Origin of the sequence: Arthrobacter sp. H-02-3 (assembly GCF_003097355.1) — a bacterium.
Taxonomy (GTDB): Bacteria; Actinomycetota; Actinomycetes; order Actinomycetales; family Micrococcaceae; genus Arthrobacter; species Arthrobacter humicola.
Map to the genome: position 1 here is coordinate 1 of NZ_PYUI01000004.1, position 230,686 is coordinate 230,686.

Sequence of the window (230,686 nt, forward strand, 5' to 3'; positions counted from 1 at the left end):
CGGAAGCTAAGACCCACAGCGCCGATGGTACTGCACCCGGGAGGGTGTGGGAGAGTAGGTCACCGCCGGAACATCATTACAGGTCGAGGACCCCCAACCACAGGTTGGGGGTCCTCCCGCATTTAACACCCCAACCAATTTGGGGAAACTCCCAGCAGACTCCGGGGAAAGCACCGGCTCCAGCGGAACGTTCTCCGAGTTGGGATCGTTAGAATTCGACGGGGCTGGATTCCAAAAGACCAGCCGGCCGCTTTCGTTCTAAGGACACGTCAATGCCCGAGCGCACTATCGTCATCACCGGAGCCAGCGACGGCATCGGTGCCTCCGCCGCACGGACTTTCGCCCAGCAGGGGGACCGCGTGGTCGTCGTCGGGCGGTCCGCGGAGAAGACCGAGGCGATCGCGAAGGAAATCGGCGCCGACTTCTTTGTCAGCGACTTCGCCGAGCTCGCACAGGTACGCGCCCTGGCCGCGCAGCTGAAAGAGAAGTACCCGCGGATCGACGTCCTGGCGAACAACGCCGGCGGCATCATGGGGCCGCGCGAGCTCACCGTGGACGGCCACGAGAAAACCTTCCAGGTGAACCACCTGGCCCCGTTCCTGCTCACCACCCGGCTGATCGACGTTCTCACCGCCAGCCAGGCCACGGTCATCAACACCTCGAGCGTGGCGAATTCAATCTTCGGCAGACTGGACATCGACGACCTCGACGCGGCCCGGAGCTACTCCACCAACCGCGCCTACGGCAACGCCAAGCTCGCCAACATCCTCTTCACCACTGAGCTCCACAACCGCTACAACGCCGAGGGGATCTCGACGGCGGCCTTCCACCCCGGCGGCGTGGCCACGAACTTCGCGGCGGACTCCACGAGCCCCATGCGCTTCGCGTACAAGTCGTTCCTCAAGCGCTTCATGCTGACCCCGGACCAGGGCGCGGACACCCTTGTGTGGCTCGCCAACGCCACCCCGGGCCACGACTGGATCTCGGGCACCTACTACGCGAAGCGGACGCTCTCCAAGGCCAACAAGCAGGCCTACGACGCCGGCCTGGCCAAGGCGCTGTGGCAGCGCAGCGAAGCGATGGTGGCCCGGGACAGCGACAAGCTGGACCCCCGGCAGTAATTCACCAGGGCGGAGCCTCACGGGAAACGGCGAATCGGTGGGGTAGCATATTCCTGCCCCTCGCCGACACGCGGCCGAGGGCTTCTGTTTGGGGGAGTGCTGTCCACCGTGCGCCTGAAGAAATTGCTTGTCTCGTCCCTGGCGGTAACCGCCGTCGTTCTGAGCGCCACGGCCGTGCCGGCATCTGCCGCGCCCGCGCCGAAGTCGTACAAGAACTGCACGGAGCTGAACAAGGTCTACCCGCACGGCGTCGGCCGCGCCGGCGCCCGCGACAAGACCAGCGGAAAGCCGGTCACCAACTTCCGCGTCGACAACACGCTCTACAGCTACAACGACGGCGGTGCGCGCCACTGGGGCGAGTACGACCTCGGCCGTGACAACGACGGCATCGCCTGCGAAAAGCGCTAGAGCGGGGACCCCGCCGGGACCCCGACTTCTGGGGCTCCTGGGGCGGGCCGGGACGATCCAACGAAGTGCCAAAAACGGCCGCTAAGCCATGATGCTTAGCGGCCGTTTGCGTCCAATGGCGGAGTGCGGCGGAGTGTGGCGGCGTCAATGCGCTCCGACCGGGCAACGCCCGGCAACAGGGGCACACGCAGGGTCACCGCCCGGCGTCGACCTTGTCCAGGGCGGTGAGGGCGCTCTCCATGGTCCCGGCGAGGTCGCTGGCCGGGGCCGGCTTCGCGAACAGGTAGCCCTGCAGGGAGTCGCAGCCGCGGTCCATGAGGTACTTGGCCTGCGACGGGGTCTCGATGCCTTCCGCCGTGACCTTCAGGCCCAGGGCGTGCGCGGCGTTGACCATGGTGCCGAAGAACGGGAGCTGTTCCTGGCCCGTCTTGATCATGGCCACGAAGGAACGGTCGATCTTGACCATGTCCAGGGGCAGTTCCCGGAGCCGGCCGAGCGTGGAGTATCCGGTGCCGAAATCGTCCATCGCAATCCGGACGCCGGCCTCCCGCAGGTGACGCAGCTGCCCCATCACGTCCGAGGACGCATCGAAGAACACGCTTTCCGTCAGCTCAAGCGTCAGCTGGTGCGGGTCAACGCCGGTGGACGCGGCAATCGCGAGCACGTCCGTGGCGAAGTCCCGGTGCTGGAACTGCAGGCCCGAGACGTTCACCGCGACGCTGTACGCGGCGTCGCCGGCCAGCCAGGGCCGGATCTCGGCGCAGGCGCGACGCAGGACCTCATCGCCGATCTCGCGGATGAGACCGCTTTGCTCCGCGACGGGCAGGAACTGGTTGGGCGGCACCAGCCGGCCGTGCCGTTCCCACCGCGCGAACGCTTCGAACTGCACTACCGAGCCGATGCCGGGGGACACCACGGGCTGGTAATGCACGGAGATCTGGCCGAGCTCGACGGCGCGGCGGAGCCCGGTCTCGCCGTCGGCCTTGTGGGCCGCGGTGTTCAGCATCTCCGGCCGGAACCGCAGCCAGTTGTCCTTTCCGGCCGCCTTGACCGCGGTCATGGCGGCGTCGGCCTGCCGCAGCAGTTCGGCCCCGTCCAAGGTTTGAGCGGACTTGGACGCCAGGCCCATGCTCACGCCGGGCCGGACCATGGTGCCGCCGACGCGCAGCGGCTGGTGCAGGGCCTCGGTGATCCGCTTGGCCACGGCGTCGGCGTTGAGGCATTCGGTCAGGAGCACCGCGAATTCGTCGCCGTCCAGCCGGGCCACAGTGTCATGCGGGCGGACGCAGTTACGCAGCCGGCTCGCGACCTCCACCAGCAGCTCATCGGCCGCCGAGCGTCCCAGCATGTCGTTGAGGTGCTTGAAGTCATCGATGTCCAGCAGCAGGACGTCCACAGGATCCGGCCGGCGCAGCGCCGCGGCGAGCCGCTCGTTGAAGAACGGACCGTTGGGCAGCGCGGTGAGCGGATCGCGGAGAGACCCGGCCTTGAGTTCGTCGTCGTGCCCGACGAACGCCGCGGGAGCCGCCCCCGCCGCCCGTGCGGCGCCCGGAGCGCCCGCAGCACTAGGGGTACGACGGCGGAAGTCGCCGCTGAGCGAACTGCCGGCGCTGCCGTGCGTCGCGCCGCCGAGGGAAGCACCGCGGTGGGCGGCACTGCTGGGGGTGGCTCCGGCCGCCGAGCCGGTGCCTGCATTCCGGTGGCCGGCGTCGCGGACCGCGAGGGCGACGGAGGTTCCGGTGTCGGCCGCTGCTGCCGGGGCGGGGACCAGCGAGCACGTGATTTCGACCTGGAGTTCGGTGCCGTCGGCCCGGCGCCCGGAGCCGGCGAACGGAGCGTGGGGACTGGGGGCCGCAGCCAGCCCGGCCAGGACGCCGTGGAATTCCTCCCGGGAGGACTCGGCCAGGAGCAGGCTGTGGTCCGCACCGAGGAGTTGCGCGCGGGAATAGCCGAAGAGCCGCTCCGCTGCCGTGTTGAGGAAGGAAATGGATCCGTCCCGGCCGACCAGCAGCAGGGCGTCCGGGCTGTACTCCAACAGTTGCTGTGCGAAACCGGCTTCCACGATGTTTGACTGCCCCCCAGGCGACGGATGATGAGAGCGGGTGCCCGGCGGAGAACCGGGCGCGCTGCGCTCACTGAATCATATGCGGTGCGTGCCCGCCGAGGGCGGTGGGCATCATGCCGCGAGCGAATGTGTCGAAAGTGCTGAATCGGGCAGAAGTGCCGCGCACCAACAGCCCGGCGGACCGCGGCGCACCGGCTACCCGGGCAGCGGTACGCCCTCCAGTTCCGCGATGGCCGCCACCGAGTTGCGGACCGCCCGCTCCCTGGCCGCGGCGGGCTCGGGGCGGGAGAAGAGGAACCCCTGCAGGGCATCGCAGCCGTGGTCCATGAGGTAGCGGGCCTGGGCCGGCGTCTCGATGCCTTCGGCCGTGACCTTCAGCCCCAGGCTGTGGGCCATATGGATCATCGAGGTGAGGATGGGCAGCTTTTCGGTGCCCGTCTGCAGCATGGACACAAAGGACTTGTCGACCTTGACGACGTCCACGGGCAGATCCTGCAACCGGCCCAGCGAGGAATAGCCGGTCCCGAAGTCGTCCAGGGCCACGCGGATGCCGGCCTCGCGCAGGGTCTCGAGCTGGCCGATCACGTGGGAGTGGGCATCGAAGAACACACTCTCGGTCACTTCCAGCACCAGCTGGTGCGGGTCCACGCCGCTCCAGGCCGCAATGTCCAGGACGCGTTCGGCGAAGTCCCGGTGCTGCAGCTGCACGCCCGAGACGTTGACGGCCACGCTCCGGAACGGATCCTCGGCTAGCCACGGCGCGAGCTCGGTGCAGCTGCGCCGCAGGACCTCGGCCCCGATCTCCCGGATCAGGCCGCTGCGTTCGGCCGTCTCGATGAAATCGTCCGGCGGGATCAGCTCGCCGTCCCATTCCCAACGGGCCAGCGCCTCGAACTGCACGACGTCGAGCCGGTCGCTGGAGATGACCGGCTGGTAGTGGACCATGATCTGCCCCAGCTCCACCGCGCGCCGCAGCCCGGCCGTGAGCTGGGTGCGTTCCAGCAGCGCGGCGAGCATCTCCGGCCTGAAGTGCACATAGCAGTTCTTGCCAGCCTCCTTGGCCGCGTACATGGCCAGGTCCGCCTGTCGCAGCAGCTCCGAGGACGTCTCCGTCCCGGCGTCCCGCGAGGCCACGCCCAGGCTCAGGCCGGGCCGCATGAGCGTGCCTTCGATGGAGACGGGGGCATTCAGAGTGCTGACCACCCGCTGGGCCACGCCGTCGGCGTCCCGGCAGCCGACCAGCAGCACGACAAACTCGTCGCCGCCCAGCCGGGCGACGGTGCCGTGCGGGCCCACACAGTTCTGGAGCCGGCGGGAGATCTCCACGAGCATCTCGTCGCCGGCATGGTGGCCCAGGACGTCGTTGACTTCCTTGAAGTCGTCCAGGTCCAGGAGCAGGACGTGCACAGGGTCCGGCGTGAGCAGCGCCGCCGCGGCCCGCTCATTGAAGAGCATCCGGTTGGCCAACCCCGTGAGCGGGTCCTGGAAGGCCAGCTCCTTGAGCTTTCCGGCCTGCTCGGCCAGTTCCTCCATGGCGCGGCGGGCCTGGTCCTGGGCGCGCCGGCGCGAGGTGATGTCGCGGAAATTCCAGATCCGTCCCACGATCCTGTCCGCCACCTTCTGCGGGCGCGAGTGCAGCTCCACGGTGCGGCCGTCGGCGAACTCCAGGACGTCGTGGCTCTGCATCACCGTGTCCGCGTAGAGTGCTGACACCTTTTGCAGGAAGTAGTCGGGATCGGCCAGTTGGTCGGCGATGAACCGGACCAGCGCGGTGGGGTCTTCGGCCGCGATCAGCTCCGGCGGCATGCCCCACATCTTCAGGTATTGGTCGTTGATCCCGGTGATCTGGCCCTCGCTGGAGACCACGACGATACCGTCCGACGTCGTCTCCAGCGTGGCGTCCAGGAGGGAGACCGCCAGCCGCCGACCGGCGTCGGGGTCGTTGCGGTGATCGGCGTCCCGGACGGCGACCGCCATGGCGGTGCCGGCGTCGACCGTCACGAGCGAGCACGTGATCTCCACGGGGAGTTCCGTCCCGTCCCGGCGGCGTCCGACGGCGGCGAACGGCCGGCTTCCGGCCCGGCTCTTCCGGCCCAGCCGGCCAAAGACCCGCAGGAAGCCGCCGCTGCCTTCCTCCGTGAGCAGGACGGCGTGGTCCACGCCCAGCAGTTCTTCACGTGGAAAGCCGAACAGGCGTTCCGCAGCCGAATTCACGAAGGCGATGGTGCCGTCCGCAGTCAACAGCAGAAACGCATCAGGACCCTGCTCCAGCAGGGCTTCACCAAACCCAGTTCCCACGACGATACCGGCCCCCAAAGCGACGGAAGTTCATAGAGCGATGATGTTCCCGGCCAAGGTGCCAGGGTCAATGCGTTTCACTGCATCATAGGGTCGTTCGGCCCAATGTCCAGTACATCTGTCCAGTACATTCCAGTACGTTTGTCCAGTTCATCCGTCCGGCACATCGGACCGGTGATTTGCCGGTCACCGGTGACCGGGGACTCGGTCGCCCCGCAGTGCGGCGATGGCCCGGGCCGCCTGCTCCAGTCCCTGCTGCAGCCCGGACTCCGGCTGCGGGCCCGAAAACAGGAAGCCCTGCAGGGAATCGCAACGCAGCTTCATGAGGTACTCGGCCTGCGCGGACGTTTCCACGCCCTCGGCGGTGACGGTGAGTCCCAGGCCGTGGGCCATGCCGATCATGGCGTTGAGGATGGGTAGCTGTTCCGCGCCGGTGCGGATCATGGACACGAACGACTGGTCGATCTTCAGTGTGTCCACCGGCAGGCCCTGAAGCCGCCCGAGCGAGGAGAACCCGGTGCCGAAGTCATCGAGCGCCACGCGGACGCCGGCCGTGCGCAGGTTCATGAGCTGGCGGATGACGTGGCAGTCGTCGTCGAAGAACACGCTTTCCGTGACTTCCACGACCAGTTGGCGCGCGTCCACCCCGCAGGACTCCGCCACGGCCAGCACCAGTTCGGCAAAGTCCCCATGCTGGAGCTGGACGCCGGAGACGTTCACGGCCAGGGACCGGGAGGCGTCCTCATCCAGCCAGGGCTTGAGCTCGGTGCAGCCGCGCAGCAGGACCTCGGTTCCGATCTCGACGATGAGGCCGCTGCGTTCCGCCGCCGGAATGAAATCCTTGGGCGAAACCAACGCCCCGTCACGCACCCAGCGGGCCAGCGCCTCGACCTTGACCACGGTTCCGCGGTCCGCCGAGACGATCGGCTGGTAGTGCACGGCAATCTGCCCGTTGTCCACCGCCAGCCGCAGACCGGCCTCGAGATCGTTGCGGTCCACCAGGGCCTTCATCATCTCTGGCCGGAAGCGCATGTACCGGTTCTTGCCGGCGGCCTTGGCGGCATACATCGCGACGTCGGCACGGCGCAGAAGCTCGGAGGCGTCCACGGCGTCCTCGCTGATCGAGGCGAGCCCCAGGCTGAGGCTGGGCCGCAGCATGGTGCCATCAATCCACACGGGCACCCGCAGCGAGTCGACGATCCTGGCGGCGACGGCCTCGGGATCCAGCGAGCCGACCAGCAGCACCACGAATTCGTCGCCGCCCAGGCGGGCCACGACGTCGCTCGGCCGGACGCACGTCCGGAGCCGCCGGCCCACCTCAATGAGCATCTGGTCCCCGGCGTGGTGGCCCAGGATGTCATTGACTTCCTTGAAGTCGTCCAGGTCCAAAAGCAGGACGTCCACGGCGGTGCCACACGGGCCTGCGAGGGCGCTGCCGAGGCTGTCGTTGAACTGCTGCCGGTTGGACAGGCCGGTCAATCCGTCCCGGAACGCCAGCGCCTTGAGCTGGGCGGACTGCTCGGCGAGGTCGGCCATGGCCCGGGCAATCCGGTCCTGGGCCACTTTGGCCGCGGTCACATCGCGGAAGCTCCACACGCGTCCGACCACGTGGTCCGCGACCTTCTGCGGGCGGGAATAGCGTTCAAACGTCCGGCCGTCACGGAATTCCAGGACGTCGTGGCTTTCCGCCAGTGGATCGGCGTAGAGGGCCACGACCTTTTCGGCGAACTGGGCGGGATCCTGCAACTGGTCCAGGACGAAGCCCATGACGGCTTCATCGTCCCGGCTGGCCAGCAAGTCCCGCGGGATGCCCCACATGGTGAGGAACCGGTTGTTGACCCCGGCGATCTCGCCCTCGTTGCTGACCACCAGGATGCCGTCGGCAGTGGATTCTAGCGTCGCGCTCAGCAGCGACATCGCCTCGCGGAGTCCGTCGTCGGTCTCCGCGCGGTGCGAGGTGTCGCGGATCGCGACAATCATGCCGGCCGTCCGGGCGTCGGCGTCGGCGTCGGTTCCGCCGGCGGCACCGGGGTAAGCCGCGGCATCCGTGACGACGAGGGAGCAGGCCACCTCGGCCTGGAACTCTGTGCCGTCCCGCCGCAGCCCGTAGACCTCCATCGGCACGTGGGCAGCAGCAGAGGCAACGGCAGTTTCGGCGTCTGCGGCGGCTGTGCTGTCCGCTTCACGGCGGAGGGTGAAGAACATCCGCTGGAACCCGTTCCTGAACCCCTCGGCGAGGAGCATGCGGTGGTCCAGGCCCGCGAGCTCCCCGCGGGAGTACCCGAACATGCGCTCCGCGGCGGCGTTGACCATCCTGATGGTGCCGTCCTCGGCCAGCACGAGCAGGGCGTCGGGGCAGGATTCCACCAGATCCCCGTACTGTGGGGCCTTGCCGGATGCTCCCTCCGGGTTCGACGGCGCCGTCACGCGGTTACCGACCTGCACATCTGAGACCAATCAGTCATTTAGAACCCTCCCATCGGGAAATCATAGGCGTCCTGACGGTCCCGGAGGTGTCACCACGAGCGCAGGGCGGGTCCGGTCCCCGTTGGCCCTGCCTCCAACCCCGGGTTTCGTGCCACCAACCTTCGGGTTGCTCTATCACTAATGGTGCTTAAAACCCCTGTTTAGCAGCCTTAAGTGATAGGGCAACGAGAGGGGAGCGGGCAACGAGGGGGGAGCGGGTGACGGCCTTGTAATGGCCCACGAGCTCGGCCCCGAGGGCGGACCATGTCCTGCCTTGAACCGAGGCATGTGCGGCCTGGGCGAACGCGCGGCGCTTGGCGTCGTCGCCCATCAGGTCCATCACGCGGGCCCGGAGCCCGGCGAGGTCGCCGGGCTCGTAGAGCCAGCCGGTCCGCGAATTCTCCACGAGGTCCAGCGGCCCGCCCCGGCCGGTGGCCACCACTGGCACCCCGGAAGCCATGGCCTCCTGGATGGTCTGGCAGAAGGTCTCGAACTCGCCGGGGTGCACGAAGAGGTCGAAGGACGCCACCGCCCGGGCCAGTTCGTCGCCGCCGAGGAACCCGGTGAAGACGGCGTCCGGCAGGGCAGCTGCCAGGGCCGCCCGCTGGGGCCCGTCGCCGACGATCACCAGCCGGGTTCCGGGGACATCCGCCAACACCGCCAGATCCTCCACCTGTTTCTCGGCCGCCAGCCGGCCGACGTAGCCGATCAGGCGCTCGCCGCCGGGGGCTACGGATGCCCGCCAGCCGGCGTCGCGCTTCTCCGGGGTGAACCGCTGCGTGTCCACGCCGCGCCGCCACATGTCCACGCGTGGAATGCCGCGGCCGCGGAGCTGGTTGAGCGCGAAGGTGGAGGGGACCAGGGTGCGGGAGGCCAGCAGGTGGATGTGTTCCACCCGGTTCCAGGCCCAGTTCTCCAGGAACGGGACGCCGTAGCGCGAAGCGTAGCCGGGCACCTCGGTCTGGTAGATCGCGACGGTCGGGATGCCGAGCTGGTGAGCGGCCTGCGCTGCACGCCAGCCGAGCACGAACGGGGACGCGAGGTGGACGACGTCGGGCGCGTAGTCGGCAAGGATTCGCTTGACCCGATACACACCGCCCAACGCCACCCGCACATTCGCATAGCCGGCCAGCGGGACCGAGGGGAGCCGATGCACGTGGGCGCCATAGACCTCGTCCGGGACGTCTGTGTCCTGCGTGGACGGCGCGATCACGAGGACCTCATCCCCGCGCTCCTGCAGATGCTCCAGCACGCGCAGGATCGAGTGGGTAACTCCGTTCATGAGCGGCAGGAATGATTCGGCGACGATTGCGATCCTCACCCCTCCACGGTGAGGGCGCTGCCTTGCGGCGCGGGGGAGCAGGCGTTGCCGGCAGGGGAAGACTGGGTTAACAGGTGGGCACGGTCAGTCGAGCGCCGCGAGCAACGGGGCGAGGCTCAGAGAGGCGGCCGACGGCGAAAGGGGCCGACGGCGGGAGCGTGCGGCTAAGAGGGCGCGAATCATCGAGGCCATGTGTTCACGGCACACTCCGACTCAACGGCGGTGCCGGACGGCATGGCGGAAGGACGGGCTACAGCGGATCGGGCCAGTTGCCGACCGGGCCGCGGGCTTGCATGCCGGAACCACTTACGAACCTGGCAGCCGGCCCGAGACGCTCACGCATATTGCCTTCCATCTGAAATACCTCCAGAGGCGACGGAACTTCAGAATACGCCCGTCGCCTCCTAGCGTCCAGAGGCCGTCAGTCTGGTTTGAGAACGTCCGGAAGCTCGTCCACAAAGACGGTCTGGGGCGGCTCAAAATAGATGACCAGGACCTGCTCGCCCACGGCGAAGACGCTGGTTTTGTCGAACGGGTGAGCATGGAACGCGCTGGTTCCGCCGCGGACCGGCAGCATGACCTCGCCGATGGTGCCCGGGCCGATCCGTCCGGTGACGCGCCCAATCTTTCCGGTCAGGCTCCGGTCAACATCCTTATGCATCAATATCCCAGTGCATCAAAACCCCTGTGCATCAAAACCTCTGATTCCCGCACGCATGCCGGCCCTACGCTTCCGGAGCCTTCCCGTCCCGTTTGTGGGCGTCCCGGCCGTTCTTGAGCGCGGTGGAGAGCGCCGGAAGGTAGTCGCCCACCTGTGCCAAAATCCCGCCGATCATCCGGTTGACCCCTTCGCCGCCATTGAGCACGGTCATCTGGCCGACGTGCGCAAAAGGCTCGGCTGCGGCCGCCACGATGGCCGGCATGTTTTCGGCGAGCTGCTGGGAGATAACGGCGTCCTGGTTGGTTCCGAGCGCCTCCGCACGGGCCTTGATGCCGTCAGCCTCGGCCAGCGCCTTGGCCTTGATGGCGGAGGCGGCGGCATCGCCGCGCGCCTTCGTGGCGGCGGCCTCGGCCTCACCCGTGACCTTGGTGGCGCCGGCTGCAGCCGCCGCGGCGTTGGCGTTTGCCTGGGCCTGCAGCTCGGTCCGGCGCGCATTGGCCTGGGCCTCAAGCTCGGTGCGCCGGGCCAGTGCCTCGGCGGCGCTGATGTCCGCGGCTTTCTGGCCTTCGGCATCGGTGCGCTTGGCGTAGGCCCTCGCGTCGGCGGGCTTGCGGACGGTGGTCTGGAGCTTCTGTTCCTCCCGGTCGGCCTCGAGCTTCGCCACCTCGGTTTCCTGGACCACCACCTGCTGGCGCGCCGAGGCATCGGCCAGGGGCCCGGCCTGGGCCGCGTTCGCCTTGGCCCGCTCGGCATTGGCCTGCGCCACGGACTGCCGGATCGCGGACAAACTCTGGGCGTCGGCGATCATGGCCTCGGCCTCTGCTTCCTTTTCCGCCGCCTCGCGGTTCCGGGTGGCCTCCGCGATGCGGGCCTCCATCTTGACCATGGCGATGTGCGGCTTGGCGATGTTCTGGATGTAGCCGGTGGGGTCCTGGAGGTCCTTGATCTGCAGCGAGTCGACCACAAGCCCCAGCTTCTCCATTTCGACGCCGCTGGCGCTGCGGACCTGGGAGGCCAGCTTGTCGCGCTCCCGGATGATTTCCTCAACCGTCATGCTGCCGATGATGGAGCGAAGATGGCCTTCAAAGACGTTGTAGACCTGGCTTTCCATCTTGGGCTGCTGGCCCAGGAACCGCCGTGCGGCGTTGGCGATGAACGGCGGGGCATCCCCGATCTTGTAGATGACCACGCCGTCAACAATGACCTGGATGCCCTGGGAGGTCACACAGGAGACCTTGAGCTCGGTTTCATTCAGCGTCAGGGACAGCGGCCGCACGGTCTGGAGCCCCGGGAGCACCAGGGCCCCCTTGCCCGTGACGATCTTGAAGTCCATGCCCTCCCGGGTTTCCAGCGTGCCGCGCGTCAGCCCGGAGATGATGAGGGCCTCGTTCGGTTCAGCCACCTTCCACATCAGTTTTGTTGCCACCCAGATGACGCCGATGACCACGACCGCCCCGAGGATGATCGAAATGAGCGGGTAGAAAGCTGACAAGTCCTGCATTACCAGGTCCCTTCACGGTGGTGGAAAAGGTGTAAAAGCAAAGCCCCAAACGATGCTGCTGGTAGTCCCCGGCCGGCCTGGAAAGCAGGAACTGCGACGCCGCCCAGCCAGCCGTTGTACACAGTCTGTGGTGCTACCTGCCGGTAAGTCCAGCAATTCGACGATGTCCGGGCATGCGCCCCAGCCCCGGCGCTGCCGAAAGCCCCTGTTGGGGCGGCCGCCGCCGTGCCAACGTGGTGTAGCGTGCCAGCATGGAATAGCACAAGCGCGCAGGCGTGGGAGGGCGGGCAGCAGGTGTGCCGGGCCCGCGAAAGGGTGATGGGTGATGCGCGGCTCTCCTCTCGGGATGACACGGACGGCCGGGATGACCAGTATCGCGTGGGACATCTGGCGGGCCGGGCATGCCAGCCAGGACGCGATCGCCCGCCGGCAGCGGGACCGGCTCGCGGCGCTCGTTGACCACGCGCGGTCGGCGTCGCCCTTTTACCGCAAGCTATACCGGGACGTCCCTGAGACGCCCGCGGACCTGCTCACGAATCTGCGGGAGCTGCCTCCCGTGGGCAAGCGCGAGCTCATGGAGAACTTCGATGACTGGGTGACCGACCCCCACATCACCCTCGCCGGACTGAAGGCGGACCTCCTTGACGACCCCTCGCGCGTCGGCGGCTTCTACCGCGGGCAGTACCTTGTCCTGACGACGTCGGGGACCACCGGGGAGCCAGCGGTCCTGGTCCATGACCGGACCTCGTGGCTGGTGGCGAACCTCCTCGCCCGGATCCGCGAACGACGGACGATGGTGACGGCCGCGGAGACCCGGGCCTTCCTGCACCGGGGGCTGCGGGCGGCGGCACTGATCGCGGACGGGGACCATTTTGCCGGCGTCGTGCTCACCGAAACCGTGCGGCGCCGCAGCCCCACGATCGCGCGCCGCGTGCGCGTGTTCTCCGTGCTCCGGCCGCTCCCGGATCTCGTGGCGGAGCTCAACGAGTTCCAACCGACCATGCTCTACGGGTATCCGAGCGCCATGCTGCAACTGGCCGCCGAACAAAAGGCCGGACGGCTCAGGATCCGCCCGGTCCTGGCCGTCGCGTCCGGGGAAAGCCTCGCGGCCGCCGGAGCGGCGGAGATCGAAGCGGCCCTCGGCTGCCGCGCCACCGTGCGGTACCTGGCCTCGGAGGCGCTCGCCCTGACCAGCCGGTGCCGGCAGGGGCAGTTCCACGTCAACGCAGACTGGTACATCGTGGAGCCCGTGGACAGGACGTTCCAGCCCGTTCCGGCCGGTGAACTCTCCCACACGGTGTTGGTCACCAACCTGGCCAACCGGGTCCAGCCCCTCATCCGCTACAACCTGGGCGACCGGGTGCAGATGATTGCCGGCCAATGCGCGTGCGGCAGCCCGTTCCCCGCGCTTCGCGTCGAAGGCCGCAGCGGCGACGTGCTGGCCTTTGCCGCGGCAGACGGCGGAACGGTGACGGTCCTGCCGCTGGCGCTGGGCACGGTAATCGAGGAAACCGCCGGCGTCCGCCGCTTCCAGGCGATCCGCACCGGTATGCGGCAGCTGACCGTGAGGCTCGAGCTCTACCCGGAGGCCACGACGGCGGCCGTGCGGACCGCGGCACAGGAACGGTTGGGTGCGTTTTTCGCCGCCCAGGGCGCCGACGGCGTGGAGGTCCGGTTCGCCGACGAGCCGCCCCGTCCGGACCGCAGCGGCAAGTTCCGCGAGGTGTGGTCCGCCTGAGAGGTGTGACTGCTAATGCTGGTCGAGGATCCGCCGGGCGTCCTGCTGGGCCTGGAGCTCTTGCGCGGTGAGCGTCTGTCCCGCCAGGTAGCCCGCGTCGGCCATGATCCGGCGGAGCTCCGCGACCGTGCGCGGCGTCCGCACCCCGTGGTGTGCCATGGCGTGGCAGTTGGCGCAGAGCGGCACGAGGTCCGTGACGGGATCCAGTTCGTAGTTGCTGCGCAGCTGCGAGGCCGGGACCAAGTGGTGGACCGGGATGAAGTCCTTGCCGAGGTCCCCGTAGGCAATTTCAAAGGAGAACCCGCACACGGCGCAGCTGGTTCCGTGATGGGCCATGCATACGCGCTGCGCGTCCGGGCTGTGTTCGTACCGGTTTACTTCCACGCGGCTGACCGTTGCCGCCGGGACGGTGCCGGGCACGGTGTGGGTGGGGTCGGCTGCGGGCTGCCGGCCGTATTCGCTCCAGATCCCGTGGAGCAGCGGTTCGGCGGACGGTTCGACGGCGAGTCCGGAACCTTGAAGCGCTTCCCAGTCGATGCCCGGCACGGCGTCCGTGAGGGTCTCGAACGGGATCTGGTCTCCGGCGGCGAGGAGGGAATCGAATGCCACGCGGACGTAGAGAGGGGCAGCGGCCGGCGCTGCGTCCCCGGCGCCGGATGTTTGGGCGGCGGATGTTTGAAGGTCCGGCGCTTCACCGCCAAGTGTTTGACGGTCGGGGGCTGGAAAGCGGGGAGCCGGTCGCTCCGAGACGATGACGCCGTGGCCGATCAGGCCGCGCCCGTGGCGGCCCTGGAGTACGAGCCACGCCTCCGTGCCGGACGCGGCGTCCCCGCTTCCGACCTCCCAACTGGCCAGGAACCAGCCTGTGTCCGCGACTTCTTCCAGGACCGCCGGGTAGGTCCAGTTGTTCCGTTCGTCGGGGTTCCAGACGAGGATGATCGCGCTCATGTGCCCATTGTCCCAGTGCCGATTGTCCCAGTGCCGATCCTCGCAATGCCTATTTGTCGCAGTGCCCGCCACACCTCGCGCAAACTCAGCCCGGACTGCCGGCAGCAACCTTGACGCCCTCTGACGGCGCGGCCGGGCACGTAGCGTTGAGGGAGTCCTCGGCGATGGCTTCCATTTCGCGCAGGATACGGGTGGCCCCGGACTGGAGCGGTTGCGGGGGGTAGGCCACGGCCATGGCGAGCTGCCGCGTGCCGTCCGCGCTGGTCATGGCGATGGTGCCGTAGCCGGGCACGTCGCCGGGATGGCCGTAGTAGAAGTCGTTGGTGCAGAGGTCGTTCCAGCGCACGACGCCGAGGCCGTACCGGGCATAGAGAGGGCTCTGCATCTGCGTGATCGTGTCGGCCTTGAGCAGCCGGTCCTGCAGCAAGGCGCGGTAGAACGCATTCACATCCGCCATGGAGGACACCATGCCGCCGGCGGAGTTGTCGATCTGCGCCGCGGGATAGGTGACGTCGAGCCGTTTGCGGTCCAGCGTGATGTAGCCGTGGACCATATCCGAGGGCGGAAGTCCGGACGCCGTCATCTGGGTCCCGTCCAGGCCCAACGGCTCAATAATGTCGGTGCGGATCACTTCGCCGATCGGCCGGCCCCGCAGGCGTTCGACGATCAGCGCCAGGGCAATGTAGTTCGAGTTGGAGTACTCAAATCCCTGGGCCAACTTTGCCTGCCACGTGATCCGGCCCGCCATGGCCAGCAGGTCCGCCAGGCTCACCCTCGTGGTCAGCGCCTGCTGCACCGTGGCCGGATCGTACAAGGGGCCGTCCACGGACGGCATGCCGGAGCGATGCTGGAGCAGCTGGCGGACGGTCACGGGCCCCGGCGGGTGCATGACCTGGTCGAACTCCGGCAGGTACGTGCTGACCGGCGCGTCCAGCTGGAGCAGGCCCTCCTCGGCCAGCTTAAGCACGGACACCGCCACCATGGACTTAGTGATGCCGCCGATGTGGACAGGGTCCGTGATTTCAGTGCGGGAACCGCTGTCCAGGTTGCGGACGCCATACGCCGCGGACCACTCGTCCGCCCCCACACGGAGCTGGATGAGCACCGCGGGGGCGCCGCCGTCGAGCATTCGCTTGCTGAACTCTTCGAGCATGGTCCGGTAGACGGGGTCGGACGACGACGGCGGCTGCGCCGGCGGTTGCGGCCCGGGAGTGCACCCGCCCAGGGCGACCGTGAGCACGACGGCGACGCTTGCGGCCGTGAGCCGGAAGGATGATGCGCGAATCCAAGCCACCGACATGGCGGGTCCTTCTTGCGGGTCGGGTCTGTAGTCGGGGGCAGGAGGATGCCCCTGGCCGAGCACAGTCCTGACCCTTGTGATGGTCCTCAGCCGTGCCCCGGGCGACTAGAGCCATAAGTCACGGGCACACGGCAACGGCCGCCAAGCAGTCCCAAAAACAGGACTGCTGGCGGCCGTTGCCGGCACGCGGTGTACCGGGAAGCGGTCAGCCAGTAACGCCGGCGGTCACGGGCGCGCCCGCCACCACGGGGTGGTCGCGGTGCAGGTTCCCTAGGGTCGAGGCGCCCTGGGGCGACCCCAGCTCCTCGAAGAACTCCACGTTGGCCCTCACGTATTCCGCCCACTCATCCGGGACGTCGTCCGCATAGTAGATGGCCTCGACCGGGCATACGGGATCGCAGGCGCCACAGTCCACGCACTCGGAGGGGTGGATATAGAGCGAGCGTTCGCCCTCGTAGATGCAGTCCACTGGGCACTCCTGAATGCACGCCTTGTCCTTCACATCCACACAGGGCTGCGCGATCACATATGTCATGGCGGGCTACACACCCGTGTAGACGGTCTTGCCCCACGTGAAGAAGTCCAGAGCGGACTTCCCCTGTTCGCGGAACGTGTTGGTGGAGGAGTCCTTCACGCCGCCAAAGGGCACGTTCAGGTCCAGGCCTGCCGTCGGACGGTTGACCTTGATGACGCCGGCCTGGGCGCGGGCGGCGAAGTCAGTGGCCAGCGCCAGGGAGTCGGTGCAGATGCCGGCGGTGAGGCCGTAGCGGGAATCGTTGATCGCGGCGAGGCCAGCCTCGTAGTCGGGGACCTCCAAGACGGCCACGACGGGACCGAAGATCTCCTCCGTGACGGCGTCGTCGTCGAAGGGGACGTCCGTGAGGATGGCGGCGGGGAACAGGAAGCCGGCGTCCGTGCCGCCGTCGTACTCCCCATGCAGGAGCGTGGCGCCGCGTTCGACGGCGGTGCGCACCGCCGCCTGGTTCTGTTCGAACTGCTGGCGGCTCACGACGGCGCCCATCTTTGCACCCTCGAGGCCGTCGCCGGGGGTGTAGGCGGCGGCTTCCTCGACGAGGGCCGCCAGGAATGCGGAGCGAATGCCCGCGGTGACGTAGACGCGGGAGGTGGCGGTGCAGGCCTGGCCGGTGAGACCGAACGCGCCGGCGGCCACCACCTGCGCGGCCTTGCGGGGATCGGCGTCGTCCAGGACCAGCACGCCGTTCTTGCCGCCCATTTCGAGCTGGACGCGGGCGCGGCGGGCGTTCAGGATCTCCTGCAGGCCCAGGCCCACGTTGGTGGAACCGGTGAAGGACAGCCCGGCGATGCGGGGGTCGCGGGCCAGGGCGTCGCCCACCACGCGGCCCTTGCCGTGGACCACGTTGAACACGCCGGCCGGAAGCCCGGCGTCCTGCAGAGCGCGGGCCAGATGTGTGGCGGAGAGTGGGGTGAGCTCGGCGGGCTTGATGACGACGGCGTTGCCGCTGATGAGCGCCGGAGCCGACTTCCAGGCCGGGATGGCGATGGGGAAGTTCCACGGCGTGATGAGGCCGACGACGCCGAGAGGCTCGCGGCGGGTGGTGATGGTGGTGTCCGGCAGGCCGCTGGGCAGCACCTCGCCGGTGGCGGCCCAGCCGAGCGAGCCGAAGAAGCGCAGCACGTCGGAGGCGCGTTTGACCTCGCCTTTGGCTTCGGCGAGGGTCTTGCCTTCCTCACGGACGAGGTCCTCGGCGATCGCGGCCTGGCGTTCCAGCAGGAGGTCGCCGGCGGCCATGAGGATGGCGCCGCGGGCGGGGGCGGGCAGTGCGGCCCAAGCTGGCTGGGCGGCGGTGGCGGCGGTGATGGCGGCGTCGACGTCCGCGGCGGTGCCGCTGGGGGAGAAGGCCGCGGGCTCGCCCGGGCGGGCGGGGTTCGAGCGTTCGGTGTCCGCCTCGCCGAGCCATTCGCCGTTGATGAGGTGCCGGGCGGTGATGAGGTCGCGCTCAGTTGCAGTGGAGAGGTCTGTTGCCGTGGAAGTCATGGGGGTTCCTTCGGATCGTGTGGAAGAAGTGGGGGACGGGAACGTGAGGCGGGGCTAGAGGCTGCGGATCAGGCCGCCGTCGCACCTCAGCGCCACGCCAGTGATGTACGACGCCGGGGCGCTGCAGAGGAACGCAGCGGCGGCCCCGAATTCCTCGGGTTCGCCGTAACGGCGGGCGGGGATGGTCTTGCGGGATTCGAGCTGGATTTCCTCGGGCGTGGTGCCGCGGCGTTTGGCGGCGGCCTGGTCGAGTTCCGCGACCCGGTCCGTGGCGATGCGTCCTGGCAGGAGCATGTTGACCGTGACGGCGTCGAGGGCGACCTCGGCGGCGAGGGTCTTGAGGTAGGCGGCCAGGGCCGCGCGGCCGGTGTTGGACACGGCCAGGTTGGGCAGGGGCGCCACGACGCCGCTCGAGCCGACGGCGAGGATCCGTCCCCAGCGCCGTTCCCGCATGCCCGGCAGGACGTGCGAGACCAGGGCATGGTGCGGCTTGACGAGCAGCTCGAACGCGGCGGCGATGTCGTCGGTGCCGAGCGTGGCCGCGGCGCCGGGCTTCGGCCCAGGACCGTTGAGCACGAGGATGTCGATGGGGCCGAGTTCCGCCACCGTCTGTTCGACGGCGGCGGCCACGCCCTCCGCGGTGCTGAGGTCCGCTTCGATGGCGACGGCGCCAGGCCCGTAAGCGTCCGTCAGTTCGGCAACGATTTCCTTGGCGCGGACCTGGCGCCGGCCGGTGATGGCCACCCGGGCGCCTTCCGCGGCCAAGGACCGGGCGATGGCGAGGCCGAGTCCGCCGGTGGAGGCGGCAACGAAGGCGGTCTTTCCGCTGATTCCGAGATCCATTAGTGACTTCCTGCCGTGGTGAGGGCTTCGGCTGCCGGCGCCGATGATGCCTTGGATGCCAGGGCTTGGGCGGCCTCGGCGAGGTGGGCCAGCAGGGCCGGCCGGAGGACCTCCGGGAACGGCGATGCCGGGGCCCGGACGCCGGCGTCGGATATGAGTTCGCGCCGGTGCAGGCATTCCTTGCGGACAGCCAGGGCGATCCGGGCTTGTTGCTCGAAGTTGATCAGCGGCAGGTAGGGAAGCAGCGCTTCCCGCGCCGCTTCATACCCCTCGTTCTGCCATGCCCGCACGCAGGCGATGAGGGCCTCGGGGTAGGAGAAGCCGGTCATCGCACCCGCGGCACCGGCCAGGAGTTCGTCCAGCAGGCCCTGTCCGCCGAGGCCGCCGAACACGGAGACGTCGAGGGCGGCGGTCAGTTGTCCGATGGCCACGGACGTGGGCGGTGCCTCGGCCTTGACGGCGATGACGAAGCAGCAGGCCTGCACCACGGTGATCAGCGACTGCGTCGTGATGCTGACGCCGCTGGCGAGCGGGTAGTCCTGCAGGACCACCTTGGCGCCGGTGGCCCGGTGGATGGCGTCCAGGTGCCGGATCACCGTGTCCGCCCGCACCGAGTTGGCCTGGACCATCACGGCGGCCAGGCGCTCCCCGGCGATGGCCTGGGCGGCGAGGATTTCCTCGATGGCCGGCCGGGTGGCCAGCGCCGTCACCCCCACCACGAGCGGCAAGCCGGTGCATTCGACGGCGGTTTCCAGGACCTGGCCGCGTTCGGCCGTGGTGAGCGCGGCGGCTTCGCCGAAGACGCCCAGGACGGTCAGACCGGTGGCGCCGATGGCTTCGTAACGTTCCACGAGGCCGGCCAGGCTGTCCAGGTCCACGTCCAGGCTGCTGCCCTGGAACGGTGTGGCGACGACGCCCCAGACTCCGGGTGTCAGTGACTCCCGCATGGGATTCTCCTTAATTCGTTGTCCCAAAGTGGCTGCTTCACTTGTGGTTGCATCTTCAATGTCCGGGCTATTGTCCGGGCCAGACCGGCAGGCGCTTCTCCTGGAAGGCACGCACGCCCTCGGCGGAGTCCTCGCTGTCCAGCGCCGCCATGAGGGCCGGGAGGCGGAGCCCGCGGGCCTCAGTGGCGGTCAGGTGCGAGGTCTGCGTGACCATCTGCTTGACGGCCCGGACGGAGGTGGGGGCGCAGGCGAGGATCGCATCCAGCCAGCGCTGCACTGCGGCGTCGAGTTCGTCCGCGCGGACCACCTCGTTGACCAGTCCCATCGACTGCATTTCCGCGGCCTCGGCCTTCCGCCCGGTCAGGAGCATGCCCATCGCCTGGGTGTAGGGGATGCGGCGCACCAGCTGGTGGATGCCGCCGTCGAGCGCCAGGCGTCCGACGCGCGGTTCGGTCAGCCCGAAGCGGGCAGTGTCCGCGGCGACCACGATGTCGGCGCCGAGCACAATCTCCATGCCGCCGCCCAAGGCGTAGCCGTTGACCTTGGCCATCACGGGGATGTCCAGCGTGGTGCGGAGGCTGAGCCCACCGAAACCGTTGGGGTCCAGGCCAGCCCAGTATTCCAGGCCGGTCTTGTCCACGGCGGAGGCGGACATGTCCGCGCCGACGCAGAACGCCCGGGTCCCGGCGCCGGTGATGACGACGGCGCGGACGTCGGGATCGGCTTCCAGCTGGTCCCAGATCTCGTTGAGCCGGGCCTGGGCACGGCCGTCGACGGCGTTGAGCACGTGCTGGCGGTCGATCACCACGGTGGCGACATGGTTCTCGATGGTCAGGGTGACCTCGTCGATGAGGGTTTCGGTCGCGGCAGTCACCGGAGCACCCCCAGCTGCTGCAGGCGCTCGATGGTTTCGGCGTCGAAGCCGTTTTCCAGCAGGACCTCCACGTTGTGCTCGCCGAGCCGCGGGGCCACCCGGCGGATGGTCGGCGGGGTGGCGGAGAGCCGGATGGGCGCGTTGAGCATTTTCACGGTGCCGACGCCGGGGTGTTCGGCCTCGACGATCATGCCGTTGGCGTGCGTCTGTGCGTCGGCGAGGGTCTCTTCCAGGGTGTGCACGGGGGCGTTGAGCAGTCCCTTGTCCTCGAGCTTGCCGGTCCAGTATTCGGTGGTGTTGGTAGCGATGCGCTCGCGGAAGATCGCCTGCAGCGCCGGCTTGTGCTTGAACTGCTGCTCCAGGGTGGCGAACTCGGGACGTTGCGTGAGGTCCTCGTCCAGGCCGAGCGCCTCCGAGATGCGGGCCAGCGGGTCGGGGGTGAAGCCGCCCACCATGCAGACGGCGCCGTCGGTGGTTTCAAAGACGCCGCTCAGCGGCATGGCGCCCCAGTTGACCTCGTAGCCGCGGTTGAGCTGCATGCAGGCCTCCTGCATCTGCAGGTGCAGCATGGAGTCATACATGGTCACCTCCACCTTCTGGCCGACGCCGGCGGATTCCCGGGTGCGCAGTGCCAGCAGGATGCCCTGCATGAGGTGCATGCCGGTGATGTAGTCACACAGAGTGGTGGGGTAGATCGACGGCTTCATGTCCTCCGACTCGCGCCGCCACATCACGCCTGAGTACGCCTGGGCGATCGCGTCCTGGCCGCCCTTGTGCGAGTAGGGGCCCACGGGGCCGAAGCCCGTGCCGGAGGCCCAGATGATGCCCGGGTTCTCAGCCTTGAGGTCCTCGTAGCCGAAGCCCATCCGCTCCATCACGCCGGAGCGGAAGTTGCTGACCACGACGTCGGCGTCGGCCAGCAGCCGGCGGAGCACGGCCTTGCCCTCATCGGTGCGGGTGTCCACGGAGACGCTGCGCTTGTTGCGGTTGATGGACAGGAAGATCGGGTTGTCCTGGCCGTCCTTGTCCGGGAAGGAGTTGCGGGAGATGTCCCCGGCGCCCGGGCGTTCCACCTTGATGATGTCCGCGCCGTAGTCGCCCAGGAGCTGGGTGCAGGACGGGCCCATGAACACCTGGGTGAAGTCCACGATCTTGATGCCGTCGAGGGGGAGCGGGGTGGAGACGCTTTCGGCATCCGTCGCAGCGCCGGCGGCGGGCGCCGCCGTCGTGCCGTTTGTTGCACCCGACAACAGGTCTTCGATGACGGTGCTCATGCTCCCACCACCGCGTCTGCGTCCAGCGTGGCGTTCGACGACGGGACGTCGCCCGGGTCCGCGCCGTGCCGGCGCATGCCCTGCTGGATGTCCATGGCGGAGACATCACGGACGAGGATCCCGTTCTGGATTGCCAGCGCGGCGGCGACGCCGACGGCCTGGCCCATGGCCATGCAGGGCGGGATCTCGCGGGACATCTTCTGGGCCTCGGGGGTGGCGGAGTAGTGGCGGCCGGCGACAAGCAGCTGGTCCACTTCCTTGGGCAGCAGCGAGCGGTAGGGGTAGTAGTAGTCGCGGCCGCGGGCCACGGTGTCCGCGAAGTGCCGGCGCGACGTGACATCGTCCTTGGTCATCACGTACTCGCCCTCGAGCAGGCGGGTCTGCCGGACGCCCATCTGGGACGCGACGTCGAGCATGTAGCAGTTCTCGAAACCGGGCAGGTGGGCGCGGACGTAGTCCACGGCCTCTGTGATGCGGTCACGGGCGGCGAACTCGGCGGCGGTCATGTCCGCAGGGTCCACGCCGTCGTACCCGGTCATGTGGGGTGCGTTGCACCAGACGACGCCGTCAATGGGGGTCTTGAGCCACCACAGTTCCCAGGCCCCACCAAGGAGGCGCTTGATGGTGCGGTTGATGGCGCGGGCTTCCTTCGGCTTGGCCTGTTCGAAGGCCTCCGCGGCGGCGGTGTCGACGTTGCCGAGGCGGAAGACGAGCGTGGTGAGGTAGCTGTCCTTGACGTAGCTGGCGCCGGCCCGGGAGGCGACGTCGATGTCGCCGGTGGTGTCGATGACGATGTCCGCCATGAAGGCCTGGGGGCCGGACTTGGTCTCGCAGATGACGCCCTTCATGACGCCGTTGTCCACGATCGGGCGGGAGAACCAGGAGTGCAGCCGGAGGTTGACGCCGGCCTCGCGGACGAGGTCGTTGGAGACGCGCTTCCAGCCGTCAGGGTCGAAGGCCGCGGCGTAGCAGACCGGCTTGGGGGTGGTGTGGGAATGGAAATCGAAGGTGCCGTAGCGGCCCCACTTGTTCCAGAGTTCCTCTGAGGTCTTGCGGTCATCGGCCGGCGGCACAATGGCCAGTCCCAGCTTCTGGAGCCGCTCGACGTATTCGGAGACGATGCCGGTAACGGTGATTTCCTGGCCGTTGATCATGTCATCGAGCACCAGGACCATGCCGCCGGAGGCGAGCCCGCCGAGGGACGAGTAGCGCTCCAGCAGCGTGACGGAGGCGCCGGAGCGGGCCGCGGTGACGGCGGCGGCCACGCCGGCGGGGCCGCCGCCCACTACGAGGACGTCGGAGCGGGAGATGACGGGGGCGGTGAGGTCGTGCGTGGTGGTGCTGAGTTCCAGCGATGACATGGCTGTAGACGGGTTCATGGGAATCCTTACTTTTCCGGCAGAAGCGCCGTGACAACGGCAGCCGGTGAGGTAGAAGACGGTGCTCAGGAGAAGGGCGCAGCGACGCTGACCGCGGAATCCACCCGGCAGAGGGTATGACGCAGCGCGGCCCGTTGCGGGCCTTGCTGCGGGGTGTGAAAAGCTTCCGGCGGACACCGCCGTAGAGAAGAGGCGTCCTGACCGGAGATTGGCGACGGCGGCTAGGGCCGGCCGATCACCACGCGTGAGGTGCGTTAACCCAGATCGCTACGCATACCTCTTCGTAGCTGTTCTTGTACCAGTGAGGCGTATCCGAGGAGAAGGTGATCGAATCGCCTTCTTCGAGGGTGTAGCACTCACCGTCCAGGAAGATGTCCTTCCGGCCGGAGAGGATGATGCCGAATTCCTCGCCGCTGTGCCGGAACGGAGTGGCACTGGTGTCGTGGCCTGGCGGACTCACGATCCACTGGGCCTCCAACGCACCGTTGAGGTCGGGGGTGAGCAGTTCATAGACCGCCTCACCCACAGACTTCTTGGTAACGCCTTTGAGATTTCGCCGCTCGCCCTTGCGGACCACCGGGGACCTGGTTTCTTCCTGTCCAAGGAAGAACTTCCCTACAGGGATGTCCAGGCCGTGGGCCAGCTGCGCCAAGGTGGTGAAAGACGGATTGGCCAGGCCGCGTTCGATCTGGCTAACGATCGCCGGGCTGAGGCCAGTGATTTCCGAGAGCTTCGCAAGGGTCATCCCTTTGTCTTTGCGCATGTTGCGGACCTTGTTGCCTACAGTGGCAAGCAGGACGCTCGTGCCGGCGGGGGATGATCCCGTGACGCTCTCGTTGGTCATGGTCCGACTTTCTCTTGGTGAGCTGACACACATAACTATAGTGAAAAACTTTAGCGAATCAATGGTTTTATGAAAATTCTTCTGGCGTTCGCCTCGCTGCACGCCTCGGGCCCATGCCGCTCCGGGCCGTTCCGGGCCCCGACCTGTGCGCTGACCTGCGCCCCGACCTGTGCGCTGACCTGCGCCGGCTTCCAGTCCTCAGCCGCCGCGCCCGGCGGGAAGTGCCCGACTTTCGCGAAACCATTGACTCCGTGAAGATCTTCAATATAGTTATGTGAGCCGCAACACTTTGGGATTGACGCTACGAACAGGAATTGGGCGCGAGGACCTTCTGGCGGAAGGTGCAGCCCGCCCGCGTTCCGGTTCGTTTCCCTGAGTAATAAGGCAGAGATATCTGCCAAGCCATCCGCAGCACCTGATGCTGGCTCGCCGATGGGGACGCGTTCCCTGTTGCCGGGCCGGATGGCCCGTTTGCATTCAAGCGCTACGAAGAGGCACGCGTAGCTATCTGGGCTAACTCACCTCCCATGAGGCGACCCGGTCCCGCCCTGCGGACCAAGCCAACCGATAGTTTCGATGACCGGCGACCCCAAAGGGGTGCCCGCCGGTGATCCGTACCCTCCCGTGCCCCGAAGGCGCGGGGGAAGGAAAAGTATCATGACTGACACCGTCGTCAAGATTGGCGTAGAGAGCGGCCGGAAGTCCCGGCTCTCTCCGGAAATCCGCCGAGGGCTGCTGGGCCTCGGGCTAGGGAACACCCTGGAGTGGTACGACTGGATGGTCTTTGGCCTTCTGTCGGCTTTCATTGGGCCAAAGTTCTTTCCGTCGCATGACCCCGTTGCCGCAACCCTGAGTGCCCTGGCTGTCTTCGCCGTCGGCTTCGCCTTCCGCCCGCTGGGCGGAATCCTGCTTGGCACCCTGGCCGACAGGATCGGACGACGGCGGGTCATGCTCTGGTCCATCATGATGATGGCAGTCACCACCCTGATCATTGCCGTGTCTCCGACCTACGACCAGATTGGCAGCGCCGCCGGCGTGATCCTGCTGGTCTGCCGCATCATCCAGGGCATCTCCACCGGCATTGAGGCCCCGCTGTCCACTGCCCACGCCGTCGAACTCGTCCCCGAGGGGCGCGAGGGCTTCGTCGCCGGTGTCATCTCCTTCTTCGTCAACTCCGGCATCCTGCTCGCCTCCCTTGTCTGCTACCTGGCGAGCCTGCTGCTCAGCGGAGTCGTCATGTCCGACTGGGGCTGGCGCGTCCCGTTCTTCGTGGGCGCTGTTTTCGGCTTCGTGGTGGTCTACCTGCGACGCACCCTTCCTGAAACCATGAAGCCCGAGGAACTGGCGGACAACTCCGCTAAGGCCGTCTGGGGCGGGGTGCGCAAGCATTGGCTGAGCGTGCTGGCCATTACGTTCGTCGTCGGAGCGGCACAGGCGTACAACTACGCCTGGAACACCGGCCTCCCGACGGCAGCCCGCAGCAGCTTCAAGGAGGACGCGACCGCCGTCTTCGCGCTCACCACCATCCTTGGCGTCGTGCTGGTCATCGGAAGCCTCGTCATCGGCCGGCTCGTTGACGGCAAGTCGATTTCCAAGTGGTTCCTGATTACCCGTGCGCTGTCCATTCCGTCCGTCTTCCTGATGCTGATGTACGTCCGGCCCGGCATCGGCGGCTTCGCGGCCGTCCTCCTCGGCGGCTCGGTGGTGCTGGTCCTGAACATGACCCTGTACAACGTGGTCACCAGCTCCCTCATGCCGAAAAACTGCCGCGGTGCCGGCACTGCCCTCGGCTACGGAGTGGGTGTCGCTCTCTTCGGCGGCACTGCCTCCTACCTGCTGGTATGGCTCCAGTCCCTGAACGCGTCCTGGATCTTCCCCGTTTACGTGGCTGTCCTGTCGGCGCTCAGCATCGTCTTCTATCTGCTCGCCCGGAAGAAGAACGGCATCTTCATCGGACGGTGAGTACGCAGGCTCGCAAGCACAGGCACGTAAGCGCCGGCACGTTGGAACCCAGGAAGTAGGAACGGAAAGTGGGAACGCTCATGGACGCCAGTCGCCAGGAACGAAGCGGGGTGGAGGTAAACGTGATCTCCTTTGAACTGGACGCGTCAGACGTGGAGCTCTATGAGGCAGCCCGCGGGCTGTTGCTCACCGCCCATCACACCGAGAACCACCGGGTGGCTGCCGCCATGCGCGGTGAGTCCGGGGCTATCTACCTCGGACTGCACATCGGCTCGAAACGACTCAACGTGTGCGCCGAATCCAGTGCCCTCGCCAATGCCCGCATGGCGCAGGAGCCATCCATCCACTCCGTGGTGGCCGTCAGCATGGACGGCGAGGGAGAACCCCAGGTCACCAACCCCTGTGGCCTCTGCCGGGAACTCCTGCGCACGTACGGAACCGAGACGTCGGTCCTGATTGATGCAGAGGGCGAGGTGGGGAAGATCCGCATCAAGGATCTGCTGCCCTATCCCTGGATGCGGGCCGCGGAAACAGAGTGGGACACGCGTCCGCCCCGTATGGAGGAAAGCGTTAGGTAGCTTCTTAGCGGCGGAAGCAATCGCAGGTGCGTCATACTGACCCGCATCACGGAAGGCCGGGATCCTGAGGGTCCCGGCCTTCCGTGCGCCGGACTCCCCGCCGTCGTCCGTCGCTGCGGCCGTCGTCGACCGCCTCCGCTGTCGTCGACCGCCTCCGCTGTCGTCACCGCCTCCGCTGTCGTCACCGCCTCCGCTGTCGTCACCGCCTCCGCTGTCGTCACCGCCGCCGCCGTCGTGGTGCTCACAAAAGGAAGCTGGTGCAGCCGCCGCGTTTCCGCTAAACCACTGCACCAGCAGGTAGTACGAATTTTTTCGAATGCTATGAAACGTTACTCATTCGCGGCTCCCTTAGGTCCCGGGGGTTGATGACCGGGTCTTCACGTCTTCTTCAAGATGCCTTGTCATAAGCCAGCCTGCGCCAGCCATTACGATGCCCATGACCATAAAGGCCCAATTGTCCATGGTGTTCAGCGACAGGAAGTTGGCCGCCGAATTCACGCCGACGATAAACCCGTAGATGCTCAGGACGATGTAGAGCAGGCCGGAGCCCATGAGGAAATTCCGGGCGCCCACGGCGGTCCGGGACATCGTCAAGCCGGTGGCGCCGATCGCGAGCTGAACAATGTTCAGCAACATCGACACCTGGAACAGATTCAGGAACAGGGCCTTGGAATCGGGCCCGAAGAACCTGAGTTCGCTGTAGTTCGTCGTGATGCCCGGGATGAACCCCAGGATGCCCACGACGATAAGGACGATACCTACACCCATGCCTACGTTCTGTACATCCGTCCGACCAAAATGAACGCCATGGGCATGAGGAGATGCGGTAGTCATTTGCTGCCTCCAACCACTGATTGCGGACATTACAATTTTACGGCCCGGGTGTGGAAAAAGCGCCGGCAGCCGGGGGACGCGAATTCCGCGGATCCGCGCGTTGTGCCTGTCGGTAACCGGCCGGATGCCGGGCTCGTGGCACCATGGAACTCGATGAAACTGCGCGCTGATCAGACCGGACAACGTGGCCTTCCCATGCCTTTGTGGCTGCAGGGTGCCCTCGAGTCCGCCCAGGCCGCCGTTATCTCCGCCCTTGTGGTGGCGGCGCCGATCGTCACGGTCTGGGCCACGGCGGGATTCCAGAACAGCGGGTTCGACCTCCTGGCCCGCCTCGCCGGCCAGGCCTGGCTGCTGATCCACGGCGTGCCGCTGCTGCTGGACACCGCCGGCGCCGGGTCCGCGGCTCACCCGGATTCCGGCACGCTCTCACTGATTCCCCTGGGGCTGAGCCTCATCCCGTTCCTGCTCGCCTGGCGTGCCGGGCGTCGGCTCGCACGCGCCTCCTATACGGACCAGCTCTGGCAGGCCCTGCTCGGATCCTGGCTGATGTACGCGGGGTTCGGAATCGCCACGGGTTTCGTCTGCCGCACGTCCGACGTCGGCATCAGCCTGTGGTCCGCCGCGCTGATCCCGCTCATCCCGTTCGGACTGGGCATGGTGGTGGGCGCGCGCCGCGAGGCAGGTTCCTGGAGCCGTCTGATCGGCGTCGACGCCGTGGCCTGGCTGTCCCGCACCAGCCAGCACTCCCGCTGGGCCGGGTCCTACCTTGGTTCCGCCATCAAGGCCGGATCGGTGGCGCTGATGGCGACCCTGGCGATGGCGGGGGCCCTGCTTGCCGTCGACCTCTTCATCCACTGGAACCTTGTGGTGGCCGTGTATGAGGGGCTCGACGCCGGTGCCATCGGCGGCGCTGTCCTGACCATTGTGCTCCTGGGCTTCCTGCCCAACCTCGTTGTGTTTGCCCTGGCGTGGATCTCCGGCGCGGGGTTTGCGCTGGGGGTCGGCTCTGCGGCCGGCCCGCTCGGAACCGCCGTCGGGCCGCTGCCGTCCATCCCCGTGTTCGCGGCGCTGCCGTCCGGGTCGTTAGACTTCGGCTTCGTGGCCCTCGTGGTGCCGGCGCTCGCCGGGGCGCTGGCCGGCTGGTGGTTCCTGCGCGAAGGCGAGAACCACTTCGACGAATGGCTGTCCATCAAGATCCGGGCCCGCTGGTTTACCGCCGCGGCGTCCACCCTGGTGCTGGGCGCGGTAATCGGTTCGGTCGCCGGGCTGCTCGCGGCGGGGCTCGCCTGGCTTGCCGGCGGGTCCGCCGGAATCGGCAGGCTGACGGAGATCGGCCCCGACCCGCTCCGCACGGCACTGTTCGTGGCCGCGGAGGTGGGGATCGGCGTCGTGATCGGCTACGCGGCCGGTCCCTGGCTGGAGCGCCAGCAGAAACTGCGGGAAGCCGATCTCGAAGCGGTCAACGGCCGCTAACGGAACTGCGTGGGCATGGCGTTGTTGAGCTGCGTCCTGCACGCGGACGTTGCCTGCTCCGTCAGGGCATGCCGGACGCACTGCTGGTAGTCGCGGATCTGGCTGAAGAACAGTGACGAGGCCAGGATTACCAGCAGCATCACCGCCGAGGCCACCAGCCCGGAAATCGCGCCGAACAGGACCAGCCGCGGTGCCTTGTACTTCACCGCCCGGATCAGCAACATGATGCCCAGCACAATCGCGGCCGTGGTGAGCAGGGCCGTCAGCCACAGGTAGTTGACGTCGAGCTGGAAGACGAAGAAGGCGCCCAGGACCGCGACGATAAACAGCCGAAACAGGGTGTGGGTCAGCTGCTGGGGGTCTTTGGCCGCCGCGCCGCGCGGATGCCGGCCGGGCTGGCCGCCGCCGGAGTCCGTGGGGGAATTCATGGTTTCCAGCCTACGCGAGCGGCCCCATAAGCTAGGACCATGCGCATCGTAGTCCTCGTTTCCGGCACCGGCTCCAACCTCCAGGCAGTGATCGACGCCGTGACGTCCGGCGCGCTCGACGTCGAGATCGCCGCCGTCGGCGCCGACCGGCCCGGAACATTCGGGGTGGAGCGCTCCGCCGCCGCCGGAATCCCGACGTTCGTGGTGGACTTCAAGGCATACCCGGACCGGGCTGCCTGGAACGCGGCCCTGACTGAGACCGTCGCCGCCTACGCCCCGGACGTCGTGGTGTCCTCGGGCTTCATGCGGATTGTCAGCGCCGGCTTCATCGATGCGTTCGGCGGCAAATACCTCAACACGCACCCGGCCCTGCTGCCGTCCTTCCCGGGCGCGCACGGTGTCCGCGACGCCCTGGCGTACGGCGTGAAGGTCACCGGCTGCACCGTCCACTGGGCCGACGCCGGCGTGGACACCGGCCCCATCATCGCGCAGGAGGCCGTGGCGATCGAGGACGGCGAGACCGAAGAGTCCCTGCACGAGCGCATCAAGGTGGTGGAGCGCCGCCTCCTGGTCTCCACGCTGGCATCCCTCGCCGCGGCCCACAACGGACGCAAGTAGCGGCACTCCCAGCCCGACCAAGTAGTCGGACCCCCAAAAGCGAGTACTCCGCCGCAAAAGTCGGGTAGTGCCGAGGCAAAGACAGGTATTTCCGAGCCGGTGCAAGTAGTGGAATGGCCCCGTAGTCTGGCGCAGTCTCATTCGTTCGTTGCGTCATTCGGGGGTATTCCATGGCTCGATTCAGCCTTGCCAGAACAAGTCCAAAGATCCTTTGTCTCACTGCGGCGCTCGTTCTCGGAACGGGCGCCCTTTCTGCGGCCGTCGCGGCGTCCTCGACGCCGGCCGGCGGCGAAATCAAGGGCTGCTACAACAACAACAACGGCGGCGAGCTGCGTGTGCTCGCGGCCGGTGCATCATGCGATTCAAAGAAGGAAACCGCGATCTCCTGGAACATCCAGGGCATCCAGGGCATCGCCGGTGCCCAGGGCATCCAGGGGCTTGCCGGCATCCAGGGACTGCCGGGCCTCAAGGGCGAGACCGGTGCCACGGGTGCCACCGGCGAAACGGGGGGCGCCGGAGCCGAAGGAGCTCAGGGCGCCCAGGGCGACAAGGGTGACACAGGTGACACGGGCGCGACGGGTGCCACCGGTGAGACCGGCGCCCAGGGTATCCAGGGCGAGAAAGGCGACAAGGGCGATACCGGTGACACGGGCGCGACGGGTGCCACCGGTGACAAGGGCGACACCGGGGCGACCGGTGCCCAGGGCGTTCAGGGCGAGACCGGCGCAGTCGGCGCCACCGGCGCAGTCGGCCTCACGGGTCTGACCGGCCTACAGGGCGAGACCGGGGCCGCAGGTGCTACCGGCGCTGTCGGGCCCATGGGACCGGTCGGACCGGTCGGCCCCGCAGGTGCTACCGGCGCAACCGGTGCCGCGGCGTCCACGAGCGTGACTGTCGCGTCGGCCAGCGCCTCAACACTCACTGTCGTGGCCAGCTGCGCGGCCGGCCACGTCGCTACAGGTGGCGGTTTTTCGTCCCTCAGCAATAACGGCAACCAGGTTACGGCCAGCCAGCCGGTCGTGGGCGCATCGGGCCAGCCGACGGGCTGGTCCGTCACTCAACTGAAGACGAACACCCTTTCGGTCTACGTGACCTGCATCCAGTAGCAGGGCTAGACGGCCACGACGACGGCGCCTCCCACCTTCCCAAGGTGAGGGGCGCCGTCGTCGTCTGTTTGCTCGCGCCCCAACTCTTGGTGTCATTCCCCGGATGTGCCATCACTTATGGCGGTTTCGGCGGCTCAGAGAGACCACAAGTGATAGCGCATCCGGGAGTAACGACGGGAGTTAGTCGAGCCGGCGCTGTTTGGTTTCGGGGGCGAAGAACGCCATCCACAGCACGGACAGCAGCACCAGGCCGCCTGCCAGCGCGAACGACGTCGCGAGCCCCAGCTGCGGCCACAGGACGGCCGCGAAGATCAGCGGTCCGAACCCGGCGCCGAGCCGGGAAAACGTCGAGGCCCAGCCGAAGCCGGAACCGCGCAGCTCGGTGGGGTAGAGCTCGGAGACGTAGGCGTACAGCACGGGGATGGCCACCTGCACCACGAAGCCGAAGACCAGGAGCCAGAACACGGCCGCCGTCGGGATGTCCACCACGATTGCCACAATCACGAGCGTCAGGGCGGAGAGCGGGCCGGTGATGGCCAGGATCCACTTGCGGCCCACGCGTTCGACGAGCAGGGCGGCCACCACCACGCCGAGGAGACCGACGGCGGCCATGGACGCCGTGGTCAGGAAGGCCTTGTACTCCTCGAAGCCGGCGCCGATCAGGATCCGCGGCATCCACGTCAGGGACAGGTAGTACACCAGCAGGATGCTGAAGAAGAGAGCCCAAGCCGCCGTCGTGATCTTCCAGTTGAACTGCCAGAGCGCTCGCAACTGGGTCCACGCGCTGCCGGCGGAGAGCCGGGGTGCGTCCTGCGGTGCGGGCAGGCTGTAGACGCGGGGCTCGGCGCCGGTGGCCTCGACCAGGCTGTCGATCACCTTGGCGGCCTCGTCGCGGCGGCCCTTGCGGATCAAAAAGAGCGGGGACTCCGGCACACTGCGGCGGATCCAGAACACGAGCAGTGCCGGGAGCACCATGACGAGCATGGTCAGGCGCCAGTCCGCGAAGGCCGCGACCAGTCCGGCGGAGACAAAACCGCACAGGGCGGCGCCGATCGGCCACCAGCCGTCCATCGCGGTCAGTACCCGGCCGCGCTGTTTGCGGGGCGTGAACTCGCCCACCAGCGCATAGTCCACGGGGATGCAGCCGCCGAGGCCGAAGCCGGCCATGAAGCGGAACACGACGAACCACATGAAGTCGGGGGAGACCGCGCCGAGCACAGTGAAGATGGAGAAGATCAGCAACGTGGCGGTGAAGGCCTTCTTGCGGCCGATCGTGTCCGCGATGGTGCCCCAGACGAAGGCGCCGAGGGCCATGCCGATCAGATTCGCCGTGCCGATCCAGGCGGCATCGCCGGGGCTCAGGGACCAGTGTTTGGACAGCAGCGGAATGAGGATGCCGTTGAGGGTGACGTCCCAGGCGTCGAACATGAAGCCCAGGCCGCCGATCAGGAAGATCCGGCCTTGGACCTTCCACCGCCACGGCAGTTCCTGGACCACCTGTTCGCCGCTGGGCACAGTGGTGTACGTGTTCATCTTGGCCTCCTGTGTGAAAACTCTACGTGGCCCGGGCGGGGCCGGTGCATGCTTCACACTCCGGCGCGCGGGCAGCCCCGAGGGAAGGCGGAGGGCCGGGACGCGATAAACTGGCCGCATCCCCACCACCCGCGGCCCGCCGCGACATAAGACGGAGACTTTTTGTGAGCTTCACGCAGCTTGACCGTGTATCCATCGACCGAGTGCCCATCCGCCGGGCACTGATTTCGGTCTACGACAAGACCGGTCTGGAGGAGCTCGCCCAGGGCCTGCACGACGCCGGCGTCAAGATCGTCTCCACCGGCTCCACGGCCAAGAAGATCGCCGCCGCAGGCATCCCCGTGCAGGAAGTCGAAGAAGTCACCGGCTCCCCGGAAATGCTGGACGGGCGCGTCAAGACCCTGCACCCGCGCGTGCACGGCGGCATCCTCGCGGACCGCCGCGTCCCGGCCCACATGCAGACGCTGGCCGACATGGACATCGAGCCGTTCGACCTCGTCGTCGTCAACCTTTACCCCTTTGTGGAGACCGTGAAGTCCGGCGCGGCGGCCGATGACGTCGTCGAGCAGATCGACATTGGCGGCCCGGCGATGGTCCGCTCGGCCGCGAAGAACCACGCCGCCGTCGCGATCGTGGTGGACCCGGCGTCGTACGGTGCCGTCGTGGAGGCGGCCGCCTCGGGCGGCTTCGACCTGAAGACCCGACGCCGGCTCGCCGCCAAGGCCTTCGCGCACACCGCGTCCTACGACACCGCGGTGGCGACCTGGACCGCCAGCCAGTTCCTCGACGAGGACGGCGACGGCCTGATCAACTGGCCCGCCTACGCCGGACTGGCCCTGGAACGCTCCGAGGTGCTCCGCTACGGCGAAAACCCGCACCAGCAGGCCGCCCTGTACGTGGACAAGGCCGCCCCGGCCGGCATCGCGCAGGCCGACCAGATCCACGGCAAGGCCATGAGCTACAACAACTTTGTCGACGCCGACGCCGCCCTGCGCGCCGCGTTCGACTTCGCCGAGCCCGCCGTCGCCATCATCAAGCACGCCAACCCCTGCGGCGTGGCCGTGGGCTCCGCCTCCGCGGCGGACCCGATCGCTGACGCCCACGCCAAGGCCCACGCCTGCGATCCCGTGTCCGCGTTCGGCGGCGTCATCGCCGCCAACCGCACGGTCACCGCCGGCATGGCCCGAACTGTGGCGGGAATCTTCACGGAGGTCGTCATCGCGCCGGGCTTCGACGAGGAGGCCGTGGAGATCCTGTCCAAGAAGAAGAACATCCGTCTCCTGGCGCTGCCCGAGGGCTACGGCCGGTACCCGACCGAGTTCCGCCAGGTCTCCGGCGGCATGCTGGTGCAGGCCACGGACAAGGTCGACGCCGAGGGTGACAACCCCGCCAACTGGACCCTTGCCGCGGGCGACGCCGCCGATGCCGACACCCTGGCCGACCTCGCCTTCGCCTGGACCGCCTGCCGTGCCGCCAAGTCCAACGCCATCCTGCTCGCGGACAACGGTGCCGCCGTCGGCATCGGCATGGGCCAGGTCAACCGGCTTGATTCCTGCAAGCTCGCCGTGGAGCGCGCCAACACGCTCGGCGTCACCGTGGAGTCCGACGTCGACGCCGCCGGCGGCGCGGCCGGCACCGACGCCAGCGAGGCCCCCGAGCGTGCCCGCGGTGCGGTGGCGGCATCGGACGCGTTCTTCCCGTTCGCCGACGGCCTGCAGATCCTGATCGACGCCGGCGTTCGGGCCGTGGTCCAGCCCGGCGGCTCCGTCCGGGATGAGGAAGTCATCGCCGCGGCCAACGCCGCCGGCATCACGATGTACTTCACGGGAGCCCGCCACTTCTTCCACTAGGAGTCCGCGGATCCAGCTGCACACATCCGCGGTTCCCGCTGCACACGGAAGCCGCCGCAGTAGAAGCCGCACAAAGAATGGGCATGCCCTCCCTTATCCGGAGGACATGCCCATTCTTTGTGCCCTCCGGGTCCGTCGGCGGGCAGGGCTGCGGGACATGCTCATTTTTCGCGGGCAGGAGTGGGCTGATGGGCGAGCCCGTAGGTCATGCTCATTCCTTGTGGCGAGGAGTGGGCTGGTGGGCGAGCCCGCGGAGCATGCTCATTCCTGCGGGGGACATGCTCATTTTTCAGGCCAAGGGCTGGACATAGGGGGGATATGTCCAGCCCTGGAGTGTTGGGAGGGCATGTCCGGTGACCTCTGTCGCCGTTGGAGGTCACGGGCCAGGCCAAGGGACATGCTCATTCTTTTCGCGGGACATGCTCGTCCGTTGTGCCACGGTGTTGGTCGGTGGGCCGGCTGTGGGACATGGTCATTCTTCGCAGCGGGGAGTGGGCTGATGGGCGAGCCCGTAGGTCATGTTCATTCCTTGTGGCGAGGAGTGGGCTGATGGTCGAGCCCGCGGAGCATGCCCATTCTTGTGGAGGACATGCTCATTTTTCAGGCCAAGGCCTGGACATATGGGGGATATGTCCAGGCCTTGGCTTCTGGGGAGGGCATGTCCCGTGGAGGACCGCCGTCGTAAGTTAAATCGCCGACGCGGGGCCACCGTGGGCCGTCCCCACTGCTGGAGACCGGCTGCAGGTGACCCCGCGCCGGGGTAGGCGAAACTGCAGGGGTAGGTGAAACCGGGGCTCGTGCGGTCCGGGTCAGGAACGCCGGCCAGGCTAGGAAGCGGCCGCCGTCGTGTAGGCCTGCTGGATGACGCTGCCCCAGTACGGGCCGTACATGGTGGTGGAGTTGCTGCCGTAACCGTAGCTGTTGATGGAGTTCTGGTAACCGGAAGCGCTGGTGCCGATGAACCACGGACCGCCCGAGGAGCCGCCGGTCATGTTGCAGGGGATTCCCTGGGTGTTGAACTGCGGATTGTAGGGGTCGTTGGTGGCAGTGCCGGAGCAGCTCTTGAGGGATTCGCCGTTGAAGGGCGCCGCGGCGGGGTAGCCGAAGGACTTGTAGCTTAGGCCGCGGGCGGCGTTGAACTGCAGCCCGGAGCCGCCGACCACATCGGTCAGGTACTGGCCGTTGAGTGTGGACATCACGGCGAACCCGGTGTCGTACGTCATGTCGCCGGCGGAGCTCCACTGGGTGGGAGCGTAGAGGGCCTTGGCCGTCCACTTGCCGTAGGGGGCTGCGCCGTTGAGGTAGGCCGGGACGAATGTGAACTTGGTGGCGAAGGCGCCCGGCCCCTCGTTGACGCAGTGCCCGGCCGTGGTGACGGTGCTCTTGTTGCCGGAGGAGACCGAGTTGCCGGAGCAGACGTAGTTGGTCCCGCCGAGGGTGAAGAAGACCTTCCCGATGTGCGGGACGGGGTTCTCGCTTGCGTTGGCCTTGGTCTGCAGGGTCTGCGACTGCTGCGCCTTGGACTGCTGCGTCGGAGCCGCAGCCTCGACAGTGCTCGGGGCGGCACCCTCCAGCGGTGCCGCCGCGGACTTCGAGGACTTGCCGCGCTTCATGGCCTTGTCCGCCAGGACGTCACCGGGGACCGCGTTCCGCATGCGTTCCGCGGTCCAGTAGTCGGCCGTCCCGGTTTCGGTGACGGTGTGGCTTGTGACGTCGGAGGCGGAGACCGGTGCCTTAGCCGGTGCGGGGGAGGCGGTGGCCGGCCCCGCGGCACTCAGGGCCAGCAGTGCTGCGGCTGAGAGAGTCAGCAGGCTGGTGGCCAGAGTCTTGGGTGTTCTCATGGGTGTCCTAACCGGTGGAAAGCGGGGCGGCCGCCTGTGGCGGCCGCTGGATGGGAACGAAACTACGGCAGTTTGACTAATCTGTAAAGTAACTTGTCAATTATTGTTATGCCGTTTTTGGGTGTCATGCTCCCGTCCGCGCACGACGCCGGTAGGCGTCAAAGGGGGCACCTCGGGTAAGTTAGGGGTGTTGAGATAACACAAGATTCCGGAAATACCCAGACCTTCAGGGAGACGCCCGAGCAATGGCAAAGATTATCTATACCCACACCGACGAAGCGCCGATGCTGGCCACCTATTCGTTCTTGCCGATCATTGAGGCGTTCGCCTCGACGGCCGGTGTGGAAGTGGAGACCCGCGACATCTCGCTGGCCGGCCGCATCATCTCCGCATTCGGCGACTACCTCACCGAAGAGCAGCGCGTCAGCGATGCCCTGGCCGAACTTGGCGCGCTTGCCAAGACGCCGGAAGCCAACATCATCAAGCTGCCCAACATCAGCGCCTCCGTCCCCCAGTTGAAGGCGGCCATCGCCGAACTCCAGGGCCATGGCTACGCGCTGCCGGACTACCCGGACAACCCCGCCTCGGATGAGGAAACGGACATCCGGTCCCGCTACGACAAGATCAAGGGCTCCGCCGTGAACCCGGTCCTGCGCGAAGGCAACTCGGACCGCCGCGCCCCGCTCTCGGTCAAGAACTACGCCCGCCAGAACCCGCACAGCATGGGCGCGTGGTCTCCAGAGTCCAAGACCAACGTGGCCACCATGGCAGCCGACGACTTCCGCTCGAATGAGAAGTCCGTGGTGATCGATGGGGACACCAACATCAAGATCCAGCTCGTCAAGGAAGACGGCACGGTGAAGGTCCTCAAGCGCGCCTTCCCGGTCCTGGCCGGCGAGGTCATCGACGGCACCGTGATGCGCGCCGCCGCCCTGGATGCGTTCCTCATTGACCAGGTTGCCCGGGCCAAGAAGGAAGGCGTGCTCTTCTCCGCCCACCTGAAGGCCACCATGATGAAGGTTTCGGACCCCATCATCTTCGGCCACGTCGTCAAGGCCTACTTCGCCGATCTCTTCGCCACCTACGGCGAGCAGCTCGCCGCGGCCGGCCTGAGCCCCAACAACGGCCTGGCCTCCATCCTCAACGGTCTTGAGGACCTCCCCGAGGAGATCCGCGGCGACGTTCAGGCAGCCATCGAGAAGGGCCTCAACGAGGGCCCCGAACTGGCCATGGTCGATTCCGACAAGGGCATCACCAACCTGCACGTGCCCTCCGACGTGATCGTCGACGCCTCGATGCCGGCCATGATCCGCAGCTCCGGCCACATGTGGGGCCGCGACGGCCAGGAAGCCGACACGCTCGCCGTCCTCCCGGACAGCAGCTACGCCGGCATCTACCAGGTCGTCATCGACGACTGCCGTGCCCACGGCGCGTTCGACCCCACCACCATGGGGACCGTTCCGAACGTCGGCCTCATGGCCCAGGCCGCCGAGGAATACGGCAGCCACGACAAGACGTTCGAGATCCAGTCCGCCGGCACCGTCCAGATCGTCGACGACGCCGGCACCGTGCTGATCGAGCACCAGGTCGCCCCGGGCGACATCTGGCGCGCCTGCCAGACCAAGGACGTGCCGATCCGCGACTGGGTCAAGCTGGCCGTCACCCGTGCCCGCGCCTCCGCCACGCCCGCCGTCTTCTGGCTGGACAAGGGCCGCGCGCACGACGCCCAGATGATCGCCAAGGTGGAGGAATACCTCAAGGACCACGACACCGAGGGCCTGGAGATCTCCATCATGTCCCCGGACGAGGCCACGGCCTTCACGGTGGAACGCCTCCGCAAGGGCGAGGACACCATCTCGGTCACCGGCAACGTGCTCCGTGACTACCTCACGGACCTCTTCCCCATCCTCGAACTCGGCACCAGCGCCAAGATGCTCTCGGTAGTTCCGCTGATCAACGGCGGCGGCCTGTTCGAGACCGGCGCCGGCGGATCCGCCCCGAAGCACGTCCAGCAGCTGCTCAAGGAAAACCACCTGCGCTGGGACAGCCTGGGTGAATTCCTTGCCCTGGCCGTTAGCTTCGAGCACCTTGCCACGAGCACCGGCAACGCCCGTGCCCAGGTCTTGGCCGACACCCTGGACCGCGCCACCGGCACGTTCCTGCTGGAAGACAAGTCCCCGAAGCGCAAGGCCGGCGAGCTGGACAACCGCGGCAGCCACTTCTACCTGGCCAAGTTCTGGGCCCAGGAACTGGCCCGCCAGAACGACGACGCCGAGCTCGCCGCCGCTTTCGCTGCCGTTTCCGGCGCGCTGGACTCCAACGAGGAAACCATCACCGGCGAACTTCTGGCCGTGCAGGGCTCCCCGGTGGACATCGGAGGCTACTACCGCCCCGATGAGGCGAAGGTCTCCGCCGTCATGCGTCCCTCGGCGAAGTTCAGCGAAGTCCTCGCGATGCTGACGAAGTAGGCTCCAGCCGCAACGGCCGCGCAGCACTCCCGCAGCGCGCAGCCGGTTGTGACGCAGAACGCCCCGCCTCCCGAAAGGGACGCGGGGCGTTTTGCTGCCCGATGAGGCCGCAGGACCACATGTCGATACCCACGGCGACGGCGGCGGGCACGCCCTGATCCTGCCCCCCGGGCGGCGGACGGGGGGCCTCGGGTCAGCCCTTGCCCTTTCCCTTTTCCTTCGCTTTCCCGGCGGGTCCCGGAGCTGGCGCGACGGCGGCCGGTGCAGGCTGTGCGGCAGCTGCCGCCGCCTGTGCAGCAGCGGCTTGTTCGGCAGCGGCTTGATCAGCCGCCGCTTTTTCGGCCGCCGCTTTGTCCGCCGCGGCGCGTTCGGCGGCCGCCTGCTGCGCGGCGAGATCAGCCCGGACGGCGTCGATCGATGACTTGATGCTCTGGTGGCGTTTGAAGGACACCTCGCCGTTGGCGGCAGCGGCATCCAGCCGGGTCAGAAGGTCGTCGAGCAGCTTGAGGGAGCCCGCGGGGTCATTGGCGGCGGCCGCCTCGCTGACGGCCAGGACCTGGGATTGCAGCTGCTTGGCGGCGTCCCGGTCTAGCTCGGGTGCGGGGGAGCCGCAGCCGGCCAGCGCTCCGGCCAGCAGCACTCCCGCCAGGAGTCCCGCCGGCGTCCGGTAGCTGGAACCCCTGCGGTCTTGGCGGGTGGTTAGACGATTGCTCATGGTTCCACGCTCTTCTGCAGATCCTTCAGGTGGTCCCCGAGCGGCCCCGTGACAGTGGGGTAGGGGACGACGTCGACGGGCGCCGGGGTGGAGAGCGCCACCGCGATCACAGCCCCCGCGGCCAGGACAGCGACGACGGCGAGCACCAGGGCCACGCGGGTACGGAGCCCGGCACGGCGGAACCACGCTGTTCCGGCAGAAAAGCGGGAAGGCCGGGAAACGGAGGGGCGGCGGCGCGGCCGCCGCGGGAGAGCATCCGGATCCGGTAGGTTCAGCGGGCGTGTTGCCGAGGGCGCTGCGAGTCCGTGCCGGGGCCGCCGGCGGGGCCGAGACGGCGGTGTCGGCAGCACACGGGTGGGAACCCCTTGGACGGGCCCGGGCAGGGACCCCGGGGAAACCAGGGCATAGCGCAATGCAGCCTCAAGTTCGGCGGCTGAGGGACGGTCCAGGGGATCCAGCGCGGTCATGGCCCGGATGAGCCGGGCCCACTCGGCGGGGACTTCGGCCGGAATGGCGGGGGCGCGGTGCAGGCGGGCTACAGCGGATTCGACGGCGCTGCCCGGGTACTCGACGTGGCCCTTGAGGCATTCGAGCAGGACCAGGCCCAGGGAATAGATGTCGCTCGCCGGTCCGAGATCGGCGCCGCGGGCCTGTTCCGGGCTGAGGTAGGCGGCGGTTCCCACCATGGTTCCCGTAGCCGTCAGCCGGGTCCCGTCGATGATCCGGGCGATGCCGAAGTCGGTGAGTTTGGGACGGAGCGGCTCGCCGGGCCGGACCGGCACCAGGAGGATGTTGGCGGGCTTGATATCCCGATGAACGATGCCCAGCCCGTGGACGTAGGCGAGGGCGTCGGCGATCCCGGCGCCGACGACGGCCAGCTCGTCCAGGGGCAGGGGACTATGCCGGATCCTGGTCCGCAGATCCTGGCCGTCCACGAGTTCCATGGTCAGGAAGGGCCTGGGCTCATTGGGAATCCGGGTGTCCGTGCCGGCGTCGAACAACGTCACCAGGCTTGGATGGTTCAGGGTGGCCAGCAGTTCGATCTCGGCTTCCTGGCGGCGGAGTTCATCCGGATCGGCCGACTGTGGTGCGAAGAGCTTCAGCGCCACGTCCCGGCCCAGGTTCAGGTCCTTGGCAGTGTAGACCGATGCCATGCCGCCCCGGCCAATCACATCCCCCAGCTGATAGCGGCCGCCCAAGGGCTCCGCCATGATGCTGTTGGGCGAACTGTCCACGATGTCCCCGTATCTTCCCTGTGCGCCACGGCGGCGCTCCACAAGAATAATACGGGGACGGGTATCGGCTGCCGTCACCCGGGGCCTGTGTCGGATGCGCCGTGGCCGGCAGCGGGCCTCTTTTGTTGACGGGTTTGTGTTGACGGGCCGCTCCTTCGAAGGCGCCCTACCGCCGGAGCCAGTGATTGCCGTTGGGTCCCCCAGCGGACCCAACGACCTCGCTCCGGCGGTCACAGGACTTCGAGGGGAGCGGGGCAGTGCGTTACGGCGGGCGGGCCTTGCACCCGGCGCGCGGATGCTGGCCGGAGCGTTCCGGATGCGCGGGTGCGCGCAGCACTTCCGATGGCCCCGACTTTGGCGGTGCCGGCTCTGACTGTGCGGACTTTGGCGGTGCCGGCTCTGACTGTGCGGACTTTGGCGGTGCCGGGTTTGATGCTGCGGGCTTTGGCGGCGCAGCCGGTGACGGCGCTGACGGGATCAGCCCGTTGCGAATTGGGGTGCCGGCAACCCGGCGGCGGACGGTTGAGTCCATTGGGAAATCTCCTGGGTGACAGTTAACGGGCGGCCAAGGCAGCCCGACGGGCCGTGCTCTGTGGAGACAGAGACGGCCCGACTAGTCAGGAGAAGAACCGGGATCAGCGCTAACGGCGGCGTATTCGTGCTGGAGCGGACCGGTGATGGGGTCGGCCCCTGTTGTGGGCAGGCAGAAGTACAGGCCGGGCATCCAGGCAGCCGTTCCGACAGGCCCGTTGGCGGACTGACCGCTGCCGCACCCCGAGCCCGGAGCAGCCGGGAGCGCGTCAGGGGCAGGCAGGCCCGTGCCGCCATGCCAGGGGCTCGGACCGGGGGTGCCGGGGGAGACCGGCGGACCACCGGTGCCGGCAGGAGGTTCGGCAGGTGGGGCAGCGGCCGACTGGACGGGCGCCGCCGAAACGGGTTCCGACATCAGCAAACCGGCATAGGTGACCGGGGCAACCGCAGGGCGGTATGTCTGGAGCGGGCCGGGAGCCGGAGGACCTGCCGGAGCGGCGGGCGCTGGCGGTTCCTGTGATGCTCCCTTCGCGCTGTTCGCCGGCGGGGAGGTGCCGACGACGGCGGTCGGCATTGCGGCCGATGTCCCGTCACCCGGAACGACGGCCCCCGGAAGCACGCCTGGAACGACGGCGGCGGAGTCACCGGGTTGCGCTGGGGCCGGATCCACCGGAACCGCGGGGACCACGACCGGCGGAACAGTGCCCGTGCCTGGAACGGCCGGGTCCACTACAGGAGCGGCGGGGTCCGCGGCGGGCGAAGTGGAAGGCGGGGCGGCGCCTGGCGCGGGGAGTGAAGGATCAGATACCGCCGGATCGGAGGCAGGAGGTCCGGGATCAACTGCGGGCGGTGGCGCGTCCGGAACTGGCGCGGCACTCCCAACGGCGCTTCCAGCGGTTCCCTTAGCCGCCTTGTCAGCAGCGGCCCCGGCGTCATCTGCGACGTCGTTCGAGGCGACGGTAAGGGAAGCGTCCGCCGAGGCTACTGCCAGCGCAGGAACGGCGCCCGCGGTCCACGTGCCCGACGGGGCCGGGTCGGACTCCAGAGGCACCTGGGAGCCGTCGAGGGCGGGAACGGGGAAGTCGTCGGAATCCACGCATTCGGCAGCTGCTACAGTCCCGTGCTCGTCGCCGGCCGGCCCGTAGATCGTGCACGCATCGTCCGCCTGCGCGGCGGTGCCTGAGAGCGTCAGCCACGCGGCGCCGGCTAGGGCCGCCAAGACGACGCGGCGCAGGGGGCGGAGGCTGCGGCCCGCGCGGGAGGGCGACGCTGCTGGATCCATGCGCGCACCCCCGCTCCGGGAAGAGTAGACAATTGCCTACAGGGTAAGTCGGCCCCAACGGGCGAGTCCAGAGCAGCGCCGAAACTGTAGGCATACCGAGACACTGGGCCCCGGCCGGGTTCGCGGCCGGCGGGAGGTCGTCAGTGGGCGTCGTTCGGGTAACTCACTCCGAGTTGCGCGCGTACACCGTCGAAGAGCCGCATGGTGTTCAGGGAGTCCTCCAGCGGCATGACCGGGCTCTCAGTGAGCCCCTGCTGGATGCAGCGCGTGACCTCGCGGAGCTCGTAGGTGTAGCCGCGGCCCACCGTCGTGAACTGCTCCGTGCGCGGATCGTCGAAGCCAACCCTGACCAGCAGCTCCTTCGGGTTGTTGATGGAGCCGGAGGTCTGGAGGAAGCCCTTGCTGCCGGCGACGGTGGCAGTACGGGGCCCATGCGCGAGCAACGAGGAGGTCAGCTGGGCCTGCGCGCCGTGGTGGTAGCCGAGCGTCAGAGCGTTCTGGGCGTCCACGCCGTCGTCGTTGAGCCAGCCGGTAGCGCTGACTGTTTGCGGGAACCCCAGCGTGCCGAGTGCCCAGAGCAGCGGGTAGACCGTCAGGTCCAGCAGCGCGCCGCCGCCGTCCTTGGGCGCCCAGAGCCGGGAACCCGGCGAGTACGGTGCCGGGAAGCCGAGGTCGGCGCCGACCCACTTGACCTCACCGATCTCGCCCGAGGCCGCGATCTCGAACGCCCGCTGCATGCTGGGCAGGAAACGGCTCCATACCGCCTCCATAAGGAATAATCCGTTAGCCCGGGCCACCGCGATCAGCTCGGCGGCTTCCCGCGCGTTGATGGTGAGGGCCTTCTCGCAGAGTACGTGCTTGCCGGCGTTGAGGGCGGCGAGGGCGATCTCGTGGTGGTGGGCGTGCGGCGTGGCGACGTAGACGACGTCGACGGTGTCATCCGCCAACAAGCGGTCGTAGCCGTTCACGCCGTCGTGGTCGCCGTAGGCGCGGACAAAGCCGTAGTCGGCCGCAAAGGCGTCGGCTGCCGCCTGGGTGCGGGAGCTGACAGCATGCAGTTCCGCATCCGCCAGAAGTTCGAGGTCGCGGGTGACCGCTGCGGCGATCCCGCCGGTGGCGATGATCCCCCAGCGCAGCCGGGCGCCGGTGGCGGTGCGGGGATCCTGGTCCGGCTGGCTGAACAGCCACGGCTTCGCGATGAGGGCAGACATGGTGCCATCTTCTCACCCACCTGCGGGAGGGATTGGGTTTTGGGGGCAAAAGCTGCGGGAGGATCGGAAGGGACCCGCCCGCAGCGCCGCCGTTAGCCGGTCACGGCCGCGGTCGCACGGGTCCGGGTCGTTTCCTCCGTGAGCCGGCCCTGCTGAAGCCGGAACCGCCGCTCGGTCTTATTGGCCAGGGACCGGTCATGGGTGACCACCAGGATGGTGGTGTTGTGGTCCCGGCTGAGCGCGCTGAGGAGCTCGATGATGTGCTCGCCGGTCTGCTCGTCGAGGTTACCCGTGGGTTCATCGGCCAGGATCAGCTTCGGTTCGTTCGCCAGCGCCCGGGCGATCGCCACCCGCTGCTGCTCCCCGCCGGAGAGCCGGTTGATGCGCCGCACGTGCTTGTCCGGGTCGAGCTGGACCTGTTCGAGCAGCTGCCGGGCACGCTCGAGCCGGGCGGCCTTGCGCACCCCGGCAAACTCCATCGGCAGCATCACGTTGTCCACGGCCGAGAGGTTCGGGATCAGGTTGAACTGCTGAAAGACGAATCCGATGTCCCGGCGCCGGTAATTCGTCAGCTTGGCGTCCGGCATGCTGGCAAGGCTCACGCCGTTGACCACCACGTCGCCGCTGGTCGGCTTGTCGAGCGCGCCGAGCAGGGACAGCAGGGTGCTCTTGCCGCTGCCGCTCTTGCCCACGATCGAGGCCAGCGTGCCCTGTTCGAGCTCGAAGCTGACGTCGTTGACCGGCTTGATGGTCCGGTCGCCGGATTTGAACGTGCGGACCAGGTTCTTCACTTCGATCATGGCTATTCTCCTCGGAGGACTTCGATGGGGCGGATGCGTGCGGTGAGCAGGGCCGGAACCAGGGCCCCGATGATGGCGACGCCGAATACTGCGGCGATGCCCGTGGCAATGATCTCGGGGGAGGCGCTCGCCGTGACGGAGGTCAGTAGCTGGCTGGCCCCGCCGAAGGCACCGCCCTGGCCGCCGGGGAAGCCTCCGGGGCCGCCGCGCTGGCCGGTGGCCGCAGTCGTGCTGCTGCTTGAGCTGATGAGGGCGCTGGCGATCCCGCCGCTGGCAAAGGACGCGATGGCCGCGCCCACCACGCTGCCCATGGCCACCAGCACGAGGGCCTCCAGCACGAACTGCAGTCCGATAGTGCGGTTAGGCGCTCCGATGGCCTTCAGGACGCCGATCTCGCGGCGGCGTTCGCGGACCAGCATGACCATGATCAGCAGGATGATCAGGCCGGCGGTGGCGAGGGCCGCAGCGAAGGCGATGAAGGAGATGTTCTTGACGCTGTCCAGCGAGCTGACGGCGGTCTGCAGGTTCCGCTGGCCCTGGGTGACGTCCGCCTTATCGGAGCCGAGTGCGGCCTGGAGGGCGGTCTTGGCGGCGTCGACGTTCTCCATGCTGTTGACCGTGACGATCATGGTGGACAGTTCGCCCGGCAACGCCGCGAGGGTCTGGGCGGTGGGGAGCGTCACGTAGAGGGCGTTGTTGCCGAAGGCGGTGCCGGCGTCGAAGAGTCCCTTGACGGTGAAGGTCTGGTCCTTGATGGTGAACGTCGAGCCCACGCCCAGGCCGTTCTTCGTGGCCAGTGTGGTGCCCAGCAGGGCGCCGGTGGATGCGGCGGTGTAATCGCCCAGGCCGGTGCCTTGCGTCAGTTGCAGGGCCTTGCCGGTGGAGTCCACCTCGGCGCCGATGCCCGTTGCGGTGACCGGCAGCGAGAACGACGGCGCGGCCTGGGTGGAGCCGGCGGTGCCGCTTCCGGAGGCTCCGGAGGCGGCCTGGTTCCGGTTCCCGAGCGTGCCGGCGTCGACTGCGGCGGTGAGGCTCGTGGTGACGGAGGTGGCCGTCTGGCCTCCCGGGCCGCCCTGGCCTGTCCGTCCGGACGCGGTCTCGGCCGCGGCTTCGGCGGCGTTGCGCAGGCGCAGTGCCTTGGTGCCGACCACGCTGGTGACGTTGGGGACGGCGGCCGCGGTGGCCTCCTGCGCTGCGGTCAACGGCTCGCCGCCGCCTTCGAACCCCTGGCCGCCGGCCGGGTTGACCGTCAGGACCGTGCCTACGGAGGCATTGAGCTCGGCGACCTTGCCGGTGACAGCCTGGTTGGCCACGAGCATGGCCAGGGCAAGTCCGATTGCTACGGCCAGCACGGCCACCACAGCGGCGGTCCTGACCTTGTTTCGAAAGGCGTTGCCTACACTCCGGGCAAGAACGCTCACGGTACTCCTAATTTTTCTTGGGTGTCTCTTGCCGAACCCACTGTCCGGCGGCTGGTCCCACAGTGGTACGGGCTGCTGTGCGAACCTCCCGGTGAAGCTATGGATCCGCTGTGAAGCTCTCTGCCGCAGGCAAAAGGGAGCAGGCAAAAGGGAGCAGGCAAAAGGGAGCAGGCAAAAGGGAGCAGGCAAAAGGGAGCAGGCAGAAGGGCGACGCAAAACGCCGCAGGCAACACGAGAGCCCCGGCCCTCCCTTGCGGGGGAGCCGGGGCTCTCGTGTCTGGCTGGCGCCGGTGGAACCTGCGCCTAAGTCAGGAACTGCTGGTCAGGAACTACTGCTTGGTGATCGGTCCAAGAACCGGATCGTTGACATAAGCCGTGTGGACGTTCTCGGCGGTCACGATGACCGGCTTCAGCAGGTACGCGGGAACAACCTTGACGCCGTTGTTGTAGGACTTGTCGTCGTTGATCTCCGGCTTCTTGCCTGCCTGGATGTCGTTGACCATGGTGATCGAGTGCTCAACGAGCGCGTTGGTGTCCTTGTTGATGGTGGAGTACTGCTCGCCCGCCATGATGGACTTGACTGACTCAACCTCGGAGTCCTGGCCCGTGACAACCGGGATCGGCTTGCCGGCGGCCTTGACGGAGGTGATGATCGCGCGGGCCAGGGTGTCGTTCGGGGACAGCACGCCGTCAAGCGCGGCGCTGCCGTACGTTCCGGCGAGCAGGGTGTCCATGCGCTTCTGGGCGTTCTCTGCCTTCCAGCCCTGGGTAACGGCCTGCTCGAAGCTCGTCTGGCCGGAGAGGACCTTCAGGGTGCCGTCGTCCATCTTCGGCTTGAGGACGCTCATGGCGCCGTCGAAGAAGACCTTCGCGTTGGCGTCGTCGGGGGAACCGGCGAAGAGCTCGATGTTGTACGGTCCTTCCGGCTTCTTGGCCTTCATGCCGTCCAGCAGGGCCTGGCCCTGGAGTTCGCCGACCTTGAAGTTGTCGTAGGCCACGTAGTAGTCCACGTTTTCGGTGTTCAGGAGCAGCCGGTCATACGCGATGATCGTGGCGCCGGCGTCCTTGGCCTGCTTGAGCTGGGTGCCCAGCTGCGCACCGTCGATGGCACCGACGATGATGAGCTTGTCGCCCTTGGTGATCATGGCACTGATCTGGTTCTGCTGATCCGAAACGCCGCCGTTGGCGAACTGCACATCCGGCTTGTAGCCGGCCTTGGTGAGGCCGTCGTTGAACAGCTGCTCAGCCAGGACCCAGTTTTCCGAGGTCTTCTGGGGCAGCGCGACACCGATAGAAGAGCCCTTCGGGAAGGCCTCGCCCCCGGAGGAAGAACCGCTGGTGGTTCCGGTGTCGGAACGGCCGCAGGCTGTCAGCGCCAGTGCCGCAATTGCAGCGATTGCTGCTGCCTTTCCTGCTTTACCAATCATTCGCATTGCTTGGTTCTCTTTCTTTTGGTGGTGTGCGGAGAATTGTGGGATTCGGGATTCGGGGTAGCGGATCATATCCCCCTGGAGATGACCTCTTTGGTTTGGGTGGTCTCGTCGGCCTTGATCTCGCTGCTGCGGCCGAAGTTCTTCATCAGCATGCCGATGATCGACCTCTTGCCCTGCGACTTGTTGTAGACGTCGAACGCGACGGCGATCAGCAGGACCAGGCCCTTGATGATCTGGGTGAGGTCGGCGCCGACGCCCAGGAGCTGCAGGCCGTTGTTCAGCACGGCCATGACCAGGCCACCGATGATCGAGCCGATCACAGTGCCCACGCCACCGGTGACCGCGGCGCCGCCGATGAAGACAGCCGCGATGGCGTCCAATTCCCAGCCGACGCCGTCGAACGGGCCTGAGGCGGTGGACCGGCCGACGAAGATCATGCCGGCGAGGCCGGCCAGCAAGGACATGTTCATCATGACCAGGAAGTTGACCTTCTTGGACTGGACGCCAGAGAGCTCGGCGGCGTGTCGGTTCCCGCCGACGGCGTAGATGTGGCGGCCAATCACCGTCTTGGAGGAGATGAAGCCGTAGATAAGGATCAGGACGGCGAGGATCAGGCCCGGGATCGGGAAGGAGGTGCCCGGCCGGCCGGTGGCGAAGAGGTAGGTGGCGTAGAGGATGGCGCCGCAGACCAGGACCAGCTTGAGAACGCTGACCCAGACTTCGGGGACCTCGGCGCCGAGTGCCTTGGCGTTGCGGCGGGAGCGGATCTCGCTGAAGATCACGAAGGCGACGCCGAGCAGGCCCAGGATCAGGGTGAGGTTGTTATAACCGGTTTTCGGGCCGATCTCGGGCAGGTAGCCGGAGCCGAGGTACTGGAAATCCGTGGGGACCGGGATGGTGTTCGACTTGCCGACCAACTGGTTGGCGCCGCGGAAGATCAGCATGCCGGCCAGCGTCACGATGAACGCTGGAATGCCGACGTAGGCCACCCAGAATCCCTGCCAGGCTCCGATCAGGATGCCCAGCCCCAGTCCCATCAGGACGCCGATGTACCAGGGCAGGCCCCAGTCACGGATGAAGAGGGCCACGCAGACGCCCACGAAGGCGGCGACGGAACCGACCGAGAGGTCGATGTGCCCGGCGATAATGACCAGAACCATGCCGATGGCGAGGATCAGGATGTAGGAGTTGCCGTTGAAGAGGTTGATGACGTTGCCCGACGTGAGCGTGCGGCCCTCCGTGAAAATCTCGAAGAACACGATCAGCGCAACCAGGGCGAAGATCATGCCGAATTGGCGGGTGTTGCCGCCAAAGAGCTTCTTGAGCGCGTTCATTGTTTCAGTCCTTGTGTCCGGGGTGTTCGGCTAGTTCTGGATGGTCTCAGAGGGTGAGGCGGTCTTGCGGGCGGACGTCATGAGTTTCATGAGGCTTTCCTGGCTTGCTTCGTCCTTGTTCAGCACGCCGGTGATGGCGCCTTCGAAAATCGTGTAGATCCGGTCCGAGAGGCCCAGCAGTTCGGGCAGTTCCGAGGAAATGACGATCACGGCCTTGCCCTGGTTGGCCAGGTTCTGGATGATGCCGTAGATCTCGTACTTGGCGCCGACGTCGATCCCGCGGGTGGGCTCGTCCAGGATCAGCACGTCCGGGTCGGTGAACATCCACTTGGCCAGCACGACTTTCTGCTGGTTGCCGCCGGAGAGCTTCGCGACGCCTTCCTCGACGGAGGGCGTCTTGGTCCGCAGCGACTTCCGGTACTCCTCGGCAACCATGTACTCCTTGTTGGTGTCCACCACGAAGTGCTTGCTGATCTTGCGCAGGTTCGCCGAGACCGTGGTGGCCTTAATGTCGTCCAGCAGGTTCAGGCCCAGGGACTTGCGGTCCTCCGTGACGTAGCCCAGCCCGGCGTCGATCGCCTGGCGGACGTTCTTAAGCTGCAGTTCCTTGCCGTCCTTATAGACGTGGCCCGAGATGAAGCGGCCGTAGGAGCGCCCGAACACGGACCGGGCCAGCTCGGTGCGTCCGGCGCCCATGAGGCCGGCGAACCCGACGATCTCGCCGCGGCGGACGAAGAAGCTGGAGTTCTTGCAGACCAGGCGGTCCTGGATCTGAGGGTGCCCGACGTTCCAGTTCTTCACTTCGAAGAGGACGTCGCCGATCTTCGGCTCGTGGTCCGGGAACCTGGATTCCAGGGTCCGGCCCACCATGCCCTTGATGATGCGGTCCTCGTCGACGCCGTCGGCCTTGACGTTCAGGGTCTCGATCGACTTGCCGTCGCGGATGATCGTGATCTCATCCGCGATCTGTTCGATCTCGTTGAGCTTGTGGGAAATGATGATCGAGGTGATGCCGCGGCCCTTCAGGCCGAGCATGAGATCCAGCAGGTGCTGGGAGTCGGACTCGTTCAGCGCGGCCGTGGGCTCGTCCAGGATCAGGAGCTTGACCGACTTGTTCAGGGCCTTGGCAATCTCGACCAGCTGCTGCTTGCCGACGCCGATCTCCTTGATGGGGGTGTCCGGATCTTCCCGCAGCCCCACCCGGGCCAGCAGTTCGATGGACCGCTTCCGGGCCTCGGTCCAGTCGATCACGCCGCGCTTGGTCGGTTCGTTGCCGAGGAAGATGTTCTCCATGATCGACAGTTCCGGGATCAGCGCGAGTTCCTGGTGGATGATCACGATTCCGGCGTGCTCGCTGGCGCGGATGTCCTTGAACTCCTGGACTTCGTTCTGGTAAACGATGTCCCCGGTGTAGGTGCCGTACGGGTAAACCCCGGACAGGACCTTCATCAGGGTGGACTTGCCGGCGCCGTTTTCACCGCAGATGGCGTGGATCTCGCCGGCTTTCACCCGCAGGCTCACATCGGCCAAAGCTTTAACGCCGGGGAATTCCTTGGTGATGGAACGCATCTCGAGGATTAGCGGATCACTGTGCGTGTTGAGGGACGTCATCTGCCCTTACGCCTCCAATGCATGACTTCGTTGTCCGCCCCTGCAAACCGCAGGGCCGTCTGATGGAAAAGTAAACTGGATCACAGGCCTTGTCGTCAAGTCTTTAACGCAACGGCCCGATAACGAATGGTTAGTTCCGCCGGATTCCGGCGTGCTGGAAGACCAAAGCCGTGGCCCCGAGAGCCTCCGCCCGGTCGCCCAGGGATGACATCGTGAGGGTGGTGGTCTCCCCGATGACCGGCACCGCGTGGCGGATCAGGCCGCGCCGGATCGGGTCCAGGAGGAGCTCGCCGAGCCCTGCCAGCGGACCGCCCACCACAATGACTTCCGGGTTGATCAGGTTCGCCACGTTCCCCAGAGCGCGTCCGACGGCGAGACCGGCGTCGTCCACCACGCGGAGTGTCGCGGAGTCCCGTTCCAGGGCTTTCCGGACGATGTCTCCGGGCGTGAGGGGCCGATCCTCGCCACGGCTCAGGAGTTCGATCATGGTGGTGGTGGAGGCGATGGTTTCGAGGCATCCCCGGTTCCCGCAACGGCAGATCAGCCCATGTTCGTGGATGGTGGCGTGGCCGATTTCGCCAGTGATCCCCACGTTGCCGTAGTACGGGACGCCGTTGAGGATCAGACCCGCGCCGATGCCCGAACCGATCTTGAGGAACATCAGGTTGCTGACGCCGCTGTGCGGCCCCCAAGTGACCTCGGACAGGGCGCCCAGATTGGCGTCGTTGTCCACGAAAACGGGCAGGTCAAGGGCTTCCTCGAGGCGTTTGAGGATGTTGATGCCCACCCATTCGGGCAGAATCGCGCCCTGCGCCACGGTGCCGGTGCGCCGGTCGATCGGGCCGGGAATTCCGACGCCGGCACCCACCAGGGCGCTGCGTTCCACGCCGCTGCTGGCGAGCAGCCGGTCCAGTACACCGACGGCGGCCTGGATGCCCTCCTCCGCGTGGTGGCCCAAGGGAAGCAGGACCGATTCCTCGGCGATCACGTGATAGCTGAGCGAGGCCAGGACCACGCGCAAGTGGCGGCGGCCAAAGTCGATCCCGACGGCGACGGCACCGTTGCTGTTGAGCCGTACGTTCAGGGCCCGTCGCCCGGAGCTGGTGATCGGCTCGGTCGAGGCCAGTCCGGCGTCCTGCATGATCTTGACGATGTTGGAAACAGTCGCAGTGGAAAGGCCGGTCTGGCGGGCCAGTTCCGCCTGGGTGGAAGGACCGGCGAGGAGGCATTCGATGATCCGCTGCTGGTTCAGATGCCGGAGCGCGGACTGCGATCCCGGGTTCTTGGTTCGGCTCCTCGTTGAGCGCGTTGGTGAGGGCATGCTATGAAGCGTGACGCATCCGCGGCTTGTAGTCAAGAAGTTAACGCATTGATAACGGTGCCGCAGGATTCCGGCGGCGCGAGCGGCCCTTAGCGCTTCCACGCTCCGCTGCCGGGACGTTCTGCCCTGCCCGCCGGATGGCCGGGCGGAAATGCACCACTGCAGGGCGTGTGGGCCGAAGCTACGCTGGGACAAGAGAGTCCGCAGCGGTCCTGCGGAGGTGCCCGGAAAATCTTGAGGTGGTAATGGTGCTGCTGGCCCTGATGCAGGCGAACTCCGCCGTGCTGGACATAACGGCGAACTGCGCCGCGGTGGATGACGCGGCGCGCACGGCGGTGGCCGCGGGGGCGCAATTGCTGCTGACCCCCGAGCTCTTCCCCGTGGGCTACGCGCCGGGCCGGCTGCGCACGGACTTCGACCCCGCCACGCTGCCTGCGCTCCGGGAGGCCCTGGCGGGGATCGCCCGGCGCCATAACATCGCCCTGGTCTACAGCCTGCCCGCCGTGACGCCAGCAGGAGGGTGGCACATCACCGCCACCCTGGTGGACGCGTCAGGCGACGAACTGCTCAGCTACGGGAAAGTGCACTTGTTCGGCCCCGATGAGCGGGCGGCGTTTGCGCCGGCCGCCGCGGCCCCCGGCGTCGTGGAGTTCCACGGGCTCAAAACGTCGCTGGTTATTTGCTACGACATCGAATTTCCCGAGTCCGCACGGGCCGCCGCCGTGCGCGGTGCCGAACTGCTCCTGGTGCCGACGGCCCTCGCCGGCGGGTTCGACGCCGTGCCGAAGGTGCTGGTCAGGGCCCGGGCCCTGGAGAACCAGCTCACGGTCGCCTATGCCAACCACACCGGCGTGGAGGACAGCTATGACTTCCACGGCGGCAGCATCGTGGCGGGTCCCGACGGATCCGTCCTGGCCGAGGCAGGACCCGGGGCGGAACTGCTGTTTGCCGAGCTCGGTGAACCCAGTAACGCCGCAGCGGACCCTGCCGAAGGGGCCGGCAGCGCAGACAGGGCGGACGATCCGGAGGCCGCCGTGGCGTATCTGCGCGACCGCCGCCCGGACATCTACCGTTCCTGGGACGTCTGACCGGCGGGCGTCCGGCCACGGGTCTGGGCGGCGGGGGAGCCAGCAGCCGGCGCAACGACGTCGGACGCGGCCGGCACCGCTGAGCCAGCCGCGGCGCCGGGCAGCTCCAGGCCGCCCAGGTACTGGAGCGCTATCCACAGCTCCGCGCGGGCCTGCGCCTGATTGAGGTCAAGTCCCAGCAGATCGGTGATGATGCCGATCTGCCGGCGGACGCTGTTGCGGTGCAGGCCCGTGGCCTTTGCCGTGGCGTCCCAGCTGCCGTTCTCGCCCAGCCAGGCCCGCAGGATGCCGAGCAGGCTGTCGCGGCGTTCCGGCTCAAGCGCGAGCACAGGTGCCAGCAGGCGCCCCGCCAGCAGGGCCCCGGCCTCGGCGCCCAGCAGGCCCGTCACGGACCACGTAACGTCGTCCTCCCGGGCGCTCCGGCGGCTCGTGAGCACACGGTTCCGCAGCGAGGAGGCGCGCTGGTAGGCCTCCGCCAGGCCGGCGAATTCGGTGCTGCTGCCGATCACCAGGCTCCACCCGAGCCGTTCGACCTCGGCGAGCAGGGCGTCGTCGACCTTCAGGCGCGTTATGGCGGCAAAGCCGTAGTCGGTGAGCTCCACCAATTTGGTGTCGAACAGCCTGCGCCACTCGAGCAGCTCCCGGACCGGGCCCTCGCCCGTGCGGCGCGGCGCGTCCGCCGTCCTGCCGCCGCCGGCGGCGGTGTCGAGCCGGAGGCCCTGAATGACGCGCAGCTGACCGGACCGGGTGGAGGAAATGCTTTGTGCCAGCAGGTCCTTCAATCCGGTGACGTGCCGTGCCGTTCCTGACGCCACGCTTTCCGGATGCAGGAGCAGCGCCGTGGCCAGCTGGCTGGGGGCCAGGGAACCGCTGGTGCGCTGGCGGACCAGCAGTTCCAGCAGCCCGACGGCGGTGGAGACAACACTGTTCTGCGCCGGGGTCAGCGCGGCGTCCGTGCCGATGACGAGAGCGCCGAGGTTGGCGTCCCGGGTGCTGCGCAGCGGATGCCCGAAGACGAGCGACGAGCCGGCGGCGTCGAACGAATCCATCTCCACCCGGGGACCGCTGCCGGCGAGCAGCCGGGTCAGCAGCGGCTGCAAGGCGGCTGAATCAACGCCCGGGGCGGCCGGGCCGCGGGCACGCACCCGGCCGTCGGCGCCGACCAGCACGGCCCAGACCGGGACGCGCTGCACGAGTGCGGCGAGGAGTTCATGTTCGGGGCGCGCAGACAGGACCGCGCGCATCAACTGCCGGTTGGTGTCCGCCAGTTGGCGGAAGGTCTTGGCGTTGTCCGATTCGAGGAGCCGGGAAAACTCGAGCCCCAGGGCGGCGAACGGGAGGTTCCCCGGGATAGACACCAGCGTCAGCTCCTGCCGCCGGCAGGCCTGGACCACGGTATCCGGCACGGCATCGAAGTAGGGTTCCAGGCCAAAGCCGAGGGCGCCGACCCGGGCCTCAACCAGCCGCCGCACATAAGCGTCCACCGCATCCTGGCTGCCGCCGTCGCCTACGAACGGCAGGCCGGCGGTGAGCAGGAACTCGCCGTCGAGCAGGTAGGGGGTCGGGTCGTCCAGCTCACTCGGCTCAACCCAGCGCAGCCGCCCCTCTCCGTTGCCGCCGTCGTGCAGGACCTTCAGCGCCGGAAGCTGGCCCAGGAACTGCGCCAGGGTGACGAAGCCGAGCCGCTCGGAGCCCTCAGCAGCCACGGCCGTGGTTCCCGGTCTGGCCGCCCGGACGCCGGGCCCACCACCGGGCCGGCAGTGCATTAAGTCTCATGACTGAAGACTATAGGTCATTTTGCACACCCGTGAGAGGTGGCTCACAAGCCTAGGGTGGGTCAGGGGAAACCGACCACTACTGAAGATAAGGACGTCAACGATGACTGTGCCAACTCTGATCGGGGAACGCCCGCCGGCTGCCGCCGGCCGTCCCGGGCTCGCCGCCCAGCTCCTGCGCCGCAAGCCGATCGGGCAGCTGGTCAGCGAGGCCGAGACCGGGCACGGAGGCACGCGGCTGGTCCGCAGTTTCGGGGTACTGCAGCTGACCATGATCAGCGTCGGCGCCACGCTCGGCACCGGCATCCTGGTCATCCTGGGCGAATCCGTGCCGCTCGCCGGACCGGCCATCTGGATCTCCTTCGCCATCGCCGGATTCGCCGCGCTGCTCTCCGCCGTGTCCTACGCGGAGATGGCCGGCCTGGTGCCTGCCGCCGGGTCCAGCTACTCCTATACCTACGCGACCATGGGCGAGGGCATGGCCTGGATCTGCGGCTGGTGCCTGGTTCTGGAATACGCCGTCTCCGTGGCCGCCGTCGCGGTCGGTGCCGGCCAGTACGTCAATGAGGCCCTGGCGGTCTTCGGCCTCACGCTTCCGGACGCGATGTCGCAGCCGCCGGGAGCCGGCGGGGTGCTGAATATTCCCGCAATCATCATTGTGGTGCTGGCCATGGTGCTGCTGGTCCGCGGTGCCAAGGAAAGCGCCTGGATCAACACCGCGATTGTCCTGATCAAGGTCGGCATCCTGCTGTTCTTCTGCGCCGTGGCCTTCACCGCGTTCAACGGCGGACACTTTGAACCCCTCATGCCGATGGGCGCCGCCGGGGTCTCGGCCGCGGCCTCACGGGTCTTCTTCTCCTACATCGGCTTCGACGCCGCCTCCACGGCCGGCGAGGAAGCCCGCAACCCCAAGCGCGACCTCCCGCGGGCCATCCTGCTCTCCATGCTGATCGTCACCAGCATCTACGTGCTCGTCTCCGTCGCCGCCATCGGCGCCCGACCCTGGGGCTGGTTCGACGGCACCGAAGCCGCCCTCGTGAAGATCCTCGAGGAAATCACCGGCCAGCCGTGGGTCGGCGTCGTGTTCGCCGTCGGTGCCGTGCTTGCCATCGCCAGCATCGTGCTGACCGTCCTCTACGGGCAGACCCGGATCCTGCTGTCCATGTCCCGCGACGGCCTCGTCCCCAAAGTCTTCGGCCGCGTCTCGCCCCGGACCGGCACGCCGGTTGCCGGAACCCTGATCGTAGGCACCGCCGTCGCGCTGACCGCCGGCCTCGTGCCGCTGGGCGCCCTCGCGGACGCCACCAGCATCGGCACCCTCTTCGCCTTCGCGCTGGTCAACGTGGCCGTCCTCTACCTGCGCCGCAACCGCCCGGAGCTCAAGCGCAGCTTCCGCGTCCCGCTCTTTCCGCTGACCCCGATTCTCGGCGCCCTCATGTGCGCCTACCTCATGGCCAACCTCGGCGCCGAGACCTGGGCGGTCTTCGGTGTCTGGATGCTCGTGGGCCTAGCCGCCTACTTCGGCTACGGCCGCAAGAACTCCAGGGTGGCGGCCCTGGGGCACGAGGAATACCGTGAACTATCAAGCCGCCAATCCGCCACCACCACCACAACCGAGGAACTGAAGGCAGAGATCTCATGACCACCGCCACCGAACTGCCGGCTCCCGCACCGGCTACCACCCCGACCGAGGCGCCCATCACCATGCTGAACCCGGATTTCCCGTTCAGCTACGACCACTATCTGGCCCACCCGGACGGCCTGGGGTCCGTGCCGCAGGAACTGTACGGGACGGAGGTCGCCGTCGTCGGTGCCGGCCTGTCCGGGCTCGTGACCGCCTATGAGCTCATGAAGCTGGGCCTGCGCCCGGTGGTCTATGAAGCCGATCAGATCGGCGGCCGGCTGAGGACCGCCAGCTTCCCGTCCGCGCCGGGCATCGTGGCGGACCTCGGCGGCATGCGGTTCCCGGTCTCCGGGAAGGCTTTCTACCACTACGTGGACCTGCTCGGGTTGGACACCCAGGAGTTCCCCAATCCGCTGGCGCCGGCGACCTCCAGCACGGTGATCGAGCTCGCCGGCCAGAAGTACTACGCCGAGACCGCGGCGGACCTGCCCCCGTTCTTCCTCGAGGTCGCGGACGCGTGGAAGGCGGCCGTGAACGACGGCGCCCGGTTCGCCGAGATGCAGGAGGCCATCCGGGCCCGGGATACGGCCCGGATCAAGGAACTGTGGAACGCGCTGCTGCCGGAGCTGGACGAGCAGACGTTCTACGGTTTCATCGCCGGCAGCGACTCCTTCAAGCAGGCCGGCTTCGCCCACCGCGAGGCGTTCGGGCAGGTGGGCTTCGGCACCGGCGGCTGGGACACCGACTTCCCCAACTCCATCCTCGAAATCCTCCGGGTCGTCTACACGGACGCCGACGACCAGCACCGGCTCATCGCCGGCGGCGCGCAGCGGCTCCCCGAGGCGCTGTGGGAGCACGCGCCGTCGGGAATGGCGCACTGGCCCGACGGCACCTCCCTGGCGTCGCTGCATGCGGGTGCCCCGCGCGGCGCCGTGGAGCGCATCGCCCGCGACGGCAGCGGCGACTTCCGGATCCGCGAACGCTGGGGACGCGAGTCCGCCTACCCGGCGGTGGTGACCACATGCCAGTCTTGGCTGCTGTCGACGCGGATCCACACGGACGAAACCCTGTTTCCCGCTGAGCTGTGGACGGCGATCGAACGCTCGCACTACATGCAGTCCTCCAAGACCTTCGTCATGGTGGACCGGCCGTTCTGGAAGGACATCGATCCGGAGACCGGCCGCGAGGTCCTGTCGATGACGCTGACCGACCGGCTGAACCGGGCCACGTACCTGCTGGACAACGGCCCGGACCAGCCCGCCGTGATCCTGTTGTCCTACACGTGGAACGACGACGCGCTGAAGTGGCTCTCACTCGACGCGGACCAGCGGGCGGAGCTCATGTTGCACTCGCTGGAGCAGATCTACCCGGGCGTCGACATCGCCAGCCACATCGTGGGACAGCCGATCACGGTCTCGTGGGAGGCCGACCCCAACTTCATGGGCGCGTTCAAGGCCAACCTGCCGGGTCACTACCGCTACCAGCAGCGGCTCTTCACCCACTTCAAGCAGGACGGGCTGCCCGCCGAACAGCGCGGGATCTTCCTCGCCGGCGACGACGTCTCCTTCACCGCCGGCTGGGCCGAGGGTGCCGTCACCACCGGCCTCAACGCGGTCTGGGGCGTGGTCAACCACCTCGGCGGCCGGACACCGGCCGGGAACCCGGGCCCGGGCGAGCTCCTGCCCGAGCTGGGCCCGATCGCCCTGGACTAACCCGATCGCCCTCGGCTAGGCAGCCCCGCGGGCTAACCCGATCGCCCTCGGCTAGGCAGCCCCGCGGCTCAGGCGCTGTGGAGTTCGCGGTGCGCCCGCGCCAGCTCCTGGTAGTGCGCGGCATTGCGCTGGACGCCCGCGAACTCCTCGTCGCTGAGCTCGCGCCGGACTTTCGCGGGCACCCCGGCGACGAGCGAGCGCGGCGGGATGACCGTGCCCTCCAGCACGACGGCACCGGCAGCAACAAGCGAGCCGGTGCCGATCACGGCCCCGTTGAGGATGGTGGCGCTCATACCGATCAGGCAATCGTCCTCGACGGTGCAGCCGTGCACCACGGCGCTGTGGCCGACGCTGACCCGGGCCCCGACGGTGCAGGGGAACCCGGGATCGGCGTGCAGCACCACGTTGTCCTGCAGGTTGCTGCCGGCACCCACGGTGATGGCGGCGGTGTCGGCGCGGACGGACACGCCGTAGAAGGCGCTCGAGTTCTCAGCCAGCGTGGCGTTGCCGATCACCGAGGCCGTGGGCGCGATGAAAGCGGAGTCATGGACGGCCGGGGTCGTGCCGGCGAATGCGTAGAGGGGAGCCATGCCTCCAGCCTAGGACACCCGCCCACGGGGGTTTGGGTCAGTCGGGGGAGCGGAGGACGGTAAACCCGCCGTCGCCGCTGCCACCTTTGCTGTCGCTTGCGGCTTCTCCGCTGCGCGGGGCGGGGGACGGGAGGACGACGGCGATCGGCGCGCCGGGTTCGGCCACGCGCCCGAGTTCGCGGACGACGCCGTCCCACTGGTCCGGCGGCAGGCCCGCCAGGGCGTCCACCGCCCAGACCGAGGAGAACGCGGCGTCGGCGAACGGCAGCGATTCCGGGCCCGCCACGGACGCCTCCAGCCCGTGCGCCCGTGCGGCATGGATATTTTCCTCGGACGGGTCGACGCCGGTGAAATGGATGCCGGACTGCACAAAGTGCAGCCCGTCGGTGCCCGTGCCGCAGTCGAGCCCCAGCACCGCGTGCCGCCCCTCTGACTTGAGCAGGGCCACGAATGATTCGAGCCGGTCCTTCCGGATGGATTCCATGGCTCTAGTCAAGGACCGGAATCAGTTAAAGACAACCGTCCGGTTGCCGTCGAGCAGGACACGGTGCTCGGCATGCCACTGCACGGCCTGGGCCAGGGTGCGGCCCTCCACGTCCCGGCCCATCTGGACGAACTGCTCGGCGGTGCGCCGGTGGTCCACGCGGATGACTTCCTGCTCGATGATCGGTCCCTCATCCAGGGCTGCCGTGACGTAGTGCGCCGTGGCCCCGATGAGCTTCACGCCGCGGGCGTGCGCCTGGTGGTAGGGCTTGGCACCCTTGAAAGAGGGCAGGAATGAGTGGTGGATGTTGATCGCCTTGCCCGTGAGTTCGCTGCACAGCTCGTCGGAGATGATCTGCATGTACCGGGCCAGGACGGTGAGCTCGATGTCGTGCTCCTTCATCAGGAGACGAAGGGCGTCCTCGGCCTGGACCTTGGTGTCCGGCGTGACGGGGATGTAGTGGAACGGGATGCCGTAGAACTCCGCCAGGCCCTCAAGGTCCCGGTGGTTGGAGACAATGGCCGGAATGTCGATCGGCAGGGTGCCGGAGCGCTGCAGGAACAGCAGATCGTTCAGGCAGTGGGCCGAGGTGCTGGCCATCAGCAGGGTGCGGACCTTCCGGCCGGCCGGGTTCAGGCTCCACTGCATGCCGAAAGCCTGGGCCACGGGCTCCAGGGCCGCCTGCAGCTCGGCCCGCTCGGCGGCCGTCGTCGCCTCCACCCGCATGAAGAAGGTGCCCGTGCCGTGGCTGCCGTACTGCTGGGAGTCCGTAATATTGCAGCCCGCCACGAGGAGGGCTCCGGCGACGGCGTGCACGATGCCGGGCCGGTCAGGGCAGGACAGAGTCAGGATGTAGGAAGCAGTCAGGTTCTCGTCAGTCACGAAGAACAGCCTACCCGCGCTTCAAGGGCAGTTTTGTAAGCGTTTTGGTAGTGTTAACCCGTCGCAACTGGCGTTGGATGGCTAACCATCAGGGAGCGGCACTCACGAAGACCACGGATCGTACGCCTGGGCCGAGGGTCATGTCTTACCGGTTGGCAGCTTCGCCGCTGCCAGGCCGTTGCCGGCGCCTGTTCAGGGTGCCAATCGCCGACGTCGCGTCCCGCTGTCCGGGGGTCCGTCATCAAGGGGCGGTGCAACGGGCCAGCCGGTAGCCTGACCATTAGCCGTACCCGTTGCCTACCAGGAGTTCCTCGTGACTACTACTACCGCCACCTCAGCCGCCGTGAGCAACCAGCCGCTGGCCGAACTCGACCCGGAAATCGCCGCCGTTCTGGCCCAGGAGCTTGGCCGCCAGCGCGGCACCCTGGAAATGATCGCCTCCGAGAACTTCGCCCCGCGCGCCGTGATGGAAGCCCAGGGTTCCGTCCTGACCAACAAGTACGCCGAGGGCTACCCGGGACGCCGCTACTACGGCGGCTGTGAATACGTCGACGTCGCCGAGCAGCTGGCGATCGACCGTGTCAAGGAGCTCTTCGGCGCCGAATACGCCAACGTCCAGCCGCACTCGGGTGCGCAGGCCAACGCCGCCGCGCTCGCCGCCATGATCACCCCCGGTGACAAGATCCTGGGCCTCTCCCTGGCCCACGGCGGTCACCTCACCCACGGCATGAAGCTGAACTTCTCCGGCAAGCTCTACGAGGTTGCCGCCTACCAGGTCGAGGAAGACAACTTCCGGATCGACATGGACAAGCTGCGCGAGCAGGCCATCGCCGAAAAGCCCCAGGTCATCATCGCCGGCTGGTCCGCCTACCCGCGGCACCTTGATTTCGCCGCGTTCCGCTCGATCGCCGACGAGGTCGGCGCCCTGCTCTGGACCGACATGGCGCACTTCGCCGGCCTCGTGGCCGCCGGGCTGCACCCGAGCCCGGTCCCGCACTCGGACGTCGTCACCTCCACCGTGCACAAGACCCTCGCCGGCCCGCGATCCGGCGTCATCCTGGCCAAGCAGGAATGGGCCAAGAAGCTCAACTCCGCCGTGTTCCCCGGCCAGCAGGGCGGCCCGCTCATGCATGTGATCGCCGCGAAGGCAGTGGCCTTCAAGATCGCCGGTACCGAGGAATTCAAGGAACGCCAGGAGCGCGTCCTCGAAGGCGCCAAGATCATCGCCGAACGCCTCGGCCAGGCCGACGTCGCCGCCGCCGGCGTCTCGGTCCTGACCGGCGGCACCGACGTGCACCTGGTCCTGGTGGACCTGCGCAACTCCCAGCTGGACGGCCAGCAGGCCGAGGACCTCCTGCACTCCGTAGGCATCACCGTCAACCGCAACGCCGTGCCGTTCGACCCCCGCCCGCCGATGGTCACCTCCGGCCTGCGCATCGGCACCCCGGCCCTGGCCACCCGCGGCTTTGGCGCCGAGGAATTCACCGAGGTCGCCGACATCATCGCCACGGCGCTGAAGTCCGGCGCGGCCACGGATATCGAGGCCCTGCAGGCCCGCGTGGACAAGCTGGCCGCCGATTTCCCGCTGTACCCCCAGCACGAGCAGTGGTAATCGATGACTTCTGCAAAAATGGCTGAAACCGCCCAGATCCTTGACGGCAAGGCTACCGCCGCTGCCATCAAGGCTGAGCTGAAAGAACGCGTGGCCGCACTCAAGGCCATGGGCGTCACCCCCGGACTGGGCACCATCCTGGTCGGCTCCGATCCCGGCAGCACCTGGTATGTCGGCGGCAAGCACAAGGACTGCGCCGAGGTGGGCATCACGTCCATCCGCCGCGACCTGCCCGAGGAAACCACGCAGGATGAACTCCTGGCCGTGGTCCGCGAGCTCAACGAGAACCCGGAGTGCACCGGTTACATCGTCCAGCTGCCGCTGCCCAAGCACATCGACCAGGACGTCATCCTGGAGGCCATGGACCCTGAGAAGGACGCCGACGGCCTCCACCCGATGAACCTGGGCCGGCTCGTGGCCAACGTCAGCGGACCCATGAAGTCCCCGCTGCCGTGCACGCCCAAGGGCTGCGTGGAACTGCTGACCCGGCACGGCATCAGCCTCAACGGCAAGCGCGTCCTCGTGGTGGGCCGCGGCGTCACCATCGGCCGCCCGGTGGGACTCCTGCTGACCCGCAAGGACGTCAACGCCACGGTCATCCTCGCCCACACGGGCACGGTGGACCTGCCGGCCGAACTCCGCCAGGCCGACGTCGTGATTGCCGCCGCCGGCCAGCCGCACATGATCAAGGCCGGGGACCTTAAGCCCGGGGCGATCGTGCTCGACGTCGGCGTCAGCCGCGTGGACGACGGCACCGGCAAGGCCGTGGTCACGGGAGACGTTGACCCCGCCGCGGCCGACGTCGCCGCCTGGCTCTCGCCGAACCCGGGGGGAGTGGGGCCCATGACCCGCGCCATGCTCCTGGCCAACGTGGTGGAAACCGCCGAGCGCCAACTGGCATCGAAAAGCCACGCCGGGCTCGCCTAGGAATCCGAGCTGATGACAGGGCACCTGCTTCCCGCGAAGCAGGTGCCCTGTGGCTTTAAGAGCGGGGGCTTGAATCGGGCGGAACGCCGCAGCTGGGCGCCGGGACGCATAACAGAACGAATACGTCAGGAGTTTTTACGAAAAGACTCTTTCATACTTTGCGGGGATCCACTACCGTGGTGCGGGTGTCCGAACTTGTCTCGAAAGAATCCCCCGTGAGCAGCCCCTCTGATGCCGCTCCGCAGTACGTCATCACCGCCGAAAACCTCACCAAACGCTACGGCGACGTCACCGCCGTCGACGGCATCTCCTTCCGCGTCCCCGCCGGGGAAGCCTTCGGCCTGCTGGGCCCCAACGGCGCCGGGAAGTCCACCACGATGAAGATGATCGGCGGGGTCTCCCAGCGCACCTCCGGCAGCCTGAGCATCATGGGCCTGGACCCCGAGCAGCACGGCCCGGAAGTCCGCGCCCACCTGGGCGTCGTCCCGCAACAGGACAACCTGGACGAGGAATTGAAAGTCCGGGACAACCTGCTGGTCTACGGCCGCTACTTCGGCCTTCCCATGAGCTACCTCAGGCGCAAAGCCGACGAGCTGCTGGAATTCGCCCAGCTCACGGACAAGGCCAACGCCAAGGTGGACGCCCTGTCCGGCGGGATGAAGCGGCGCCTGACGATCGCCCGCTCCCTCATCAACGAACCCCGGATCCTGCTGCTGGACGAGCCGACCACCGGCCTGGACCCGCAGGCGAGGCACATCCTCTGGGACCGGCTGTTCCGGCTCAAGGAACAGGGCGTCACCCTGATCCTCACGACCCACTACATGGATGAGGCCGAGCAGCTGTGCGACCGCCTGATCGTGGTGGACAAGGGCAAGATCATGGCCGAAGGCTCTCCGGCCAGCCTGATCCGCGACTACTCCACGCGGGAGGTGCTCGAACTGCGCTTCGGCTCGGACCGCAACGCGAGCGTCGGCGCGGAGCTCGAAGGCATCGGCGAACGCCTGGAGACCCTGCCGGACCGGGTGCTCATCTACGCCCATGACGGCGAGGCCGCCCTGGAGCAGGTCACCGCCCGGGGACTCCGGCCGGTCACCTCGCTGGTCCGCCGCTCTTCGCTGGAAGACGTCTTCCTGCGCCTGACCGGCAGGAGCCTCGTTGACTAAGCCAACGACGACGGCGACGCCCGCCCTCCGCGCCCACTCGCCGGAAGTCTCGGCCGCCCGTGCCCGCCGCTGGGGCGCCTTCTACTACGCCGAACAGGTCCTGCGTGTCATGAAGGGCTACGGCTGGACCATCGTCATGTACGGCGTGGGGCAGCCGGTGGCCTATCTGTTCGCGATGGGCGTCGGCCTGGCCACACTGGTCGAGGCCAACGGCGCCGGCGCCTTCGGCGGCGTCAGTTACCTGACGTTCATCGCGCCCGCCCTGCTGATCTCGGCCGCCGTCATGACGGCCGCCAATGAGTTCACCTTTCCGGTGATGGACGGCTTCAAGTGGCGGCGCGTCTACTACGGCCCGCACGCCTCGCCGCTGACGCCGGAGCAGATCGCCGGGGGCCAGGTCATCGCCGTCACCGTCCGCTTCCTGCTGCAGTCGGCCCTCTACTTCGCCGTCGTCGCCCTGTTCGGGGCCGCGCCCGGCACCTGGGCCTGGGTGTCCATCCTCATCGCCACGCTCGCCGGCCTGTCCTTCGGGCTGCCGCTTATGTCCTACGCGGCGACGATCCGGAATGACAAAGGCCAGTTCGCCATGGTCATGCGGTTCATCGTCATGCCGCTGTTCCTGTTCTCCGGCACGTTCTTCCCGCTGGACACGCTTCCGCTCGGCGTCCGCTGGATCGGCTGGATCTCGCCGATCTGGCACGGCACCGAACTTGGCCGCGTGGTCAGCTACGGCTACGAGGAAGAGCCGTGGCTCACGATCGTCCACCTGGTCTTCCTGCTGGGCCTCGCGGCCGCCGGCTGGGTCCTGTCCAAGCGCCAGTTCGCCAAAAGGATGGCCTCATGAGCGTTCTTACCGGAAGTTTCAATGCGGGGGACCACAGCGTCACGGACGCCGCACGCCGCCGGCGTTTCGGGCCCATGTACTCCCGCAACGTCCGCGCCGTCGTCGCCCGCGGGCTCATGGCCACCAAGAGCAGCAACTGGATGGTCATGGTCTCCGGGTTCTTCGAACCCGTGCTGTACCTGATCTCCATGGGTGTGGGCCTGGGCGCAATCGTGGGGTCCGTCCAGGGCCCCGGCGGGCAGGAGATCAGCTACGCCGCGTACATCGCGCCGGCACTCTTGGCAGTGTCCGCCATGAACGGCGCCGTCTACGACTCCACCTGGAACGTCTTCTTCAAGATGAACTTCGCCAAGCTGTACCAAGGCATGCTCTACACCTCGCTGGGGCCGCTGGATGTCGCCATGGGCGAGATCTTCCTGGCCCTCCTGCGCGGGTTCCTGTACGCCACCGGCTTCACCGCCGTGATGGGCGTGATGGGCCTCATCACCACGCCATGGGCCATCCTCATGATCCCGGCCTCGGTGCTGATTGCCTTCGGCTTCGCGAGCTTCGGCATGGGGGTCACAAGCTTCATGAAGACGTTCCAGCAGATGGACTGGATCAATTTCGTGATGCTGCCGATGTTCCTGTTCAGCGCCACGTTCTACCCGCTCAGCGTCTACCCGCAGTACATCCAGTGGCTCATCCAGGCCATGCCGCTGTGGCACGGCGTGGAACTGCTGCGCCAGATCAGCGTGGGCGTGTTCACCCCGGCCACCGCCGTGCACGTCGGCTACTACCTCGTCATGATCGCCCTCGGCGTCACGCTCACCACGGGCCGCCTGCGCCGGCTGTTCCTCACCTAAGGAGATCCCATGATCGGACAATGGCACGCACTCGTCATCGACTGCGAGAACCCGGACACGCTCGCAGGCTTCTACCAGGAGCTGCTGGGCATGATCCGGGTGCAGGAGGACCCGGACTGGATTTCGATCGGCGACGCCGCCGACCGTCCCGCCGTCGCCTTCCAGCGCGTGGACAGGCTGGTCCGGCCGCAGTGGCCCGACGCCGAGCACCCGCAGCAGATGCACGTGGATGTGAAAGTCACCGACCTCGACGCCGGCGAGGCCGAAGTCATCCGGCTCGGCGCTGCGCGCCTGGCAGGCGGCGGGGAATCCTTCCGGGTCTACACCGACCCCAGCGGCCACCCGTTCTGCCTGGTTCTTTCCTGAGTCGCCTGAACTGAACCGCCTGAACTGGGCTGCGTGGCCTGAGCCGCCTAAACTGAGCCGCGTGGCCTCAGCCGCGCCGTGCGGGGCGCCTCTCCGGGGCCGCTTCGCCTCTCTCAGCGGCGGGGGCGGCGTTCGCCCGGGGTGGAAGCGCCGCGGGCGGCCTGCCCCGTTTGCGATAATAGGCTCATGCAATCTCTGGGTAGCCCCGCGTCCTCGTCCACCACGGCCACGGGCCGGTTCTCCACGTTCCGCATCAGCGGGCCGGGGATGCTGGTCTTCATCATCGCGTTCACGGTCGCCGTGATCTTCGCGGCCAACCAGAACGACGTCGTGGGCTGGGTCGTGGCGATCATCGCCGGCGCCTGGCTGGCGCTGGCCTCGTTCGTGGTGTTCAGCATCCAGCGGGCCGCCAAGCGGGCCGCGGCCAGGCTCGACGAGGCCCAGAACGCCTTCAACGCCGCCACCGGGCGGGCGCCGACGGCCAGCAGCGTGGACCATGGCGGCACCCGCGTGGTCAGTGAAGGCCTCCCTGCGGAGAGCGTACGCGACATGAAGCTCGACCACTCCTTCAAGATCGTCCAGGTTCAGGTGCGCGTCGTCGAACAGGAACGTGCCAAGGGCGAGGCCGCGGACCAGGACACGATCCGCCGGGCCCTGGAGACCATCGAGATCACCTCGACCAACGCACGGGACATGATCAAATCCTCGGCCGGCGGCGACGAACCCGTCAGCGGAACCATCATCGACTAGAGTGGATCGGGTGAGCTCGGCATTGAAGAAGGACCACCTTCGCATCGCATCAGTCAACGTCAACGGCCTGCGTGCCGCCTATAAGAAGGGCATGGCGGAATGGCTTGAACCGCGCGAAGTGGACATTCTGTGCCTCCAGGAGGTCCGCGCGCCCGATGCGATCGTCCAGGAGCTGCTCGGCGAGGGCTGGTTCATCCTGCACGCCGAGGCCGAGGCCAAAGGCCGGGCCGGCGTCGCCATCGCTTCGCGCGAAGAGCCGCTTGCCACCCGCGTGGGCATCGGGGATGACTACTTTGCCACCACCGGACGCTGGGTCGAAGCCGACTACACCGTCCGCAACGCGGAGGGTGAGGCATCGCAGCTGACCGTCGTGAGCGCCTACGTGCACTCGGGCGAGGCCGGCACGCCCAAGCAGGATGACAAGTTCCGTTTCCTTGACGTCATGATCAAGCGACTGCCCGAACTCACCAAGCACAGCGACCACGCCCTCGTCGTCGGTGACCTCAACGTCGGCCACACAGAGCTGGACATCAAGAACTGGAAGGGCAACGTCAAACGTGCCGGCTTCCTGCCGGAGGAGAGGGCGTATTTTGACCGCTTCTTCGGCGAGGAAATCGGCTGGAAGGATGTTCACAGGGGCCTGGCGGGTAACGTCGACGGCCCCTACACTTGGTGGTCGCAACGGGGCCAGGCCTTCGACAACGACACCGGCTGGCGCATCGACTACCACATGGCCACGCCCGCTCTCGCTGCTGCCGCAGTGTCAGCCGTTGTTGACCGGGCATCGTCCTGGGACACACGCTTCTCCGACCACGCCCCGCTGGTAGTGGACTACCGGCTCTAGTTTTAAGGCTTCCACGAATGACCTCTACTTCCACTGTGACCGACGCCGGCGTCGCTCCTGACCCTGAGACAGCCGCCGGCAAAGCCGCTCCGGCTACCACCGGGGCCCGGCACCGCATCCTCTCGGGCATGCAGCCCTCCGCGGACTCCCTGCACCTGGGCAACTACCTCGGAGCCCTCGTGAACTGGGTCCGGATGCAGGATGAGTACGACGCCGTCTTCTTCATCCCGGACCTCCATGCGATCACCGTTCCGCAGGACCCCGCCGAGCTCGCCCACCGCACCCGGGTCACGGCCGCGCAGTACATTGCCGGCGGCGTGGACGTGGACAAGTGCACGCTGTTCGTCCAGTCCCAGGTGCCGGAGCACGCCCAGCTGGCGTGGGTCCTGAACTGCATCACGGGTTTCGGCGAGGCGTCCCGGATGACCCAGTTCAAGGACAAGGCCCACAAACAGGGCTCAGACCAGGCCAGTGTGGGCCTGTTCACCTACCCCATCCTCCAGGCCGCGGACATCCTGCTGTACCAGCCGCACGGTGTCCCCGTGGGCGAGGACCAGCGCCAGCACGTCGAACTGAGCCGTGACCTCGCCCAGCGGTTCAACACCCGCTTCGGCCAGACGTTCACGGTGCCGCAGCCCTTCATCCAGAAGGAATCCGCGAAGATCTACGATCTGCAGCACCCCACCGCCAAGATGTCCAAGTCGGCGGAGTCGCCTGCAGGCCTGATCAACCTGCTCGACGATCCCAAGGTCACCGCCAAACGGATCAAGTCGGCCGTGACGGACGCGGAGACCGAAATCCGGTTCGACCGCGAGGCCAAGCCGGGCGTGTCGAACCTCCTGACCATCTATTCGGCGATCACCGGGCAAACCGTTGACGCCCTGGTCGGCGCCTATGAGGGCAAGATGTACGGTCACCTCAAGGTGGACCTCGCCGAGGTGGTCACCGAGCACCTGACGCCGATCCGGAACCGCGCCAATGAGCTGCTGGACGATCCCGCGGAGCTGGACCGGCTCCTGGCCCTCGGCGCGGACAAGGCCCGTGAGATCGCCTCGGTCACCCTGCGCGACGTCTACTCCAAGGTGGGCTTCCTGCCGTACGCCGGCGCCCACGGAGTCCGCTAGGTCAATGTCCTCCGTCAGCAAAGTCACCGCGAAAGCCGCAACGTCAAACGGGCAGGCACGCAGCGAAGGCATTAGCATCGGCGTGATCCTGAGGTTCCCGGCGGACATCGCCGAGGAGCTTCAGCGCTGGCGGGCGTCCTTCGGGGACCCGATGGCCTCCGTCGTCCCGGCCCACATCACGCTGGTCACCACCACCATGACGCAGGACTGGGACGCCACCTGCGCCCATGTCCGGGACGTGGCCCGCCGGCAGGAGCCGTTCACGGTGACCATCGCGGGGACCGGGTCTTTCCGCCCGGTGTCCCCGGTGGTCTTCCTGAACGTGGAGGACGGCTTCGGCGAATGCGTGAACCTGCACCGTCAGCTGCAGTCCGGTCCCCTGGAACGGGAGTTGCCCTTCGACTACCACCCGCACGTGACCGTGGCCCACGACGTCGCCCCGGAAAGCCTCGATGAGGCCGAAACGGTCCTGAAGGATTACTCGGCCACGTTCCCGGTGGCTAGCATGGGACTTTACGAGCACGATGACAACGGCATCTGGCAGCTACGGGAAGAGCTTGACTTTGGGACCAAACTCGACGACGACAGAGGCCAGGACGGCACCGCAGACGCCCGCTAAGCCGCCGCTTCCCACCGACCTGGCCGGGCTGAAGCTGGAAGTGATCCGGAAAAGGGTCGACTGGGGCCGGGTACGACGCTCCGGCGGCGGATGGATTGCTTCGCTCATGGCGATGGTGGCGTGGCTGCTGGCCAAGGTCAACGCGCTGCTGCCCGTGCGGGCCTACACGCACTACCTCCGCCAGCGCGGCCCGTTGTTGAGTGCCGGCATCGGGTTCCGGATGTTTTTCTCCGTCACGGGTCTGTTGGCCACCGGATTCTCCATTGCCGGCCTCGTCCTCAGCGGACATCCGGCCCTGCTGGACACGATCATCAGGAGCGTGGACGCCGCCGCGCCCGGCCTGTTGCAGGTCGACGGCAGCGCGGGGCTGGTTGATCCTTACCAGCTGCTGAACCCCGCTAGCCTGGGCTGGGCCGCCGGGATTGCCGCCATCGTCACGGTATTCACCTCCCTGGGCTGGATCAGCGGCATCCGCGACGGTGTGCGGGGCATGATGCGGCTCGGGCCGCTGGTGATGAATCCGATCCTGCAGATACTCAAGGACGTCGGCACGCTGCTCCTGATGGGCGTGGCCCTGGTGGTCAGCTCGGCAGTCTCCCTGATCTTCGGCACGGCGGCTGGGTGGGTGGCCCAGCAACTGGGCCTGGACCCGATAGTGGCCGGGCCTTTGACGACGTCCATCACAATCCTCGTGCCGCTGCTGCTCGGCTGGGGCACCGCCCTGATCATGTACCGGGTGGCCGCGGGGCTGAAACCGGCCCGCCGCTCACTGCTCGAGGGGACCACCCTCGCCGCGATAGGCGCCACCGTGCTGCAGATCTTCAGCACCCAGCTGCTGGCCAGTGCCGGCAAGAACCCGATTCTGGCGCCTTTCGCCATCATCATCGGCCTGCTGATCTGGTTCAACCTGGTCAGCCAGGTCTACGTGATCTGCGCCGCGTGGGTGGCAATCCGGGAGGAAGACCTTAAATCGCAGCCCGTCTCGACGACCACCGGGTGGGGCGCCCGGCGGGTCCAGCCCGGCAAAACACCGGTGGACTCGCCGGCTGAGCCGCGGGCACGCCGCAGGGCACTGCCCGCCGCGTTCAGGCGTCGAGGTACTGGTCGGCCCACGCCGAAATAATCTTCGCGGCACGCGCCGCCTGCCCCTTACCCGTCAGGAGGTGGTCGCTGCCCTCCAGCGAGACGAAGCTGCGCGGGTGGCGTGCCGTCCGGAAGATGGTGCTGGCGTTTTCGATCCCCACCGTGTTGTCGGTAGGGGAGTGCAGCACCATGAGCGGCTTGTGCAGCTGCCGGATACAGTCCGTCAGGTCCGCGTTTTCCAGATCCTCGACGAAGTGACGCCGGATCTCCACACGCTTGCCGCCAAGATCCACCTCGGCGCTTCCCTCCTCCAGGATCCGGTCCAGCGCCGCGTCAAAGACGTGGGCCACGTGCTTGGGCGAGAACGGGGCGCCCACCGTGGCAACAGCCTTGAGCTCCGGAATCTGCCGTGCCGCGGACAGGACGGCAGCGCCGCCGAACGAATGTCCCACCAGCAACGACACCCGCCGACCCGAGTCCCGCATGAACTCGGCGGCCTTGACGGTGTCGGCCACCTTGTGGCTGAATGAGCCCTCCGACCACATCCCCGCCGACTCGCCGAGCCCCAGGTTGTCGAACCGGAGCATGCCCACTCCGTTGTCCGCCAGGGCCTTGCACATTCGCGACGCCGAGGGGCTGTCCTTGCCCAGGGTGAAGCCGTGCGAGAACACGCCCCAGCCCTTCACCGGGCCTTCGGGCAGGTCCACGACGCCGGAGAGCAGTTCGCCGGTGGAACCCTGGAACGAGACTTTTTCTGAACGGGACACTGTGTCCCCTTTCGTGTGAGCGCGAAGACGACGACGGCGCCCCCACCCATAAGGTGAGAGGCGCCGTCGTCTGTTTCTCGCGGTTCTGGAGGAGTCGCTAGACCTTCCGGGACAGGATGGCCTGCTTGACCTCGGCGATGGCCTGAGTCACCTGGATGCCGCGCGGGCACGCTTCGGTGCAGTTGAAGGTGGTGCGGCAGCGCCACACGCCTTCCTTGTCGTTGAGGATCTCCAGGCGCATGTCGCCGGCGTCATCGCGGGAATCGAAGATGAAGCGGTGTGCGTTGACGATGGCCGCCGGGCCGAAGTACTGGCCGTCGGTCCAGAACACCGGGCAGGACGAGGTGCACGCGGCGCACAGGATGCACTTGGTGGTGTCGTCGAACCGCTCGCGGTCCTCGGCGGACTGCAGGCGTTCCTTGGTGGGCTCGTGGCCGCGGTTGATCAGGAAGGGCATGACCTCGCGGAAGGACTGGAAGAAGGGCTCCATGTCCACGATCAGGTCCTTCTCCACCGGCAGGCCCTTGATCGGCTCGACCGTGATGGGCTTGGACGTGTCCAGGTCCTTCAGCAGGGTCTTGCATGCCAGGCGGTTGCGGCCGTTGATGCGCATGGCATCGGAGCCGCAGACGCCGTGGGCGCAGGAGCGGCGGAAGGAGACGCTGCCGTCCATCTCCCACTTGATCTTGTGCAAGGCGTCCAGCACGCGGTCCGTGCCGTACATGGTGACCTTGAAGTCATCCCACGTGGCGTCCTCGGAGACCTCGGGGTTGTAGCGGCGCACGCGCAGCGTGACGTCGAAAGACGGGATTTCCCCGCCCCCGCCGACGCCGGCGGGCAGTTCGATCTTGGATGCTGGCTCAGCGAGTTCAGCGCTCATCTTAGTACTTCCTCACCATCGGCTCGTAGCGCGTAAAGACCACCGGTTTGGTGGCAAGCCGGATGCCGGCAACCGCCTCGGCAGAACCATCCGCCGGAGCATGCTCATCCTTGTACGCCATGGAGTGCTTCATGAATTTTTCGTCGTCGCGCTCGGGGAAGTCCTCACGGAAGTGTCCGCCGCGGGACTCCTCGCGGTGCAGGGCCGCCACGGTCATGACTTTGGCAAGCTCCAGCAGGAAGCCCAGTTCCACGGCCTCGAGCAGGTCCAGGTTGAAGCGCTTGCCCTTGTCCTGGACGCTGATGCGCTGGTACCGCTCCTCGAAGGACGCGATGTCCTTCAGGACCTGGTTCAGGGTATCGGCGGTGCGGAACACCTGCATGTTGGCATCCATGGTGTCCTGCAGTTCCTTGCGGATCGCAGCGACTTTCTCGGTGCCGTTTGAGGTGCGGACGTGGTCCAGCAGGTTCAGCGTGTACGCCTCCGGATCGGCCGGGAGCTCCACGAAGTCCGCGGTCTTGGCGTATTCGGCGGCGGCGATGCCGGCGCGCTTGCCGAACACGTTGATGTCCAGCAGCGAGTTGGTGCCCAGGCGGTTGGAGCCGTGGACGGAGACGCAGGCGACCTCGCCGGCGGCGTAGAGGCCCGGAACCACGGTGTCGTTGTCCTGGAGGACCTCGGCGCTGATGTTCGTGGGGATGCCGCCCATGGCGTAGTGCGCCGTCGGGAACACCGGAACCGGCTCCGTGTACGGCTCAACACCCAGGTAGGTGCGGGCGAACTCGGTGATGTCCGGCAGCTTGGCGTCGATGTGCGCGGGCTCAAGGTGCGTCAGGTCCAACAGGACGTAGTCCTTGTTCGGGCCGCAGCCGCGTCCCTCGCGGACTTCGTTGGCCATGGAACGGGCCACGATGTCGCGCGGGGCGAGGTCCTTGATGGTGGGCGCGTAACGCTCCATGAAACGTTCGCCCTCGGAGTTGCGCAGGATGGCGCCTTCGCCGCGGGCGGCCTCGGAGAGCAGGATGCCCAGCCCGGCAAGGCCTGTCGGGTGGAACTGGAAGAACTCCATGTCCTCCAGCGGGATGCCCCGGCGGAACGCGATGCCCATGCCGTCACCGGTGAGGGTGTGGGCGTTGGACGTGGTCTTGAAGACCTTGCCGGCGCCGCCGGAGGCGAACACCACGGACTTGGCCTGGAAGACGTGCAGTTCGCCGGACGCGAGGTCGTAGGACACGACGCCGGCAACGCGCTTCTGCTTGTACGGGGTGCCGTCCTCGCGGACCGCGTCTTCCTCGACGGTCAGCAGGTCCAGCACGTAGTACTCGTTGTAGAACTCAACGTTGTGCTTGACGCAGTTTTGGTACAGGGTCTGCAGGATCATGTGGCCGGTGCGGTCCGCGGCGTAGCAGGCGCGGCGGACCGGTGCCTTGCCGTGGTCGCGGGTGTGGCCGCCAAAACGGCGCTGGTCAATGCGGCCCTCGGGCGTGCGGTTGAACGGCAGGCCCATCTTCTCCAGGTCCAGGACGGCGTCGATCGCTTCCTTCGCCATGACCTCGGCGGCGTCCTGATCAACCAGGTAGTCGCCGCCCTTGATCGTGTCGAAGGTGTGCCACTCCCAGTTGTCTTCCTCGACGTTGGCCAGGGCCGCACACATGCCGCCCTGCGCCGCGCCGGTGTGGGACCGCGTGGGGTAGAGCTTGGTCAATACTGCTGTTCGGGCGCGCTGACCTGATTCGATCGCCGCGCGCATCCCGGCGCCACCGGCACCGACGATCACGACGTCGTACTTATGGACCTGCATACCAGACGCTCTTTCTCTCAAAATTCGCTATAACCTACCGGCAGGTTCGCGCCTGTCCGGTGAAGTCTCGTGCAATCTGCGCCTGCGCTCGGCAGGCAAGATCAGTTGCCGTGACGGACCGTCCCTGCCCGCGGGGGCAGCGATCCGCGGCGGCTCCGCTGTTACGGCTGAGCCGTGGCGGCTGCGCCCCTAAGGTGCGGGGCAGAATCCGCCGGGAAGCTGGACGCCGTGGACCACGGGGCACGGGTCGAACGTGAAGATGACCAGGGTGCCCAGGATGATGATGACGGTGGTGGCCGCGTAGAGCACGATCTTCAGCCAGAGACGCGTGGCGTCCCTCTCGGCGTAGTCATTGATGATCGTGCGGACGCCGTTGGTGCCGTGCAGCATGGCGAGCCACAGCATGGCCAGGTCCCAGAACTGCCAGAACGGGTCGGCCCACTTGCCGGCCACAAAGCCGAAGTCGATCGCGTGGATGCCCTCGCCGACCAGCAGGTTGACGGTCAGGTGACCGAAGATCAGCACCACCAGCACGACGCCGGAGAGCCGCATGAAAAGCCACGCGAGCATCTCGAAGTTGCCCTTGGACCCGCCGCTGCGGCGGTACTTGGGCTGGATCTTTCCGCTGCGCGGACTCTGAATGGTTGCAGTCATGGCTTAGTGACCTCCAAGGGCGAGGGACAGGTGGCGGATCGCGAAGCCGGCCATGACAACGACCCAGAGGCCCAGGACCGTCCAGAGCATCTGACGCTGGTACTTGGCACCCTTCTTCCAGAAGTCGACGGCGATGATCCGCAGGCCGTTGAAGGCGTGGAACACGATCGCTGCGACAAGGCCCGTTTCACCCAGGGCCATGAGGGGGTTCTTGTAGGCGCCAATCACGGCGGTGTAGGCCTCGGGGGACACACGCACCAATGAGGTGTCCAGCACGTGGACCAACAAGAAGAAGAAAATCACTACACCGGTAATGCGGTGTCCAACCCAGGACCACATGCCTTCACGGCCGCGGTACAAGGTGCCAGCTGGTTTTGTCGGCACTGAATAAACCTCCCTGCAACACAGCGGCGCTGGCATGGGATCCACGCGGGGGGAACGCCTGCTGCGAGAGCACTCGTAAGCTCAAGCCTAAATCTAGGCTTCGCTCACAGCTTATTCAATTTAGGGACAGGTTGTTGACAAGCCCCGGCGCGGTTTTTCGTCTCTTTTGAGACGAACGCCACATTCGGGTGCGGCTGGGGCCGTGACAGCGGCCCCGACTGCGGGGGCCGCGGGGGCGGGATTCCTTCCCGTTCGGGGGTGATGTGGCCGCCGTCGGCTAAAGTAGCGGTGATGACTACAGACAAAGTGACAAGCCAGGATTCACCGCTGGACCGTTTTATTGCGGTCATTCCGGCGGGCGGGGTGGGGACCCGTCTTTGGCCCCTGTCACGGGCAGCGGCCCCCAAGTTCCTCCATGACCTGACCGGTTCGGGCAGCACTTTGCTGCGCGCAACCTATGACCGCCTCCAGCCCGTCGCCGGCAAGCACGTGCTGGTGGTGACCGGTGCCGCCCACCGGGCCGCCGTCTGCCGCCAGCTGCCTGAGGTCCTGGAAGCCGACCTCGTCCTGGAAAGCGAGCCCAAGGACTCCGGCGCGGCCATCGGCCTCGCCGCGGCCATCCTCCATGAGCGGGATCCGGACACCATCATGGGCTCGTTCGCCGCGGACCAGGTCATCAGCCCGGACGCGCTCTTCCAGGATGCCGTCCGCGAGGCCGTCTACACCGCGGCTGCGGGGAAGATCGTCACCATCGGCATCAAGCCCACCCACCCGTCCACCGGATTCGGCTACATCCGCTCCGGCGCGAACCTCAACATCCCCGACGCCCCCAGCGCGCAGTCCGTGGTGGAGTTCGTAGAGAAGCCCAGCGAGGAAGTGGCCCAGCAGTACGTTGACAGCGGCGAATACGTCTGGAACGCCGGAATGTTCGTTGCGCCGGTCTCGCTGATGCTCAAGCACCTCGAAGCCAACCAGCCCGAGCTCTTCGCCGGACTGCAGGAAATCGCCAAGGCCTGGGACACCCCGGAGCGCGACGCCGTCACGGCCCGGGTCTGGCCCACCCTGCCCAAGATCGCCATTGACTATGCCGTCGCCGAACCGGCCGCGGCCGCGGGCGACGTCGCCGTGGTGCCCGGAACGTTCCGCTGGGACGACGTCGGGGACTTTGCCTCCGTGGGCCGGCTCAACAGCGCCAAGGAAGTCGACGAAGTCACGGTGCTGGGTGAAGGCGCACGCGTTTTCACCGAGAACGCCAGCGGTGTGGTGGTCTCCGATACCAAGCGGGTGATCGCCCTCATCGGCATCAAGGACGTCGTGATCGTGGACACCCCGGACGCCCTGCTGGTGACCACGAAGGAACACTCGCAGCGGGTCAAGCAGGCAGTGGACGCCATCAAGGCCAAGGGCGACACCGACGTCCTGTAGGCGTGCGGGCGGCTTTTCGGCCATCCCGCGTTCAGCAAACCGTAACGCGCCGTACGCGATGCCGCTATTCGTTGTCGGCTGGATAGAGTTGTTCCGTGCGCAACTACTCTACTGAAGCTGAGCCCACGACTCTCGTGGGGCCGTGGCTGGAGCCCCTCCTGCCGGAGCTGATCGCTTTCCGCCGCGACCTCCATGCGCACCCTGAGCTGTCGTTCAAGGAATTCCGCACCACCGACAAGCTCGCGAAGCGGCTCGAGGAAGCCGGGCTCAAGCCCCGGCGCCTTGAGGGAACCGGCCTGACGGTCGACGTCGGGCAGGGACCCATCGCCACGGCGCTGCGCGGTGACATTGACGCCCTGCCGATCATCGAGGAAACGGGCCTTGAGTTCGCGTCGAAGAACCACGGCGTGACCCACGCCTGCGGCCACGACGTCCACACCACCACCATGCTCGGCATCGCCCTGGTCCTGCAGCGCATGCATGAGCAGTCCCCGCTGCGCGGCACCGTCCGGATCATCTTCCAGCCTGCCGAGGAGACGATGCCCGGCGGCGCCACCTCGTGCATCGAACAGGGTGTACTCGAGGGCGTGCCGCGCATTCTTGCGCTGCACTGCGATCCCCGGATCGAGGTCGGCAAGATCGGCACCCGGATCGGGGCCATCACCTCCGCGTCGGACACCATCAAGATTGAACTCTCCGGCCGCGGCGGACACACCTCGCGCCCGCACCTGACCGAGGAACTGGTGTTCGCCCTCGCGCAGATCGCGGTCAACGTTCCCGCCGTCCTGTCCCGCCGCGTCGATGTCCGCAGCGGCGTATCGGTAGTCTGGGGACAGATCTCGGCAGGCTCGGCCCCGAACGCCATCCCCGGCAGCGGCTACATGGCCGGCACCATGCGGTGCCTGGACCGTGACGCCTGGCACGATGCGGGTGAGCTGCTCGACGAGGTCGTCCGGCAGATCGCCGAGCCGTACGGCGTCGACGTCCACCTTGAGCACACCCGCGGCGTGCCGCCGGTGGTCAACTCCGAGCACGAGACCGCGCTGATCGAGGCCGCCGCCCGCGCCGAAATCGGCGAGGGCGCCGTCGTCCTGACCCCGCAGTCCATGGGCGGGGAGGACTTTGCCTGGTTCCTGGCCGAGACCCCCGGCGCCATGATGCGCCTCGGCACCAAGACCCCCGGCGGGGAAGAGTACGACCTCCACCGCGGCGACTACATTCTCGATGAGCGGGCCCTAGGCCTCGGCATCCAGGTGCTCACGGCGGCGGCCCTGCGCACCATCCGCGACCTCTAACCCCGCCCCGCTCGGTCCGGACCTCCGCGGTGCCCGCCGTGCGGGGGTTTCCCCACCTTTGGCGGCACGACGCCGGGACGCGCCGGGTGTTCGGGCCGACACGGCGTCGGCGCCCGGCGAACATGGGGAAATTCGGCGACGCCGGCATTGGCATCGATGGTCCCATCGCTGATCGGCGGCACGGTTGGAGTCTCCACAATTCAGTTGTGCACAATTGAATTGTGTACAACTGAATTGTGGGGTAGGGTAAAGCTATGACCACGCCAGAAGGGGCCCGCCCGCACGGGTCCGAAGCTCTCCGCCTGAATCGGCAGGTGTGCTTTGCCATGTACTCGGCCTCCCGTGCGGCCACGGCCGCCTACCGGCCCATGCTGGAGGAGCTCGGCCTGACCTACCCGCAGTACCTCGCCATGCTGGTGCTGTGGGAAGCGGAGCCGCGCAGCGTCCGTGAACTGGGGGAGGAGCTCGGGCTCGACTCCGGGACGCTCTCGCCGCTGCTCAAGCGGCTCGAAGCCCTCGGCCTCGTCCAGCGCCGCCGGTCCGCCGAAGACGAGCGCCGCGTGGAGATCTTCCTGACCGACGCCGGGGCTGCGCTAAGCGCCAAAGCCAGTGGCATCCCGCAACGGCTCGCCGACGCCGCCGGCCTCACGCCTGCCGAACTCGACCAGCTGCGCGAAACCCTGGGCCGGCTGGCCAGTGCACTCCAGGCCTCCCACTGAGATCACCCCGGCAGACGCGTCCGACGTCGAAATCGCCGGTGGCGTGCCGTCTCGCCGGAAGTCCACGGCGACTCCGCTGGCTTCCGGCGAGTTCCCCGTTGGAGCCCTTTTGTCTCAACCACTTTGTCCCGCCGACAGAACGGAAACCCCATGAAACCCCTTTACACAGCCGAGGCCCTGGCCTCCGGCGAAGGCCGCGACGGCACCGCCGTCAGCAAGGACGGCAAACTCAACGTGGCCCTGGCCAGCCCGGTCGAACTCGGCGGCAGCGGCGAGGGCACCAATCCCGAGCAGCTCTTCGCCGCCGGTTACGCGGCCTGCTTCCACTCGGCGCTGCGCCTCGTCGGCCGCCAGCAGAAAGCAGACCTGACCGATTCCGCCGTCGCCGCGAGGATCCACCTCGGCGCCCTCGACGGCGGCACCGGCTACGGCATCGCCGCCGAACTCGAGATCGCCCTGCCCGCCGTGGACCGGGAAACCGCTGAGGCCCTCGTGGCCAAGGCCCACGAGGTCTGCCCCTATTCCAACGCCACCCGCGGCAACATCACTGTCGACATCAAAATCCTGGAGGTAGCTGCATGAGCACCCACACCGAAACTCCCACCCTTCCCGTCACCACCCGCGAGATCCAGCTGGCGTCCCGTCCGCACGGCCGTCCGGTCCCGGCGAACTTCCGCCTCGCCGAGTCGCCGCTGCCCGAACTGCAGGACGGCCAGGTCCTGGTCCGCAACCTCTACATCTCGGTGGACCCGTACATGCGCGGCCGCATGAACGACGTCAAGTCCTACTCCGCGCCGTTCGCCCTGGATGCCGCCCTCGACGGCGGCGCAGTCGGTGAAATCATCGCGTCCCGGGCCGAAGGGCGCGCCGTCGGCGATACCGTCGTGCACAGCCTCGGCTGGCGCGAATACGCCGTCCTCGACGCCGCGGCCACCACCCCGGCGCGCACGGACCTGGCCCCCGCCTCCGCGTTCCTCGGCGCCCTCGGCATGACCGGCCTGACGGCCTACGCGGGTCTGCTGAAGGTCGCCGAATTCAAACCCGGCGAGGTCGTGTTCGTCTCGGGCGCGGCAGGTGCGGTCGGCTCCCTCGTCGGGCAGATCGCCAAGGCCATGGGTGCGTCCCGCGTGATCGGCAGCGCCGGCTCGCCGGAAAAGGTGGCACGGCTCCTGGAACTCGGCTTCGACGCCGCGTTCAACTACCACGACGGCCCTGTGGCCGAGCAGCTCGCCGCCGCCGCGGGGGAGCGCGGGATTGACGTCTACTTCGACAACGTCGGCGGCGAGCACCTTGAAGCGGCGCTGTCCGCGCTCACCGTCGGCGGCCGGGTGGCCATGTGCGGCGCCATTTCGCAGTACAACTCCACCGAGCCGACTCCGGCGCCGCGGAACCTCATGCAGGCGATCGGCAAGCAGCTGACGCTCAAGGGCTTCCTCGTCAGCGGCTACTGGCAGCACATGGCCGAGTTTGTCGAAGCCATGTCCGGCTGGCTGGCCGACGGAACCGTCCGCTACGACGAGACGGTGGTGGACGGCCTGGAGAACGCACCGCAGGCGTTCATGGACCTGCTGGACGGCGCCAACACCGGCAAGATGCTCGTCCGGCTGTAGTCCGGCGTCGGCGCGCCACCAAAACAGGCAGCCGCCGCTGTACTCCGTCGCCTCCGGCACCGGTCCCCGCGGGGAACGGTGCCGGAGGCGTCTGCGCGCAGGGGCCGGTAGGAAGATTCGGGCTACTACTAGGTAACAAGTTCTCAACAATCTGGGTAATTGCTGTGAAGTCTGCTACGTGCACGTGTCGCAGGACACTAAAGTAACTTCATCAGTGCGCCTCGGCGCAGTGCTGCGAATCCATCAGTGACAAACAGAGTTCAGCGGAACACCGCGGACAGACACTCATTGAGCTCCGTCGTAGCGCCTACTCTTTCTTCCTGGAGGAAAATTGAAGAACTCCCTGCGTGCCACCCTCAAGCGCGGATCAATGGCCGGGGTCGCCACCGCGGGCGCGGCTGCACTCCTGTTGACCGGCTGCGGAGCTGCCCCGGAGGCCAGCACCGCCACCCAGACTGCCAGCAACTACAAGGGCTGCATCGTGTCCGACTCGGGTGGATTCGACGACCAGTCGTTCAACCAGTCTTCCTACGAGGGCCTGAAGAAGACCGAGAAGGATCTCGGCATCCAGACGAACCAGGCCGAGTCCAAGACCAACAACGACTTTGAGCCGAACCTGCGCGCCATGGTCGCCGCCGGCTGCAACCTGACCATCACGGTCGGCTTCCTCCTCGGTGACGCCACGAAGGCCCAGGCCACCGCGAACCCGGACAAGCACTTCGCCATCATCGACTTCGGCTACGACACCCCGATCACCAACGTCAAGCCGATCATCTACGACACCGCCCAGGCCGCGTTCCTGGCCGGCTACCTCGCGGCAGGCACCACCAAGACGGGAACGGTCGCCACGTTCGGCGGCATCAAGATCCCCACGGTCACCATCTTCATGGACGGCTTCGCCGACGGCGTGAAGTACTACAACGACCAGAAGGGCAAGGACGTCAAGCTCCTGGGCTGGGACAAGGCCAAGCAGGACGGCTCCTTCACCGGTGACTTCGAAAAGCAGGACAAGGGCAAGCAGTTCACCCAGAACTTCCTGGACCAGGGCGCCGACATCGTCATGCCCGTCGCCGGTCCGGTCGGCAAGGGTGCAGGTGCGGCCCTGAAGGAAGCCAAGGCAGCAGGCAAGGACGTCAAGCTCATCTGGGTTGACTCCGACGGCTTCCTCACGGCACCGGATTACAAGGACATCATGCTCTCCTCCGTCATGAAGCTGATGGGCGAGGCTGTCGAGACGGTCGTCAAGCAGGACAAGGACGGCCGGTTCACCAACGCGCCGTACGTCGGCACCCTCGCGAACGACGGCGTCCAGCTGGCTCCGTTCCACGACATGGACTCCCAGGTTCCGGCGGACCTGAAGTCCGAGCTGGACCAGATCAAGAAGGACATCGCCTCCGGCAAGCTGAAGGTCGAATCCGCAGCAAGCCCGAAGTCTTAACTTCTTCCGCTGAGCGCCACGGCCCGTCCGGTCACCACCGCACGGGCTGTGGCGCTTTTCGCTTCGCGGCCCGCTGCGCCTGCGACCGCAGGCACTAAGCTGGTGCTGCGGCCCCCACTTCGCGTCCGGACCAAGCCTTCCGGACACTTCGAGATTGGTCAGAGTTTTGAAACTTGAACTCAAGGGGATTACCAAACGCTTCGGCTCCCTGGTAGCCAACGATCACATTGATGTGGTTGTTGAACCCGGGCAGATTCACTGTCTGCTCGGCGAGAACGGCGCTGGCAAGTCCACGCTGATGAATGTCCTTTACGGACTGTACGAGCCCACAGAGGGCGAAATCCTGATCGACGACAAACCGGTCACCTTCCGCGGCCCCGGCGACGCCATGGCTGCCGGCATCGGCATGGTTCACCAGCACTTCATGCTGGTCCCCGTCTTTACCGTCGCGGAAAACGTCGCCCTGGGAGCAGAAACCACCAAGACCGGCGGATTCCTGGACCTTGACGACACCCGCCGGAAGATCCGGGAGATCTCGGACCGGTACGGCTTCGACGTCGACCCCGATGCACTGATTGAAGACCTGCCCGTGGGCGTGCAGCAGCGGGTGGAGATCATCAAGGCACTGGTCCGGGACGCCAAGGTGCTCATCCTCGATGAGCCCACGGCCGTCCTGACCCCGCAGGACACCGACGAGCTGTTGGACATCATGCGCCAGCTCAAGAGCCACGGCACGTCCATCGTCTTCATTTCGCACAAGCTCCGTGAGGTCAAAGCCGTTTCGGACACCATCACCGTGATCCGGCGCGGCAAAGTAGTAGGCACGGCCGATCCCGACGCTTCCACCACCGAGCTGGCCTCCATGATGGTCGGCCGCGCCGTCAGCCTCACCCTGGACAAGGCTCCCGCCAAGCCGCAGGAGACCACCTTTGAGGTCAAAGACCTCACCGTGATCGCCCCCAGCGGCCAGCATGTCGTGGACGGCATCAGCTTCGGGATCGCCCGCGGCGAGATCCTCGCCATCGCGGGCGTCCAGGGCAACGGCCAGACTGAGCTGACCGAGGCCGTCCTCGGCCTCCACAGCAGGGTCCACGGCTCGATCGTGCTCGACGGCGAAGAACTCGTGGGTCGCAGCGTCAAAGAGGTCCTGAACGCCGGGGTCGGGTTCGTCCCGGAGGACCGCTCCCTCGACGGGCTGATCGGCACGTTCTCCATCGCCGAGAACCTGATCCTCGACCGGTACGACCAAGCACCGTTCGCCAAGGGCATCAGCATGAGCCCGGCCAAGGTCCTGGAGAACGCCAAGACCCGGATCGAAGAATTCGACGTCCGCACCCCGTCCGGCTCGCTCGCCGCAGGCACCCTGTCCGGCGGCAACCAGCAGAAGGTTGTCATGGCGCGGGAACTCTCCCGGCCGCTGCGGCTCTTCATCGCCTCCCAGCCCACCCGAGGCGTGGACGTGGGATCCATCGAGTTCCTGCACAAACGCATCGTCGCGGAGCGGGACAACGGCACGCCCGTCATGATCGTCTCCACCGAACTGGACGAAGTGATTGAACTCGCCGACCGGATCGCCGTGCTGTACAAGGGCAAGCTGGTCGGGATCGTCCCGGCCGGCACCGGGCGCGACGTCCTGGGCCTGATGATGGCCGGGGTATCCGCGGAAGAGGCCCTGACCGACGCCGCAGGCAAACACCCGGCGCCTGCACCGGCGCCGGAATCTGCCGAAAACCCAGCCGACACCCCAGCAACGTACCCGGCGCCCGCCGCCCCGTCCGTGCAGGAGCCCAGCTCCGGCGCCGTAGGAGACCACCATGACTGAGAACACCGAGCCGCGGCACTCCGCCGCGACGGACCCGGACCCGATTCCGGCTGACCAGGCCACGGCGCCGGAACTCGAGCCGCTTGAGGACGACGAGGCCTTTGTCACCTCGCTGGACACCGCCGGCGGTGCCATGCAGCCATCGGCGGTTCCGGTTTCGACCCAGAGCGGCCACCTGGGCGCCCCGGAGGAATCCGAGTCGGTGCTGCGGAAGATCTTCACCGGCAACGGCATGGTGACCATCCTGGCGGTGCTGCTCGCACTGATCCTCGGCGGCCTGCTCATCGCCCTGACAGACAAAGTGGTCGGCACCACGGCCGGCTACCTCTTCGCACGTCCCAGTGACTTCCTCACCGCCGTCTGGTCCGCCGCCACGAGCTCCTACGTCGCCCTGTTCCAGGGTGCGGTGTTCAACCCGCACGGGACCGGGGTGGCCGGACAGTTCGCCCCGCTCATGGAGACCCTGACGATCGCCACCCCGCTGATCACCGCGGGCCTTGGCGTCGCGCTGGCCTTCCGCGCGGGTCTGTTCAACATCGGTGCCCAGGGCCAGATCATCATGGCCGGCATCCTCGCCTCGTGGGTGGGCTTCGCTCTGCACCTGCCCGTGGGGCTGCACCTGCTGCTCGTCCTCGTGGCCGGCGTCGTCGGGGGCGCCGTCTGGGGCGGCATTGTGGGCGTGCTCAAGGCCCGCACAGGTGCCCACGAGGTCATCGTGACCATCATGTTCAACTACATCGCCCTGTATCTCCTGCGCTACCTGCTCGACACGGACCTGTTCCAGCGTCCGGGGGAGTCCACCCCGATTTCCCCGATTCTGGACCCCAGCGCCGTGTACCCGCTGCTCTTCGGCAGCCAGTACCGGCTGCACGTGGGCTTCCTGCTGGCCATCGCGGCCACGGTGTTCGTCTGGTGGCTGCTGAACCGCTCCACGATCGGTTTCGAGTTCCGTGCCGTCGGGGCCAACCCCAAGGCAGCCCTGACTGCCGGCATCAATGTCCCCCGGGCCACGATCCTGGTGATGACCATTGCCGGCGGCCTGGCTGGCCTGGCCGGCGTCGCACAGGTGGCCGGCACCGAAAAGGTCCTCACCGACGGTGTCGCGGCAACATATGGCTTTGACGCGATCACTGTGGCCCTGCTGGGGCGTTCCTCACCGTGGGGCACCTTTGCCGCAGGCCTCCTGTTCGGGGCCTTCCGTGCCGGCGCCGTGCAGATGCAGATCCAGACCGGAACCCCGATCGACATCGTGCTCGTGGTCCAATCGCTCATTGTGCTGTTCATCGCGGCGCCGCCCCTGGTCCGGGCGATCTTCGGACTCAACCCGCGCAAGAAGAAGACAGCAACCGCCGGCGCATCCAAGCAGGCAGCAACCACCGGAGGTGCCGCATGAGCACAACAGCAACCTCGCCCGTAAAACCGCAGCCGGAGGAAAGCCACACACCGGCGCAGTCCGCCAAGCCCGTGACCTGGAAACTGCCGGTCACGCTCGCCGTGCTCGCCGTCGTCGCCTTCATCTTCTTTGGCCTGCTGGGCCCGCAAGGGACCGCCAAGTTCGGGGTATCCTCCGGCGGGGACTTCTTCCAACTGCCCGCCATCGAGGTACCCGCGTTCCTGTCCGGGATGGTGCTCTCCGTGATCCTGCTGGGCCTCGCCGGCTACGCCCTGGTCCTGAAGGCGAACCGGAACCAGCGGCCCCCGCGCTGGCTGCCGGTCGTCTTCACAGTGGTGTTCGTGGTCGCCTTCCTGATCTGGGTGGTGGGCGGCGCCCGGACCCCCAGCATCTCGCTGGCAGGCCTCATCGCCGGGTCTGTGACGCTCGCCGTGCCGATCGTCTTCGGTTCCCTGTCCGGCGTGCTGTGCGAACGCGCCGGCGTCGTGAACATCGCCATCGAAGGGCAGTTGCTGGGCGGCGCCTTCACGGCCGCGCTCGTGGCCAGCCTGACCCACAACCCCTACGCGGGCCTGCTGGCGGCGGCCGTGGCAGGCGCCCTCGTCTCTATGGTCCTGGCCCTGTTCAGCATCAAGTACGTGGTCAACCAGATCATTGTCGGCGTCGTGCTCAACGTCCTGGTCTCCGGGCTCACCGGCTTCCTGTTCAGCACCGTGATGCAGTCCGATCCGGAGAAGTACAATTCGCCCGGCCGGCTGCCCATCATCGATATCCCGGTCCTGTCCAGCATCCCCGTCATCGGGCCCATCCTGTTCAAGCAGTCCGTGGTGGGCTATCTGATGTACGTGGCCGTCATCGTGATCTGGATCGCGCTATTCAAGACCAAGTGGGGCCTGCGCGTCCGTGCCGTCGGCGAACACCCGCAGGCGGCCGACACCCTGGGCATCAAGGTCAACGCGACCCGCTTCTGGAACGTCACCCTTGGCGGCGCCGTGGCCGGAATCGGCGGATCGTTCTTCACCCTCGTGGCGATCGACAGCTTCACCAAGGAAATCTCCGGAGGCCGCGGCTTCATCGCCCTCGCCGCCATGATCCTGGGCCGCTGGAATCCGATCGGGGCGTTCTTCGCCGCGCTGCTGTTCGGCTTCGCCGACAACCTGCAGAGCATCGTGACGATCATCGGCACCCCCGTGCCGAGCCAGTTCATGGCCATGCTGCCGTACCTCGTGACCGTGTTTGCCGTGGCCGGACTCGTCGGCCGCTCCCGGCCGCCGGCCGCCGACGGCATCCCGTACGTCAAGGGCTGACCGTGGAGACTACCGAGGTTGACTGGGCCGCGCTCGAGGCCGCGGCAGTGTCCGCCATGCAGAACGCCTATGCGCCGTATTCGAAGTTCCCGGTGGGGGCCGCAGCCCTCACCGGGGACGGGCGGATCGTCAGCGGTTGCAACGTCGAAAACGCCAGCTACGGGCTGACACTGTGCGCCGAGTGCGCCCTGGTGGGCAACCTGCAGATGACCGGCGGGGGACTTCTCCGCGCCTTCTACTGCGTCGACGCCGGCGGCAACGTCCTTATGCCCTGCGGGCGCTGCCGCCAGCTGCTCTACGAATTCCGGGCTCCCGACATGGAGCTCATGACCACGCAGGGAATCAAGACTATGGACCAGGTCCTTCCCGATGCCTTTGGCCCCCAACACCTGGAGGAACCCCGGTGACCCAATCGACACAAACCACCAGCACCACTGAAGCGTTCGACGCCGTCGACATCATCCGCATTAAGCGGGACAAGGGCGTGCTCAGCCCGGCCCAGATCGACTGGACGATCGACGCGTACACGCGTGGCGCCATCGCCGACGAACAGATGGCCGCCCTGAACATGGCGATCCTGCTCAACGGCATGGACCGGGCCGAGATCTCCCGCTGGACCGCGGCCATGATCGCCTCCGGCGAGCGGATGGACTTCTCCAGCCTACGGCGGCCCGACGGCGGCGTGAAGGTGACGAGCGACAAGCATTCCACCGGCGGCGTGGGAGACAAGATCACCCTGCCGCTGGCGCCCCTGGTGGCGGTTTTCGGCGTGGCCGTACCGCAGCTCTCGGGCCGCGGCCTGGGCCACACCGGCGGCACCCTGGACAAGCTCGAAGCGATCCCGGGCTGGCGCGCGGACCTGAGCAATGAGGAAATGCTGGCCCAGCTTCAGGACGTCGGCGCGGTCATTTGCGCCGCCGGCGCGGGGCTGGCCCCGGCGGACAAGAAGCTCTACGCGCTCCGCGATGTCACCGGGACCGTGGAGGCCATCCCGCTGATTGCGTCCTCGATCATGAGCAAGAAGATCGCCGAAGGTACCGGCTCGCTGGTGCTCGACGTCAAGGTGGGCAGCGGGGCCTTCATGAAGGACGAGGCCCGTGCCCGCGAACTCGCCGAGACCATGGTGGCCCTGGGCAAGGACGCCGGCGTCAACACCGTTGCCCTGCTGACCAACATGAACACGCCCCTGGGCCTCACCGCGGGCAACGCGATTGAGGTCGAGGAATCCGTGGAGGTCCTGGCCGGCGGGGGCCCGGAAGACGTCGTCGAACTCACCGTCCGGCTCGCGGAGGAGATGCTGGCGTGCGCCGGCGTCCGCGACGCGGATCCGCGCGCGGCCCTGCGGGACGGCCGGGCCATGGACGTCTGGAACCGGATGATCGAGGCGCAGGGCGGCGACCCGCGCGCCAAGCTTCCGGTGGCCCGGGAATCCGAGGTCATCTACGCCCCGGCCGACGGCGTCCTGGTGGAGCTTGACGCGATGGCCGTCGGCGTCGCGGCCTGGCGTCTCGGCGCCGGACGGGCCCGCAAGGAGGACAAGGTCCAGGCCGGAGCCGGGGTGCGGATGCACGCCAAGCCGGGCGCCACGGTCCGGGCCGGCGAACCGCTCATGACCCTTCTGACGGACACCCCGGAGAAGTTCGAGCGGGCCAAGGAGGCGCTCGAACACGCCGCCGTGATCGCACCGGAGGGCTCCCGGCCCGCCCAGAAGCTCATCATCGACCGCATCGCTTAACCCCCGCCGCCCACCCTCCGTTGCCCTATCACTTATGGTCCCCAAACCCCGGGTTTAGCCGCCATAAGGGATAGGGCAAGTGGCGGCGGGGACCGCCGGCGGTACACTGACTCCACATCAGGATCTTTCAGGCCCCGCCGTGCGTTAGGAAGCTGTGCAGGCAATCAACGACTTCATCCTCGCCGCCGCAGGGCAGCCCTGGGTTCTCGTCCTTGTTTTTGCCTGCTGCGTGATCGACGGATTCTTCCCGCCGATCCCGAGCGAATCGGTGGTGGTGGGCCTGGCCGCCGTCGCCGCCACCGCGAATGTTCCCAACCCGGTCCTCCTGATCCTCACCGCCGCCGCCGGGGCCTGGGTTGGCGACAACCTCGCTTACCTGATCGGCCGCAGAACCGGGACACGGCGGTGGGCCTGGCAGCGCGGTGCGAGGACGCAGGGGGCCTTTGCCTGGGCCGGACGGGAACTGCGGAAACGGCCCGCGTCGCTGATCCTCGTGGCACGCTTCGTCCCGATCGGGCGTGTGGCCGTCAACCTGACCGCCGGGGCCACGCACTACCCGAGGCCCAGATTCATGATCTTGACCGTGCTGTCGGCAGTCCTCTGGGCCGGCTATTCGGTCGGAATCGGACTGTTCGTCGGCCCGTGGTTTGAGAAAAACCACGTACTGGGTGCGGCCATCGCGATCATCTGCGCGATCGTCCTGGGTGTCGCCGTGGACTTCACCATCAGCAGGCTGCGTGGCCGCACTCCGGAGGAGTCCACGCCGTCCATTCCGCCGGTTGAATCCTAAGTGAACCGGACAGGCTGCCCCCGTTGTTCCTACCCCCACAACAACGTGAACTGCAGACGCGACCCGTCCCGGACGCCGGATCATCGCCCGCACCAGCGGCCCCGTCCTCGTCCTTGTCACCGGACGCCCGACCGTAGCGGACCGCGCCCCGCCCGTGGGACACTTAGGAGCGATTTGCATCACGTTTGTTTGCTGCAGTTCGTTGCAGGTTCCACCCACACGCCCATCGCATGTTCGTCACGGCTTAGTTGTCCGTTCCTCATCATCAAGGAGCACCGCCCGCATGGAGTTCATTAACCAGGCCGTGCTCCATGCTGCCGGCCAGTGGTGGATCTACCCGCTGCTGCTGGTTTTCTTTTTCGTGGACGGCTTCGCGATGGTGGTCCCCAGTGAGACCCTCATCGTTGCTCTTGCGGCGTATTCCCTGCACAGCGGCCAGCCCAACCTCTGGCTCCTCGCCCTCACGGCGTTGATCGGAGCCATGGCCGGCGACAACATGGCCTACATGCTCGGGCGGAAGATCGGTCTTGAGCGGTTCCGCTGGATGCGCAAGCCGAAAGTCCAGAAGGTCTTCGCCTGGGCACACTACGAGCTCGAGAAACGCGGCGCCGTCCTGATCTTCACGGCCCGGTACATCCCCTGGGGCCGTGTGGCCGTCAACTACGTGTCGGGCACGACGTCGTTTCCGCACCGCAGATTTTTCTTCCTGGACGCCATCGCGTGCGTCACGTGGGTCGGCTACTCGATCGGCATCGGCGTGTTGGCCAGTTCCTTCCCGTGGCTGCACCACAACCCGCTGCTCAGCGCGGGGATTGCGGTGGTGTTCGCGATCGTGCTCGGCGTCCTCATCGACCACCTGCTGCGCTGGTGGCACAAGCGCCTTGGACGCAACGACACCCGGTCCGCCCCGGCCGGCGCCGTGTCCGGCGACCAGTCCGTTCCGGGGACCGCGCCCCAGGACCCCGCTGCCCAGGAGTCCGCTGCCCAGGGGCACGGCACGATGCTGGCCGGGCCGGCCACTGAGGCCGGAGCTTCCAGAAAGTAGCATCCCGCGCCCTGCGACCCTATGGTTGGAACGTGACTGAGACTAATCCTGACGCTGCCCCTGACCTCGACTTCGACCTGACGGTCCTTCCCAAGGTTTCCCTTCACGACCACTTGGACGGCGGGCTCCGCCCGGCCACCATCATTGAGCTTGCCGAGGCCGTGGGCCACACGCTGCCCTCGACTGACCCCGTCGCCCTGGGGGAGTGGTTCCGCGAGTCCGCCGATTCCGGCTCGCTGGTCCGTTACCTGGAAACGTTTGACCACACCATCGCCGTGATGCAGACCAAGGAAGGCCTGTTCCGCGTCGCGAAGGAATTCGTCGAAGACCTGGCCGACGACGGCGTCGTGTACGGCGAAGTTCGCTGGGCCCCCGAGCAGCACCTGCAGAAGGGCCTGAGCCTGGACGAAGTGGTGGAGGCCGTCCAGGCCGGGCTGGAAGCAGGCGTGGACGCCGTCGCCGAGACAGGCCGCGATATCCAGGTGGGCCAGCTCATCACCGCCATGCGCCACGCCGACCGCGGCCAGGAGATTGCCGAACTGGCGGTCCGGCACCGGAACAAGGGCGCGGTGGGCTTTGACATCGCCGGAGCCGAGGACGGCTTCCTGCCCTCCCGCTTCAAGGACGCCTTCACCTACCTGGCCGAGCACAACTTCCCGGCCACTGTCCACGCCGGCGAGGCCGCCGGCCTGGAGAGCATCCAGTCGGCCCTGGTGGACGGCCGGGCGCTTCGCCTGGGCCACGGTGTCCGGATCGCCGAGGACGTCACGATCGAATTCGAAGAGGACAGCGAAGCCTGGGAGGACGCCGACGGGTTCGGCGTCGAGGTCAGCGACACCATCGGCATGGTGACCCTGGGCGAGCTGGCCAGCTGGGTGCGCGACCGCGGCATCGCCCTGGAGATCTGCCCGTCGTCGAACCTGCAGACCGGTGCCATTGCCGGCTTCGGCGAGGGGATCGAAAGCCACCCGCTGGACATGCTGTACCAGCTGGGCTTCAACGTCACCATCAACACGGACAACCGGCTCATGAGCGGCGTGACCCTCACGGACGAGTTCGAGCTCCTGGTCGAGACCTTCGACTACGACCTCGACGACCTCCTGGAGCTGACGCTGAACGCGGCCGAGGCCGCCTTCCTCCCGCTCGAGGAGAAGGAAGCACTGGTGGAATACATCAACGAGGCCTACGCCGACCTTGGCTAGCCGGGACAACGCGGCGGGCGCGCCGCTCGGTGACTTGGTGCGAACGATCGCCGAGCTGCGCGCCCATTGCCCCTGGATGGGTGCCCTCACCCACGAGTCTCTCGTCGAATACCTCCTCGAAGAGGCGTACGAGGTGGCCGAAACCATCGAGACGGAGGGCGGCGACGCCGACCTGAAATCCGAACTCGGGGACGTGCTGCTCCAGGTGGTCCTGCATGCCCGGCTCGCCGAGGAACGCGGCGCCTTCGACCTCGACGACGTCGCGCGTTCCCTCAACGCCAAGATGATCCGGCGGAACCCGCACGTCTTCCGCCCCGACGGCTCGCTGCAGGATTCCTTCCCTGCAACGGTCGAGGAGATCGTCCTGACGTGGGATGCCGTCAAGAAAGCAGAGAAACCGGAACGCGGCCACGGCTTCGACGGCGTTCCCGGCGCGCTTCCGGCCCTCGCGCGGGCCCAAAAGCTCCTGGACCGGGCCGAGCGCGCCGGCCTGCCGCCGGCTGCCGGCGTGACCGGCGTGACCGGCGTAGACATCCCCGGCACCGAAGAGGAGCTCGGAGAGCTGCTGTTCGGGATCGTGGCGGCCGCCAGAGCCGGCGGGCTCGACGCCGAGCGCGCCCTCCGCGGAGCCCTCCGCCGCTTCCAGGACAGTCACGGCCGTGTGTCGCCGGCATCATAGCGCCGGCACGGTAGCGTAGGCCCCATAGTGCCGGGCAAGTAGCGCCGGCATCATGACGTCCGGGGATTGGATAGGTTTCCGTAACTTATCCCGCTCTCGACTAGGCTAGTAGCGACGACGACGTCGGCTTATCAGCTTGATGTACAGCCAGATTCCCAGCAGTCAGATTCCCTGCAGATCGCTTCACCCAAAGGAGCATATCCATGGCGCTTATCGATGCCATCCACGCCCGCGAGATCCTCGATTCCCGTGGCAACCCGACCGTAGAAGTTGAAGTCCTGCTCTCCGATGGCCAGATCGGCCGCGCAGCAGTTCCCTCCGGCGCCTCCACCGGCGAGCACGAGGCTGTTGAGCTCCGCGATGGCGACAAGGGCCGCTACCTCGGCAAGGGCGTCCAGAAGGCCGTCGACGCCGTCATCGACCAGATCGCCCCGGCCCTGATCGGCTTCGACGCGACCGACCAGCGCAGCATCGACCAGGCCATGATCGACCTCGACGGCACGGCCAACAAGTCCAAGCTCGGTGCCAACGCCATCCTCGGCGTGTCCCTCGCCGTCGCCAACGCTGCCGCGGCGTCCGCCGACCTGCCGCTGTACAAGTACCTGGGCGGACCGAACGCCCACGTCCTGCCGGTGCCGCTGATGAACATCCTCAATGGCGGCTCGCACGCCGACTCCGACGTCGACATCCAGGAATTCATGATCGCGCCGATCGGCGCCGAGACCTTCTCCGAGGGTCTGCGCTGGGGCGTCGAGGTCTACCACAACCTCAAGTCCGTCCTGCAGGCCAAGGGCCTGTCCACCGGCCTGGGCGACGAGGGCGGCTTCGCCCCGAACCTGCCCTCCAACCGCGCTGCCCTGGACCTGATCCAGGAAGCCATCAAGAACGCCGGCTACACCCCGGGCAAGGACATCGCCCTGGCCCTGGACGTTGCCTCCTCGGAATTCTTCACCGACGGCGCCTACCAGTTCGAAGGCAAGGCCCTCACGGCCACCGAGATGAGCAACTACTACGCCGAACTCGTCGCCGACTACCCGCTGGTCTCGATCGAGGACCCCCTGGACGAGAACGACTGGGAAGGCTGGAAGACCCTCACCGACGCCATCGGCGACAAGGTCCAGCTCGTGGGCGACGACCTCTTCGTCACCAACCCGGTCCGCCTGCAGCAGGGCATCGACTCCGCCACGGCAAACTCGCTGCTGGTGAAGGTCAACCAGATCGGCTCCCTGACCGAGACCCTGGATGCCGTGTCCCTGGCCCAGCGTGCCGGTTACACCACCATCACCTCGCACCGCTCCGGCGAGACCGAGGACACCACGATCGCCGACATCGCGGTTGCCACCAATGCCGGCCAGATCAAGACGGGCGCACCGGCCCGTTCCGAGCGCGTCGCAAAGTACAACCAGCTGCTGCGCATCGAAGAAGAACTCGACGACGCCGCACGCTACGCCGGACGCAGCGCCTTCCCGCGTTTCAAGGGCTAGTTAGCCGCGAAAACCGGTAACCGGTGGCTATGGTTGAAAGACCATGGCCACCGGTTCTGTTTTTGGTCCGCTTTTGAAGGAGTGACATGGCTACCCGACGTCCCAATGTTCCCCGGGCTACGCCCGCGGCCCCCAAGGCTGCTGCCACCACGGGCTTGGGTGCAGCAGTCGACGGCGGCGACGTCATCCGGGCGGACTTCGGCGGCTCCCGCAGCAGTGCGGGCACAACGACGCCGGCCAAGTCCTCCGGCGCCGGGCCGGCATCTTCCCAGACGGCAGCACGTGCTGCAGGTAAGCGTGGCTCCGACGGCCGAACCCCCGAAAGTCCAGGCCCCGAACGTCCGTCCCCCGACGTCCCGGCCACCGGCCAGAAGCGGCCGACGGTTACGCCAGGATCCCGGCCCTCGCCCGGGAAGGCGCCAGCGAAGTCGCCCGGTAAGTCGCCCGGGAAGGCCGGCGGCAAAGCCTCGCGCCGGGCCGCCGCGCGGGACACCGACGATTCCCTCGATCCGGTACCCGCCAAGGCGTTCTCGGGCCGGTTGCTTGCGCTCGGCGTGGTCATGATTGCCATCACCATCCTGCTCGCGCCCACGGTCAAGATCTTCCTCGACAAGCGCGCCGAGATCGCGGCGCTTCAGGCGGATATCGCGGCCAAGCAGTCAAAGCAGGAGGACCTCAAACGCCAGGTCTCACGGTGGCAGGATCCCAACTACGTGAAACAGCAGGCCCGCGATCGCATTAACATGGTTATGCCCGGAGAGACGGGCTACTGGGTCTTCGGCAGCGATCTTCCTGCCGCGCAGTCCAGTGGCACGGCGGGTGCAGCATCAGCACAAGACCCGGCCAACCTGCCCTGGGTGGACGCCCTCTGGGAGTCCATCAGGCGATCGGCAACAGACTAGAAGCGGCGCCCGCCGCCGAGGTTGTCCCGAGGACACCCGGAACAGGGCAGGAAGGTGCCACTCCCGTGGACGATAACCGAGTGGACCAGAACCGAGCGGACGAGAACCAGCCGCAGGCAGCGCAGACCCCGGCGCCACTTCCCGCCTCAAGTGCACCGGCGGCCTCCCGCCAGCCGTCACCGCACGACCTCGAGGTCCTCAGCCGCCAGCTGGGCCGGCCGGTGCGCGACGTCGTCGAGATCCCCGCCCGCTGCGTCTGCGGGAACCCGCTCGTAGCCGCCACTTCGCCGCGGCTGAGCAACGGCACGCCGTTCCCCACCACGTTCTACCTCACGCACCCGGTGATCACGTCCGCGGTGTCGCGGCTGGAGGCTGCCGGGCTGATGAACGAGATGAACGTCCGGCTCGCCGCCGACGTCGATCTCGCGGCGCGCTACCGCGCCGCCCACGAGGCGTACCTGGCCTCACGCGCAGAAATCGGCGCCCGGTCCGGCATTGGCGCCGTGCCCGAGATCGACGGCGTCTCCGCCGGCGGAATGCCGACGCGCGTCAAATGCCTGCATGTCCTCGTGGGCCATTCGCTGGCCGCCGGAGCGGGCGTGAACCCGCTCGGTGACGAGGCGATCGCCGCCATCGCCGAGTGGTGGACCGCGGACCGCTGCTACTGCGACGGCGCCTGGGACACCGGGGGAGAGGTCCCGTCCCGGGACCTCAGCCGCCACGGACCGCAGGGCCTGCCGGAGATCGTTGGCCGGCCCGCCCCCGTGCGCAAGTCCCGCGGCGCGGAAGCCGTCGGTGCTGCAGAAGGCGCGGACGCCGCCGGCACCGCGAGCACGGAGGAGTCCAAATGACCCGGGTCGCGGCCGTGGACTGCGGCACCAACTCGATCCGCCTGCTGATCGCAGATATAGACACAGATACAAACGCCGACGCCGCGACCGGGCAGCCCGCCCCGCGGCTGACCGACGTCGTGCGGGAAATGCGCGTGGTCCGGCTGGGGCAGGGCGTGGACTCGACGGGCGAACTCGCCCCGGAAGCGCTGGAGCGAACGTTTGCCGCGACCCGGGACTATGCCTCCCTCATCCGCGAGCACGGGGTGGCAAAGGTGCGCTTCGTGGCCACCTCCGCCACCCGCGACGCCAGCAACCGGCAGGTCTTCGTCGACGGCATCCGCGCCATCCTCGGCGTCGAGCCCGAGGTGATCACCGGCGATGAGGAAGCCGCACTGTCCTTCGCCGGCGCCAGCAGCGTCCTGCCCTCCCGCGGCGACGACCCGGTGCTCGTGGTGGACCTCGGCGGCGGGAGCACGGAGTTCGTGCTCGGCAACGCCGGAGGCGTCATCGCCGCCCGCTCGGTCGACGTCGGCTGCGTCCGGATGACCGAACGGCACCTGCGCAGCGATCCGCCCACCCCGGAGCAGATCGCAGCGGCGGAGGCCGACGTCGACGCCGCCATCAGCGAGGCGGCACGCACCGTGCCGCTGGAACGCGCCACCGCCATCGTCGGCGTGGCCGGATCCGTCACCACCATCACGGCGCATGCGCTGCGCCTGCCGGAGTATTCGCCGGCCGCAATCCACGGCACCGAACTGGACCTGGACGCGGTGCGGAAAGCCTGCACCGAACTGCTCGACATGACCCGGGAAGAGCGGGCCGCGCTGCCGTTCATGCACCCCGGGCGGGTGGACGTGATCGGCGCCGGCGGCCTCGTGTGGCGGCGGGTCCTGGAGCGCCTGGCCGACGTCACGGCCGGCCGCATCACCACGGCAGTGGCCAGCGAACACGATATTCTTGACGGAATTGCCCTCAGCATCAGCTGATGTCGCACCAGCAGTAGTGCACTAGCCGTTGTGTACCGACAGAGTGCTTGTGCCACTGGCGCATCCGCCGATAGGACCTGTATGACCAGAGCAACAGCCCGGCACCGCCGGACCGCCTCCGCGTTGATGGCTTTGGCCCTTGCCGGCGGCATGTCCGCGGCGGCGCTGACCTCAGCCGCGCCCGCCCACGCCGACTCCTGGCGGGACAAGGAATACTGGCTCGCCGAATCGGGCATCACCAAAGCCTGGGAAGTGTCCAAGGGCGCCGGTGTCAAAGTCGCTGTGATTGACAGCGGCGTGGACGGCACGCATCCGGACCTGGCGGGCGTGCTTGCCGGCGGTGCCGACATCTCCGGCGCCGGCGGTGCCAACGGACAGGAGAGCATCGGCGCCAAACCCGAACACGGAACCCTCGTGGCCACGATGCTCGCCGGGCGCGGACACCAGCCCGCCAGTGCGACCGCCAAGCCGAGTGCCGGTGCCTCCGCGGGCCCGGACGCCGGCCCGGACGGGGTGGTCGGCGTCGCCCCTGAGGCCCAGATCTTGTCCGTCTCAACCTGGCTCGGTTCCGCCAACCCGGGCGGCAAGAGCGACCAGGACCAGATTCCGGAAGCCGTGCGCTGGGCCGTCGACAACGGCGCCCGCGTCATCAACATTTCACTCGGCAGCACGTCGCCGGAGTGGCCGCAGAGCTGGGACGCGGCGTTTCTCTACGCCGAACAGAAGGACGTGGTGATCGTGGCCGCCGCGGGCAACCGCGTCGGCGGAAACGTCCAGGTCGGCGCCCCGGCCACGATTCCGGGTGTCCTGACGGTCGCGGGCCTGGACCGCAACGGAACGGCCAGCATCGACGCGTCCTCGCAGGGCATCAGCATCGGCGTCGCCGCTCCCGCTGAAGACCTGATCGGCGGCATGCCCGGCGGCGGCTATGCCGAGTGGGCGGGCACCTCCGGCGCCACTCCCATCGTGGCCGGCGTCGCGGCCCTGATCCGCTCCAAATGGCCGGAGATGTCCGCGAGCCAGGTGATCAACAGGATCGTCAGTACGGCCAAGGACGCCGGGGCTCCGGGAAAGGATCCGCTCTACGGGTTCGGCGTCCTCAACGCCGAGGCCGCCCTCAAGGCCGATGTGCCCGAAACCAAGGTCAATCCGCTGGGGTCCATTTCGGACTGGATCCGGGTTCAGCGGCGCGGCAACCTGGCCACGACGGCGCCTGCTGCGACGCCCGCGCCCTCCAGCGCCGCTCCCACGCTGCCTGAGGCGACCGTGCCGGTCGCGGAGAAGCCGTCGCAGCTGGACAGCGCCGTGCCGGCCGCCGTGGTCCTGGGCTTCGGATTCCTGTTTGTGGGCATCATTGCCGCCGCCGCCTTCCAGTTGCGGGCCGCGATGCGCAGCTCGCCCAAGGGAGGCGCTGACACGCCCGAACGGCCGGCCCGGCCCAGCCCGGGAGCCGGCCCGGGAGCCGCCGATTCGGTGGATTCCAGCCACCCGTCATAGTTAGTGAAGGTTTTCACAAACTACTGTATTCTTGACGCATGGCATCCTCCCTTCAGCTCCAGGACCGTCCCCGGGTACTCGTCGTCGGCGGCGGGTACGTCGGCCTGTATGTAGCCCTCAAACTGCAGAAAAAGATCGCGAATGCAGGTGGCATCGTCACCCTCGTAGATCCGCTGCCCTACATGACCTACCAGCCCTTCCTGCCGGAAGTTGCCGGCGGCAACATCGAGGCCCGCCACGCGGTCGTCTCGCACCGCCAGCACCTGAAGCAGACCGAACTCATCCAGGGCCGCGTCACCTCGATTGACCACGCCAACCGCACGGCCGTGGTTGCCCCCTCCGACGGCGGCGACACCTTCGAGGTTCCCTACTTCGACGTCGTGCTGGCTGCCGGCGCCATCACCCGCACGTTCCCGATCAAGGGCCTCGCGGACAAGGGCATCGGCCTGAAGACCATCGAGGAAGCCGTTGCCCTGCGCAACAAGGTCCTCGAGCGCATCGAGACCGGCTCGCTCATGACCGACCCCGTCGAGCGTGCCCGCGCCCTGACCTTCGTCGTCGTCGGCGGCGGCTTTGCCGGCATCGAGTGCATCACCGAAATGGAAGACCTCGCCCGCGCCGCGGTCAAGAACAACCCCCGTGTCAAGCAGGAAGAAGTCCGCTTCGTCCTGGTCGAGGCCATGGGCCGCATCATGCCCGAGGTCACGGCGCAGCAGGCCGAATGGGTCGTCGGACACCTCCGCAGCCGCGGCATCGAGGTCCTGCTCAACACCTCGCTCGACAACGCCGAGGGCTCCCTGAAGCTCATCAACCTCCCGGACAAGACCCCGGCCCAGGAATTCGAAACTGACACCCTTGTCTGGACTGCCGGCGTGCAGGCCAACCCGATGGTCCGTTCCACCGACTTCCCGCTCGAACCGCGCGGCCGCGTCCGCGTCCTTGCCGACCTGCGCATCGCCGGCGACGAGGGCATCATCGACAACGCCTGGGCTGCCGGCGACATCGCTGCAGTCCCCGACCTCACGGGCAGCGGCCTGCCGGACGGCACCTGCGTGCCGAACGCCCAGCACGCCCTGCGCCAGGCCAAGCGCCTCGCCAAGAACCTGTGGGCCTCCCGCTGGAACAAGCCGCTCACGGACTACAAGCACAAGAACCTGGGCGCCGTCGCCGGCTTCGGCGAATGGAAGGGCGTGGCGAACATCAACCTGATTGGCCGCATCGGCCTCAAGGGCCCGCTGGCCTGGCTGGCACACCGTGGCTACCACGGCATGGCCATGCCCACCGTTGAGCGCAAGATCCGCGTGATCTCCGGCTGGTTCTGGGCCTTCTTCCTGGGCCGCGACACCACGCAGCTCATGGACCTGGACAACCCGCGCGGCGCCTTCGTGACCGCAGCGACTCCGGCCCCGAAGCCGGCCGCTGTCCCGGCCCCGGAAGCAGCCAAGCCTGCGGCCGACGCCAAGGCAGAGTCCAAGGCGGACCCCAAGGCATCGGTCCCGGCAGAGGCCAAGTAACGTACTTGCCGTAACTGCTGCCAGCTAGCTGGCAGTTGGCCTACGACGGCGGCTGTTCCCCCAGGGGAGCAGCCGCCGTCGTTTTTTGGTTCCGCCACTGTGGTGGCTGGGCAGTGCAGGCCCGCGCCTAGACTGAAGTCCATGACCGGTGAAAAGGATCTCCCCACGCTTCTGGCAGCCATGCATCCCGTCCGCCGCGGCGGCGAGTTCGTCTATGTCCTGTGGCCGCACGGCAAGCCGCTGACCGGCGGAATCATGGCCGCCGTCCGGGAAGCCGAGGGGCTGACCGTTGTGATGCCCCGGGCCGACGCGGACAGCATGGGGCTGTCCTACGACTTTGTCGGGGCCTGGATAACCCTTGAGGTGCATTCCTCGCTGGAAGCGGTGGGGTTGACGGCCGCCGTCGGCGCCGCCCTGACCGAGGCGAAGATCAGCTGCAACGTGCTGGCGGGCTTCCACCATGACCATCTCCTGGTGCCGGTGGCTGACGCTGACCGGGCGCTGGAAGTGCTGCACGAGCTGGCGGCAGACAACCGCAGGGAAGGCCCCGCGCCGACGCTCGTGCTGCGCACGGAGCAGCCCGAAGACCGTCCCGCCATCCTGGCCCTGACGGCCGCGGCCTTCGCCGTTTCCCCGGTGACCGGACTGCCTGTGGACGGCGAGCCGGAGGAAGTTGGCCTGCTCCGGCGGCTCTTCGACTGCCCCGAGTACCTGCCGCAGTTCAGCATTGTCGCGGAACTCGACGGCGAGGTGGTGGGCCACGTCATCAGCACCCGCGGGTGGGTGGAGGAGTTGGAGCTCCTGGGACTCGGGCCGATCGGCGTCCTGCCGCGGCTGCAACGCCACGGCATCGGCACCGCGCTCATGAAGGAGACCGTGGCGCGGGCCAACACCGCGGGGGAGCGGGGGATCGCGCTACTGGGCAGCCCCGAGTACTACTCCCGCTTCGGCTTCGTGCCGTCCACGTCCCTCGGGGTGGAGCCGCCGGAGGCAGGCTGGGACGCCCAGTTCCAGCTCCTCCCGCTCGCCGTCTGGCCCGGCGGCGTGAGCGGCACCTTCCGTTACGCAGGCCCTTTTTCGGGCTGATCCGGCCCGCGACGGGATACCATGGACCGGGCGCCCCAGTAGCCCAATTGGCAGAGGCAGCGGACTTAAAATCCGCGTGTTGTGGGTTCGAGTCCCACCTGGGGCACATCTGTACGCTGCGCCTGATTGTTGTCCCTCGGTGCCGCACGTTGGCCCCACGTCCCGCCGCTCCGCTTCGCGGCTCGTTTCCCCGGTCTGTCCCGCCGCTTCATGCCTCCGCCGCGCGCCGAGAGACCGCGGGGAACCGTCCAGATTTCCTCTATGCAACGAGTGTTATAAGGATGTGACCGTAGTCACTTATTTTCGCGTCAAAATTGCACTAGCTTGAAGTGGAATCAGGAACACCTGATCTTTCGCGTCAAAGGCCGTTCGCACCTTTAGATCGAGGAGCTTGTACATGACTTCACTCCCCCAGGTTGCGCCCCGCATTGCTAAGCTGACAGCGCTTAGCATCGGCGTCGCCCTTCTGGCTACGGCTTGTGGTGGTTCGTCCACCCCGAGTTCGTCGGGCTCCAGCTCAGCCGCGGCCGCCGGCATCGCTTGCCCGGCCCCCAGCGCCTCGGGCGCCGGAACCACTGCCGCCAACGCGGGCGGGACCGTCCCCGCCTCGGCCACCACCACCGAAACACCCCTGAAGATCGGCTCGCTCCTGCCGACCACGGGTTCCCTCGCCTTCCTCGGCCCGCCCGAAATTGCCGGCGTGAACCTTGGCATCAAGGAGATCAACGACGCCGGCGGTGTCCTGGGCAAGCCGGTCGAGGTCATCCACCGTGACTCCGGTGACACCAAGACCGACATCGCCACCCAGTCCACCACGGCACTGCTCGGGCAGGGCGTCAGCGCAATCATCGGCGCAGCCTCCTCGGGCGTATCCAAGACCGTGATCAACCAGATCACCGGTGCCGGCGTGGTCCAGTTCTCCCCGGCCAACACGTCTCCGGACTTCACCACCTGGGATGACAAGGGCCTCTACTGGCGCACCGCCCCCTCGGACGTGCTCCAGGGCAAGGTCCTCGGCAACTACATGGCTACTTGCGGCGCCCAGACCGTCGGCATGATCGTCCTCAACGACGCCTACGGAACCGGCCTTGCCAAGAACGTCCAGGCCGCTTTCGAGGCAGCCGGCGGCAAGGTTGTGGCCCAGGAGCTCTTCAATGAAGGCGACTCCCAGTTCAGCAGCCAGGTAGACAAGGTTCTCGCCGCCAAGCCGGACGCCATCGCCCTGATCACCTTCGACCAGGCCAAGAGCATTGTCCCCCTCATGACGGGCAAGGGCGTCAAGCCCAACCAGATCTTCATGGTGGACGGCAACATGTCCGACTACAGCAAGGATTTCCAGCCGGGAACCCTCAAGGGCGCCCAGGGCACCATCCCGGGCACTTTCGCCAAGGATGACTTCAAGAAGAAGCTCCTGGCGATTGACCCGGCGCTGAAGGACTACAGCTACGCAGGCGAGTCCTACGACGCAGTGAACCTGATCGCGCTGGCGGCCGAGGAAGCCAAGAGCACCAAGGGCGTCGACATCGCGGCGCACCTGAAGGACGTTTCCCAGGGCGGCGAGAAGTGCAACGACTTCCCGTCCTGCGTCACCCTGCTCCGCAACGGCAAGGACATCGACTACGACGGCCAGTCCGGTCCGGTCACGTTCTCCGACGCCGGCGACCCCACGGAAGCCTACATCGGCATCTACGAGTACAAGGATGACAACACCTACGCCCCCGTCAAGGAAGAATTCGGCAAGCTGTAAGCCGTTTCCCCTCGACAAACCGAAGACCCCCGTCCTTCACCGGACGGGGGTCTTTTGCGTCTCCGGGAACCGCGGACAGCAGTTCCGGGTCCGTGGAACCAGGCGGGGGCTACGGAGCCGGCTGGGCGCCACGGAATCGGCAATACGCTACGGAATCGGACGAGGGCTGCCCGGATCCTTGGGGCGCTGGTCCGGAACCGGTGCGGAAACGGGACGTGAGGGCGCCAGGAGTGGACCGGCGTCGTATGGGGCCGGCTCCGGCGGGCGAAGCGCTGGGAGGGGTGCTGTGTGCCACCGGCAGGCTGGGGAGCCGGCTGGGCGCCACGGAATCGGACGAGGGCTGCCCGGATCCGAGGGGCGCTGGTCCGGAACCGGTGCGGAAACGGGACGTGAGGGCGCCAGGAGTCGACCGACGTCGTGAGGTGGGCTCCGTGGAGGGCGAAGCGCTGGGAGGGGTGCTGTGTGCCATCGGGAGGCCGCGGAACGGGCAATACGCTACGGAACCGGCAATACGCCACGGAATCGGACGAGGGCTGCCCGGATCCGAGGGGCGCTGGTCCGAATCCGGTGCGGAAACTGACAAGAGTGTGGAGGCCGCCGGGGAGCGCGATGCGCAGGCGCCGAGAAGTTGGCTGCGGAGGCGCCCGGTGGGGCTAAGTGCGCCCGGAGCCTCCAGCGGGTGCAACTTCCCGCTACCGCGCACGCCGGGCATGCAAAAGGGCCGCCACCGGCTGGTGACGGCCCCTCTGCTCGGGATACTGCCCGAAGCAGAACTACTCGACGGTGTCCGCGAGCGTTCCCAGGTAGAGCTGGATGACCTTGGGATCCTTCATGAGCTCCCGGCCCGTGCCCGTGTACGCGTCCTTGCCCTGGTCCAGCACGTAGCCGCGGTCGCAAATCTGCAGGCAGCGGCGCGCGTTCTGCTCGACCATGATGACCGAGACGCCGGCCCGGTTGATCTCATGGACCCGCAGGAACGTCTCATCCTGCTTGACGGGGGAGAGGCCGGCCGACGGCTCGTCGAGCAGCAGCACGGCCGGATCCATCATGAGCGCCCGGCCCATAGCCACCATCTGGCGTTCGCCGCCGGAGAGCGAACCGGCCCGCTGCGCGCGCCGCTTGCCCAGCTCCGGGAACAGGCTGGTGACGAAGTCGAAGCGCTGGGAGAAGTCCTTGGGCCGCTGGAACATGCCCATCTGCAGGTTCTCCTCGATGGTCAGGGCCGCAAACACGTTGTTGGTCTGCGGCACGAACCCGACACCCCGGCTGACGAGCTTGTTGGCCTTGAGCCCGGTGATGTCCTGCCCGCGGACCACCACGGAGCCGGAGTGGACCTTGACCAGGCCGAACATGGCTTTCAGCAGAGTGGACTTGCCGGCGCCGTTGGGGCCGATGATGCCGATCAGTTCGCCCTTCCGGGCCTCGATGCTGCAGCCGTTGAGGATATTGACACCGGGAATGTAGCCGGCCACGAGGTCGGTGACCTTGACGACCGAGTCCCCTTCGAAGGCGGGATGGGCGGAGGGTGCCGCGCTGGTGGCGCTCATTCTGTGTCCTTCTCTGTGCGGTTCGGCTGCGCTGTGCTGCCCGACTCATCAGTGCGGTTCGGCTCCTCGGAGCTGCGGCGGCCGTGCGCTGTCCCGTTCGGCTCCTCCGCCTCCGTGGTGAGGACGTCGGCGGAGATGATGCCGGCGTTTTCAGTGCCGACGATCGAGTCCTCGTCGGCCACCAACTCGGCGGCCAGTTCCTTGATGCCCTCAGCGTCGCCGAGGTCGACGTCGTGGTGGGCGCCGAGGTAGGCGTCGATCACTGCGGGGTTCTTCATGACCTCGGCGGGCGGACCCTCGGCGACGATCCTGCCTTCGGCCATGACGACGACCCAGTCGGCAATGTGCCGGACCATGTGCATGTCGTGCTCGACGAACAGGACCGTCATGCCCTCGGACTTGAGGTTCTTGATGTGATCGAGCAGCGACTGCGTCAGGGCCGGGTTCACGCCGGCCATCGGCTCGTCCAGCATCACGAGCTTGGGCCGGACCATGAGCGAGCGTGCCATTTCGAGCAGCTTGCGCTGGCCGCCGGACAGGGACGCCGCGTAGTCGTCCTTTTTGGCATCCAGCTTGAACTTCTCCAGCAGCACGTTCGCTTCCTGGGTGATCTTCTTCTCCTGGCCGCCCCAGATGCCCTTGAACAGGGCCTTGGAGAGCCTCTCGCCGGACTGGTTGGAGGCGCCCAGACGCATGTTCTCCATGACGGTGAGCTTGCCCATGACCTTGGTGAGCTGGAAGGTGCGCACCATGCCCATCCGGGCGACCTTGTAGGAGGAGACACCCGCAATGCTCTGGCCTTCGAACTGCCAGCTGCCCGAATTTGGGGTGTCGAATCCCGTCAGGAGGTTGAACAGGGTGGTCTTGCCGGCACCGTTCGGGCCGATCAGCGCCGTGATCTTGTGACGCGGGATCTCGAGGTGCTGGACGTCGACGGCGTTGATGCCGCCGAAGCTGCGGGTGACGTTTTCGGCCACCACGATCGGATCACGCTTCTTGCAGCCGGGGGCGATCTCTCCGACGGCGATCGGACGGGTGTCCGTCATGTAGTCGATCTCTTCCGACATGCGGGGTTCGCCGCGCGACTCTTCGCTTGGAATGCTCATGCGAATGCCAGCTCCTTCTTGTTGCCGAGGACGCCCTGGGGCCTAAAGATCATCAGCAGCATGAGCGCCACGCCGACCAGGATGTAACGCAGCTGCCCGGCCTGGACCGTGTTCAGCCACGTGATGGTCCCGGACTCGATCAGGCCATAGAGGATGCCCTGGGTGAGCGAAAGCACCACCCAGAAGATCATGGCGCCGACCACCGGGCCAAGGACGGTGCCCAGACCGCCCAGCAGCAGGCAGGTGTAGAGGAAGAAGGTCAGTTCCGTGCCGTAGTTGGCAGGCTGGACCGCGCCGCGGGGGATCGTGAAGATCATGCCCGCCAGGGCACCGAGCACGCCACCGATGATGAGGGCCTGCATCTTGTAGGCGTAGACGTTCTTGCCGAGCGACCGGACGGCGTTCTCGTCCTCGCGGATGCCCTTGATGACCCGGCCCCACGGGCTGCGCATCAGCAGCCAGACCAGGAGGCAGAACACGGCCACGACGGCCCAGGCAACCACCCGGATGAAGAAGTCGCGGTTGTTCATGCCGATATAGGTCCCCGGAGGGAAGGGGTTCATGGCGTAGAAATCGCCCTCGAAGGCCGCCAGGCCGTTGGCCGAACCGGTGACGGCGGTCAACTGGTTGGTCGTGACGACATAGCGCACAATTTCCGCCGCCGCGATGGTCACGATGGCCAGGTAGTCAGCCCTGAGCCGCAGCGTCGGGATGCCCAGCAGCAGGGCGAAGATGGCCGAACAGACGACGGCGACGAGCAGTCCGACGAAGAACGGCACGTGGAACGTCAGGGTGGAGATGGCGAAGCCGTAGGCTCCCACCGCCATGAAGCCCGCCTGGCCGAAGTTGAGCAGGCCGGCGTAGCCGAAGTGGACCGCAAGGCCAAGGGTGGCCAGGGCGTAGGCAGCCGTCGTCGGGCTGAACAGTTCGCCTGCGGCGCTGGAAAAAATGAATCCGAAATCCATGGCTGTCTCCTAACCCACGCGCTCGCGGCGGCCCAAAATGCCCTGAGGCCGGAACAAGAGGACAACAATCATGATGAACAACGCTCCCACGTATTTGAGGTCGGCCGCGAGGCCGAACACGGTGGTCAGCTCAACGAAGATGCCGACGATGATGGAACCGACCAGGGCGCCCCAGACCGTGCCGAGGCCGCCGAGCGTGACGCCGGCGAAGATGAGCAACAGGATCTGCGACCCCATGTCGAAGGTGACGCCGGGCCGGTAGTAGGCCCAGAGGATGCCACCGAGGGCGGCGAGCATGCCACCGACCACCCAGACGATCCGGATGACGGAGTCGACGTCGATGCCGGAGGCCGCGGCCAGCGCCGGGTTGTCGGCCACCGCGCGGGTGGCCTTGCCGAGGCGAGTCTTGAGCAGGACGACGCCGAGGGCGGCGATCACGGCGGCACTGATGAGGAGGGACCAGAGGTTGTTGGGGGAGATGGAAACCGGACCGATCAGGATCTCAGCACTCTGTGCGAACGGCAGCTGCTGGGTGGCGCCGCCGAAGTAGAACTGGATCACATAACGCACGGCCAGAGCCAGGCCGATGCTGACGATCATCATCGGAACAAGCCCGGTTCCGCGGCGCCGCAACGGTTTCCACAGTCCCGCATCCTGGACGTAGCCGAACAAGCCGCCGCCTATGATGGCCAGGATGATGGCCAGCCAGAACGGCAGGTGCATGGCGTTGAAGGCGAACACCAGGACGGCGCCCAACGTGACCATCTCACCGTGGGCGAAGTTCGTCAGACCCGTGGTGCCGAAGATCAGCGAGAGGCCGACGGCCGCCAGGGCAAGCAGCAGGCCGAAGCTCAGGCCGGCCACCAGCCGGTTGAGCAGGTTCTGCCAGAAGTTCTGCTCCTCGACGACAATGCCCTTGCCAAAGGCGAAGATCACCGAAAGGTTCGAGGTCTGACTGAAGGTGACCTTGCGGGGGTTCTCCTGGCCCTCGGCGAGCTTGATGCCCTTCGGGAGCGTCGAGTCATCGAGTTTGACCACGTAGGTTCCCTGGGTGGGGACTCCGATGGTCCAGGCGCCGTTGGCTCCGGATTTTGTGGTTCCCGTGAAGTCGCCGTTCGTGGCGGTGATGGTGACCCCGGCGATCGGCGCGCGGTCGTCGCCGCGCAAGAAGCCGCTGATGCTGTTGGTGAACTCGGTAGCCGACGGGGATGGTGTCGGCGAGGGGGTCGTAGCGCTGGATGCCGGGGCAACGATGAGCAGTAGCGCGGCTATGGCGGCACATACAGCCCCCACAGTCCTCAATAGTCTGCCGCGCCGTCGCTGCGACAGGCCGCTCGTTGTGCTTCTCAAATTGAAAACCTCCACATGGGGGTGCTGTGGGTTGCGCCTTTGCAACCGCTGCGAACGGTCAGGGATTCGGCTTGTGATGTCCGTCACCCTGTGTGGCCTATGCTACAGCCCGGGCGGCCCAATGAATGCCGCTGCGAGCAGGCAGAACGTCGCGATCGGGTAACAACCGTGAAGTCGCGCCGGAGCTTCGCTTTAGGGTTGCTAAAGAAAACTTTTGTTGAGTCCGAGTATGCCTAAACAGTGGCCCCGTGGGGCTCCGATCCGCGCGGCCCGGCCCGGGACGCGAGCCGTCGCCGGGCCAGGTCGGCCGGGCCAGTTCAGCCACGCCGGCGGAGCCGGAGCTCCAAGCTTTTTCCAAGTCCTCCCGGGTTATGGTGCGAAGAGCGCCAGAACCTGGAGCCCAGTGTGGGAGTCCAGTGCCGAGGTCCAGAACCGAAGTCCGGACGCCACGTCCAGGTCCTTCAGTCCGGAACCCGGGTCCGGTGCCGATAGCAGGGGCCGATCTTGGAGGGCCGACCGATGAACCGGGTGGTCAAGCTATGCCTCGCGGGCTCAGTTGTGCTGGCGATTCTGGGTATTCCCGCGCTCAGCCTGGGGCCCGTGACTGCCGGGGCACAAGCCTGCACGCCGTCTGTCGGGCCACCTTCCGTTCCTTATCCGGGGACGGCAGCGGCAGCTTCCAGTTTCGAAGCGGGCACGCTGGACGGGTTCGGCGTTTCCACTTCCGGGACAGGTCATGTCTCCGTGTCCGCCGGGCTGTCGCACTCCGGAAACTGCGCCGCCGTCCTGCACACCACCACGGCGCCCGGCTCCATGGCCAAGATGACGGTGGGCCTGACGCCCGGGACCACAGAAGCGTATGCGGACGGCTGGTTCAACATCGCTGGAGAGGGACAGGTGGGGAACAACGTTCCCTACTTCCGGTTCTTTTCCGGCCGCCTGCGCGTCATGGATGTCTTCCGTCAAAACATCTCCCATGAGCTGATGCTCCGGATTTCTACACCCGAAGGCTTCACGTACACCACCCTGCGGCAGGATGTGCCCACGAATTCCTGGCACCGGCTGGTCATGCATGTGGTCCCGAACGGTCCCGGGACGAACGTCCAAATCTGGTGGGACGGGCGTTCCGTCTATGCGGGCACGGTCAGCATTCCGGCGACGACGGTGGATATGGTGCAACTCGGCTCCGAACACGACCAGCAAATGGCCGACATCTACGTCGACGACGTCATCGTCACCAGCGGCACGGGAACGCCGGCGCCGGTTCCCGGCCCGCTCCCCGCGTCAAAGGGGGATCCGTCGAAGCCATTAAACGACTTCCGTGGGGACGGACAGGCGGTTGTGCTGGCCGCGGGGACTCTGGCCGCGGACACCGTTGTCCGGCGTGGCCGGCGCCCCGCGCGAATGACCCGTGCCTGATCCGGCACCGCCGATCCCTCGCCTTCAGGTCACGGTTCGGTTGCGGCGGCCGCAAGGGGGAACTATCCCTCCCTGCCGCCCGTGGGAATTGGTAGCGTGACTATGTACAGTCCCACTCGTATTGTCCGCATTTAGTTATCCGCACCGTAATAATTCGCACCGTAATTATCCGCATCGCACCGGATCAACCCCGCACCCTAATCTTGGAGGACACCCGTAATGGCACCTGGCGGAAACCCGATCTTCAGCGGAAAGAATTTCCGCGAAGCCACCCAGGCACCGCCTGCCCCGCAGGCCCCGTACGGTCATGGCTCTTACGGCCAAGGCCCTTACGGCCAGAACTACTATGGCCAGAACGCCTATGGGCAGGCCCCGCAGGGGATGACCCAGGAACAGCTCCAGGACCTGTACAACCGGCCGGCGGCCGGCCCCGCTGACATCGGCCGGATGACGTACGACGACGTCATCATCAAGACTGCCGGGTGCCTCGCCGTTCTGGTGGTCGGCGCCGCAATGGCGCTCGCGGTCCCGCAGGGCACCGGGTCCATGCTGATGATCCTTGGCGCGCTGGGCGGCTTCGCCCTCGCCATGGTCAACACCTTCAAGAAGCAGCCGTCTCCGGCGCTCATCCTGGCCTACGCGCTGCTGGAAGGCTTCTTCCTCGGTGGCCTGACCCGTATCCTCGACAACCTGTACCCGGGAGTCGGCATCCAGGCCGTCGTCGGGACGCTTTCCGTCTTCGCCGTGACGCTGGTGCTGTTCAAGAGCGGCAAGGTCCGGGCGACGCCCAAGCTCATGCGGTTCTTCATGATCGCGCTGATCGGCTACGCGGTGTTCGCGCTCGTCAACCTCGTCATGATGTGGACCGGGGCTGTGAACACGCCGTTCGGCCTGAGCACCAGCGTGGAGATCTTTGGCATCCCGCTCGGCGTCTTCATCGGTGTGCTGGCGATCGGCCTGGCCGCTTTCTCGCTGATCATGGACTTCACCAGCATCGAGGCGGCCATCAGCGCCGGAGCCCCGCAGCGTTTCTCATGGACCGCCGCGTTCGGCCTCACGGTCACGCTCGTCTGGCTCTACGTCGAAATCATCCGCCTGCTGTCGATTCTCCGCGGCAACGACTAACCGCCGTCGTTTCCGGAACGCACTGGTTGTCCAACCTGCTTTCCGAGTAAGGGCCCCGCCGCTGGCGGGGCCCTTCGATTTTCCCGGCCGGCGGCCCCAGCCGGGAGCACCCGGCCGGGTGCTCCCGGCAGCGCCGCCTTAGCGGGACAGCGTCAGCTGAGCCGTTCGAACACTACCGCCATGCCCTGGCCGCCGCCGACGCACAGCGTGGCGAGGCCGAGGGAGGCGTCCCGGGCGCGGAGCCCGTTGAGCAAGGTGATGGTCATTCGTGCGCCGGTCATGCCGAAAGGGTGTCCGAGGGCGATCGCGCCGCCGTGGACATTCAGCTTGTCCTCATCGATGGCCAGCTCCCGCGCACTGGCCACGACCTGGACGGCAAAAGCCTCGTTGAGCTCCACGAGATCGATGTCGCGGACGGTCAGCCCGGCGAGGCTGAGCGCCCGGCGGGTGGCCTCGACCGGGCCCATGCCCATCAGCTCCGGGGACAGGGCGCTAACACCCGTGGAGACGATCCGGGCGAGGGGCTCAAGGCCCAGGTCGCGGGCGCGCGTGTCACTCATGACCACGACGGCAGCGGCCCCGTCATTGAGCGGGCACGCGTTGCCGGCCGTCACGGTGCCGCCGCTGCGGAAGACCGGCTGCAGGGCGCTGACGGCCTCGGCCGTCACGCCGGGCCGCGGTGAATCGTCGCGATCGACCACCGAGTCGTCGGCGCGGGTGTAGGGCGTGATTTCGCGGGCGTAGAACCCGGCGGCGATAGCCGCCTCGGCCCGGTTCTGGCTGAGCACCGCCCAGGCGTCCTGCTCCGCGCGGCCGATGCCATAGCTCGTCGCAACGTTCTCCGCCGTCTGGCCCATGGCGATGTATACGTCCGGCATCCGGCCTTCCAGCCGCGGATCGGTCCACGGCGTGTTGGCGGCCGCGGTGGCCGCAGAGCGTTCCCTGGCCGCCTCGAAGCGCGGGTTGTGGGTGCTCGCGTCGGTCTCGCCGGCGCCGGCCCAGTCCCGGTAACGGGACACCGACTCCACGCCGGCGGCAACGAACGCCTGTCCCTCGCCGGCTTTGACGGCGTGAAATGCCATCCGGAGCGTCTGCAGGCTGGAAGCGCAGAAACGGTTGATGGTGGCCGCGGGAACGTGGTCCAGCCCGGCCAGGATGCCGACCACCCGGGCCATGTTGGAGCCGGCCTCGCCGCTCGGTTCGGCGCAGCCCAGATAGATGTCATCCAGGCCGCGGCCCGGCCCGGCAGCGGCGTCGAACGCCGGGATTCCGGCGAGGGCCGCCGTGACCATAGCGGCGGCGAGATCGTCCGGCCGCTCGTCTTTCAGCGAGCCCTTGAAGGCACGCCCGATGGGGCTTCTGGCAGTGGAAACGATGACGGCCTCTGGCATGCGCCCAGACTACGCCCCGCCTACGCCAGTCGCATGGCCCCGGCCGCGGGGCGGACGCCGAAGATCTCCGGTGCGGCATACCCCGCCTGCGCGAAGGCTTGTTCGACGGCGGAACGCACCCGATGCGCCGAGCCCGCGGGGGTCAGGGCGATCGCGGAGCCGCCGAAGCCGCCGCCGGTCATGCGTGCGCCGATCGCGCCGGCCGACCGCGCCGTATCCACGGCCAGGTCCAGTTCGGCGCAGGAGATCTCGAAGTCATCCCGCATCGAGGCGTGGGAGGCATCCAGCAAGGGGCCGATGGCGGCCGGGCCCAGGGTGTCCAACAGCTCGACTGTCTGCAGCACACGGTCGTTCTCGGTGACCACGTGGCGGACGCGTCGGAACGTCTCCGCGTCGAGGAGCCCGCTGGCCTCCTCGAGGTCCTCCAGTCCGACGTCGCGCAGGGCCGCCACGCCGAGCACTTCGGCGGCAAGTTCGCAGGATTCGCGCCGGGCCGCGTACTCGCCGTCGGCGTGGGAATGCGAGACCTTGGTGTCGATGACCAGCAGCACCAGCCCCGCGGCGTCGGCGTCGAACGGCACCAGACGGACGCTCTGGTCCCGGCAGTCGAGGAAGACGGCGTGGCCGGCCGTGGCCCGGAGCGAGGCCGACTGGTCCATGATGCCGGTGGGCGCGCCGACGAAGTCGTTTTCGGCCCGCTGGGTAGCCAGGACCATCTCCTGGGCGGAGAGGCCGGCGGCCGTGAGCTCGTTCAGCGCGGAGATCACGGCGCATTCGATCGCATGCGAGGACGACAGGCCGGCGCCGCGGGGGACGTCGGAATCCAGGAGCAGGTCCACGCCGGGGATCGGGAGACCCTGCTGCTGAAGGGCCCAGATGACGCCGAGCGGGTACTTGGTCCAGCCCCGGGCGCCGGCGTGGGTCAGGGCGCCGGTGTCCGCCGTCGTCAGCCCCTGGTTCCCAAAAGTGGACAGCATGCGCACGCTGGAGTCCGGCCGGACCCTGACGGCCACCCGGGCTGCCCGGTCGATCGCGAACGGCAGGACGAAGCCCTCGTTGTAGTCCGTGTGCTCGCCAATGAGGTTGACGCGTCCGGGTGCCCGCCACACGCCGTCGGGCCGGGCGCCAAAGACCGACTCAAACCGGGCGGCAAGCCCGCCGCTGTCCAGGGAAGGGTTCATGGCCTGGCACCTGCGCTTCTGGAAGTCATGGATCCAAGGTATACGGGTTGCCGGGTGGTCTGTACGGTGGTCACCATGGATCTCACAGCGACACATTCTGCATCCGGCACTGCATCTTCCGCCAATGGCGCCGTGCGGCGGTACGCGTCCGGGCGGCAGTACGAGCTCCGGCGCGGCGACGCCCTGGCCGTCGTCACCGAACTCGCCGCCGGGCTGCGCCTCTACAGCCGCGGCGGCACGGACCTGACCGAGACCTACGGCGACGCTGACATCCCGCCCGGCGCCACCGGGATCACCCTGGCGCCCTGGGCCAACCGGGTGGAGGACGGCGTCTGGCATCTAAACGGCAAGAAACTGCAGCTCGACATCACCGAGGTCTCCCGCAACAACGCCAGCCATGGGCTGCTGCGGAACTCTTCCTACGAACTCGTGGACGAGGACGAATTCTCCGTCACCCTGGAAGCGGCCGTGTTCCCGCAGCACGGCTACCCGTTCCTGCTGCGGCACCGGGTCCGCTACGAACTGGCCAAGGACCTCGGGCTGGTGGTGCGCCAGACCCTCATCAACGACTCCCAGGATCCCGCGCCGTTCGTGCTCGGCGCCCACCCCTACCTGCGGCTGGGGGACGTGCCCAGCGAGGAGCTCACGGTCAGCGTGAATGCCCGGACCCGGCTTGTCGCCGATGACCGCCTCATTCCGCGCAGCACCACGCCGGTTGGCGGCGAGTTCGATCTGCGCGACGGCCGGCCGGTGGGGGACCTGGACCTCGATTCGGCCTATACGGACCTGGAGTTCGACGGCGGCGTCGCCCGGCACACGCTGCGGGCACCTGACGGGCGGACGGTGAGCCTCTGGCAGGACGCGAACTGCGCGTACGTCCACGTCTTCGTGACGACGGAATTTCCGGGCCGGACGAAGGCGGTCGCGATTGAGCCGATGACCGGGCCGGCCAATGCGTTCAACAGCGGCGAGGGACTTCGCTGGCTGGCGCCGGGGGAGCAGTTCTCCATGAGCTGGGGCATCTCCTCCTCGCTGACGGCCGCTGCGGACTGACCCGGAGAGCCGGACGCCGTTTGCTGGTTTCCACTTGCCCGTTGCCGGTTTCCTATTGAACGGCTGCTAGGGAATTATGGGGCTATGACGCCAGCTGAGGACGCCGCATCCGCCACAACACCCGCCATTTCCGCGGCCGGGGCCGGATCCGGTGCCGGATCCGGTGCCGGATCCCGTGCCGGGGCCCGGGTGCGGACCGACCGACAGATTGACCAGGACATTCCCTACGGCGTGCGGATCGCCGCCGCCTGGGCGTGGCGCGCCGGGCTCATCCTGCTGGTGCTCGGGGGCCTGATCTGGCTGCTCAGCCATGTCAGCTTCCTCATCATCCCGGTGATGGTGGCCGCTCTGCTGGCGGGGCTCCTCAGCCCTGCCGTGCGCTGGATGGCCAAGCGGAGCGTGCCCAAAGGGCTCGCCGTCGCCATCACGGTCCTCGGTTTCATCGGCCTGATCATCGGCGCCCTGACACTGGTGGGGCGCCAGCTCGCCCAGGGGTTCGGGGAGCTGTGGTCCCAGGCCCTCACGGGCGTCCAGCAGGTCCAGACCTGGCTGTCGGAAGGCCCTCTGCAGCTGACGGCCGCCCAGATCGACAAATACGTCCAGGAAGGCACAGCCGCGCTGCAGAACAACAGCAGCAGTATCCTCAGCGGTGCCCTGACGTTCGGGAGCACGGCCGGGCACTTCGCCGCAGGCCTGGTACTGGCGCTGTTCGTGCTGATCTTCTTCCTGCTGGAAGGTGAGAGGATCTGGGCCTTCCTGGTCAGTCTCATGCCCCGGAACGCGCGCCGCGCCACCGACGGTGCGGGCCGCCGCGGCTGGACGTCCATGGTCAGCTACGCGCGCATCCAGATGTTCGTCGCGTTCGTGGACGCTGTGGGAATCGGCGTCGGCGCCGCCATCATCGGCGTGCCGCTCGCGCTGCCGCTGGGCGTGCTGGTTTTCCTCGGTTCCTTCATCCCGGTGGTCGGCGCGCTGGTCACCGGCGCCATCGCCGTTCTGCTGGCACTTGTCGCCAACGGACCGGTCAACGCCCTGATCATGCTGGCGATCGTGCTCCTGGTCCAGCAACTGGAAAGCCACATACTGCAGCCGCTCGTCATGGGCAAGGCCGTATCCCTCCACCCCGTGGCCGTGATCCTGGCGGTCGCAGCCGGTTCCTACCTCGCCGGGATCCCCGGTGCGCTCTTTTCCGTTCCGCTCCTCGCCGTAGCAAACTCGTCGATTCGCTACATTGCCGGCAGAACGTGGGAACATGATGAAGTGCTGGCAACCGCGGGGCCAGGGCGAAGCCCTGCCCCCGAGCCCGGCGCAGATACCACCTTCACAGACGTCCACCTGCCGGGCCGAACGCCCGGCCGCGAGGGCGCCGCACCCAACAGCGGTGCTCCGGGCAGCGATGCCGGACGGGGCACCGACGCCTGATCCGACGAAGGAGAACAGTTCGTGAATACCCTTGAGAGCCTGCCCGTCACGCTGGACGATGTCCTGGAGGCGCAGAAGCTGCTCGACGGGATTATTACGCGGACACCCGTGGAGTCATCGCGGGCCCTCGGCACCATGGTGGGCGGCGAGGTCTTCCTCAAGTGCGAAAACCTGCAGCGCGCCGGGTCGTTCAAGGTCCGCGGCGCCTATGTGCGCATGGCCAAGCTCTCTGACGCCGAGAAGAAGCGCGGCGTTGTGGCGGCCTCCGCCGGAAATCATGCCCAGGGCGTGGCCGTCGCGGCCAAGAGCCTCGGCATCAAGGCCCGCATCTACATGCCGCTCGGCGTCGCACTGCCCAAGCTCGCCGCCACCCGCAGCCACGGCGCCGAAGTGGTGCTGCACGGCCACAACGTGGACGAGGCGCTGGCCGAGGCCAAGCGCTATGCCGATGAAAGCGGCGCGGTCTTCGTCCACCCCTTCGATGACGTCGACGTCGTCGCCGGTCAGGGCACGGTGGGGCTGGAAATCCTGGAGCAGGTCCCGAACGTGGACACCATCCTCATGGGCGTCGGCGGCGGCGGACTCCTCGCCGGCGTTGCCGTCGCCGTGAAGGCCCGCGCCAAGGAGCTCGGACGCGAAATCCGCATCATCGGCGTCCAGGCCGAGAACGCCGCCGCCTACCCGCCCTCGCTCGCCGCGGACGCCCTCGTGCCGCTCAAGAAGGTCTCAACCATGGCGGACGGTATCGCCGTGGGCCGGCCGGGTCAGCTGCCGTTCAGCATCATCCGCGAGCTCGTCGACGACGTCGTCACCGTCAGCGAAGACGCCTTGGCCAGGGCGCTGATCTTCCTGCTGGAACGCGCCAAGATGGTGGTTGAGCCCGCCGGGGCCGTCGGCGTCGCGGCGCTCATGGAAGGCAAGATCGAGAACCCCGGCACCGTGGCGGTGGTCCTCTCCGGCGGCAACATCGACCCCATGCTGATGCTCAAGGTGATCCAGCGCGGTCTGTCCGCTGCCGGCCGCTACATGACTGTGCGGATGATGCTCGATGACCGTCCGGGCTCGCTCGCGACAATTGCCCGCATCATCGCCGAGAACGACGCCAACGTCACCGGACTGGACCACACTCGGGTGGGCGGCTCCATCAGCATGGGCGACGTCTCCATCACGGTCAACCTGGAAACCAAGGGCCACGAGCACTGCAGCCAAGTCCTGGCGGCGCTCCGGGCCGAAGGCTTCCAGCCGATCGTGGTGCACTAGGGGCCGGGGTGCTGGACGCGTCTCCGGGCGGGCAGCCGGGAGCAGGGGACTCTCCCGGGGCGCGGGCCCGCACGGGCCTGCTGGTGGTGGGCTCCTTCGTGGTGCTGCTCTACCTGATCGAGATTGTCAACACCGCGTTGTTCCATTCCCTGAACCGCATATTCGGCCTGCGGCCGCGCAGCATGGACGGGATCCTGGACATCCTGACGTTTCCGCTGCTGCACGCTAGCCTCGCCCATCTGATGTCCAACACGCTCCCGTTGATCATTTTCGGGTTTATCGTGTTCCTGTCCGGGCGGCGGGTCTTCATCACGGCCCTGGCCGCCAGTTGGCTGGCGTCCGGAATCGTGGTGTGGCTCATCGGCGGAACCAGCGTCACCGTCGGCGCGTCCGGACTGGTGTTCGGGCTGTTTGCGTTCCTGCTGGTCCGCGGCTTCTTCAACCGGAACTGGTGGCAGATCGTGCTGTCCGTGGTGCTGTTCATGGCCTACGGCGGGATCCTCTTCGGCGTGCTACCCACCGTGGCAAGTTTCGTCTCGTGGCAGGCGCACCTAGGTGGGGCGATCGGCGGCGTCGCAGCGGCCGTGCTGCTGAGCACACGGCGCCCGCGGTCGCTGCCCGCCGGGCGCTAACCCGCGCACACTGACCTGCCACACCGATCCGCAATGCTTAACCGCCGCGCTGATCCACCAAGCAGGCAGAAAAAAGGCGACGCCGGCCTCCCCGCGAGGGGGAGACCGGCGTCGCTATTTTTCGTCAAGGTGTTCCGTGCGGGAACGTGTGCTGCGGTGCTAGCCGGCGTACGGCTTGGCGGACATGATCTCCACCGTGATGTCCTTGCCGTTCGGGGCGGTGTAGCTGAGCTTGTCGCCCTCCTTGTGGCCGACGATCGCCGCGCCGAGGGGGGACTTCTCGCTGAAGACGTCCAGGTCCGAGTCGCCGGCAATCTCGCGGGAGCCGAGCAGGAAGGTTTCCTCGTCGCCGGCAATCTTGGCCACGACGATCATGCCGGGCTCCACGATGCCGTCATCGGCCGGGGCTTCGCCGACGTGGGCGTCCCGCAGAAGGGCCGTGAGCTGGCGGATGCGGGCCTCGATCTTGCCCTGCTCCTCCTTGGCGGCGTGGTAGCCGCCGTTCTCCTTGAGGTCGCCCTCCTGGCGCGCGGCTTCGATCTTCTGGACGATTTCTGCCCGGCCGGGGCCGGAAAGGTGGTCCAGCTCTGCCTTCAGGCGGTCAAAAGCTTCCTGGGTAAGCCAAGCCGCAGTTGCGCTGTTGGTGGTAGACACGGACTTCTCCTTTGGGTGGTCATACAAGCAAAGACCCCGCCACGGTGGCCACTTTTATGACGCAGTAACCAGCTCAGCGGGGGAAAGGTATTGATCCATTGTAGTCAATCCTGTGGATAAACCAAAGAGGACTGCGGTGTGGATCACATCGTGTTGCGGCGGCTGCCGCCGTAGATGCTGTAGTCCCGGGCGACGCCGCTGCAGCACAGCCGCGGCCAGCGGGGGCCGCGGCCTACTTTCCCGCGTCCGGAATCCAGCAGTTGTCCACGACGGCGGAGACAGCCTGGGATTCGGTGCGCAGCTGGGTACTGTGGCCGGTGGTGTGTCCGCCGTCGGTGCCGGCATCGGTGGGGTTCGGGCCGATGTCCACGACTTTCCAGCCGACAATCGCGAACTTGGAGTCCATGGCCTTGACAGCGCACTTGGCATCCGCGGCGGGGTCCTTGGTCACCTGGAAGTCAACCTCCGTCAGGGTGGCGTCGGTGGTGCTGTAGCCGATGTCCTTGAAGCTGACGCTGGTAGTGGCCGCCGACGTCGTCACCCAGGCAAGGAAGGCGATGCCCACGGCGAGGACGGCGATCAGGATGTTGCGTTTGCCCTTGCGTGTCAGTGCGCGCTTTTGGCCGCCGTAACGATTGGCTAGGCTGGTAGGTGCCGGCGCGGCATGCTGATCCTCGGAAGTCACCAGTCCAGTTTAGTGTGGATCGGACCGGGATATATCCGCGGCGGCGGCTGACCCTGCAGGCTACGCCATGGACGGCCGGCCCGCCTGCGGGGTGGCCGTGCCGTAGCAGCTCCGCAGCGTCCGGCACAACGGCATGTCCGCCAGACCAGATTGTCCGCCACACCAGCAAGTCCGCCAGAACAGAGAACAGCAGAAAGAGGAGCCGTCCCCTGATGACAGCATCCCCCAGCCCGTCAGCACCGCTTCGTCTGCTGGCGGTCCATGCTCATCCCGACGACGAATCCAGCAAGGGTGCCGCCACCATGGCCATGTACGCCGCCTCGGGCGTGGATGTCCTGGTGGCCACCTGCACCGACGGCTCGCGCGGCGACATCCAGAACCCCGCGATGGAGGGCCAGCCGCACCCCAAGCGCGACATGGCCGGGGCCCGCCGCCTTGAGATGGAGGCCGCCGCGAAGGTCCTCGGGGTCCGGCAGCGCTGGCTCGGATTCGTGGATTCCGGACTGCCGGAAGGCGATCCGCTGCCGCCCCTGCCGCCGGGCTGCTTCGCCCTGCAGCCGCTGGAGCGGGCGGCCGCGCCGCTGGTACGGCTGGTCCGGGACTTCAGGCCCCATGTGATCGTGAGCTACGACGAGAACGGAGGCTACCCGCACCCGGATCACATCATGGCGCACCGGGTGGCCGTCGAGGCTTTCGCGGCTGCCGGTGATCCCGCCCGCTACCAGGGCATCGGGGAGCCGTGGGCGCCCAGCAAGCTCTACTACGACCGCGCCTTCAGCCCGGACCGCTTCCGCGCGCTCCACTTTGCGCTGGAAGAGGCCGGCCTGCAGTCCCCGTATGCCGAGCGGCTGGCCACCTGGCTTGAGGCGGACGCCGAGGGGCACACCCCGCCGCCGCCGACGCACCCCACCACCACCCAGATCGAGTGCGGGGACTTCTTCGAAGCCCGGGACGACGCGCTCCGGTCCCACCGCACGCAGGTGGACCCGGAAGGATTCTTCTTTGCGGTATCCGCGGCCATGCAGCGCAAGGTCTGGCCGTGGGAGGACTACTCCCTGATCGAGTCGCGGATCCCGGTCGAACTGCCCGAAACGGACCTCTTCGCCGGGTTAAGATAGACGGGATAGACTTCTTCTATCCGGCGTAGAAAAGGCCCCGTAGAATTGAGGCCCCGTAGGATTAACGCCCCGTAGAAGAGGCGCCGTAGAAGAGGCGCCGAAGAAAAGACACCGGTTTCCACAGAAGGTTTTCACCGTGCATTCCTTGCTCATCGCTCTGGCAACAGCTCCGGCGCCCACCCCCACGCCGTCGCTGCGACCGGGCCTGTCCGAGGACCAGGTCACCCCGGGTTTTCTGGGCTTCCTGCTGACAGCCTTCATCGTGGTGCTGACCGCGCTGCTGATCGTGGACATGGTGCGGCGCATCCGCCGGGTCCGCTACCGGGCCCAGGTGGAGGCCGAGCGTACGGCCGCCGACGAGGCAGGGACCTCCGGCGCCGACGGCACCGAGGACACCCGGTTCCCGTCCGAGGGCGGGGCTTCCCGGCCGGAAGTCAACGGCGATGCAGGACCAGGAAACCGCTAACAGCGGTTCCACCCGCCCGCTGCCAGGAGGCTCGAACGCCCTGGCGGCGGAGCCCTCTGCGTACCTGCGCCAGCACGCCGGCAACCCGGTCCACTGGCAGCCGTTCGGCGATGCGGCCTTTGCCGCCGCGGCCACCCGGGACGTTCCGGTGTTCCTCTCCATCGGCTACGCGGCATGCCACTGGTGCCACGTCATGGCCCACGAATCCTTCGAGGACCAGGACACGGCCGACTACCTGAACACCCACTTCGTCGCCGTCAAAGTGGACCGCGAGGAACGCCCCGACGTCGACGCCGTCTACATGGCCGCCACGCAGGCGATCAGCGGCGAGGACGGCTGGCCGATGTCCGTCTTCCTCCTGCCCGACGGCCGGGCCTTCCACGCCGGCACCTACTTCCCGCCCCGGCCCATGCCGGGGCGTCCCTCCTTCCGGCAGGTCCTTGAGGCCGTGAGTGAGGCCTGGACGGAGCGCCGCGGCGCTGTCGAAGCTAATGCCGCCACCTTGGCCCGCGGCATCGCCGCGTCCCAGCCGGCCAGCGCCGTCCGGCTCGACGGGCCGCCGGAGCCCCTGGACGCTGCGCTCCTGGGGGAAGCCGTTCGCGCCCTGTCCCGGTCCGAAGACCGGAGCCACGGCGGCTTCGGCGGAGCGCCGAAATTCCCGCCGTCGGCCGTGCTCGAATTCCTGATCCGGCACGCCGCCGTGCCCGGGGACAGACTGCCGTCGGCAGCCGCTGAACTCGATACTGCCGGCCCGGACGCTGTAGGAGCTGACACCGCGGCGGCGGCGCGCGATATGGCGGGGCGCGCGCTCGCGGCGATGTCCCGGTCGGCGTTGTTCGACCAGCTCGACGGCGGCTTCGCCCGCTACTCCGTGACCCGGGACTGGTCCGTTCCGCACTTCGAGAAAATGCTCTACGACAACGCCCAGCTGCTACGCGTCTACGTCCACTGGGTCCGGCTGGGCGGCACGCTCGAGTACCCGGCGGCCGAGGCGACAGCAGTGGCCGGGCGCACCGCGGACTGGCTCCTCACCTGCCTCGGGCTGCCGCCGGAGCAAGCCCCGGCGCCGGGCGGGGGAGCGGCACAGGCAGTGGCCCTGGCGTCCTCGCTGGATGCTGATACCGTCGTCGACGGCGTGCACGCCGAGGGCGCCAGCTACCTGTGGACCCCGGCCCAGCTCCAGGAACTCTTGGGTCCCGCCGACGGCGCCGCCGTGGCGGCCCTCATGAACGTCCGCACACCCGGGAGCGTGACCGCCGACGGTTCACCGCTGCATCCGGGCCGGGAGATCGCCGGCGACGACGCTGTGCTGTGGCAGCGGGTGCGCCCGGTGCTGGCGAAGGCGCGCTCCGGCCGCCCGCAGCCAGGCCGGGACGACAAAGTGGTGGCCGGCTGGAACGGACTGGCCGTCGCGGCACTCGCCGACGCCGGGGCCGTCCTGGCCCGGCCGGAGCTCGTGGCCGCCGCGGAACGTATTGCGGCGTATCTCGAACGGGTGCACTGGCAGCCGCCCGGAGACGGCCCCGGCCGGCTCATCCGCGTCTCCCACGGCGGGACGGCACGCGGAATCGGGGGCCTGCTGGAGGATTATGCCTTTTGCGCCGAAGGACTCTTCGCGCTTTATGGGGTGACCGGGCACACCCGCTGGTACAACCTGGCGGCGGCCATGCTGGATGCGGCCTGCGTGCGGTTCGCGGCCGACGGCGGACTGAAAGACGCTGCCGGGGAGTCGGCGCAGGTCACCGCGGCCCAGGGCGGCCGGGACGGCCTGGACCTGTTCGACAACGCCGCCCCCAGCGGTGCCGCCGCGCTGGCCGGGGCGTTGCTGACCCACTCGGCGCTGTCCGGCTCCCCGGAACACCGCACCCTGGCGGCCAACATCCTCTCCCTGCTGCCGCCGCTCGCGGTCCGGGCGCCCCGCGTGGCGGGCTGGCTGCTGGCGACCGCCCAGGCGGCGCTCGCCGGACCCGTCGAGGCTGCCGTCGCCGGGCCGGACACGCCCGGGCGTGCCGCGCTGCACCGGGTGCTGCTGCTCTCACCCAGCCCCGGGCTGGTGGTCGCGGTCCAGGACGACGGCGCCGCACGGCCCGTGCCGCTACTGCGCGGCCGCGGTGCGGATCCGGACGGCGCCCCGCGGGTGTTCCTGTGCCGCGGAATGGTCTGTGACCGTCCGACGGGTTCCGTCGAAGGGGTGCGCGAGCGGCTGGCTACAATGGCCCGATGACTTCTGAGCACGGCTTTGAGCTGGTGGTGTTCGACTGCGACGGCGTCCTGGTTGATTCCGAGGTAATCGCCGTCCGGGTGGACCAGAAGGTGCTGGCGGACCTCGGCTGGGACCTGGAGCTCGATGAAATCGTGGAACGGTTCGTCGGACGATCCGAGGCGCACTTCGTAGCCTCCGTGGAGCAGCACCTCGGAATCCGGCTGGCCGACGGCTGGGATCAGGAGTACGGACGGTGGTACCAGGACGCCTTCGAGTGCGGGCTTGAGGCGGTCGACGGCATCGAGGAGGCGCTGGACCGGCTGCCGCTTCCGCACTGCGTCGCCTCCAGCGGCAGCCACGAAAAGATGCACCGCACCCTGGGCAGAACCGGGCTGCTCCACCGCTTCCAGGGCCGCCTCTTCAGCGCCACGGAGGTGGCCAACGGCAAACCGGCGCCGGACCTGTTCCTCCATGCCGCCCGCCGCCTCAGCACGGCGCCGGAGCGCTGCGCCGTCGTCGAGGACAGCGCCTACGGCGTCCAGGCCGCCCGGGCAGCCGGAATGCACGTCTTTGCCTACGCCGGAGGCGTGACCCCGGCCGCCCGGCTGGCCGGCCCCGGGACCACAGTCTTTTCAGACATGCGGCAGCTGCCCGGGCTCATCGCGGCGGGGCGCCCCGCCTGAGCTGGTGGCCAAATGGCTGAGCTTCGACGTCGGAATTTCCCCACCTTTGGGGGGCTCGCCCGGCGTGTCGGGCAGAGGAGCCGGTGAGTCCCGTCGTCGTTGTCTCAATGGTGGGGAGACTGGGCAGGGCGAACGGCCGAGAAAAACCGCAGCCCGGTTGTGCGCCGGCCCTCGACGTCGGAATTTCCCCACCTTTGGGGCCCAGCCCGGCGTGTCGGGCAGAGGGGCCGGTGAGTCCCGTCGTCGTTGTCTCGAAGGTGCGGAGAATTGGCGCTGACGGGCACGAGGGCAGCTGGTACGGGCCGGGGGAGTAGCGGTGGTCGAGGGCCATCCGGACCCTCCGTGAGCCGGTTGGCGCTGAGAAGTGCGGCGGACTGCATGGTCTGGTTGACGCGCCAAGGCCGCCTGAGCTTCGGCCCGACCAGACTCGGCCCGGGCTCAGCCTCGGCCCGCGGGGTCAGCCCAGGACCGCGATCGCAATGGCAATGTAGTGTGCGGCGAAGGCGACCACCGTCAGGGCATGGAACAGTTCGTGGAAGCCGAAGTGCTCGTAACTGAAGTTCGGCTTCTTCAGGGCGTAGAAGACCGCTCCGGTGATGTACAGGACGCCCCCGACGCAGATCAGCACGGCCGAGGCCACATTGGCGGCGAAGAAATCCGGGAGATAGAACAGTGCGCCGCAGCCCAGGGCGATGTAGATCGGCACGTAGAGCCATCGCGGGGCGTGGGTCCACAGCAGGCGGAACAGCACACCAAGAATGGCCCCGGACCAGATGACCCACAGCAGCAGTTCGGCCTTCTGCCGCTCCAGCAGGGCCCAGGCCAGCGGCGTGTAGCTGCCGGCGATCACCAGCATGATGTTGGTGTGGTCCAGGCGCTTGAGGACAATCTTGACCCGCGGTGACCAGTTCCCGCGGTGGTACACGGCGCTGACCCCGAAAAGCAGCACCCCGGTAACCGCGTAGACGGCGCACGCAACCTTCAGATCCGGCGGAGCCAGGAGCACCAGCACCAGCCCGGCGACGAGCGCTAGCGGAGCGGTCACGGTGTGGATCCAGCCCCGCCATTTGGGCTTGATCATGAGCAGCTCGGCAAGCTTCACCGCGGCGTCGTCCACCGGGCTCCCCTTTTTTGCCGGAGGCTCCGGCCGGGGCTCCAGACTGTTGCTTTCCATGCCGCAATAATAAACTACGCACTGGTAAGTTACCTGCGAGTAACTATGGTTCGGGGGCTACCCGGCGGCAGTCCTGCGCGCGGCCGGGCGCTCCGGCAGGTAGCCTAGGATGTGCACTGAACCAAGGATCTCAAGGAAGCCAGGTGAATCTCCGGATGGAAATGCCCGGGTTCCTCTACGGCTTTTACGAGCGCAAACTGCAGCGCTCCCTGGACCCGGAGCGGATCCCCCGGCACATCGGCGTCATGGTGGACGGCAACCGGCGCTGGGCCCGCCAGTTCAATGCCCCCACGAGCCAGGGGCACCAGGCCGGCGCGGACAAGATCCACGAATTCCTTGGCTGGTGCCAGGAACTCGGCGTCAGAGTGGTCACCTTGTACATGCTCTCCACGGACAACATGAACCGCTCCGGCGAGGAACTGGACCTCCTGATGGGCATCATCGCCAACACCCTGGACCGGCTCGACGAGGACGCCGACATCTCCGTCCACGCCATGGGCGCCCCGGAACTGCTGCCGGACTACCTGGCCGAGCGGCTGAACAATCTCACGGCCCGCACTCCGGCGCACGAAAAGCTGCACGTCAATGTCGCCGTCGGCTATGGCGGACGGCGGGAGATCGTCGACGCCGTCCGGGAGCTGCTGCATGACGCCGTCAGTCGGGGAGCGGACATCGGAAAACTGGCCGATGAACTCACCGTCGATGACATCTCGCGGTTCCTCTACACAAGGGGCCAGCCGGATCCGGACCTAGTGATCCGCACCTCCGGGGAGCAGCGGCTATCCGGGTTCCTCATGTGGCAAAGCGCCTACAGTGAGTTCTACTTCTGCGAGGCCTTGTGGCCGGCGTTCCGCAAGGTCGACTTCCTGCGCGCCCTGCGCGATTACGCCGGCAGGCAGCGCCGCTTCGGCGCCTGAACCGTTCACACGGAGTTCACAAACCGGCAACAAGAATCGCCGTCAAATTGGCGGACAAACCCACCCCCTGAGACGTACGTTTATCCCATCGGCGGGCAATTCGCCGGCCGATCGGGGAGGCCAGTACATGGAGCGGAAGTTCGCACCGGGTGTATGGGAGGCCGCGTGCGGCCTTCAGGCCGAGCCGCCTCACCAATAACAAATCCGGGCATTGCCCCGGGGCTGGAGTCGATGTGGCTATTTCTGAGCAACTGCCCGATGTCATTTCCGACCAGGGACAGAAAGCTACCTCTCGCGCCAAGCGAGCCACCTCAAAGACCGGCGCAGCGGATTCCGCCGCGGCCGGTCTTGCTGTTTCCGGGGAAGGAACAGGAATCCGGGGCACGGCCCGCAGTTTCGTGATCGACACCTCCGTGCTGCTCTCCGATCCGCGGGCCCTCCTGCGCTTCGCCGAGCACGAGGTCATCCTGCCGATCGTCGTCATCACCGAACTCGAAGGAAAGCGCCACGACCCTGAACTGGGGTACTTCGCGCGCAAGGCGCTCCGGCTCCTGGATGACCTGCGGCTTGAGCACGGCGGCCTGGACCGTCCCATCCCGCTGGGCCGCGACGGCGGCACGCTCATGGTGGAGCTGAACCATATCTCCGCAGAGGTGCTGCCGGCCGGCTTCCGCGGGGCGGACAATGACAGCCGCATCCTCGCGGTGGCGAAAAACCTGGCCAACGAGGGCCGCGACGTGACGGTGGTGTCCAAGGACCTGCCGATGCGCGTCAAAGCCTCGGCCATGGGGCTGATGGCCGACGAATACCGCAATGAACTCGTCAAGGACTCCGGCTGGACCGGCGTCGCCGAGATCGACGCGGGCGAAGACGAGGTCGCCACCCTCTACGGGCACGAGCCGGTCTTCATCCCGGCCGCGGCCGAAATGCCGACCAACACGGGGCTTGTCCTGCTCTCCAGCCGCGGCTCGGCCCTCGGCCGGGTCGGGGCGGACAAGCAGGTCCGGCTCGTCAAGGGTGACCGCGACGTCTTCGGCCTCCACGGCCGCTCGGCGGAGCAGCGGCTCGCGATCGATCTCCTCATGGACCCGTCCGTCGGGATCGTCTCCCTCGGCGGCCGCGCCGGCACCGGCAAGTCCGCGCTGGCCCTGTGCGCCGGTCTCGAAGCCGTCCTGGAGCGCCGGGAACACCGCAAGGTGATCGTCTTCCGGCCCCTGTACGCCGTGGGCGGCCAGGAACTGGGCTACCTGCCCGGATCCGAGGCGGAAAAGATGAACCCGTGGGCGCAGGCCGTCTTTGACACGCTGGGCGCGCTGGTCAGCCAGGAAGTCGTCGAGGAAGTGATGGACCGGGGCATGCTCGAGGTCATGCCGCTGACCCACATCCGCGGCCGCTCGCTGCATGACGCGTTCGTGATCGTCGACGAGGCGCAGTCCCTGGAGAAGAATGTGCTTCTGACGGTCATGAGCCGGATCGGCCAGAACTCGAAGATCGTCCTGACCCACGACGTCGCCCAGCGCGACAACCTGCGGGTCGGACGGCACGACGGCGTGGCCGCGGTGGTCGAGACGCTGAAGGGCCACCCGCTGTTCGGCCACGTCACCCTCACCCGCTCCGAGCGCTCGCCGATCGCTGCCCTGGTGACGGATCTGCTCGAGGGGGCGGAGATCTAGGCTCGCCCCTGGTTTGGGGCCGTGGTCCGGTTCGCCGGACCACGGCCTTTCGCCGTCGCTTAGCGCAGAGGTCCCTTCCCAAGGCTCGCAAGCTCGCCTCGGGGCCCTCGGGACGCTGCTTACGGCGCATGGGGACCACCTGCGGTCGCTGGGCGACCTCCGCGGTCCGATGCGTCGCGATGCGCTCCTTTACGAAAGACCGCGTCCCGGCTGGTGGGCGTCTCACCTTCGGGGCTGCGGTGTCCCGCTAAGGAGCGCATCGCCGACCAAAGCGAAGCGAAGGTCGCCCAGCGACCGCAGCGCAGCGACGGGAGGTGTCTAAGCGACGGCGGGGCGCCGTAGCCACGACCCGGGAGACGGGTTATTTCTGAATACCCAGGTACTTTGCTGTTGCTTCGTGGCCGTTTACCTGCAGGGTCCAGTCGGGGCGCTTGAAGGTGGCCGGGGTCAGGCGGACCTTTTGGACTTCCTGGGGCTGGCCGCCCCAGACGGCGCGGGTGACTCCGTTGGGTTCGTAGCCGAGGGAGCGGGAGACGCCGAGGGACTGCTGGTTCCAGACGGCGGCTTCGGATTCTGCGAGTTCGGCGCCGAGGTAGTCGAAGGCGTAGAGCGCGACGGCGGCACGCATTTCCGTGCCGAGGCCGCGGCCCTGGGCGCTTTGGCGGAGCCAGGATCCCGTGCTGACGGTCTTCAGGGTGCTGAAGGCCTTGGCCGCGACGTCCTGGCAGCCGACGAAGTCGCCGTCGTGCCAGATGCCGAGCAGGATGGTCCAGTCCCCGGGCGTCATGCTGCTGCGGCACCGCCAGTACCACTGCGCCATGTTGGTCCCGAGCTCGTGGGGCGGGGCGTCGGTCCACGGGGTGCTGAAGGGGCTCCGGCCCGGCTCGTGCACGCCGCTGAGGGCGGCCCCGATAGCGGCCGGAATGTCCTCGTCCCGGACAGGGCGCAGCGTCAGGCGCGGCGTGGTCAGGTTCAGTCCGAACGGGGGCCAGTAGTCGGCGGGCGAAGTCATCGCAGGAAGCCTAACGGTACCGGGCCGGGGATGCCAGTCACGCCGCGGCGCTGGCACTGCTACTCTGCCGGAACGTCCCAGCTGATGTGGCGGCGGACGTCCGTGAGGTTCATGGATTCGGCGAGGAACAGGTCGTCGAGCATGTATTCGTCCACGCCCAGGATCCTGAGCCAGTGCCCGTAGGCCGGCTCCGCGCCGGTTTCCGGTGCGTCCAGCCAGCGGCTTGCAACGCAGACGCCGGTGCCGGCGTCGACCCGTAATAGCGTGCGTCCCGGACGGCAGATCGGGGTTGCAGGGTCGGCCGGACGGTACGAGGGGTTCGGACTGACCGTGGTTTCGAGGGCGAGCCGGCCCTCGTGGTCGACCTCCGCGATGGGACCAAGCGCCACAGCGTTGAGGTTCGGGAACTCCAGCGGGACGGGGGAATTCCCCGCGAGCTCCACCGGGTCCAGGACGGCGGCGAAGCGGCCGTTCCCGAAGGACGGTTCGCCGTAGGCTGCCTCCGGGCGGCGGCGCACCAGCCCGTCGTCGTCGTACACCGGGGTGACCAGATGCGGTGGCAGGAGCCAGGTCTTCCGCGTCGAACTGACGTAGAAGCCGCCGCGTGAATCATTGATGCCGGTGGTGCTGGCGATCACCAGTCCGTCGACGGTTTCCAGCCGCAGGGCGCCGGGCCTGCGCAGCCACGCCCGGACGAGGTCGTCGGGGACGGCGGCTGGCGCGGAGCCTGCGGCAGCCTTCACAGGCCGGTCCACGTACTCGAACCTCAGCGACTGCCACTTCCACGGCGAGGACCGGCACAGGTGCCGGAAGGCCGCAGCCTGGTCCGCCGGGCCCCGGGGCGCGAGCGGCCCGCGCCCGTTCCTGCTGTCCCATGCGGCCATATCCACAGTTTACGCGCGGGGACCGGCGGGCCGGACGAATATCCAGTAGCATCCGAGAGTGATCGAACGACTCGGCAACCTGGCCGCCGCCAACCCGCTGGCCTTCTGGCTGGCCCTGGCCGCGTGCGCCTACTTTTTCGTGATGGCCGTCCGGCTCACCGTGATCGATGTCCGGCACCACCTGCTGCCGGACCGCATCGTTTTTCCCTCCTATGCCATCGCCGGACTTCTCCTGCTGGGCGCGGCCGCCAGCCAGCTTCTTCCCGCCGGGCAAGATGCTGCCGGCACACCGGATGCCGGGCTGTTCGGCGTGCCGGGGCTGCGTGTCCTCGCCGGCGGGGCATCCCTGTGGCTGTTTTATTTCGTCCTGCACGCGGTGTATCCGCCGGGCATGGGATTCGGTGACGTGAAGCTTGCAGGCGTCCTGGGAATGTACCTGGGATTCCTTGGCTGGGGGCACGTCTTTGCGGGGACCTTTGCCGCGTTCATCCTCGGCGGCCTGTGGAGCCTCGGATTGCTCGTCGCACGCCGCGGGACGCTGCAATCGGCCATTCCCTTCGGGCCGTTCATGCTCGCCGGAACAGCGGCAGCCATGCTGCTGATCCCCGCCACTTAGGCGGCCGGCATGGCGACCCCGGAGTTCATCATGAGACTGCGCGAGAAGATCGGGCATGAGCCCCTCTGGCTGCCCGGAGTCAGGGGAGTGGTGTTCGACGACGACGGCAGGGTCCTGCTCGGCCGGAGGGCCGACAACGGACAGTGGGGACTGATCAGCGGGATCCTGGAACCGGGCGAGGAACCTGCGCCGGGCCTGCTGCGGGAGATCCTGGAGGAGACCGGTGTGGTTGCGGTTGTGGAGCGGCTGGTTTCTGTTGATGCCGTGGGCCCGACCCGGTATCCCAACGGCGACGTGTGCCATTTCCTGACCCTCGTGTTCCGGTGCCGCTTTGTCTCGGGCGAGGCCCGGGTCAACGACGACGAATCCCTCGACGTCGGCTGGTTCCTGCCGAAGGACTTCCCGGACCTCATGGCCGGACACCTGGAAACGATCCGCCGGGCCAGTGACCCCGCCGCCGACGTCCACTACCGGCGCTGACCCGGGCCAGGCTTACGGTACTGACTCGCATGGCATGCAGCAGGGGCGCCGCAACCCCCAAAGATTGCGGCGCCCCTGGCTGGCGCCGGCCAGCGGATGCGGCCGGGTTCGGGAACGGAGTCCGGAAGATCAGCCGCGCTGGCGGGTGAGCTCGTCGTCGTTCCTGGCAGCCGCGGCTCGTTCCGCCTCGAGCCGCTCGGCTTCCTCGCCGCCGACGGCCTCTCCGCGGGCCACCATTCCGGCGGTGTCCGAGAGCGGAATCTGCTTGAGGGTAATAGCCAGGATCAGGGCGATGCCCAGGAACGGAAGCAGGTACCAGAAGACGGGCGCGAGCGAATCCGCGTAGGCGTTGACGATCGCGTCCTTGAGCTGCGCCGGGAGCTGGCTAAGGGTCTGCGGGTCCATCGTCCGGGTGGACTGCGACGCCTGCTCGGCGGACGCCCCGGCGCCGGTGAAGGCATTGGTCAGGGATTCGGCGAGCCGGGTGGTGAAGATGGAACCGAACACGGCGACGCCCAGGGATGCGCCGACCTCGCGGAAGTAGTTGTTGGTGCTGGTCGCGGTGCCGATCTGGTCCGCCGGCACGGAGTTCTGCACCACCAGGACAATCACCTGCATGATCGAGCCCAAGCCGGCGCCGAAGATAAACAGCTGCACACAGATGACCCAGATGGGGGTGGCGGCCGTGAGCGTGGTCAGCCACAGCATTGCGGCGATGGTCAGGGCCGCCCCGAGGATCGGGAACATATTGTACTTGCCGGTCTTGGAGATCCGGATGCCGGAGAAGATGGCCATGCCCATGAGGCCCACCATCATGGGCAGCATCAGCAGGCCGGATTCCGCGGCGGAGGTCCCGGAGGACATCTGCAGGAACGTGGGAACGAAGGCGATGGCCGCGAACATGCCCAGCCCGAGGGTGAAGCCAATGGCCGTCGAGTTCACGAAGATGCGGTTCTTGAACAGGCTCAGCGGAATGATGGGGTCCTCGGCCCGGCGCTCCACCATGACGAAGGCGGTGGCGGCGAGCACGAGTCCGGCGCCGAAGGCCCACGTCAGCGGCGAATCCCAGCCTTCATCCTTCTTGCCGCCGAAGTCGGTGAAGAAGATCAGGCACGTGGTGGCGGCGGAGAGCAGCAGCACGCCCAGGATGTCGATCTTCTTCTCGGCCTTCTTGTTTGGCAGTGTGAGGGTGAACCAGGCAATCGTGAACGCAGCGATGCCGATCGGGATGTTGATGTAGAAGGCCCACTCCCAGGTCAGGTGGTCCACGAAGAAGCCGCCCAGCAGGGGGCCGGCGACGGCGGAGAGGCCGAAGATGGCGCCCAGCGGGCCCATGTACTTGCCGCGTTCCTTGGCCGGAACGATGTCGGCGATGATTGCCTGGGACAGGATCATGAGGCCGCCGCCGCCCAGGCCCTGGATGGCGCGGAACACCACGAAGCCCCAGAAATCGGTGGCAAAGGCGCAGCCCACGGAAGCGAGCGTGAAGAGTCCGATCGCCACGAGGAACAGGTTCCGCCGCCCCAGGATGTCGCCGAACTTCCCGTAGATCGGCATGACGATGGTGGTGGCCAGCAGGTAAGCCGTAGTGATCCAGGCCTGGTGCTCCACCCCGCCGAGCTTGCCGACGATCGTCGGCATGGCGGTGGAAACGATGGTCTGGTCGAGGCTGGAGAGCAGCATGCCCGCGATGAGGGCGGAGAAGATGATCCAGATGCGTTTCTGGGTCAGCAGCAGCGGCTCGGCTGCTGGCTTGGTGCTGACGGCGCTCATTGCGCTCCTTCGGAAGGGGTGGACTGGGAAGAATTCGTCTGCGAAGAACTGGGCAGCGAAGAACTCGATTGAGAGGTGCTGGACTGCTGGATGTCGGGCCGGGACATGTTCAAGGGGGTCGGGCCGGCCCGGGAGGGGTCGAACGGCAACGCAAAGAGCGTCCGGGCCGCCGCAATGTTTTCCAGCAGCATGTCCTCGTAGGTGCGCGTGTTGCCTTCGGAGAAATAGCCGGCGCTGGTCTTCCTGGCGATGTTGCCCAGGAGAACTACGGCCATGCGCACTACGGGGTGGTCCGTCGGGACGCCTTCCCGGGCCGCGAGAAGCCGGGCGAACTCGGCCTCGCGTTCCTCGGAGGCGCCGATGATCCGGAGCATCAGCTGGGGCTCCTTCTTGATCACGCCGATCAGCTGGCGGGTTTCTTCCTCGGAGCCGCTCATCCGCTCGGCGAGGTCGAGGGACAGCCGCACGAGGTCGGCCAGGAGCGAGTCCGATATTTCGCCGGCGGGCGAGCCGGCGCCGCCTGCCATGAAGCGTTCGACCACCTCTTCGGGAAAGTCGTCGTCGACGTGGCCGAGGATTGCATCTTCCTTGGCAGGGAAATAGTTGAAGAACGTCCGGCGGGAAATGCCCGCCTGCTCGCAGACTTCCTCCACGGTGTAGCCGTTGAGGCCCCGTTCGGCGGTCAGGGAACGCGCGACGGCGGTGATTGCCGCCCGTGTGGCGGCCCGCTTGCGCTCGCGGAGGCCGCCCTCATTAATTGCACTGTTGCCCATAGAGTGTATTTTTGCACTTAATTACAATTAGTGCAAAAGGTGGCGTGGTGCCGGGACACAACGGCGGCCGGCGCCTTTCGCAGGAAAGGCGCCGGCCGCCGGAGTTGGTTGCCGTGGTGACCGGTGCGGCGCACCGGGTGTTGTTTAGGCTTTGTGCGGCGGGCGCGTCATGGACATGACGTCCAGTGCGGTGTCCAGCTGCTCTTCGGTCAGTTCGCCGCGCTCCAGGAAGCCCATGGAGACGACCGTCTCGCGGATGGTCAGGCCTTCGGCCACGGCCTTCTTGGCGATCTTGGCGGCGTTCTCGTAGCCGATGAACTTGTTCAGCGGGGTGACAATCGACGGTGAGGCCTCGGCGAGGAAGCGGGCGCGCTCGACGTTGGCCGTGATGCCGTCAATCATCTTGTCGGCCATGACGCGGCTGGTGTTGGCCAGCAGCCGCACGGATTCGAGGAGGTTGGCGGCCATGACCGGGATGCCGACGTTCAGTTCGAAGGCGCCGTTGGTGCCGGACCAGGCGATGGCGGTGTCGTTGCCGATCACCTGGGCGCAGACCATGATGGACGCTTCGCAGATGACGGGGTTGACCTTGCCCGGCATGATCGAGGAGCCCGGCTGCAGGTCCGGGATGGCGATTTCGCCGAGGCCGGTGTTGGGGCCGGAACCCATCCAGCGGAGGTCGTTGTTGATCTTCATGAAGGAGATCGCGATGTTGCGCAGCTGGCTCGACGCCTCGATGAGGCCGTCACGGTTGGCCTGGGCTTCGAAGTGGTCGCGGGCCTCGGTCAGGGGCAGGCCGGTGTCGGCTGCCAGGAGTTCGATCACGCGCTCCGGGAATCCGGCGGGGGTGTTGATGCCGGTGCCCACGGCGGTGCCGCCGAGCGGGACCTCGGCGACGCGGGGGAGGGAGGCGTTGATGCGCTCGATGCCGTAGCGGACCTGGGCGGCGTAGCCGCCGAATTCCTGGCCCAGGGTGACCGGGGTGGCGTCCATGAGGTGCGTGCGGCCGGACTTCACGACGTCCTTGAACTCCACGGCCTTGCGCTCCAGCGACTCTGCCAGGTAGCCGAGGGCCGGGATCAGGTCATTGATCAGCGCGGACGTGGCGGCCACGTGCACCGACGTCGGGAAGACGTCGTTGGAGGACTGTGAGGCGTTGACGTGGTCGTTCGGGTGGACAACTTTGTCGCTTCCGGCGGACTTGAGGGCACGCGAGGCGAGCTCGGCGATGACCTCGTTGGTGTTCATGTTCGAGGACGTGCCCGATCCCGTCTGGAAGACGTCAATCGGGAAGTCGCCGTCGTACTTGCCGGCTGCAACGAGGTCGGCGGCGTCGGCGATCGCCTGGGCGAGCTCGCCGTCGAGCACCCCCAGTTCGGCGTTCGCCTGGGCGGCGGCCTTCTTCACCCGGGCCAGGGCTTCGATGTGGGCGCGCTCCAGCGTCTTGCCGGAGATCGGGAAGTTCTCCACTGCCCGCTGCGTCTGTGCGCGGTACAGGGCGTTCACGGGAACGCGGACTTCGCCCATCGTGTCGTGTTCAATGCGGAACTCTTCGGTGTTCAACTCATCTGTGGAAGTCATGGGGCTAGCTTATTGGGAGTTGGGGCCCCACCGAAAACCGTGAACGGACCCCGCCGCGGCTGCCGCGGCGGGGTCATCGCAGCTAGAGCCGGCCGATGCTGGAGACGAGGTCGGCCCGGCCGTCAGCAAGGCTGTACGCCAGCCCGATCACGGCGGTGCGGCCGCTGTCGACTGCGCTGGAAATCACCCGGGAACTGTCCACCAGCCGCTGCGAGGTCTGCTTGACGTTCTCGACCACCATGTCGTTGACCTCGGTCTGATTGTTACGCAGGGACGTCAGCACGGCCGGCGTGATCCGCTCCACCAAGCTGCGGATGAAACCGGCCGGCATCTGGCCGGTTTCGACGGCGGCCTTGGTGGCGGTGACGGCGCCGCAGCTGTCGTGTCCCAAGACAACGATCAGCGGAACGTCCAGCTCGCTGACGCTGTATTCGAGCGAGCCGAGCACGGCGTCGTCAATCACCTGGCCGGCGGTGCGGACAACAAAGGCGTCACCGAGGCCCAGATCGAAGATGATTTCGGCGGCGAGCCTCGAGTCGGCGCAGCCGAAAATTACCGCGAAGGGATTCTGATTTTCGACCAGCGACGAGCGTCGTGACGCATCCTGGTTGGGGTGCGAGGACGTGCCGGCGACAAAACGCTTGTTGCCTTCACGGAGACGTTGCCATGCGAGCTCGGGAGTCAGGTAAGTAGCCACGGGGCTACTTTACGGTGAAGGGCTGGCCGAGGGGGAAACTGTTGCGCCCGGGGTGCTGGCCGGAGCCCCGGCAGGCGGGTTGCTCTCGAGCGACTTCACCACGGCCGCGGCCAGGGTGGAGAACTCCTCCAGGGTCGCGGATCCGGACAGGATGACGGTGGTGCCGCGTTCGGCCAGCACCATGGATTTCTCGCCCGTGCCGGTGTCGCGCAGCTCCCAGTCCCGGCCGCCCGCGTTCCGGGTGCCGGTCACCGGCGCGTTCTTGGTCTGCTGCAGGAGCCAGGTGGGGTTGGCCTGCCGGGTCTGCACCAGACCGATGAAGGACTCCTTGGGCGTCAGGTAGCCGACTTCCCAGGCCGGGACGCCGCTGCCCGCGCCGGACTCCCAGCGGGCGTAGTTGGGATGAAATGTGTCGCCGGTATCGGCTGCCACGGGTGTGAATCCCGCCACATCGGCGGCGTTCTGTGCGACGGCGCTGACGTTGATGTTCGGGTGGTACCCGTCGGTCTTGGGCGAGGGATTCATGAGGACGATCGGCAGGAACGCTGCGATGCTCACTACCAGGGCGATGATCATGCCCATCACGGAGGCGTTGGCGCGTTTGGCTGCCGCGGCGGCGATGACGGGCCGGACCGGTGGCTGTCCGGAAGCGTCCGGGCCGGCCGTGGGGGCGCCGCCAGCCGGAGAACCGGGGGCTGCGGGGGAGGTGTCCTGCAATTCACTCACCCCTCTATAGTCGCCCATGTCCGGGCCGATCTCACATTCGCGCCCCGGCGGCCGCCTGAGGGTGAAGTGCGTCACGCACCGGTCATCCCATGACCTGGCTAGGTTGCCGCGACTATGATCAGTAGCAGACGAATCACCGCGACGGATCGATCCTGGCCGTACGGGTTCAACGACCGCCACTCGAAGAAGAGGTTCACGTGACACCAGCGCCTATGTCCCAGAAGTACTCCACGCTTTCCCCCTCGCTCGCCGTCGGGATCGACGAGCCTGACCGCAACCTCGCACTGGAACTTGTCCGCGTCACCGAGGCCGCGGCCATCGCCGGCGGTCACTGGGTGGGCTTCGGCGACAAGAACAAGGCCGACGGCGCCGCCGTCGACGCCATGCGCTCCTTCCTTCAGACGGTCCACTTCAACGGCGTTGTGGTCATTGGCGAAGGCGAGAAGGACGAAGCCCCGATGCTCTTCAACGGGGAACACGTCGGTGACGGCACCGGCCCCGAGTGTGACGTCGCCGTCGACCCCATCGACGGCACCCGCCTGACCGCGCTCGGCATCAACAACGCCCTGGCCGTGCTCGCCGTGGCCGAACGCGGGTCCATGTTCGATCCCTCCGCCGTGTTCTACATGGAAAAGCTCGTCACGGGTCCCGAAGCAGCCGACATGGTTGACCTGCGCCTGCCGGTCAAGCAGAACCTGCACCTCATCGCCAAGGCCAAGGGCGTCAAGGTCAACCAGCTCAACGTCATGATCCTGGACCGCGACCGGCACCGCCCCCTCGTGGAGGAAATCCGCGAAGCCGGCGCCCGCACGAAGTTCATCATGGACGGCGACGTCGCGGGCGCCATCGCCGCGGCACGTGCCGGCACCGGCGTCGACGCCCTCATGGGCATCGGCGGCACCCCGGAAGGCATCGTCGCAGCCTGCGCCATCAAGTCCCTCGGCGGCGTCATCCAGGGCCGGCTGTGGCCCACGAGCGACGACGAGAAGCAGAAGGCGATCGACGCCGGCCACGACCTCGAGCGCGTGCTGTCCACCAACGACCTCGTCTCCAGCGACAACTGCTACTTCGCGGCCACCGGTATCACCGACGGCGACCTCCTCAAGGGCGTCCGCTACTCCAAGGACAAGGTCCTCACGCAGTCCATCGTGATGCGCTCCAAGTCCGGCACCATCCGCTTCGTGGACGGCGAGCACCAGGCCAGCAAGTGGGAAGGCTACGCCCGCAAGAGCTAGCACCTGCGCAGCCGCACTGCGCTGCACCAGCATTGACGACGAATCCCGGGGCCGCATCCGCGCCCCGGGATTCGTCGTATTCGGCCCCCAGCGTCTGGTGCCGGGGTTGCTGTTACCGCGGGGTCCATGACCGCCGTCTCCATGACCGCCGTGTCAATTGCCGCAGTGTCAATTACCGCAGGGCGGTGGCAGCGCCGGCGGATTCGGTAGGGTGGAGCCATGACGTGGCTCGTAACTGGCGGTGCAGGATATATCGGTTCTCATGTGGTTTCCGCTTTGCGCGGCGCCCGGATCCAGCCGGTGGTGATTGACTCCCTCTCCAGCGGGCACCGTGAGTTCGTTCCGGCCGATGTGCCGTTCGTCCACGGCAGCATCCTCGACGCCGACCTCGTGGCCCACACCCTGCGGAACCACGCGGTGACCGGCGTGATCCACCTGGCCGGGTTCAAGTACGCCGGGGTGTCCGTCCAGGAGCCGCTGCTGACCTACGAACAAAACGTCACGGGCACCGCCCAGCTGCTCAAGGCCATGGAGCTCACCGGGGTCGACAAACTGGTCTTCTCCTCTTCCGCAGCCACGTACGGCACGCCCACCGGCGACATCGTCACCGAGGCCACCCCCACCAACCCGGAATCCCCCTACGGCGAGAGCAAACTCATCGGCGAATGGCTCATCCGGGACCAGGGCCGGGCCCGGGACCTGAAGCACACCTCGCTGCGGTACTTCAACGTGGTCGGCTCAGGGGCGCCCGAGCTCTACGACACAAGCCCCCACAACCTCTTCCCGATCGTGCTGCGGGCGCTCACGGCGGGCAAGACGCCGCGCATCAACGGCATCGACTACAACACCCCGGACGGCACCTGTGTGCGCGACTACGTGCACGTGGCCGATCTGGCGACCTCGCATGTGGCGGCCGCCCAGGCCCTCGCCGCCGGGACGCCGCTGGAGCGCGTCTACAACCTTGGATCGGGGGACGGGCTTTCCGTGCGCCAGATCATGACGGCGATGGCCAAGGTCACGGGAATCGATTTCGAACCGGAGATCGGCCCGCGCCGGGCGGGGGATCCGGACAGGATCGTGGCCGACGGCACGCTGGCCGCCCGCGATCTGAACTGGAAGATGCGGCACTCCGTGGAACAGATGGTGGCCAGCGCCTATGACGCCCAGCGGCACGCGATCACGGCTGCCGGCTGACGACGCCGGCCGGCGGCGCCAACTAGGGGGCGGTGCATTCTCCCGCCGTCGGCTGCTGCCGGCTAACTGTTCGTGAGGGCGCGGGACCGGGCGCGCAGCTTCTTCGCGAGCTGGGCACCCTTGCGGGCCAGCTGGTAGCTGCCGTAGCGGACCTTCCGGACCGGCAGGTCCCACGTTCCCGGATAGGCGATCTCGCGGCCGCCGAACGATTTCTTGAACGCCGTGAACCCGGCCCACTTGTGGTCGGGCTGGTCCGCGGGTGCCACGCCCCAGAGGTCCACGTGTTTCAGGCCCTTTGCCTGGGCGTCCGCGATCAGGGTGACCAGCAGGGGAATACCCGCGCTGAGCTTGCGGTGCGTGTCATCAAGGGCCGCATGGGCGTAGGTCCGGGTGTCGGCCGAATCGTAGGCCAGGGCGGCGGCGATGGGGTGGCCGTCGAGCTCGGCGATGAACAGCGTCGCGGCGCCGGCCGGCATCAGTGAGCGGGCCACCTGGCCCAGGTACTCGTCGCTTTGCGGCTTGAAGCCGTTCCGGGCTGCCGTCATGTGCAGGAACTCCAGGAGGACGGAGATTTCCGCCGGGTCCTGGCTGGAGCGGAAGGTCACGCCCTTTTTGTGGATGTTGCGGAACAGGTTGCGGTTCACCGGCTTCATGTCCGCCAGGACGTCCTTGAAGTCCCGGTCGAGGTCCACAATCCAGCTCAGCTCCGGTTGCTGGTTGACCGGAGCCGGCTGCAGGCCGCGGCTGCGGAGGACAGCGTCGGCCTCGGCGGCCTCAAACCCCGCGGTGACCGGCTCGACCCGGACAAACACTGCCCCGCTGCTCCGGGCGAGGTCCGTCAGGGCCGCCAGCGCGGCGTCGAACGCCGCCAGCGATTCGGCGACCGGACCGTAGGGGGAGTACAGCAGCTTCCCGGCCGGGTTGGATTCCTCGACGGCGAGGAAGCGCCACCCGGGTCCGGACTGTTCGTGGACCGTGCGTCCCAGCGCACGCTGGAACTCCGCCCACTGCGGGCTCTGCAGGAAATAGTCCATGGTGTCAGGCTTCCAATCCGGTGGTGACGGCAAATGCGAGGGCGGTGCCGGTGGCCCCGGAGACGGCGTGGACGTTGACCGGGGCCTCGGCGGCGGCCAGGAAGGCGCTGCCGCCGCGGTCCAGCCGGAGCTCGCCCTTCGGGGAGTCGAGCCGGACGGAGCCGGCTGTGACGATGATGACGGCGGCACCGGACTGCGCCAGCGGCACGGGCTCCGCACCCGGCGCCAGTTCAATCCGCTGGAGCTGGAATTCCCGGAACGGCGGCCGGAAGAGTTCCTGGCCCAGCATGGTGGTCTCGGCGGAGAGCATGGGCACGGCGACTGCCTCGAACGCGACCGTCTTGAGCAGTTCCGGCACATCGATGAACTTCGGCGTGAGCCCGCCGCGGAGCACGTTGTCCGAGGACGCCATGACCTCGATCCCGAGGCCGTGGAGGTAGGCGTGGACGTTTCCGGCCGGCAAGTAGACGGCCTCGCCCGGCGCCAGCGAGATCCGGTTCAGCAGCAGCGAAATCAGGACCCCCGGGTCGCCCGGGTACTGGCCGTTCAGCGTGAGCACGGTAGACAGCCCGGCCTCGTGCTCCGCCATCGGAGCGCCGGAGGTCAGGACGGCGGCAATCCTGGCCGTCGTGTCGGAGACGTCCTCGCCGCCGGCGATCAGCCGTTCGAAGGCGGACCTGAGGGCCGTCGGCTCGTCCGGCTGCGCCAGGTCCTCGAGCAGTTGCGGGATCAACGGCGGCAGTTCCAGCCCCGCCAGCTCAAAGCAGGCCGCCAGGTGCACGTATACGGCCCGCGATTGAGCCGCAGGCCGGAATCCGCAGAGCGCCTCGAACGGCGTGAGCGCGAAGATCATCTCCGGCTTGTGGTTGTCGTCCTTGTAATTGCGCTCCGCGGCGGCATGGTCGACGCCGGCGGCCTCTTCCCGGGCGAAGCCTTCCCGCGCCTGTTCGAGCGTGGGGTGAACCTGCAGGGACAACGGCGTCGCGGCCGCGAGAACTTTGAGCAGGAAGGGCAGGCGCGGGCCGAACGCGGCCACGCTCCCGCTGCCCAGGCAGTGTTCGGGATCCTCGGCGATCAGCGCGTCCAGCGCCAGCCGTCCGCCGTCGCGCGATGCGGGGGCATGCCGGCCCTCACCGCCGGGCGCCGGCGTCAGGGCGACGGACGGGGAGTCCGGGTGGGCGCCGATCCAGAGCTCCGCTTCGGGACCGCCGGAGGCTGGCCGGCCCAGGAGGTCGGCGATGGCAGTCGGGGAGCCCCAGGCGTAGGGCCGGAGGACGTTCTCAAGTTCGTACATGGCCTGGAACCTATCTGGTCAATGAAGGGTTGTCACTCTGATCTGGTCGCTCTGATCTGCTCGCCTCCGGCGCGGGCAGCAGTCGCGGGCAGCCGGCATGAGCCGCCGTGCGGCCGGGCCCTAGAGCGGCGTGCACTGGCCGTTGGTGGCGACGAGGTCGCGGATGGACTGTTCGTCGCCGTTGCGCTTGAACTGGTTGAGCATCTCTTCGGTGATCGGCTGGCCGTCCGGGGTCGTGGTGACCGGGGTGAAATCCGACGGCGAGGGCTGGGCGGCCGGCGCTGCTCCGGCGGGCGCTGGTGCGGCCGGTGCTGCTCCGGCGGGCGCTGCTGCGGCGGAGGGCGGCCCGGCGGCCGTCCCGTGCTTCGCGGCGCTGCCATCCGCGGCTCCGGCCGACGTCCCGGCGAGCAGTTTGGCGACCCGCGCGTGGATGACGTCGAAGTCCGGGGTCGTTGAGAACGCCGCGTCGAAGTCGGGCGGACCGATAGTCAGGCGGCTGACGTTCTGGCCCTTGGCCTTCATGGCCAGGTCCACGAAGCTGCCGAGCTGGCCGGAGGAGATGTTCGATTCGACCACTTTGGTGCCGGCCTTGGCGATGTCCTCGAACTTGGTCAGCAGGGTTGCCGGGTCGAGCTGTTTGAGCATCGCCTGCTGCACGCACTGCTGGCGCTGGATGCGGGCGTAGTCGTCCACGAACTCCCGGGACCGGCCGTACCAGAGCGCGTGGAAGCCGTCCAGCGTCTGGTCGCCGGCCGGAATCCAGCCGTCCGGCATGCCATGGATGCCGTTGGCCTCATCCACCACGGGGCCGCTGATGGGGACCCAGCCGCCGGCCTTGATCCGGATGCCGCCCATGGCGTCGATGAGTTTGGAAAAGCCGTCCATGTCCACCAGCACGTAGGCCTGGACCTTGATGCCGAGCGTGCCGGAGACCGCCTCCAGCGTTGCCTGTGCCCCGGGGTCCGCCACTCCGGGATAGAGGTCCTGGTGTTCGTTGGTGACCTCGGTGTTGATCGCGTTGATCAGGCATTCGTCGCCGCAGTTGTACCCGTCCGGGTACACCTTGCGCATGGGGGATTCCGCGCTGAACTGGGCGTTCTGGAGGTTGCGGGGAACGGAGATGATCGCCGTGCCGCCGGTCTTGGCGTCGACGCTGATGACCGAGAGGCTGTCCGGCCTGCGGCCCGTGCGGTCCGCCCCGGCATCGCCGCCCATCATGAGGAAGTTGTACCGGCCGTCGGAGGGCTCCAGGGTGGGGCCGGAGCCGGAGAAGATACTGCCGATGGCGTCCCGGCTGACGTTGAGCAGATAGGCCGCGTATCCCAGGGAACCGCTGCTGAGGATCATGGCCAGCACGAGCGTCAGCACCACCGCGGGGCGGATCCGGGGGGTGAGCAGGCCGGGCCGGATCAGCCGCAAAGTGTTCAGGAACAGGGCGGCCCAGCCGAGGGCCAGCAACGCCAGGCCGAGCACCAGCAGAAGCGAGGGGACCGGGCCGGTGAGGATGTTGATCAGCGTGGATCGGGAGACGAACAAGAGCAGCACGGCAAGCAGGGCCAGTGCCCACAGCGTCACGGTCACGCGCAGCGCGGCCCGTCCCAGCCGGCGGTTGCCCGCGACGATCTGGGCGCTGCCGGGAACCAGCAGCGTCATGATGATCAGCACGAACGCCCGCTTGGTCAGCACCGGGGCCGGGGCGCCGGAAGGATTCCGGACCGGGTCGCTCGGTGCCTGCCGGGGCTGCCCGGGGCTCTCGGTGCCGCGCGCGGGGGCGTAGCCGTTGCTCATGTGGAGATCCCTAATGGCTGCCTTTTTGGCTGCTACGCGGGGCGACGTTTCCTTCGGCGAACACTTCGCTGACCTTCTCCCGCAGGCTCGCGCCCTTCCGGGTGGCGACGTCGTTGAGCTCCTGGGCGAAGTCGATAAGGTCAGCCCGCAGCTGGAGCGCGAGCTCGTCCGTGCCCGAGGCCAGCATCCGCACGGCCAGGAGGCCGGCGTTGCGCGCCCCGCCGATCGAAACGGTGGCGACCGGGACGCCGGCGGGCATCTGCACGATGGACAGCAGCGAATCCATGCCGTCGAGCGTCTTCAAAGGCACGGGGACGCCGATCACAGGCAACGGCGTGACCGAGGCGAGCATGCCGGGCAGGTGCGCCGCACCGCCCGCACCGGCGATGATGAGGCGAAGGCCGCGCTCGTGGGCACTCTGGCCGTAGCGGATCATCTCCGTGGGCATCCGGTGCGCGGAGACGACGTCGGCCTCGAACGGGATCCCGAACTCCGACAGGGCTTCCGCGGCGGCTTCCATCACCGGCCAGTCCGAGTCCGAGCCCATGACGAGGCCCACGATCGGGGTGACCGAACCGGCGCCTGCGAGTGGGGCTGCTGCGTTATCGGGTGCGGTGCTCATGCGGTCTCCTCGGGGGTTGGCGCGCTTGTGCCGGCGTGGGCCCGGCCGTTCCGGATGATGTCGGCCACGGTGGTGGCCCGCTGCCGCACGGAGTCGACGTCGGCGGCGGAGGTCCCGACAAGGTTGACGTGGCCGATCTTCCGCCCGGGCCGGACGGCCTTGCCGTAGCAGTGCACCTTCGCGGCCGGTTCGCTCGCGAGGGCCGCCGGGTAGGCCGAAAAGAGGTCCTGGTTGGCCCCGCCGAGGAAGTTCTTCATGACGACGACGGGCCCCAGCAGGTCCGTCGCACCCAGCGGCAGGTTCAGGATGGCCCGCAGGTGCTGCTCGAACTGGCTCGTCACCGAGCCGTCCTGGGTCCAGTGTCCGGTGTTGTGCGGGCGCATGGCGAGCTCGTTGATCAGGAAGCCCGCACCCACGCCCGGCGTCTCGAAGAGCTCGACAGCCATGACACCTGTCACGCCGAGTTCGTTGGCGATCCGGATGGCGGCGTTCTCGGCGGCCGCGGCCACATCGAGGGAAATATCCAAGGCGGGGGCAATCACTTCATCGCACACCCCGTCCACCTGGATGGTGTGCACCACCGGCCACGCGCGTGATTCACCGTCCGGGGTCCTGGCGACCATGGCCGAGAGCTCGCGGCTGAATTCCACCTTGGCCTCGGCCAGCAGTGGAGACATGGCCTCGAACCAGTCGGCGGAGCCGCCCGCGTCCTCGGCCGACGACACGATCCGCACGCCCTTGCCGTCATAACCGCCGCGGGGCATTTTCAACACCACCGGCCAGCCGGTCTCCTCACCGAAGGCGACGAGGTCCGCGACATTGGCGACGGCGGCCCACCGGGGGTTGGGCAGTTCCAGCCGGTCGATCGCGGCCCGCATCACCAGCTTGTCCTGGGCATTGACCAGGGCATCCGGACCGGGATGGACGTTGACTCCGGCCGCGATCAGGGACCGCAGATGGGCCGTGGGGACGTGTTCGTGGTCGAAGGTCAGCACATCCAGGCCGCGGGAGAACTCGAGCAGGTGGTCGAGGTCCTTGTAGTCACCGACCGGGGCGTTGGCCACGGCAGAGACGGCAGAGACGTCCTCGCCTTCGGCGAGAACACGGAGCTCGAAGCCCAGGGCGGTGGCGGCAGGGGCCATCATGCGGGCAAGCTGGCCGCCGCCAACAACACCGATTACAGGAAAAGTCACAAGTCCCAGCCTACCGAAAACCTCGCGGGAACCCGGCTTTTGGCCACCGGAAGCCTGGGAAGAGCCCCGGAAGAGTGCGGGAGCAGCGCCGATTCGATGCTTCGGGGCCCGCCGGGACTCAGTCCGGCGTCGGGTGCGCAGGCCGCCGTCGCGACGGTCCGCGAGGGCGGTCTCCCGGGAAACGGCGCTAAAATGGGCGTTTGGCCCAAAGGCCGACAGTTCCAAAAGGCCATGGAGGGTCATGATTACTACACTTACAGAGCGCATGCGCGGACTGGCCTCGCTGTTCTGGCGCGAAGTGGCCAAGTTCGGCGCCGTCGGCGGCATCGCGTTCGTCATCGACAACGGACTGACGTATTACCTGATGCACGGTCCCATGACCGACAGCGAAGCCAAGGCCCGTTTCTTCGGTGCCAGCGTCGCGACGGTCTTTTCCTGGGTTGCCAACCGATTTTGGACCTTCCGGCACCGCCGGCAGGCCAACGTGCTGCGTGAATTCGTGATGTTCATCATCATTAACGGGATCGGCATCGGCATCTCCACCGGCCTGACGGCGCTCGCGAAGTACGGCATGGGTATTACCGACAAGAACATGTTGTTCCTGGCCGGCGTCGTCGGCATTCTGGTCGCGACCGTGGTCCGGTTCTTCGCGTACCGCTTCCTCGTGTTCAACCAGGAACTCGACGAAGAGCCGGAGTTTTCGCACGACCACGAGATCATTGAGCGGCATCCGCACATGCAGCATGGCCTGGAGCCCGGAGCCAGTGTTTCCAGGACAGCCGTAAAAGAGGCCGTCAAAGATCCCGAGCTGCCCGGCCCGGCGGCCTGACGCGCCGGCCTGATGCCTAGGCCAGGCAGGCCGCCTGGCGCCTACTTTCCGCTGAGGCGCGCTCAGATTCCGCTGATGCGCTCGGCGGAACGCAGTTTGCCGGTCACCTCGACGTCGGGGTGCACCAGGACCACGGAGCCGTCAGCCTTCCAGCTCCCCAGCGACTGCGCAAGGGCCATCTCGAGGCCGTCCTCGGCCGGAACGAGCAGCCGCAGGCCGGCCTCGTGCTCGGCAGCGAAATCGTCCAGGAGCGCCCCGTGTGCGTGGGTTGTCCCGTCCGCGGTGCGGACCGCGGGGCGTTGGGCTTCCGGGTCAATGTGGGGCATAAAGAAGTCTCCGTGGGAGCGGACCTCGGCGGCGTAGTCGAGGACGCCGGTGGGCAGCTCGCCCGGCCACCGCATCGCCAGTGCCGGCAGCGACACCGCGAGGACGGCGTCGAACCCGCCTGCCGCGGCGCCGGGGCCGGGATCCGCAGTGGCCAGCAACTCCGCCTCCGCGTCGTCGAAGACCACCTCCATGCCGAGCTGCCAGGCCGCCAGGGCCAGGATCATGGACTTCCAGTGGGCGGGCAGGTCCAGCCGCAGCCGCATGCCGGGTTCGGCATCGAGTTCGTCCTGCAACAGGTTGGACGTCTTCGCCACCCAGTTGTCCAGCACGCGGCCGGACAGTTCCACCCGCTCGGAATCGGGGCCGTACCAGGTCAGCCGGGGCGCCGTGGACTGGCCGGACCGCAACGCTGTCATCAGTTCGATTGCCGGAATGCTCATGCCTTCATCTTGCCACGGCCCCTCCGGCCGCCCGCGGTGTGATGTCCGTCATGCCCGGGATCCTGCCGCCGGCTACCCCTCGGGCTGCGGCACGGAAAATTTCCCGAAAATTCAAGGAATACCCCCAAAAGTGCTCAGTACCCTGACTATTCCGCGGGTTTCTGCGGGCGGGGCGGGAAAAATACCGGGCGTGGCGTGCCTCCCTTTTGTGTCTCAAGTTGATTATTATCTCCGCCGTGGCTTGACTCCCGGATACTTACACACGTGTAATTAGTTATCTATAGCCACTGCGCATAAACCGGCACTCAACCGAGTGTCCAAGGGGGTCTTGCAGTGGCTGCAAATCAGGAGGGGGACGCCATGGGGCTAGCAGAGCGTATCCATGAAGATGCCGTAGTTGCCGGCCAGGCCACGGCGAAATACCGTTCACGAGGTGTGCCGAGTGACTGGTATGTAGATCCGGCTGATCCGGACGCAGCTGACCGCTACAACGAACACACCAAAGATTCCCTGCAGGACGCGGCGACCGCCTTCCTCGCAGCGCACGATGAACTCCTTGCCGGCCCGGACCAGGACCACGATCCCCTCGACCCGCCCATGGAGCTCCATTCGCCCGGCGCCGGCACCATCGCGCAGCCGGTCTGGATCGGGCTGCCGTCCCGGCAGGACTTCGACGATGAGGGCGAGCTCGGCTGGCAGACCGACGCCCTGTGTGCCCAGACAGATCCCGAAGCCTTCTTCCCGGAAAAGGGCGGCTCCACCCGCGACGCCAAGAAAGTCTGCGGCGCCTGCAACGTGCGTTCCCAGTGCCTCGAATACGCCTTGTCCAACGACGAGCGCTTCGGGATCTGGGGAGGCCTCTCCGAGCGCGAGCGGCGCCGGCTTAGGAAGCGAGCAGTCTAATTCTTCAAGAAGTACGAGTCACCGCCGTCGTGGTCTCCCACGACGGCGGTGATTTTCTCCCCAGGACCCTGGCGGCGCTGGCGGCCCAAACACGGCCCGCCGACGCCGTCATTGGTGTCGACACCGGTTCCCGCGACCACTCCGCAACCCTTCTCGAGCAGGCTCTGGGCAAAGCCAACGTCACCGTGTTCGACCGCCCCAAATCCGGCATGGGCGGGGCCGTCATGGCCGGGCTCAAGGCCCTCGCGCCGTGGCCTTCGACCGGCGCGGCCGGCGTGGCAGGGGCCGCCGGGACAGGCAGTACGGCCGGCGGAACCACCGACGGCGACGCCGGCCGTGCGCCGTGCGCCGACTGGATCTGGCTGCTGCATGACGACGCCGCACCGGCGCCCGAGGCCCTCGCCGAACTCCTCCATGCCGTCGAGCGCGCGCCGTCGGTCACGGTGGCAGGCTGCAAGCAACTGGACTGGCACGCCGAGCGGCGGCTGATCGACGTCGGACTCTCCACGAGCCGCTGGGCCGAGCGCCTGACGCTGATCGACGCCGACGAACTCGACCAGGGCCAGTACGACGGCCGCAGCGACACGTTTGCGGTGAATTCCGCGGGCATGCTGGTCCGCCGCGACATCTGGGAGGAACTCCGCGGCTTTGATCCGGCGCTTCCCGGCAGCGGCGACGACGTCGACTTCTGCTGGCGCAACCGCCTCGCCGGACATCGCGTCGTGGTGGTCCCCAGCGCGAGGATGTTCCATGTGGCGCACCGTCCCCATGCCCTGGGCAACGCGACCGCCGCACGCAAGGCGCAGGTCTATTTGCGGCTCAAGCACGCTGCCGGCTGGAAAGTCCCGCTGCACGCCGCCGGCGCCCTCCTGGGCAGCCTCTTCAAACTCGTCCTGAGCATCGCCGTCAAGGACCCGGGGTACGGGTTCTCCCAACTTCTTGCCACCTTTGCCGGTCTGGGGCGCCCTGCCGCGGTCATCCGCGGGCGGCGCACCGCAGCGCGCACCCGCAGGATCCGGCGCTCCGTCATGAAAGGGCTGCAGACGCCGCGCCGTGAAGTCTGGGCGCACCGGCGCTCGCTCATCGAAGCGCTGGGCGCGGATGACCTCGGCGACGGTCTCACCGGCCCCGACCCGCTGGCCGACCAGCCCACCGGCGACGCCGACGACTTCGCCGCGATCGCCACCCCTGAGCGCGGCTGGGTGGGCAACGGCGCCCTGCTCGCCGTCCTCATTACGACCGCGGTCTCCCTGGCCGGGCTGCTCAGCCTGTTCCGGGCTCCGGCAGTTTCCGGCGGCGCGCTGATCCCCGTCTCCGTGCACCTCTCTGAGATCTGGAACCACGCCTCCACCTGGTGGATCAGCCTCGGTGCGGGCCTGCCGGGCCACGGCGATCCCTTCGGCTACCTCCTGTGGGTGCTGGGTGTGCTCGGCGCCGGGGACGCCAACGGTGCCGTTGGCTGGCTGTTGATCCTTGCCATGCCGCTGTCCGCGCTTGGCGCCTGGTTCGCTGCCGGCGCCCTCACCCGGCGCCGCCGGCTGCGCCTGGCGGCCGCCCTGGTCTGGGCCGGGGCGCCGGCACTCCAAGTGGCCCTCAACCAAGGCCGGCTGGGTGCCTTGCTGGCGCACGTCATGATCCCGGTCCTCGTCCTGGCGCTGCTCCGGGCAACCGGCACGGCGGCAGGCCACGGCGTCCACGCCGTCCCGGCGCCGGGCCAGCGGCGGCTCACGCCCGCGCCAGCCGCCCGCCCCGGCGTCAACGGAACCCCCTCATGGACGGCCGCGGCCGCCGCAGGCCTCGCCCTGGCGGTGGTCACAGCCGCGGCGCCGTCCCTGCTGGTGCCATCGGTGGTCATCATTGCCTTGTGCGGCATGCTCCTGGGCCGCCGCGGCCGCACGGTGTGGTGGGCGCTGCTGCCCAGCCTTGCACTGTTCCTGCCGTTCGCCTTCTCTGTCCTGGACCGGCCGCGGGCGCTCCTGGCCGATCCCGGCATGCCGCTCGGGTTTGACGCCGCTCCGCTCTGGCAGCAGGCCCTGGGCCAGCCGCTGAGTTTCGACGCAGGCGCCGGGCTCACCGGACTGAGCGCTTTCGGCGGGTCCGCCACGGGCTCTGCCGGTCTCGCCGGCGCTCCCTGGGCCCTGCTTTTAGCCGTGCTGCTTGGGCTGCCGGTGCTGCTCCTGGCTCTCGCCGCCTTGTTCATGCCGCGCAGGGTTGTCCTGGCGGGACGCACCTGGACTGCCCGCGGCTTGTGGGCGGCGGCGCTCCTGATGCTGGGCGGCGGCTGGCTCGCCGGGCATGTGGCCTCCGGTGCCAGTGCCGACGTCCTGGTCACGCCGTTCCCCGGTCCCGCCGTTTCGGCTGCGGCCTTCGCGCTGCTTGGGGCGGCTCTCATCGCGGCAGAAGGACTTCTGGACGCCGCGGACCGCGCGGCCGGTACCGGACTGGCCCGGAGGATTCTGCTTCGCGGCACCGCGGTGGCCGCGATGACCCTGCTGCTGGCTTCGCCGCTTGCGGGGTTGGCCGTGTGGACCGCGCAGAACCTGCTGCAGTCCACGACATTGTCGCCTGCACCGGCAGCCACCCCGGCTGCCGCCGGCCTCGGCACTCCCAGGCTCATCCAGCCGGCCCCGGCCCGCACCCTTCCCGCCACGGCGGTGGACCGCGGCGAGGGGCCGGAGCAGGCCAAGACGCTGATCATTGCCAGCAACGAGGACGGAAGCTTCGATGCGTCCCTCATGCGCGGTGCCGGCACCACCCTGGACGGACTGTCCACCATCGCGGCGGCCCGCAACATCATGGGGGAGCCGGGCAAGGAAACAGTCCGCGACGACGACGCCGTGGCCGGGTCGCTCCGGAACGTCGTGGCCACCATCGTGGCCGGCGAGGGCGTGGACCCGCGGGCGGACCTCGAAGGACTCGGCGTCGGCTTTGTGGTGCTCCGTGTCGCGGATTCTGCCTCTGAACTGACGGCCAGCCGTATGGACGCCGTTCCCGGTCTGGTCGCCGTCGGCCAGACCGGCGCGGGCTGGCTCTGGCGGGTCACCCCGCTGGGCGGACCCGGGGTCAAGGACTCCGACGTCGCGCACCGGGTCCGCGTGGTGGACGGCACCGGGGCGGTGGTCGGACTGCTCCCTTCGGAGGAAGTTTCGGCAACCGGCACCGTACCGGCCGGCCCGGAGGGCCGCCTGGTGGTCCTCGCCGACCGCGCCGATCCGGGCTGGAGCGCGTGGCTCGACGGCCGCCGCCTGACCTCGACGACGTCGGGATGGGCCCAGGCGTTTACGCTGCCCGCCCAGGGCGGTCAGCTGAGCATCCGCTACGAAGCGCCCTGGGCTGTCCTGGCCGGAGTCGTGCAGGCCGTTGTCATCGGCCTGACCATTCTCCTGGCCGTGCCCATGCCTGCCCGCCGGTCCAACACCGGCCTGTCCAGGGACGAAGCCTCCCTGCGTAAGGAACATCAGCATGTCTAAGGGCGACACCCCGACCGGCCCGGCCACCGACACCATCGCCGCCGAACCTTCCACGGCCGAAGGCCCGGCCGCCGGCACGTCTGCGGCTGGTCCGGCCGCTGCCTACCCGGCCACTTCTGGTCCGGCCACTGCTGGTCCGGCTGTCGCCGGGGCGAGGCTGCGGAAAAAAGGCGGGCCGCGCGGCGGGGTGATTGGCGGTATCCTCTCCGCCGTCGCCCTCGTGGCCGCGGGCGCAGGCCTGGTATCGGCGGCATCGCTGACACCGCAAAGCCCCGCCAGCCGGCAACTTGCGGCCCCGGTTGCCTCCGTGCCGGCCGGCAGCAGCGTCGGGGTCTGCCCCGGCCCTGCCCGGCTGCTTGAGGGAACCCCCGTGGGCACCGACCCCCAGTTCAGCCCGGAATCCGCCACCGCGAAGACCACCGTCAGCGCCGCCGTACTTGGCTCGAGCGCGGGCGTCATTCCCGGCAGCCGGCTCGCCCGGCTCACGGGGACCCCCCTCGTGGAGATCGCCAAGGGCACCGCGCCCGGAGCCTCCGCGCCCGCATCCCGCACTCCCGTGCTGCTCGCCGGCGTCGTGGCCCAGCGTGAGGTGGACAACGTCAGCGTCCTCAGCGCCGATGCGCAGGACAACCGCCAGGCGGCTGCCGGCGCGGTCCTGAGCTACGCTGCCGAAGACGGAGACCTGCAGGGCTCCGCGGCCGCCGCCTGCCAGCAACCGGGCAACGATCTCTGGCTCGTCGGTGCCAACACGGCCCTGGGCCGCTCGGCGGTCCTGAACCTCACCAATGCCTCCAGCACGCCGGCCACGGTGAGCCTGGACCTCTTCGGCACCGAGGGCCAGATCCAAGCCCCCGGAAGCCGCGGGCTGCTGGTAGCGCCCGGCAGCACCCGGTCCATAGTCCTGGCCGGCCTCGCGCCGGGACAGGAACGCCTCGGCGTGCGGGTCCGCAGCGCCGGCGGCCCGGTGGCTGCCGTCATCCAGCAAAGCGTGCTCCGCGGCCTCACGCCCGGCGGCGTCGACTTCATCACCCCGGGCGCCGGGCCGTCCGACCGCCAGGTGGTCTCCGGCCTCGACATTCAGGATCCGGCAGGCCTGGCCGCGCTCACGGCGAAGCCCGGTTTCGCCGACGCCGGGCCGGCCCTGGAGATCACGGTCCCCGGGGCGGCAGACGCCGTGGTCGAGATCAAGTTGTACGGGCGCGACGGCCAGAAGGCCCTGCCCGGCGGCGGAGTGGTCACGGCGAAGGCGGGCGCGGTCACGGAAGTCTCCCTGGCCGGGGTCCCGGCCGGGACGTACACCTTGGCGGCCACCTCGGATATCTCCTTCGCGGCCGCAACCCGGCTCACGCGGGGGCTGCAGCCGGAGGACGCCGCGGACATCGCGTTCTCCGCCGCGTCGGCCCGGCTGGGCAGCCAGCACATCGTGCCGGTTCCCCGCGTGGGCGACCGGCAGCTCGTGTTCGGCGCGCCCGACGGCAACGCGAGTGTCTCCTATACTCCCGTCACCGCGGACGGCAAGATCCGGACCGCAGCCACCGCCGAGATTGCCGGCGGAACGACCGTGTCCATCAAGATCCCCTCGGACGTCGGCGGTTCGCCGCTGGTGGGCTATGTTGTGTCCGCGGCCGGGGACCCGGCTTACGGGGCACTGCTCCTGGGCCGCGACGGCCGGCAGGACATTTCCACGGTAGCCGTGGCCCCGGAAGCGGCAGGACAGCGGCAAGTCCCCGTCACGCTCGGGTACTAGGACCGCTCGGGTACCAAGACCGAGCGGGTGCACGGTGCCGGGCGGATCGGCGGCGTCCGGTCCCGGGGCGCGGCTAGTACCGGCGGCGGTAGACCGGGTCGAGGGACTCGGGAGGCACGCCGAGCATCTCGGCCGTGTATTCCACGACGACGTCGTGCACCAGGTCCTGGAGTTCATCCCGGGTTCCGCACGCCTGCTCCACCACCCGGCGGTACAGCGTGATGACCGGTCCCTCCTCGGCCGTCGCGGCCGTGAAGGCGCCCATCGGAGCCGGGGTGCGGTCCGCCACGAGCTGTTCCAAGCCCGGAGGGATCTCGTCGACGGCAAAGCGGACGCCGTCGAGGGGTTTGCCCCAGATGTCGTGTAGCCGCTGGGCCGAGTCCAGGACGAAATCGTCGAAGCGGTCGGAGCGGGTCCGGTAGCCGGGCAACGTCGGGAGCATGAGCTCACCGCGAAGCCCCCGGCCGTGCCGGTTTCTGCGGCGCTGCCGGAAGCTCTTTCCCCGGACAGCGGGAGGCGACCCGGTCGCGGGTGCGCCAGCGGGGGCGGAACCGGCGCCTGTGTCTCCGGCGTCGGGGTCAGCCAACCGGACCGTGAAACCCGAATCGTGGTGCGATGACTGCATATCTTGACTCTAAACCCGCGGAATGATTTACGCGATATGGGCCCATCGGCGAGCCGCCACCGCCGCCCAAAGCACTCCCGGGACAGCCCTACGGCACTCCCGCGGCATTGCTGCGGCACACTTGCGGCACTCCGAAGGGTGGTTCAATGCGCGGCCCCCGGCGTCAGGGGGAGTAGTCTGTGATGTCGTGGGTGCTATTCGTCTTTGTTCGAGGTCTGCCTGCCGCAATTCTGCGGTGGCCACTTTGACGTACGTCTACGCCGACTCCACGGCAGTCCTGGGCCCGCTTGCCACCTACGCCGAACCGCACTGCTACGACCTGTGCGAACAGCACGCGGACTCGCTAACGGTCCCGCGCGGCTGGGAAGTCATGCGCCTGGCGATGCCGGCGACGCCGGCCGGCCCCGGACCGGACGACCTCCTGGCCCTCGCCAACGCCGTCCGCGAGGCCGCCTCCCGTCCGGCCGCGGCGGAACCGGCAAAGGGGCAGCGCACCCTGCATCCGGCCCTGGAAGCCCCGGCCCCTGCCGAAGGCACCCGGCGCGGGCATCTGCGCGTCCTGCGAGAACCTTCCTAACGCCCCAACTGGCGGTAGGGTGGAAACTGCAAAAAGCCGTAAGCCACCGGCGCCTTCCGCGGCGCCCTTCAGGGAGCGTCCACTATGCCCAAGCTCAGTCCCGAACTCTTGTCTGTCCTGCGATGCCCGGTCGCCGGGTCCGCCTTGGAGCAGGAAGGCGACGAGCTCGTCACGGTCGGCGGGCCCGGGGACAAGCTGCGGTACCGGATTGAGGACGGTATCCCGCTGCTGCTGCCTCCGGAACTCCTGCCCGCCGCCGCGGCGGCGCCCGCTGATCAGCACGACGCAGGCCAGCACGGCGCGGCCCCGCGCCACGCCGCCGAATAGCCAATCCGCACGAAACGGCCCGCACCAGCAGAGGACTAAAGACCTGCCGGACACCCATCGGGGACGCCTCCGGCCGCGAATGACTGCTTAGGGCCAGAACTGCCCGGAATTACCCAGCTTCAGATACGCAACGTCACCGGCCACAACAAAGGATTCACATGACTTTCGATTACAAGATTGCGGACATTTCCCTGGCCGAGGCGGGCCGCCACCAGATCCGCCTCGCCGAGCACGAGATGCCCGGACTTATGTCCCTGCGCGAGGAATTCGGCGCCAGCCAGCCGCTCAAGGGCGCCAGGATCGCCGGATCGCTGCACATGACGGTCCAGACCGCGGTGCTGATCGAGACCCTCACCGCCCTCGGCGCGGAAGTCCGCTGGGCTTCCTGCAACATCTTCTCCACCCAGGACGAGGCCGCGGCCGCCGTCGTGGTCGGCCAGGGCACTGTGGAGGACCCGCAGGGCGTCCCCGTCTTCGCCTGGAAGGGCGAGACGCTGGAGGAATACTGGTGGACGGCCCAGCAGATCCTCACCTGGCCGGGCGCCGACGCCAATCCGGAGCTGGGCCCGAACATGATCCTGGACGACGGCGGCGACGCCACCATGCTCGTGCACAAGGGCGTCGAATTCGAGGCCGCCGGTGCCGTGCCCGCCGCCGCCGAGGACGAGTCCGAGGAAGGCCGGGTCTTCCTGGACGTGCTGCGCGCCTCCCTCGCAACCGACCCGCAGAAGTGGACCCGCATCGGCTCGCTCCTGCTCGGCGTCACCGAGGAGACGACCACCGGTGTGCACCGCCTGTACCAGCTCGCCGAGCAGGGCAAGCTGCTCTTCCCGGCGATCAACGTCAACGACTCCGTCACCAAGAGCAAGTTCGACAACAAGTACGGCATCCGCCACTCCCTGCCTGACGGCATCAACCGCGCCACCGACGTCCTGATGGGCGGCAAGGTCGCCGTCGTCTGCGGGTACGGCGACGTCGGCAAGGGCGCCGCTGAGGCCTTCCGCGGCCAGGGCTCACGCGTGATCGTGACCGAAATCGATCCGATCTGCGCGCTCCAGGCAGCCATGGACGGTTACCAGGTGGCGAAGCTCGAATCCGTCCTCAGCGAGGGCCACATCTTCATCACCACTACGGGCAACAAAGATGTCATCATGGCCGAGCACATGGCGGGCATGCGCGACAAGGCGATCGTGGGCAACATCGGCCACTTCGACAACGAGATCGACATGGCCGGGCTGGCCCGGATCCCGGGCATCAAGAAGGTCGAGATCAAGCCGCAGGTGCACGAGTGGGTCTTCCCCGCCGATCCCGAAACGGGAAAGAGCAGTCGCTCCATCATCGTCCTCTCCGAGGGCCGCCTGCTGAACCTCGGCAACGCCACCGGACACCCGTCGTTCGTGATGAGCAACTCCTTCGCCAACCAGACGATCGCCCAGATCGAACTGTTCACGAAGGCAGGCCAGCCCGAGGGCGAGCGCGAATACGAGAAGCAGGTCTACGTCCTGCCAAAGATCCTGGACGAGAAGGTCGCCCGCCTGCACCTGGGCGCCCTCGACGTGGAGCTGACCGAACTGTCCAAGGAACAGGCCGAGTACCTGGACGTCGAGGTCGCCGGGCCGTACAAGCCCGAGCACTACCGCTACTAGGAACCCCTCCGAAGGGTCCCGGACAACGGTCCGGGGCCCTTCGTTGTGACCGTTTTGGGGGCCCTTTTGTAACCGGATCGTGGTGTAACCGGACAAGGGTTCCAAGGTAACTCCCTTATGCTGGCAGGATGACGTGTGGAAACGCCCGGGTCCTGTGATGGCCCTGAAAACCTGGAGTACCGGCCGAAAAATCGCCCTGGTGGGGGTGGTCTGCGCCCTGGCAGCCGGCGGCGGGGCCTTCGCCGCAGCCGCCCCAGGGCTGGCCCAGTCGGGGATTTACTCCGAGGCCGGATCGCCGGCACGGACGACGCCGGGCCTTGCAGATCCGGTAGTGGCTCCCGCGGAACTCGCCGTCGCTCCCGATGACGGCGCCAAGCAGGTCAACCCCGCGGCGCCGGTGTCCCTGAAGGTGACGAACGGCCGGATTGACCGGGTGGCCCTCACGAGCGACGACGGCGAGACCATTGACGGGACCCAGAGCGCGGACGGTACCGCCTGGACCTCCGCCGGCAACCTGAAGTTCAACACCCGGTACAACTACACGTACTCCGTGCTGGACGGCGCCGGACGCACCACCCACAACACCCGCTCGTTCACGACCGTCTCCACGGCCAACGAGGCCGACGCCGCCATCTACCCGCTGGACGGGATGAAGGTGGGCGTGGCCCAGCCCCTGCAGATCACCTTCAGCGAGCCGGTCCTCAACCGGGACGCCGTCGAAAAAGCCATCAAGATCACCTCCACCTCCGGCCAGGTGGGCGCTTTCCACTGGTACAACAACAACACCGTCAGGTACCGGCCGGAGGCCTTCTGGACCGCCAACAGCACCATCACGATGGACATGAAGCTCTTCGGCGTCGAACTGGGCAACGGGCAGGTCGGCAACTTCAACAAGACGGTCACCGTCCACATCGGGGACAAGAAGGTGGCGGTCGCCGACGCCAAGGCCCACACGTTCTCGGTCAGCATCAACGACAAGCCGGCAGGGCAGTGGCCGGCGACCATGGGCGACACACGTTTCCCCTCGGCCCGCGGCTACCTCGTCCTGATGGAAAAGCACCGGGTGGAGCACATGGACGCCTCCACCATCGGACTCAAACCGGGGGACCCGGCCTACTACGGCCAGCTGGACGTCAACTACGCCACGCGCCTGACGCCCAGCGGGGAGTTCATCCACCAGGCCACGGACTCCGCATTGCCCTTCATCGGCAAGACGAACCTCTCCCACGGCTGCATCGGCCTGGGCCCGGACGGCGCGCAGTGGGTCTTCGACAACATGACCACGGGCGACGTCGTCCAGGTGGTCAACACCGAGGGCGACTTTGCCAACTTCGACGACGGCTTCGGGGACTGGAACATCCCGTGGGCCCAATACGCCAACTGACGGGGTGGCATCTCGCCGAGCCTCATCCCCTGACGGTAGGCTCGGAGCCAGATAAGTTGCGCAGCCGGGCGCAGGCCGGGCGGCGCGGAAGCCTACGGAAGCGAAGCTCCACGTGACTGACACAAGTCCTACCCCTCCCGACCGGCCGGATCCGAACCTGGATCCGACGGATGACACCGACGAGCCGGCTTTTGACTGGATGAAACCGGCCGCTGCCACCAAGCCCGCCGGAGGCACTGCAACCACGCCCGCCGCCACGGCTGCGGCCGCGGGCACGTCCGCCGCGAAGAAGGACGACGTCGGCGGGGGAGCGGCCGCCGGGGCGGCAGCGCCGTCCACAACAAGCCAGCCGGAGAGCCGCGCCGACCGCAAGGCGGCCGAGGCCGCCGTCGTCCGCCCGGGCGCCGCGTCCGATGAGCTGCTGCAGACCTCGGCCCTGCAGATCCGTCCTCCGCAGGAGGAGGTTGAGCGCCGCAATGCCGAACGCGAACAGGCGGCCAAGGCCAAGCCTGTCCTCCCGCGGGTGATGCAGGTGATGCTCGCCGTGTTCTACCCGGTTATCCTGCTGGTGCTGGCCGTCCGCGCCGTCACCAGCCCCTTGTTCCTCTGGGTGGAATACAACCGCCCGGGCTTCCCCGGGGACGGCTACGGCTTCAGCACCGATGACCGCATGACCTACGGCTCCTACGCCGTGGACTACCTCAGCAACTGGTCGGGCCCGCGCTATCTCGGCGATCTGGTGGGCCAAAGCGGCGACCGTCTGTTCAAGGACGGCGAAGTCAGCCACATGGCCGACGTCAAGACCGTCATCCTGTCGACGTTCAGTGCAGGCACCCTGTTGATCCTGCTGAGCCTGGTCGCCGTGATTTACCTGAAGCGGCGCCACAACGGGGGAGTCCGCCGCGGCCTGTTCGCCGGCTCGATCATTTCGCTCGCGATCATCATCGGCCTCGGAACCCTCGCCGTGCTCGGCTGGGAGCAGTTCTTCACCGACTTTCACCGTATTTTCTTCGCCAACGGGACGTGGACCTTTACGCTCCAGGACACCCTGATCCGGTTGTTCCCGGGTCAGTTCTGGATGGACGCCGGGATGGTGATCGGCGGCCTGGTCCTGCTCGCTTCCCTGGTGACCCTGATCCTGACCTGGCCCACACGCCGGCGCCGCGGCCTTGGCCGGAAAGCAGCCGCCGGGTCCAAAGACACCGGCGTCGCGGCCTCAGGCAGCACGGCAGACAGCCCCGCCGGCAGTCCGGCGGACGCCCCGGCCGGCAGCGACGGCGACAGTTCGGGCGGCGGGGCATCGGAGACGGAGCGCACCCGCCACACCGTCTGAGCAGCAGAAACGGCCGGCACCTTTGTGCCGGCCGTTTCGCTGTCCCGGCTGGTTAGGGGCGGCGCGTGTATGGGGGCTCAGCCGTAGATGCGGTTGATGTGCTCCTCGTAGTCCCGCACGACGGCGGCCCGCTTGAGTTTGAGCGAGGGTGTCAGGTGCCCTGATTCGACCGTGAAGTCGGCGTCCAGGATGACGAAGCTGCGGATGGATTCAGCCTTGGAGACCAGCAGGTTCGCCTCATCGATGGCGCCCTGGATCGAGGCCCGCACCATCCCGTCCGCAGCGGCCTCGGCCGGAGTCATGACGGGCACCTTCCGGGCGGTGCACCAGTTGTGGAGCCCTTCCGGGTCCAGGTTGATCAGGGCTGACACGAACGGCCTGCCGTCACCGATCACGACGGCCTGGCCTACCAGCTGGTGCTCGCGGATCTTCTCCTCGAGTGGGCCGGGGGCCACGTTCTTGCCGCCGGCCGTCACCAGCAGGTCCTTCTTGCGCCCGGTGATGGTCAGGAAGCCGTCCTCATCGAGGGAGCCGAGGTCCCCGGTGCGGAAAAAGCCGTCCACGAAGGCTTCCGCGTTGGCGGCCTCGTTGGCGTGGTAGCCCTTGAAGACCCCGATGCCCTTGACCAGGATCTCGCCGTCGTCGGCCACCCGGATAGTGGTTCCCGGCACCGGGATACCGACCGTCCCCACCTTGGTCCGTGCCGGCGTGTTGGCCGTGCACGGCGCCGTGGTTTCGGTCAGGCCGTAGCCTTCCAGGACGGGGATGCCGGCGCCGCGGAAGAAATGGGCGTCACTGGAGCTCAGCGGACTGGCCCCGGAGACCGTGTACCGCAGCTGGCCGCCGAAGGCCTCCCGGAGCCTGGGGTAGAACAGCCGCTCAAAGAGTCCGTGCCGGACCCTCAGGATCCGTCCGGGGCCCTTCCCGTCGCCCCGGGAGGCGGCGTCCAGCGCCCTGGAGTAGTCGACCGCGGCCGCCGCTGCGGCTGTGAACACCCGCCCCTTGCCGGCCGCGGCGGCCTTTTGCGCGGCGCCGGCGTAGACCTTTTCGAAGATCCGGGGGACCACCAGCAAGAACGTGGGTTTGAAACTGGCCAGGTCCTCCAGGAGTTCCTTGGCGCTTGCGGTGTGGCCGACGGTGGCGCCGGCGCTCAGGCAGATCACCTGGACCGCACGGGCCAGGACGTGCGCGAGGGGCAGGAACATCAAGGTCCGGGAACGCGGTTGCATGAGGATCTCGGGAAGGAAGAGGACGATGTTCTTGGCGACAAGGGCGAAGTTGGCGTGCGTGATCTCGCAGCCCTTGGGCCTGCCCGTGGTGCCCGAGGTGTAGACCAGCGACGCAACGTCGGCGAGGGACGCGGCGCTCCGGTGTCGCTCGAGTTCGGCGTCGGTCACCCCGGTGCCGGCTGCGGCGAGACTCGCCAGGTTCGGTGCGGCGCCGTCGTTCTCCATCCGGACGACGGCGACAAGCCGGTCGCCGAGGACTGTGGACGCGTCCAGAACGCCCTGGACCAGGGCCGCCTTGGCCTGGTCTTCAACGAACACGCGCCGTGCCCCCGAGTCGTGGAGGATCCACTCGACCTGGCTGGCGGAGGAGGTCTCGTAGACCGGAACCGTGACGCCGCCGGCAAACCAGATGGCAAAATCCACCACTGTCCACTCATACCGGGTCGCTGACATGACCGCCACAGTGTCGCCCGGGGTGAGTCCGCCGGCAATCAGGCCCTTGGCCAGGGCGGTGACCTGGTCCAGGAAGTGCTGGACCGGGACGTCGGTCCAGCCGCCGGGACCCTTGCGGGAGTAGAGGGCGTGCACGGGGTCGTTCGCGTGCTGCTCCAGGAGCAGGTCGGTCACGTTGCTCTCCGGGTCCAGCTCCACGAGCAGTCCGGTGCTTGCTTCTCTCACAGCCGAGTCTCCATTCCTGGTCCGCCCGGAGTTCGGCGGACTTTCCCCTGCAATCCTGCCTTAGATCCAGGAAGGCATCCACATCCGCAGGCGCCATTCCTGGTACGGGATAACCTCGCCGGTCCAGACCGGGTAGAAGAACGCGGACACCAGTACGGCGGCCACCACAAACAGCGCAACGAGGCAGAACCCGGATCGCCGCCGCCAGAGGGGGTCGCTGCGCTGGCCAAGGACCAGGCCCAGGCAATAGACCAGCGCCAGCACCAGGAACGGTTCGAAGGACACGGCGTAGAAGAAGAAGGTGGTGCGCTCCGGGTACATGAACCAGGGGAGGTAGCCGGCCGCCACCCCGGCCAGGACCGCGCCGGCGCGCCAGTCGCGGCGCCCCGCCCACCAGAACAGCAGGATGACCAGAGAGACGGCCGCGCCCCACCAGATCAGCGGGTTGCCTACCGAGAGGATGGCGGAGGTGCAGTTGCTGAGGTCGCAGCCGGGGGTGCCCTTGGCGGGGGATTCGTAGAAGAAGGACGTCGGCCGGCCCATGACCAGCCAGGTCCAGGCACTGGCCTCGTAGGGGTGGTCGGAGCTCAGGCCCTGATGGAACTTGTACGCCTCCAGGTGGTAGTGCGCCAGGGACCGTACGGCGTTCGGCAGCCAGCCCCACTCGGCCGAGGGGTTGGCCTCGGCCCAGTGCCGGAAGTACGCGTCCTTGGACAGGAACCAGCCCGTCCATGTGAAGCCATAGACCACCGCAGCCACCGGGACGATGGTCAGGAAGGCCGGGACGCCGTCTTTGAGGATGCCGCCGCTGATCCAGGCATGCACGCCGGCGATGCGCCGCGCGCTGAGGTCCCAGAACACGGTCAGCAGGCCGAAACCGGCCAGGAAGAACAGCCCGGACCATTTCGTCCCCACGGCCAGGCCCAGGCAGACGCCGGCCGCGAGGCGCCACCAGCGGATGCCGAGCCAGGGTCCGGACGTGAGCTGCAGCGCCGAGGGGCGTCCCGTGGGAGAGGCTGCGGCCTGCCGGCCGAGCCGGGCCGCCAGACGCCGCCGGCCGTCGTCGCGGTCCATCAGCAGGGCACCGAACGCGGCAAGGAGCCAGAACATGAGGAAGATGTCCAGCAGCGAGGTCCGGGACATCACGAGGTGGTGGCCGTCCACGGCAAGCAGGACGCCGGCAACCGCGCCCAGCGTCAGGGATCGGAAGAGTTTCTGCGCGATCAAAGCCAGCAGGAAGATGGAGAGGGTCCCCGTCAGGGCCGCACCGAACCGCCAGCCGAAGGGGTTGTCCGCACCGAACAGCCACATGCCCGCGGCAATCATCCACTTGCCGACCGGCGGGTGCACCACATACTCCGGGGAGTTCAGGAGCACGCCGGGGTTGCCTGCAATGAAGGAGTCGTTCGCCCGGTCGGGCCAGCTGCGCTCGTAGCCGCTGACCAGCAACGAATACGCGTCTTTGACGTAGTAGGTTTCGTCAAAGACCAGGTTGCGGGGTGTGTCCAGCCGGACGAACCGCAGGATGCCGCCCAGCGCCGCCGTGAGGGCGGGAATGAGCCAGTACCAGAGCCGCAGCGACGCCGGGTAGTCCCGCCAGCTTTGGATGCTGCCGATCAGGCGTTCCTTGAGGGCCTCCGTGGTGAAAGCCTCGGCGGGGCGGCCGATCCAGCGGTGCCCCTCAAGATTGCGGCCGGTGCGGACGCGGCCGCGGGCCTGGCTGCCGGCGCTGCCGTTGTTTGGCCCTGTTGACGGCGATGCGGCGGCGCCGGCCTCGGGCGGGAGCGTGGGGGTCTGGGTCACGTTGCCCATGCTACCTTTCGCGGCTGTGCTCGTCGGGCCGTGCCGCGGCGGCAGTAGGCTGGTCATGTGGACCACGAACCGAGTACTTCCCCCCATCTTGATCTTCGCTCCGAAGACAGCGCCGACGGCGCCCTTCCCGTTGACGAAGCCGCGCCCGGCAGTGTTCCGGCCGCTGGCGGACCCGGCCGCATCGTCCTCGCGGCGACGCCGATCGGAAACACCGGCGATGCTTCGGCGCGGCTCGTGGAGCTGCTCACGACGGCGGACATCGTCGCCGCCGAGGATACGCGGCGGCTGCACCGGCTCGTGCAGACCCTGGGCATCACGGTGGGCGGCCGGATCATCAGCTATCACGAGCACAATGAGGCCGCCAAGACGGCTGACCTGCTGGACCAGGTCCGGTCCGGCAAGACCCTGGTCATGGTGACCGACGCCGGCATGCCGTCCGTCTCGGACCCGGGGTTCCGGCTGGTTGAAGGCGCTGTGGCGGCCGGGCTCACCGTCACCGCCGCCCCCGGGCCCTCCGCCGTGCTGACCGCCTTGGCCCTGTCCGGCCTGCCGACCGACCGCTTCTGCTTCGAAGGATTCCTGCCCCGCAAGGCAGGCGAACGCTCCTCGCGGCTGGCGGACCTCGACGCGGAGCGGCGCACTATGGTGTTTTTCGAGGCGCCGCACCGGCTGGAGCCGATGCTGAGGGCGCTGCGGGAACGCTTCGGCGCCGACCGCCGGGCCGCCGTCTGCCGTGAACTCACGAAAACGTATGAAGAAGTCATCCGCGGCACCCTGCGCGAACTGCTCGAATGGGCGGAGACCAACGAGGTGCGCGGCGAAATCGCCGTGGTGGTTGGGGGCGCTCCTGAACGCGAACCGGGCCGCCCCGAGGACCACGTGGCCGCCGTCAACGGCCTGATCGCCCAGGGCATCCGGCTCAAGGAAGCCGTCGCCGCGGTGGCCGAGGACGCGAAAGTCAGCAAGCGCGAACTCTACTCCGCGGTGCTCGCCGCGCGGTGATCGCGTGGGCGGGTTCCGGGGCGACCCGGGGCCTCGCCGGCCGCAGCGGGCACGGTTCGCCACGGGTTGTGCAGCTGCACAGCATTTTCCGGATCGCGTAGTGCGCGCATGCATAGACTTGCCTGTGAGCGCGGCAGTACCGTGGCAGTAATCCAGGCGGCCGGCCCTACGGGAACGAGCGCCTTAACCGGCACGCAGTGCCAATAAATCAGTGCCAACAAACTAGAGCCAAAAAGCTAGTGCCAACAAACTAGTGCCAACCGAATTGCTGACGAGGGAGTCGTTGTGACTGTAACTGCCCAGCCTATTGTTTCCGCGGAGCGGGAGAAGGCCCTGCTGGCCTCGGTCCCGACGGGCCTGCTGATCAACGGCGAATGGCGTCCGGCCGCGTCCGGGAAGACCTTCCAGGTCGAGGACCCCGCCACCGGCCAGGTGCTGCTGAGCATCGCCGACGCCGGCCCCGAGGACGGCAAAGCGGCCCTGGACGCCGCCGCCGCCGCGCAGGAGTCCTGGGCCAAGGTCCCGTCCCGGGAGCGCGGGGAAATCCTGCGCCGCGCCTTCGAGATGGTCACCGAGCGGGCCGAGGACTTCGCGCTGCTGATGACCCTGGAGATGGGCAAGCCGCTGGCCGAGGCCCGCGGCGAGGTCACCTACGGCGCGGAATTCCTGCGCTGGTTCTCCGAGGAAGCCGTCCGCGCGTTCGGCCGCTACTCGGTCTCTCCGGACGGCAAGTCCCGGCTGCTGGTGACCAAGAAGCCGGTGGGCCCGTGCCTGCTGATCACGCCGTGGAACTTCCCGCTGGCCATGGCCACCCGCAAGATCGCCCCGGCCGTCGCCGCCGGCTGCACGATGGTGCTCAAGTCCGCAAATCTGACCCCGCTGACTTCCCAGCTGTTCGCTGCCGTGATGCAGGAGGCCGGCCTGCCCGCCGGTGTCCTGAACGTCATCCCGACCTCCACGGCCGGCGCCACCACGGGTCCGCTGATCAAGGATTCCCGGCTCCGGAAGCTGTCCTTCACCGGCTCCACGGAGGTCGGCCGCCGGCTGCTCGCCGACGCCTCCGAGACGGTCCTGCGGACCTCGATGGAGCTGGGCGGGAACGCCCCGTTCGTTGTGTTCGAGGACGCCGACGTCGATGCCGCCGTCGCCGGTGCCATGCTGGCGAAGCTGCGGAACATGGGTGAGGCCTGCACCGCGGCCAACCGGTTCATCGTGCACGAGTCCGTCGCGGACGAGTTCGCGGAGAAGTTCGCCGCGAAGATGAAGGACATGACCACGGCCCGCGGCACCGAGGCCGAGTCCAAGGTCGGCCCGCTCATCGATGCCAAGAGCCGGGACAAGGTCCACGAACTCGTGACCGACGCCGTGAACTCCGGTGCGGTCGCGGTGACCGGCGGCTCCGCCGTCGAGGGCCCGGGCTACTTCTACCAGCCGACCATCCTCAAGGGCGTCACCGAGGGCACCCGGATCCTGTCCGAGGAAATCTTCGGCCCCGTCGCCCCGATCATCACCTTCGACACCGAGGACGAGGCCGTCCGGCTCGCGAACAACACCGAATACGGCCTCGTGGCCTACGTTTTCACCCGGGACCTGAACCGGGGCATTCGGATGGGCGAACGCCTCGAAACCGGCATGCTCGGCCTGAACGCCGGCGTCGTCTCCAACGCCGCAGCCCCGTTCGGCGGCGTCAAGCAGTCCGGCCTGGGCCGTGAAGGCGGCCTCGAGGGCATCGAGGAGTACCTCTACACCCAGTACATCGGCATCGCCGACCCCTACGCCGGCTAGGCACAGGGAACAGCCGGGCCGGATCCGCTGACGCGGGACGGCTGACGCGGGCCCGATGACGGCGGCAGGCTAGCCGCGACGCACCCGGCGGACGGTATTGCGGATCTTCCCCCAGGATCCCGCGATGCCCCGCCGGGTGCTTTCTGCTGTCCGGGACAAGACCCGTCGGGGCAGCGGGAGGGCCCGCCGCCACCCGGACAGGACCGACGGCGGCAGCCAGTCCGCACGCAACCGCACCAGGAGCTTCGCGTTGGCCCGCAGCGCGGCCTGCACCAGTGCAATCCTGGCCGCGGCGCCCGCGGCGCCCGCGGCGCCCGCGGCGCCCGCGGCGCCCGCGGGTCCCGCGTTGCCCGCGGATGCGGCGGCGTCCGCAGGTCCGGCGGCTCCGGCCGGGCGGCCGTACCGCTCCCGTTCAAAGTCCTCCGTCAGGGCGGCCGCTGCCCGCTGGCCGGGCGTCTCCGCTCCGCCGGGCTGTCCCAATGCCGCCGAGGCGCGCAGCCGCTCGGAGAAATGCCGCGGCGTCTCGCTGGCTCCCGGCGCCATGCCGTAGTCCGTGGCCAGGTCCCTCAGTTCGGCCCAGGCCGGAACGGCCGTTCCTGCCGGCGCGCCGCTCCTGCCGCGGGCCGCCGTCGTTAGCCTGCGGCGCCGCACCCCGCTGCGCGCCAGCCGCGGGGAGGCCGCCAACAGTGCGAGCAGCAGCACCGCTCCCAGGCCGTAGAGCGCCTGTGCCGGGTGGGCGTCCGCGGGGGTCCGCGCCCCGGCCGCCGGAAGGGGAACAGGGGCCAGGGTGGGGACCGGCGCCGGCGTGGAACGGTCCCCGGGGGTCAAGGCATCGTTGCGTTCATTGGTGCTGGCGCCGCTGGGCGTGGCGGCTGCCGTGGCGTACGCCGGAACGACGCCGCGGGAGGGCGTCGGCTCAAACGGGACCCAGCCGATGCCCTGGAAGAAGAGCTCCGGCCACGCATGGGCGTCCCGGGAATCGACCTCGTACTCGGGCAGCGGGCCCTGGCCCGCGACGGACACGGAGGCGCCGGTGGAGCGGCCCGGGGCGTAGCCCACGGCGATTCTGCTGGGAATGCCCTCCAGCCTGGCCATCACGGCCATGGCCGAGGCGAAATGAATGCAGTAGCCGCTCTTCTGGGTCAGGAAGTCCGCCAGTACGGACAGGCCGTTGCCGTCGTAGCCGCCCTGCACAGGGGACTGCAGGGAATACGTGAACTGGAGTGAACGCAGGTACGTCTGGATGGCCATGGCGCGCGCATACGGCGTGGCGGCTCCGGCAGTTACGGTATCGGCCGTGGTGCGCACGATCTCCGGAACGTTCGAGGGCTGGCGGAGGAACAGCTCGGGGATCCCGCCGGCCGGCTGTGAGGCCTCTGCCAGTACCCCGGCGGTGAGCTGCGGGCTGACGGAGGTGACCACGTACTGCTGGTCGCGGGAGTTTGTGTCGACCCCCTTGATGCTGAGCGTGGCCGGATCCCAGCTCCAGCGCCCTGTGAGCCCGCTGACCGACTCCGGCGCGTAGGGTGCGGGGAGGTAGGGACTAGTGAACTGGCCGGTGTTGACCGCGGTGATTACGCGAAGTTCCGTTGCGGCGCTCTCAAGCCCGGAGTCGACCCTGCCGGTACCCAGCTGGCGGGTGGACTCCCGGTCATCCGGTGCCCAGGTGTCGCCGTCGAAGTTATCCACTGTGACCGAGCGCAGGTACGGCGTCGTCGGCGCGTTCGTGGCAAAGGTGATCCGGCCCTCGCCCGAGGGGCTGCGCAGGCTGCTGCCGAGGCTGATCATCGGATTCAGGCCGGTTGCGCTGCCGAACGGGTTCAGCCGCGAGCCCTGCGGAAACGTGCCCTGGTCGAAACCCGGGATGATCGGCTGCAGCAGCAACGTCAGGGTCAGCGCCATGCCGGCCGTGACCGCGCCGCGCCGGATTTGTCCGGGGTCCCGGGCAGTATCGGCGCCGGTGCGGGCATCCGGTGTGAACCAGTGGCTGCAACCCAGGATCAGCAGATAGCCGACGGCGGCCCCGAGGAACCCGAGCACGCCGACGCTCTGCGGCTTGACCATGGCGGGCACCACGAGGATGGCCAGGATCCCGAGCCCGCTCGTGGCCGGCAGCGCCAGCGGGAACGCGAGGGCATCCACGAGGATCACCAGCAGTCCGAGCACGGCGCAGATCAGCATGACGATTCCGGCGTTGGGAGCCACCGGCGTGCTCTCGGCGAGCACGGTTTCGCCGGCCCGGCGGAGGAACCTTCCCAGGTAGTCCATGGTCTGGGCCGACGGGATGAACCCGGCAATGCTGTGCTGCCTGAAGAAGGTGAAGGTCAGCACCAGGATGAGCGCCGCCAGCCCGCCGGCAGCCACGAACCACGTCCGCGCGCGCAGTGACCGCAGCGTCGCCATGCTGAAGGCGACGGCAAGGACGGTGGTGAACACCGGGGAGTACCAGGCCCACCCGCGCAGGACGCCGTTGAAGCCGAGGGCGGCACCCGCGACGGCCACCGCGACGGCGGTCCCCATCACCCAGGGTTGGGCGCCGGGTCCGGCCCTGCGGGACGCCGTGCCGGGGGACAGGACCGTCGGGTCTTCTGTGCCGGAGGGGCCGGCGTCGGATCCGGTGCGGCGCTGCGGTGCCAGGGTCATGGCCTGCCCCCTGCGCCGCGGCGGACGTCGGCGGCAGTGGCCATGGCCGGGTCTGTCTGGTCGAAGGCCGCCCATGCGTCGGGCAACGATGTCCGGGCCGATACCGCGACGGCCCGCCATCCGCCCAGCCGCAGTGCCTCCAGTGCCCCGGACACTTCGCCGGAGTCGTCGGACTGGTCCGTGACCAGCAGCGCGAAGGCGTTCGCGCCGAACGCTGCCGCCGGGGACAGCGCCCGGGCCTCGGCAGGCGTCAGGCTGCCCAGAACGGCCAGGATCGGACCCCGTAGCCGGTGGGCGGAGAGCTTGTCCAACAGGGCGTCACCGAAGGCCTGTGGCACGGACCCTGAGGGTTCCCCGGTGCGGGCTGCCTCCTGCCCGGGGATGCCGCCGGGCAGCGGGCGGGGGCCGTGGGCGCGGTTGCGGTGCAGGTGGGTGTGGTGCGGGCCGGAGAGTTGGATGGCGGCCAGGCTTTCCGCGATGGACTGCAGTCCGGATGCTCCCGTGTACTCTTCGGCCTCGGGATCGGGAGCGGACGGCGACTGCCGGAAGGCGGGAGCGCCCGCGCTGTCCAGGAACCGCAGGGAGTAGTTGCGGTCGGCGAGGTGCGCGCCGATCGACATTGCCGCTGTGACGGCCCATTCGAAGGCATCGCAGGTCAGCAGCTCATGGCTGGACCCGTCCCCGCCTCCGGGGTGCCCGGAGTGGGAGCGGCCGGCCGCAGAAAAGCCGCCGTGACCCAATACTCCGTGCGGGTAGGCCGAGAGGCGCTGGTCCAGGATGATGGTCGCCTCGGGGGTCGTGACGGATTCCTCCTGCCGCACCATGAGGGCCCCGTGGCGGGCGGTCGCGGCCCAGTGCACCCGGCGCATCGGATCCCCGTGACGGTATTCGCGGGTCATGACGTCGTCGTCGCTCGGATTGGCCCGGACCCGGGTGGCCGTAACGCCGTCGTGTCCGCGGGCACCGGCGAGCCCCGTCGCGGGAAGCTCGACCGCGGCGGGCGTCACGGTGAGGAGGTCGCCGTCGTCGATTGCGTGGCGGTGGACGGACAGGCCGAAGGGGTCGCTGAACTCTGCCGTGACGGGCCCGATCCGGAACTGGCCCCGCTTGGTCGAGCGAAGGTGGTATTCATAGCGGCTGGTGCCCCCGGCCGCCGTGCGGGCGGGGAAGTGGAAGACGGGGGACTCGCCGAACCGGGCCGGCAGGTGTTCCTCCATGATCGCGTGGCCCGCTCCCGGCCCGCTCCGTGCCACGGCCAGACGCACCGTGGCGCGCGCGGACGTCTCGACCGGCGACGGACTGAACTCGCGGTAGACGCGAAACCTCGGCTTCAACACTCGGGTTCCGGCCAGCGACAGGAGCGGCAGGATCAGCAGCAGCACGGCCAGGGCCAGCAAATCCCGGCGCCCCATGATCTGCGCGGCCAGCAGGAAGATCGCACCCGCGCCGAGCAGTCCCCAGCCGCGGGTGCTGAAGATATGTCCCGGGAACCGATCCCTCCACGCCACGGCGGAACCGTTGCCTAGCGCGGATTCGGCTGTTGGGGCGGCGGCGCGGCTGCCATGGCCGAGGCCTTGTTCCGGCCGGGGCGTCCGGTGCCGGTGGCTGCGGCCGTCACCTCCGGGGTGACGGGGATTTTGCCGATGATGGCACGGATGACGCTTTGCGGCGTCTCGCCCGTGCTGGCGGCCTTGCGGTCGAGGATGATCCGGTGGGCGAGCACGGCCTCGGCGACGCTGATGATGTCGTCCGGCAGGACGAAGTCCCGGCCATCGAGTGCGGCCGTGGCCTTTGCCGCGCGCAGGAGCTGCAGCATGGAGCGGGGGCTGGCGCCGAGCCGGAGCAGACCGCTTTCACGCGTGGCCCGTCCCAGGGCCACTGTGTACTCCTTGATGGGCCGGGACACGTAGACCTGCTGCACGGTGGCAATCATGGCGGCCACTTCCGCGGCGGTGACCACCGCCGTCACGCGGGCCAGCGGGGAGGACGCCTGATGGGTTTCCAGCATCTCCATCTCGGACTCCCGGTCCGGGTAGCCCATCGAGATCCGGGCCATGAATCGGTCCCGCTGCGCTTCGGGAAGCGGGTAGGTGCCCTCCATCTCGATGGGGTTCTGCGTCGCCACCACCATGAATGGCTCATCCAGCCGGTAGGACGTGCCGTCCACCGTGACCTGGTGCTCCTCCATGCACTCCAGCAGGGCGGACTGGGTTTTGGCGGAGGCGCGGTTGATTTCGTCCCCGATCACGATGTTCGCGAACACGGCGCCGTGCCGGAATTCGAAGGACCGGGTCGCCTGGTTGTAGATGGATACGCCCGTGACGTCGGACGGAAGCAGGTCCGGAGTGAACTGGATACGGCTGACGGAACAGTCGATGCTGCGGGCCAGGGTCTTGGCCAGCAGGGTCTTGCCGACCCCCGGGACGTCTTCCAGGAGCAGGTGGCCCTGGGCCAGGAGCACCGTGAGCGCCAGCTTTGCCGCTTCGGCCTTGCCGTCGATAACCGTATTGATGGCAGCGAGGATCCGGGTGCTGGCGGAGTGGAAGTCGCCGGCATCCATGGCTGCCGGCACCTGCGGGGAGGAGCGGTGTCCGGCCGGCGCTGCGTCAACGGCGTCGGCATCCACGGCGGGGCGGCCCGGGAAGCTCCGTCCTTCGGGGAGAGCGTCGTCTAGGGAAGTGCGGTGGTAATCCATCGGCAGCCTTTCAGCCCTGGTGGGTCCCGGAACGGACCGGCAACGGCCGCCGGGCCCCGCATTGGGGTTCGCCTGTTTCCTTACGGTGAAATAACAGAGTACTTACAGACTACTAACACAACTGCCGGGCCTGACAGAGAGTTCCGGGTAATTCCGGGCGCCCGTTAGGGTGGAAGAATGCTCAATCCCCTCACCCCCGTCCCGTTCCGGTCGCCCGGAAATGACGGCACCGGACGCAGCGGCTATCCGCCGGCACCGGAACCGCTGCCCGTCCCGGTCATGGACAACCACACCCATCTGGACTTTCCCGACGCGGAGCTGTCCGTGAGCATCACGGACGCCCTCGACGCCGCGGCTGCCGTGGGCGTCCAAGGGGCGGTGCAGGTGGGGTGCGACCTCGAATCGTCACGGTTCACAGTCAAAGCCGTCGAACTCGATGCGCGGCTCCTGGGCGCAGTCGCGCTCCACCCCAACGATGCCCCCGACTACGCCCGCCGCGGCGAACTGGACAGCGCACTGGCCGAAATCGAGGCCCTGGCCGCCCACCCGCGGGTCCGGGCGATTGGTGAGACAGGGCTGGACTTCTTCCGGACCGAGGGGGAGGGCCTGGCCCACCAGCGCTATTCGTTCCGCCGCCACATCGACATCGCCAAACGGCTCGGACTGACGCTGCAGATCCACGACCGCGACGCCCACGACGACGTCGTCCAGGTGCTGCGCGAAGAAGGAGCGCCGGAGCGTGTGGTGTTCCATTGTTTCTCCGGCGACGAGGAGCTCGCCAGGACGTGCAACGCGGAGGGCTGGTACATGTCCTTTGCCGGGACCGTGACCTTCAAAAACGCGTCCAACCTGCGGGCCGCCCTGGCCATCGCGGAGCCGACCCGGATCCTGGTCGAGACGGACGCGCCGTTCCTCACGCCGCACCCGCACCGCGGGCGCCCGAATGCGAGTTACATGGTTCCGTACACGGTTCGGGCGATGGCCGATGTGACTGGATCGGAGCTTTCCGGACTGTGCGCGCAGATCGCCGAAAATTCCCTGCGGGCATACGGATCCTGGGCCTAAAACGGTCACTTTCGGCCTCCGCCGAAGCATACCCGGTATGCACAAATTCTTGGCTGCTTTATAACGCTACGGTTACAGTGGTCAACTATTAGCCGGGGTCGGGGAAGGCCTACGGATAATTTCACTGAAGCAGGGCGTGCATCGTGGCAAACAAACCACATGTGCGCTCTCGTTTTGGGTGAGGCAGTGCACGCATCTTCCGTGACGCTCCGGACCCTGTCCGGAGCCGCCCCTGGCGCGCTCACGGCGGGTGGTCGCGTGCATTTATCCCCGTGCCCGGAAGGTCCAAGAGATTCGGGCAATCGTGGTCAAGTTCTTCACATCGGACGGCAAGATCAGCTTCGTCAAAGTTGGCTCACAGCTCGTAGTGCTGGTGGCACTGGTGCTGGGCCTCGTGGCCTTCGTCGGCAACAACAAGACGATCACACTCAACGTGGACGGCAAGGTTAGCTCCGTCCAGACCTTCGGCGGAACCGTCGCAGAGGTCGTCAAGGGTGCCAAGGTTGAACTGCAGCCAGCCGACCGGGTGTCGCCTTCGGCGGACTCCCACGTGCAGGACGGATCAGTCATCAACGTCAACCTCGCCAAGGCCGTTAAGGTCAGCCTCGACGGCGCCGAACGGACCATCAACACCACATCGCCCACCGTCGAGGGGCTCGTGACCGAACTCGGCGTGGCCAGCGCCTCCCAGGTGTCTGTGCCCAAGGACGCCCAGCTGGCCGTCTCCGGTTCCTTCGTTTCGATCTCGACGCCGAAGACCGTGAGCATCGTCGCGGACGGCAAGGCGGCCAAGACCACCACGACGGAGGCCACCGTGGCCAAGGTGCTCGAGGACGCCGGGCTGTCGCTCGGAGCCAGCGACCGCGTCTCCCAGCCCGGGAACGCGCCGGTGGTCAACGACATGGTCATCAAGGTCTCCCGCGTCGATGTCAGCAAGACGGCCAACACCACCGAGCCTGTCGCATTCGAAACGCTCACCACCGAAAGCGCCGACATGTTCAAGGGTGAGAAGACCGTCACCCAGGCCGGCGTCGCCGGTACCACCACCAAGAGCTTCAAGCTGGTCCTCGTAGACGGCCGCGAAGCCGCCCGGACCCTGGTCTCCGAGACCGTGAGTGCTCAGCCGGTCACCGAGAAGGTCACTGTGGGCACCAAGGAAAAGCCCCAGCCCGCAGCCAACACCGGTGCCGGCGCGCCCGCGATGATGAACCAGGGCATGTGGGACAAGATCGCGCAGTGCGAGTCCGGCGGCAACTGGTCCATCAACACCGGCAACGGCTACTACGGCGGCCTGCAGTTCGACGTCCGAACCTGGCTCGGCGCCGGCGGCGGCGCCTACGCCCCCAACGCCGCTGCGGCCACCAAGGCCCAGCAGATCGACATTGCCAACCGCGTCTACGCGCAGCGCGGCCTTGGCCCCTGGGGCTGCGGCTGGGCCGCCTCCAGCTAAGACGCCAAAAGCTGGCCTTCCCTGCCAGCACGCCCAGCCGGCTCGTGACTGCCGGCTGATGACCGCCCGATCCCGCGGCGGCTGACCACGGCCGCGGTGAGACGCACAGGCCGGGTCCGGATCCCTCCGGGCCCGGCCTGTGGCGTGCCGGCGCCGGGATAGGATACCTAGGTGACTGAACCGAGCCCCTCCGCCCCCGAAAGCCTGCCGTCAGCGGCGCCCGCACCGCTGATGGGCGCCTCCGATATCCGCCGGCTGGCTGAGGAAATCGGCGTGCGGCCCACGAAGACCCTGGGCCAGAACTTCGTCATCGACGGCAACACCATCCGGCGCATCGTGGCCGCCGCGGACATCCGGGCCGATGAGACGGTCCTCGAAGTGGGTCCCGGTCTCGGGTCGCTGACCCTGGGCCTGCTGGACGCCGCCCGGACCGTGGTCGCCGTCGAAATCGATCCGGTCCTGGCCGGGCGGCTGCCGGCCACCGTGAACCAGTGGCGGCCGAACGCCGTCGGAAATTTCCACCTCGTCCTGGCTGATGCCATGAGGGTCACGGAACTGCCCGCGGAACCGACCGCGCTCGTGGCGAATCTTCCCTACAACGTCGCCGTTCCCGTGGTCCTGCACCTCCTGCAGCACTTCCCGAGCCTGCAGCACGGCCTCGTCATGGTCCAGGACGAGGTCGCCGACCGCCTTGCGGCGGGGCCCGGTTCCAAAACTTACGGCGTACCCTCGGTCAAGGCCGCCTGGTACAGCAGCATGCGCAAGGCCGGCGTGATCGGCATGAACGTCTTCTGGCCCGCCCCCAAGATCCATTCCGGGCTGGTTGCTTTCACGCGCCGCGAACCCCCTGTCACGACTGCCACGAGGGAACAGGTCTTCGCCGTGATCGACGCCGCCTTCGCGCAGCGGCGCAAGACGCTCCGAGCGGCACTGGCCGGCTGGGCCGGCAGCGCCGCCGAGGCCGAACGCTGCCTGCGGGCCGCCGGCGTCGACCCCTCCGCCCGCGGTGAAGTGATCGATATTGCGGCGTTCGCGAGGATCGCCGAAGCCCACGCGCAGCCGGAGTCCTGAGTTCCCGCTGAGTTCCTTTGGAGTCCTTTGTGAGTCGCTTGTGAGTCTCAGGGGAGCCGTCCCGTGCTTGGAGCCGGGGCCGGGATGCCATAGCGTGGAGCCATGAACGCAGTGAGAGGGCGCTTTGCCGCGAGGACTGTCCGGGTCAAGGCTCCAGGCAAGGTCAATGTCTCACTGGACGTCGGACCCCTGCGGCCGGACGGCTACCACTCGGTGGCCAGCGTCTACCTGGCCGTTTCGCTCTACGAGGAAGTGGCCGCCACCAGCACCGATACCGGCGGGATCACCGTCAGCATAAGCGACGCCAGCACCCTGGACCTGGATGGCGTGGACATCCCGCTGGATCACCGCAACCTGGCTTACAAGGCGGCAGCGATCATGGCCGATGTCTCCGAGCACGCCACCGGGGTCCACCTGGAGATCACCAAACGCGTGCCCGTGGCCGGCGGCATGGGCGGCGGGTCCGCCGACGCCGCGGCCACGCTGCTGGCCTGCGACGCGTTGTGGAACAGCGGGCTGTCCCGCGATGAGCTGGCCCACCTGGCCGCCGAACTCGGCGCCGACGTCCCGTTCTCGCTCCTGGGCGGCACCGCCGTCGGGTTGGGACTGGGCGACGACCTCTCACCGGCCCTCGTCAAGGCCCAGACCGACTGGGTCCTGGTCGCGGCCGACTTCGGCCTGTCCACCCCGGAGGTCTACCGGACCCTGGACCGGCTGCGCTCGGCGGAGGGCGTCACGGTGGAGGAGCCGGTCGCCGTCGACCCCGGCGTCCTCACAGCCCTGCGCAGCGGCGACGCCGACGCCCTGAGCCGCGTCCTGGTCAACGATCTCCAGCGCGCCTCGATCGAACTGGCTCCGGGCCTGCGCGACACATTGGGGCGGGGCGAAGCATGCGGCGCGATCGCGGGAATCGTCTCGGGCTCCGGACCCACCGTCGCCTTTCTCGCGCACAGCCCCGCCGCCGCGGCCGGGCTCGCCGAGGACCTGCGCCACCATGGCCTGGATGCGATGGCGGTCCACGGCCCGGTGCACGGCGCCCGCATCATCTCCGATACGCTCCTTTAGGAGCTTTTGACGCACGGCATCTCTTGACTTCACCGCAACACTTCACCGATACACCTAAGAAAGCAGTTCCCAGTGGCACACCTGCTCGGCGGCGAGAACCTCACGGTCTCGTATGCAACCCGCACCGTCCTCGACGGCGTAACCCTAGGCCTGGAAGAGGGCGACCGGATCGGCATGGTGGGCCGCAACGGCGACGGCAAGTCGACGCTCATGCGCCTGCTGGCCATGCGCGCCACCCCGGATTCGGGCCGGGTGACCAAGCGCAGTGAAGTCAATATCGGCTACCTCGACCAAAGTGACGTCCTCGACGGCGACCTCACCGTCGGTGCGGCAATTGTCGGCGACAAGGCCGACTACGAATGGGCCCGTAATCCGCAGATCCGCGAGGTGATGGGCGGACTCGTTTCCGACGTCGACTGGCACGCCAACGTGCATGCTCTCTCCGGCGGGCAGAAGCGGCGGGTGGCCCTGGCCAAGCTGCTGATCGAGGACCACGACGTCATCATGCTCGACGAGCCCACCAACCATCTCGACGTCGAAGGGGTCGCCTGGTTGTCCCGGCACCTGAAGACCCGCTGGCGGCCCAACCAGGGCGCCTTCCTCGTGGTCACCCACGACCGCTGGTTCCTCGACGAAGTGTGCAACAAGACCTGGGAAATCCACGACGGCATCATGGATCCGTTCGAGGGCGGCTACGCCGCGTACGTCCTGGCCCGGGCCGAACGCGACCGCTCCGCCTCCGTGATGGAAGGCAAACGCCAGCAGCTGGTCAAGAAGGAACTCGCCTGGCTGCGCCGCGGCGCCCCGGCCCGCACCGCCAAGCCCAAGTTCCGGATCGAGGCCGCCAACGCCCTGATCGCCGACGTCCCCGAACCGCGTGACTCGATGGCGCTGAGCAAGATGGCCACCGCCCGGCTCGGCAAGGACGTCCTGGACCTGGAAAACGTGTCTCTCGACTTCCTCGGCGGCGAACCCGGGCAGAAGCTCTTCGACAACATCACCCTGCGCCTCGCTCCCGGCGAGCGGCTGGGCCTGGTGGGCGTCAACGGCGCCGGCAAAACCACACTGCTTAAACTGCTCAATGGCGAAATTCAGCCCACCTCGGGCAAGGTCAAGCGCGGCAAGACCGTGGTCACCGCCGTCCTGACCCAGGAGGTCAAGGAGCTCGACGACGTCGCCGACCTGCGCGTCATCGAAGTGATCGAGCGGGAGAAGCGCTCCTTCAACGTCGGCGGCAAGGAGTTCACCGCCGGCCAGCTCGTCGAGCAGCTCGGTTTCACGAACCAGAAGCAGTGGACCCCGGTCAAGGACCTCTCCGGTGGCGAACGCCGGCGTCTGCAGCTCCTCCGGCTCCTCGTGGGCGAACCCAATGTGCTCATGCTTGACGAACCCACCAACGACCTCGACACCGACACCCTGGCCGCCGTCGAAGACGTCCTGGACGGCTGGCCCGGCACCCTTGTGGTGGTCAGCCACGACCGCTACCTGCTCGAACGCGTCACGGACCACCAGATGGCGCTCCTGGGCGACGGCAAGATCCGCGCCCTGCCGCGGGGCGTGGACCAGTACCTCGAGCTGCGCGAGTCGGCGCTGGCCGGCTCCACCATCACCGGCGGCGGAAACCCCGTCACGGCGGCCGGCGGGGGCTCCGGTGCGGGCTCCGGCTCCGCGCCGGCTGCCGGTGGCGCCTCCGAAGCGGAGAAGCGCGATGCCCGCAAGGCCAAGAACCGGATCGACCGGCAGTTGGGCAAGCTCAAGCAGCAGGAAGACAAGATCCACGCCCAGATGACGGCCGGGGCCGGGGACGCCAGCAAGTTCGATGAGCTTGCCGAGCTCAACAAGAAACTCCAGGAGCTCGCCGGCGAACGCGAAGCCCTCGAACACGAATGGCTCGAAGCCCTCGAGGTGCTGGGGGAGTAGTTCCTGACGGCCCGGGGGACATGCCCAGTGTGTTGGTGCTCAGCGGGTTCCGGCACGGCTGGACATGTCCCTCGGGTCACGACAAACCCTGAGGACATGCCCCTTGGCGCAGGCCAGGGATGGACATGCTCTCCGGTGCGCTCAGAGCCCTCGGGACATGCCCCGTGGTCCAGGCCAAGGCTGGGCATGTTCTCTCGTGTGCTCGGAACTCTCAGGACATGCCCCTTGCTGTCGGCCAGGGCTGGGCATGTTCCCCGGTGTGCCATGAACTCTCAGGACATGCCCCTTGCTGTCGGCCAGGGCTGGGCATGTTCCCCGGTGTGCTCGGAACCCTCAGGACATGCCCCTTGGTTTCGGCAAGGAATGGACATATTGGCCTCATGTCCACTCCTCGGGGCCGGCGGAGGGCATGTCCCAAGGAGCATTCGACGGCATCGGCGCATTTCCCGTGAAGTGCTCAGTTGCTTCGCAGCCAGCTTGAATTGGCCATATCGCTAAATCCTGGGCACGCGGCTGGATAGGTCCCTTGTGAGGGCCAAGTCCGGTGTGAAGGCCACGGCCGGACGTGTTCCCCGGTGCGCTCATGACAGTCACGACATGTCCCGCGGTGCAGGCCAAGGCTGGACATATTCCCCGGTGCGCGCACAACCGTCAGGACACGCCCCTTGCTGCAGGCCAGAAATGGACATCTTGGCCTCATGTCCACTCCTCGGGGCCGAGGGAGGGCATATCCAGTGGAGTGGTCGATGGCCTGCTACCAGCCGGGTGGGCAAGACCTTGGGTCCTGCCCGGACTGGACATGTCCCGCGGAGCGCAGAGAACCCGCAGGACATGCTCCGTGGTGTAGGCCAAGGATGGACATGCTGGTGTTATGTCCATTTTCCGGGCCCGGACTGGACATGTCCCGCGGAGCGCTGAGAACCCGCAGGACATGCTCCGTGGTGTAGGCCAAGGATGGGCATGCTGGTGTTTTGTCCATTTCTCGGGGCCAGGGCTGGGCATGTCCCGTGGCGGCCAGCGAGCAGGGGCGATCCCGGACCTCAATCCAGCGCCGGACCTCACTCCACCCCGAGCCCTCACTCCTGGCTTCGGAGCTCAGGGTCCTTCTGCAGCCCGGTGAGCCCGTTCCAGGCCAGGTTTACCAGGTGCGCGGCGACTTCGCGTTTGTCCGGCGTGCGGCTGTCCTGCCACCACTGTCCGGTCATCGCGACCATTCCCACGAGCATCTGCGCATACATGGCCCCGTCCGCCGGGCTGAAACCGCGGCGGGCGAGTTCGTCCTCGAGGATGTGCTCCACGCGGGCCGTCACATGCGATAGCAGCGTGGAGAAGGCGCCCTCCGGCTGGGACGGCGGGGCGTCGCGCATGAGGATCCGGAAGCCGTCCGTCCGGTCCTCGATGTAGGTCAGCAGGGCCAGGGCCGCCCGCTCCACGAGGACGCGCGGCTTGGCGTCCTCGGACAGGGCATCGTTGACCGAGGTCAGCAGGATGTGGAACTCGCAGTCCACCACCTGGGTGTAGAGGCCTTCCTTGGAGCCGAAGTGCTCGTAGATCACCGGCTTGGAGACGCCCGCGGTGGCTGCGATTTCCTCGATGGTGGTGCCGTCCAGGCCGCGGAGTGCGAAAAGGCCCCGGCCGATGCCGATCAGCTGCGTGCGGCGCTGCGGGCCCGTCATACGGGGGCGGGGAACGTAGCCGGGCGCGCGGACAGGCCTGCCGCTACCGCCGTCCGCCCCGCCGGATGGGCCTGCACTCTTGCTCACAGCACCATCATGCCCTACCGCGAGCCCGTACCAGCCCGCAGGACCGCCCGTGCTTCGGACCCTGAGTCGCACGAGCATCAACCTTCGTGGCAGAATTGGTTCTCGTGCCACAGGTCAAGCCCGGGCACGGTCCGCTCTGGTGTAATGGCAGCACCCCGGCCTTTGGAGCCGTGGAGTATAGGTTCGAGTCCTATGGGCGGAACTGGCGAGACACACTGCGCAACCAAGCAAGGAGAGCCAACACGTGAGCCCCGAGAACACTGGCCCAGCCGCCGTGATCGTCCTAGCTGCAGGGGCCGGTACCCGGATGAAATCCCGTACGCCGAAGATCCTCCATGAGATCGGCGGCCGCTCGCTGGTGGGCCACGCCCTCAACGCCGCCCGCAGTGTCCACCCGCGCGACTTGGCCCTCGTGGTCCGTCATGAACGCGACCTCGTGGCCGCCCACGTCGCAGCCCTCGACCCGGACGCCCTGATCGTGGACCAGGACGACGTCCCGGGCACAGGCCGTGCGGTCGAAGCTGCGCTGGAAGCCCTCGATGCCCTTCACCCCCAGGGACCGCTCAGCGGAACCGTGGTTGTGACCTACGGCGATGTCCCGTTGCTCACCGGCGGCTTGCTCGCAGAACTCGTCGCCACCCACGAATCCGAGGGCAATGCCGTCACGGTCCTCACGGCCGTCCTCGATGACGCCACCGGCTACGGACGGATCCTCCGGGCAACGGACGGAACCGTCACTGGCATCCGCGAGCACAAGGACGCCACCGAGGCCGAACGCGGAATCCGCGAAATCAACTCCGGCATCTACGCCTTTGACGCCGCCGTGCTGCGCGACGCGCTGGTCCACGTCACTACCGACAACGCCCAGGGCGAGAAGTACCTCACCGACGTCCTGGCCCTGGCCCGCGCCGCAGGCGGCCGCGTCGCCGCCGTCGTCACCGAAGACCGCTGGCAGGTCGAAGGCGCCAACGACCGCGTCCAGCTCTCCGCCCTCGGCGCCGAACACAACCGCCGCACCGTCGAGGCTTGGATGCGCGCCGGCGTGACGGTCGTCGATCCCGCCACCACCTGGATCGACTCCACCGTGACGCTCGACGAGGACGTCCGCCTCCTGCCCAACACCCAGCTGCACGGTGCCACCACGGTGGCGCGCGACGCCGTCGTCGGCCCCGACACCACCCTCACCGATGTCATGGTGGGGGAGGGCGCCACGGTGATCCGCACCCACGGCTCCGGCTCCACGATCGGTGCACGCGCCAGCGTCGGCCCCTTCACCTACCTGCGCCCCGGCACCGTCTTGGGCGAAACCGGCAAGATCGGCGCGTTCTATGAGACCAAGAACGTCACGATCGGCCGCGGCTCGAAGCTGTCGCACCTCGGCTACGCCGGAGACGCGGAAATCGGCGAGGACACCAACATCGGCTGCGGCAACATCACCGCCAACTACGACGGCGAGAAGAAGCACCGCACGGTGATCGGCTCCGGCGTCCGGACCGGCTCCAACACGGTCTTCGTCGCTCCGGTCCGGGTGGGCGACGGCGCCTACAGCGGCGCTGGCGCGATCATCCGCCAGGACGTCCCGGCCGGCGCCCTTGCCCTCTCCATCGCCAGGCAGCGGAACTCGGACGGCTGGGTTGCGGCCAACCGCCCCGGGTCCGTTTCCGCCGCCCTGGCCCAGTCCGCCGCCGCGGTCGAAACAGCCGCTGCGGGCGCCGCCCCAACTTCCTCCACTACTCCGGCACCGACAGAAGAGGGCTAGCAATCATGAGCGAAATTACGGCACACGGCGAAAAGAAGCTGGTGCTGGCCGCGGGGCGCGCGCACCCTGAGCTGGCGAAAGAGATCGCTAAGGAGCTGGGCACCGAGCTGCTGCCGCTGGACGCCTACGACTTCGCCAACGGCGAGATCTATGTGCGCGCCGGCGAAAGCGTCCGCGGCACCGACGCCTTCGTGATCCAGGCCCACCCCGCCCCGCTGAACAACTGGCTCATGGAACAGCTGATCATGATCGATTCGCTCAAGCGGGCGTCCGCCAAGCGCATCACGGTCGTGTCCCCGTTCTACCCCTACGCCCGGCAGGACAAGAAGGGCCGCGGCCGCGAGCCCATCTCGGCGCGCCTCGTTGCCGATCTGTACAAGACCGCCGGCGCCGACCGCATCATGAGCGTGGACCTGCACACCTCGCAGATCCAGGGCTTCTTCGACGGCCCCGTGGACCACCTCATGGCCATTCCGCTCCTGGCCGACTACATCCGCACCCGCGTCGGCTCGGACAAGGTTACGGTCGTCTCCCCGGACACCGGCCGCGTCCGCGTTGCCGAGCAGTGGGCCGAGCGCCTCGGCGGCGCGCCGCTGGCCTTCGTGCACAAGAGCCGCGACCTCACCGTGCCCAACCAGGCCGTCTCCAAGACCGTCGTGGGCCAGATCGAAGGCCGCACCTGCGTCCTCATCGATGACATGATCGACACCGGCGGAACCATCTCCGGCGCCGTCCAGGTGCTCAAGAACGCCGGCGCCAAGGATGTCATCATCGCCGCGACCCACGCCGTGTTCTCCGACCCGGCAGCCCGCCGGCTGTCCGAGTCCGGCGCCCGCGAGGTGGTGGTCACCAACACGCTGCCGATCACCGCGGACAAGCGCTTCCCGCAGTTGACAGTGCTGTCGATCGCGCCGCTGATCGCGCGCGCCATCCGTGAAGTGTTCGACGACGGCTCCGTCACCAGCCTGTTCGACGGACAGGCCTAAGCCGGCCGGCGGCGGGCCCGGTTTCAGAAACCGGGCCAGCCGCTGGTAGCCTTGTACCGAAACCTTGGCGAGGGAGAGCGCCGGTCAACCGTATACACGGAGAGCCGGAGTGCTGGTCTCCGTTATCGACTGGGTCTGAATCTCCTTCTGAAGGTCAGCTGCACGGCAGCCCGGCGTTGAAGGTCGCAAACAGACCTCCGCCCTTGCTGAACACCGTTTAGTCCCACAGCTTGAAATCCCACGAGGAGATATCCATGTCTGAGCAGAAGCTCGCAGCAGAAGTACGCACCGAATTCGGCAAGGGCTTCGCCCGCCGCGCCCGCATGGCCAACCTGATCCCGGCCGTCATCTACGGCCACGGCGCCGAGCCGATCCACATCACCCTGCCGGCGAAGGCCACCACCCTGGCCGTCCGCAAGGCTAACGCCCTGCTGACCCTGGACATCGACGGCGAGCAGCACCTGGCCCTGGTCAAGGACATCCAGCGCAACCCGATCAAGCAGATCATCGAGCACCTCGACCTGCTGACCGTCCGCACCGGCGAGAAGGTCACCGTCGACGTCCCCGTCCACCTGACCGGCGAACTGGCTCCGGGCAACGTGTACAACCAGGAAATGACCACCGTCTCCCTCGAGGCCGAGGCAACCCACCTGCCGACCGCCATCGAGGTCAGCATTGAGGGCCGCAGCGCCGGCGAGCACATCCACGCTTCCGACCTCGTTCTGCCGAAGGGCTCCGTCCTGCTGGCCGACGTCGAGGCTCTCGTCGTTCACATCTCCGAGGCCACCGAGGTCTCCGAAGAAGAGGCTTCGGCCGACACCACCGAAGGATCCTCGGTCGCCGCCGAGTAATTCCGGCGATTTCACCGGCGGCCGGGTCCCTCAGGGGCCCGGCCGCCGTCGTCTCTGAACCCGTCGTATTCCGCGCCGGAGCCGGCACTCCCGCCTGACCTGGCCCACCGAAGGACTGATCCATGACCGACACCTGGCTGATTGTAGGCCTTGGCAACCCCGGACCCGAGTACAGCCACAACCGCCACAACGTCGGCCAGATGGTCCTGGACGAACTCGCCTCGCGCGCCGGCGGCGGCTTCAAGTCCCACAAGGCCCGTGCCCAGGTCCTCGAAGGGCGCCTTGGCATTGGCGGCCCCCGGATCGTGCTGGCCAAGCCGCTGTCATATATGAACGTCTCCGGCGGCCCGGTCTCGGCCCTGGCACAGTTCTACGGGATCGACCCCGCCCACGTCATTGCCGTCCACGATGAGATCGATATTCCCTTCGATACCGTGAAGCTGAAGCTCGGCGGCGGCGAAGGCGGCCACAACGGACTGCGGGACATCTCGAAGGCCCTGGCCACCAAGGACTACCTGCGCGTGCGGGTGGGCGTCGGGCGTCCGCCGGGCCGGATGGACACCGCGGACTTCGTCCTGCGTGACTTTTCCGCGCCGGAGAAGAAGGACCTGCCCTTCCTCATCGATACCGCGGCCGACGCCGTCGAAGTCCTGGTCAAGGACGGCCTGCCCGCCGCCCAGCAAAAATTCCACCCGGCCAAGGCCCCATAAATCAGGCTTAAACACGCACCAGCCCGGCCCCGTATCAGGGGCGGGCGGGCCGCGAGTATCCGAATAGTGGGTTTTCTTCCCAAGCTTTCGGCATTCCAGCTATGATCTGTCTACTCTCATGTCGGGGGATAGGGATACGCTACTTCTAAGTGGGCAGTCTGGGGTTGCTGTCTACAAAGCGGTACGAAGGAAACTACATGTCGAGGGATTCGCTGGGCTGGGGGAATGTTTCCACTACATTGGCACCCGCCGAAGAAGAACATGCCGCCGGTCCGGTCGCGAGGCACGGATGGTCCGGTTTGGCGCGGAACGCCGATGCCGAGCGCGTCCGGACGGAACTGCTTGCGCAGGACCGGATGGGCGTTGTTATCACCGGCGACCGCGGCGTAGGCAAGACCCTCGTCGGCAGGACTGCCCTCGCGGGGTTCGGCCCCGAGGTGTACACCATCCAGCTCCGCAGCACAGGACCGGGGTCGGCAACGCCGTACGGCTGCCTCGCCTTCACCCTGGCTCGGCTCCCGCAGAGCTCCCTTGGCTCGCCGACTGCCATCCTGCACGGAATTACGTCCCTGATCCGCGACGACGCCGCCGGCCGCCAGTGCGTGATCCTGCTGGACAACGCCGGCGCCCTCGATGAACTCAGTACCGGGGTCCTGCTGAACCTGCTGCAGACCCGCACCGCCCGGCTGATCGCCACGGCCCAGCGCACCACGGACCTTCCGCCTGACTTCTACTGGCTCATCACCTCGGGCCAGCTTGCCGAGGTCCGGCTCGCCAACCTGACCGAGCTCGAAACGCTGGAGGTCCTGCAGTCAGCCCTGGGCCACCGGGTCTCGACGGCCCTGGCAAGCCAGCTGCACCAACTGGTCGGCGGCAGCCCCACGCTCCTGCAGGCCGTCGTATCAGAACAGATCGAACGCGGAAACCTTGTCCTGTCCGGATCCGTCTGGACCCTGGTCGATGAGGTCGTGCTCGACGGCCGGACGGCGCTGGAGGACATTGTCCGGGCCAGATACGCCAGGGAAACACCCGAAGCGCGGGAGGTCATCGACGTCCTCTCCTGCGCCCGGACGCTGCCCCTGTCACGGCTCGCCCGGATGTACAGCCCCGGTATCATCGCCGACATGGAAGAGGCCGGCCAGATCGTCGTGGACCGCACGGACCGGCACCTCGTCACCCTGGGCGACCGCTACCTCGGCGACATCGTCCGGAACTGGCTCAGTGTGGAGCGCCGGCTGGAGCTGCGGGACAAAGTCCCCGGACACCAGGAACAGGAACTCGACGAACTCACCGTCGAGGACCTGCTCGCCTATGCGGCCTGGACCCACGACTGCCACGCCCAGCTGGCACCCGCGCACGCGCTGGCGGCCGCCAGCGCCGCCGTCAAGCTCTTTGACCCGAAGTTTGCCCTCAAATGCGCCGGGAGCCTCTCTCCCTCGGACCCTGAATGGGCCGAGGGACAGCTCCAGAAATCGGCGGCCTACCTCCAGCTCGGCCTGCCCCTTCAGGCCATGTCGGCGCTGGACGATGTCTCGGAGCGGCAGGTCAACGACCTCGAGGCCGAGACCTTCGCCGAATTCATTGCGGCGAAAGCCGACTGCATGGCCTGGCTGGAAGACCGCTCCGGCAAGGTCCCCGAACTCCTCCGGCAGGCCCGGGTCCGGCTACAGGACTTGAGCCTGGACGAGCCAGCCGCCAGCCCCGCCGCACTCTCGCGGGCCGCGCTGCGCCTGGATCTGTGCGAGTTCAACTACTTCTCTTTCATCGGGGATTTCGAGCCCATGATGGCCCGCCTCACCGCCGCGGCCACCACCGACGTCCCGGGCGCGGACCCCGTGCACCGGCTCCGCTCGGCCATCATCCTGATGGAAGCCTTGTCCATGACGGGCCGGGAACTCGACGCCAAAAAACTCATGCGGGAACTCGGCGGCCAGCTGGGCGAGTGGTCCAACGTGCCGCGCATCCGCGAAAACTTCGCCTGGCGCTCCTACAACGTCCTGCTCCTGTCCGGCCTGTGGCGCCAGGCCATCGACATGCTCAAGGACGCGAGCGGCCGGGCCGGGCACGGACTCCATTCCGGCAGCGCCGCCACCGACCTCGCCGTCGGTCTCGCGTACGTCTATGCCGGCCGCGGCTACATGGCGCTGGACCCGCTGCTGGCCGCAATCGCCCAGCTTGAGGTCCGGGCGAGCCTGCAGTCCCTGCGCCAGGCCTACGCCGCAACCGCCTTTGCCTACGCCCAGACCGGCAACTCGGTCCAGGCAACCATCTACCTGGACCGCGCCCGCTCGGCTGACGGACCGGCCCGCTTCGCCGTCAGCAGCTCCACGGAGTTCTGCATGGACATGGCCTCGCGGTGGCTCGGCGACCCGGAGGCCAAGGACCGGCTGGTCCGGTCCGCAGAGGCACATTTCCGGAAAGGCCGCTACACCCTCGCCGGCATCTGCATGCTCGGGGCCACCGTCAACGGAACCGTCAAGGATTATCTCTACATGGAGGAAATCGCCGGGCTGAGGCAGGGGCCGCTGGCCGAACTGTCCCGTACGGTCGCCGTCGGCAGCCGGAAGAAGGATGCCGCGATCATGCTCCAAGCCGCCGAGCAGGCCGCGGCCCTGGAGCTGGACGCCGTCCAGGCCAGGTGCGCGGCGCTCGCGTTCGATTTCGCCAAGGGCGCCGGACTGACCGCCAGCGCCAACACCGCCTACAGCATGCTCGAGAGCCTCTCGGAGTCGGTACCGGCGCTGCCGATCATGCCCCGCAACAAAGGCCCTCTGCTCACGGAACGGGAGCGGCAGATCGCCACCCTTGCCGGGAACGGGGTTTCGAACAAGGACATCGCCCTAGAAGTGGGCATTTCCGTCAGAACAGTGGAGGGCCACCTGTACCAGGTGTTCACGAAGCTCGGCGTTTCTTCGCGAAGTGATCTGCTTGGACTCATCTAGGGGCACGGCGGGAGCCCCCGGCACCGAGGCGTCCCGCGCCTTGACCGGGAGGTCGGAAGATTTGATGTCGGCCGTGGAGTCCCTTCAGGGCGGCAGCCATGTGGCGGTATTCGTCCTCGGCGAAAGCGGGATGGGCAAGTCCAGGCTCATCGAAGCCGTGGTCGCGGAGCTGGGCCCGGACGTGACGCCGGTGCGGATTCACGGCAGTGCGTCGCTGACGAAGGTTCCCTACGGTGTCCTTGGCCCCTTCATCGTCGAACTCCCGGTCCAGGAGGCGACATCGCAGCTGGCCGTGCTGAGGACGCTGTGGTCGCACCTGGAAGAAGAGAAGCGCGCCACCCAGAAGCCCCTGCTGCTCATCGTCGACGACGCCCACGACCTCGATGAGGCGACGGCGGGAATCCTGGCCGAGCTGGCCGCGGCAGGCTGGGCGAAACTGCTGGTGGGCGCCGCCGCCCGGCCCGGACTGCCGGAGCCGCTCCTGCAGCTGTGGTTTGAAGGCATCGCCGAGCGGCATGACCTGCGGCCCCTCACCCTGGCTCAGACCACAGAAATGCTGGAGGGCGAGCTCGGCTCGCAGGTGCTGCCCAACGTCGCGGAGATCCTCTGGGAGGCCTCCGGCGGCAACCCGATGCTCCTCAACGGGCTCCTCGACGACGCCAAAAAGGACGGGACGCTGCTGCGCCGCAACGGTGTCTGGTTGTTCACCCGGCATCTGAACAGCCACGGGGACCGGCTGACCGACGTCGTGCGCCGCCAGCTGCTGCTGCGCTCGCCGGAAGAGCGGCAGGCACTGAACCTGGTGGCCCTGGCCGAACCCGTGTCCCGTGAACTGATCGAGTCCGTGGCCGGGGAAGAGGCCGTGGGGTCGCTGATCGAAAGCGAACTGATTCGTGTCACGGGCTCCGCCGGCGGTGAGCTGCGGCTGTGGCACACCGTGTACGGGGACACCCTGCGAAACCTGATCTCGCCGGCCAGGAGCCTCCAGCTGCGCCAGAGCCTGCTGCGCCGCATGGACAGCGAGCCGACGTCGGCCGAAGGACTGTTGCGCCACGTGAGCTGGTCGATCGAATGCGGCGCGGAGGTCGAGGACCGCCAGCTCCTGAGGGCCGCCGTCCTGGCCAGCCGGCTCTACGAGGACGATCTCGCCCGCAAGGCGGCCGCTCTCGTCAAGGACCCGGACCTGCAGATGGCGGCCCGCGCCGTGATAGCTCGGACCCGCTACAACGCCTCCGACTACGTTGCTGCCTGGGAAATCCTCGACGCCGATTTCGGCCAGGGCGGCAACCTCACCAGCCTGCTGACCGGATCCCTCCTGTGGGCCGCGGTGATGTGCGCACTGGGGTACACGCCTGCCGAGATCATGCAACGGGCACAGGCGCTGCAGCCTGCCGGTGAACACCTGGCCGAGGCCCAGCCGGAGAACGCCGAAGCCATTCGCGCCGCGATAACGGAGCGACTGAACACCATGGAAGCCATGGTCCTGGCACTGGCAGGCGAGTACCCGCAGACTCCTGCCACGGCGGACGCGGCCGCTACCCGGCCGGCGGCCAACAACCTCGAGGCGGCGTTCCGGCTCTCCCTCGACGCGGAGCGGCTCCTGGCCACCGGCAAAGGACTGAGCGCCTTTGCCGTGATGTCGCAGGCAGTCGAGGCCGCCGGAGCCGACCACGATGAGCTGTACTTCCTCACGGATTTCCTCGTGGTCCGGTCGGCCGCCGCCGCGATCCAGGCCGGGGACTGGCAGGCCGCGGAAAACCTCCTGGCCGCCTTTGTCGCCGGGTCGGGGCCAAGCTTGATTTCGTTCGGCGGGGGAGTCCACGCGGCCCACGGCATCATCCTCCTGTACCAGGGCAAGGCCGCGCAGGCGCTGAACACCCTCAGCGCCGCGCTCGAAGCGCTGCGGCTCACCGATCCCCAGCAGCTGTTCGCCCTCACGGCGGCCATGGCTTTCGCGGCGGCCGCCGAAGTCGGTGCGCAGACGAAAGCGGAGCTTTTCCTTGCCGACTTCGAGGCCGCCCCGGCGGCGCTGCCGCGGTACATGCACTCCCTGGCCATGATGGCCGTGGTCTATGGAAAAGCCCGGCTCGGGAACTACCCCGGCGCCATCGCCGAACTGAAGCGCCTCGGCCGCCCGCACCCGGAGATGAACACAGCCGGCCTCGAACTCGAGGCTCTGGCCCTTTGCCTGGCCTTAGGGGACACCGACTCGGCGCCCCAGCTACTGGAACTGCAGGCCGGGCTCGAGGGCCCCCGGCCGGCCGCGATCTGCGCCTATGCCGCAGCCATCAGCACGGACAACGCCGCAGACCACCTGGAGGCCGCGAAGACCTGTGAGGCTGCGGAACTGTGGACCTTCGCCGCCCTTGCCTACGACGCGGCGGCGCACGCCTACCGGGCCGCGGGCGATACCCTCAGGGAGCGCATGGCGAACTCGCAGCGGAAGCGGTGCCTGGACCGGGCCGACGACCTTCCCGGTGAGGAAACGGCCAAGAACGACGACTCGCTGGGCATCCTGACCCGCCGGGAACGCGACATTGTGGCGCTCGCAGTACGCGGCCTGACCGACCGCCAGATCGCCGCCGAACTCCAGGTTTCCGTCCGGACGGTTGAGGGCCACCTCTACCGCAGCTACGCTAAGCTCAACGTCAAGGGCCGTGAACAGCTCCCCGGAATTGGCGGTCGCTAAGCCCGGAGGCAGCCACTGGTCCGGGGCTCCGGGAGACTACGCTCAGGGACACGTGAGGCGGCGTTCCGACTACTTGGTTTGGACCCGGCAGCCGTGTGGCCGCAACTGAGTACAGCTACGTAGAGCCGGCCGAATACTCGCTGCGTAATCGAGTACTACTTACGCATACCGAAAATACGCGTAGTCAATACGGTGGAGGTATCACCGCTCAAAACTTTGATTGCGAAGGTCTCTCATATGTTCCAGCAAGACGCCGGCTTGCCTGCGGGCAGCGGCCAGACAGAAGCAATGTTTCCGGCGCAACGAAACGGCCACGGCCGGAACAAAGACAGACCCTTCACCCGCCAACAGCTCGTTGCCGACGTCGTGCAAACCCTGACGTCGGGTTCCGGGTGCGGCATAGTCCTCGTGGGCGACCACGGGGCCGGCAAATCCTTTATCGCCCAGCGCGCCATTGAGCAGCTCGGCGACGAGTACCTGGTGGTCCAGGTCAGGGGCAGCTCGATCTCCTCCAAACTTCCCTACGGTGCCCTGAGCGTCCTCCTGAACGACCTCGACGCCTCCCACCTCGAGCACCCACTGATGGTGCTGCGCGGGCTGACCCAGCTGCTGCACAACAAGTCCGAGGGGCGGCAGATCGTCCTTTTCGTGGACAACGCCCATGACCTCGACGAGCTCTCGAGCATGATGGTGGCTCAGCTGAGCGCAGGTGCCCATGTCACGCTGCTGGCGGCGTGCGTGGACATGCCTCACGTCGGCGGCGACATCATGGGCCTGTGGAAGGATGACCTGCTCCGGCGGGTGGACCTTGGCCCGTTTGACTTCGCCGAGACGGCCGCAACACTGCACCACGAATACGGCGGCAGGTTCTCTTTGACGGCCGCCCGTGCGCTCTGGAGCGCGAGCGGGGGCAACGCCCTGTTCCTCCACTCCCTGGCCCGCGAACAGATCAAGCTGGGCACAGTGGTCCGCCAGGACGGCGTATGGTTCCTGGGCAACGGCCCGATCGCCTTGACGGGCGAGATCCGGGACGTCGTGAAGGCCCGCCTGAACCGGCTCGGCACCGGCCAGCGCGACGTCTTTGAACTGCTGGCCCTTGCCGGGGCGGTCCCGCTGCAGACCCTCATGCTCATCGCCAACCCCCAGGATATGGACGCGCTCCAGGAGCGGACCCTGATCCGGGTGACCCATGACCATCCGCCGATGGTCAGCGTCGCCAACCCGGTGACGGCCGGAATCGTCGCGAGCGTTGTCCCGCCCGGACGCAGCGCCGAACTCCGCCGCCGGCTCACCGCCGTGCTCCAGGAGTCCGACGCCCTGGACGCCGGTGGCTCCACCGGCGTCGCCTGGGCGCTGGACTGCGGGGAGCAGGTGAGCGCGGAGGTCGCCCTGGCGGCGGCCCGCGCAGCCAACAGCGCGTCCGACCCCGCAGCCGCCCTGCGGTTCGTCCAGGAGATCGACGGCGGCGAGCCCGCCGTCCCCCTGGCCATCGAATCGGTGACCGCCCACATCTCGGTAAACAACGATGAGTCCGCACACCGGGTCCTGGAGTCGCTGGACGAAGAAGCCCGCGGGGAGCTTCCGCTGGCCGAATGGACGGCCCTGCAGCTGCTGCGCGCAGAGCTGGAAAAACGCAGCACTGCCCCGGGAACCGATCCCCGGGCACGGCTGCGGGAACTCGCGGAGCGGCTCGCTGCCGAGCCTGCGGAGCGCGGCTCCGCCGTCAGCGCGGCGCGGGAGCAGCTGCGCCTGGCCGAGGCCGAGCTCGCCGCGTTCCAGGGACGCTACGCCGATGTCCTTGCCACGACCGACAGCATGGACACGGCGGACCTGGGCAGCGAACCGCGGCTTGTGACCGCCAGCGTGCGCTGCGAGGCCCTGGCTGTCAGCGGCAACGTCGTGCACGCGATGGTCCTGGGCAAGCAGATCCTGGCGGCCACCGCGAACGTGCGGCTCACGGACCGCGCGGTCCGCGAGATCCGCGGCAGGTTCCTGCTCCTGCTGCTGCTCTCGGCCAAGTTCAGGGAGGCATCCGCCTACCTCGAGGAGACGTATGGCGGCGGAGAGCCCCAGACCCGGCTCGGGGGGATGTTCGAGATCGGGCAGGGCGTCATTGACCTGCACTCCGGACATCTCGACGATGCCCTGTCCAGGCTTCAAGCGGGCAGGTGGCAGCTCCTGGCCCAGGACCCCGACGCCTTGGCGGGCCTGGCTACCGCGGTCTGTGCCTATGCCGCCGCCCTGCAGGGCGAGGAGGAAACGGCTGCCGTCCTGCTGGGCGACCTTGCCCAGCCCGGGACACCAGCGGCGTGGCTGGTTGGACGGCTCACCCGTTACTTCGAACTCTCGGCCCAAGCCGAGCTCGGGCAGAGGGCCATGTCCATCCGCGCCCTCACGGCCGAGGCAGACAGCGACACGGAATCCTCGGCCCTGGCCCCGGCGCTCCTGTTCCTGTCCGCGGCCGCCCGGCTGGGAGACCGCCAGATGGGCCAGAAGCTGGACAGCCTGAGCAGCCGGGTGACCGGACAATTCGCGGCCCTGTGCTCACGGCTGGCCGAGGGCATGAGGGAGGCCGACAGCGAACAATTGCTGGGGGCGTCCAAGGACGCTGACGCATCCGGCAACGCCGTCTTCGCCAGGGACGCGGCCCGGAAAGCCGTCAGCTGCGCCAACGATGCCGGCAACCGGATCGCGCTGCGGATCGCCCAGCGGGCGCAGCAGTCGCTCGATGACAAGTTCGGCAGTCCCAAAAACGGTCTGCATTCGCTCACCACCTCGACGCTGACGGCGAGGGAATGCGAAGTCGCGGTCCGCGCCGCTGCCGGCACGTCCAACCGCAAGATCGCGGAACAGATGCACGTATCGGTCCGCACGGTCGAGGGACACCTCTACCAGGTGTATTCGAAGCTGCATGTCGCCAGCCGATCGGAACTCAAAGATGTCATCTCAACTCCGGCAGACAGCTCCCGGCTCGGCTGACGCCGGCACGGTCCGGGCAACTGCCCGGACGGCTGACGCCGGCACGCTCCGGGCAGCTGTCCCGGGCAAGCAGAGGACGGCAGGAAGAACCGGCGATGGAAAGCCTGACTGAGACCGCCCCGCTGATCGAGCGATCGGCGCTGGTCAAGGACCTGGTGCGTTGCCTGCGCGACGACACCAGGTCAGGTGCACTCGTGGTCGGCGGGGCCGGGACGGGCAAGACCGCCATCGTAAAGGCCGTCATCCGCGAACTCGGTCCCCGCAGTCACATTATCCGGCTAACGGCCACCCCGGCTCTGGCCGCCGTTCCCTTTGGCGCCCTGGCGCCGTACCTGTCCCGGCTTCCCGACCGTGAACTCGACTCCTATGCCGCTGTCGTGGAGGCGATGGCGGGCAGCCTGAAGTCGGAAGCGGAACGCCCTCTGTTCGTCGTCGACGACGCGCATTGCCTCGACCACGGGACTGTCCGGCAGCTGGCGCAGGCCGCTGCCACCGGCGCCGCAGGTATCCTGGTGGCATGCCGGCCCGGGCCGATGATCCCGGAAGAATTCCTGTCCTTGTGGGACGACGGAATCATTGCCAAATTCGATCTTTCCCCGCTCAGCCGGACCGGAACACACCAGCTGTGCGAACAGGTCCTGCGGGCCGACGTCTCCCCGTGGGTCAGCGCGCTGTTTCATGATGCGGCAGACGGGAACCCCCTCATGCTGATGTCCCTGATTCAGCATGCCCGTAGCAGCGGCGCACTGGGTTTCCGGCACGGCGTATGGTTCCTCCTGGCCAACCCGGACATGGCCCAGGTGCCCGCCGCCGATGTCGTTGACCGGCAGCTGCGCTCCATGACGCCGGAGGAGAAGACCGCAGCCACGATCGTTGCCCTGGCCGGACCGCTCTCCCTGGCCCAGATCCTGCGGATCAGCGGTCCGAAAGCCGTCGATGCGTTGGACACGGCAGGAATCATCGCTGTCTCAGCCGGGCACGACCGGCTGGTACGGCCCGCGAGTCCGATTGTCGGCGAGATCATCCGGCACCGGGTCCCGGCCGGCCGCAGTTCGGCCCTGCGCTCAAGCGTGCTGTCGTTTCCCTCGGCGCGGGCCGCCGTGCCGGGAGCGGCCCTGAACCGGTTGCGGTGGTCCTTGGACTGCGGCGTGGAGATCCCTCCGGTCCAGCTGCTGCACGCCGCTGTCGCCGCGAACACGGCCCTGGATCCTGTGACTGCCGCCCGGGCTGCCGGGGCCATCCGGGACGTCCGGTTCCTCTCCGAAGCGCGTATCCAGCTGGCGTATTCGAACTACATCCTCGGGCACCCCGAGGCCGCCGTTGCATCCCTGGAGTCCGCGCAGCCGCTACGCGCCGGACGGTCGTCCTATCTGGCCGCCCTGCTCGCGGCCCGGATCGGGTCCGCGACGCCGGCCCGGAGACTGCCCGCCGACGCGGGGAACCCGCCCCCGGGCTCTGTTCTGGCCCTTGAACCGCTGTCCGCTGGGGAACCGCTGTCCGCTGGGGAACCGCTGTCCGCTGGGGAACCGCTGTCCGCTGGGGAACCGCTGTCCGCTGGGGAACCGCTGTCCGCTGGGGAACCGCCGTCCGCTGTGGATTCGTCGGCCGTGGATTCGCTGGCGCTGCCAGCCGTGCCGTCGACGCAGCCTTCGATGCTCGATCCGGAGGAACAGCTCCGGGACGGGGCCGCCGCCGCCGGACTGGCCGCAGAACTGATGAGCCGCACGTGGGACAGCCGCTTCCTGGGAGCCGGAACCGGGTTGCGCGAACTCATTGAATCGGCTGGCACCAATCCCGAAATCCTTGTCCCGGCAGTTTCCCGCCTCGCCGAACTCCTAACGGCTCAGGGCCGCCTGCGGACAGGACTTCGCCTGGACGGCGAGGCATGGAACGGCGCCCGCAGCGCAAGCGTGGCGCTGCCCCTGGTGTATGAGGACCTTGTAGTACGCCACTGCCTCAACCTGATCCGGGCAGGGGACTGGGACGGACTGGGACAGGTCCTGGACGATTACGCGGCCCGTGAGCCCGGACGGCTGCTCTACAGCGGCGGCATGCTCCACCTCATGCGGGGGTATTCGAGGCTTCGCCAGGGCAGGATGCGCGAAAGCCTCGCCGAGGTGCGGCTCGGCGTGGAAGAACTCACCATAGCCGACCCCCTCAACCTCCTGCCCTTTGCCCATGCCGTCGCAGCCTACGCGGCTGCAGCCGTCGGACGCCACCGTGAGGCCGGCCAGCATTCGCTGGCCTACCGGCTTTCGGATTACCGGGAACCGACAACCCTTCGCCTAATGGCGGAAGCGTACTGCCTGGCGGCGGACCCCGGAGACGGGCCGGACGGGAACAGTGCCCGGGCCCTGGCCCGGCTGGCGGATGAGGCGCTGCGCGAGGGTCTGCGGGGCGTTGAAACCGATATCAGGCGGCTCGCGTTCCGCAGCGGCGACACCTCGGGAGCCGAAGCCCTCGCGCTCAGCAGCAGCGCAGTCGAAGGCCCGGAGGCGCGCCTGCTGGAGTCCTATGCGCGAGCGGTTTCGGCCTGCGACGCTGCCGACCTCATTGGCATCAGCGACGATGCGCTCAACGGCGGCCACGGGCTCCTGGCCCTTGAAGCCGCCCAGCAGGCGGAGCGGATCCTGGCCGACGATCCGGACCGGTGGAGGCTTACCGCAGTCCAGCGCAGGGTCCATCACCGCCTCGTCGAGGCCGGGATGTCGGCGCAGCTGGAGCTTGTCCATAACGATCATGGCGCCGCGCTGACCCCCCGGGAGGCCGAAGTTCTGGAACTGGTGTCCGGCGGTGCCACGAACGGCGAGATCGCCGCCGCCCTGTGTGTGTCGCAGCGGACCGTGGAGGGTCACCTGTCCCGGATCTTCGCCAAGCTCGGCGTCGGCCGGCGCGCGGACCTCCTGGACCTCGGCACGCCTCACCCCTGACACTGCACTCCCTGGCTCCCGTCACCTCTGACCGGCCCGCTGACGCCTCTGACCGGCCCTCGTGAGGCCATGACGGTCTGCCGCGCCCTCAGGCCCACCCCCTCCGGCACTTGCGCCCACACCTGGGCCCCCGGCTGCGCGGGCGGCCGCGTACAGCACGGGTGGCCCGGAGTGCCGGCGGGAGTATCCCCAAGTAGTGCGGCCGCAAACTGGCCGACAGAAGTCGGGTAAACGCTACTCGTGTGTAGATCCGGTCCTGGCGATTGACTTAAGTCAGTCCCACGAACAACTCACAAAGGTCTCAAAATGAGGAACTTCAGGGCGGTAATCGACCGCGGGTATGACCTGCAGGAAAGTGTGGCCTCAAAATCCATCTTGCTTGCTGGAGCAGCCACTGCCACCATTAGAGGTGGTCGTGCCATTACCTCCCTACACCGAACTCCTTCATTGGAATCGTACGGTGCCTTCACCGGCAGCCGTGCGCCAAGGTCGGAGCCGGCGGCGTCAGAGCCTTCTGAGACCGAGGCTCTCCCCCCAGCCGCCGCCGGCTCCCTTAACCGGTCTGCACCCGGGTCCGCGCCGCTGAGAAACGCGGACCCGGCATGAGCGCCGTCGATGAGCGCCGCCGGGGATACCGGTCACGGGGGAGCCGCCTGACGCGCCGGACCCAGCCGGTCCTGGCTTCGAGCGCCGGACCGCTCGGCCAGCCCTGGGCCGCCGCCGATGCAGGCCGCAGCCAGAACGCTCCGGCCGCGCTGGCGGACGCGGAGCTGGTGGACTCGGGCAAGTCCTGGGCCAAACGCTACCGCCGCTGGCTCCGCATCACGGACGCCGCCATCGTTGCGATCGCCGTCGCCGCCGCCTACGCCTTCCACTTCGAGGAAGGCGGACCTGTTTTGTCACGCGGCGGAGCGGGCGGGTCGTACCTCGCCGTCAGCATTGCCTTCGTCGTGGCCTGGGTCCTGGCGCTCGAAGTGCACCGCACCCGTGAGGAGACCGTCCTCGGCATCGGCTCCGAGGAATACAAGCGGGTCCTCGACGCCACCCTGGGCGTCTTCGGCGGCATCGCCATCATCGTGATCGTCGCGGGCATCGATGTGGTCCGCAGCCACTTTGCCCTCGCGCTTCCGGCCGGTGCCCTGCTGCTGCTGATCAACCGGTGGCAGTGGCGCGGCTGGCTGAACCGCCAGAGACTCTTCGGCCACTACCTGTCCAAGGTGATCGTCGTCGGGGAACCGTCGGACGTCGAGTACGTGATCCGGCAGTTCGGCAAGGTCTCCGGTGCCGCCTACGAGGTCGTGGGGGCAGCCCTGCCCGCCGGCTACACCGAAAGCCACGTGCAAATTTCCGCCCAGAGGGTTCCTGTCCTGTGCGACGTCGACTCGGTCGCGGAGAAGGTCGCCGAAACAGGCGCGAACGCCGTGGTGGTGGCGGGACGGCTCCAGGGCGGTACCCGGTCCATCCGGCAGCTGGGGTGGGCCCTGGAAGGCACCCGCGCCGGCCTCGTACTGGCCTCGAGCCTGACCGACGTCGCCGGTCCCCGGATTCATTGGCGTCCCGTTGAGGGACTGCCCCTCATGCACGTGGAACTGCCCCGGTTCACCGGCGGCAAGCACACGCTCAAACGGCTCGTGGACATCGTGGCATCCGCCGCGGCCCTCCTGATCCTCTCACCCCTGCTCGGCGCCCTGGCCTGGATCATTGTCCGCGACAGCAAAGGACCGGTGTTCTTCCGCCAGGAGCGGGTCGGCCGCAACGGCAAGCGGTTCAAGATGGTCAAGTTCCGTTCCATGGTCACTACCGCCGAACAGGACCTGGCGGCACTGCGGGACCTCAACGAGGGAGCGGGGCTGCTGTTCAAGCTCAAGAACGATCCCCGGATCACCACCTGCGGCCGCTGGCTCCGGAAGTACTCGCTGGACGAGCTGCCGCAGTTCTGGAACGTCCTGAGGGGGGACATGAGCCTGGTCGGGCCGCGGCCTCAGCTTCCGTGCGAAGTCGAGGGGTATGAGGGGGACGTGAGCCGGCGGCTGCTGATCAAGCCGGGCATCACGGGTCTGTGGCAAATCAACGGCCGGTCCAACCTGGGCTGGGACGAGAGCGTCCGATGGGACCTCTACTACGTGGAGAACTGGTCTTTGACCGGCGACATCATGATCCTGTGGCGAACGTTCAGGGTCATTCTTCATCCGGTGGGGGCCTATTAGACGAACTAAACGCCGGTACTGGGCCGGCGTCGAACGGGAAGGTAGCAGTACACAATGGGTCTCAAAATTGGATATGCCCCGGGGGCGTTCGATCTCTTCCACATCGGGCATCTCAACATCCTCAAGCACGCCAAAAGCCAATGCGATTACCTGATTGCGGGAGTCGTGTCCGATGAAATCCTCGAGCAGGTCAAGGGCAGGTTGCCCTTCGTCCCCCTCGCCGAGAGGATGGAGATCGTCGGCAGCATCGGCTACGTGGACAAGGTCTTCGCCGAAGTCGTCCCGGACAAGCTCCAGGTTTGGGAGGAACTTCGTTTCAACGTCTTCTTCAAGGGCGACGACTGGAAGGGCACCCCCCAGGGCGAACGGCTGCAAGCGGCCTTTAGCGCCGTCGGCGTCGAGGTGGTCTATTTCCCCTACACCGTCCACACCTCCAGCTCGGCCCTGCGCAGGGCACTGGAACTGATCAATCAGTCCGCAACGCCGTCGCAGCTGCGGCATGGAGCACGGCGGTGAGCGGGCTACACGTGGCCATGGTCGGGACGCGTGGCGTCCCCGCCCGCTACGGCGGCTTCGAAACCGCGATCGAGGAAGTCGGCCGGCGCCTGGTGGAACGCGGACACCGCATTACCGTGTACTGCCGGGACCGGGGCGAGGGAACGGACAAGCCCACCGAGCACCTGGGCATGGAGCTTGTCCACCTGCCGGCGATGCACAGGCGGTCCCTGGAGACGTTGAGCCACACCGGTCTCTCCGTCGCGCATCTGCTCCGGCACCAGCCGGACGCGGCAATCCTCTTCAACGCCGCCAACGCACCCTACCTGCCGGCCTTCCGGATGGCGGGCATCCCGGTGGCCACGCACGTCGACGGGCTGGAGTGGAAGCGCGCCAAGTGGGGCAAGGGCGGCCAGAAGTACTACCGGACGGTCGAACGGCTCGCCGTCAGGATGTCTGACGCGCTGATCGCCGACGCCGTCGGGATCCAGGACTACTACCGGCAGAGATTCGACGCCGACACCGTCTATCTCGCGTACGGCGCACCGTTGCTGGCCAAAGGCAGCGCGGAGAAGCTCGCGGCACTGGACCTCACGCCGCAGGGCTACCACCTGGTGGTGGCCCGGTTCGAGCCGGAGAACCACGTCCACCTGGTCGTCGACGGGTTCGTCCGCAGCGGATCGACGCTGCCGCTGATCGTGGTGGGTTCGGCCCCGTATTCGAACCGCTACACGAGTGCCGTCCACGACCTCGCGGACGCCAGGGTGCGCTTCATCGGCGGGATCTGGGACCAGGAACTGCTGGACCAGCTGTATGCCAACGCCCTGGTGTACTGGCACGGCCACTCGGTCGGCGGCACCAATCCCTCGCTCCTTCGCGCCATCGGCGCAGGAACGGCGACCAACGCGTTCGACGTCGGGTTCAACCGTGAGGTCCTGGAAGGCTCCGGCCGGTATTTTTCGGACCCCCAGGACGTCGCCGAGCTGGTTGCGGACGCCGAGGGCCCCCACTCCGATGTGGCCGCGCGGGGACAACAAGCGCGGCTGATCGCGCACCGCTTCAACTGGGACCTGGTCGCGGACGGCTACGAGGAGCTCTGCCGTGACCTCGCGCGCCTGCGGGTCCCTTCGTCCCGCGGCGCCTACCGGCTCCCGGCGTCAGCCCAGCAAAGCATAGGGGCCGGCCAGTGACTGCCATCGATCCGCACGTCGACCGTGCTGCCGCCGGGTACTGGGAGACGGTCAGGACCCTGGCTGCCGGCCAGAAGACGGCCGCGCGCAGCGCCCCGGCCTATTCGCGCTACATCAACCGGCGGCTGGGGCGGCTCCTGGCTGCGGCCGCGCTGCGGGCAGGGCTGAGCCCGAACGCGGTGACGGGCATCAGTGCGGTCTTCACCTTCACCGGGATCGCCCTCCTGATGGTCTTTCCGCCATCGGGCGCGCTGGGCATCGGAGTGGCGCTTTGCCTCGTGGCCGGCTACGCCTTTGATTCGGCTGACGGCCAGGTGGCCCGGATGCAGGGCGGCGGCTCGCCCGCGGGGGAGTGGCTGGACCACATGGTCGACGCCGTCAAGACCACCATGATGCCGCTGGCGCTCGCCGTCGGGCTCTACCGCTTTGGCGCCGTCGAACCCTGGTGGCTCCTGGTTCCCTTGGGCGCCGCGGTGGTGTCCTCGGTCCTGTTCTTCGGAATGATCCTGACCGAACAACTGCGGCGCCAGGCCGGACGGGCGTCCGTGGCGGACCCCGGCGGCCGCTCCTGGATCCGTTCGCTGCTCGTGATCCCGATGGACTACGGCGTCCTGTGCTTGTCCTTCCTCAGCTACGGCGTGCTGCCCGTCTTCGTCACCGTCTACACCCTGATCTTCGCTGCCACGGCGGCGTTCCTGGCGCTGGCGTCAGTGAAGTGGTTCCGTGAACTCGCCGCCGCCCAGCCGGTTTCCCGGCCTGCGCCCGAGCAGCCCGTTACGAAGGGAGCCCGGCCATGAACAAGCCGGCCAACACCCCCGCGGACGCGCCGAAGACCACCCGCCGCGCGCGCCTGGTGGCGACGTCCCTCGGGGTCTGTGCACTGCTGGCGATCGGCGGCGTCGCCTGGGCTTCAGGACTGAGCTATTCCGCCGGAAGCGGAGCGTCGCCGGGAGCCCGGCCCGGCACCACGGCCGGCACTCCCGCCGCTGGATCCCCGGACCCGGCTGCCGCTTCGGGCGCACCGGCCGCCGGCGCACCGGCTGCCGGTTCAGGTGCACCAGCCACGGCGCCGACCCCGTCCGGGCCGCCGGAGGTCAACCCCGCTCCCGTGAACCGGAGCGGCAAATCGGACCAGGAGCTCGCCGCCATCGCGCAACCCACCGCCGCCCCGGTGGAACTGACGGCCAAGAAAGCGGTCAAAGCCGGCGTGTCGGCGACCATCACGGACATGACGGCCGTCCAGGGCGTGGCCACCGGCATCGGCGAAGTGGCCGGGCCCGCCGTGCGGTTCAAAGTCACGGTGGTCAACGGCACCGCGGCGCCGATCTCACTCGACCGGGCGCTGGTGGATCTCAGCTACGGCAAGGACGACTCACCGGCGAGCCAGCTCAGCGGACCGGACCCTGTGGCCTTCCCGGCAAGCCTTGCGCCGGGCGCCACCGGCGCCGGGGTGTTCATCTTCGCTGTCCCGCTCGACGCACGGGACACCGTCAAGATCCACTTCAACCTGGAAGCCGAGACGCCCATCGCCACGTTTGCCGGCCGCGCCCCGTCCGGGAACGCTCCGTGACGCCGGCACCCGGCGGGCTGCCCGCGACGGCTCACCGCCGTATCGTCCGGCGGGCACGCAAGGCAGCCAAACGGGTGCGGGCCGCGTGCGCCCTGGCCTACCTGCGGGGGCGCAATCTTCTGGCACGGGGGCCCCTCACGGGGTCCGCCGGCGTCGTGGTGTCCCTGACCAGCCATGGCGACCGGATCCGCACGGTGGCGTTCGGGATCGAATCGATTGCCCGGGGCACGGTCCGGCCGGAACGCCTCATCCTGTGGCTGGATTCGCCTGAGGATATCCAGGGCTGCCCGGCGTCGCTGCGCCGCCTCGAACGCCGGGGCCTGGAAATCCGGGCAGCGTCCAACGACGGGCCGTCCACCTTCGGCCCGCACACCAAGTACTACCCCTACGTCTCGTCCGTGCCGCGGCATACCGTGCCGCTCGTGACGGCCGACGACGACATCCTCTACCCGCCGACGTGGCTGGCGTTGCTGGTGGACGCCGGCGAGCGCCACCCGGATACGGTGAGCGCTCACTGGGTCAGCATCATGGGGACCGCGGGGGACACGGTGGCCGGCTACGCGACCTGGGCGCGGGCCCGGGACACCGCCGTACGCGCGGCGAACTTCGCCGTCGGCGTGTCCGGGGTCCTCTACCCGCCGGCGATGCTGGAAGAACTGCGGCTGCGAGGGGAGGGCTTCCTGCAGTCCTGCCCGCGCGCCGATGACATCTGGCTCAAGTGGGTGGCGCAGCGCGCCGGCATTCCGGTCCGCCAGATCGGGCCCGTGCCCCGGCACTTCCCGATCATTCCTGGCAGCCAGGGCCAGGCGCTCATGAGAACGAATGTAGGAGAGAACCACAACGATCACTGCATCCGCGGCCTCTTTTCGGCCGGGGATGTGGCGGCGCTGGGTGCCAGCGCGGCCAGTCATCAACTGAACTAAGGGGACAAGACAATGCTCAGGAACGCAACGCTGGGGAGCGCTCGGGGGAGAGGGGCAAGGCCGCCCGCCGGCCCGGCACCGATGCCGGCAACCGCCACAACCACGACTGCCCGCATCACCGCCTTTTACACCACCGTGGGGACTGCTGCGAAAAAGACGCTGGCACTGCTGCTGGCCGCCGCGCTGGCCCTGTCGCTGGGACTCATCGGAAGCCAGTCCGCCGCGGCAGACACCGCTCCCGCGGATCCGGCCAGCCCGGCCACCCCTGTCACGGTGTCCGCCGACGGCCTGCCTACCGCCCAGATCAACGGCGTCGCCTGGACTCAGGTGATCATCGGCAACACGGTGTTCGTTGGCGGTAATTTCACCGAGGCCCGGCCCGCCGGTGCCGCCGCAGGCACAGGAACGGTCCCCCGGAACAACATCCTGGCCTACAACCTCACCACCGGAGAGTTGCTGACCACCTTCACCCCCAGCTTCAACGGGGAGGTCACGGCCCTTGCAGCGTCCCCCGACGGGTCGCGGTTGTATGTCGGCGGGGCGTTTACTGCCTATAACGGCTCCACTGTGTGGCGGGCCGTCGCCCTGAACCCCGCCAACGGTGCCCTGATCACCAGCTTCCTGCCGCGCATGTCAGCGTCGGTCCGCTCGATTGTGGCAACCTCCACCACCGTGTACCTCGGCGGCCTCTTCAACGCCGTCGGCTCCGTCACCCGGGACAAGCTCGCCGCGGTCAGCGCCTCCAACGCCGCGCTCCTGCCGTGGAACCCGGTGGCCTCCGGCGGCCGGGTCAACGCGATGACTCTTTCCCCGGACGGCGCCAGCATGGTGGTGGGCGGGGCGTTCACGTCCATCAACGGCTCCAGCAACCCCGGGTACGGCGTGGCCAAGGTGGACACGTCCCTCGGCGCGGTCCTTCCCTTCAAAATCAACAACATCGCCCGCAACGGCGGCACCACCGGCGCCATCACCACCCTCGCCTCCGACGGCGTCAACGTCTACGGCGCCGGCTACACCTTCGGCCGCAGCAGCACGCTGGAGGGCATGTTCTCCGTCACATGGGCGGACGACTCCACCAACTGGCTCGAGGACTGCCACGGGGACACCTATTCGATCCAGCCGCTCGGCGACGCGATCTACCTGGCCGGCCACGCACACTTCTGCGGCAATATCGGTGCCTTCCCGCAGGCCGAACCCTGGCAGTTCAACCGCGGCATCGCCTTCAGCAAGAAGGCCACCGGGACGGTGACCGCCGAAAGCCACGGCTACACCGATTTCGCCGGGAACCCGTCGCCGTCACTGCTGACCTGGTTCCCGATCCTGGACGCCGGGACCTTCACGGGCCAGGACCAGGGTGCGTGGACGGTCTCCGGCAACAACGACTACATCGTGATGGCCGGGGAGTTCACCACCATCAACAACCAGCCGCAGCAGGGGCTCACCCGCTTCCCGCGGACCGGCCTCTCGCCGAACCTGCGCGGACCGCGCCTGAGCGGCGTGAACTCCAACCCGACGCTCTCCAGCCCCGCGGCCGGTACCGTGCGGGTCCGCTGGCAGGCGAACTGGGACCAGGACAATGAGAACCTCACCTACGAGGTGCGCCGCAACGGCGCCGTCATCTCCACCGTCAAGCAGGCCTCCACCTTCTGGAAGCGGCCCGGCATGACGTTCCTGGACACCGGCCTGACCGCCGGCCAGAGCTACGGCTACCGCATCTACGCCCGGGACGCCTTCGGCAATGAGTCCCGCAGCGAAACCGTCACCATCACGGTTCCAGGGTCCGTCACAGCACCGGGAAGCTACGCCCAGCAGGTCCTGGCCGACAAGCCCGGCAACTACTGGCGCCTCGGCGAAACCGGCGGGGCCACCGGCGTGGACCTCGCGGGCAAGGACGACCTCATCGTCCGGCCCGGCGTCAGCTTCGGCGCCGCGGGCGCGGTGACCGCGGATTCCGACACGGCCGCCACCTTCAACGCCACTACTGACGGAGTCGCCGCCAGCCCGACACTGTCCCTCCGCCCGCAGGTCTTCAGCACCGAGGCCTGGTTCCGGACCAACACCACCCAGGGCGGCGAGATCATCGGCTACGGCAATTCGCAGACAGGCGTTTCGGCCGACTTCGACCGGAACGTCTACATGGACAACAACGGCCGGATCTACTTCGGCGTCCGCCCCACCGGCTCCAGCGGAACCGGCGCCCGGATCACCGTCAACACCACCAAGTCGTTCAACGACAACCAGTGGCACCACGTCGTGGCGACCCTTGGCCCCAACGGGATGCAACTGTTCCTCGACGGCGTCGTATTGGCCGGGCGGACCGACACCACATCCGCGTGGCCGATCGACGGCTTCTGGCGCATCGGCGGCGACAACCTGACCAGCTGGCCCAACCGTCCGACGAGCCGGTACCTGAACGGCCAGATCGACGACGTCGCCATCTACCCGACCGTACTGCCGCTGTCCCGGGTGCAGGCCCACTTCGTGGCCTCCGGCCGCACCGTCAACGCCCCGCCCGCGCCTCCGGTGGCCGGGTTCACGTCAACGGTCAACGGACTCACGGCGTCGGTGGACGGCACCACGTCCTCGGACGCCAACGGTCCCATCGCCGCCTACGCCTGGGACTTCGGCGACGGCGGAACCGGCACGGGGCTCACGGCGCAGCACCCATACGCGGCAGGCGGCACATACACGGTCCGGCTGACGGTGACGGACAACACCGGCAACACCGCCAGCGTCGTGCATACCGTGACCGTGGTGGCCCCGCCGGCCAACGTGGCCCCGACGGCGGCGTTCACTTCCACGGCCAGCAACCTCGCCGTCGCCTTCAACGGGTCCGGGTCCGCGGACCCGGACGGGACCGTCACCAGCTACGCCTGGGACTTCGGTGACGCCAGCACCGGAACCGGGGCAACGGCGTCGCACACCTACGCCAATGCCGGCAGCTACACCGTGAGCCTCACAGTAACCGACGACGACGGTGCCACCGGCACCGCGAGCCGGACGGTCAGCGTCACGGCCCCGGCATCCAACACGGTCGTCGCCGCGGACGCCTTCGGACGGACCGTCACCGGAGGCTTCGGCACGGCGGATACCGGAGGGGTTTGGACGGTCTCAGGAGGCAGCACCAGCTTCGCCGTGAACAACGGCTCCGGTGCTGTGACCCTCGGCGCCGCCGGAGCCAGCCGCAGCGCGTTCCTGAACTCGGTGTCCACGGCAGCGTTCGACGGAACCGTCACGGTCTCCGCCGACAAGATCGCCGACGGCGGCGGAATGTTCGCCTCCCTCCTGGGCCGGCGGGCGAACAACAACGACTACCGGGCCAAGGTCAAGGTCGGCAGCAACGGTGCCGTGTCGCTGTACCTCACCCGGGTCATCAACAATGCCGAGACGACCATTGCCGGGCCCCTGGCGATTGCCGGACTGACCATGGCCGCCAATGACCCCCTGATGATCCGGCTCAGCCTTTCGGGCACGGCGCCGACGGCGCTCAGCGCGAAGGTCTGGCGGGCATCGGCGGCCGAACCGGCGGCCTGGCAGCTGAGCGCGAGCGACTCGACGCCGGAGCTCCAAGTGGCCGGCGGGGCCGGTCTGGTGGGCTACCTGTCCGGTTCGTCCACCAATTTCCCGGTGGTGTTGCGGTTCGACACCCTCGCCGTGAAGATCCCGTAGGCCCGGGGACCTGGGGGAGGCCATGACGATGCTGAAGTCACGGCAAGGGGCCGCCGGCGGCCGCCGGGCACCGCACCGGCTGCTGGACAAGGTTGTGGCGGCCCTCGCGGCTTCAGCGCTCGCATTCTCCCTGGGGCTTGCGGCAGTGGCTCCGGCGGCGGCGGACAGCGCCCCGCCGGAGCCGGCCAGCCCCGCCACCCCGGCCACGGTGACGGCGGATGCCCTGCCGACGGTCCAGATCGACGGCGTCGTCTGGCAACAGGTGGTGGTCGGCAACACCGTCTACGCAGCCGGAAGCTTCGGCACGGCCCGGCCGGCGGGCTCCCCTGCAGGGAGCAACACCGTGATCCGCCGCAACATCCTGGCCTACAACCTCACCACCGGTGAACTGCTTCCGTTTGCCCCGGTACTGAACGCCCAGGCTTACAGCATCGCCGCGTCCCCGGACGGTTCGCGGATCTATGTGGGCGGTGACTTCACTTCCGTCAACGGGACGAGCGTCTGGCGGGTCGCCGCGCTCGATCCGGGCACGGGAGCGCTCATTCCCTCCTTCCTGCCCAAGGTCGCCGCCAGTGTCCGGGCGATCGTGCCGACCGCCGGCACCGTGTACCTTGGCGGGCTCTTCACCGCCGTAGGTTCCGTGGCGCGCAGCAGGCTGGCCGCCTTCCAGACCGCCAACGGGGCGCTCACGGCCTGGGCTCCCTCGGCCGAAGCAGGCCGGGTCAATGCCCTGGCCCTGTCGCCGGACGGCACCCGCATGGTGGTCGGCGGCGCGTTCACCACACTCAACGGCTCCGCCAACCCGGGCTACGGGCTCGCCGCGGTGGACACGGTCAACGGGGGTCTGCTGCCCTGGGCCGTCAACGACCGCGTGCGCGACGCCGGAGTCAACTCCGCCATCACCAGCCTGAGCGGGGACGCCGACAACGTCTACGCGACCGGCTACGTCTTCGGCACCGGCGGCAACCTCGAAGGAACGGTCGCGGCCGGCTGGAACGGCGGCCCGATCACCTGGCTGGAGGACTGCCACGGTGACACCTACGCCGTCTACCCGGCCGCCGACGTCATCTACAAAGTGGGCCACGCCCACTACTGCGGGAACGTCGGCGGCTACCCGCAGACCGAGCCGTGGAGCTTCCAACGCGCCCTGGCCTTCAGCAAAACCGCCACCGGCACCATCAACCGGGACCCGCTCGGCTACCCCAACTGGGCAGCACTGCCCTCGCCCTCCCTGCTCAACTGGTTCCCCACCCTCGACACCGGAACCTATACCGGCCAGAACCAGGGGGCCTGGGCGGTCACGGGCAACAGCCAGTACGTGGTCCTGGGCGGCGAATTCACCACCGTCAACGGCACACGCCAGCAGGGCCTCGTCCGCTTCACCGTCCGGGACTTGGCCCCCAACACCCGCGGCCCGGTCCTCAGCGGGGCCCGCAGCATCCCGAGCCTCAGCTCTCCCGCAGCAGGGACGGTGCGCATCCGCTGGCAGGCCAACTATGACCAGGACAACGTCCGGCTCACCTACCGCGTCATCCGCGACGGCGTCACCGCCGCCCCCGCCTACACCGTCACGCAGGACAGCACCTTCTGGCAGCGGCCCGGCATGAGCTACCTCGACTCCGGGTTGGTGCCCGGCCAGACCTACAGGTACCGGATCTTCGTCACCGACCCGCTGGGCAACGAGTCCCGCTCCGACACCGTCTCGATCACCGCCGCGGCCTCCACCCCGGCCAGCAGCTACGCCGACGCCGTCCAAGCCGACCACCCGGGGAACTTCTGGCGCTTCAACGACGCCACGGGACCCACCCTGGTGGATTCGGCCGGCGCCGAGGACCTCGCCGCCGGCACCGGTGCCGGGCTGCGGGCCGACGGCGCCGTGGCAGAAGCGACGGGCGCCGGGACCTTTGACGGCACCGTCAACGGCGTCGCCGCCGACACCGGGTTCCAGCGGGCGCCGGATGTCTTTACCGCCGAGGCCTGGGTCCGCACGGCCACCACCGCGGGCGGGAAGATCATCGGATTCGGCAACGTTGCCAGCGGCACGTCCCGGGTCACCGACCGCAACGTCTACATGGACGACGCCGGACGCATCTACTTCGGCCTGTGGAACGGAGCCGTCCGCACCGTCAACAGCGGCACCGGGTTCAACGACGGCCAATGGCACCAGGTCATCGCCACCCTCAGCGGCGGCGGCATGTTCCTCTACATCGACGGCGCCCGGGCGGCCTTCCGTACCGACGTCACCTCCGGCCGCGTCTTTGACGGATACTGGCGGATCGGCTCAGACCTCGTGGGCACCTGGCCCAGCCAGCCCAGCAGCGGCAGCCTCAAAGGTGACATCGACGAAGTGGCACTCTATCCCGCGGCCCTCGGCCTCCAGCAGGTCCAGACCCACTACCGCGCTTCCGGGCGCACGCTCGCCACCCCGGCGACACCCCCCACGGCGGCCTTCGCCTCCTCCATCACCTACCTGACCCTCAGCGCCGACGCCTCCGGTTCCTCGGACCCGAACGGCCCCATCGCGTCCTACAGTTGGGCGTACGGCGACGGAAGCACCGGCACGGGCGTCACCACCCAGCACGTGTATACGGCGGCCGGTTCCTACACTGTCCGCCTGACCGTCACGGACGGCGACGGCAACTCCGCGAGCACCACCCGCACCGTCACGGCCACGGCCCCGCCGGGCAACCAGCCGCCCGTGGCCGCGTTCACGTCCACCACCAGCCAGCTCACGGCGACCGTGGACGCGTCCACCTCGACCGACCCCGACGGCACCATCGCCTCCTACGCCTGGGACTTCGGCGACTCATCCACGGGAACCGGGAAAACCGCATCCCACGCCTACACCGGCGGCGGGACCTACACCATCACCCTGACCGTCACCGACACCATCGGAGCCGTCAGCACCAGCACCGCACAGGTCTCGGTCCAGCCGAACCAGCCGCCGTCCGCCCAGTTCACGGCGACGGTCACCAACCTCACGGCAGCCTTCGACGCCGGCGCCTCCACTGATCCCGACGGAACCGTCGCCTCCTACGCGTGGGACTTCGGCGACGCATCCGCTGGAACCGGCGCCGCGCCGTCGCACACCTACGCCGCGGCCGGCAGCTACGCCGTTTCCCTAACGGTGCTGGACAACAACGGCGCCGCCGGTACCGTCACGAAGACGGTCACAGTGACTGCCCCGCCGCCGAACTCGGTCATCGCGGCCGATACCTTCGGGCGGACCACGGCCCAAGGCTGGGGCATGGCGGACACCGGCGGGGCCTGGACCGTCAACGGCACCGCGGGCAACTTTGCCGTCGGCTCCGGTGTTGGGTCCATGACGCTGGCAACGGCCGGTGTCCAGCGCCTCGCCTACCTCTCCGGGGTCTCCGCCCCGGCCGCGGACCTCCAGGTCAAGGCCTCGACGGACAAGATCGCCAGCGGCGGCGGCATGTTCCTGGGCATCATCGGGCGGAAGGCAGGGGCGGACGAGTACCGGGCCAAACTCAAGATCTCTTCGACCGGGAGCACCACCCTCTACCTGACGAAGCTCGTGGGCGGTGCAGAAACCACCCTGCAGTCCGTCACGGTGCCCGGCCTGACCGTCGCCGCCGGCGACCAGCTCCGGCTGCGGATGACGGTGACAGGTACCGCGCCGGCCGCTCTTCAGGCGAAAGTCTGGCGGGACGGTGCCCCCGAACCCGCAACGTGGCTCGTGACAGCCGGCGACGCCTCGGCCTCGCTCCAGACTGCCGGCTCGGTGGGGCTGATGTCGTTCCTGTGGAGCACCGCGGCCAACGCGCCGGTGCAGGCAAGGTTTGATGAGTTCAATGTGCGGCTCAACTGAGGGGCACGCCGGCTCTAAGGAGGCGAAACCCTTAAGGCCAGAGGAAGGGGTCATGCCATGACCTGGCGAAGAGAATCGGACGCCGGAACCGCCACGGAGACCGGCGCCGGCGGCAGCGGCGGTGCGCCGCGGGCCCATCCGGCCTCCCGCCGCGCCGCCGCCCTGGCCCTTTCCCTGGCTCTCGCCCTGGCCCTCTTCCTCGCCGCGGCGCTCGCGGGGGCACCCGGCGGCGTCACGGATTCCGCACCCCTGGACCCCGCCGACCCCAAGACCCCGGTGACCGTCACGGCGGACAGCCTGCCCACCGCCCAGCATGACGGCGTCGCGTGGCAATCGACCGTGATCGGGAACACGGTCTACGTGGTCGGCCAGTTCAGCAACGCCCGCCCCTACGGCGCCGCGCCCGGGACGCAACTGACCGCCCGGCCCAACATCCTGGCCTTCGACATCACCACGGGGCGGCTCATCACCGGCTTCGCGCCCGTCCTGAATGCCCAGGCGCTCGCCGTGGCGGCGTCGCCGGACGGATCGCGGTTGTACATCGGCGGGGATTTCACGTCGGTCAACGGCGTGCAGCGGTGGCGGGTCGCCGCCCTGGATCCCGTGTCGGGGAGCCTGATCGGGTCGTTTGCGCCGAGGATGAACGCCAGCGTCCGGGCCATCACGGCCTCGGCCGGGACCGTGTGGATGGGCGGCACCTTCACGGGCGTCGGGTCCGCTGCCCGCTCCCGGCTCGCTGCCGTCAGCGCCGCGAACGGTGCGCTGCTGGCGTGGGCGCCGGTTGCCGCAAGCGGCAAGGTCAACGCCCTGGCCCTTTCTCCCGAAGGCACGCGGGTGGTGGCCGGCGGGGCGTTCACCACGTTGAACAACTCCTCCCGCCCGGGCTACGGGCTCGGCATGGTTGACGCCGTCACCGGCGCCAACCTGCCCCTGCCGGCCAACGACGTCGTCCGCGATGCCGGAACGGACTCTGCGGTGCTGTCGCTGTCCACGGACGGCACCAGCTTCTATGGCACCGGCTACATCTACGGCACGGGCGGCAACCTGGAAGGCGCTTTCGCGGCCAACTGGTCGGACGGGCGGATCAAGTGGGTGGAGGACTGCCACGGCGATTCGTATGGCGCCTTTGCCACCGATACCGCGGTCTATGTCGCCGGCCACCCGCACTACTGCGGCAACCTGGGGGGATTTCCCGAAGTCACCCCGCGCGTCTGGCACCGGGCGGTCTCCTTCGGCAAGGCGGCAACCGGGACGCTCGTGAAGGATCCGCTCGGCTACCCGTCGTTCACCGGGCAGCCCGCACCGTCGCTGTTGAACTGGTTCCCGGACATGGATACCGGAACGGTCAGCGGCCAAAGCCAGGGCCCCTGGGCCGTGACCGGCAACAACACCTATGTGGTGATGGTGGGGGAGTTCCGCAACGTCAACCAGCAGCCGCAACAGGGCCTGGCCCGGTTTGCGCGCCGGGAGGCGGCGCCCAACCTGCAGGGCCCGCGCGTCACCGGGGCCGCGTTCGTGCCCACCCTCTCAAGCCCCGGCGCGGGGCAGGTCAGGGTGCAGTGGCAGGCCAACTGGGACCGCGACAACTCGAACCTCAGCTACAGCATCCTGCGCGACGGAAATCCCGTCCCGGTCCAGACCGTCTCGGCGCAGTCCACCTTCTGGCAGCGCCCGGACCTGGCGTTCACCGACGCCGGCCTTGCTGCCGGCCAGCACAGCTACAGGATCTCCGTCCGTGACCCGCTGGGGAACACCGTCACGGGAGACAGCCGCAGCATCACCATCGCAGGCTCCACCGGCACCCCGCCGACGGCCGCGTTCACGGCCGGCACCGCCGGGCTGACGGTCAACGTCGACGCGGCGGCGTCGACGGACCCCGACGGCACCATCACGGGCTACTCGTGGGCGTTCGGCGACGGCGGCACCGGCACCGGCGTCACGGCGTCGCACGGCTACGCGGCCGCCGGAACCTACACGGTCACGCTGAGCGTGACCGACAACAGCGGCGCCACCGGCTCCACAAGCCAGGCCATCACCGTCACCTCCGGCGGGGTCCTGGCCCAGGACGCCTTTGCCCGCACGCTGGCCACCGGCTGGGGAACGGCGGATGCCGGCGGAGCGTGGTCGCTGAACGGCTCGGCGTCGTATTTCTCGGTCAGCTCAGGGCAAGGTGCCATGAGCCTGGCCGCAGGCCGGGGTCCGTCCGCTTTCCTGCCGTCGGTTTCGACCGCCGCGAGCAACTCGCTCGTGACGGTGTCGCTGGACAAGATCGGCAACGGAGGAGGCTCCTACCTCGGGGTGACCGGCCGTCGCGTGGGCACGTCCGAATACCGCGGCAAGGTCAAGGTGGCGGCCAACGGGGTGAGTACCCTCCAGCTGACCCGGCTCTCCGGCGGCGCGGAGACCGTGCTCGGGCAGTTCACGCCGGGAATCACGCTGACGGCCGGACAGCAGCTGCAGCTGCGGGTGGAGGTCACCGGGACCGCGCCCACCACCCTCCGGGCGAAGACATGGCGGACGGGATCCCCGGAACCCGGAACCTGGAGCGTCACGGCCACCGACGCCACCGCCGGCATGCAGGACGCGGGATCCGTCGGGCTGCTGGCCTACCTGTCCGGTTCCGCGACCAACGCCCCGGTGCTGGCACGGTTCGACAACCTCGATGTGCGGTCCGGCTGAGGAGACAGGGAGATATGGGACCAGGAAGACCGGGAATGGGACGCCGTCACCGGGATATCACTCCAGGAATGACGACGCCGAGCGAAGGAGGACACTGATGTCCTGGAAAGTTGGGGGAGCGCCCGCGCTTCATCGCGGAGGACGGCCCGGGAGCAGTCACCGCTTCCGTCGTTGGCGTAACCGGCTGCCGGCCGCTGCCCGGGCCTGGAAGGCGGGTGCCGGCGCCGTGCTGGTCACGGCATTGGTCCTCGCGGCCGCCCCGGGCGCCGCCGCGGACTCGGCGCCCGCCGACCCCGGCCTTCCCTCGAGTCCTGTGACGGTCACGGCGGATTCGCTGCCGACAGTCCAGATTGACGGGGTGGTGTGGCAGCAGGCCGTCATCGGCGACACGGTGTACGCCGTGGGCAAATTCAGTGCTGCCCGGCCCGCCGGGGCACCGGCCGGGACGCAGACGACGCCGCGGAAGAACATCCTGGCCTTCAGCCTGAGTACGGGCAAGCTCATCACCACGTTCACGGCATCCCTGAACGCCCAGGGCCTTGCGGTGGCCGCGTCCCCGGACCGCAAGAGGCTCTATGTGGGTGGCGATTTCACCCAGGTCAACGGCCACGCTGTACGCAAGGTGGTGGCCCTGGACGCTGCGACCGGGGCCGTGATCCCCGGCTGGGCCCCGCCGATGTCCGGGTCAGTCCGGGCGATCGTGGCCACCCCGGACACCGTCTACCTGGGCGGCGCCTTCACCACGGTCGGGTCCGCCTCGAGGTCGCGGCTGGCGGCGGTCCGTGCTTCCGACGGCGCCCTGCTGGCTTGGCAGCCCGCGGCCCACGGCGGACGGGTCAATGCCCTCGTGCTCGCCCCTGACCGCAGCAAGATCGTCGTCGGCGGTGCTTTCACCACGCTGAACGGCAGCAGCGACCCGGGCTTTGGCCTCGGCGCCGTGGACGCGGTCAGCGGAAGGAACCTGGCCACCCCGGCCAACAAGCTCGTGCGCAACGCCGGCACCTACGCGGCCGTCACCTCGCTCTCGAGCGACGGGACCAGCTGGTACGGGACGGCGTTCCTCCTGGTCTCCGGCGGCGGCACCGGAAATCTTGAGGGGTCCTTTGCCGCGAACTGGCAGGACCTCGCCATCACGTGGATTGATGACTGCCGCGGCGACTCGCACAGCATCTTTGCCAGCAGCACCGCCGTCTACAAGGCGGGGCACTCGCACGACTGCGGGAAGATCGACGGCTTCCCGGAATCCGACCCACGCTCCTGGCACCGCGCGCTCGCCTACAGCAAGGCGGCCGCGGGGACCTTGACCCGGCCCAGTTCACGGCTTCCAAGCTTCCTCGGCCAGCCCATGCCAACGCTGCTGGTGTGGTTCCCGGACCTGGACACCGGTACGGCTACCGGCCAGAACCAGGGCCCGTGGACCGTTGCGGGCAACGATCAGTACGTGGTGATGGGCGGCGAGTTTCTGAACGTCAACCTGCGCGGGCAGCAGGGCCTGGCACGATTCGCCGTGAGCAGCCTCGCCCCCAATAGGGAGGGGCCGCGGTCCTCCGCCGCGTCCACCCAACCTGTGCTGGCTTCGCCGTCGACCGGCACGATCTCCATCAACTGGCAAGCCAACTGGGACCGTGACAGCTCCAGGCTGACCTACAAGTTGTACCGGGACGGGAAGATCATCAGTACCCGGACAGTCTCGTCCAGGTTCTGGTACCGGCCTTCGATGCAGTTCCTCGACTCCGTGGCGGCCGGAACCACCCACGACTACAAACTCGTGGCCAACGATGCCTTCGGCAACGCCATGACGTCGCCGACCGTGAGCCTGAAAGCCAAATGACAGGCACGCCACATGGCAGACAAACAGGGCCGGATCCGTCACGGATCCGGCCCCGCACCTGCACGTTAGTAGTTGTAGCGGATGCCGCCGGTCTTGCCTTCCACCAAGAGGGCCTGGGTGTCGGCCCAGTGGTTGCTCGTGGTCAGGCCACCCACGGTGCTGGCAGCGCGGCTGATGACCCGGATCGGATACTTCGAGCCGTTGCCGAAGTCGAACTGATTGCGGCCGAGCTTGTTGTTCGAGACCGTGACGGTGATCTTGGAGTACTTGCCGTTGTCAATGTTGATCGACGTCTGGCCGTCGTCCACCCAGTTTTTGTCGACCACCACATTGGCGAGTTGGGCAACATTCTGCTGCAGCATGATGCCTGTTCCGGCGTGGGTGCCTCGGGGATTCGGCGCGCTGCCCGTGCCCGGCTTGGAGTTGGCCACGATGTTGTTGCCGACGATCCGGATGTTCTGGCCGCCCTGGACCTGGATGCCGTCATTGTGCGTGCCGTCGCTGTGCGCGGGGTCGTAGGACCAGTACGTCAGTCCGTGGATGTAGTTGCCTTCGGCCGTCACGTTGGCGGTAACGGGGCCGCCGGGGCGGTTGAAGATGCCGAGCCCGTCGTTGGAGCCCTGGATGTGGTTCCGCCGGGCCGTGTAGTCGTGGCCGACGATCCCGTCGCGGTAATAGGATGGCCTGTCCGGGACGATGGTGCTGTCCTGGACCACGAGGTTGACGACGGCGGCGCTGGTGGCGTCGACAACTCCGGTATTGGACTTCGGGATCGCCTTGCCGCCGTGCAGCCGGCTGTTCTTGATGACCACGTTCTTGGCCCGGACCTTGATGTCGCCGTAGATGTCCAGCCCGTTCAGGACGGTGCCGTCCGTGGTGATGACAAGGTCCGCGCCCGAGGTGTTGTAGGCCTTCAGGGCCGTTCCGGCCGGAACGCCGGTGGTGGACGCGCTCGGCTGGTACGAACCGAGGGTCAGCGCGGCGGGCGCGAGTGCGGGCGCAGCCTGGACAGCCGGAGCGGCGGTCAGGGCGAGGGCAGTGATTGTCACCGCCGCAGCACCTGCGGCATACGTTGCGCGGATGTTTTTGCGCTGGATCTTTTTCGAGCCAATGGCCATCGTGTCATACCTCTATTGTCTTGCTCTCCGGGCACGGGGGATCGAACGGACATAGCGGAACTGGCGGGAGGCCCTCGGGCCTGTCTGCCGGCGGCGTGCAGGCCGCGCCGGTATGTTGCTTCGTGCATTGTCAGCGCGAGGGGTGTTCTTGGGGCCCAGGGTGACGTGGGACCTGGGCGAGGCGTGGGCGGACCCGCGGCACTCGCGACTGACTTCCCGGGCGGTATCCCCGACCCCGGCTTCTGAGCCAACACGCTAGCCGAGCTCCTGTGACGTTGCAAATTGATAACGTCCCCTCATGGCGCATTCCAACTTGATCACGCCCTGGCGCGTCGCTTGCGACACGCCGGAAAAACAGCCGCGGGTCCGGCGTTCACGGCAGCAGGTCCGGTCGCGGTGAAAGGGCATGAAAACTATTTTCGGCGGTACTCGCTGTAGACGTAGCCGAACGCGCCGGCGGCCATGCCCAGGCCCCGGGCGGCCGTCCGCAATCCCTTGGCCTGATGCCGGGACGATCCGCTGACGGCCCCGGCTGCCAGACGCGCCGTGCCCCCGGCGAGGCGGACTGAACCGGACCCCAGGCAAACGCCCCTGGCAGCCAGCCGGGCCGCGGCGCCGGCGGCAAGTTCCAGGCTGACCCGCGCGGCGGAGTTGCCGCTGCGCAGGGCGCGGCGCAGTACCCAGCTGCGGGTCAGCCGCGACGACGGAACCCGGTCCACCACCACGGCCTCGTCGCACCAGAGCATGGCCCCGCCGCGCTGGACGAGTTGGCGGGTGAACAATGTGTCGGAGCCTCCGCTAAGGCCGAAGCGTTCATCAAACGAGAGCCGCAGGGCCCGGACCTGCCGCAGGTCCACGAGGAGATTGTTGGTCGCGGCCACATCCAGCCGGGTCCCGGTGGCGAGCCTGCGGCGGTGGAAGAAGTTTCCGGCTTCGATCCACGGCTCCGGCTCGTGTTCATATTCGCTGATCACAGGACCAACGACGGCGGCGGCGCCGGTGGAGCGCTGCAGCCCCACCAGCTGCTCCAGCCACTGTTCCGACGGCACCTCGTCGTCGTCAATGAAGACAAGCAACGCGCTCGACGCCGCTTCCCGGAGGGCGCGGTTCCGTGCCGCCGCGATCCCGGGCTTCGGCTCATGGACGTACCGGACCAGCCCCGGCGGGAAGGCGCCCGCGAGCTGCTCCACGATGGGGCGGGCGCTCGCCGCAGGGTCGTTGTCGATCACCAGCACCGTGGCGGGCCGTTCCTCCGGCAGGCCGTTCCGTGGCCGGCCCGCTCCGGCCTGGCGCATGCCAGCCTGGCAGGCCAGCCGCGGCAGCGCCAGGGCGATGTCGTCCGGCCGGCGGTATGTCAGCACCGCGATAACGAGGCCGTCCGCCGGGAGTCCGACGGCGGACCCGTCCTCCGCAGGGCGGGCGCCGGGATGGGTCATGTCAGCCATTCTGGCCTTTCGTCGTCGGGGCTTGCCGGGCGGCAGGCCGTCCTAGGAGCGTCCGGGCTTGTTCGACGTAACCGGAGAGCGTGTCCCGGTGGAAGACCCGCAGCGCGGCGAGCGCGAGGGCGGCAAAGACCGCGAACCCGCCAAACAGATGCCACACGCCGGACACGCCGGCCAGGGCCAAAACCCAGTACCCGGCCGCGCCCCAGGCCGCGGCATGCACCGCGGGGAAGATGGCCGCCAACTGGGACTTCAGGCTCACCCCGGTCAGCCGGGACTGGATGCGCAGGAGCACGGGCGTGAGGAGGAAACCGGCGGCAGAGTACCCGACGGCGACGCCGAGGACGCCGAACTGGAGTCCGATCACGATTCCTCCCACCTGCACGACGGCGGCCAGGATCTCATACCGGAAGATCAACCCGCCCTGGCCCAGGCCCTTCATGAGGGAGGGCGTGACGTAGAAAATGGTCTCGCGTGCGCCCCCGATGGCGAGCACACTGACCAGCCCCGCTGCGGGCAGCCACTCGGGACCCAGGACCAGGCCCACGAGCTCCGGCGCGGCGCAGGCCACAAAGGTCATCAGCGGAACCGCCGAGATCGCCAGCAGCCGCGTCGCGGACACGAGGCTTGCGGCCACCTTCTCCGGGGTGCCCGCCGCCCGGGAAAAGGCCGGAAACATGACCCTGTTGACGGTTTGCCCGATCAACTGCACGGGGATGACGAGGATGCGGTAAGCCATCCCGTACAGCGACAGGGCGGCGACGCCGAGCACGCGTCCCACCAGAATGTTGTCCAGGTTCCGGGAGAAGTAGGCCAGGCAGTCCGTGGCAAAGACGCTGACGCTGAACCGGAACAGCGGCGCGACGGTCCGGAAGGCGAAATTGGGGACGGGCCCCCGGCTGGCCGCCAGGAGCAACGCGCTGCAAACAAGGTCCGTGGTGACCACCTGGTACACCATGGACCACGGGCCGGCCCCGGCAAGCGCCGCGCCGATCCCGGCCGCGCTGCCCGCGGCGGCCGCGGCAATATCCGCCGCGCCGACCTTGTGGAGGGCCAGCTCCCTGGACAGCATGGCCCGCGGCGTAATGGCCAGGGCTTTGACGGGGATCGCCAATGCCAGCAGCCGGAGGATCGGCTCGAGCTCAGCGACGCCGAAGAACTGGGCGATCCCTGGAGCGGCGAACCAGGTCACCATCCCGAGCAGGACCGCCACGAGCAGGTTCAGCATGGCGGTCGCCCCCGCCATGCGGCGGGTGACCTCGGCGCGCTGGACCAGCGCCGCGGAGAGGCCCTGGTCCAGCAGCAGCGCCACGAGGCTGATGTACACCGTGGCTGCCGCGATGACGCCATAGCTCTGCGGTCCCAGGAGCCGGGCCAGCACCACGGCGCAGAGCATCTGGAACCCCTGCCGGGCCAGCACTGCTCCGAAGCTCCACCGGACGCCCCGCGCCGTTTTGGGCTGCGTGCCCGGACCTGTGGCGGTGCCCGGGGCGGCGCGGCTGATCACAGCAGCCTGCCCGCAGCCTGCGCCAGGTGCCCCGCCATGAGGGTCCCGTAGCGTTCCGGGCTGTGCCTGCGGCCCGCTTCCACGGCGTCGGAGCTGGCGCTGGACCGGTAGTCCTGCCACTGGCCGGCGACGCGGGCGAGCGCGGCGGCGAGCTCCACGGGGTCGCCAGGCTCGACGAATTGCGCCGACCGGTAACCCGCGGCGGCCTCCCGCAGGCCCGAAGTATTGCTGACGACGACGGGCCGAGAGGCCAGGACGGCTTCGACGGCCGTATTGCCGAACGGCTCGTCGAGCCGAGAGGGCACCACCACGACGTCGGACTCCGCAAGGAACGGCCAGACGTCATTTTGGAAGCCATGGAACCTGACGTGGCCTTCGGCGCCGTGGGCGCGGACCTGGCTCCGGAGGCCGGCCTCGTAGTCCTCGTATCCCGGGAATACCGCGCCGACCACCGCCAGCCGGGCCGGCACGCCGTCCCGGCGCAGCCGCAACAGCGCGTCGATGGCGACGTCCACTCCCTTGCGGTGGGACAGCCGTCCGACATACAGGATGCGGAGCCCCCCGTGCAGGTCCGGCCGGGGCGGTGCGGGATGGGCCGGCCCGGGGACCCCGTTGTAAAGCACTCTTGAGTGGCCGAGGAGCGCAGGGAGTGCCGCAGCCAACGTGTCGGAGCTGAACTGGCTGTTGGTCAGGATGCCGCGGGAGAACAGGAGAGGCAGCGCGAGGGCCGCGCGGAGGGCCCGCGGGGCGTTGGCCTCCGCCTCATGGACGTGGGTCACCACCGGTACACCCGTCAGCCGTCCCGCGGCCGTCCACAGCGGGACCGTAATGGTGTTCGCCAGGATGACGTCCGGGCGCGCGCCGCGGATCACGCCGATGCTGCGGAGGAGTCCGTGCACTGAGGTGCCGGCCAGCTTCACCAGGCCCGGGGCCGTGAGCAGGCTCTTGCGCAGCACCGGCGTCGGGGACAGGATGACGGCTGCGCCCCGGCGCTCGAGTTCGGGCACGAGGGGCCCCGGCGACGGCAGGGCCACCAGGACGCGCGCACCGCTCCGGTGCAGCCCGTCGATGGTTTCCAGCAGCACCCGGTCCGAACCGTAAAGGTCCGCGCTGGGGTGTGCCACCAATACCGAGAATTGCTCCCCGCCAGTCCTCATCGTGTGCCCCCTCGATTGGTACCGCGGCGGAAGGCACCACCGAACAGGACCAGCGCCGCTGCTGATGCAGGAACACCGATCCGGCCACGGGGACATGTCCCCGGGACCTGTTGTTGAGACCCGCCACTGAGACCTGCCGCCAGGACCTGTTCCGTTACTGCCCGGAGTCACGTGGTGTCCGGACCTGCAGGACCGTCCTAGCTTAGGGAAAAGACTACGGCCGGTCCCGGAGTTTGGCTAGGAATCGGGCCCTGCCGCCAAAGACACAGAAGCAAAAAGCTTCCGCATGGCACGGACGCAGTCAATAATGGTGCGTCAAGGGACCATGAAGAACCGTGCCGCTACAGGCACGGCGTGGTGGCCGTATGGGGGGTTCGCTTGGAACTGTCTGAGTACGGACGTGCAATCGGGCGGGGCTGGCTGGTTGTGCTCGTATGCCTGCTCGCCGGCATCGGCATTGCCTGGGGTGTCACAGCGACGGCGAAGCCGGTGTATCAAAGCACCGTCAAGTTCTATGTCGTGTCGCCGCCGTCCGCGGGGCAGTCATCCCTGCAGTCCCTCGAGCTGTCGCGGGGACGCATCGCCTCCTACGCGAGCCTGATCAAGAGCGACAAGTTTGTTGAGCGGCTGGTCAGCAGCAGTTCCACCGGCCTGTCGGCGACGGACATTGCGGAGAGCGTCACTGCCTCGGCGGACCAGGACACGCTGATGCTGACGGTCGTCGTGAGTCTTCCCGACCCCGCCAAGGCCAACCAGGTGGCCCGGGAGATCGTCTCCGGCCTGAACCCGGCGCTGGACAACGTCGAGGCCAGGACCCAGAGCGGCGGCGGCCAGACAGACCTGAACGTGGTGGCCGGCCCCACCGCTGAGACGGACCCGGTGTCCCCCCGGCTTGCGTTGAACCTTGGGCTCGGCGCCCTGCTTGGCCTCGGCGCAGGCATCGCGATCGCGGTCACGCGCCGGATGATGGACCATACGCTGCGGACTCCCGAAGAGGTCGAAGACGCGTCCGGGCTGCCGCTGCTGGCGCGCGTCCCGGCCAGCTCCGAGGCGGGCACCATGTCCGACATCCTGAACAGGCGGCAGTCTTCCCTGCTGGACGAGGCGGCACGCCGGCTCCGCACCAACATGGACCACCTGTCCGCGCTGCCGGCCTCCGGCGTCGTGCTCATTTCCTCGGCGCGGGCGGGGGAAGGCAAGACGACCGTGGCGCTCATGCTGGCCCGGGCCTGGGCAGATGCGGGCGAGAAAGTCCTTGTTGTTGAAACGGACCTGCGCCGGCCCCGGCTGGCAACAGAGCTCAAGCTCGGCAACGCACTTGGCCTCGCCGAGGTCCTTGCCGGCCGGGCGGGCCTGTCCGGCGTCATCCAGAAAACGGCCAGCGACCGCCTTCACATTGTGGCCGCGGGCTCGGTTCCCGAGAACCCGACCGAACTTCTGGCGGGCCAGACCATGACCGCCGCCCTGGGCGAGATGCGCGGCAGCTATAGCCGCATCATCCTGGACGCCCCGGCCATGCAGCCCCTCAGCGACGCTGCCTTGCTCGCGGTGCAGGCCGATACCACGGTGCTGGTGGTCAGATACCAGAGCGTGACGCGCGAACTGCTGAGCGCGTCCCTGCGGAACCTTGTGCTGGTCAAGGCGACGGTGGCGGGTGCCGTGCTGAATGCCCTTCCGCTCCGCCTGTCCGAAGGCCGCAATCAGCCCCCCGGGAAACCAGGCAAGCTGCGAAAGCAGAACAAGCCGGGCAGGCTGCGCAAGCCGAGCCAACGCGCCAAGGGCACGCCCCCGGCGGTGCCCGCAGAACCGGCACCGGTCAAGCACTCCGCCGCCCGGCGGTGAGCGTGGACGCCGTCGTGGTGCCGGGCCCGGTCGGTCTGCCCGGCAGGGTGGCCTGAATGCAGCTGGCGGCCTGGATCGGACTGTGCCTCGCGGCGGCGTTCTTCTTCCGCAGGAAGGTCAGGGTGCCTGCGGCGGCGGTGCTGGCCCTATGGCTGCTGGTGCCGGCCATCGGGTCCGCGACCGTCACCGGAGTGTCCTCCGGCCCGCTGTCCGTCCACGCCGCGACCTGGCTGGTGCTCTCGATTTTCCTCGTCCGGCTGTTTCACGACCCGGGCAGCCTCCGCGTGGTCCTGGGCCGGCATTTCCCCCTGTTCCTGATTCTGGGCGTGGTCATGGCGGCGGCGTTCCTGGCCACGTCCACCTCAGACACAGGGGGTGGAATGGTGGTGCTGGTGGACCAGATCGCGGCGCCGGTGCTGTTCTTCCTGCTCCTGCTCTCCGACGCCGTCCGGGGCGGAGGGCTCGTGGTGATGCTCCGGTCCGTGCTCCTGGCGCTCGTTGCCCTCGCGTGTGCCGTCGCCGTCGCGCAGTGGCTGACGGGGCGGGTCCTGTTCTACGAGTCAGGGTTCAAGACCCAGTACTGGTTCGCGAGGGACTACGGGCGCTGGATGGGGACGCTGGACCAGCCGCTCGCACTCTCCCTCGCCATCGCGGTTGCGGCTCCGCTGGTGGCAGGCCTCACGCGTCAGTGGTTGCAGGCCGGGCTGCTGGGCCTCATGGCGGTCGCCATGCTGATTTCGCAGTCCCGCGTGGGACTTGTGGCGCTGGCCGTGGCGACCGTGATGGTGGTGCTTTTTGTGCGCCGGCCCGTCTGGGTCAAGACGGTCATGCTCACGGTGATGACGGGAGCCATCATGGCCATCATGGCGTCCCCGCTGGTGGCCGGCGTGGCGGCGCGGGTTGCCAACGACACCGGGTCCGGCGAGGCGCGGGGCGTTGCCGTGGAGTACTTCCTGAGCCGCTGGAGCGACTTCGCGGTGGCCGGACAGGGGATCGGTTCCAGCTTCCGGCTGGCGGCCCAGGCCGGCCTGAAATCGAGCTTCGAGAACCCCACCCTGATGTACGGCATCGACTTCGGGCTCCTGTTCGCCCTGCTCTACTTCGGTTCCATGGCCGTTATGGTGCTCCGCGGCCTGCGGACCGGGTACCCGGGCCTGGCGCTGGCCGGCATCATGGCGGTGGTCATTCCGCAAACGTACAGTTCCCTGGCCACGCGTTCCGCCGCCGGCATCGTGATCTGGACCGTGCTGGCCATGGTGGTCATCGCCACCGATGAGGCCCGGGCACGTACGGCGCCTGCGACTGCCCCCGTGAAGGCCCCGGTCCTCGCCGCGGCGAACCTGCCGGACGCCGGCTCGTCATGATCGGCCGGCGGCAGTTCCTGGGCCTCGCCGCCGCCGGGACCGTACTGGGTGCGGCCGGCTGCGCGGGCTGCCCAGGAAGCCCGGCGGCCGGGGTCGCTTCCCGACCGCGGCCGGTGATCGCGCCGGCGGCGTCCGCGGCCGGGGGCTTCGTCACGGAGGGCGCCGTCGCGGCGCCGGGGGACAACGGGCCCTTCACGCTCGCCACGCTGCTGGCATCGCCGTCGTTCTTCGTCGCCCACCGGGGCTCGGGGGACAATTGGCCGGAGCACACCATGCGGGCCTACCAGGGAGCCGCGGCCGCCGGGCTGAAGGCGATCGAGGTTTCGGTGTCGGCCACCCTGGACGGTGTGCTCGTCTGCCACCACGACCTGAACACCCGGCGGCTGACCGGCACTGACCTGACCATCGCCCGGGCACCCTACGCCGCGCTGGAGCGGCTGCGCAACGACGCCCGGGCCTGGCTGGGACCGGCCACACCGCTGGAGCCCATCGCGCTCCTCACTGACGTCCTGGACACCTTCGCGGCCAGCCATGTGATCTTCTTGGAGGACAAGCCCGGGACCAATGCCGACGAAATCCTGACCCTCCTGGAGAGCTATCCCGCGGCCCGGGACCACGTGGTGTGGAAGCAGCCTTCCGCTTCGCCCGGTCACGCCCTCGCCGCGGCCCGGGGCTACACCACCTTCGGGTACATGACCGCGCGGGACCAGGGCAAGGTGCCGGAGCTCATCCCGCGGACAGACCTGCTGGGAGTCCACTACACCGTTCCGGAAGCGATGATCCGCCAGGTGGTCGCCTCCGGCAAACCGGTACTCGCCTGGGAACTGCATCGGCGCAGCGAGTACGCCCGACTCCGGGACCTGGGCGTCCGGGGATTCATTTGCGCCAACGTCCGCTATGTCCTGCACCAGGACGGCCCGCTCCAGCAGGACGGCTTCGCCGCCGGGCGCCGCGGCACCGGCGATCTGCCGTGGGCCGCCGACGCCGTCTGGGATGACCAGCCGGCTTTTGCCGACGGGGCCGTCCGCATGTCCGGCCCGGATAAGTCCGGCTACGTGCTGGGCTCGCTGGCCGGGGCCGTGGATTCCCCGGACTGGGAGTTCGAGTTCGAGCTCCGCTGGCCGTCCGGGCTCCCGGCGGCCGGACCCGGGGCGGGCGTGGCCTTTGGCCAGGACACCGACGCGCCGAACCGTCCGGGGTCGGCCCCGAAGGTCCCCGGCTACGCTTTGGACGTCGCCGCGGACGGCACCATGGCGCTCTACCGGCAGGACGCCGGGCCGGCGGCCCCCGTCCGGCTGGCGGAAACCGGCTCCCCGGCGCCGCGGTCCGGGGAGTGGATGAAGTTCGTGGTGTCGGTGGGTCCGTGGCGCGTTGGCGTCCGCCGGGACGGCGGCGGAACCTCCGGGTGGGAGGTCTCCTCCGGGGACACCCGCTACGGCGGGGCGTGGCTGACCCTGCTGAAGAATTACGACGCCGGACCTCCCGTTGAGTTCCGCGGCGTGCGGCTCCGCGCGGTGGCCGCGCAGGAGGGCTGCGGGAACGTGGGATAATTAGGTTTAATCTGTGTGACGTATTTCCTGCGGCCGGCTGCCCGGCCGGCCGGGGTGCGCCGCAGCGAACGCCGATCCAGGAGTCCCCGCCATGGTTGCCACCCCAGCCCACCTCCGCCGCTCTGCCGCCGCGCTCGGAAACGACGAGGTCCTGAGGATCCGCAACGACTTCCCGATCCTGCAGCAGCACGTCAACGGCAAACCGCTCGTCTACCTGGACTCCGGGGCCACCTCGCAGAACCCGCTCAGCGTGCTCGAGGCCGAGCAGGAGTTCTATGAGCGGCGGAACTCTGCGGTGCACCGCGGGGCACACCATCTTGCCGTCGAGGCCACCGAGGTGTTCGAAAACGCCCGGGAGACCGTGGCCGACTTCATCGGAGCGGAGTGGGACGAACTCATCTGGACCTCCAACGCCACGGAGGGCCTGAATCTGCTCACCTACTCGTTCCTGAACGCCTCCCTGCCCGGCGCGACTCCCGACGCCGCCCGGTTCGCGCTGGGCCCGGGCGACGAACTCGTCGTCACGGAAATGGAACACCACGCCAACCTGATTCCCTGGCAGGAGCTGGCGGCCCGGACCGGCGCCGTCCTGAAGTTCATCCCCATCGACGACGCCGGAGCCCTGGACCTGGAGGCCGCCGCCGGCATCATCGGCCCCCGCACCCGTGTCCTGGCATTCACCCACGCCTCCAACGTCCTGGGCACCATCAATCCCGTGCCGGCCCTCGTAGCCCTGGCCCGGTCCGCGGGGGCGCTCGTGGTGCTCGACGCGTGCCAGTCCGCGCCGCACCTGCCCCTGGACGTCAAGGCGCTCGACGTCGACTTCGCGGTGTTCTCCGGCCACAAGATGCTCGCGCCCACCGGAATCGGGGCCCTCTACGGCCGCTCGGAGCTGCTCAACGCCATGCCGCCGTTCCTGACCGGCGGTTCCATGATCACCACCGTCACGATGGAACGGGCTGGCTTCCTGCCGAGCCCGCAGCGCTTCGAGGCCGGCACCCAGCGCATCTCGCAGGCCGTCGCCCTCGCCGCGGCGGTGAACTATCTCAGCGAAACCGGGATCGACCGCATCCATGCCTGGGAGGCAGAACTCGGGCAGCGGCTGGTGCAAGGCCTGGGCTCCATCCCCGGAATCCGGGTCCTGGGCCCCGCGGCGGGGGAGGAACGGATTGGCCTTGCCGCGTTCGACGTCGCGGGCGTCCACGCGCACGACGTCGGCCAGTTCCTGGACAGCCGGGGCATTGCCGTGCGGGTGGGACACCACTGCGCCCAGCCGCTGCACCGCCGGCTCGGACTGACGGCCACGACCCGGGCCAGCACCTACCTGTACAACACCACGGACGATGTGGACGCGTTCCTCAACGCGGTCGCCGATGTCCGTGCCTACTTCCAAGCCTAGGACGGACATCCATGAGTCTTGACCAGCTCTACCAGCAGATCATCCTGGAACACTCCAAGGCCCGTCACGGCAGCGGCCTGGCCGCGGCGGAGGCACCTGCCGGGGCCAGCAGCGGGCAGTCCCACCAGCTGAATCCGACCTGCGGCGACGAGATCACGGTCCGGGTGTCCGTGGCCGGCGGGAAAGTCAGCGAGCTGCGCTGGGAAGGCGATGGCTGCTCGATCTCGATGGCCTCGGCCTCCGTGCTGACGGACCTTGCCGAGGGCATGACCGTCGAGGAGCTGCGCGCCGTGATTGACAGCTTCCGCGAAGTGCTGCGCTCGCGCGGCAAGATGGCGGCCGACCCGGAGCTGCTGGGCGACGCCGCCGCATTCGAGGGCGTATCCCGCTACGCCGCCCGGGTCAAGTGCGCCATGCTCTCCTGGGTGGCCGCGGAAGACGCCCTCGGCAAGGCGCTGGCGGCCTGAGCTCAGGGTGTCATGGCGTGTTCGTGGCGTGCCATGAACACGAGGGCCAGGAGGGCGCCGACCATGGCGCCGAAGGTGTTCGCGGCGACGTCCGCGACCGAGGGGAATCGCGCCGGGAGGAAGGCGAGCTGGGAGAGCTCGATCAGCGCGGAGAGCACGAAGCCGGCCGCAGCCCCGCACCACCAGAGCCGCTGGCCCAGGATCCGGGCGACCAGGGCGCCCAGCGGAACGAACAGGATCACGTTTGAGGTGAATTCCACCACGCCGTAGTCGAACCACGGCGGGACGCCCCACCGGTGCAGTTTCCGCAGTGAGCGCATCAGAAAATCGGACGCGTCCCGGTCCACGGGCACGGGCCAGAGGGCGATCAGGCCAAGGACAAAAATGTAGGCGCCCAGCCCCCAGACGGCCGCACGGCGGGGTGACAAACGGCGTCCCCTTTCAGCGGTCCACCTTTTTGCTGATTCTAGCGCCCGTTCGTCACCGGGGCAGGACGTTCGGCACGCCGGCGGAGGCAGCCGCCGGCGTGCCGAATGCTAGCTGACCAGCCCGGCGATGCCGATTGCCGCCGTCGCGGCCCCCAGCACCATGGAGATGCTGACGAGGACCACATGGACGGTCAGGAAGCGCGTGGCCTTGCCGTTGGCGTCGCGGGCCCGCGGGTCCTTCATGACGCGCCGCAGGAACTGCGGCCAGACGACCAGGGACCAGACGCCGGAGACAATCAGGACGACGGCGAGGAACGCGGGCAGCTGCATGGTGCTAGTGGCTCTCGAGCCAGGCCTGGGCCTGCTGGGACTGCAGGTTCAGGGCCTTGCCGACCATCGGTTCTGCGGCATCGGCGATCTTGCCGCCAAGGAACGGCACCGAGGAGGTCACGTTGCCCTCGAGCTCGATCCGGGTGCTGCCGCCGTCGGACACGAGACGCTGGACAGCGTTCACATCCAGCGGTGCGCCGGCGACCTTCAGCGAGATCTTGCTCTGCCGGGAACCGTCGGCGGCGGGCGCCTCCCAGGCTTCCAGCTGCGTCACCTTCAGGCTCTCGCCGACAAATTTCCGGGCGATGTCCGGCATCCGGGTGGTGGGGATGGTCCGTACGGTGGTGGTGCTGAACGCGCCGGCGGGATCTCCGTCGAGGGCGAAGGATTCCAGCGTGCCGCCAACGAGCTCGCTCGTGTGGCGCAGGAAGTCTTCATCGACGAAAACCGCGGTAACGCGGTCGACGCTGTGCGGAACGGTAGTGGATGCACTCAGGGCCATTGGGGGGTCCTCCGTGGTGTGGAAGTGGACGTTTCGGGCTCCAACATCCTACGTGGTGTGGCTGGCAGGCTCCGATTCGAGGTTTTCCAGATCACGGGCAGCAGCGGTGATGTTCCGCGACATCGCGGGAAAAATTACGCTGTGGAACGGCAGCACGGCGAGCCAGTAGAGGCGGCCGCTCAGGCCCTTGGGGAAGAAGATGGCGCGCTGGCGGTAACGGCTGCCGGTGCCCTCCGGCTCCACGGAGAGCTCAAGCCACGCCCGGCCCGGGGCCCGCATTTCGGCCCGGAGCCGCAGGAGCCGGCCGCGGTCGATCCGCTCGACCCGCCACCAGTCCACCACTTCGCCCTCCGCCAGCAGGTGCGGGTGCCGGCGGCCGCGCAGCAGCCCCGCCCCGCCGGTGAGCTTGTCCAGCCAGCCGCGCACCTGCCAGGCCAGCGGCAGCGAATACCAGCCGTTCCGGCCGCCGATGCCCTCAATGACAGTCCACACGTGCCTGGGGTCGACCTCGCTGTGGAAGCTGCGCTCGTCCAGGTACACCGTGTGGCCGGACCATTCCGGGTCGCTCGGCAGGGGATCGGCGTCGACGCCGGCGCTGGCCCACGTGGTTTCCACCTGGCCGTCGCGTTCCTTGCCCAGGGCTAGGGCGACGGCCTTGCGGTAGGGCGTCAGGCCGCCCTCCGGCACCGGGATGTAGGCATCGATGTCGTGCTCCCGGGCGACGGCGTCGTGCTGGAGCGATTCGACGAGCGGCAGGGACATGGCGAGCGGGATCGGGGTGGTCAGGGCCACCCACAGGCCGGCCAGCTTGGGCGCGGGCACCGGCAGCGCCAGGACCACCCGGTGCGGCAGGCCGGCCTCGGCGGCGTACTCCTTCATCATGCCCGCGTAGCTGAGCACCTGGCGGCAGCCGATATCGAACGTCCGGTTGATGGGTCCTTCCAGGGACGCCGCGGCCACGAGGTAGTACAGCACGTCCCGGACGGCGATCGCCTCGATCTTGTTGCGCACCCAGCTCGGGGCGGGCATCAGCGGGAGCGTCTCCGACAGGTGGCGGATCATTTCGAACGACGCCGAGCCGGACCCGATGACGACGCCGGCCTGGAAGACCACCGCGTCCACCGGGCTGTCCAGGAAGACTTTCCCCACCGCCTCACGGGAACGCATGTGGGTGGACAGCTCGGCGCCGGCCGGGTGCAGCCCGCCAAGGTACACAATGCGTTCCACCCCGGCCGCGGCCGCCGCCCGGGCCGCCGTCGCGGCCATCGCCTGTTCCTTGGCCTCAAAGCCGGCGCCGGCCGCCATGGAATGGACCAGATAGTACAAGACGTCGACGCCGTCGAGCGCCGCCCGCAGTGCCTCGCCGTCGTCGAGGCTGCTTTGGACCACTTCGACATCGTCCAGCCACGGCACGCCGGCGATTTTGGCCGGTGTCCGGACCAGGACTTTGACCCGGTGCCCCGCTTCCAGAAGCCGGGGGACCAAGCGGCCGCCGATGTAGCCGGTGGCCCCGGTGACGAGCACGGACTTGTTCATGGTGACTCCTTCTCATCCAGCAGGTTGGCGGGTGGCCTACCAAGCCATTCGGAGCGGGGGCCGCGGCGGATGGCCGCCGCTCGTCCCTTTCGCCAGCCTAGCCCCATGCGATCATCCGATGGGGCCTTCCGGGGACCGGGGAGCGTCCGGGGACGGCCCCAGCCCGCGGGGCCCGGTGCGGCCGCCCCCGGGCCCCGCGGTAGGCTTGGAAGACCCGGGATTCTTGCGAATTTCGGCTATTCGTGTTGCCTGCATTTCCGTGATCACCTCAGGAGCAACAGCTATGAGCCTCAACGGCCCCTCTCTCACCGGCCTGCGCCGCGTCCTGGCCGAGGACCGCACCTACGCCCGCGTCCGGGCCGAGGCCTCCCGCGGATTCGCCGGCCGCAGCGAGGACTACCAGATCAGCGCCCCGGCCGGCCTCCGGGCGACGCTGCTCGCGGAAGTGGCCGACGGCATCTCGGCGGGTCCTGACGCAGGTGCCGGCCGGGCCCCGGTCGTCCTGGCCGTCACGGCCACCGGCCGGGAGGCCGAGGACCTGACAGAGGCACTGCGTGCCTACCTGCCGGCCGACGCCGTCGCCGAGTTCCCCAGCTGGGAAACCCTCCCGCACGAACGGCTCTCGCCGCGCTCGGACACGGTAGGCCGCCGGCTGTCCGTACTCCGCCGCCTGGCCCACCCCGAAGCGGCCGGCGCCGGCGCGCTGCGCGTCGTCGTCGCCCCGGTCCGGGCCGTGGTCCAGCCGATCGTGGCAGGCCTGGGCGAACTGGTCCCCGTCACCTTGACCACCGGCCAGGAGGCCCCGTTCGGCGACGTCGTGAAGAGCCTTGCGGCGGCCGCCTACGCCCGGGTGGACATGGTCACGCGCCGCGGCGAATTCGCGGTGCGCGGCGGCATGCTGGACGTCTTCCCGCCCACCGAAGACCACCCGATCCGGGTCGAGTTCTTCGGCGACGAAGTCGAACAGATGCGGTGGTTCGCCGTCGCCGACCAGCGCTCCCTCTCCGCGCCGGGCGTCCACCATCCCACCGAGCTCCACGCCCCGCCCTGCCGCGAAATCCTCATCACGCCCTCGGTCATGTCCCGCGCGGCGACGCTGAAGTCCCAGCTGCCGGCCGCGGCTGACATGCTGGAAAAGATCGCCGGCGGCATCGCGATCGAGGGCATGGAGTCGCTGGCGCCGGTGCTGGTGGACGCCATGGTCCCGTTCCTGGACCAGCTCCCGTCCGGCTCCGTCGCCGTCGTGATCGAACCGGAAAAGGTCCGCACCCGGGCCCACGACCTCGCCGCCACGAACGAGGAATTCCTCGAGGCGGCCTGGTCCACGGCCTCCGACGGCGGAACGGCTCCGTTGGATTTGAGCTCCGCGGCGTCCGAGGCCCTGCATTCGGCCAGCTTCCGGTCGCTGACCGACACCCGCACCACGGCCCTGGCCCACGGCGTCTCCTGGTGGTCCATCACGTCCCTGGCCACGGACGAGGACCTGCTGCCCGACGTCGATGTCCTGAACCTGCATGCCCGCGAACCCCGCGGCTACCAGGGTGACGTGGCCGAAATGATGGACTTCATCGGCTCCCGCGTCCGGGACCAGTGGCGGATCGTGGTGGTCACCGAGGGCCCGGGGCCGGCCCAGCGGCTCGCCGAACTCTTCCATGACAACAACATCCCGTGCGCCCGGGTGGACAGGCTCGACGACGAGCCGCAGGCCGGCCTGATCGAGGTGACCACCGCCGCCGTCGGACGCGGCTTTGTCCTGGACCCGCTGAAGGTGGCGCTGCTGACCGAGGCGGACCTGCTGGGCCGGACGTCCGCCGGGTCCACGAAGGACATGCGGCGGATGCCCTCCAAACGGCGGAACGCCGTGGACCCGCTGCAGCTCGTGGCCGGCGACTTCGTGGTGCACGAACAGCACGGCATCGGCCGTTTCGTGGAACTGATCCAGCGCAAGGTGGCCGGGGGAGGGGACGGCGTGCGCGAATACCTGGTCCTGGAATACGCCCCGTCCAAGCGCGGCGCTCCCGGGGACCGGCTCTTCGTTCCCACCGACCAGCTGGACCAGGTCACCCGCTACGTCGGCGGGGACGCCCCCGCGCTGAGCAAGATGGGCGGCGCGGACTGGGCGAGCACCAAGTCCAAGGCCCGCAAGGCCGTCAAGGAAATCGCCGGCGAGCTCATCCGGCTGTACTCGGCCCGGATGGCCTCGCGCGGACACGCGTTCGCCCCGGACACCCCGTGGCAGCGCGAACTGGAGGAAGCCTTCCCGTACGTGGAGACCCCGGACCAGCTGACCACCATCAACGAGGTCAAGGCCGACATGGAACGCGAGATCCCCATGGACCGGCTGATCTCCGGCGACGTCGGCTACGGCAAGACCGAAATCGCCGTGCGGGCCGCGTTCAAGGCGGTCCAGGACGGCAAACAGGTGGCGGTGCTGGTGCCCACCACGCTGCTGGCCCAGCAGCACTACGAGACCTTCACCGAGCGATTCTCCGGGTTCCCGCTTCGGGTCAAGCCGCTCTCCCGCTTCCAGGGCGCGAAGGAAGCCAAGGAGACCGCCGAAGGGGTCAAATCCGGCGCGGTGGATGTCGTCATCGGCACGCACCGGCTGCTGTCCAAGGACTTCGCGTTCAAGGACCTGGGCCTCGTGATCGTGGACGAGGAGCAGCGCTTCGGCGTCGAACACAAAGAGGCGCTGAAGAAGATGCGCACCAACGTGGACGTCCTGGCCATGAGTGCCACTCCGATTCCGCGGACCCTGGAGATGTCCCTGACCGGCATCCGCGAAACGTCCACCCTCGCCACGCCGCCGGAAGAACGCCACCCCGTGCTGACCTACGTGGGGCCCTACACGGACAAGCAGACCTCCGCTGCTATCCGCCGGGAACTCATGCGCGAAGGGCAGGTGTTCTTCGTCCACAACCGGGTCTCAACGATCGACAGCACCGCAGCCAAGATCCGCGAGCTGGTCCCGGAAGCCCGGGTGGAGGTCGCACACGGCAAGATGTCCGAGAGCAGGCTTGAGCAGATCATCGTGGACTTCTGGGAGAAGCGCTTCGATGTCCTGGTCTGCACCACCATCATCGAAACCGGACTGGACATCTCCAACGCGAACACGCTGATTGTCGACGGCGCGGACAAGTACGGGCTCTCGCAGCTGCACCAGCTGCGCGGGCGCGTGGGCCGCGGCCGCGAACGGGCGTACGCCTACTTCCTGTACCCCTCGGAGAAACCCCTGGGCGAGGTGGCGCTGGAGCGGCTCAAGGCCGTCGCAACCCACAACGAGCTCGGCGCCGGCATGCAGCTGGCCATGAAGGACCTCGAAATCCGCGGCGCCGGCAACCTGCTGGGCGGAGAACAGTCCGGCCACATCCAGGGCGTCGGATTCGATTTGTACATCCGGCTCGTGGGCGAGGCCGTGGCCGAATACCGCGGCGAGGCCGAGGAGAAGGCCGCCGAGATGAAGATCGAACTGCCCGTCAACGCGCACCTGCCGCACGATTACGTGCCCGGCGAACGGCTGCGCCTGGAGGCGTACCGCAAACTCGCCGGCGCCATCACGTACGAGGCGATCGACGAGGTCCTCGCCGAGCTCGTGGACCGCTACGGCGAACTGCCGCTGCCGGCGAAAAACCTGATCGACGTCGCCCGCTTCCGGGTGGGCGCCCGCGAGGCCGGACTGTCCGACGTCGCGCTGCAGGGCAACTTCATCAAGTTCTCCCCGGCCCAGCTCCCGGAGTCCAAGCTCATGCGGCTCACCCGGATGTACCCGGGCGCGCAGGCGAAGCCTGCCCTGGACGCCGTGCTCATCCCCAAGCCCAAGACCGCGAGGATCGGCGGCCGGGACCTGCAGGACGCCGAAATCCTCGAATGGGCCAACGGTGTTATCCGCAACATCTTCACCGACGTCCCGCTGGCGGTGAAGTAAAGAGTGATGGGAGGACACCATGCCGCGTCGGGAGCCGCGGCGTGGGTAGCTATTGCCTCGACCGGCCCCTACGCCCTGGGCTGGTACCCGCTGGACCCCACGGGGATCGTGATCGGCGCCATGGCGACGGCGGGGACCGCGCTGGTCTGCGACTGGGACCACCGTGCCAGCACCGTGGCGCACGCCCTGCCGCCGCTGTCCAACTTGGTGGCGCGCGGCATCGAGAACGTCAGCGGCGGCCACCGGCAGGGCACGCATTCGGTACTGGGCGCGGCGTTCTTCGTGCTGCTGGCCACGATCGCCGGGCAGTTGCAGGTGCAGACCCGGTGGGGGCTGCTGTCCGTCGGGGCCGGCCTGCTGTGCATGTTCATGATCAACATCGCCGCGAAGGCACTGAAGCTCTTTCCCAAGTACGGCTGGATTAGCAACTGGGTCTTCGCGCTGTTCATGGCGGGCCTGGTGACGTGGTTCGCGCCGCACCAGTGGACCTGGCTGCCGGTCTCGATGCTCACCGGCGTGCTGGTGCACATTGTGGGTGACATGATCACCACCGGGGGAGTGCCGTTGCTCTGGCCGCTGGTGATCAAGCCGCCGAAGGTGCTGCGGAAACTGCCGCTGCTCAAGAACGTCTGGAAGGCCAACGGGGCGTTCTCCATCCCGCTGCTGGGCCGGGCGGGCTCGCGAAGGGAATGGCTGGTCCTGATCCCGGTGAGCGGCTACGCGATGGTGGGGATGTTCGGTGCGGGACTGGCCGTGGCGAAGGCGCACTTCCCCGCTGCCCTGGCGCTGGGCACCGGACTGGTCAAAGGCCTGTTCGCGCTGGTGCAGGCAGCTTAAATGACTGAAGCTCCGGACATCCGGAGCTTCAGTCGTTTAAGGATCGGGAAAGCCTAGTTTTCGCCCGCCGAATCCGAGCGGCCCAGCAGCGTCTGCGGGATCCAGAAGGCGAGGGCGAAAAGGACCAAGCAGACGGCCATCGGCCAGGGGTTGTCCAGAGTGAGGAAGGTCAGCGAGTAAATCGCTCCCAAGAACAGGACCATCATCGGCACGAACAAGGCGATGCTGGATCCGAGGCTGTTCTCGACCCGCCGGGACTCGGTGTTGTTGCTGGACATTCGTTCCTCCTCGGCCCCTGGGGGCTCAAAACTGTGGGCACTGCCGGCGCGGATCAGTACGCGGACGAACCCTGTTCACCCGTGACGATCGCGATGCCGGAGCTGGCGCCAATACGTGTTGCACCTGCAGCAATCATAGCCTGTGCATCAGCCAGGGATCGCACGCCCCCGGAGGCCTTGACGCCAAGGTCCGGGCCCACGGTGCGGCGCATCAGGGCGACGTCCGCGGCCGTGGCACCGCCGCCGTTGAAACCGGTGGAGGTCTTCACGAAGTCCGCCCCGGCCGCAACCGCAGCCTCGCAGGCGAGCACCTTCTGCTCATCGCTCAGCAGCGCCGTTTCGATGATGACCTTCAGGATGGCGCCGCCCTCGTGGACGGCCTCCGCGACGGCGGCGATGTCATCCACCAGCGCGCCCTTGTCATTGGCGCGTGCCGCGGCGATGTTGATGACCATGTCCACTTCTTCGGCACCGTCCAGGACGGCGCCGCGGGCCTCGAACGCCTTGACGTCGCTCGGGGTGGCGCCCAGTGGGAAACCGACCACGGAGCAGGTCAGCACGCCGGAACCCTTGAGCGCGGTCTTGACTGTCTTGACCCACACCGGGTTCACGCAGACCGACTTGAAATGGTACTCGGCTGCCTCGGCGCAGACCTTGAGGATCTCGGCCTCGCTGGCCTCCGGCTTGAGCAGGGTGTGGTCGATGTAGGAGGCAATGCCGGGCGTGCCCTCGGCGGCGGCTTCGTGGCTCATGGTGGTCCCTTTCCTGGCGGGCCTGGGACGCGGCGGTCCTTTACCCGGGCCTTGTGGGCCTGTGGGCCCTGTCGGCGCCGCATGGTTCGCGGCTTATCAGGTGACCATCTTGCCATAGGACCGGCCCGGCGGATGTGCCCGCCGGGCCGGTCCCTTACGATCAGGCAGCCGCGGCGAGCGGGCTTCCCATGGTGGCCTGCAGCAGCTGGGAGGCGCACACCGACGCGGCGGAGCCGGACGCCACGAGCAGTCCCAGCCGGACGCCGTCGTACGCCGCGGCGTCCCCGATTGCCCAGATGCCGGGCGCGGAGGTGCGGAAGTCCTGGCCGATGACAATTCCGCCGCCGGGTGCGGTGGTGAGTCCTGCCGTGGCGGCCAGTT

The 230,686-nt window shown here is 68.1% G+C and carries 183 protein-coding genes, 2 tRNA genes and 1 rRNA gene (1 of these 186 cut by a window edge); 107 read left to right on the forward strand and 79 right to left on the reverse strand.

Going from position 1 to position 230,686, the window contains the following annotated elements; translation table 11 throughout:
• From rrf to C9424_RS05570, 3 genes are all read left to right on the forward strand, one after another.
• Positions 1 to 71: ribosomal RNA gene (gene rrf / locus C9424_RS22205) — 5S ribosomal RNA — on the forward strand; the annotation flags it as partial.
• A gap of 201 nt (positions 72 to 272) precedes the next feature.
• Positions 273 to 1,121, forward strand: coding sequence for an SDR family NAD(P)-dependent oxidoreductase (locus C9424_RS05565; RefSeq protein ID WP_116765926.1), 849 nt, complete (start codon positions 273 to 275; stop codon positions 1,119 to 1,121).
• A gap of 96 nt (positions 1,122 to 1,217) precedes the next feature.
• Positions 1,218 to 1,529: an excalibur calcium-binding domain-containing protein gene (locus C9424_RS05570; protein WP_237563314.1), complete on the forward strand. Its 312-nt coding sequence runs from the start codon at positions 1,218 to 1,220 to the stop codon at positions 1,527 to 1,529.
• Between the two features lie 193 nt (positions 1,530 to 1,722).
• On the opposite strand, the gene C9424_RS05575 is transcribed toward C9424_RS05570, so the two are convergent.
• From C9424_RS05575 to C9424_RS05600, 6 genes are all read right to left on the reverse strand, one after another.
• On the reverse strand, positions 1,723 to 3,591 hold the full coding sequence (locus C9424_RS05575; RefSeq protein ID WP_202615784.1) for a putative bifunctional diguanylate cyclase/phosphodiesterase: 1,869 nt from the start codon (positions 3,589 to 3,591) through the stop codon (positions 1,723 to 1,725).
• 198 nt (positions 3,592 to 3,789) lie between these two features.
• Positions 3,790 to 5,892 carry a putative bifunctional diguanylate cyclase/phosphodiesterase gene (locus C9424_RS05580; protein ID WP_237563315.1) on the reverse strand — a complete coding sequence of 701 codons (2,103 nt, stop codon included), beginning with the start codon at positions 5,890 to 5,892 and terminating at the stop codon, positions 3,790 to 3,792.
• 186 nt (positions 5,893 to 6,078) lie between these two features.
• Entirely contained in the window at positions 6,079 to 8,349 is a 2,271-nt protein-coding gene (locus tag C9424_RS05585) for a sensor domain-containing protein (protein ID WP_442862013.1), read from the reverse strand.
• Positions 8,350 to 8,506: 157 nt separating this feature from the next.
• Positions 8,507 to 9,679 carry a glycosyltransferase family 4 protein gene (locus C9424_RS05590; RefSeq protein WP_116765928.1) on the reverse strand — a complete coding sequence of 391 codons (1,173 nt, stop codon included), beginning with the start codon at positions 9,677 to 9,679 and terminating at the stop codon, positions 8,507 to 8,509.
• 421 nt (positions 9,680 to 10,100) lie between these two features.
• Positions 10,101 to 10,340 carry a hypothetical protein gene (locus C9424_RS05595; RefSeq protein WP_116765929.1) on the reverse strand — a complete coding sequence of 80 codons (240 nt, stop codon included), beginning with the start codon at positions 10,338 to 10,340 and terminating at the stop codon, positions 10,101 to 10,103.
• Positions 10,341 to 10,404: 64 nt separating this feature from the next.
• Positions 10,405 to 11,841, reverse strand: a complete 1,437-nt coding sequence (locus C9424_RS05600) for a flotillin family protein (protein ID WP_091250968.1) — start codon at positions 11,839 to 11,841, stop codon at positions 10,405 to 10,407.
• A gap of 364 nt (positions 11,842 to 12,205) precedes the next feature.
• Here C9424_RS05600 and C9424_RS05605 point away from each other — a divergent pair, with 364 nt between their 5' ends.
• Positions 12,206 to 13,579 carry a phenylacetate--CoA ligase family protein gene (locus C9424_RS05605; protein ID WP_237563316.1) on the forward strand — a complete coding sequence of 458 codons (1,374 nt, stop codon included), beginning with the start codon at positions 12,206 to 12,208 and terminating at the stop codon, positions 13,577 to 13,579.
• Between the two features lie 12 nt (positions 13,580 to 13,591).
• On the opposite strand, the gene C9424_RS05610 is transcribed toward C9424_RS05605, so the two are convergent.
• From C9424_RS05610 to C9424_RS05655, 10 genes are all read right to left on the reverse strand, one after another.
• Positions 13,592 to 14,527 carry an HNH endonuclease gene (locus tag C9424_RS05610; protein ID WP_116765931.1) on the reverse strand — a complete coding sequence of 312 codons (936 nt, stop codon included), beginning with the start codon at positions 14,525 to 14,527 and terminating at the stop codon, positions 13,592 to 13,594.
• 85 nt (positions 14,528 to 14,612) lie between these two features.
• A complete protein-coding gene (locus C9424_RS05615; RefSeq protein WP_116765932.1) occupies positions 14,613 to 15,827 on the reverse strand; it encodes a serine hydrolase domain-containing protein in 1,215 nt (404 codons plus the stop codon).
• Positions 15,828 to 16,032: 205 nt separating this feature from the next.
• Positions 16,033 to 16,362 (reverse strand): ferredoxin, encoded by a 330-nt coding sequence (gene fdxA, locus C9424_RS05620; RefSeq protein ID WP_116765933.1) that lies wholly within the window; start codon positions 16,360 to 16,362, stop codon positions 16,033 to 16,035.
• 6 nt (positions 16,363 to 16,368) lie between these two features.
• Entirely contained in the window at positions 16,369 to 17,844 is a 1,476-nt protein-coding gene (locus tag C9424_RS05625) for an aldehyde dehydrogenase family protein (RefSeq protein ID WP_116765934.1), read from the reverse strand.
• Between the two features lie 54 nt (positions 17,845 to 17,898).
• On the reverse strand, positions 17,899 to 18,687 hold the full coding sequence (locus C9424_RS05630; protein WP_116765935.1) for an SDR family oxidoreductase: 789 nt from the start codon (positions 18,685 to 18,687) through the stop codon (positions 17,899 to 17,901).
• Positions 18,687 to 19,634, reverse strand: coding sequence for a dihydrodipicolinate synthase family protein (locus tag C9424_RS05635; RefSeq protein ID WP_116765936.1), 948 nt, complete (start codon positions 19,632 to 19,634; stop codon positions 18,687 to 18,689). The genes C9424_RS05630 and C9424_RS05635 overlap by 1 nt, the downstream gene beginning before the upstream one ends.
• Before the next feature lie 67 nt (positions 19,635 to 19,701).
• Positions 19,702 to 20,508 (reverse strand): enoyl-CoA hydratase-related protein, encoded by an 807-nt coding sequence (locus C9424_RS05640; protein WP_116765937.1) that lies wholly within the window; start codon positions 20,506 to 20,508, stop codon positions 19,702 to 19,704.
• Positions 20,505 to 21,782 (reverse strand): CaiB/BaiF CoA transferase family protein, encoded by a 1,278-nt coding sequence (locus C9424_RS05645; RefSeq protein WP_116765938.1) that lies wholly within the window; start codon positions 21,780 to 21,782, stop codon positions 20,505 to 20,507. Before C9424_RS05645 ends, C9424_RS05640 begins: the two co-directional genes overlap by 4 nt.
• Positions 21,779 to 23,161 carry an FAD-dependent oxidoreductase gene (locus tag C9424_RS05650; RefSeq protein ID WP_202615785.1) on the reverse strand — a complete coding sequence of 461 codons (1,383 nt, stop codon included), beginning with the start codon at positions 23,159 to 23,161 and terminating at the stop codon, positions 21,779 to 21,781. The genes C9424_RS05645 and C9424_RS05650 overlap by 4 nt, the downstream gene beginning before the upstream one ends.
• A 235-nt stretch (positions 23,162 to 23,396) precedes the next feature.
• Positions 23,397 to 24,005 (reverse strand): helix-turn-helix domain-containing protein, encoded by a 609-nt coding sequence (locus C9424_RS05655; RefSeq protein WP_091250949.1) that lies wholly within the window; start codon positions 24,003 to 24,005, stop codon positions 23,397 to 23,399.
• A gap of 657 nt (positions 24,006 to 24,662) precedes the next feature.
• On the opposite strand from C9424_RS05655, the gene C9424_RS05660 reads away from it, so the two are divergent.
• Both C9424_RS05660 and C9424_RS05665 read left to right on the forward strand, forming a co-directional pair.
• Positions 24,663 to 25,967: an MFS transporter gene (locus tag C9424_RS05660; protein WP_116765940.1), complete on the forward strand. Its 1,305-nt coding sequence runs from the start codon at positions 24,663 to 24,665 to the stop codon at positions 25,965 to 25,967.
• A 68-nt stretch (positions 25,968 to 26,035) separates the two neighbouring features.
• Positions 26,036 to 26,545, forward strand: coding sequence for a hypothetical protein (locus C9424_RS05665; protein ID WP_116765941.1), 510 nt, complete (start codon positions 26,036 to 26,038; stop codon positions 26,543 to 26,545).
• A 348-nt stretch (positions 26,546 to 26,893) separates the two neighbouring features.
• Here the strand turns inward: C9424_RS05665 and C9424_RS05675 are convergent, their stop codons facing one another.
• Complete coding sequence (locus tag C9424_RS05675) at positions 26,894 to 27,313, reverse strand: DUF4383 domain-containing protein (protein WP_237563317.1); 420 nt, start codon at positions 27,311 to 27,313, stop codon at positions 26,894 to 26,896.
• A gap of 219 nt (positions 27,314 to 27,532) precedes the next feature.
• Here C9424_RS05675 and C9424_RS05680 point away from each other — a divergent pair, with 219 nt between their 5' ends.
• Entirely contained in the window at positions 27,533 to 28,852 is a 1,320-nt protein-coding gene (locus tag C9424_RS05680) for a cell division protein PerM (RefSeq protein WP_116765943.1), read from the forward strand.
• Here the strand turns inward: C9424_RS05680 and C9424_RS05685 are convergent.
• Complete coding sequence (locus tag C9424_RS05685; RefSeq protein ID WP_116765944.1) at positions 28,849 to 29,280, reverse strand: hypothetical protein; 432 nt, start codon at positions 29,278 to 29,280, stop codon at positions 28,849 to 28,851. The genes C9424_RS05680 and C9424_RS05685 overlap by 4 nt on opposite strands.
• Positions 29,281 to 29,319: 39 nt before the next feature.
• Between C9424_RS05685 and purN the strand changes: the two genes are divergently transcribed.
• Both purN and C9424_RS22060 read left to right on the forward strand, forming a co-directional pair.
• A complete protein-coding gene (gene purN / locus C9424_RS05690; protein WP_116765945.1) occupies positions 29,320 to 29,898 on the forward strand; it encodes a phosphoribosylglycinamide formyltransferase in 579 nt (192 codons plus the stop codon).
• 170 nt (positions 29,899 to 30,068) lie between these two features.
• Positions 30,069 to 31,004, forward strand: a complete 936-nt coding sequence (locus C9424_RS22060) for a collagen-like protein (RefSeq protein WP_116765946.1) — start codon at positions 30,069 to 30,071, stop codon at positions 31,002 to 31,004.
• A gap of 180 nt (positions 31,005 to 31,184) precedes the next feature.
• Here the strand turns inward: C9424_RS22060 and C9424_RS05705 are convergent, their stop codons facing one another.
• A complete protein-coding gene (locus C9424_RS05705; RefSeq protein WP_116765947.1) occupies positions 31,185 to 32,537 on the reverse strand; it encodes an MFS transporter in 1,353 nt (450 codons plus the stop codon).
• 164 nt (positions 32,538 to 32,701) lie between these two features.
• On the opposite strand from C9424_RS05705, the gene purH reads away from it, so the two are divergent.
• Positions 32,702 to 34,387, forward strand: a complete 1,686-nt coding sequence (gene purH, locus C9424_RS05710; RefSeq protein WP_116765948.1) for a bifunctional phosphoribosylaminoimidazolecarboxamide formyltransferase/IMP cyclohydrolase — start codon at positions 32,702 to 32,704, stop codon at positions 34,385 to 34,387.
• An 827-nt stretch (positions 34,388 to 35,214) separates the two neighbouring features.
• Here the strand turns inward: purH and C9424_RS05715 are convergent.
• Complete coding sequence (locus C9424_RS05715) at positions 35,215 to 36,228, reverse strand: trypsin-like serine peptidase (RefSeq protein WP_116765949.1); 1,014 nt, start codon at positions 36,226 to 36,228, stop codon at positions 35,215 to 35,217.
• Between the two features lie 245 nt (positions 36,229 to 36,473).
• On the opposite strand from C9424_RS05715, the gene C9424_RS05720 reads away from it, so the two are divergent.
• On the forward strand, positions 36,474 to 38,696 hold the full coding sequence (locus tag C9424_RS05720) for an NADP-dependent isocitrate dehydrogenase (RefSeq protein WP_116765950.1): 2,223 nt from the start codon (positions 36,474 to 36,476) through the stop codon (positions 38,694 to 38,696).
• Positions 38,697 to 38,889: 193 nt separating this feature from the next.
• On the opposite strand, the gene C9424_RS05725 is transcribed toward C9424_RS05720, so the two are convergent.
• From C9424_RS05725 to C9424_RS05770, 10 genes are all read right to left on the reverse strand, one after another.
• Positions 38,890 to 39,411, reverse strand: coding sequence for a mucin-associated surface protein (locus tag C9424_RS05725; protein ID WP_116765951.1), 522 nt, complete (start codon positions 39,409 to 39,411; stop codon positions 38,890 to 38,892).
• Positions 39,408 to 40,649, reverse strand: a complete 1,242-nt coding sequence (locus C9424_RS05730; protein ID WP_237563325.1) for a serine/threonine-protein kinase — start codon at positions 40,647 to 40,649, stop codon at positions 39,408 to 39,410. Before C9424_RS05730 ends, C9424_RS05725 begins: the two co-directional genes overlap by 4 nt.
• A gap of 610 nt (positions 40,650 to 41,259) precedes the next feature.
• Positions 41,260 to 42,459 carry a hypothetical protein gene (locus tag C9424_RS05735; RefSeq protein WP_116765952.1) on the reverse strand — a complete coding sequence of 400 codons (1,200 nt, stop codon included), beginning with the start codon at positions 42,457 to 42,459 and terminating at the stop codon, positions 41,260 to 41,262.
• Positions 42,460 to 42,599: 140 nt separating this feature from the next.
• Positions 42,600 to 43,670 carry a Gfo/Idh/MocA family protein gene (locus tag C9424_RS05740; protein ID WP_116765953.1) on the reverse strand — a complete coding sequence of 357 codons (1,071 nt, stop codon included), beginning with the start codon at positions 43,668 to 43,670 and terminating at the stop codon, positions 42,600 to 42,602.
• 92 nt (positions 43,671 to 43,762) lie between these two features.
• The gene (locus C9424_RS05745) at positions 43,763 to 44,470 is read right to left on the reverse strand and encodes an ABC transporter ATP-binding protein (RefSeq protein ID WP_116765954.1); all 708 of its coding nucleotides are present in this window, start codon (positions 44,468 to 44,470) and stop codon (positions 43,763 to 43,765) included.
• A gap of 2 nt (positions 44,471 to 44,472) precedes the next feature.
• Positions 44,473 to 45,891, reverse strand: a complete 1,419-nt coding sequence (locus C9424_RS05750; protein ID WP_116765955.1) for an ABC transporter permease — start codon at positions 45,889 to 45,891, stop codon at positions 44,473 to 44,475.
• Between the two features lie 329 nt (positions 45,892 to 46,220).
• Positions 46,221 to 47,324: a substrate-binding domain-containing protein gene (locus tag C9424_RS05755; protein WP_116765956.1), complete on the reverse strand. Its 1,104-nt coding sequence runs from the start codon at positions 47,322 to 47,324 to the stop codon at positions 46,221 to 46,223.
• Positions 47,325 to 47,389: 65 nt separating this feature from the next.
• The gene (gene mmsB, locus C9424_RS05760) at positions 47,390 to 48,658 is read right to left on the reverse strand and encodes a multiple monosaccharide ABC transporter permease (protein ID WP_116765957.1); all 1,269 of its coding nucleotides are present in this window, start codon (positions 48,656 to 48,658) and stop codon (positions 47,390 to 47,392) included.
• Between the two features lie 30 nt (positions 48,659 to 48,688).
• The gene (gene mmsA / locus C9424_RS05765) at positions 48,689 to 50,269 is read right to left on the reverse strand and encodes a multiple monosaccharide ABC transporter ATP-binding protein (protein ID WP_116765958.1); all 1,581 of its coding nucleotides are present in this window, start codon (positions 50,267 to 50,269) and stop codon (positions 48,689 to 48,691) included.
• Between the two features lie 130 nt (positions 50,270 to 50,399).
• Positions 50,400 to 51,590 carry an ROK family transcriptional regulator gene (locus C9424_RS05770; RefSeq protein ID WP_116765959.1) on the reverse strand — a complete coding sequence of 397 codons (1,191 nt, stop codon included), beginning with the start codon at positions 51,588 to 51,590 and terminating at the stop codon, positions 50,400 to 50,402.
• A 245-nt stretch (positions 51,591 to 51,835) separates the two neighbouring features.
• Here C9424_RS05770 and C9424_RS05775 point away from each other — a divergent pair, with 245 nt between their 5' ends.
• Positions 51,836 to 52,678: a nitrilase-related carbon-nitrogen hydrolase gene (locus tag C9424_RS05775; protein ID WP_116765960.1), complete on the forward strand. Its 843-nt coding sequence runs from the start codon at positions 51,836 to 51,838 to the stop codon at positions 52,676 to 52,678.
• Here the strand turns inward: C9424_RS05775 and C9424_RS05780 are convergent.
• Positions 52,657 to 54,444: a PucR family transcriptional regulator gene (locus C9424_RS05780; RefSeq protein WP_202615786.1), complete on the reverse strand. Its 1,788-nt coding sequence runs from the start codon at positions 54,442 to 54,444 to the stop codon at positions 52,657 to 52,659. The two genes, C9424_RS05775 and C9424_RS05780, sit on opposite strands and share 22 nt — an antisense overlap.
• A 112-nt stretch (positions 54,445 to 54,556) precedes the next feature.
• On the opposite strand from C9424_RS05780, the gene C9424_RS05785 reads away from it, so the two are divergent.
• The gene (locus C9424_RS05785; protein WP_202615787.1) at positions 54,557 to 56,095 is read left to right on the forward strand and encodes an amino acid permease; all 1,539 of its coding nucleotides are present in this window, start codon (positions 54,557 to 54,559) and stop codon (positions 56,093 to 56,095) included.
• Positions 56,092 to 57,789 (forward strand): flavin monoamine oxidase family protein, encoded by a 1,698-nt coding sequence (locus C9424_RS05790; RefSeq protein WP_202615788.1) that lies wholly within the window; start codon positions 56,092 to 56,094, stop codon positions 57,787 to 57,789. Before C9424_RS05785 ends, C9424_RS05790 begins: the two co-directional genes overlap by 4 nt.
• A gap of 68 nt (positions 57,790 to 57,857) precedes the next feature.
• On the opposite strand, the gene C9424_RS05795 is transcribed toward C9424_RS05790, so the two are convergent.
• From C9424_RS05795 to purU, 3 genes are read right to left on the reverse strand one after another with little or no spacing between them, the layout of a single operon-like run.
• Entirely contained in the window at positions 57,858 to 58,379 is a 522-nt protein-coding gene (locus C9424_RS05795) for a gamma carbonic anhydrase family protein (RefSeq protein ID WP_116765962.1), read from the reverse strand.
• Positions 58,380 to 58,416: 37 nt separating this feature from the next.
• The gene (locus C9424_RS05800; protein WP_116765963.1) at positions 58,417 to 58,863 is read right to left on the reverse strand and encodes a class I SAM-dependent methyltransferase; all 447 of its coding nucleotides are present in this window, start codon (positions 58,861 to 58,863) and stop codon (positions 58,417 to 58,419) included.
• A 21-nt stretch (positions 58,864 to 58,884) separates the two neighbouring features.
• Positions 58,885 to 59,745 carry a formyltetrahydrofolate deformylase gene (gene purU, locus C9424_RS05805; protein ID WP_091250903.1) on the reverse strand — a complete coding sequence of 287 codons (861 nt, stop codon included), beginning with the start codon at positions 59,743 to 59,745 and terminating at the stop codon, positions 58,885 to 58,887.
• Between the two features lie 313 nt (positions 59,746 to 60,058).
• Here purU and glyA point away from each other — a divergent pair, with 313 nt between their 5' ends.
• The 11 genes from glyA to C9424_RS05860 all read left to right on the forward strand — a co-directional run bounded on the left by glyA (position 60,059) and on the right by C9424_RS05860 (position 69,962).
• Positions 60,059 to 61,357: a serine hydroxymethyltransferase gene (gene glyA / locus C9424_RS05810; protein ID WP_116765964.1), complete on the forward strand. Its 1,299-nt coding sequence runs from the start codon at positions 60,059 to 60,061 to the stop codon at positions 61,355 to 61,357.
• 18 nt (positions 61,358 to 61,375) lie between these two features.
• Positions 61,376 to 62,284, forward strand: coding sequence for a bifunctional methylenetetrahydrofolate dehydrogenase/methenyltetrahydrofolate cyclohydrolase (locus tag C9424_RS05815; RefSeq protein WP_116765965.1), 909 nt, complete (start codon positions 61,376 to 61,378; stop codon positions 62,282 to 62,284).
• A gap of 215 nt (positions 62,285 to 62,499) precedes the next feature.
• Positions 62,500 to 63,447: an ABC transporter ATP-binding protein gene (locus C9424_RS05820; protein WP_116766115.1), complete on the forward strand. Its 948-nt coding sequence runs from the start codon at positions 62,500 to 62,502 to the stop codon at positions 63,445 to 63,447.
• Positions 63,440 to 64,291 (forward strand): ABC transporter permease, encoded by an 852-nt coding sequence (locus C9424_RS05825; RefSeq protein ID WP_116765966.1) that lies wholly within the window; start codon positions 63,440 to 63,442, stop codon positions 64,289 to 64,291. Before C9424_RS05820 ends, C9424_RS05825 begins: the two co-directional genes overlap by 8 nt.
• Entirely contained in the window at positions 64,288 to 65,136 is an 849-nt protein-coding gene (locus C9424_RS05830) for an ABC transporter permease (RefSeq protein ID WP_116765967.1), read from the forward strand. The genes C9424_RS05825 and C9424_RS05830 overlap by 4 nt, the downstream gene beginning before the upstream one ends.
• A 9-nt stretch (positions 65,137 to 65,145) precedes the next feature.
• A complete protein-coding gene (locus tag C9424_RS05835) occupies positions 65,146 to 65,502 on the forward strand; it encodes a VOC family protein (RefSeq protein WP_116765968.1) in 357 nt (118 codons plus the stop codon).
• Between the two features lie 186 nt (positions 65,503 to 65,688).
• Positions 65,689 to 66,252 carry a hypothetical protein gene (locus tag C9424_RS05840; RefSeq protein WP_116765969.1) on the forward strand — a complete coding sequence of 188 codons (564 nt, stop codon included), beginning with the start codon at positions 65,689 to 65,691 and terminating at the stop codon, positions 66,250 to 66,252.
• A 10-nt stretch (positions 66,253 to 66,262) separates the two neighbouring features.
• Positions 66,263 to 67,096, forward strand: coding sequence for an exodeoxyribonuclease III (locus C9424_RS05845; protein WP_116765970.1), 834 nt, complete (start codon positions 66,263 to 66,265; stop codon positions 67,094 to 67,096).
• Positions 67,097 to 67,113: 17 nt separating this feature from the next.
• Positions 67,114 to 68,220 (forward strand): tryptophan--tRNA ligase, encoded by a 1,107-nt coding sequence (gene trpS, locus C9424_RS05850; RefSeq protein WP_116765971.1) that lies wholly within the window; start codon positions 67,114 to 67,116, stop codon positions 68,218 to 68,220.
• 4 nt (positions 68,221 to 68,224) lie between these two features.
• Positions 68,225 to 68,839, forward strand: coding sequence for a 2'-5' RNA ligase family protein (locus tag C9424_RS05855; protein ID WP_116765972.1), 615 nt, complete (start codon positions 68,225 to 68,227; stop codon positions 68,837 to 68,839).
• On the forward strand, positions 68,784 to 69,962 hold the full coding sequence (locus tag C9424_RS05860; RefSeq protein WP_237563326.1) for a YihY/virulence factor BrkB family protein: 1,179 nt from the start codon (positions 68,784 to 68,786) through the stop codon (positions 69,960 to 69,962). Before C9424_RS05855 ends, C9424_RS05860 begins: the two co-directional genes overlap by 56 nt.
• On the opposite strand, the gene C9424_RS05865 is transcribed toward C9424_RS05860, so the two are convergent.
• The 5 genes from C9424_RS05865 to sdhC all read right to left on the reverse strand — a co-directional run bounded on the left by C9424_RS05865 (position 69,925) and on the right by sdhC (position 74,408).
• Positions 69,925 to 70,689 carry an alpha/beta hydrolase family protein gene (locus C9424_RS05865; RefSeq protein WP_116765974.1) on the reverse strand — a complete coding sequence of 255 codons (765 nt, stop codon included), beginning with the start codon at positions 70,687 to 70,689 and terminating at the stop codon, positions 69,925 to 69,927. The genes C9424_RS05860 and C9424_RS05865 overlap by 38 nt on opposite strands.
• Positions 70,690 to 70,786: 97 nt before the next feature.
• Positions 70,787 to 71,569, reverse strand: a complete 783-nt coding sequence (locus tag C9424_RS05870; protein WP_026537821.1) for a succinate dehydrogenase iron-sulfur subunit — start codon at positions 71,567 to 71,569, stop codon at positions 70,787 to 70,789.
• Position 71,570: 1 nt separating this feature from the next.
• Positions 71,571 to 73,370 carry a succinate dehydrogenase flavoprotein subunit gene (sdhA, locus tag C9424_RS05875; protein WP_116765975.1) on the reverse strand — a complete coding sequence of 600 codons (1,800 nt, stop codon included), beginning with the start codon at positions 73,368 to 73,370 and terminating at the stop codon, positions 71,571 to 71,573.
• A gap of 189 nt (positions 73,371 to 73,559) precedes the next feature.
• Positions 73,560 to 74,024 (reverse strand): succinate dehydrogenase hydrophobic membrane anchor subunit, encoded by a 465-nt coding sequence (locus C9424_RS05880; protein ID WP_091250877.1) that lies wholly within the window; start codon positions 74,022 to 74,024, stop codon positions 73,560 to 73,562.
• 3 nt (positions 74,025 to 74,027) lie between these two features.
• A complete protein-coding gene (gene sdhC, locus C9424_RS05885; protein ID WP_091250876.1) occupies positions 74,028 to 74,408 on the reverse strand; it encodes a succinate dehydrogenase, cytochrome b556 subunit in 381 nt (126 codons plus the stop codon).
• Positions 74,409 to 74,699: 291 nt separating this feature from the next.
• Here sdhC and C9424_RS05890 point away from each other — a divergent pair, with 291 nt between their 5' ends.
• The 24 genes from C9424_RS05890 to C9424_RS06005 all read left to right on the forward strand — a co-directional run bounded on the left by C9424_RS05890 (position 74,700) and on the right by C9424_RS06005 (position 100,917).
• Positions 74,700 to 75,833 (forward strand): mannose-1-phosphate guanylyltransferase, encoded by a 1,134-nt coding sequence (locus tag C9424_RS05890; RefSeq protein WP_116765976.1) that lies wholly within the window; start codon positions 74,700 to 74,702, stop codon positions 75,831 to 75,833.
• 95 nt (positions 75,834 to 75,928) lie between these two features.
• The gene (locus C9424_RS05895) at positions 75,929 to 77,128 is read left to right on the forward strand and encodes an amidohydrolase (protein ID WP_116765977.1); all 1,200 of its coding nucleotides are present in this window, start codon (positions 75,929 to 75,931) and stop codon (positions 77,126 to 77,128) included.
• 254 nt (positions 77,129 to 77,382) lie between these two features.
• Positions 77,383 to 77,847 carry a MarR family winged helix-turn-helix transcriptional regulator gene (locus C9424_RS05900; protein ID WP_116765978.1) on the forward strand — a complete coding sequence of 155 codons (465 nt, stop codon included), beginning with the start codon at positions 77,383 to 77,385 and terminating at the stop codon, positions 77,845 to 77,847.
• A 150-nt stretch (positions 77,848 to 77,997) separates the two neighbouring features.
• Positions 77,998 to 78,429, forward strand: coding sequence for an organic hydroperoxide resistance protein (locus C9424_RS05905; RefSeq protein ID WP_116765979.1), 432 nt, complete (start codon positions 77,998 to 78,000; stop codon positions 78,427 to 78,429).
• Entirely contained in the window at positions 78,426 to 79,457 is a 1,032-nt protein-coding gene (locus tag C9424_RS05910) for an NADP-dependent oxidoreductase (RefSeq protein WP_116765980.1), read from the forward strand. The genes C9424_RS05905 and C9424_RS05910 overlap by 4 nt, the downstream gene beginning before the upstream one ends.
• A 331-nt stretch (positions 79,458 to 79,788) precedes the next feature.
• On the forward strand, positions 79,789 to 80,895 hold the full coding sequence (locus C9424_RS05915; protein ID WP_442862014.1) for a BMP family lipoprotein: 1,107 nt from the start codon (positions 79,789 to 79,791) through the stop codon (positions 80,893 to 80,895).
• Positions 80,896 to 81,061: 166 nt separating this feature from the next.
• Positions 81,062 to 82,717, forward strand: coding sequence for an ABC transporter ATP-binding protein (locus tag C9424_RS05920; RefSeq protein ID WP_116765981.1), 1,656 nt, complete (start codon positions 81,062 to 81,064; stop codon positions 82,715 to 82,717).
• Complete coding sequence (locus C9424_RS05925; RefSeq protein WP_116765982.1) at positions 82,710 to 84,110, forward strand: ABC transporter permease; 1,401 nt, start codon at positions 82,710 to 82,712, stop codon at positions 84,108 to 84,110. The genes C9424_RS05920 and C9424_RS05925 overlap by 8 nt, the downstream gene beginning before the upstream one ends.
• On the forward strand, positions 84,107 to 85,417 hold the full coding sequence (locus C9424_RS05930) for an ABC transporter permease (protein ID WP_116765983.1): 1,311 nt from the start codon (positions 84,107 to 84,109) through the stop codon (positions 85,415 to 85,417). The genes C9424_RS05925 and C9424_RS05930 overlap by 4 nt, the downstream gene beginning before the upstream one ends.
• Positions 85,418 to 85,419: 2 nt before the next feature.
• Positions 85,420 to 85,824, forward strand: a complete 405-nt coding sequence (locus C9424_RS05935; RefSeq protein WP_091250852.1) for a cytidine deaminase — start codon at positions 85,420 to 85,422, stop codon at positions 85,822 to 85,824.
• Entirely contained in the window at positions 85,821 to 87,152 is a 1,332-nt protein-coding gene (locus tag C9424_RS05940) for a thymidine phosphorylase (protein ID WP_116765984.1), read from the forward strand. The genes C9424_RS05935 and C9424_RS05940 overlap by 4 nt, the downstream gene beginning before the upstream one ends.
• A gap of 154 nt (positions 87,153 to 87,306) precedes the next feature.
• Positions 87,307 to 87,942: a DedA family protein gene (locus C9424_RS05945; RefSeq protein ID WP_116765985.1), complete on the forward strand. Its 636-nt coding sequence runs from the start codon at positions 87,307 to 87,309 to the stop codon at positions 87,940 to 87,942.
• A gap of 283 nt (positions 87,943 to 88,225) precedes the next feature.
• A complete protein-coding gene (locus C9424_RS05950) occupies positions 88,226 to 88,987 on the forward strand; it encodes a DedA family protein (RefSeq protein WP_237563318.1) in 762 nt (253 codons plus the stop codon).
• A gap of 32 nt (positions 88,988 to 89,019) precedes the next feature.
• The gene (locus C9424_RS05955; RefSeq protein WP_116765986.1) at positions 89,020 to 90,189 is read left to right on the forward strand and encodes an adenosine deaminase; all 1,170 of its coding nucleotides are present in this window, start codon (positions 89,020 to 89,022) and stop codon (positions 90,187 to 90,189) included.
• 76 nt (positions 90,190 to 90,265) lie between these two features.
• Positions 90,266 to 90,868: a MazG nucleotide pyrophosphohydrolase domain-containing protein gene (locus C9424_RS05960; protein ID WP_116766117.1), complete on the forward strand. Its 603-nt coding sequence runs from the start codon at positions 90,266 to 90,268 to the stop codon at positions 90,866 to 90,868.
• Between the two features lie 203 nt (positions 90,869 to 91,071).
• Complete coding sequence (gene eno / locus C9424_RS05965) at positions 91,072 to 92,352, forward strand: phosphopyruvate hydratase (protein WP_091250844.1); 1,281 nt, start codon at positions 91,072 to 91,074, stop codon at positions 92,350 to 92,352.
• Between the two features lie 86 nt (positions 92,353 to 92,438).
• Entirely contained in the window at positions 92,439 to 93,254 is an 816-nt protein-coding gene (locus C9424_RS05970) for an FtsB family cell division protein (RefSeq protein ID WP_116765987.1), read from the forward strand.
• Positions 93,255 to 93,463: 209 nt separating this feature from the next.
• The gene (locus C9424_RS05975) at positions 93,464 to 94,105 is read left to right on the forward strand and encodes a DUF501 domain-containing protein (protein ID WP_237563328.1); all 642 of its coding nucleotides are present in this window, start codon (positions 93,464 to 93,466) and stop codon (positions 94,103 to 94,105) included.
• Complete coding sequence (locus C9424_RS05980) at positions 94,102 to 95,073, forward strand: Ppx/GppA phosphatase family protein (protein ID WP_116765989.1); 972 nt, start codon at positions 94,102 to 94,104, stop codon at positions 95,071 to 95,073. Before C9424_RS05975 ends, C9424_RS05980 begins: the two co-directional genes overlap by 4 nt.
• An 81-nt stretch (positions 95,074 to 95,154) precedes the next feature.
• Positions 95,155 to 96,570 (forward strand): S8 family serine peptidase, encoded by a 1,416-nt coding sequence (locus C9424_RS05985; protein WP_116765990.1) that lies wholly within the window; start codon positions 95,155 to 95,157, stop codon positions 96,568 to 96,570.
• Positions 96,571 to 96,608: 38 nt separating this feature from the next.
• Complete coding sequence (locus C9424_RS05990; protein WP_116765991.1) at positions 96,609 to 98,084, forward strand: NAD(P)/FAD-dependent oxidoreductase; 1,476 nt, start codon at positions 96,609 to 96,611, stop codon at positions 98,082 to 98,084.
• A gap of 141 nt (positions 98,085 to 98,225) precedes the next feature.
• On the forward strand, positions 98,226 to 99,170 hold the full coding sequence (locus C9424_RS05995) for an N-acetyltransferase (protein ID WP_116765992.1): 945 nt from the start codon (positions 98,226 to 98,228) through the stop codon (positions 99,168 to 99,170).
• Between the two features lie 32 nt (positions 99,171 to 99,202).
• Positions 99,203 to 99,276 (forward strand) — tRNA-Leu (locus C9424_RS06000).
• Between the two features lie 291 nt (positions 99,277 to 99,567).
• Entirely contained in the window at positions 99,568 to 100,917 is a 1,350-nt protein-coding gene (locus C9424_RS06005) for an ABC transporter substrate-binding protein (protein ID WP_116765993.1), read from the forward strand.
• Positions 100,918 to 101,690: 773 nt separating this feature from the next.
• Here the strand turns inward: C9424_RS06005 and C9424_RS06010 are convergent.
• Genes C9424_RS06010 through C9424_RS06025 form a run of 4 tightly spaced genes read right to left on the reverse strand, consistent with a single transcriptional unit; the run spans position 101,691 to position 105,828 of the window.
• Positions 101,691 to 102,464: an ABC transporter ATP-binding protein gene (locus C9424_RS06010; RefSeq protein WP_116765994.1), complete on the reverse strand. Its 774-nt coding sequence runs from the start codon at positions 102,462 to 102,464 to the stop codon at positions 101,691 to 101,693.
• A complete protein-coding gene (locus C9424_RS06015; protein ID WP_202615790.1) occupies positions 102,461 to 103,570 on the reverse strand; it encodes an ABC transporter ATP-binding protein in 1,110 nt (369 codons plus the stop codon). Before C9424_RS06015 ends, C9424_RS06010 begins: the two co-directional genes overlap by 4 nt.
• A complete protein-coding gene (locus C9424_RS06020) occupies positions 103,567 to 104,535 on the reverse strand; it encodes a branched-chain amino acid ABC transporter permease (RefSeq protein ID WP_116765995.1) in 969 nt (322 codons plus the stop codon). The genes C9424_RS06015 and C9424_RS06020 overlap by 4 nt, the downstream gene beginning before the upstream one ends.
• Before the next feature lie 9 nt (positions 104,536 to 104,544).
• On the reverse strand, positions 104,545 to 105,828 hold the full coding sequence (locus tag C9424_RS06025) for a branched-chain amino acid ABC transporter permease (protein WP_202615791.1): 1,284 nt from the start codon (positions 105,826 to 105,828) through the stop codon (positions 104,545 to 104,547).
• A gap of 801 nt (positions 105,829 to 106,629) precedes the next feature.
• Between C9424_RS06025 and C9424_RS06030 the strand changes: the two genes are divergently transcribed.
• Both C9424_RS06030 and C9424_RS06035 read left to right on the forward strand, forming a co-directional pair.
• Entirely contained in the window at positions 106,630 to 107,304 is a 675-nt protein-coding gene (locus C9424_RS06030; protein ID WP_133247483.1) for a hypothetical protein, read from the forward strand.
• 219 nt (positions 107,305 to 107,523) lie between these two features.
• Positions 107,524 to 108,429, forward strand: a complete 906-nt coding sequence (locus tag C9424_RS06035; RefSeq protein ID WP_116765998.1) for a Bax inhibitor-1/YccA family protein — start codon at positions 107,524 to 107,526, stop codon at positions 108,427 to 108,429.
• A 152-nt stretch (positions 108,430 to 108,581) separates the two neighbouring features.
• Here C9424_RS06035 and C9424_RS06040 read toward each other — a convergent pair whose 3' ends face one another.
• Entirely contained in the window at positions 108,582 to 109,820 is a 1,239-nt protein-coding gene (locus tag C9424_RS06040; protein ID WP_116765999.1) for an acetyl-CoA C-acetyltransferase, read from the reverse strand.
• A 20-nt stretch (positions 109,821 to 109,840) separates the two neighbouring features.
• On the reverse strand, positions 109,841 to 111,001 hold the full coding sequence (gene galK / locus C9424_RS06045) for a galactokinase (RefSeq protein WP_116766000.1): 1,161 nt from the start codon (positions 110,999 to 111,001) through the stop codon (positions 109,841 to 109,843).
• Between the two features lie 75 nt (positions 111,002 to 111,076).
• Here galK and C9424_RS06050 point away from each other — a divergent pair, with 75 nt between their 5' ends.
• From C9424_RS06050 to C9424_RS06065, 4 genes are all read left to right on the forward strand, one after another.
• Positions 111,077 to 112,054, forward strand: a complete 978-nt coding sequence (locus C9424_RS06050; protein ID WP_116766119.1) for an aldose 1-epimerase family protein — start codon at positions 111,077 to 111,079, stop codon at positions 112,052 to 112,054.
• 84 nt (positions 112,055 to 112,138) lie between these two features.
• Positions 112,139 to 113,476, forward strand: coding sequence for an AI-2E family transporter (locus C9424_RS06055; RefSeq protein ID WP_202615792.1), 1,338 nt, complete (start codon positions 112,139 to 112,141; stop codon positions 113,474 to 113,476).
• A 21-nt stretch (positions 113,477 to 113,497) separates the two neighbouring features.
• The gene (ilvA, locus tag C9424_RS06060; RefSeq protein WP_091250807.1) at positions 113,498 to 114,736 is read left to right on the forward strand and encodes a threonine ammonia-lyase; all 1,239 of its coding nucleotides are present in this window, start codon (positions 113,498 to 113,500) and stop codon (positions 114,734 to 114,736) included.
• Positions 114,737 to 114,744: 8 nt separating this feature from the next.
• Positions 114,745 to 115,368: a rhomboid family intramembrane serine protease gene (locus C9424_RS06065; RefSeq protein WP_116766001.1), complete on the forward strand. Its 624-nt coding sequence runs from the start codon at positions 114,745 to 114,747 to the stop codon at positions 115,366 to 115,368.
• A 159-nt stretch (positions 115,369 to 115,527) separates the two neighbouring features.
• On the opposite strand, the gene greA is transcribed toward C9424_RS06065, so the two are convergent.
• Both greA and C9424_RS06075 read right to left on the reverse strand, forming a co-directional pair.
• Positions 115,528 to 116,022 carry a transcription elongation factor GreA gene (gene greA / locus C9424_RS06070; RefSeq protein WP_091250802.1) on the reverse strand — a complete coding sequence of 165 codons (495 nt, stop codon included), beginning with the start codon at positions 116,020 to 116,022 and terminating at the stop codon, positions 115,528 to 115,530.
• A 232-nt stretch (positions 116,023 to 116,254) separates the two neighbouring features.
• Positions 116,255 to 116,707, reverse strand: coding sequence for a DUF4307 domain-containing protein (locus C9424_RS06075; protein WP_116766002.1), 453 nt, complete (start codon positions 116,705 to 116,707; stop codon positions 116,255 to 116,257).
• Between the two features lie 212 nt (positions 116,708 to 116,919).
• Between C9424_RS06075 and mca the strand changes: the two genes are divergently transcribed.
• The 4 genes from mca (at position 116,920) to C9424_RS06095 (ending at position 121,177) form a co-directional block, all read left to right on the forward strand.
• Positions 116,920 to 117,825 (forward strand): mycothiol conjugate amidase Mca, encoded by a 906-nt coding sequence (mca, locus tag C9424_RS06080; protein ID WP_116766003.1) that lies wholly within the window; start codon positions 116,920 to 116,922, stop codon positions 117,823 to 117,825.
• A gap of 136 nt (positions 117,826 to 117,961) precedes the next feature.
• A complete protein-coding gene (locus tag C9424_RS06085) occupies positions 117,962 to 118,291 on the forward strand; it encodes a hypothetical protein (protein ID WP_116766004.1) in 330 nt (109 codons plus the stop codon).
• Entirely contained in the window at positions 118,269 to 120,515 is a 2,247-nt protein-coding gene (locus tag C9424_RS06090) for a thioredoxin domain-containing protein (RefSeq protein WP_116766005.1), read from the forward strand. The genes C9424_RS06085 and C9424_RS06090 overlap by 23 nt, the downstream gene beginning before the upstream one ends.
• Complete coding sequence (locus tag C9424_RS06095; RefSeq protein WP_116766006.1) at positions 120,512 to 121,177, forward strand: HAD family hydrolase; 666 nt, start codon at positions 120,512 to 120,514, stop codon at positions 121,175 to 121,177. The genes C9424_RS06090 and C9424_RS06095 overlap by 4 nt, the downstream gene beginning before the upstream one ends.
• 457 nt (positions 121,178 to 121,634) lie before the next feature.
• Here the strand turns inward: C9424_RS06095 and trhA are convergent, their stop codons facing one another.
• The gene (gene trhA / locus C9424_RS06100) at positions 121,635 to 122,351 is read right to left on the reverse strand and encodes a PAQR family membrane homeostasis protein TrhA (protein ID WP_202615793.1); all 717 of its coding nucleotides are present in this window, start codon (positions 122,349 to 122,351) and stop codon (positions 121,635 to 121,637) included.
• A gap of 155 nt (positions 122,352 to 122,506) precedes the next feature.
• Here trhA and C9424_RS06105 point away from each other — a divergent pair, with 155 nt between their 5' ends.
• Positions 122,507 to 123,268 carry an isoprenyl transferase gene (locus C9424_RS06105; RefSeq protein WP_091250991.1) on the forward strand — a complete coding sequence of 254 codons (762 nt, stop codon included), beginning with the start codon at positions 122,507 to 122,509 and terminating at the stop codon, positions 123,266 to 123,268.
• Between the two features lie 233 nt (positions 123,269 to 123,501).
• Entirely contained in the window at positions 123,502 to 124,941 is a 1,440-nt protein-coding gene (locus tag C9424_RS06110) for a PhoH family protein (RefSeq protein WP_116766007.1), read from the forward strand.
• Positions 124,942 to 125,302: 361 nt separating this feature from the next.
• Here C9424_RS06110 and C9424_RS06115 read toward each other — a convergent pair whose 3' ends face one another.
• Both C9424_RS06115 and C9424_RS06120 read right to left on the reverse strand, forming a co-directional pair.
• Positions 125,303 to 125,953: a GNAT family N-acetyltransferase gene (locus tag C9424_RS06115; RefSeq protein WP_116766008.1), complete on the reverse strand. Its 651-nt coding sequence runs from the start codon at positions 125,951 to 125,953 to the stop codon at positions 125,303 to 125,305.
• 59 nt (positions 125,954 to 126,012) lie between these two features.
• On the reverse strand, positions 126,013 to 126,837 hold the full coding sequence (locus tag C9424_RS06120; protein ID WP_116766009.1) for a hypothetical protein: 825 nt from the start codon (positions 126,835 to 126,837) through the stop codon (positions 126,013 to 126,015).
• A gap of 58 nt (positions 126,838 to 126,895) precedes the next feature.
• Between C9424_RS06120 and C9424_RS06125 the strand changes: the two genes are divergently transcribed.
• Together C9424_RS06125 and C9424_RS06130 are read left to right on the forward strand one after the other, a co-directional pair.
• Positions 126,896 to 127,453 carry a prepilin peptidase gene (locus C9424_RS06125; RefSeq protein WP_116766010.1) on the forward strand — a complete coding sequence of 186 codons (558 nt, stop codon included), beginning with the start codon at positions 126,896 to 126,898 and terminating at the stop codon, positions 127,451 to 127,453.
• Positions 127,454 to 127,462: 9 nt separating this feature from the next.
• A complete protein-coding gene (locus tag C9424_RS06130) occupies positions 127,463 to 127,933 on the forward strand; it encodes an NUDIX hydrolase (protein WP_116766011.1) in 471 nt (156 codons plus the stop codon).
• Between the two features lie 129 nt (positions 127,934 to 128,062).
• Here C9424_RS06130 and C9424_RS06135 read toward each other — a convergent pair whose 3' ends face one another.
• The 5 genes from C9424_RS06135 to C9424_RS06155 all read right to left on the reverse strand — a co-directional run bounded on the left by C9424_RS06135 (position 128,063) and on the right by C9424_RS06155 (position 133,501).
• Positions 128,063 to 129,706 (reverse strand): MDR family MFS transporter, encoded by a 1,644-nt coding sequence (locus tag C9424_RS06135; RefSeq protein WP_116766012.1) that lies wholly within the window; start codon positions 129,704 to 129,706, stop codon positions 128,063 to 128,065.
• A complete protein-coding gene (locus tag C9424_RS06140) occupies positions 129,703 to 130,479 on the reverse strand; it encodes a TetR/AcrR family transcriptional regulator (RefSeq protein ID WP_237563319.1) in 777 nt (258 codons plus the stop codon). The genes C9424_RS06135 and C9424_RS06140 overlap by 4 nt, the downstream gene beginning before the upstream one ends.
• 144 nt (positions 130,480 to 130,623) lie before the next feature.
• The gene (locus C9424_RS06145; RefSeq protein ID WP_116766013.1) at positions 130,624 to 132,060 is read right to left on the reverse strand and encodes a class II fumarate hydratase; all 1,437 of its coding nucleotides are present in this window, start codon (positions 132,058 to 132,060) and stop codon (positions 130,624 to 130,626) included.
• Positions 132,061 to 132,142: 82 nt separating this feature from the next.
• Positions 132,143 to 132,757, reverse strand: a complete 615-nt coding sequence (locus tag C9424_RS06150) for a carbonic anhydrase (RefSeq protein WP_116766014.1) — start codon at positions 132,755 to 132,757, stop codon at positions 132,143 to 132,145.
• A gap of 9 nt (positions 132,758 to 132,766) precedes the next feature.
• Positions 132,767 to 133,501 carry a DUF4245 domain-containing protein gene (locus C9424_RS06155; protein WP_116766122.1) on the reverse strand — a complete coding sequence of 245 codons (735 nt, stop codon included), beginning with the start codon at positions 133,499 to 133,501 and terminating at the stop codon, positions 132,767 to 132,769.
• Positions 133,502 to 133,695: 194 nt separating this feature from the next.
• On the opposite strand from C9424_RS06155, the gene glpX reads away from it, so the two are divergent.
• Together glpX and galE are read left to right on the forward strand one after the other, a co-directional pair.
• Complete coding sequence (gene glpX, locus C9424_RS06160; protein WP_175460428.1) at positions 133,696 to 134,718, forward strand: class II fructose-bisphosphatase; 1,023 nt, start codon at positions 133,696 to 133,698, stop codon at positions 134,716 to 134,718.
• A 219-nt stretch (positions 134,719 to 134,937) separates the two neighbouring features.
• Positions 134,938 to 135,912, forward strand: coding sequence for a UDP-glucose 4-epimerase GalE (galE, locus tag C9424_RS06165; protein ID WP_116766015.1), 975 nt, complete (start codon positions 134,938 to 134,940; stop codon positions 135,910 to 135,912).
• 62 nt (positions 135,913 to 135,974) lie between these two features.
• On the opposite strand, the gene C9424_RS06170 is transcribed toward galE, so the two are convergent.
• The 5 genes from C9424_RS06170 to C9424_RS06190 all read right to left on the reverse strand — a co-directional run bounded on the left by C9424_RS06170 (position 135,975) and on the right by C9424_RS06190 (position 141,795).
• Positions 135,975 to 136,946, reverse strand: a complete 972-nt coding sequence (locus C9424_RS06170; RefSeq protein WP_116766016.1) for a lipid II:glycine glycyltransferase FemX — start codon at positions 136,944 to 136,946, stop codon at positions 135,975 to 135,977.
• 4 nt (positions 136,947 to 136,950) lie between these two features.
• On the reverse strand, positions 136,951 to 138,240 hold the full coding sequence (gene manA / locus C9424_RS06175) for a mannose-6-phosphate isomerase, class I (RefSeq protein WP_116766017.1): 1,290 nt from the start codon (positions 138,238 to 138,240) through the stop codon (positions 136,951 to 136,953).
• Positions 138,241 to 138,360: 120 nt separating this feature from the next.
• A complete protein-coding gene (locus C9424_RS06180) occupies positions 138,361 to 140,028 on the reverse strand; it encodes an LCP family protein (protein WP_116766018.1) in 1,668 nt (555 codons plus the stop codon).
• 10 nt (positions 140,029 to 140,038) lie between these two features.
• Positions 140,039 to 140,650 carry a 5-(carboxyamino)imidazole ribonucleotide mutase gene (purE, locus tag C9424_RS06185; protein ID WP_116766019.1) on the reverse strand — a complete coding sequence of 204 codons (612 nt, stop codon included), beginning with the start codon at positions 140,648 to 140,650 and terminating at the stop codon, positions 140,039 to 140,041.
• A complete protein-coding gene (locus C9424_RS06190; RefSeq protein WP_237563329.1) occupies positions 140,647 to 141,795 on the reverse strand; it encodes a 5-(carboxyamino)imidazole ribonucleotide synthase in 1,149 nt (382 codons plus the stop codon). Before C9424_RS06190 ends, purE begins: the two co-directional genes overlap by 4 nt.
• 289 nt (positions 141,796 to 142,084) lie before the next feature.
• Here C9424_RS06190 and C9424_RS06195 point away from each other — a divergent pair, with 289 nt between their 5' ends.
• Complete coding sequence (locus C9424_RS06195) at positions 142,085 to 142,672, forward strand: GtrA family protein (RefSeq protein ID WP_237563320.1); 588 nt, start codon at positions 142,085 to 142,087, stop codon at positions 142,670 to 142,672.
• Between the two features lie 62 nt (positions 142,673 to 142,734).
• Here the strand turns inward: C9424_RS06195 and C9424_RS06200 are convergent, their stop codons facing one another.
• The gene (locus C9424_RS06200; RefSeq protein WP_116766022.1) at positions 142,735 to 143,439 is read right to left on the reverse strand and encodes a TIGR03089 family protein; all 705 of its coding nucleotides are present in this window, start codon (positions 143,437 to 143,439) and stop codon (positions 142,735 to 142,737) included.
• 360 nt (positions 143,440 to 143,799) lie between these two features.
• Between C9424_RS06200 and C9424_RS06205 the strand changes: the two genes are divergently transcribed.
• From C9424_RS06205 to C9424_RS06215, 3 genes are read left to right on the forward strand one after another with little or no spacing between them, the layout of a single operon-like run.
• Positions 143,800 to 144,342 (forward strand): WhiB family transcriptional regulator, encoded by a 543-nt coding sequence (locus tag C9424_RS06205; protein ID WP_091250744.1) that lies wholly within the window; start codon positions 143,800 to 143,802, stop codon positions 144,340 to 144,342.
• A gap of 29 nt (positions 144,343 to 144,371) precedes the next feature.
• Positions 144,372 to 147,812, forward strand: a complete 3,441-nt coding sequence (locus C9424_RS06210; RefSeq protein ID WP_116766023.1) for a glycosyltransferase — start codon at positions 144,372 to 144,374, stop codon at positions 147,810 to 147,812.
• Positions 147,805 to 149,559: a DUF5719 family protein gene (locus C9424_RS06215; RefSeq protein ID WP_237563321.1), complete on the forward strand. Its 1,755-nt coding sequence runs from the start codon at positions 147,805 to 147,807 to the stop codon at positions 149,557 to 149,559. Before C9424_RS06210 ends, C9424_RS06215 begins: the two co-directional genes overlap by 8 nt.
• A 73-nt stretch (positions 149,560 to 149,632) precedes the next feature.
• On the opposite strand, the gene C9424_RS06220 is transcribed toward C9424_RS06215, so the two are convergent.
• On the reverse strand, positions 149,633 to 150,184 hold the full coding sequence (locus C9424_RS06220) for a metallopeptidase family protein (RefSeq protein ID WP_116766024.1): 552 nt from the start codon (positions 150,182 to 150,184) through the stop codon (positions 149,633 to 149,635).
• Positions 150,185 to 150,371: 187 nt separating this feature from the next.
• Between C9424_RS06220 and C9424_RS06225 the strand changes: the two genes are divergently transcribed.
• The 5 genes from C9424_RS06225 to C9424_RS06245 all read left to right on the forward strand — a co-directional run bounded on the left by C9424_RS06225 (position 150,372) and on the right by C9424_RS06245 (position 155,451).
• A complete protein-coding gene (locus tag C9424_RS06225) occupies positions 150,372 to 150,761 on the forward strand; it encodes a DUF3499 domain-containing protein (protein ID WP_091250737.1) in 390 nt (129 codons plus the stop codon).
• 84 nt (positions 150,762 to 150,845) lie between these two features.
• The gene (locus C9424_RS06230; protein ID WP_116766025.1) at positions 150,846 to 151,088 is read left to right on the forward strand and encodes a Trm112 family protein; all 243 of its coding nucleotides are present in this window, start codon (positions 150,846 to 150,848) and stop codon (positions 151,086 to 151,088) included.
• Positions 151,089 to 151,246: 158 nt separating this feature from the next.
• On the forward strand, positions 151,247 to 152,734 hold the full coding sequence (gene ahcY / locus C9424_RS06235; protein WP_116766026.1) for an adenosylhomocysteinase: 1,488 nt from the start codon (positions 151,247 to 151,249) through the stop codon (positions 152,732 to 152,734).
• 157 nt (positions 152,735 to 152,891) lie between these two features.
• Positions 152,892 to 154,118: a L,D-transpeptidase gene (locus C9424_RS06240; RefSeq protein ID WP_116766027.1), complete on the forward strand. Its 1,227-nt coding sequence runs from the start codon at positions 152,892 to 152,894 to the stop codon at positions 154,116 to 154,118.
• 112 nt (positions 154,119 to 154,230) lie between these two features.
• Positions 154,231 to 155,451: a TIGR01906 family membrane protein gene (locus tag C9424_RS06245; RefSeq protein ID WP_116766028.1), complete on the forward strand. Its 1,221-nt coding sequence runs from the start codon at positions 154,231 to 154,233 to the stop codon at positions 155,449 to 155,451.
• Positions 155,452 to 155,528: 77 nt separating this feature from the next.
• Here C9424_RS06245 and C9424_RS06250 read toward each other — a convergent pair whose 3' ends face one another.
• Complete coding sequence (locus C9424_RS06250) at positions 155,529 to 157,358, reverse strand: AMP-dependent synthetase/ligase (protein WP_116766029.1); 1,830 nt, start codon at positions 157,356 to 157,358, stop codon at positions 155,529 to 155,531.
• A gap of 60 nt (positions 157,359 to 157,418) precedes the next feature.
• Positions 157,419 to 159,170: a dolichyl-phosphate-mannose--protein mannosyltransferase gene (locus C9424_RS06255; protein WP_116766030.1), complete on the reverse strand. Its 1,752-nt coding sequence runs from the start codon at positions 159,168 to 159,170 to the stop codon at positions 157,419 to 157,421.
• A gap of 180 nt (positions 159,171 to 159,350) precedes the next feature.
• Here C9424_RS06255 and rsmI point away from each other — a divergent pair, with 180 nt between their 5' ends.
• Positions 159,351 to 160,172 carry a 16S rRNA (cytidine(1402)-2'-O)-methyltransferase gene (rsmI, locus tag C9424_RS06260; RefSeq protein WP_116766124.1) on the forward strand — a complete coding sequence of 274 codons (822 nt, stop codon included), beginning with the start codon at positions 159,351 to 159,353 and terminating at the stop codon, positions 160,170 to 160,172.
• A 285-nt stretch (positions 160,173 to 160,457) separates the two neighbouring features.
• Positions 160,458 to 161,957: an NAD-dependent succinate-semialdehyde dehydrogenase gene (locus tag C9424_RS06265; protein WP_116766031.1), complete on the forward strand. Its 1,500-nt coding sequence runs from the start codon at positions 160,458 to 160,460 to the stop codon at positions 161,955 to 161,957.
• Positions 161,958 to 162,026: 69 nt separating this feature from the next.
• Here C9424_RS06265 and C9424_RS06270 read toward each other — a convergent pair whose 3' ends face one another.
• The 3 genes from C9424_RS06270 to C9424_RS06280 are packed head-to-tail and all read right to left on the reverse strand — an operon-like array spanning position 162,027 to position 167,295.
• Positions 162,027 to 164,600, reverse strand: a complete 2,574-nt coding sequence (locus C9424_RS06270) for a DUF3488 and transglutaminase-like domain-containing protein (RefSeq protein WP_116766032.1) — start codon at positions 164,598 to 164,600, stop codon at positions 162,027 to 162,029.
• A complete protein-coding gene (locus C9424_RS06275) occupies positions 164,597 to 166,108 on the reverse strand; it encodes a DUF58 domain-containing protein (RefSeq protein WP_116766033.1) in 1,512 nt (503 codons plus the stop codon). Before C9424_RS06275 ends, C9424_RS06270 begins: the two co-directional genes overlap by 4 nt.
• 14 nt (positions 166,109 to 166,122) lie before the next feature.
• The gene (locus C9424_RS06280) at positions 166,123 to 167,295 is read right to left on the reverse strand and encodes an AAA family ATPase (RefSeq protein WP_116766034.1); all 1,173 of its coding nucleotides are present in this window, start codon (positions 167,293 to 167,295) and stop codon (positions 166,123 to 166,125) included.
• 177 nt (positions 167,296 to 167,472) lie between these two features.
• On the opposite strand from C9424_RS06280, the gene C9424_RS06285 reads away from it, so the two are divergent.
• The 5 genes from C9424_RS06285 to C9424_RS06305 all read left to right on the forward strand — a co-directional run bounded on the left by C9424_RS06285 (position 167,473) and on the right by C9424_RS06305 (position 173,866).
• Complete coding sequence (locus C9424_RS06285; RefSeq protein ID WP_116766035.1) at positions 167,473 to 168,360, forward strand: TatD family hydrolase; 888 nt, start codon at positions 167,473 to 167,475, stop codon at positions 168,358 to 168,360.
• Between the two features lie 304 nt (positions 168,361 to 168,664).
• Positions 168,665 to 169,810 (forward strand): transglycosylase family protein, encoded by a 1,146-nt coding sequence (locus C9424_RS06290; protein WP_116766036.1) that lies wholly within the window; start codon positions 168,665 to 168,667, stop codon positions 169,808 to 169,810.
• A gap of 231 nt (positions 169,811 to 170,041) precedes the next feature.
• Entirely contained in the window at positions 170,042 to 170,881 is an 840-nt protein-coding gene (rsmA, locus tag C9424_RS06295; protein ID WP_116766037.1) for a 16S rRNA (adenine(1518)-N(6)/adenine(1519)-N(6))-dimethyltransferase RsmA, read from the forward strand.
• 102 nt (positions 170,882 to 170,983) lie between these two features.
• Entirely contained in the window at positions 170,984 to 171,946 is a 963-nt protein-coding gene (locus tag C9424_RS06300) for a 4-(cytidine 5'-diphospho)-2-C-methyl-D-erythritol kinase (RefSeq protein WP_116766038.1), read from the forward strand.
• Positions 171,947 to 172,018: 72 nt separating this feature from the next.
• Positions 172,019 to 173,866: an ABC-F family ATP-binding cassette domain-containing protein gene (locus tag C9424_RS06305; protein ID WP_116766039.1), complete on the forward strand. Its 1,848-nt coding sequence runs from the start codon at positions 172,019 to 172,021 to the stop codon at positions 173,864 to 173,866.
• Positions 173,867 to 174,942: 1,076 nt separating this feature from the next.
• Here C9424_RS06305 and C9424_RS06310 read toward each other — a convergent pair.
• Positions 174,943 to 175,542, reverse strand: coding sequence for a TetR/AcrR family transcriptional regulator (locus tag C9424_RS06310; RefSeq protein WP_116766040.1), 600 nt, complete (start codon positions 175,540 to 175,542; stop codon positions 174,943 to 174,945).
• A 217-nt stretch (positions 175,543 to 175,759) separates the two neighbouring features.
• On the opposite strand from C9424_RS06310, the gene C9424_RS06315 reads away from it, so the two are divergent.
• The 19 genes from C9424_RS06315 to C9424_RS06405 all read left to right on the forward strand — a co-directional run bounded on the left by C9424_RS06315 (position 175,760) and on the right by C9424_RS06405 (position 209,871).
• Positions 175,760 to 175,831, forward strand: a tRNA-Gln gene (locus C9424_RS06315).
• Positions 175,832 to 175,873: 42 nt separating this feature from the next.
• Entirely contained in the window at positions 175,874 to 177,388 is a 1,515-nt protein-coding gene (glmU, locus tag C9424_RS06320) for a bifunctional UDP-N-acetylglucosamine diphosphorylase/glucosamine-1-phosphate N-acetyltransferase GlmU (protein WP_116766041.1), read from the forward strand.
• Positions 177,389 to 177,393: 5 nt separating this feature from the next.
• On the forward strand, positions 177,394 to 178,374 hold the full coding sequence (locus C9424_RS06325; RefSeq protein WP_018774662.1) for a ribose-phosphate diphosphokinase: 981 nt from the start codon (positions 177,394 to 177,396) through the stop codon (positions 178,372 to 178,374).
• A 254-nt stretch (positions 178,375 to 178,628) separates the two neighbouring features.
• Positions 178,629 to 179,225, forward strand: coding sequence for a 50S ribosomal protein L25/general stress protein Ctc (locus tag C9424_RS06330; RefSeq protein ID WP_091250696.1), 597 nt, complete (start codon positions 178,629 to 178,631; stop codon positions 179,223 to 179,225).
• Between the two features lie 122 nt (positions 179,226 to 179,347).
• Positions 179,348 to 179,935 (forward strand): aminoacyl-tRNA hydrolase, encoded by a 588-nt coding sequence (gene pth, locus C9424_RS06335; RefSeq protein WP_116766042.1) that lies wholly within the window; start codon positions 179,348 to 179,350, stop codon positions 179,933 to 179,935.
• 197 nt (positions 179,936 to 180,132) lie between these two features.
• The gene (locus C9424_RS06340) at positions 180,133 to 182,877 is read left to right on the forward strand and encodes a LuxR C-terminal-related transcriptional regulator (RefSeq protein ID WP_116766043.1); all 2,745 of its coding nucleotides are present in this window, start codon (positions 180,133 to 180,135) and stop codon (positions 182,875 to 182,877) included.
• Positions 182,855 to 185,566 carry a LuxR family transcriptional regulator gene (locus C9424_RS06345; protein ID WP_337189810.1) on the forward strand — a complete coding sequence of 904 codons (2,712 nt, stop codon included), beginning with the start codon at positions 182,855 to 182,857 and terminating at the stop codon, positions 185,564 to 185,566. Before C9424_RS06340 ends, C9424_RS06345 begins: the two co-directional genes overlap by 23 nt.
• 237 nt (positions 185,567 to 185,803) lie before the next feature.
• Positions 185,804 to 188,545 carry a helix-turn-helix transcriptional regulator gene (locus C9424_RS06350; RefSeq protein ID WP_116766045.1) on the forward strand — a complete coding sequence of 914 codons (2,742 nt, stop codon included), beginning with the start codon at positions 185,804 to 185,806 and terminating at the stop codon, positions 188,543 to 188,545.
• A gap of 95 nt (positions 188,546 to 188,640) precedes the next feature.
• Entirely contained in the window at positions 188,641 to 191,475 is a 2,835-nt protein-coding gene (locus C9424_RS06355; RefSeq protein ID WP_116766046.1) for a LuxR C-terminal-related transcriptional regulator, read from the forward strand.
• Positions 191,476 to 192,077: 602 nt separating this feature from the next.
• On the forward strand, positions 192,078 to 193,682 hold the full coding sequence (locus C9424_RS06360) for a sugar transferase (RefSeq protein ID WP_116766047.1): 1,605 nt from the start codon (positions 192,078 to 192,080) through the stop codon (positions 193,680 to 193,682).
• A gap of 54 nt (positions 193,683 to 193,736) precedes the next feature.
• Complete coding sequence (locus C9424_RS06365; protein WP_116766048.1) at positions 193,737 to 194,198, forward strand: adenylyltransferase/cytidyltransferase family protein; 462 nt, start codon at positions 193,737 to 193,739, stop codon at positions 194,196 to 194,198.
• A 17-nt stretch (positions 194,199 to 194,215) separates the two neighbouring features.
• Positions 194,216 to 195,367: a DUF1972 domain-containing protein gene (locus tag C9424_RS06370; RefSeq protein ID WP_116766049.1), complete on the forward strand. Its 1,152-nt coding sequence runs from the start codon at positions 194,216 to 194,218 to the stop codon at positions 195,365 to 195,367.
• Positions 195,364 to 196,164: a CDP-alcohol phosphatidyltransferase family protein gene (locus C9424_RS06375; protein WP_116766050.1), complete on the forward strand. Its 801-nt coding sequence runs from the start codon at positions 195,364 to 195,366 to the stop codon at positions 196,162 to 196,164. Before C9424_RS06370 ends, C9424_RS06375 begins: the two co-directional genes overlap by 4 nt.
• A complete protein-coding gene (locus tag C9424_RS06380; protein ID WP_116766051.1) occupies positions 196,161 to 196,937 on the forward strand; it encodes a hypothetical protein in 777 nt (258 codons plus the stop codon). The genes C9424_RS06375 and C9424_RS06380 overlap by 4 nt, the downstream gene beginning before the upstream one ends.
• Positions 196,934 to 197,860 (forward strand): glycosyltransferase, encoded by a 927-nt coding sequence (locus tag C9424_RS06385; RefSeq protein WP_116766052.1) that lies wholly within the window; start codon positions 196,934 to 196,936, stop codon positions 197,858 to 197,860. The genes C9424_RS06380 and C9424_RS06385 overlap by 4 nt, the downstream gene beginning before the upstream one ends.
• 81 nt (positions 197,861 to 197,941) lie before the next feature.
• On the forward strand, positions 197,942 to 201,529 hold the full coding sequence (locus C9424_RS06390) for a PKD domain-containing protein (protein WP_116766053.1): 3,588 nt from the start codon (positions 197,942 to 197,944) through the stop codon (positions 201,527 to 201,529).
• Between the two features lie 22 nt (positions 201,530 to 201,551).
• Entirely contained in the window at positions 201,552 to 205,361 is a 3,810-nt protein-coding gene (locus C9424_RS06395; protein WP_237563322.1) for a PKD domain-containing protein, read from the forward strand.
• A gap of 57 nt (positions 205,362 to 205,418) precedes the next feature.
• Positions 205,419 to 208,040 (forward strand): PKD domain-containing protein, encoded by a 2,622-nt coding sequence (locus C9424_RS06400; RefSeq protein WP_116766054.1) that lies wholly within the window; start codon positions 205,419 to 205,421, stop codon positions 208,038 to 208,040.
• A 97-nt stretch (positions 208,041 to 208,137) separates the two neighbouring features.
• Entirely contained in the window at positions 208,138 to 209,871 is a 1,734-nt protein-coding gene (locus C9424_RS06405) for a hypothetical protein (RefSeq protein ID WP_133247484.1), read from the forward strand.
• Between the two features lie 65 nt (positions 209,872 to 209,936).
• On the opposite strand, the gene C9424_RS06410 is transcribed toward C9424_RS06405, so the two are convergent.
• From C9424_RS06410 to C9424_RS06425, 4 genes are all read right to left on the reverse strand, one after another.
• On the reverse strand, positions 209,937 to 210,989 hold the full coding sequence (locus C9424_RS06410) for a right-handed parallel beta-helix repeat-containing protein (RefSeq protein ID WP_116766056.1): 1,053 nt from the start codon (positions 210,987 to 210,989) through the stop codon (positions 209,937 to 209,939).
• A 413-nt stretch (positions 210,990 to 211,402) separates the two neighbouring features.
• The gene (locus tag C9424_RS06415) at positions 211,403 to 212,425 is read right to left on the reverse strand and encodes a glycosyltransferase family 2 protein (RefSeq protein ID WP_116766057.1); all 1,023 of its coding nucleotides are present in this window, start codon (positions 212,423 to 212,425) and stop codon (positions 211,403 to 211,405) included.
• A 1-nt stretch (position 212,426) separates the two neighbouring features.
• Positions 212,427 to 213,938 carry a lipopolysaccharide biosynthesis protein gene (locus tag C9424_RS06420; protein ID WP_161958197.1) on the reverse strand — a complete coding sequence of 504 codons (1,512 nt, stop codon included), beginning with the start codon at positions 213,936 to 213,938 and terminating at the stop codon, positions 212,427 to 212,429.
• A complete protein-coding gene (locus C9424_RS06425; protein ID WP_237563323.1) occupies positions 213,935 to 215,062 on the reverse strand; it encodes a glycosyltransferase in 1,128 nt (375 codons plus the stop codon). The genes C9424_RS06420 and C9424_RS06425 overlap by 4 nt, the downstream gene beginning before the upstream one ends.
• A gap of 411 nt (positions 215,063 to 215,473) precedes the next feature.
• Here C9424_RS06425 and C9424_RS06430 point away from each other — a divergent pair, with 411 nt between their 5' ends.
• The 5 genes from C9424_RS06430 to sufU all read left to right on the forward strand — a co-directional run bounded on the left by C9424_RS06430 (position 215,474) and on the right by sufU (position 221,717).
• Complete coding sequence (locus C9424_RS06430) at positions 215,474 to 216,937, forward strand: polysaccharide biosynthesis tyrosine autokinase (protein ID WP_133247485.1); 1,464 nt, start codon at positions 215,474 to 215,476, stop codon at positions 216,935 to 216,937.
• Between the two features lie 56 nt (positions 216,938 to 216,993).
• Complete coding sequence (locus tag C9424_RS06435; RefSeq protein WP_116766061.1) at positions 216,994 to 218,301, forward strand: hypothetical protein; 1,308 nt, start codon at positions 216,994 to 216,996, stop codon at positions 218,299 to 218,301.
• On the forward strand, positions 218,298 to 219,851 hold the full coding sequence (locus tag C9424_RS06440; RefSeq protein WP_116766062.1) for a glycerophosphodiester phosphodiesterase: 1,554 nt from the start codon (positions 218,298 to 218,300) through the stop codon (positions 219,849 to 219,851). The genes C9424_RS06435 and C9424_RS06440 overlap by 4 nt, the downstream gene beginning before the upstream one ends.
• A 91-nt stretch (positions 219,852 to 219,942) precedes the next feature.
• Positions 219,943 to 221,250, forward strand: coding sequence for a cysteine desulfurase (locus tag C9424_RS06445; RefSeq protein ID WP_116766063.1), 1,308 nt, complete (start codon positions 219,943 to 219,945; stop codon positions 221,248 to 221,250).
• Positions 221,251 to 221,261: 11 nt separating this feature from the next.
• Positions 221,262 to 221,717, forward strand: a complete 456-nt coding sequence (sufU, locus tag C9424_RS06450; RefSeq protein ID WP_116766064.1) for a Fe-S cluster assembly sulfur transfer protein SufU — start codon at positions 221,262 to 221,264, stop codon at positions 221,715 to 221,717.
• 2 nt (positions 221,718 to 221,719) lie between these two features.
• On the opposite strand, the gene C9424_RS06455 is transcribed toward sufU, so the two are convergent.
• The 4 genes from C9424_RS06455 to C9424_RS06470 all read right to left on the reverse strand — a co-directional run bounded on the left by C9424_RS06455 (position 221,720) and on the right by C9424_RS06470 (position 224,513).
• On the reverse strand, positions 221,720 to 222,145 hold the full coding sequence (locus tag C9424_RS06455) for a VanZ family protein (RefSeq protein ID WP_161958198.1): 426 nt from the start codon (positions 222,143 to 222,145) through the stop codon (positions 221,720 to 221,722).
• Between the two features lie 108 nt (positions 222,146 to 222,253).
• On the reverse strand, positions 222,254 to 222,475 hold the full coding sequence (locus C9424_RS06460; RefSeq protein ID WP_116766066.1) for an SCO4848 family membrane protein: 222 nt from the start codon (positions 222,473 to 222,475) through the stop codon (positions 222,254 to 222,256).
• A 4-nt stretch (positions 222,476 to 222,479) separates the two neighbouring features.
• On the reverse strand, positions 222,480 to 222,977 hold the full coding sequence (locus tag C9424_RS06465) for a DUF2505 domain-containing protein (RefSeq protein WP_116766067.1): 498 nt from the start codon (positions 222,975 to 222,977) through the stop codon (positions 222,480 to 222,482).
• A 48-nt stretch (positions 222,978 to 223,025) separates the two neighbouring features.
• Positions 223,026 to 224,513: an SDR family oxidoreductase gene (locus C9424_RS06470; protein ID WP_116766068.1), complete on the reverse strand. Its 1,488-nt coding sequence runs from the start codon at positions 224,511 to 224,513 to the stop codon at positions 223,026 to 223,028.
• Between the two features lie 283 nt (positions 224,514 to 224,796).
• Here C9424_RS06470 and mfd point away from each other — a divergent pair, with 283 nt between their 5' ends.
• Positions 224,797 to 228,438, forward strand: a complete 3,642-nt coding sequence (mfd, locus tag C9424_RS06475) for a transcription-repair coupling factor (RefSeq protein ID WP_116766069.1) — start codon at positions 224,797 to 224,799, stop codon at positions 228,436 to 228,438.
• A 6-nt stretch (positions 228,439 to 228,444) separates the two neighbouring features.
• Entirely contained in the window at positions 228,445 to 229,275 is an 831-nt protein-coding gene (locus C9424_RS06480; RefSeq protein WP_116766070.1) for a metal-dependent hydrolase, read from the forward strand.
• 53 nt (positions 229,276 to 229,328) lie between these two features.
• Here C9424_RS06480 and C9424_RS06485 read toward each other — a convergent pair whose 3' ends face one another.
• The 3 genes from C9424_RS06485 to C9424_RS06495 all read right to left on the reverse strand — a co-directional run.
• A complete protein-coding gene (locus C9424_RS06485) occupies positions 229,329 to 229,553 on the reverse strand; it encodes a hypothetical protein (protein ID WP_091250653.1) in 225 nt (74 codons plus the stop codon).
• A gap of 53 nt (positions 229,554 to 229,606) precedes the next feature.
• A complete protein-coding gene (deoC, locus tag C9424_RS06490) occupies positions 229,607 to 230,305 on the reverse strand; it encodes a deoxyribose-phosphate aldolase (protein ID WP_116766071.1) in 699 nt (232 codons plus the stop codon).
• 160 nt (positions 230,306 to 230,465) lie between these two features.
• Positions 230,466 to 230,686, reverse strand: the 3' portion of a protein-coding gene (locus C9424_RS06495) for an FAD-dependent oxidoreductase (RefSeq protein WP_116766072.1). 700 nt of this gene lie beyond the right edge of the window; only the last 221 of its 921 coding nucleotides appear in the window; its start codon lies beyond the right edge, outside the window — the gene reads right to left on this strand; the stop codon is at positions 230,466 to 230,468.

What these genes read in the sequence shown, in the direction of transcription:
- C9424_RS06390 (WP_116766053.1), top strand. Translation starts at nt 197,942, where the DNA reads ATGCCGGCAACCGCCACAACCACGACTGCCCGCATCACCGCCTTTTAC.
- C9424_RS06055 (WP_202615792.1), top strand. Translation starts at nt 112,139, where the DNA reads ATGACGCCAGCTGAGGACGCCGCATCCGCCACAACACCCGCCATTTCC.
- C9424_RS06415 (WP_116766057.1), bottom strand. Translation starts at nt 212,425, where the DNA reads ATGACCCATCCCGGCGCCCGCCCTGCGGAGGACGGGTCCGCCGTCGGA.
- C9424_RS05745 (WP_116765954.1), bottom strand. Translation starts at nt 44,470, where the DNA reads ATGATCGAAGTGAAGAACCTGGTCCGCACGTTCAAATCCGGCGACCGG.
- C9424_RS06215 (WP_237563321.1), top strand. Translation starts at nt 147,805, where the DNA reads ATGTCTAAGGGCGACACCCCGACCGGCCCGGCCACCGACACCATCGCC.
- C9424_RS05890 (WP_116765976.1), top strand. Translation starts at nt 74,700, where the DNA reads ATGACTACAGACAAAGTGACAAGCCAGGATTCACCGCTGGACCGTTTT.
- C9424_RS06435 (WP_116766061.1), top strand. Translation starts at nt 216,994, where the DNA reads ATGCAGCTGGCGGCCTGGATCGGACTGTGCCTCGCGGCGGCGTTCTTC.
- manA (WP_116766017.1), bottom strand. Translation starts at nt 138,240, where the DNA reads ATGTACGAACTTGAGAACGTCCTCCGGCCCTACGCCTGGGGCTCCCCG.
- C9424_RS06010 (WP_116765994.1), bottom strand. Translation starts at nt 102,464, where the DNA reads ATGAGCGCCACCAGCGCGGCACCCTCCGCCCATCCCGCCTTCGAAGGG.
- mmsB (WP_116765957.1), bottom strand. Translation starts at nt 48,658, where the DNA reads ATGAACGCGCTCAAGAAGCTCTTTGGCGGCAACACCCGCCAATTCGGC.
- C9424_RS06285 (WP_116766035.1), top strand. Translation starts at nt 167,473, where the DNA reads ATGCTCAATCCCCTCACCCCCGTCCCGTTCCGGTCGCCCGGAAATGAC.
- C9424_RS05780 (WP_202615786.1), bottom strand. Translation starts at nt 54,444, where the DNA reads ATGCACTGCCGGCCCGGTGGTGGGCCCGGCGTCCGGGCGGCCAGACCG.
- C9424_RS06195 (WP_237563320.1), top strand. Translation starts at nt 142,085, where the DNA reads ATGATTACTACACTTACAGAGCGCATGCGCGGACTGGCCTCGCTGTTC.
- C9424_RS22060 (WP_116765946.1), top strand. Translation starts at nt 30,069, where the DNA reads ATGGCTCGATTCAGCCTTGCCAGAACAAGTCCAAAGATCCTTTGTCTC.
- C9424_RS05990 (WP_116765991.1), top strand. Translation starts at nt 96,609, where the DNA reads ATGGCATCCTCCCTTCAGCTCCAGGACCGTCCCCGGGTACTCGTCGTC.
- C9424_RS05910 (WP_116765980.1), top strand. Translation starts at nt 78,426, where the DNA reads ATGAGCACCCACACCGAAACTCCCACCCTTCCCGTCACCACCCGCGAG.
- C9424_RS05790 (WP_202615788.1), top strand. Translation starts at nt 56,092, where the DNA reads ATGACCACCGCCACCGAACTGCCGGCTCCCGCACCGGCTACCACCCCG.
- sufU (WP_116766064.1), top strand. Translation starts at nt 221,262, where the DNA reads ATGAGTCTTGACCAGCTCTACCAGCAGATCATCCTGGAACACTCCAAG.
- C9424_RS06485 (WP_091250653.1), bottom strand. Translation starts at nt 229,553, where the DNA reads ATGTCCAGCAACAACACCGAGTCCCGGCGGGTCGAGAACAGCCTCGGA.
- C9424_RS06330 (WP_091250696.1), top strand. Translation starts at nt 178,629, where the DNA reads ATGTCTGAGCAGAAGCTCGCAGCAGAAGTACGCACCGAATTCGGCAAG.
- C9424_RS06340 (WP_116766043.1), top strand. Translation starts at nt 180,133, where the DNA reads ATGTCGAGGGATTCGCTGGGCTGGGGGAATGTTTCCACTACATTGGCA.
- C9424_RS05960 (WP_116766117.1), top strand. Translation starts at nt 90,266, where the DNA reads ATGGGTGCCCTCACCCACGAGTCTCTCGTCGAATACCTCCTCGAAGAG.
- C9424_RS05985 (WP_116765990.1), top strand. Translation starts at nt 95,155, where the DNA reads ATGACCAGAGCAACAGCCCGGCACCGCCGGACCGCCTCCGCGTTGATG.
- fdxA (WP_116765933.1), bottom strand. Translation starts at nt 16,362, where the DNA reads ATGACATATGTGATCGCGCAGCCCTGTGTGGATGTGAAGGACAAGGCG.
- C9424_RS06255 (WP_116766030.1), bottom strand. Translation starts at nt 159,170, where the DNA reads ATGGGCAACGTGACCCAGACCCCCACGCTCCCGCCCGAGGCCGGCGCC.
- C9424_RS06410 (WP_116766056.1), bottom strand. Translation starts at nt 210,989, where the DNA reads ATGGCCATTGGCTCGAAAAAGATCCAGCGCAAAAACATCCGCGCAACG.
- C9424_RS06145 (WP_116766013.1), bottom strand. Translation starts at nt 132,060, where the DNA reads ATGACTTCCACAGATGAGTTGAACACCGAAGAGTTCCGCATTGAACAC.
- C9424_RS05900 (WP_116765978.1), top strand. Translation starts at nt 77,383, where the DNA reads ATGACCACGCCAGAAGGGGCCCGCCCGCACGGGTCCGAAGCTCTCCGC.
- C9424_RS05980 (WP_116765989.1), top strand. Translation starts at nt 94,102, where the DNA reads ATGACCCGGGTCGCGGCCGTGGACTGCGGCACCAACTCGATCCGCCTG.
- C9424_RS05925 (WP_116765982.1), top strand. Translation starts at nt 82,710, where the DNA reads ATGACTGAGAACACCGAGCCGCGGCACTCCGCCGCGACGGACCCGGAC.
- C9424_RS06130 (WP_116766011.1), top strand. Translation starts at nt 127,463, where the DNA reads ATGGCGACCCCGGAGTTCATCATGAGACTGCGCGAGAAGATCGGGCAT.
- C9424_RS05720 (WP_116765950.1), top strand. Translation starts at nt 36,474, where the DNA reads ATGGCAAAGATTATCTATACCCACACCGACGAAGCGCCGATGCTGGCC.
- C9424_RS05715 (WP_116765949.1), bottom strand. Translation starts at nt 36,228, where the DNA reads ATGAGAACACCCAAGACTCTGGCCACCAGCCTGCTGACTCTCTCAGCC.
- C9424_RS05630 (WP_116765935.1), bottom strand. Translation starts at nt 18,687, where the DNA reads ATGGATCTCGGAATCAGCGGAAAGACCGCCTTCGTTGCCGCCTCCACC.
- trpS (WP_116765971.1), top strand. Translation starts at nt 67,114, where the DNA reads ATGACCTCTACTTCCACTGTGACCGACGCCGGCGTCGCTCCTGACCCT.
- C9424_RS05615 (WP_116765932.1), bottom strand. Translation starts at nt 15,827, where the DNA reads ATGTCGGTGGCTTGGATTCGCGCATCATCCTTCCGGCTCACGGCCGCA.
- C9424_RS06200 (WP_116766022.1), bottom strand. Translation starts at nt 143,439, where the DNA reads ATGAGCATTCCGGCAATCGAACTGATGACAGCGTTGCGGTCCGGCCAG.
- C9424_RS06460 (WP_116766066.1), bottom strand. Translation starts at nt 222,475, where the DNA reads ATGCAGCTGCCCGCGTTCCTCGCCGTCGTCCTGATTGTCTCCGGCGTC.
- C9424_RS06205 (WP_091250744.1), top strand. Translation starts at nt 143,800, where the DNA reads ATGGGGCTAGCAGAGCGTATCCATGAAGATGCCGTAGTTGCCGGCCAG.
- C9424_RS06095 (WP_116766006.1), top strand. Translation starts at nt 120,512, where the DNA reads ATGACTTCTGAGCACGGCTTTGAGCTGGTGGTGTTCGACTGCGACGGC.
- C9424_RS06005 (WP_116765993.1), top strand. Translation starts at nt 99,568, where the DNA reads ATGACTTCACTCCCCCAGGTTGCGCCCCGCATTGCTAAGCTGACAGCG.
- C9424_RS06350 (WP_116766045.1), top strand. Translation starts at nt 185,804, where the DNA reads ATGTTCCAGCAAGACGCCGGCTTGCCTGCGGGCAGCGGCCAGACAGAA.
- C9424_RS06465 (WP_116766067.1), bottom strand. Translation starts at nt 222,977, where the DNA reads ATGGCCCTGAGTGCATCCACTACCGTTCCGCACAGCGTCGACCGCGTT.
- rsmA (WP_116766037.1), top strand. Translation starts at nt 170,042, where the DNA reads ATGGGCGCCTCCGATATCCGCCGGCTGGCTGAGGAAATCGGCGTGCGG.
- C9424_RS06040 (WP_116765999.1), bottom strand. Translation starts at nt 109,820, where the DNA reads ATGCCAGAGGCCGTCATCGTTTCCACTGCCAGAAGCCCCATCGGGCGT.
- C9424_RS05840 (WP_116765969.1), top strand. Translation starts at nt 65,689, where the DNA reads ATGCAATCTCTGGGTAGCCCCGCGTCCTCGTCCACCACGGCCACGGGC.
- C9424_RS05705 (WP_116765947.1), bottom strand. Translation starts at nt 32,537, where the DNA reads ATGAACACGTACACCACTGTGCCCAGCGGCGAACAGGTGGTCCAGGAA.
- C9424_RS05995 (WP_116765992.1), top strand. Translation starts at nt 98,226, where the DNA reads ATGACCGGTGAAAAGGATCTCCCCACGCTTCTGGCAGCCATGCATCCC.
- C9424_RS05565 (WP_116765926.1), top strand. Translation starts at nt 273, where the DNA reads ATGCCCGAGCGCACTATCGTCATCACCGGAGCCAGCGACGGCATCGGT.
- C9424_RS05930 (WP_116765983.1), top strand. Translation starts at nt 84,107, where the DNA reads ATGAGCACAACAGCAACCTCGCCCGTAAAACCGCAGCCGGAGGAAAGC.
- C9424_RS06300 (WP_116766038.1), top strand. Translation starts at nt 170,984, where the DNA reads ATGAACGCAGTGAGAGGGCGCTTTGCCGCGAGGACTGTCCGGGTCAAG.
- C9424_RS05755 (WP_116765956.1), bottom strand. Translation starts at nt 47,324, where the DNA reads ATGCGAATGATTGGTAAAGCAGGAAAGGCAGCAGCAATCGCTGCAATT.
- C9424_RS06280 (WP_116766034.1), bottom strand. Translation starts at nt 167,295, where the DNA reads ATGGATTACCACCGCACTTCCCTAGACGACGCTCTCCCCGAAGGACGG.
- glpX (WP_175460428.1), top strand. Translation starts at nt 133,696, where the DNA reads ATGTCCCAGAAGTACTCCACGCTTTCCCCCTCGCTCGCCGTCGGGATC.
- eno (WP_091250844.1), top strand. Translation starts at nt 91,072, where the DNA reads ATGGCGCTTATCGATGCCATCCACGCCCGCGAGATCCTCGATTCCCGT.
- C9424_RS05660 (WP_116765940.1), top strand. Translation starts at nt 24,663, where the DNA reads ATGACTGACACCGTCGTCAAGATTGGCGTAGAGAGCGGCCGGAAGTCC.
- C9424_RS06220 (WP_116766024.1), bottom strand. Translation starts at nt 150,184, where the DNA reads ATGCAGTCATCGCACCACGATTCGGGTTTCACGGTCCGGTTGGCTGAC.
- C9424_RS05905 (WP_116765979.1), top strand. Translation starts at nt 77,998, where the DNA reads ATGAAACCCCTTTACACAGCCGAGGCCCTGGCCTCCGGCGAAGGCCGC.
- C9424_RS05785 (WP_202615787.1), top strand. Translation starts at nt 54,557, where the DNA reads ATGACTGTGCCAACTCTGATCGGGGAACGCCCGCCGGCTGCCGCCGGC.
- C9424_RS05950 (WP_237563318.1), top strand. Translation starts at nt 88,226, where the DNA reads ATGGAGTTCATTAACCAGGCCGTGCTCCATGCTGCCGGCCAGTGGTGG.
- C9424_RS06120 (WP_116766009.1), bottom strand. Translation starts at nt 126,837, where the DNA reads ATGGCCGCATGGGACAGCAGGAACGGGCGCGGGCCGCTCGCGCCCCGG.
- C9424_RS05880 (WP_091250877.1), bottom strand. Translation starts at nt 74,024, where the DNA reads ATGACTGCAACCATTCAGAGTCCGCGCAGCGGAAAGATCCAGCCCAAG.
- C9424_RS06155 (WP_116766122.1), bottom strand. Translation starts at nt 133,501, where the DNA reads ATGGGCGACTATAGAGGGGTGAGTGAATTGCAGGACACCTCCCCCGCA.
- C9424_RS06405 (WP_133247484.1), top strand. Translation starts at nt 208,138, where the DNA reads ATGTCCTGGAAAGTTGGGGGAGCGCCCGCGCTTCATCGCGGAGGACGG.
- C9424_RS06035 (WP_116765998.1), top strand. Translation starts at nt 107,524, where the DNA reads ATGGCACCTGGCGGAAACCCGATCTTCAGCGGAAAGAATTTCCGCGAA.
- mfd (WP_116766069.1), top strand. Translation starts at nt 224,797, where the DNA reads ATGAGCCTCAACGGCCCCTCTCTCACCGGCCTGCGCCGCGTCCTGGCC.
- C9424_RS06380 (WP_116766051.1), top strand. Translation starts at nt 196,161, where the DNA reads ATGAACAAGCCGGCCAACACCCCCGCGGACGCGCCGAAGACCACCCGC.
- C9424_RS05835 (WP_116765968.1), top strand. Translation starts at nt 65,146, where the DNA reads ATGATCGGACAATGGCACGCACTCGTCATCGACTGCGAGAACCCGGAC.
- C9424_RS05800 (WP_116765963.1), bottom strand. Translation starts at nt 58,863, where the DNA reads ATGGAATCCATCCGGAAGGACCGGCTCGAATCATTCGTGGCCCTGCTC.
- purE (WP_116766019.1), bottom strand. Translation starts at nt 140,650, where the DNA reads ATGAGCACCGCACCCGATAACGCAGCAGCCCCACTCGCAGGCGCCGGT.
- C9424_RS06310 (WP_116766040.1), bottom strand. Translation starts at nt 175,542, where the DNA reads ATGACGGGCCCGCAGCGCCGCACGCAGCTGATCGGCATCGGCCGGGGC.
- pth (WP_116766042.1), top strand. Translation starts at nt 179,348, where the DNA reads ATGACCGACACCTGGCTGATTGTAGGCCTTGGCAACCCCGGACCCGAG.
- C9424_RS06400 (WP_116766054.1), top strand. Translation starts at nt 205,419, where the DNA reads ATGACCTGGCGAAGAGAATCGGACGCCGGAACCGCCACGGAGACCGGC.
- C9424_RS05635 (WP_116765936.1), bottom strand. Translation starts at nt 19,634, where the DNA reads ATGCGGGAGTCACTGACACCCGGAGTCTGGGGCGTCGTCGCCACACCG.
- mca (WP_116766003.1), top strand. Translation starts at nt 116,920, where the DNA reads ATGACAGCATCCCCCAGCCCGTCAGCACCGCTTCGTCTGCTGGCGGTC.
- ahcY (WP_116766026.1), top strand. Translation starts at nt 151,247, where the DNA reads ATGACTTTCGATTACAAGATTGCGGACATTTCCCTGGCCGAGGCGGGC.
- C9424_RS06270 (WP_116766032.1), bottom strand. Translation starts at nt 164,600, where the DNA reads ATGACCCTGGCACCGCAGCGCCGCACCGGATCCGACGCCGGCCCCTCC.
- C9424_RS05725 (WP_116765951.1), bottom strand. Translation starts at nt 39,411, where the DNA reads ATGAGCAATCGTCTAACCACCCGCCAAGACCGCAGGGGTTCCAGCTAC.
- C9424_RS06135 (WP_116766012.1), bottom strand. Translation starts at nt 129,706, where the DNA reads ATGAGCGCCGTCAGCACCAAGCCAGCAGCCGAGCCGCTGCTGCTGACC.
- C9424_RS06440 (WP_116766062.1), top strand. Translation starts at nt 218,298, where the DNA reads ATGATCGGCCGGCGGCAGTTCCTGGGCCTCGCCGCCGCCGGGACCGTA.
- C9424_RS05610 (WP_116765931.1), bottom strand. Translation starts at nt 14,527, where the DNA reads ATGAGCGCGATCATCCTCGTCTGGAACCCCGACGAACGGAACAACTGG.
- C9424_RS05970 (WP_116765987.1), top strand. Translation starts at nt 92,439, where the DNA reads ATGGCTACCCGACGTCCCAATGTTCCCCGGGCTACGCCCGCGGCCCCC.
- C9424_RS05650 (WP_202615785.1), bottom strand. Translation starts at nt 23,161, where the DNA reads ATGAACCCGTCTACAGCCATGTCATCGCTGGAACTCAGCACCACCACG.
- trhA (WP_202615793.1), bottom strand. Translation starts at nt 122,351, where the DNA reads ATGGAAAGCAACAGTCTGGAGCCCCGGCCGGAGCCTCCGGCAAAAAAG.
- C9424_RS05770 (WP_116765959.1), bottom strand. Translation starts at nt 51,590, where the DNA reads ATGCCCTCACCAACGCGCTCAACGAGGAGCCGAACCAAGAACCCGGGA.
- C9424_RS06240 (WP_116766027.1), top strand. Translation starts at nt 152,892, where the DNA reads ATGGCCCTGAAAACCTGGAGTACCGGCCGAAAAATCGCCCTGGTGGGG.
- C9424_RS06395 (WP_237563322.1), top strand. Translation starts at nt 201,552, where the DNA reads ATGACGATGCTGAAGTCACGGCAAGGGGCCGCCGGCGGCCGCCGGGCA.
- deoC (WP_116766071.1), bottom strand. Translation starts at nt 230,305, where the DNA reads ATGAGCCACGAAGCCGCCGCCGAGGGCACGCCCGGCATTGCCTCCTAC.
- C9424_RS06445 (WP_116766063.1), top strand. Translation starts at nt 219,943, where the DNA reads ATGGTTGCCACCCCAGCCCACCTCCGCCGCTCTGCCGCCGCGCTCGGA.
- sdhA (WP_116765975.1), bottom strand. Translation starts at nt 73,370, where the DNA reads ATGCAGGTCCATAAGTACGACGTCGTGATCGTCGGTGCCGGTGGCGCC.
- C9424_RS06090 (WP_116766005.1), top strand. Translation starts at nt 118,269, where the DNA reads ATGCAGGACCAGGAAACCGCTAACAGCGGTTCCACCCGCCCGCTGCCA.
- purN (WP_116765945.1), top strand. Translation starts at nt 29,320, where the DNA reads ATGCGCATCGTAGTCCTCGTTTCCGGCACCGGCTCCAACCTCCAGGCA.
- C9424_RS06325 (WP_018774662.1), top strand. Translation starts at nt 177,394, where the DNA reads ATGAGCGAAATTACGGCACACGGCGAAAAGAAGCTGGTGCTGGCCGCG.
- C9424_RS06470 (WP_116766068.1), bottom strand. Translation starts at nt 224,513, where the DNA reads ATGAACAAGTCCGTGCTCGTCACCGGGGCCACCGGCTACATCGGCGGC.
- C9424_RS05855 (WP_116765972.1), top strand. Translation starts at nt 68,225, where the DNA reads ATGTCCTCCGTCAGCAAAGTCACCGCGAAAGCCGCAACGTCAAACGGG.
- C9424_RS06140 (WP_237563319.1), bottom strand. Translation starts at nt 130,479, where the DNA reads ATGGGCAACAGTGCAATTAATGAGGGCGGCCTCCGCGAGCGCAAGCGG.
- C9424_RS05815 (WP_116765965.1), top strand. Translation starts at nt 61,376, where the DNA reads ATGGCTGAAACCGCCCAGATCCTTGACGGCAAGGCTACCGCCGCTGCC.
- C9424_RS05735 (WP_116765952.1), bottom strand. Translation starts at nt 42,459, where the DNA reads ATGGATCCAGCAGCGTCGCCCTCCCGCGCGGGCCGCAGCCTCCGCCCC.
- C9424_RS06480 (WP_116766070.1), top strand. Translation starts at nt 228,445, where the DNA reads ATGGGAGGACACCATGCCGCGTCGGGAGCCGCGGCGTGGGTAGCTATT.
- C9424_RS05795 (WP_116765962.1), bottom strand. Translation starts at nt 58,379, where the DNA reads ATGGCTCCCCTCTACGCATTCGCCGGCACGACCCCGGCCGTCCATGAC.
- C9424_RS06180 (WP_116766018.1), bottom strand. Translation starts at nt 140,028, where the DNA reads ATGAGCAACGGCTACGCCCCCGCGCGCGGCACCGAGAGCCCCGGGCAG.
- C9424_RS06230 (WP_116766025.1), top strand. Translation starts at nt 150,846, where the DNA reads ATGCCCAAGCTCAGTCCCGAACTCTTGTCTGTCCTGCGATGCCCGGTC.
- C9424_RS05625 (WP_116765934.1), bottom strand. Translation starts at nt 17,844, where the DNA reads ATGACTTCCACGGCAACAGACCTCTCCACTGCAACTGAGCGCGACCTC.
- galE (WP_116766015.1), top strand. Translation starts at nt 134,938, where the DNA reads ATGACGTGGCTCGTAACTGGCGGTGCAGGATATATCGGTTCTCATGTG.
- C9424_RS06355 (WP_116766046.1), top strand. Translation starts at nt 188,641, where the DNA reads ATGGAAAGCCTGACTGAGACCGCCCCGCTGATCGAGCGATCGGCGCTG.
- mmsA (WP_116765958.1), bottom strand. Translation starts at nt 50,269, where the DNA reads ATGACGTCCCTCAACACGCACAGTGATCCGCTAATCCTCGAGATGCGT.
- C9424_RS06105 (WP_091250991.1), top strand. Translation starts at nt 122,507, where the DNA reads ATGGAAATGCCCGGGTTCCTCTACGGCTTTTACGAGCGCAAACTGCAG.
- C9424_RS06360 (WP_116766047.1), top strand. Translation starts at nt 192,078, where the DNA reads ATGAGCGCCGTCGATGAGCGCCGCCGGGGATACCGGTCACGGGGGAGC.
- C9424_RS06170 (WP_116766016.1), bottom strand. Translation starts at nt 136,946, where the DNA reads ATGGACTATTTCCTGCAGAGCCCGCAGTGGGCGGAGTTCCAGCGTGCG.
- C9424_RS05775 (WP_116765960.1), top strand. Translation starts at nt 51,836, where the DNA reads ATGGTGCTGCTGGCCCTGATGCAGGCGAACTCCGCCGTGCTGGACATA.
- C9424_RS05655 (WP_091250949.1), bottom strand. Translation starts at nt 24,005, where the DNA reads ATGACCAACGAGAGCGTCACGGGATCATCCCCCGCCGGCACGAGCGTC.
- C9424_RS05830 (WP_116765967.1), top strand. Translation starts at nt 64,288, where the DNA reads ATGAGCGTTCTTACCGGAAGTTTCAATGCGGGGGACCACAGCGTCACG.
- C9424_RS05600 (WP_091250968.1), bottom strand. Translation starts at nt 11,841, where the DNA reads ATGCAGGACTTGTCAGCTTTCTACCCGCTCATTTCGATCATCCTCGGG.
- C9424_RS06370 (WP_116766049.1), top strand. Translation starts at nt 194,216, where the DNA reads ATGGTCGGGACGCGTGGCGTCCCCGCCCGCTACGGCGGCTTCGAAACC.
- C9424_RS05680 (WP_116765943.1), top strand. Translation starts at nt 27,533, where the DNA reads ATGAAACTGCGCGCTGATCAGACCGGACAACGTGGCCTTCCCATGCCT.
- C9424_RS05595 (WP_116765929.1), bottom strand. Translation starts at nt 10,340, where the DNA reads ATGCATAAGGATGTTGACCGGAGCCTGACCGGAAAGATTGGGCGCGTC.
- C9424_RS06365 (WP_116766048.1), top strand. Translation starts at nt 193,737, where the DNA reads ATGGGTCTCAAAATTGGATATGCCCCGGGGGCGTTCGATCTCTTCCAC.
- C9424_RS05870 (WP_026537821.1), bottom strand. Translation starts at nt 71,569, where the DNA reads ATGAGCGCTGAACTCGCTGAGCCAGCATCCAAGATCGAACTGCCCGCC.
- C9424_RS06115 (WP_116766008.1), bottom strand. Translation starts at nt 125,953, where the DNA reads ATGACTTCGCCCGCCGACTACTGGCCCCCGTTCGGACTGAACCTGACC.
- C9424_RS05675 (WP_237563317.1), bottom strand. Translation starts at nt 27,313, where the DNA reads ATGGGTGTAGGTATCGTCCTTATCGTCGTGGGCATCCTGGGGTTCATC.
- C9424_RS06015 (WP_202615790.1), bottom strand. Translation starts at nt 103,570, where the DNA reads ATGAGCATTCCAAGCGAAGAGTCGCGCGGCGAACCCCGCATGTCGGAA.
- C9424_RS06020 (WP_116765995.1), bottom strand. Translation starts at nt 104,535, where the DNA reads ATGGATTTCGGATTCATTTTTTCCAGCGCCGCAGGCGAACTGTTCAGC.
- C9424_RS06050 (WP_116766119.1), top strand. Translation starts at nt 111,077, where the DNA reads ATGGATCTCACAGCGACACATTCTGCATCCGGCACTGCATCTTCCGCC.
- C9424_RS06190 (WP_237563329.1), bottom strand. Translation starts at nt 141,795, where the DNA reads ATGATGGCCCCTGCCGCCACCGCCCTGGGCTTCGAGCTCCGTGTTCTC.
- C9424_RS05740 (WP_116765953.1), bottom strand. Translation starts at nt 43,670, where the DNA reads ATGTCTGCCCTCATCGCGAAGCCGTGGCTGTTCAGCCAGCCGGACCAG.
- galK (WP_116766000.1), bottom strand. Translation starts at nt 111,001, where the DNA reads ATGAACCCTTCCCTGGACAGCGGCGGGCTTGCCGCCCGGTTTGAGTCG.
- C9424_RS05605 (WP_237563316.1), top strand. Translation starts at nt 12,206, where the DNA reads ATGACCAGTATCGCGTGGGACATCTGGCGGGCCGGGCATGCCAGCCAG.
- C9424_RS05645 (WP_116765938.1), bottom strand. Translation starts at nt 21,782, where the DNA reads ATGAGCACCGTCATCGAAGACCTGTTGTCGGGTGCAACAAACGGCACG.
- C9424_RS05685 (WP_116765944.1), bottom strand. Translation starts at nt 29,280, where the DNA reads ATGAATTCCCCCACGGACTCCGGCGGCGGCCAGCCCGGCCGGCATCCG.